General features: G+C 74.0%; 165 protein-coding genes, 3 tRNA genes, 1 other RNA gene, 1 pseudogene and 1 riboswitch. Of the genes and pseudogenes, 54 read left to right on the top strand and 116 right to left on the bottom strand.

Translation table 11 applies throughout. The features are described from left to right. Window positions 1-55: 55 nt before the first annotated feature. The 4 genes from nadE to AC07VC_RS12185 form a co-directional block, all read right to left on the bottom strand. Window positions 56-877: an NAD(+) synthase gene (nadE, locus tag AC07VC_RS12200; protein ID WP_494675702.1), complete on the bottom strand. Its 822-nt coding sequence runs from the start codon at window positions 875-877 to the stop codon at window positions 56-58. Between the two features lie 40 nt (window positions 878-917). Then, a tRNA-Arg gene (locus AC07VC_RS12195) sits at window positions 918-990 on the bottom strand. 14 nt (window positions 991-1,004) lie between these two features. After that, window positions 1,005-1,352: a thioredoxin family protein gene (locus tag AC07VC_RS12190; protein ID WP_494675701.1), complete on the bottom strand. Its 348-nt coding sequence runs from the start codon at window positions 1,350-1,352 to the stop codon at window positions 1,005-1,007. A gap of 5 nt (window positions 1,353-1,357) precedes the next feature. Further along, the gene (locus AC07VC_RS12185; RefSeq protein ID WP_317229478.1) at window positions 1,358-1,573 is read right to left on the bottom strand and encodes an SCO4848 family membrane protein; all 216 of its coding nucleotides are present in this window, start codon (window positions 1,571-1,573) and stop codon (window positions 1,358-1,360) included. Window positions 1,574-1,632: 59 nt separating this feature from the next. On the opposite strand from AC07VC_RS12185, the gene orn reads away from it, so the two are divergent. The 3 genes from orn to AC07VC_RS12170 all read left to right on the top strand — a co-directional run bounded on the left by orn (window position 1,633) and on the right by AC07VC_RS12170 (window position 2,845). Continuing rightward, window positions 1,633-2,253, top strand: coding sequence for an oligoribonuclease (gene orn / locus AC07VC_RS12180; protein WP_494675700.1), 621 nt, complete (start codon window positions 1,633-1,635; stop codon window positions 2,251-2,253). 43 nt (window positions 2,254-2,296) lie between these two features. Next, window positions 2,297-2,372 (top strand) — tRNA-His (locus tag AC07VC_RS12175). A gap of 122 nt (window positions 2,373-2,494) precedes the next feature. After that, the gene (locus AC07VC_RS12170) at window positions 2,495-2,845 is read left to right on the top strand and encodes a metallopeptidase family protein (protein WP_494675699.1); all 351 of its coding nucleotides are present in this window, start codon (window positions 2,495-2,497) and stop codon (window positions 2,843-2,845) included. A 105-nt stretch (window positions 2,846-2,950) separates the two neighbouring features. Here the strand turns inward: AC07VC_RS12170 and AC07VC_RS12165 are convergent, their stop codons facing one another. The 6 genes from AC07VC_RS12165 to AC07VC_RS12140 form a co-directional block, all read right to left on the bottom strand. After that, window positions 2,951-3,223: a hypothetical protein gene (locus AC07VC_RS12165; RefSeq protein ID WP_104289143.1), complete on the bottom strand. Its 273-nt coding sequence runs from the start codon at window positions 3,221-3,223 to the stop codon at window positions 2,951-2,953. A 9-nt stretch (window positions 3,224-3,232) separates the two neighbouring features. Then, window positions 3,233-3,781, bottom strand: coding sequence for a nucleoside/nucleotide kinase family protein (locus tag AC07VC_RS12160; protein ID WP_494675698.1), 549 nt, complete (start codon window positions 3,779-3,781; stop codon window positions 3,233-3,235). Continuing rightward, window positions 3,771-4,562 carry an energy-coupling factor transporter transmembrane component T family protein gene (locus AC07VC_RS12155; RefSeq protein WP_494675697.1) on the bottom strand — a complete coding sequence of 264 codons (792 nt, stop codon included), beginning with the start codon at window positions 4,560-4,562 and terminating at the stop codon, window positions 3,771-3,773. Before AC07VC_RS12155 ends, AC07VC_RS12160 begins: the two co-directional genes overlap by 11 nt. After that, the gene (locus AC07VC_RS12150) at window positions 4,559-6,109 is read right to left on the bottom strand and encodes an ABC transporter ATP-binding protein (RefSeq protein ID WP_494675696.1); all 1,551 of its coding nucleotides are present in this window, start codon (window positions 6,107-6,109) and stop codon (window positions 4,559-4,561) included. The genes AC07VC_RS12155 and AC07VC_RS12150 overlap by 4 nt, the downstream gene beginning before the upstream one ends. 2 nt (window positions 6,110-6,111) lie before the next feature. After that, entirely contained in the window at window positions 6,112-6,768 is a 657-nt protein-coding gene (locus AC07VC_RS12145) for an ECF transporter S component (protein ID WP_317229789.1), read from the bottom strand. Between the two features lie 33 nt (window positions 6,769-6,801). Continuing rightward, window positions 6,802-6,912: riboswitch (TPP riboswitch) on the bottom strand. Window positions 6,913-7,040: 128 nt separating this feature from the next. Continuing rightward, entirely contained in the window at window positions 7,041-7,373 is a 333-nt protein-coding gene (locus tag AC07VC_RS12140) for a hypothetical protein (RefSeq protein WP_012038119.1), read from the bottom strand. Window positions 7,374-7,573: 200 nt separating this feature from the next. On the opposite strand from AC07VC_RS12140, the gene glgX reads away from it, so the two are divergent. The 4 genes from glgX to AC07VC_RS12120 all read left to right on the top strand — a co-directional run bounded on the left by glgX (window position 7,574) and on the right by AC07VC_RS12120 (window position 15,419). Beyond that, window positions 7,574-9,778: a glycogen debranching protein GlgX gene (glgX, locus tag AC07VC_RS12135; RefSeq protein ID WP_494675695.1), complete on the top strand. Its 2,205-nt coding sequence runs from the start codon at window positions 7,574-7,576 to the stop codon at window positions 9,776-9,778. Continuing rightward, window positions 9,775-12,120 (top strand): malto-oligosyltrehalose synthase, encoded by a 2,346-nt coding sequence (gene treY / locus AC07VC_RS12130; RefSeq protein ID WP_494675694.1) that lies wholly within the window; start codon window positions 9,775-9,777, stop codon window positions 12,118-12,120. Before glgX ends, treY begins: the two co-directional genes overlap by 4 nt. A 2-nt stretch (window positions 12,121-12,122) precedes the next feature. Beyond that, window positions 12,123-13,925 (top strand): malto-oligosyltrehalose trehalohydrolase, encoded by a 1,803-nt coding sequence (treZ, locus tag AC07VC_RS12125; RefSeq protein ID WP_494675693.1) that lies wholly within the window; start codon window positions 12,123-12,125, stop codon window positions 13,923-13,925. Window positions 13,926-14,105: 180 nt separating this feature from the next. Then, window positions 14,106-15,419, top strand: a complete 1,314-nt coding sequence (locus AC07VC_RS12120; protein WP_494675692.1) for a UDP-glucose dehydrogenase family protein — start codon at window positions 14,106-14,108, stop codon at window positions 15,417-15,419. Window positions 15,420-15,505: 86 nt separating this feature from the next. Here AC07VC_RS12120 and AC07VC_RS12115 read toward each other — a convergent pair whose 3' ends face one another. The 6 genes from AC07VC_RS12115 to AC07VC_RS12090 all read right to left on the bottom strand — a co-directional run bounded on the left by AC07VC_RS12115 (window position 15,506) and on the right by AC07VC_RS12090 (window position 20,547). Beyond that, complete coding sequence (locus AC07VC_RS12115) at window positions 15,506-16,051, bottom strand: DUF4190 domain-containing protein (protein ID WP_494675691.1); 546 nt, start codon at window positions 16,049-16,051, stop codon at window positions 15,506-15,508. A gap of 11 nt (window positions 16,052-16,062) precedes the next feature. After that, on the bottom strand, window positions 16,063-17,355 hold the full coding sequence (locus AC07VC_RS12110) for a DNA polymerase IV (RefSeq protein WP_494675690.1): 1,293 nt from the start codon (window positions 17,353-17,355) through the stop codon (window positions 16,063-16,065). A 65-nt stretch (window positions 17,356-17,420) separates the two neighbouring features. Beyond that, a complete protein-coding gene (locus AC07VC_RS12105; protein ID WP_317229797.1) occupies window positions 17,421-18,416 on the bottom strand; it encodes an oxygenase MpaB family protein in 996 nt (331 codons plus the stop codon). A gap of 117 nt (window positions 18,417-18,533) precedes the next feature. Further along, on the bottom strand, window positions 18,534-19,067 hold the full coding sequence (locus tag AC07VC_RS12100; protein WP_494675689.1) for a DUF1697 domain-containing protein: 534 nt from the start codon (window positions 19,065-19,067) through the stop codon (window positions 18,534-18,536). A 146-nt stretch (window positions 19,068-19,213) separates the two neighbouring features. Beyond that, window positions 19,214-19,966, bottom strand: a complete 753-nt coding sequence (locus AC07VC_RS12095; RefSeq protein WP_494675688.1) for an FAD-binding oxidoreductase — start codon at window positions 19,964-19,966, stop codon at window positions 19,214-19,216. Then, window positions 19,933-20,547 carry a sulfite oxidase-like oxidoreductase gene (locus tag AC07VC_RS12090; RefSeq protein ID WP_494675687.1) on the bottom strand — a complete coding sequence of 205 codons (615 nt, stop codon included), beginning with the start codon at window positions 20,545-20,547 and terminating at the stop codon, window positions 19,933-19,935. Before AC07VC_RS12090 ends, AC07VC_RS12095 begins: the two co-directional genes overlap by 34 nt. Window positions 20,548-20,680: 133 nt before the next feature. On the opposite strand from AC07VC_RS12090, the gene AC07VC_RS12085 reads away from it, so the two are divergent. Beyond that, the gene (locus AC07VC_RS12085) at window positions 20,681-21,187 is read left to right on the top strand and encodes a metallophosphoesterase family protein (protein WP_494675686.1); all 507 of its coding nucleotides are present in this window, start codon (window positions 20,681-20,683) and stop codon (window positions 21,185-21,187) included. A gap of 3 nt (window positions 21,188-21,190) precedes the next feature. On the opposite strand, the gene AC07VC_RS12080 is transcribed toward AC07VC_RS12085, so the two are convergent. Together AC07VC_RS12080 and AC07VC_RS12075 are read right to left on the bottom strand one after the other, a co-directional pair. Next, the gene (locus tag AC07VC_RS12080; RefSeq protein ID WP_494675685.1) at window positions 21,191-22,450 is read right to left on the bottom strand and encodes a M20/M25/M40 family metallo-hydrolase; all 1,260 of its coding nucleotides are present in this window, start codon (window positions 22,448-22,450) and stop codon (window positions 21,191-21,193) included. Beyond that, entirely contained in the window at window positions 22,447-22,824 is a 378-nt protein-coding gene (locus tag AC07VC_RS12075; protein ID WP_494675684.1) for a hypothetical protein, read from the bottom strand. The genes AC07VC_RS12080 and AC07VC_RS12075 overlap by 4 nt, the downstream gene beginning before the upstream one ends. A gap of 143 nt (window positions 22,825-22,967) precedes the next feature. On the opposite strand from AC07VC_RS12075, the gene AC07VC_RS12070 reads away from it, so the two are divergent. The 6 genes from AC07VC_RS12070 to AC07VC_RS12045 all read left to right on the top strand — a co-directional run bounded on the left by AC07VC_RS12070 (window position 22,968) and on the right by AC07VC_RS12045 (window position 30,460). Next, window positions 22,968-23,897, top strand: coding sequence for an oxidoreductase (locus AC07VC_RS12070; protein ID WP_494675683.1), 930 nt, complete (start codon window positions 22,968-22,970; stop codon window positions 23,895-23,897). 64 nt (window positions 23,898-23,961) lie between these two features. Continuing rightward, on the top strand, window positions 23,962-25,650 hold the full coding sequence (locus tag AC07VC_RS12065; protein WP_494675682.1) for a long-chain-fatty-acid--CoA ligase: 1,689 nt from the start codon (window positions 23,962-23,964) through the stop codon (window positions 25,648-25,650). A gap of 97 nt (window positions 25,651-25,747) precedes the next feature. After that, complete coding sequence (locus AC07VC_RS12060; RefSeq protein ID WP_494675681.1) at window positions 25,748-26,746, top strand: SDR family oxidoreductase; 999 nt, start codon at window positions 25,748-25,750, stop codon at window positions 26,744-26,746. Between the two features lie 9 nt (window positions 26,747-26,755). Next, window positions 26,756-28,204, top strand: coding sequence for a phytoene desaturase family protein (locus tag AC07VC_RS12055; RefSeq protein WP_494675680.1), 1,449 nt, complete (start codon window positions 26,756-26,758; stop codon window positions 28,202-28,204). Between the two features lie 56 nt (window positions 28,205-28,260). Next, complete coding sequence (locus AC07VC_RS12050; protein ID WP_494675679.1) at window positions 28,261-28,707, top strand: SRPBCC family protein; 447 nt, start codon at window positions 28,261-28,263, stop codon at window positions 28,705-28,707. 64 nt (window positions 28,708-28,771) lie between these two features. Continuing rightward, window positions 28,772-30,460, top strand: coding sequence for a long-chain-fatty-acid--CoA ligase (locus AC07VC_RS12045; RefSeq protein WP_494675678.1), 1,689 nt, complete (start codon window positions 28,772-28,774; stop codon window positions 30,458-30,460). Here the strand turns inward: AC07VC_RS12045 and AC07VC_RS12040 are convergent. Then, window positions 30,457-31,155, bottom strand: coding sequence for a hypothetical protein (locus tag AC07VC_RS12040; protein ID WP_494675677.1), 699 nt, complete (start codon window positions 31,153-31,155; stop codon window positions 30,457-30,459). The two genes, AC07VC_RS12045 and AC07VC_RS12040, sit on opposite strands and share 4 nt — an antisense overlap. A 109-nt stretch (window positions 31,156-31,264) precedes the next feature. Beyond that, the gene (locus tag AC07VC_RS12035; RefSeq protein WP_494675676.1) at window positions 31,265-31,978 is read right to left on the bottom strand and encodes a DedA family protein; all 714 of its coding nucleotides are present in this window, start codon (window positions 31,976-31,978) and stop codon (window positions 31,265-31,267) included. A gap of 122 nt (window positions 31,979-32,100) precedes the next feature. Here AC07VC_RS12035 and AC07VC_RS12030 point away from each other — a divergent pair, with 122 nt between their 5' ends. After that, the gene (locus AC07VC_RS12030; protein WP_494675675.1) at window positions 32,101-33,774 is read left to right on the top strand and encodes a hypothetical protein; all 1,674 of its coding nucleotides are present in this window, start codon (window positions 32,101-32,103) and stop codon (window positions 33,772-33,774) included. A gap of 123 nt (window positions 33,775-33,897) precedes the next feature. Here AC07VC_RS12030 and AC07VC_RS12025 read toward each other — a convergent pair whose 3' ends face one another. The 4 genes from AC07VC_RS12025 to gatC are packed head-to-tail and all read right to left on the bottom strand — an operon-like array spanning window position 33,898 to window position 38,879. After that, window positions 33,898-35,535: an ABC-F family ATP-binding cassette domain-containing protein gene (locus AC07VC_RS12025; protein WP_494675674.1), complete on the bottom strand. Its 1,638-nt coding sequence runs from the start codon at window positions 35,533-35,535 to the stop codon at window positions 33,898-33,900. Beyond that, a complete protein-coding gene (gatB, locus tag AC07VC_RS12020; RefSeq protein WP_494675673.1) occupies window positions 35,532-37,034 on the bottom strand; it encodes an Asp-tRNA(Asn)/Glu-tRNA(Gln) amidotransferase subunit GatB in 1,503 nt (500 codons plus the stop codon). Before gatB ends, AC07VC_RS12025 begins: the two co-directional genes overlap by 4 nt. Then, window positions 37,034-38,581 carry an Asp-tRNA(Asn)/Glu-tRNA(Gln) amidotransferase subunit GatA gene (gatA, locus tag AC07VC_RS12015; protein ID WP_494675672.1) on the bottom strand — a complete coding sequence of 516 codons (1,548 nt, stop codon included), beginning with the start codon at window positions 38,579-38,581 and terminating at the stop codon, window positions 37,034-37,036. Before gatA ends, gatB begins: the two co-directional genes overlap by 1 nt. 7 nt (window positions 38,582-38,588) lie before the next feature. Next, window positions 38,589-38,879 carry an Asp-tRNA(Asn)/Glu-tRNA(Gln) amidotransferase subunit GatC gene (gene gatC / locus AC07VC_RS12010; RefSeq protein ID WP_317229927.1) on the bottom strand — a complete coding sequence of 97 codons (291 nt, stop codon included), beginning with the start codon at window positions 38,877-38,879 and terminating at the stop codon, window positions 38,589-38,591. Window positions 38,880-39,028: 149 nt separating this feature from the next. On the opposite strand from gatC, the gene AC07VC_RS12005 reads away from it, so the two are divergent. Further along, on the top strand, window positions 39,029-39,475 hold the full coding sequence (locus AC07VC_RS12005) for an META domain-containing protein (RefSeq protein ID WP_494675671.1): 447 nt from the start codon (window positions 39,029-39,031) through the stop codon (window positions 39,473-39,475). Between the two features lie 11 nt (window positions 39,476-39,486). Here the strand turns inward: AC07VC_RS12005 and AC07VC_RS12000 are convergent, their stop codons facing one another. The 4 genes from AC07VC_RS12000 to AC07VC_RS11985 all read right to left on the bottom strand — a co-directional run bounded on the left by AC07VC_RS12000 (window position 39,487) and on the right by AC07VC_RS11985 (window position 45,756). Further along, on the bottom strand, window positions 39,487-40,866 hold the full coding sequence (locus AC07VC_RS12000; RefSeq protein ID WP_494675670.1) for an alpha/beta hydrolase: 1,380 nt from the start codon (window positions 40,864-40,866) through the stop codon (window positions 39,487-39,489). A gap of 114 nt (window positions 40,867-40,980) precedes the next feature. After that, window positions 40,981-43,383 carry an NAD-dependent DNA ligase LigA gene (ligA, locus tag AC07VC_RS11995; RefSeq protein WP_494675669.1) on the bottom strand — a complete coding sequence of 801 codons (2,403 nt, stop codon included), beginning with the start codon at window positions 43,381-43,383 and terminating at the stop codon, window positions 40,981-40,983. 7 nt (window positions 43,384-43,390) lie between these two features. Next, entirely contained in the window at window positions 43,391-44,554 is a 1,164-nt protein-coding gene (mnmA, locus tag AC07VC_RS11990; protein WP_494675668.1) for a tRNA 2-thiouridine(34) synthase MnmA, read from the bottom strand. Beyond that, window positions 44,551-45,756, bottom strand: coding sequence for a cysteine desulfurase family protein (locus AC07VC_RS11985; protein WP_494675667.1), 1,206 nt, complete (start codon window positions 45,754-45,756; stop codon window positions 44,551-44,553). Before AC07VC_RS11985 ends, mnmA begins: the two co-directional genes overlap by 4 nt. A gap of 19 nt (window positions 45,757-45,775) precedes the next feature. Here AC07VC_RS11985 and AC07VC_RS11980 point away from each other — a divergent pair, with 19 nt between their 5' ends. After that, window positions 45,776-47,845 (top strand): glycogen debranching protein, encoded by a 2,070-nt coding sequence (locus tag AC07VC_RS11980; RefSeq protein ID WP_494675666.1) that lies wholly within the window; start codon window positions 45,776-45,778, stop codon window positions 47,843-47,845. A 188-nt stretch (window positions 47,846-48,033) separates the two neighbouring features. Further along, a complete protein-coding gene (locus tag AC07VC_RS11975; RefSeq protein ID WP_494675665.1) occupies window positions 48,034-49,356 on the top strand; it encodes an SGNH/GDSL hydrolase family protein in 1,323 nt (440 codons plus the stop codon). 4 nt (window positions 49,357-49,360) lie between these two features. On the opposite strand, the gene glgP is transcribed toward AC07VC_RS11975, so the two are convergent. Continuing rightward, window positions 49,361-51,916 carry an alpha-glucan family phosphorylase gene (gene glgP, locus AC07VC_RS11970; protein WP_494675664.1) on the bottom strand — a complete coding sequence of 852 codons (2,556 nt, stop codon included), beginning with the start codon at window positions 51,914-51,916 and terminating at the stop codon, window positions 49,361-49,363. A 489-nt stretch (window positions 51,917-52,405) separates the two neighbouring features. Between glgP and AC07VC_RS11965 the strand changes: the two genes are divergently transcribed. Beyond that, window positions 52,406-54,571 carry an alpha-1,4-glucan--maltose-1-phosphate maltosyltransferase gene (locus AC07VC_RS11965; RefSeq protein ID WP_494676562.1) on the top strand — a complete coding sequence of 722 codons (2,166 nt, stop codon included), beginning with the start codon at window positions 52,406-52,408 and terminating at the stop codon, window positions 54,569-54,571. Next, entirely contained in the window at window positions 54,568-57,147 is a 2,580-nt protein-coding gene (gene glgB, locus AC07VC_RS11960; RefSeq protein ID WP_494675663.1) for a 1,4-alpha-glucan branching protein GlgB, read from the top strand. The genes AC07VC_RS11965 and glgB overlap by 4 nt, the downstream gene beginning before the upstream one ends. A gap of 106 nt (window positions 57,148-57,253) precedes the next feature. On the opposite strand, the gene AC07VC_RS11955 is transcribed toward glgB, so the two are convergent. Together AC07VC_RS11955 and AC07VC_RS11950 are read right to left on the bottom strand one after the other, a co-directional pair. Then, the gene (locus AC07VC_RS11955; protein WP_494675662.1) at window positions 57,254-58,243 is read right to left on the bottom strand and encodes a tetratricopeptide repeat protein; all 990 of its coding nucleotides are present in this window, start codon (window positions 58,241-58,243) and stop codon (window positions 57,254-57,256) included. Further along, the gene (locus AC07VC_RS11950) at window positions 58,240-60,087 is read right to left on the bottom strand and encodes a DUF8094 domain-containing protein (protein WP_494675661.1); all 1,848 of its coding nucleotides are present in this window, start codon (window positions 60,085-60,087) and stop codon (window positions 58,240-58,242) included. The genes AC07VC_RS11955 and AC07VC_RS11950 overlap by 4 nt, the downstream gene beginning before the upstream one ends. A gap of 284 nt (window positions 60,088-60,371) precedes the next feature. On the opposite strand from AC07VC_RS11950, the gene AC07VC_RS11945 reads away from it, so the two are divergent. Both AC07VC_RS11945 and AC07VC_RS11940 read left to right on the top strand, forming a co-directional pair. Then, window positions 60,372-62,144, top strand: a complete 1,773-nt coding sequence (locus tag AC07VC_RS11945) for a coiled-coil domain-containing protein (RefSeq protein WP_494675660.1) — start codon at window positions 60,372-60,374, stop codon at window positions 62,142-62,144. A gap of 26 nt (window positions 62,145-62,170) precedes the next feature. Further along, entirely contained in the window at window positions 62,171-63,229 is a 1,059-nt protein-coding gene (locus AC07VC_RS11940) for an AI-2E family transporter (RefSeq protein ID WP_317229800.1), read from the top strand. 80 nt (window positions 63,230-63,309) lie between these two features. Here AC07VC_RS11940 and AC07VC_RS11935 read toward each other — a convergent pair whose 3' ends face one another. The 11 genes from AC07VC_RS11935 to AC07VC_RS11885 form a co-directional block, all read right to left on the bottom strand. Continuing rightward, window positions 63,310-64,044, bottom strand: coding sequence for an alpha/beta hydrolase (locus AC07VC_RS11935; protein WP_494675659.1), 735 nt, complete (start codon window positions 64,042-64,044; stop codon window positions 63,310-63,312). Continuing rightward, the gene (locus AC07VC_RS11930) at window positions 64,041-64,337 is read right to left on the bottom strand and encodes an Rv1322 family protein (RefSeq protein WP_317229802.1); all 297 of its coding nucleotides are present in this window, start codon (window positions 64,335-64,337) and stop codon (window positions 64,041-64,043) included. Before AC07VC_RS11930 ends, AC07VC_RS11935 begins: the two co-directional genes overlap by 4 nt. Window positions 64,338-64,371: 34 nt before the next feature. Continuing rightward, window positions 64,372-66,102 (bottom strand): cation:proton antiporter, encoded by a 1,731-nt coding sequence (locus tag AC07VC_RS11925; RefSeq protein ID WP_494675658.1) that lies wholly within the window; start codon window positions 66,100-66,102, stop codon window positions 64,372-64,374. Between the two features lie 67 nt (window positions 66,103-66,169). Then, window positions 66,170-66,793 (bottom strand): aggregation-promoting factor C-terminal-like domain-containing protein, encoded by a 624-nt coding sequence (locus AC07VC_RS11920; RefSeq protein WP_494675657.1) that lies wholly within the window; start codon window positions 66,791-66,793, stop codon window positions 66,170-66,172. 193 nt (window positions 66,794-66,986) lie between these two features. Continuing rightward, window positions 66,987-67,532: a DivIVA domain-containing protein gene (locus tag AC07VC_RS11915; protein ID WP_494675656.1), complete on the bottom strand. Its 546-nt coding sequence runs from the start codon at window positions 67,530-67,532 to the stop codon at window positions 66,987-66,989. Between the two features lie 10 nt (window positions 67,533-67,542). Then, window positions 67,543-68,583, bottom strand: a complete 1,041-nt coding sequence (locus tag AC07VC_RS11910) for a phosphatidate cytidylyltransferase (RefSeq protein ID WP_494675655.1) — start codon at window positions 68,581-68,583, stop codon at window positions 67,543-67,545. Continuing rightward, entirely contained in the window at window positions 68,584-69,102 is a 519-nt protein-coding gene (gene frr / locus AC07VC_RS11905) for a ribosome recycling factor (protein ID WP_052129175.1), read from the bottom strand. It abuts the gene before it with no gap. A 153-nt stretch (window positions 69,103-69,255) separates the two neighbouring features. Further along, the gene (gene pyrH, locus AC07VC_RS11900) at window positions 69,256-69,972 is read right to left on the bottom strand and encodes a UMP kinase (RefSeq protein WP_094115638.1); all 717 of its coding nucleotides are present in this window, start codon (window positions 69,970-69,972) and stop codon (window positions 69,256-69,258) included. 158 nt (window positions 69,973-70,130) lie between these two features. After that, window positions 70,131-70,958: a translation elongation factor Ts gene (gene tsf / locus AC07VC_RS11895; RefSeq protein WP_094116961.1), complete on the bottom strand. Its 828-nt coding sequence runs from the start codon at window positions 70,956-70,958 to the stop codon at window positions 70,131-70,133. A gap of 114 nt (window positions 70,959-71,072) precedes the next feature. After that, window positions 71,073-72,032 (bottom strand): 30S ribosomal protein S2, encoded by a 960-nt coding sequence (gene rpsB, locus AC07VC_RS11890; RefSeq protein ID WP_494675654.1) that lies wholly within the window; start codon window positions 72,030-72,032, stop codon window positions 71,073-71,075. A 238-nt stretch (window positions 72,033-72,270) separates the two neighbouring features. Then, window positions 72,271-73,746, bottom strand: a complete 1,476-nt coding sequence (locus tag AC07VC_RS11885) for a sugar porter family MFS transporter (protein ID WP_317229807.1) — start codon at window positions 73,744-73,746, stop codon at window positions 72,271-72,273. Window positions 73,747-73,846: 100 nt separating this feature from the next. Between AC07VC_RS11885 and AC07VC_RS11880 the strand changes: the two genes are divergently transcribed. Beyond that, entirely contained in the window at window positions 73,847-74,470 is a 624-nt protein-coding gene (locus tag AC07VC_RS11880; protein ID WP_494675653.1) for a murein hydrolase activator EnvC family protein, read from the top strand. A 145-nt stretch (window positions 74,471-74,615) separates the two neighbouring features. On the opposite strand, the gene AC07VC_RS11875 is transcribed toward AC07VC_RS11880, so the two are convergent. The 9 genes from AC07VC_RS11875 to AC07VC_RS11835 all read right to left on the bottom strand — a co-directional run bounded on the left by AC07VC_RS11875 (window position 74,616) and on the right by AC07VC_RS11835 (window position 82,128). Then, window positions 74,616-75,584 (bottom strand): tyrosine recombinase XerC, encoded by a 969-nt coding sequence (locus AC07VC_RS11875; RefSeq protein ID WP_494675652.1) that lies wholly within the window; start codon window positions 75,582-75,584, stop codon window positions 74,616-74,618. Window positions 75,585-75,736: 152 nt separating this feature from the next. Beyond that, on the bottom strand, window positions 75,737-77,182 hold the full coding sequence (gene dprA / locus AC07VC_RS11870) for a DNA-processing protein DprA (RefSeq protein ID WP_494675651.1): 1,446 nt from the start codon (window positions 77,180-77,182) through the stop codon (window positions 75,737-75,739). Further along, on the bottom strand, window positions 77,179-78,735 hold the full coding sequence (locus AC07VC_RS11865; protein ID WP_494675650.1) for a YifB family Mg chelatase-like AAA ATPase: 1,557 nt from the start codon (window positions 78,733-78,735) through the stop codon (window positions 77,179-77,181). The genes dprA and AC07VC_RS11865 overlap by 4 nt, the downstream gene beginning before the upstream one ends. Further along, window positions 78,735-79,091 carry a YraN family protein gene (locus AC07VC_RS11860; RefSeq protein WP_317229515.1) on the bottom strand — a complete coding sequence of 119 codons (357 nt, stop codon included), beginning with the start codon at window positions 79,089-79,091 and terminating at the stop codon, window positions 78,735-78,737. Before AC07VC_RS11860 ends, AC07VC_RS11865 begins: the two co-directional genes overlap by 1 nt. A 109-nt stretch (window positions 79,092-79,200) precedes the next feature. After that, window positions 79,201-79,524, bottom strand: a complete 324-nt coding sequence (locus AC07VC_RS11855) for a DUF2469 family protein (RefSeq protein ID WP_012298192.1) — start codon at window positions 79,522-79,524, stop codon at window positions 79,201-79,203. A 117-nt stretch (window positions 79,525-79,641) separates the two neighbouring features. After that, entirely contained in the window at window positions 79,642-80,301 is a 660-nt protein-coding gene (gene rnhB / locus AC07VC_RS11850) for a ribonuclease HII (protein ID WP_494675649.1), read from the bottom strand. Beyond that, window positions 80,301-81,053 carry a signal peptidase I gene (gene lepB / locus AC07VC_RS11845; protein ID WP_317229517.1) on the bottom strand — a complete coding sequence of 251 codons (753 nt, stop codon included), beginning with the start codon at window positions 81,051-81,053 and terminating at the stop codon, window positions 80,301-80,303. Before lepB ends, rnhB begins: the two co-directional genes overlap by 1 nt. Before the next feature lie 66 nt (window positions 81,054-81,119). After that, on the bottom strand, window positions 81,120-81,464 hold the full coding sequence (gene rplS, locus AC07VC_RS11840) for a 50S ribosomal protein L19 (RefSeq protein WP_012298189.1): 345 nt from the start codon (window positions 81,462-81,464) through the stop codon (window positions 81,120-81,122). 172 nt (window positions 81,465-81,636) lie between these two features. Beyond that, window positions 81,637-82,128, bottom strand: coding sequence for a hypothetical protein (locus tag AC07VC_RS11835; RefSeq protein ID WP_317229518.1), 492 nt, complete (start codon window positions 82,126-82,128; stop codon window positions 81,637-81,639). 73 nt (window positions 82,129-82,201) lie between these two features. On the opposite strand from AC07VC_RS11835, the gene map reads away from it, so the two are divergent. Next, entirely contained in the window at window positions 82,202-82,969 is a 768-nt protein-coding gene (map, locus tag AC07VC_RS11830) for a type I methionyl aminopeptidase (protein WP_494675648.1), read from the top strand. Between the two features lie 49 nt (window positions 82,970-83,018). Here map and trmD read toward each other — a convergent pair whose 3' ends face one another. The 4 genes from trmD to rpsP are packed head-to-tail and all read right to left on the bottom strand — an operon-like array spanning window position 83,019 to window position 85,000. Then, complete coding sequence (gene trmD, locus AC07VC_RS11825) at window positions 83,019-83,705, bottom strand: tRNA (guanosine(37)-N1)-methyltransferase TrmD (protein ID WP_317229520.1); 687 nt, start codon at window positions 83,703-83,705, stop codon at window positions 83,019-83,021. Window position 83,706: 1 nt separating this feature from the next. Then, window positions 83,707-84,369, bottom strand: coding sequence for a ribosome maturation factor RimM (rimM, locus tag AC07VC_RS11820; protein ID WP_494675647.1), 663 nt, complete (start codon window positions 84,367-84,369; stop codon window positions 83,707-83,709). Continuing rightward, window positions 84,347-84,583, bottom strand: coding sequence for an RNA-binding protein (locus tag AC07VC_RS11815; RefSeq protein ID WP_012038054.1), 237 nt, complete (start codon window positions 84,581-84,583; stop codon window positions 84,347-84,349). Before AC07VC_RS11815 ends, rimM begins: the two co-directional genes overlap by 23 nt. Before the next feature lie 3 nt (window positions 84,584-84,586). Beyond that, window positions 84,587-85,000, bottom strand: coding sequence for a 30S ribosomal protein S16 (gene rpsP / locus AC07VC_RS11810; RefSeq protein ID WP_494675646.1), 414 nt, complete (start codon window positions 84,998-85,000; stop codon window positions 84,587-84,589). A 284-nt stretch (window positions 85,001-85,284) separates the two neighbouring features. Between rpsP and AC07VC_RS11805 the strand changes: the two genes are divergently transcribed. Both AC07VC_RS11805 and AC07VC_RS11800 read left to right on the top strand, forming a co-directional pair. After that, window positions 85,285-86,418, top strand: coding sequence for a glutamate--cysteine ligase (locus tag AC07VC_RS11805; protein ID WP_494675645.1), 1,134 nt, complete (start codon window positions 85,285-85,287; stop codon window positions 86,416-86,418). 19 nt (window positions 86,419-86,437) lie between these two features. Continuing rightward, complete coding sequence (locus AC07VC_RS11800) at window positions 86,438-87,631, top strand: MarP family serine protease (protein ID WP_494675644.1); 1,194 nt, start codon at window positions 86,438-86,440, stop codon at window positions 87,629-87,631. A 76-nt stretch (window positions 87,632-87,707) separates the two neighbouring features. Here the strand turns inward: AC07VC_RS11800 and AC07VC_RS11795 are convergent, their stop codons facing one another. From AC07VC_RS11795 to smc, 4 genes are all read right to left on the bottom strand, one after another. Beyond that, on the bottom strand, window positions 87,708-88,085 hold the full coding sequence (locus tag AC07VC_RS11795) for a VOC family protein (protein ID WP_494675643.1): 378 nt from the start codon (window positions 88,083-88,085) through the stop codon (window positions 87,708-87,710). 136 nt (window positions 88,086-88,221) lie between these two features. Continuing rightward, window positions 88,222-89,793, bottom strand: a complete 1,572-nt coding sequence (ffh, locus tag AC07VC_RS11790) for a signal recognition particle protein (RefSeq protein ID WP_317229525.1) — start codon at window positions 89,791-89,793, stop codon at window positions 88,222-88,224. Window positions 89,794-89,840: 47 nt separating this feature from the next. Then, entirely contained in the window at window positions 89,841-90,716 is an 876-nt protein-coding gene (gene ftsY / locus AC07VC_RS11785) for a signal recognition particle-docking protein FtsY (RefSeq protein ID WP_317229526.1), read from the bottom strand. Between the two features lie 20 nt (window positions 90,717-90,736). Continuing rightward, window positions 90,737-94,474, bottom strand: a complete 3,738-nt coding sequence (smc, locus tag AC07VC_RS11780; protein WP_494675642.1) for a chromosome segregation protein SMC — start codon at window positions 94,472-94,474, stop codon at window positions 90,737-90,739. A gap of 155 nt (window positions 94,475-94,629) precedes the next feature. Here smc and AC07VC_RS11775 point away from each other — a divergent pair, with 155 nt between their 5' ends. Continuing rightward, a complete protein-coding gene (locus AC07VC_RS11775; protein ID WP_494675641.1) occupies window positions 94,630-95,745 on the top strand; it encodes a GNAT family N-acetyltransferase in 1,116 nt (371 codons plus the stop codon). 47 nt (window positions 95,746-95,792) lie between these two features. Here the strand turns inward: AC07VC_RS11775 and mutM are convergent, their stop codons facing one another. The 9 genes from mutM to AC07VC_RS11730 are packed head-to-tail and all read right to left on the bottom strand — an operon-like array spanning window position 95,793 to window position 105,873. Continuing rightward, window positions 95,793-96,728, bottom strand: a complete 936-nt coding sequence (gene mutM / locus AC07VC_RS11770; protein ID WP_494675640.1) for a bifunctional DNA-formamidopyrimidine glycosylase/DNA-(apurinic or apyrimidinic site) lyase — start codon at window positions 96,726-96,728, stop codon at window positions 95,793-95,795. 6 nt (window positions 96,729-96,734) lie between these two features. Next, window positions 96,735-97,451, bottom strand: coding sequence for a ribonuclease III (gene rnc, locus AC07VC_RS11765; RefSeq protein ID WP_094115619.1), 717 nt, complete (start codon window positions 97,449-97,451; stop codon window positions 96,735-96,737). A gap of 25 nt (window positions 97,452-97,476) precedes the next feature. Beyond that, the gene (rpmF, locus tag AC07VC_RS11760; protein ID WP_012298174.1) at window positions 97,477-97,680 is read right to left on the bottom strand and encodes a 50S ribosomal protein L32; all 204 of its coding nucleotides are present in this window, start codon (window positions 97,678-97,680) and stop codon (window positions 97,477-97,479) included. Between the two features lie 2 nt (window positions 97,681-97,682). Next, on the bottom strand, window positions 97,683-98,255 hold the full coding sequence (locus tag AC07VC_RS11755) for a YceD family protein (protein WP_104342915.1): 573 nt from the start codon (window positions 98,253-98,255) through the stop codon (window positions 97,683-97,685). Between the two features lie 19 nt (window positions 98,256-98,274). Then, window positions 98,275-98,766, bottom strand: a complete 492-nt coding sequence (gene coaD, locus AC07VC_RS11750; RefSeq protein WP_494675639.1) for a pantetheine-phosphate adenylyltransferase — start codon at window positions 98,764-98,766, stop codon at window positions 98,275-98,277. Between the two features lie 25 nt (window positions 98,767-98,791). Next, entirely contained in the window at window positions 98,792-100,975 is a 2,184-nt protein-coding gene (locus AC07VC_RS11745) for an ATP-dependent DNA helicase RecG (protein WP_494675638.1), read from the bottom strand. Beyond that, entirely contained in the window at window positions 100,972-103,557 is a 2,586-nt protein-coding gene (locus AC07VC_RS11740; RefSeq protein WP_494675637.1) for a transglutaminase TgpA family protein, read from the bottom strand. The genes AC07VC_RS11745 and AC07VC_RS11740 overlap by 4 nt, the downstream gene beginning before the upstream one ends. Beyond that, window positions 103,554-104,894, bottom strand: a complete 1,341-nt coding sequence (locus tag AC07VC_RS11735) for a DUF58 domain-containing protein (protein ID WP_494675636.1) — start codon at window positions 104,892-104,894, stop codon at window positions 103,554-103,556. The genes AC07VC_RS11740 and AC07VC_RS11735 overlap by 4 nt, the downstream gene beginning before the upstream one ends. Before the next feature lie 4 nt (window positions 104,895-104,898). After that, window positions 104,899-105,873 carry an AAA family ATPase gene (locus AC07VC_RS11730; RefSeq protein ID WP_494676561.1) on the bottom strand — a complete coding sequence of 325 codons (975 nt, stop codon included), beginning with the start codon at window positions 105,871-105,873 and terminating at the stop codon, window positions 104,899-104,901. Window positions 105,874-106,145: 272 nt separating this feature from the next. Here AC07VC_RS11730 and rsmD point away from each other — a divergent pair, with 272 nt between their 5' ends. Next, entirely contained in the window at window positions 106,146-106,742 is a 597-nt protein-coding gene (rsmD, locus tag AC07VC_RS11725; protein WP_494675635.1) for a 16S rRNA (guanine(966)-N(2))-methyltransferase RsmD, read from the top strand. Here rsmD and AC07VC_RS11720 read toward each other — a convergent pair. Then, window positions 106,739-107,860 (bottom strand): thiamine-phosphate kinase, encoded by a 1,122-nt coding sequence (locus AC07VC_RS11720; protein WP_494675634.1) that lies wholly within the window; start codon window positions 107,858-107,860, stop codon window positions 106,739-106,741. The two genes, rsmD and AC07VC_RS11720, sit on opposite strands and share 4 nt — an antisense overlap. A gap of 24 nt (window positions 107,861-107,884) precedes the next feature. Between AC07VC_RS11720 and AC07VC_RS11715 the strand changes: the two genes are divergently transcribed. Then, window positions 107,885-108,391: a DUF3515 domain-containing protein gene (locus AC07VC_RS11715; RefSeq protein ID WP_094115615.1), complete on the top strand. Its 507-nt coding sequence runs from the start codon at window positions 107,885-107,887 to the stop codon at window positions 108,389-108,391. Here AC07VC_RS11715 and AC07VC_RS11710 read toward each other — a convergent pair. From AC07VC_RS11710 to AC07VC_RS11670, 9 genes are all read right to left on the bottom strand, one after another. After that, window positions 108,348-109,355 carry a glycosyltransferase family 2 protein gene (locus AC07VC_RS11710; RefSeq protein ID WP_494675633.1) on the bottom strand — a complete coding sequence of 336 codons (1,008 nt, stop codon included), beginning with the start codon at window positions 109,353-109,355 and terminating at the stop codon, window positions 108,348-108,350. The genes AC07VC_RS11715 and AC07VC_RS11710 overlap by 44 nt on opposite strands. A gap of 38 nt (window positions 109,356-109,393) precedes the next feature. After that, a complete protein-coding gene (locus AC07VC_RS11705; protein WP_494675632.1) occupies window positions 109,394-110,503 on the bottom strand; it encodes a D-alanine--D-alanine ligase family protein in 1,110 nt (369 codons plus the stop codon). Window positions 110,504-110,505: 2 nt separating this feature from the next. Then, a complete protein-coding gene (locus AC07VC_RS11700) occupies window positions 110,506-111,576 on the bottom strand; it encodes an NAD(P)H-dependent glycerol-3-phosphate dehydrogenase (protein WP_494675631.1) in 1,071 nt (356 codons plus the stop codon). After that, window positions 111,569-112,306, bottom strand: a complete 738-nt coding sequence (locus AC07VC_RS11695; RefSeq protein WP_494675630.1) for a lysophospholipid acyltransferase family protein — start codon at window positions 112,304-112,306, stop codon at window positions 111,569-111,571. Before AC07VC_RS11695 ends, AC07VC_RS11700 begins: the two co-directional genes overlap by 8 nt. A gap of 124 nt (window positions 112,307-112,430) precedes the next feature. Continuing rightward, a complete protein-coding gene (murA, locus tag AC07VC_RS11690) occupies window positions 112,431-113,801 on the bottom strand; it encodes a UDP-N-acetylglucosamine 1-carboxyvinyltransferase (RefSeq protein ID WP_104289076.1) in 1,371 nt (456 codons plus the stop codon). Beyond that, window positions 113,802-114,416: a 3-isopropylmalate dehydratase small subunit gene (gene leuD / locus AC07VC_RS11685; protein ID WP_094115612.1), complete on the bottom strand. Its 615-nt coding sequence runs from the start codon at window positions 114,414-114,416 to the stop codon at window positions 113,802-113,804. It lies immediately after the preceding gene. A gap of 2 nt (window positions 114,417-114,418) precedes the next feature. Further along, window positions 114,419-115,888 (bottom strand): 3-isopropylmalate dehydratase large subunit, encoded by a 1,470-nt coding sequence (gene leuC, locus AC07VC_RS11680; RefSeq protein ID WP_494675629.1) that lies wholly within the window; start codon window positions 115,886-115,888, stop codon window positions 114,419-114,421. Between the two features lie 72 nt (window positions 115,889-115,960). Beyond that, complete coding sequence (locus tag AC07VC_RS11675; protein ID WP_494675628.1) at window positions 115,961-116,797, bottom strand: PP2C family protein-serine/threonine phosphatase; 837 nt, start codon at window positions 116,795-116,797, stop codon at window positions 115,961-115,963. Continuing rightward, on the bottom strand, window positions 116,794-117,828 hold the full coding sequence (locus tag AC07VC_RS11670; protein WP_317229008.1) for a TerC family protein: 1,035 nt from the start codon (window positions 117,826-117,828) through the stop codon (window positions 116,794-116,796). Before AC07VC_RS11670 ends, AC07VC_RS11675 begins: the two co-directional genes overlap by 4 nt. Before the next feature lie 150 nt (window positions 117,829-117,978). Here AC07VC_RS11670 and AC07VC_RS11665 point away from each other — a divergent pair, with 150 nt between their 5' ends. Further along, a complete protein-coding gene (locus AC07VC_RS11665; RefSeq protein ID WP_494675627.1) occupies window positions 117,979-118,653 on the top strand; it encodes a TetR/AcrR family transcriptional regulator in 675 nt (224 codons plus the stop codon). A 69-nt stretch (window positions 118,654-118,722) separates the two neighbouring features. On the opposite strand, the gene AC07VC_RS11660 is transcribed toward AC07VC_RS11665, so the two are convergent. After that, complete coding sequence (locus AC07VC_RS11660) at window positions 118,723-119,520, bottom strand: SDR family NAD(P)-dependent oxidoreductase (protein WP_494675626.1); 798 nt, start codon at window positions 119,518-119,520, stop codon at window positions 118,723-118,725. A 134-nt stretch (window positions 119,521-119,654) separates the two neighbouring features. Here AC07VC_RS11660 and AC07VC_RS11655 point away from each other — a divergent pair, with 134 nt between their 5' ends. The 6 genes from AC07VC_RS11655 (at window position 119,655) to AC07VC_RS11630 (ending at window position 126,314) form a co-directional block, all read left to right on the top strand. Next, window positions 119,655-121,025: a bifunctional o-acetylhomoserine/o-acetylserine sulfhydrylase gene (locus AC07VC_RS11655; protein ID WP_317229005.1), complete on the top strand. Its 1,371-nt coding sequence runs from the start codon at window positions 119,655-119,657 to the stop codon at window positions 121,023-121,025. A 41-nt stretch (window positions 121,026-121,066) separates the two neighbouring features. Then, complete coding sequence (metX, locus tag AC07VC_RS11650; RefSeq protein ID WP_494675625.1) at window positions 121,067-122,278, top strand: homoserine O-acetyltransferase MetX; 1,212 nt, start codon at window positions 121,067-121,069, stop codon at window positions 122,276-122,278. Between the two features lie 135 nt (window positions 122,279-122,413). Further along, window positions 122,414-123,094, top strand: coding sequence for a response regulator transcription factor (locus AC07VC_RS11645; protein ID WP_317229003.1), 681 nt, complete (start codon window positions 122,414-122,416; stop codon window positions 123,092-123,094). A 153-nt stretch (window positions 123,095-123,247) separates the two neighbouring features. After that, window positions 123,248-124,402: a sensor histidine kinase gene (locus AC07VC_RS11640; RefSeq protein WP_494675624.1), complete on the top strand. Its 1,155-nt coding sequence runs from the start codon at window positions 123,248-123,250 to the stop codon at window positions 124,400-124,402. After that, window positions 124,399-125,631, top strand: coding sequence for a hypothetical protein (locus tag AC07VC_RS11635; protein ID WP_494724465.1), 1,233 nt, complete (start codon window positions 124,399-124,401; stop codon window positions 125,629-125,631). The genes AC07VC_RS11640 and AC07VC_RS11635 overlap by 4 nt, the downstream gene beginning before the upstream one ends. A 26-nt stretch (window positions 125,632-125,657) precedes the next feature. Beyond that, window positions 125,658-126,314, top strand: a complete 657-nt coding sequence (locus AC07VC_RS11630; protein ID WP_094115604.1) for a response regulator transcription factor — start codon at window positions 125,658-125,660, stop codon at window positions 126,312-126,314. 54 nt (window positions 126,315-126,368) lie between these two features. Here the strand turns inward: AC07VC_RS11630 and AC07VC_RS11625 are convergent, their stop codons facing one another. Both AC07VC_RS11625 and AC07VC_RS11620 read right to left on the bottom strand, forming a co-directional pair. Continuing rightward, window positions 126,369-127,649, bottom strand: coding sequence for an MFS transporter (locus tag AC07VC_RS11625; protein WP_494675622.1), 1,281 nt, complete (start codon window positions 127,647-127,649; stop codon window positions 126,369-126,371). 51 nt (window positions 127,650-127,700) lie between these two features. Further along, a complete protein-coding gene (locus AC07VC_RS11620) occupies window positions 127,701-128,027 on the bottom strand; it encodes a thiamine-binding protein (protein ID WP_494675621.1) in 327 nt (108 codons plus the stop codon). A gap of 211 nt (window positions 128,028-128,238) precedes the next feature. Here AC07VC_RS11620 and AC07VC_RS11615 point away from each other — a divergent pair, with 211 nt between their 5' ends. Then, a complete protein-coding gene (locus AC07VC_RS11615) occupies window positions 128,239-128,922 on the top strand; it encodes a YceI family protein (RefSeq protein WP_494675620.1) in 684 nt (227 codons plus the stop codon). Here the strand turns inward: AC07VC_RS11615 and AC07VC_RS11610 are convergent. Then, entirely contained in the window at window positions 128,919-129,800 is an 882-nt protein-coding gene (locus AC07VC_RS11610) for an ADP-dependent NAD(P)H-hydrate dehydratase (protein WP_494675619.1), read from the bottom strand. The two genes, AC07VC_RS11615 and AC07VC_RS11610, sit on opposite strands and share 4 nt — an antisense overlap. A gap of 135 nt (window positions 129,801-129,935) precedes the next feature. On the opposite strand from AC07VC_RS11610, the gene AC07VC_RS11605 reads away from it, so the two are divergent. After that, window positions 129,936-131,015 (top strand): NADH:flavin oxidoreductase/NADH oxidase, encoded by a 1,080-nt coding sequence (locus tag AC07VC_RS11605; RefSeq protein ID WP_494675618.1) that lies wholly within the window; start codon window positions 129,936-129,938, stop codon window positions 131,013-131,015. 67 nt (window positions 131,016-131,082) lie between these two features. Here the strand turns inward: AC07VC_RS11605 and AC07VC_RS11600 are convergent, their stop codons facing one another. The 3 genes from AC07VC_RS11600 to guaB1 all read right to left on the bottom strand — a co-directional run bounded on the left by AC07VC_RS11600 (window position 131,083) and on the right by guaB1 (window position 135,102). Further along, complete coding sequence (locus tag AC07VC_RS11600) at window positions 131,083-132,126, bottom strand: hemolysin family protein (RefSeq protein WP_317228996.1); 1,044 nt, start codon at window positions 132,124-132,126, stop codon at window positions 131,083-131,085. Beyond that, window positions 132,119-133,549 (bottom strand): hemolysin family protein, encoded by a 1,431-nt coding sequence (locus tag AC07VC_RS11595; protein WP_494675617.1) that lies wholly within the window; start codon window positions 133,547-133,549, stop codon window positions 132,119-132,121. The genes AC07VC_RS11600 and AC07VC_RS11595 overlap by 8 nt, the downstream gene beginning before the upstream one ends. Before the next feature lie 113 nt (window positions 133,550-133,662). Continuing rightward, on the bottom strand, window positions 133,663-135,102 hold the full coding sequence (gene guaB1 / locus AC07VC_RS11590) for a GMP reductase (protein ID WP_494675616.1): 1,440 nt from the start codon (window positions 135,100-135,102) through the stop codon (window positions 133,663-133,665). A 178-nt stretch (window positions 135,103-135,280) separates the two neighbouring features. Between guaB1 and AC07VC_RS11585 the strand changes: the two genes are divergently transcribed. Beyond that, window positions 135,281-139,099 (top strand): multifunctional oxoglutarate decarboxylase/oxoglutarate dehydrogenase thiamine pyrophosphate-binding subunit/dihydrolipoyllysine-residue succinyltransferase subunit, encoded by a 3,819-nt coding sequence (locus AC07VC_RS11585; protein ID WP_317228993.1) that lies wholly within the window; start codon window positions 135,281-135,283, stop codon window positions 139,097-139,099. Between the two features lie 107 nt (window positions 139,100-139,206). On the opposite strand, the gene AC07VC_RS11580 is transcribed toward AC07VC_RS11585, so the two are convergent. Genes AC07VC_RS11580 through AC07VC_RS11570 form a run of 3 tightly spaced genes read right to left on the bottom strand, consistent with a single transcriptional unit; the run spans window position 139,207 to window position 140,680 of the window. Then, window positions 139,207-139,647 (bottom strand): GNAT family N-acetyltransferase, encoded by a 441-nt coding sequence (locus AC07VC_RS11580; RefSeq protein ID WP_494675615.1) that lies wholly within the window; start codon window positions 139,645-139,647, stop codon window positions 139,207-139,209. A 35-nt stretch (window positions 139,648-139,682) separates the two neighbouring features. After that, entirely contained in the window at window positions 139,683-139,925 is a 243-nt protein-coding gene (locus tag AC07VC_RS11575; RefSeq protein WP_094115594.1) for a zf-HC2 domain-containing protein, read from the bottom strand. After that, the gene (locus AC07VC_RS11570) at window positions 139,922-140,680 is read right to left on the bottom strand and encodes a sigma-70 family RNA polymerase sigma factor (RefSeq protein ID WP_396335502.1); all 759 of its coding nucleotides are present in this window, start codon (window positions 140,678-140,680) and stop codon (window positions 139,922-139,924) included. Before AC07VC_RS11570 ends, AC07VC_RS11575 begins: the two co-directional genes overlap by 4 nt. 130 nt (window positions 140,681-140,810) lie before the next feature. On the opposite strand from AC07VC_RS11570, the gene aroA reads away from it, so the two are divergent. The 3 genes from aroA to AC07VC_RS11555 are packed head-to-tail and all read left to right on the top strand — an operon-like array spanning window position 140,811 to window position 144,147. Further along, on the top strand, window positions 140,811-142,238 hold the full coding sequence (gene aroA, locus AC07VC_RS11565; RefSeq protein WP_494675614.1) for a 3-phosphoshikimate 1-carboxyvinyltransferase: 1,428 nt from the start codon (window positions 140,811-140,813) through the stop codon (window positions 142,236-142,238). Beyond that, window positions 142,235-143,299: a ribosome small subunit-dependent GTPase A gene (gene rsgA / locus AC07VC_RS11560; RefSeq protein ID WP_494675613.1), complete on the top strand. Its 1,065-nt coding sequence runs from the start codon at window positions 142,235-142,237 to the stop codon at window positions 143,297-143,299. The genes aroA and rsgA overlap by 4 nt, the downstream gene beginning before the upstream one ends. A gap of 35 nt (window positions 143,300-143,334) precedes the next feature. Beyond that, window positions 143,335-144,147 (top strand): inositol monophosphatase family protein, encoded by an 813-nt coding sequence (locus tag AC07VC_RS11555; RefSeq protein ID WP_317228988.1) that lies wholly within the window; start codon window positions 143,335-143,337, stop codon window positions 144,145-144,147. A gap of 34 nt (window positions 144,148-144,181) precedes the next feature. Here the strand turns inward: AC07VC_RS11555 and AC07VC_RS11550 are convergent, their stop codons facing one another. Further along, a complete protein-coding gene (locus tag AC07VC_RS11550) occupies window positions 144,182-145,669 on the bottom strand; it encodes an MFS transporter (protein ID WP_494675612.1) in 1,488 nt (495 codons plus the stop codon). Between the two features lie 241 nt (window positions 145,670-145,910). Here AC07VC_RS11550 and AC07VC_RS11545 point away from each other — a divergent pair, with 241 nt between their 5' ends. From AC07VC_RS11545 to AC07VC_RS11535, 3 genes are read left to right on the top strand one after another with little or no spacing between them, the layout of a single operon-like run. Then, on the top strand, window positions 145,911-146,990 hold the full coding sequence (locus tag AC07VC_RS11545; protein WP_494675611.1) for an extracellular solute-binding protein: 1,080 nt from the start codon (window positions 145,911-145,913) through the stop codon (window positions 146,988-146,990). After that, a complete protein-coding gene (locus tag AC07VC_RS11540; RefSeq protein ID WP_494675610.1) occupies window positions 146,990-148,018 on the top strand; it encodes an ABC transporter ATP-binding protein in 1,029 nt (342 codons plus the stop codon). Before AC07VC_RS11545 ends, AC07VC_RS11540 begins: the two co-directional genes overlap by 1 nt. A 2-nt stretch (window positions 148,019-148,020) precedes the next feature. After that, the gene (locus tag AC07VC_RS11535) at window positions 148,021-149,832 is read left to right on the top strand and encodes an ABC transporter permease (protein ID WP_494675609.1); all 1,812 of its coding nucleotides are present in this window, start codon (window positions 148,021-148,023) and stop codon (window positions 149,830-149,832) included. A gap of 97 nt (window positions 149,833-149,929) precedes the next feature. Here AC07VC_RS11535 and ssrA read toward each other — a convergent pair. The 5 genes from ssrA to prfB all read right to left on the bottom strand — a co-directional run bounded on the left by ssrA (window position 149,930) and on the right by prfB (window position 154,733). Then, window positions 149,930-150,303: a transfer-messenger RNA gene (gene ssrA, locus AC07VC_RS11530) on the bottom strand. A gap of 146 nt (window positions 150,304-150,449) precedes the next feature. Next, window positions 150,450-150,926, bottom strand: coding sequence for an SsrA-binding protein SmpB (gene smpB / locus AC07VC_RS11525; protein ID WP_094115589.1), 477 nt, complete (start codon window positions 150,924-150,926; stop codon window positions 150,450-150,452). Between the two features lie 67 nt (window positions 150,927-150,993). Then, the gene (gene ftsX, locus AC07VC_RS11520) at window positions 150,994-151,911 is read right to left on the bottom strand and encodes a permease-like cell division protein FtsX (RefSeq protein ID WP_094115588.1); all 918 of its coding nucleotides are present in this window, start codon (window positions 151,909-151,911) and stop codon (window positions 150,994-150,996) included. Next, on the bottom strand, window positions 151,908-153,554 hold the full coding sequence (gene ftsE / locus AC07VC_RS11515) for a cell division ATP-binding protein FtsE (RefSeq protein WP_494675608.1): 1,647 nt from the start codon (window positions 153,552-153,554) through the stop codon (window positions 151,908-151,910). The genes ftsX and ftsE overlap by 4 nt, the downstream gene beginning before the upstream one ends. A 75-nt stretch (window positions 153,555-153,629) precedes the next feature. Continuing rightward, on the bottom strand, window positions 153,630-154,733 hold the full coding sequence (gene prfB, locus AC07VC_RS11510; RefSeq protein WP_494675607.1) for a peptide chain release factor 2: 1,104 nt from the start codon (window positions 154,731-154,733) through the stop codon (window positions 153,630-153,632). A gap of 75 nt (window positions 154,734-154,808) precedes the next feature. Here prfB and AC07VC_RS11505 point away from each other — a divergent pair, with 75 nt between their 5' ends. Then, window positions 154,809-156,116 carry an MFS transporter gene (locus AC07VC_RS11505; protein ID WP_494675606.1) on the top strand — a complete coding sequence of 436 codons (1,308 nt, stop codon included), beginning with the start codon at window positions 154,809-154,811 and terminating at the stop codon, window positions 156,114-156,116. Between the two features lie 39 nt (window positions 156,117-156,155). Here the strand turns inward: AC07VC_RS11505 and AC07VC_RS11500 are convergent, their stop codons facing one another. From AC07VC_RS11500 to xylB, 8 genes and pseudogenes are all read right to left on the bottom strand, one after another. Next, window positions 156,156-156,644, bottom strand: a complete 489-nt coding sequence (locus AC07VC_RS11500) for a pilus assembly protein TadG-related protein (RefSeq protein ID WP_494675605.1) — start codon at window positions 156,642-156,644, stop codon at window positions 156,156-156,158. A 50-nt stretch (window positions 156,645-156,694) separates the two neighbouring features. Further along, window positions 156,695-157,150, bottom strand: coding sequence for a hypothetical protein (locus AC07VC_RS11495; RefSeq protein ID WP_494675604.1), 456 nt, complete (start codon window positions 157,148-157,150; stop codon window positions 156,695-156,697). Next, window positions 157,125-157,502 carry a TadE/TadG family type IV pilus assembly protein gene (locus AC07VC_RS11490; protein ID WP_317229415.1) on the bottom strand — a complete coding sequence of 126 codons (378 nt, stop codon included), beginning with the start codon at window positions 157,500-157,502 and terminating at the stop codon, window positions 157,125-157,127. Before AC07VC_RS11490 ends, AC07VC_RS11495 begins: the two co-directional genes overlap by 26 nt. Beyond that, a pseudogene (locus AC07VC_RS11485) lies at window positions 157,502-157,695 on the bottom strand (hypothetical protein). Before AC07VC_RS11485 ends, AC07VC_RS11490 begins: the two are co-directional and overlap by 1 nt. A 76-nt stretch (window positions 157,696-157,771) precedes the next feature. Continuing rightward, window positions 157,772-158,731 (bottom strand): type II secretion system F family protein, encoded by a 960-nt coding sequence (locus AC07VC_RS11480; protein ID WP_494675603.1) that lies wholly within the window; start codon window positions 158,729-158,731, stop codon window positions 157,772-157,774. Then, complete coding sequence (locus tag AC07VC_RS11475; protein WP_317229418.1) at window positions 158,719-159,582, bottom strand: type II secretion system F family protein; 864 nt, start codon at window positions 159,580-159,582, stop codon at window positions 158,719-158,721. Before AC07VC_RS11475 ends, AC07VC_RS11480 begins: the two co-directional genes overlap by 13 nt. After that, complete coding sequence (locus tag AC07VC_RS11470) at window positions 159,579-160,814, bottom strand: TadA family conjugal transfer-associated ATPase (RefSeq protein WP_494675602.1); 1,236 nt, start codon at window positions 160,812-160,814, stop codon at window positions 159,579-159,581. Before AC07VC_RS11470 ends, AC07VC_RS11475 begins: the two co-directional genes overlap by 4 nt. 69 nt (window positions 160,815-160,883) lie before the next feature. Then, complete coding sequence (gene xylB, locus AC07VC_RS11465; protein WP_494675601.1) at window positions 160,884-162,317, bottom strand: xylulokinase; 1,434 nt, start codon at window positions 162,315-162,317, stop codon at window positions 160,884-160,886. Between the two features lie 32 nt (window positions 162,318-162,349). Between xylB and AC07VC_RS11460 the strand changes: the two genes are divergently transcribed. Together AC07VC_RS11460 and AC07VC_RS11455 are read left to right on the top strand one after the other, a co-directional pair. Next, a tRNA-Leu gene (locus AC07VC_RS11460) sits at window positions 162,350-162,431 on the top strand. Window positions 162,432-162,575: 144 nt separating this feature from the next. Next, on the top strand, window positions 162,576-163,304 hold the full coding sequence (locus tag AC07VC_RS11455; RefSeq protein ID WP_317229421.1) for a DedA family protein: 729 nt from the start codon (window positions 162,576-162,578) through the stop codon (window positions 163,302-163,304). 87 nt (window positions 163,305-163,391) lie between these two features. Here AC07VC_RS11455 and AC07VC_RS11450 read toward each other — a convergent pair whose 3' ends face one another. From AC07VC_RS11450 to AC07VC_RS11430, 5 genes are all read right to left on the bottom strand, one after another. Then, entirely contained in the window at window positions 163,392-164,309 is a 918-nt protein-coding gene (locus AC07VC_RS11450; RefSeq protein WP_317229422.1) for a cation diffusion facilitator family transporter, read from the bottom strand. A 90-nt stretch (window positions 164,310-164,399) separates the two neighbouring features. Next, entirely contained in the window at window positions 164,400-165,008 is a 609-nt protein-coding gene (gene rdgB, locus AC07VC_RS11445) for an RdgB/HAM1 family non-canonical purine NTP pyrophosphatase (protein WP_494675600.1), read from the bottom strand. 10 nt (window positions 165,009-165,018) lie between these two features. Further along, window positions 165,019-165,756 carry a ribonuclease PH gene (rph, locus tag AC07VC_RS11440; RefSeq protein ID WP_104289042.1) on the bottom strand — a complete coding sequence of 246 codons (738 nt, stop codon included), beginning with the start codon at window positions 165,754-165,756 and terminating at the stop codon, window positions 165,019-165,021. Continuing rightward, the gene (murI, locus tag AC07VC_RS11435; RefSeq protein WP_494675599.1) at window positions 165,753-166,649 is read right to left on the bottom strand and encodes a glutamate racemase; all 897 of its coding nucleotides are present in this window, start codon (window positions 166,647-166,649) and stop codon (window positions 165,753-165,755) included. Before murI ends, rph begins: the two co-directional genes overlap by 4 nt. Window positions 166,650-166,720: 71 nt before the next feature. Then, window positions 166,721-168,184 (bottom strand): cryptochrome/photolyase family protein, encoded by a 1,464-nt coding sequence (locus tag AC07VC_RS11430; protein WP_494675598.1) that lies wholly within the window; start codon window positions 168,182-168,184, stop codon window positions 166,721-166,723. Window positions 168,185-168,275: 91 nt separating this feature from the next. Between AC07VC_RS11430 and AC07VC_RS11425 the strand changes: the two genes are divergently transcribed. Then, on the top strand, window positions 168,276-169,589 hold the full coding sequence (locus AC07VC_RS11425; protein WP_494675597.1) for a nicotinate phosphoribosyltransferase: 1,314 nt from the start codon (window positions 168,276-168,278) through the stop codon (window positions 169,587-169,589). 39 nt (window positions 169,590-169,628) lie between these two features. On the opposite strand, the gene AC07VC_RS11420 is transcribed toward AC07VC_RS11425, so the two are convergent. From AC07VC_RS11420 to AC07VC_RS11410, 3 genes are all read right to left on the bottom strand, one after another. Further along, window positions 169,629-169,916 (bottom strand): DUF3039 domain-containing protein, encoded by a 288-nt coding sequence (locus AC07VC_RS11420; protein WP_094115571.1) that lies wholly within the window; start codon window positions 169,914-169,916, stop codon window positions 169,629-169,631. Between the two features lie 83 nt (window positions 169,917-169,999). After that, window positions 170,000-171,571, bottom strand: a complete 1,572-nt coding sequence (locus tag AC07VC_RS11415) for an ABC transporter permease (protein ID WP_494675596.1) — start codon at window positions 171,569-171,571, stop codon at window positions 170,000-170,002. Next, window positions 171,547-172,368, bottom strand: coding sequence for an ABC transporter ATP-binding protein (locus AC07VC_RS11410; RefSeq protein ID WP_494676560.1), 822 nt, complete (start codon window positions 172,366-172,368; stop codon window positions 171,547-171,549). The genes AC07VC_RS11415 and AC07VC_RS11410 overlap by 25 nt, the downstream gene beginning before the upstream one ends. 1,266 nt (window positions 172,369-173,634) lie before the next feature. On the opposite strand from AC07VC_RS11410, the gene AC07VC_RS11405 reads away from it, so the two are divergent. The 4 genes from AC07VC_RS11405 to AC07VC_RS11390 all read left to right on the top strand — a co-directional run bounded on the left by AC07VC_RS11405 (window position 173,635) and on the right by AC07VC_RS11390 (window position 176,343). Then, window positions 173,635-174,327 carry a phosphocholine cytidylyltransferase family protein gene (locus tag AC07VC_RS11405; protein WP_494675595.1) on the top strand — a complete coding sequence of 231 codons (693 nt, stop codon included), beginning with the start codon at window positions 173,635-173,637 and terminating at the stop codon, window positions 174,325-174,327. An 18-nt stretch (window positions 174,328-174,345) separates the two neighbouring features. Continuing rightward, window positions 174,346-175,164 carry an ABC transporter permease gene (locus tag AC07VC_RS11400; RefSeq protein ID WP_494675594.1) on the top strand — a complete coding sequence of 273 codons (819 nt, stop codon included), beginning with the start codon at window positions 174,346-174,348 and terminating at the stop codon, window positions 175,162-175,164. Continuing rightward, a complete protein-coding gene (locus AC07VC_RS11395) occupies window positions 175,164-175,955 on the top strand; it encodes an ABC transporter ATP-binding protein (RefSeq protein WP_317230028.1) in 792 nt (263 codons plus the stop codon). Before AC07VC_RS11400 ends, AC07VC_RS11395 begins: the two co-directional genes overlap by 1 nt. 76 nt (window positions 175,956-176,031) lie before the next feature. Continuing rightward, window positions 176,032-176,343 (top strand): hypothetical protein, encoded by a 312-nt coding sequence (locus AC07VC_RS11390; protein WP_494675593.1) that lies wholly within the window; start codon window positions 176,032-176,034, stop codon window positions 176,341-176,343. Here AC07VC_RS11390 and AC07VC_RS11385 read toward each other — a convergent pair. After that, window positions 176,333-176,656, bottom strand: a complete 324-nt coding sequence (locus AC07VC_RS11385; RefSeq protein WP_317230030.1) for a helix-turn-helix domain-containing protein — start codon at window positions 176,654-176,656, stop codon at window positions 176,333-176,335. The two genes, AC07VC_RS11390 and AC07VC_RS11385, sit on opposite strands and share 11 nt — an antisense overlap. 153 nt (window positions 176,657-176,809) lie before the next feature. Between AC07VC_RS11385 and AC07VC_RS11380 the strand changes: the two genes are divergently transcribed. Further along, window positions 176,810-177,559, top strand: a complete 750-nt coding sequence (locus tag AC07VC_RS11380) for a hypothetical protein (protein ID WP_494675592.1) — start codon at window positions 176,810-176,812, stop codon at window positions 177,557-177,559. Window positions 177,560-177,624: 65 nt separating this feature from the next. Here the strand turns inward: AC07VC_RS11380 and AC07VC_RS11375 are convergent, their stop codons facing one another. The 5 genes from AC07VC_RS11375 to AC07VC_RS11355 form a co-directional block, all read right to left on the bottom strand. Further along, entirely contained in the window at window positions 177,625-178,908 is a 1,284-nt protein-coding gene (locus AC07VC_RS11375) for a CDP-glycerol glycerophosphotransferase family protein (RefSeq protein ID WP_317230032.1), read from the bottom strand. A 97-nt stretch (window positions 178,909-179,005) separates the two neighbouring features. Then, on the bottom strand, window positions 179,006-179,881 hold the full coding sequence (locus AC07VC_RS11370) for a glycosyltransferase family 2 protein (RefSeq protein WP_494675591.1): 876 nt from the start codon (window positions 179,879-179,881) through the stop codon (window positions 179,006-179,008). Next, window positions 179,878-180,699 carry a CDP-alcohol phosphatidyltransferase family protein gene (locus tag AC07VC_RS11365; RefSeq protein ID WP_494675590.1) on the bottom strand — a complete coding sequence of 274 codons (822 nt, stop codon included), beginning with the start codon at window positions 180,697-180,699 and terminating at the stop codon, window positions 179,878-179,880. Before AC07VC_RS11365 ends, AC07VC_RS11370 begins: the two co-directional genes overlap by 4 nt. Next, the gene (locus AC07VC_RS11360) at window positions 180,696-181,769 is read right to left on the bottom strand and encodes a glycosyltransferase family 2 protein (protein ID WP_317230035.1); all 1,074 of its coding nucleotides are present in this window, start codon (window positions 181,767-181,769) and stop codon (window positions 180,696-180,698) included. The genes AC07VC_RS11365 and AC07VC_RS11360 overlap by 4 nt, the downstream gene beginning before the upstream one ends. Before the next feature lie 140 nt (window positions 181,770-181,909). Next, window positions 181,910-183,421: a S1C family serine protease gene (locus AC07VC_RS11355; RefSeq protein WP_494675589.1), complete on the bottom strand. Its 1,512-nt coding sequence runs from the start codon at window positions 183,419-183,421 to the stop codon at window positions 181,910-181,912. Between the last annotated feature and the right edge of the window lie 307 nt (window positions 183,422-183,728).

The raw sequence follows: 183,728 nt of genomic DNA, 5'->3' as shown, positions 1-183,728 counted from the left end.
CGCCCCGCACCTCTCGAGAGGTGCGGGGCGTCGTCACGTCAGCCGAGGTGAGGGGTCACTTCCACCAGTCGTCGAACATGCTGGCGGGCACCCGCCGCTTGTGCTCGGTGCTCGTGTAGCGGGCCTCGATGGCCTCGGCCACCTCGTCGTCGACCTCGCGGCCCTCGAGGAAGTCGTCGATGTCGGCGTAGGTGAGGCCGAGGTTCGCCTCGTCGGTCTGGCCGGGGATGTCGTCGAGGAGATCCGCGGTGGGCGCCTTGAGGTACAGCCGCTCCGGCGCCCCGAGGTGCTCCAGCAGCGCGCGGCCCTGGCGCTTCGTGAGGCCCGTCAGCGGGAGGACGTCCGCACCGCCGTCCCCGTACTTCGTGAAGAACCCGGTGACCGCCTCGGCCGCGTGGTCCGTGCCGATGACGAGCAGACGCGCCTGACCGGCCAGGGCGTACTGCGCGACCATGCGGGAACGGGCCTTCACGTTGCCCTTCGTGAAGTCCAGCATCCGGTGCCCCGCGGCGTCCGCGTACTCGGCCTCGAAGCCGTCGACGGCGCGCTTGATGTCGAAGACGACGCTCGACTTCGGCTGGATGAAGCGCAGGGCGAGCTGGGCGTCCTCCTCGTCCGCCTGCACCCCGTACGGGAGCCGCACGGCCACGAACTCCGCGAGGAGGCCCTCCGCGGCCAGCTCCTCGATCGCGAGCTGGGCCAGGCGCCCGGCGAGGGAGGAGTCCTGCCCGCCGCTGATGCCGAGGACGAAGCCCTCGGCGCCGGTGGACCGCAGGTAGGCCTTCAGGAAGTCCACGCGCCTGCGGACCTCGTCGGCGGGATCGATGGTCGGACGCACGTCGAGGGCGTCGATGATCTGTGACTGGATGTCGCGCATGCGTCGAATCTACGTCCGATCGTCCGCGCCCGACAGCCGGTCCCCCCGGCGCGACTCGAACGCGCAACCGTCGGATTAGAAGGCCGATGCTCTATCCATTGAGCTACAGGGGGTCGAGACGAGGGTACTACGCGGGGTCGGCGGGGCCCGAGGGCCCCGGGCCGGTCGACCCGGGCAGCGCGTCCATCGCGCGCGCCACCGCCTTCAGCACCTGCGGGGCGGTGGGCACACCCTCCGCGCGCAGGACCTCGCGGTCCCCCGCCCGCACGACGATGGTCGGCGTCGAGCGGATGCCCTCGGCCTCCGCGAGGTCGGGATGCGCCGCCACGTCGAGCTCCGCGACCTCCAACCACGGCAGCAGGCCCTGGACGTCGGCGAGGACGCGACGGGTCGCCTGGCACGGCACGCAGAAGAGCGACGAGTACATGACGACGCGCACGGCGTCGGCGTCGGCCGGGCTCTCCGCCCCCTCCACGGGGATCAGGAGAGGAACGCCGCGACGGCGGCGACGACGGAGACCAGGGCGAGGAGCAGCGAGACCGACACCAGCACGAGGTGCACCGTGTAGAAGGCCGTGCGCGAGCCGTCGGCGGCCCGGGCACGCGGATCCGTCGCGACGCGCTTCAGGAACCGCGGCCAGACCACGGCGTTCCAGACGCCGTTGACGAGCAGGAGGACGGCGAGGAGGGTGATCACTCCCCCATGGTAGGCGGCTGCGGATCAGGGGCGTCCGGGGCCGCCGATAGGATCGCAGGATGGGCAACAACGCGGACCGGCTGGTGTGGATCGACTGCGAGATGACGGGGCTCGACCTCGCGATCGACGAGCTGGTGGAGGTCGCGGTGGTCGTCACCGACTTCGACCTCGTACCCATCGACGACGGCTTCACCATCGTCATCAACCCCGACCCCGCGGCGCTCGCCAACATGGGCGAGTTCGTCACCGACATGCACCGCTCCTCGGGCCTCCTGGACGAGATCCCCGGGGGCGTGAGCCTCGCCGACGCGGAGTTCGCGGTGCTCGAGTACCTGCTCCAGCACGTCCCGAACGGCGGCAAGGCGCCCATCGCGGGCAACACCATCGGCACCGACCGCGCGTTCCTCGCGAAGTACATGCCCCGGGTCGACGCGCACCTGCACTACCGCAGCGTCGACGTCTCCTCCATCAAGGTGCTGGCGAAGGAGTGGTTCCCCCGGATCTACTTCAACTCCCCCGCGAAGAACGGCGGCCACCGCGCCCTCGCGGACATCCTCGAGTCGATCCGCGAGCTCGAGTACTACCGCCGGGCCGCCTTCGTGCCCGCGCCCGGGCCCGCCACCGAGGACGTGCAGGCCATCTCGGCGGACGTCACGTCCGCGTGGGCTCCGCGGCTGTAGTACCATCGTCATGGCCGTCCGCGAGAGCGGGATCGGCCGCATGGTGGGCGTAGCTCAGTTGGCAGAGCGCTGGCTTGTGGAGCCGGAAGTCGCGGGTTCGAGCCCCGTCGTCCACCCCACCGGGAAGGGCCGGGATCCGAGAGGGTCCCTGCCCTTCCGTCGTGTGGGCCCGTCCCGGCGTGGGCACCCGTCCCCCGACCGCCCCGCGGCTCCTCCCGGAGGGCGTGTGCGAGGCTGGAGCGTGCTGACCTGCGGACCCGAGGACTTCGAGCGACTGGTGATCGACGAGCTCGACGAGCTCCCCGACGAGATGGTCGAGGGGCTCGACAACGTGGTGTTCGTGGTCGAGGACCGCCCCGAGGACGGGTCGCTCGACCTCCTGGGCCTGTACGACGGCGTCGCCATGACCGAGCGCGGGCAGTACGGGTTCGGCGAGATGCCCGACCGGATCGTCGTGTACCGCGAACCGCACCTGCACGAGGCCGAGGACATGGACGCCCTCCGTGACCTCGTGCACGTCACGCTCGTGCACGAGATCGCGCACTTCCACGGCATCGACGACGACCGGCTGCACGAGCTGGGCTGGGCCTGACGCCTCCGCGGGACCCCGGTCGCCGGAGCCGGACGCACGACCGCCCGGAGCCGCAGGGCGGTCCGGGCGGTGGGCCGGCGCCTCAGGCGCCGGTGATCGTGCGGGTCAGAGCTCGAGGGACTCGTCGTCGCCCTCGCCGAGGACGTCGTCGCTGCCGTCGGCCACGAACGTGTACGTGACGCGCTGCTCGCCCGCGACCTCGGACACGGCGCCCGCGCGGTACTGGAACAGCGACTCCTTGCCCTCCACGGCGGACATCGTGCTGATGGTCTCGTCGTGCGTGCCGTCGACGAGGACGCGGGTCTCGGTGGTGCCCTCGAGCGGGCCGTCGGCGAAGACGGCGAGGTAGCGGACGTCGGACGGTGCGGAATCGGTCATGGGCTCAGGCTACCCGGCCGTCGGCACGCCGTCCGTGCGCATGACGACGTCGGCCAGGCCCCGCGGATCCTCCCGTGCGAGGTGCCCGCGCCACTGCGCGTCCCACCGCTCCCACTCCACGGCGAACGCCTCCCCGTCCCGGGCGATCGCCCGGGCGCGGCGGACGTCGTCGTCGGCCTCCACCCAGATGCGGTGCGTCGCCAGCCCCGCCGTCGTGCGGGTGAGGGAGCCGCACCCCTCCACGACGAGCGGCCGGTCCGGATCGAGGTCGTGCCAGCCCGCGGGCGCGTCGCGCTCCCAGTCCCAGCGTCGCCACCGCGGACGTCCGCCCGGCCGCATCGCCGGCAGGACGTGCCGCTCGAGGTGCCGTGACGCCGCCTCGAGGCCGTCCCACCCGGGGTAGACGTCGTCGAGGCGGAGCAGCTGCGCACCGGGTCCGAGCGCCGCCGACGGGTCGCCCGCACGGACGAGCGCGTCGGCGAGCGTCGACTTGCCGGAGCCCGACGGACCGTCGACGAGGACCAGCGCCGGCCGCCGCTCCCCCGCGTCAGGCGGCAACGAAGTCCCAGGTGCCTGCGGCGACCGCCGCGGACACCGCGACGGCGGCCACGAGCACCGCGATCGCCAGCACCAGCGCCTCGCGACGGCCCACCGCGCTCGGCCGTGCCCACGTGCGCGCACCGGTGCCGCCGAAGCCGCGTGCCTCCATGGCGGTCGCGAGCTTGCTGCCCCGCCGGATCGAGAGCACCAGGAGCGCGAACGCCTGCCCGGCGAAGCGGCGGATGCGGCCGCGGTCGGCGACGCCGCGCGCCCGGCGCGCCAGCTCGAGCGACCGCCAGTCGTCCAGCAGGAGGCCCACGAGCCGGACGCCGGCCAGTGCGCCGAGGACGAACCGGGACGGGAGTCGCCACACCTGGGCGAGGCCGTCCGCGAGGTCGGTGGGGTCGACGTTGGAGAACAGGATTAGCGAGGCCACGCCGATGGCCAGGACCCGCAGCGTGGTGGCGACGGCGAGCAGCACCGAGCCCTCGCTGACGACCACCAGGAGGAACTGCGCGTACACGTCCCCCGACGTGCGGCCGTAGAGCAGGATCGTGAGCCCCGCGCCGGGCGCGGCGATCCACACGGGGATGCCCCGCAGGAGGAAGGCGCGGGCGGAGACGCCGGCCAGGGGCAGGAGCAGGAGCTCCAGCAGCAGGGCCGCCCCGGCCGAGACGACGTCGAGGCTGAGCACCAGCGCGAGGGTGAGCACGAGCGCGGCCGCGAGCCGCGCGACCGGGTTCACGGCCGCGAGGCCGGTCGCGCGGGCGGCGGGCAGCGCCACGGGCAGCCCGCTCACCGGACGACCTCGAGGCGCGCGGGAGAGCCGGCGAGGGGGTCGAGCCGCAGGACGTCGTCCGCCAGGGCGTCGACGAGGTCGACGTCGTGCGTGACGGCCAGGACGCCGACGCCGTCGCGGTCCACGAGCTCCGCGAGGAGCGCGACGAGCTCCGCCCAGGTGCGCGCGTCCTGGCCGAAGGTCGGCTCGTCGAGGACGAGGAGGCGCGGGGCGGTGGCGAGGGCGGTCGCGACGGAGAGGCGGCGCTTCTCCCCACCGGACAGCGTGAAGGGATTGGCCCGTGCGAGGCCGTCGAGGCGCAGGCGGACGAGCAGCTCGTCGACGCGGCGGGTCGCCTCCGCGGGATCCATGCCCACGGCGCGCGGCCCCACCTCGAGCTCGGCGCGCACCGTGGGGGCGAGGAACTGGTGCTCGGGATCCTGGAACACGGTGCCCACGCGGGCCGCGAGCTCGCGGGAGCGCCAGGCGGCGGGGTCGGGGGCGAGCCCGGCCGCGAGGTCCGCCTCGGCGACGACCCGGCCCGCGACCGGGGGCAGCAGTCCCCCGAGCGTCAGCGCGAGGGTGCTCTTCCCGCCGCCGTTGGGCCCGGTGAGGGCGGTGACCCTCCCCGATCCGAGCCCGAGGCCGATGCCGTCGGCCACGCGCGTTCCGCGGGCGCCGCCGCGGCCGACGACGAGGTCGTCGGCCCGCACGAGCGGTACCGTCGCCGCCCGCCGGCGGGCGGGTGCGGACGGCTCCCGCCCGGGGACCCAGACGCCGGCCGACGCGAGCGCGGCGCCCTGCTCGCGGAGGACGTCGTCGGGGGCCCCGTCGGCGAGGATCCCCCCGTCGGCCGCGAGGACGACCACGCGGTCGACGAGGTCCTGCCACACCGCGACGCGGTGCTCGATGACGACGAGCGTGGCACCCGTCGTGCCGACGACCGCCTCGACGGCACGACGGACCTCGCCGACGCCCTCGGGATCGAGGTTCGCGGTCGGCTCGTCCAGGAGGAGGAGCCCCGGGCGCATGGCGAGCACGCCGGCGAGGGCGAGCCGCTGCTTCTGGCCGCCGGAGAGGGCGGTGGTGGAGCGGTCGAGGGCGACGTCGAGCCCCACCGCGTCGAGGGCCGCGCGCACGCGGGGCCAGATCTCCTCGCGCGGGACGCCGAGGTTCTCGCAGCCGAACGCCACGTCGTCGCCGACCCGGGAGAGGATCACCTGCGCGTCCGGGTCCTGCAGCACGAGACCGGCGCGGCCTCGCAGCTCCGCCGGATCCTGGCCGTCGACGCGGAGCGACCCGCGGGCCTCGCCCTCGTCGTCGCCGCCGAGCACGCCCGCCAGCGCGTGCAGGAGGGTCGTCTTCCCGGCGCCGGACGCGCCGAGCAGGAGGACCCGCTCACCCGGCTCGATCACGAGGTCGACGTCGCGGACCGCCCACGCGCTGCGGCCCGCGTGCCGCCAGCCCCAGCCCTCCGCGCGGACGGACGCGCCGCCCGTCGGACCCGCGGGCACCGCGTCCGCCCGGGCGACAAGGGATGCCGAGGGTCCCCGGACCGGCCGCCGCACGGTCAGACGCGGGCCGCGGTGTCGCGGCCCGAGGCGAAGCGCGAGAGCGCGCCCGTGCGCGCGAGCGCGCGGGCGACCAGCCACGAGAGGAGACCCGCGACGACCGCGCCGGAGACCAGCGCCGCGACCGTGTAGACCGTGGCGAACACGGCCGACGAGCCCGGGTAGTAGGTGATGAGGTCGGTGATCGCCATGGCCAGCCCCGCGCCCATGCCGGCGAGGACGGCCACGTAGGCGCGCCAGTTCGCGTACAGGAAGACGAGGAGGACGAGCTCGGCGCCGAGGCCCTGGGTGAGGCCGGACAGCAGGGTGCCGACGCCCCACACGTTGCCGACCAGCATGGAGACGAACGCCGCGAGCAGCTCGCCGTAGAGGGCGGCGCCGGGCTTCCGGATCACGATGCCCGTGAGGACCCCGGCGAACAGCCAGCCGCCTCCCGCGAGCGCCTGCAGGCCCGGGAGGAGGGGCTCGAAGAAGCCGCCGATCGGCACGGAGGCCGTGTTCCAGAGGACGAAGACGAGCCCGGAGGCCACGCCGAGGACGCTGGCCACGACGATGTCGATGACGCGCCATCGGGAGCGGAGGCCCGAGCGGGGAGCGCGGGTCCCGTCGGCCGGGGAGGCGGAGGCGGGTGCGGTGGTCGGGGATGATGCGGTCACTGTCGTGCCCTTCTAGGTGGAGGGAGAGGGCACGGGTAGAGAAAGGAAACCTCCCTGCGCTGGCATGATCCAGATCAGGTTCGACGGTCGAAGATTGGGGATCTTCCTCTCAGCCCGGCTCACCGGACTCCCGTGTTCCCGCCGAGCATAGCGCCCGCGCGACCCGTCGCGGGGGCACCGTCCGCCGGGCGCGGACCGGGCCGCGCGGGGCTGGACGCACGGGAGCGCGGGCGCCCGAGGGCACCCGCGCTCCGCGGTGGTCGTGCGGTCGGCTACTTCAGCGTCTTGATGAGCTTGACCAGGACCTTGCCGGAGATCCAGATGACGGGGGTGGCCACGGCGAGCAGCGCGATGACGTTCGGCTGGAAGCGGACCTCGCCGTCGGTGGCGATGTAGGCGCCGATCGGCCAGGTGGCGCCGCCGCCACCGCCGCCGCCGGCGACGTTGCCGTCGGAGTCGGGGAGGTCGCTGCCCCCGCCGAAGCCGTACCAGGCGAAGGCCACGGGCACGATGGTCGAGCCGTCGATGTCGAGGGGGTCGCCGTAGACCGTCCCCACTCCGGCGTTCTTCACGTTCTCTGCGAGCTGTGCGACGAGGTTGGTCATGCGTCCCACCGTACCCCGCGGGACGCGCGGGATGCGGGTCGATCCGGGTCCTCACGGTACCCTCGCCCCTGGTGCGTCGCTGCGTCGCATCCGGCCCTCCCCGCCGCTGCGGCCGATGCGGATCCACCGCCTGCCCCGCCCCCGACGGATCGCGCCCCCGCGCGCCGTCGGCGGACGAGTCGACCCAACTGGAGGACCACTTGCACACCTGGCCCGGAAACCCCTATCCGCTCGGCGCGACCTTCGACGGGAGCGGCACCAACTTCGCGCTCTTCAGCGAGGTCGCCGAGGCGGTGCAGCTGTGCCTCGTCGACGAGGACGGCACCGAGACCCGCGTGGACGTCACCGAGGTCGACGCGCACGTCTGGCACTGCTACCTCCCGCACGTACAGCCGGGACAGCGCTACGGCTACCGCGTCACCGCGCCGTACGAGCCGGAGGCCGGCCACCGGTCGAACCCGGCGAAGCTCCTCCTCGACCCGTACGCGAAGGCCACCTGCGGCGAGTTCGACTGGCACCCGTCGCTGTTCGCCTACGAGTTCGGCGACCCGGACAGCCGCAACGACGAGGACTCGGGCCCGCACATGATGCTCGGCGTCGTGGTCAACCCGTTCTTCGACTGGGACGGCGACCGCCTGCCCCGCACGCCCTACAGCGAGTCCGTCGTCTACGAGGCGCACGTCAAGGGCCTCACGCAGCTGAACCCGCGGGTGCCCGAGGAGCTGCGCGGCACCTACGCCGGCATCGCGCACCCCGCCGTCATCGACCACCTGCAGCACCTCGGCATCACCGCGATCGAGCTGATGCCCGTGCACCAGTTCGTGCAGGACAACACCCTGCTCGAGAAGGGGCTCCGGAACTACTGGGGCTACAACACCATCGGGTTCTTCGCCCCGCACAACGCCTACTCGTCCACCGGCGAGCTCGGGCAGCAGGTGCAGGAGTTCAAGTCCATGGTGCGCGCGCTGCACGCGGCGGGGATCGAGGTCATCCTCGACGTCGTCTACAACCACACGGCCGAGGGCAACCACCTCGGGCCCACCCTCTCCTTCAAGGGCATCGACAACCAGGCCTACTACCGGCTCATGGAGGACGACCCGACCTACTACATGGACTACACGGGCACCGGCAACTCCCTGAACGTCCGGCACCCGCACTCGCTGCAGCTGATCATGGACTCGCTGCGCTACTGGGTCACCGAGATGCACGTCGACGGCTTCCGCTTCGACCTGGCCTCGGCCCTCGCCCGCGAGTTCTACGACGTCGACAAGCTCGCCACCTTCTTCGAGCTCGTGCAGCAGGACCCGGTGGTGTCGCAGGTCAAGCTCATCGCCGAGCCCTGGGACGTGGGCCCCGGCGGATACCAGGTGGGCAACTTCCCGCCGCAGTGGACCGAGTGGAACGGCAAGTACCGCGACACCGTGCGCGACTTCTGGCGCGGCGAGGCCTCCTCGCTCGGGGAGTTCGCCGCCCGCATCACGGGATCCGCCGACCTGTACGAGCACTCGGGCCGCCGACCGGTCGCGTCCATCAACTTCATCACCGCGCACGACGGCTTCACGATCGCCGACCTCGTCAGCTACGACGAGAAGCACAACGAGGCCAACGGCGAGGGCAACGCCGACGGCGAGAGCCACAACCGCTCCTGGAACATGGGCGTCGAGGGGCCGACGGACGACCCGGCCGTCCTCACGCTGCGGGGCCGACAGCAGCGCAACATGCTCGCGACGATGATCCTGTCGCAGGGCGTGCCGATGATCCTGCACGGCGACGAGCTCGGCCGCACCCAGCAGGGCAACAACAACACGTACGCGCAGGACAACGAGATCAGCTGGGTGCACTGGGACCAGGCCGACCAGCCGCTCGCGGAGTTCACGGCGTCGGTCGTGCGGCTCCGCAAGGAGCACCCGACCTTCCGCCGCGGGCGCTTCTTCGACGGGCGTCCCGTGCGTCGCGGCGAGGGCGAGCCGCTGCCCGACATCGTGTGGCTCGACGCCGACGCGACGCCCATGTCGGACGACGACTGGGAGTCCGGCCTCCGCGCCATCGGGATGTTCCTCAACGGCAACGGGATCCGCGGGCGCGACCGCCGCGGCGAGGACATCTACGACACGCACTTCCTGCTCTACTTCAACGCCCACGACGCCCCCGTCGCGTTCACGCTCCCGTCGGACGAGTACGCGGACGCCTGGGAGACCGTGATCGACACCGCGGGCGTCGGAGCCGACTCGACGGCCCTCCGCGCGAGTAGCGTCGTCGATGTGCAGGCCAAGGCCCTCGTGGTGCTCCGTGCCTACACGGAGCCCGAGGTGGAGCCCGACCACTCGGTCGCGGCGAGCCTCGCCGTCCTCACCCACGCGCAGGCCGACCGGCCCGCCGCAGAACCAAGGAGCGACATCAGTTGAGAACCCCCATCTCCACCTACCGGTTCCAGGTGCGGGAGTCCTTCGACCTCGCCGCGGTCGCCGACCAGCTGCAGTACGTGAAGGACCTCGGGGCGGACTGGGTGTACCTCAGCCCCATCCTCACGGCGGAGCCCGGATCCGACCACGGCTACGACGTCGTCGACCACTCGCAGGTCGACCCGGCGCGCGGCGGCGCGGCGGGCATGGCGGCCGTGGCGGCCCGCGCGCACGAGCTCGGCCTCGGCGTGCTCGTCGACATCGTCCCGAACCACGTCGGCGTCGCCACCCCCGTCGAGAGCCTCTGGTGGTGGGACCTGCTCACGCACGGCACCGCGAGCCGCTACGCGGACGCGTTCGACGTGGACTGGGACTTCGGCGGCGGCAAGGTCCGCATCCCCGTCCTCGGGGACGGCGACGACGAGCTCGACCGCCTCACGCTCGTCCGCGGCGACGACGGCACCGTGGAGCTGCGCTACTACGACACCCGCTACCCCGTGGCCCCCGGCACCGCCGAGGACGACGCGGACGCGCGGACCGTGCACGCGCGCCAGTCCTACGAGCTGGTCAACTGGCGCCGCGCGGACGCCGAGCTCAACTACCGCCGCTTCTTCGCGGTCAACACGCTCGCCGGGATCCGCGTCGAGCTGCCGCACGTGTTCGAGGAGTCGCACGCGGAGATCTCCCGCTGGTTCCGGGAGGGGCTCGCCGACGGCCTGCGCGTCGACCACCCGGACGGCCTGCTCGACCCCAAGGCGTACCTGGACGACCTCGCGCGCATCACCGACGGCGCCTACGTGCTCGTCGAGAAGATCCTCGAGCCCGGCGAGGCGCTCCCCACCGACTGGGCGACCGCCGGCACGACGGGCTACGACGCGCTGGCCGAGATCGACCGCGTGCTCGTCGACCCCGACGGCCAGGTCGAGCTCGACCACCTCGACGCGTCGCTCCGCGGCCTCCCCCAGGGCGAGGTCGTCAGCTGGGCCGACATGATCCGCGGGACCAAGCGCGGCATCGCCGACGGGATCCTCCGGAGCGAGGTGCTCCGCCTCGAGCGCCTCGTGGAGGACGCCCCCGCCGACGCCGCCGACGCGCTCGCGGAGCTGCTCGCCACCTTCCCCGTCTACCGCAGCTACCTCCCCGGCGGCCTCGCGCACCTGGAGCAGGCGGCCGACGCCGCCCGCGCCAGTCGACCCGACCTCGCCGGCACCATCGACGCGCTCATGCCGCAGCTCTCGGACCCCGCCACGGCCGTCGCCCAGCGCTTCCAGCAGACGAGTGGCATGGTCATGGCGAAGGGCGTCGAGGACACCGCGTTCTACCGCTACTCCCGCCTCGTGTCCCTCAACGAGGTCGGCGCCGACCCGTCGATCTTCGCGATCGGCGTCGACGACTTCCACGCCCGCCAGCAGGAGCGGCACCGCATCGCGCCGCACGCCATGACCACGCTGTCCACGCACGACACGAAGCGCGGCGAGGACGTCCGTGCCCGCATCGACGTGCTGTCCGAGGCGCCCGAGGCCTGGCGCGAGGCCCTCGAGCAGCTCCGCGAGGTCGCGCCGACCGGTGACGGGCCGTTCGAGAACCTGCTGTGGCAGACCCTCGTCGGCACCTGGCCCGCCTCCCGCGAGCGCCTGCACGCGTACGCCGAGAAGGCGTCCCGCGAGGCGGGCGACTCCACCATGTGGACCGCGCCGGACGAGGCCTTCGAGGAGCGCATGCACGCGCTCGTCGACTCGGCCTTCGACGACCCGCGCGCCCGCAGCATCGTGGCCGGCCTCTACGACCGGCTGTCCGGCCCCGGCTGGTCGAACGCGCTGGCGGCGAAGGCGATCCAGCTGACGGCCCCGGGCATGCCCGACGTGTACCAGGGCAGCGAGCTGTGGGAGACGAGCCTCGTGGACCCGGACAACCGCCGCGAGGTCGACTTCGGCATGCGCCGCGCCGCCCTCGACGCGGTCCTCGCGGGCGCCGAGCCCGCGATCGACGAGACGGGGGCCGCCAAGCTCCTCGTCACGGCCCGCGCGCTGCGCCTCCGACGCAACCACCCGGAGCTCTTCTCGGGCTACGAGCCCCTGCACGCGACGGGCGACGCCGCGGCCCACGTCATCGCGTTCGACCGCGGCGGCGCGATCACCGTCGCGACCCGCCTCCCCGTGGGACTCGAGACCGGCGGCGGGTGGGGCGCGACCGCGCTCGCGCTGCCGGAGGGCGACCTCGTCGACCACGTCAGCGGACGCCGCCTGCAGGGCGGTCGCGTCTCCGTCGCGGCGCTCCTCGCCGACTACCCCGTCGCGATCCTCGCGCCCGCCTCCACCGCCGCCGACCTCACCTCCGGGAGCTGAGCATGACCGACGACCGCTTCGACATCTGGGCCCCGAAGGCCCGCACCCTCGCCCTGTCCGTGGGCGACGAGCGCCTGCCGCTCTCCCCCGTGGGCGACGGGTGGTGGACCCTCGACGCCGAGCGCGCCGAGGCCCTGCCCTCCGGCGACCTCGACTACGGCTACCTCGTGGACGACGCCGACACCGCCGTGCCGGACCCCCGCTCGCGACGCCAGCCGGACGGCGTCCACGGACGCTCGCGCACCTACGACCCCTCGACCTTCGCGTGGACGGACCAGGCGTGGACCGGCCGCCGCCTCGCCGGGGCCGTCATCTACGAGATGCACATCGGGACGTTCACGCCCGAGGGCACGCTCGACTCCGCCATCGACCGGCTCGACCACCTCGTCGCGCTCGGCGTGGACCTCGTGGAGGTCCTCCCGGTCAACGGCTTCAACGGCACGCACAACTGGGGCTACGACGGGGTGCTCTGGTACGCCGTCCAGGAGACGTACGGCGGCCCCGAGGCCTACCAGCGGTTCGTCGACGCGTGCCACGCCCGCGGCCTGGGCGTGGTCCAGGACGTGGTCTACAACCACCTCGGCCCCTCGGGCAACTACCTGCCCGAGTTCGGCCCGTACCTGCACGAGGCCTCGGCCAACACCTGGGGGTCCAGCCTCAACCTCGACGGCGAGGACTCCGGTCCCGTCCGCGAGTACATCATCGACAACGCGCTCATGTGGCTCGGCGACTACCACGTGGACGCGCTGCGCCTCGACGCGGTGCACGCGCTCGTGGACCACACCGCGACGCACCTCCTCGAGGAGCTCGCGGTGCAGGTCGACGTCCTGGCGGCGCACGTCGGGCGGCCGCTCACGCTCATCGCGGAGTCCGACCTCAACGACCCGAAGCTGATCACCTCGCGCGAGGCGCACGGCTACGGCCTCGACGCGCAGTGGAGCGACGACTTCCACCACGCGGTCCACGTGGCGCTCACGGGCGAGACGACCGGCTACTACGAGGACTTCGCCTCCCTGGGCGCCCTCGCCAAGGTGCTCACGCGCGGGTTCTTCCACGACGGCACGTGGTCGTCGTTCCGCGGCCGCGTCCACGGGCGGCCGCTCGACACCGAGCGGATCCCGACGCACCGCCTCGTGGTCGCGAACCAGAACCACGACCAGATCGGCAACCGCGCCACGGGCGACCGACTCACGGCGACGCTCGACGAGGGCGGACTGGCGCTGGCCGCGGTGCTCACGCTCACGTCGCCCTTCACGCCCATGCTCTTCATGGGCGAGGAGTGGGGCGCCACCACCCCGTGGCAGTTCTTCACGTCGCACCCGGAGCACGACCTCGGCGAGGCGACCGCGAAGGGCCGCATCGAGGAGTTCGCGAAGATGGGCTGGGACGAGTCCGTCGTGCCGAACCCGCAGGACCCCTCGACGTTCGAGGACTCGAAGCTCGACTGGGCCGAGCTCTACGGGACGGAGGCGGCCGACTCGCGCCACGCGCGCCTGTTCGCGCTCTACAGCGAGCTCATCCGCCTCCGCCGGGCGCACCCCGACCTCACCGATCCCCGGTTCGCGGAGGTCGAGGTCGAGGTGCACGAGGAGGCGCGACTGCTCGTCATGGACCGCGGCGAGCTCTCCATCGTGGTGAACCTCTCCGACGAGGAGCGCCGCGTGCCCGTGGTGGGCGAGCGGCCCGCGCTGCTGCTCGCGACGGCGCCCGGCGTCGCCCTCGGCGACGACGAGGTGGTCCTGCCGGCGCGCACGGCCGCGATCCTCGGCCCGGTGGCGGACGCGTCGGAGGCGCTGCTCGCCTGATCGCCGTGGGGAGGAGGGGCGGCCGATGCCGCGCCACCTCCCCGCCGCCGGACGCGTCGGCGCGCGCCCGGACGACCTCTCCCTGCATGCTAGGTTCGAGCTGGCCGGGGCTGGGGGGCACGCCGACGTTGTTCCCGCGCGTCGGTACGCGGCATCCCCCTTCGACGAAATGGACTTCCCGTGCGCATATCTGTCATCGGCTGCGGCTACCTCGGAGCCGTCCACGCGGCGAGCATGAGCCGCCTGGGCCACGAGGTCGTCGCGGTCGACGTGGACGCCGCCAAGGTCGCCGCGCTCCAGTCCGGCGTCGCGCCGTTCTTCGAGCCCGGGCTGCCGGAGCTGCTCACCGAGCAGCTCGCCACGGGCCGGCTCCTCTTCACGACCGACATCGCCGAGGCCGCCGGCGCACGCGTGCACTTCGTCGCCGTCGGGACGCCCCAGCGACGCGGGGAGAACGCGGCCGACCTCACGTACGTCGACGCGGCGATCGACGCGCTGGTACCCCACCTCGCCGAGGGCGACGTCATCGCGGGCAAGTCCACCGTGCCCGTCGGCACCGCGCGCCGTCTGGCCGAGCGCGTGCAGGAGAGCGTGCCCGGCGCGATCCTCATGTGGAACCCCGAGTTCCTGCGCGAGGGCTTCGCCATCGAGGACACGCTCACCCCCGACCGCTTCGTCTACGGCCTCCCCGCGGGCGAGACCGGCGAGACCGCCCGCGCGGCGCTCGACGAGGTCTACGCGACGGCGCTCGGCACCGGCACCGCGCGGGTCACGACCGACTACGAGACGGCGGAGCTGGTGAAGGTGTCCGCCAACGCGTTCCTCGCCACGAAGATCTCCTTCATCAACGCCATGGCCGAGGTCTGCGAGGCCACCGGCGCCGACGTGACGCAGCTCGCGGACGCGATCGGCTACGACGACCGCATCGGACGCCGCTTCCTCAACGCCGGCATCGGATTCGGCGGCGGCTGCCTCCCGAAGGACATCCGGGCTTTCATGGCCCGCGCGGGCGAGCTCGGCGCCGACCAGGCGCTGACGTTCCTGCGCGAGGTGGACTCCATCAACATGCGCCGCCGGGTGCGCGCCGTCGACGTCGCCCGCGAGGTCTGCGGCGGATCCCTGCTCGGCCGCAACGTGGCCGTGCTCGGCCTCGCCTTCAAGCCCGAGTCGGACGACGTGCGCGACTCGCCGGCGCTCAGCATTTCCGCGCAGCTCCAGCTGCAGGGCGCCCGCGTGCTCGCGACGGACCCCTACGCGAACGAGAACTCACGCCGCCGGTTCCCGGAGCTCACCTACGTCGACACGTGGCAGGAGGCGGCACGCGACGCCGACGTCGTCATGCTGCTCACCGAGTGGAAGCAGTACCGCGCCATCGACCCGGCGGAGCTCAAGGCCATCGTGTCGACGCCGGTCATCGTCGACGGCCGCAACTGCCTCGACCCGATCGCGTGGCGCGCGGCGGGCTGGCGCTACCGGGGCATGGGCCGGCCCTAGCGCCCCGCACTCCGGGCAATGCCGCCGGACGGCGTCCGGGGTCACGCCGCAGATGCGGCCTCGCGAGGGACGTCCGGCCGCGGACGTCAGCCGCCGGACGTCGCCGCGGCGCCGAAGACCGCGGCGCCGGCGGCCAGCAGGAAGACGAGCACGACCACGGGGATCAGCAGCAGGATGCCGTTGAGGATCAGGCCCGCGACCGCGAACCCGCGTCCGGCCGGCTCCCGTCGGATGCCCACGATGCCGAGGACGAGGCCCACGATGGGGCAGAGGAACGTCCAGAAGAAGACGACCGAGACCAGGCCGATGACCATCGACGCGACGCTGAGGCCCTTCGGCGGCGCGGCCGCGTAGACCGGCTGGCCCCAGGCCGCGTACGCGGGGGCGGGAGGCACCGGTGCCGGCGCCAGGCCGTACGGCGCGGGTGCCGAGCCGTCCGGCGTGGGTGCCGAACCGGACGGCGCGGGTGCCGCCGCCGAGCCGTCCGGCGCGGGTGCCGGTCGCGCGGCCGGGGGCTGAGGCCCCGGCGCAGGCGCGGGCACGTCCGGCAGCGCCGTCTCGGGCTCGACGTGCCCCGTGCCCGGGGCGGATGCGGATCGGTCGTCGGGAACGGGAGCGGCGGGATCGGTCATCGTGGTCCTCGTCAGTCGGGCGGGTGTCCCGGGAGGGTACCGCGGGCGGCCGCCTCGGTGCGAGGATCCGACACCGTCGCGCCCCTCGACCCGGGACGGCGGAGCAGCGACGCCGGCCCGATGGCCCCGCGGCCGAAGCGCTGGGCGGCCTGGTCGACCGTGCGCTCGGCCTCGCGCCAGCCCTCGTCGACGTCCCACAGCGCCACGGGGCGGCTGTCGGCGTCGTCGAGCTGCTCGGCGCGCACCCCCACGAGGCGGACCCTGTCCCCCGGCCGGGCGACCTGCTCGTACACGTCGCGGATCTCGTCGTAGATGCGCCGGGCCACGTCCGTGGGCTCGGACAGCGTGCGCGAGCGCGTGATGGTGCGGAAGTCGGAGTACCGGAGCTTGAGCGAGACGGTGCGCGCGGTGAGGCCGGCCCTCCGCAGTCGCTCGGCGACGCGCGTGGCCTGCCCGAGGAGCTCCCGCCGGACGATCTCCGGGTCGGTCACGTCGTCGTGGAACGTGTTTTCGTGGCCCATGCTCTTCTCCTCGCGGTGCGTGCTCACGCGGCGGGGGTCGCGGCCCCAGGAGAGGTCGTGCAGACGGGCGCCGGCGGACTCGCCGAGCATCGACTGCAGGGCGGGCAGGGGCGTGTCGGCGATGTCCGCGACGGTGCGGAGACCCCGCCGCACGAGCGCCTCCTCCGTCGTCCTCCCGACGCCCCAGAGCGCGCCGACGGGCAGCGCGTGGAGGAACGGCAGCGTCTCTGCCGCGGGGACGACCAGCAGCCCGTCGGGCTTGCAGCGCGTGCTCGCGAGCTTGGCGACGAACTTGGTGGACGCCGCGCCGACGGAGCAGGTGAGGCCCGTCTCCGCGTGCACGCGGCGTCGGATCATCGCGCCGATCTCGGCGGGCGGGCCGAACAGCCCCCGGGCGCCCGCGACGTCGAGGAACGCCTCGTCGATGCTGAGCGGCTCGACGAGCGGCGTGACGTCGCGGAAGATGCCCATGACGACCTTCGACCAGTGCGCGTACTTCTCCATGTGCCCGCCGATGACGGTCGCCTGGGGGCAGAGCCGGAGCGCCTGCGCCATGGGCATGGCGGACCGGACGCCGAACCGCCGGGCCTCGTACGTGGCGCTCGTGACCACGCCGCGACCGGAGGACCCGCCGACGATGACGGGCGTGCCCCGCAGCTCGGGGCGGTCGAGCAGCTCGACGGCCGCGAAGAAGGCGTCCATGTCGACGTGCAGGACGGTGGCCTCGGAGTCGTCCGCGCTCGCGTCGGACGTGCGCCGGGTCGATCCGTCCTGCCTGCTCATGTCGTGTCCACGCTAGCCGTGCCCGCCGACATCCGACGCCGCGGGCCTCGCGGAGCGCGGGCCGCTCAGGCCGCGGGCCGCTCCCGGTGGCCCGCGTCGTCGCCCCGACCCGGATGCGGGTCGGCGGGGGCCGAGCCGGAGGTCGCGGGCTCGTCGGCGAGCCGCGCGATGCGCTTCAGGGCGGCCTCGTGGCTGGTGGACTGCTCCCCCATGACCCGCCCGGCGACGCCGAGCATCACGCGGGTCGAGGCGAGGGCCGGCAGCGGGAAGGGGCCGAACGACGCCCGGTCGAGGCCGAGGAGCTCCCGGTAGCGCGGTTCCAGCGACGCCACGGCGCCGGCGAAGAGGACCCGGTAGGCCGGGAGCATCGAGGCGCGCAGCGGCGGCTCGCGGAGGAACGAGATCGTCTCCCGGGTGCGCTCGTCGGCACGGAGGAGGCCCTGGTCGTGGAAGGCGTCGATCTGCGCGTGCAGCTCCGCGTGGGAGCGCGGCGGCGCCTCGACGCCCATCAGCTCGCCGGCCTTCGCCCACTCGGCGACGTACCGGTCGGGACCGCCGGGGATCGGGGGCCCCCACTGGAGGTGCGTGCTGAGGAAGGCGTCGGTGAAGACGATGTGGACCCAGGACAGGAGGTCGGGGTCGTTGGCGCTGTAGGGGCGCTCGACGCCGCGCCCGTCGACGAAGGTGCCCTGCACCTTGCGGTGGTACCCGCGGACGCGGCGGCTGACGTCGACCGCCGTGTCGCGGTCGCCGAACGAGGTGGTCACCACCCAGCGGACCGTGCCGGCGAGCCGGCCGAGCGGGTCCTCGCGGTATCGCGACCAGTCGTGCACGCCCGCCATGGCGCCGGGGTGGAGCGTCTGCATGAGGAGGGCGCGGATCCCGGCGACGAGCGACGGCATGCCGCCGTGCACGGCCCAGACGGCGGACCCGGGGCCGAACCAGCCCTCGTCCTCGCCCTGCTCCAGGTCCTGGATCCACTGGGGCCGGCCCTCGGAGTCCGCGGAGAACGTCTCCAGGATGTGGGACTTCCAGCGCTCCGCGAATCTGCTCACGTCCACGAACCTATCCCTAGGTCCGCGCCGTGAGGGGGCCACCGCGCCCGCGATGCCCGCGGGGGCCATGACGGCTCTCTGGACGCCACCCCCGTGCGGGGGGCGCGGTCCCGGACGGGGCCGTCACGCATCGAGGAGCGCCACCAGCGCGGCCACCGTGCGGGCGTTCCGCGCCGTGACGGAAACGCCCAGCCCCCGCCAGAAGGACGCGGGAACCCGCGACCGGGAGACGCCGTCGGGGTGCCACGAGTAGACGGCGTCCGGCGCGACCTCGACGAGGTCGGGGGCGATCTCGGCGGCGGGCGGCGCGGGCGGCGACGGCCGCTGCGGCCGGTCGAGGAACGACACGATGAGCCGGGAGGGATCGTCCGCGATCCCCGCGAACGGGATGCCCGCGGCGATCCGCCGGAAGTCGTCGGCGGCGACCAGGTGCACGTCGGCGGTGACGCCGGTGGCGAGCCGCACGGCGTCCTCGATCGCGACCGCCGCCCCCCGTCCGGGAGGCCGGTCGTGGTCCACCACCGCGTTGCCGCTGCGCAGGTGCGTCCGGACGCCCCGGTAGCCGAGGCCCTCGAGGGCCACCGTCAGGGCCGCCATGGGCACCTGCTTCGCCCGCCCGACGTTGATCCCGCGCAGCAGCACGACCGTCCGCTCCACGTGCCACCCGCTCCCCGCGGCTCCGTCGCCGTCCGCACCAGTGTGCCCCGCGCGGGCCGCGAGCGGTACGGCCGGGGCTCCGGCGGACGGGCCGCCCACGTCCGCGCCGCCCTCCGCCGGGCGGGACGGTCGTGCGCGCGGGGGCCTCACTCCCCCGAGGGGCCGAACTGCTCGATGCGGATCGCGTGCCGGTCGACGCCCGCGTCGAGGAGGAGCCGCGTCGCGCCGCCGGAGAACGCCGTGGACCCGCAGACGAAGGCGACGCCGGCCCCCTCGGCGAGGCCGGCGACCTCCTCCGCCCGGAGGCGGCCGAAGCCGCGCGGTCCCCGGCGCTCGCGGGTCGTGGCGACGAGCGCGCCCGCGGCCTCGAGCTCCTCGAGGCACGGCACGTCCGCCGCGGTGCGCGCCGACACGGCCGCGCGGACGAGGCCGGGGACGCCGAGGTGCCGGGCGTGGCGGATCATCGACACGAGCGGCACGGCGCCCGTGCCGCCGCCGAGGGCGACCGCGGGGGTCGCGCCGTCCCAGACGAGGAAGCCGCCGATGGGCAGGCGCATCTCGATCTCGTCGCCGACGCGCGCGACGTCGGCGAAGAAGCCGCTGACCTCGCCGTCCTCGTAGCGCTCCATCAGCAGCTCGACGCCCGGCTCGTGCGGCGCGGACAGGAGGGAGTACGAGCGCTGCGCGGTGTACCCGTCCTCGGCGCGCAGCCGGAGCACGCAGTGCTGGCCGGGGAGGTGCGGGATCCGGTCGGGCACGTCGAAGCGGAGGAGCACGGTCGCGGGGGTCGGGTGCTCGAGCGCCGTGATGGTCGCGGTGCGCCACTCGCCGCCCACCGAGGCGGGCACGGCGGGGGCGACGGCGCTCAGCGGTCCCCCTGGTACCGCTGCTCGCGCCACGGGTCGCCCCGGTCGTGGTAGCCGTTGCGCTCCCAGAAGCCCTGCTGGTCGCGGTCGAGGAGCGTGAGTCGGGCGATCCACTTGGCGCTCTTCCAGAAATAGAGGTGCGGCACGAGGAGCCGCGCGGGCCCGCCGTGGTCGGGGGTGAGCGGCCGGCCGTCGGCCTCCCACGCGATCCACGCCCGGCCGCCGCGGACGTCCTCGAGCGGCAGGTTCGTCGTGTAGCCCGAGTGGGAGGTCGCGAGGACGAAGCGCGCCTCCGGGAGCGGGCCCGCCGCGTCGAGGAGCGTGTCGACGCTGACGCCCGCGAAGCGCGTGTCGAGGCGGCTCCACGTGGTCACGCAGTGGATGTCGCCCGCGTACTCGGACCGGGGCAGGGCGTGCGCCTCGTCCCAGTCCCACGCCGTCGGGCGCTCGACGAGGCCGTCGACGGCGATGGACCAGCGGGACTCCGGCAGGTTCGGCACCGCCTCGGCCGTGAGGACGGGCCAGCCGCCCTGGGTGTCGTACTGGCCGGGAGGGAGGCGGTCGGCCGGTCCCCTCCGCGGGCGGCCGACGAAGCCGCGGGTGATGCCGGTCATGGGCGCCTCCTCGAGGGGCGATGGGCGTACGGGTCGTGGACCATCATGGCGCGCGGATCGGGAGGCGCGGGGCTGCGACGCCGGCGGATCCGCGGGGCCCGCCCGCGCGGCCGGCCGTCGGTAGCGTGGAGGGGTGACCACCTCGCTCGTGCTGCTCAGCGACACCCACCTGCCGAAGCGCGCCAAGGACCTGCCGCGCGCGCTCTGGCGGGCGATCGACGCCGCCGACGTGGTCGTCCACGCGGGCGACTGGGTGGACGAGGCGGCGCTCGACGCGCTCGAGGCGCGGGCGGCGCGCCTGGTCGCCTGCTGGGGCAACAACGACCCCGCCGGCCTGCGGGCGCGGCTGCCGGAGACGGCCCGGGTGCGGATCGAGGGCGTCCGCATCGCGGTGACGCACGAGACGGGTGCGTCCTCGGGACGGGAGCGGCGCATGGACGCGGCGTTCCCCGACGCCGACGTGCTCGTCTTCGGCCACAGCCACATCCCGTGGGACACCGTGACGCCCGCGGGGCTCCGGCTGCTGAACCCCGGATCGCCCACCGACCGACGCCGTCAGCCCGACTTCACGTGGATGACCGGGACGGCGGCGGACGGCCGGCTGGACGTGGAGCTGCACCGGTCCGCGACCCGCGACTGATCTCTAGTCGGCGGTAACCGCGCGCCCGGTCCCGGCGGCTCCGTCGCCGACGCTCCCGCAGAAGTCGAGGATCGCGCCCTCGAGCACGTCGGCGAGCCGCCGGACGGAGTCGACCTCGGCCCACTCCTCGTCCGCGTGCGCGCCGCCGCCCGTGACCCCGAGGAGGATGCACGGGATCCCCGCCTCCTGCACGAGCCCCGCGTCGGTCCAGAACGGCTCGCCGCGATGCGGCACCGGGGCGCCCGTGACGCGGGCGCCGCTGTCGAGCACCGCCCGGGCGAGGGGGCCGTCGACGTCCGCCTCGAAGGCCGCGCGCGCCACGAGCACGACGAGCTCCGCGGCGACCTCCGGCGTGCGGGCGACCACGGCGTCGAGCGCGGCGCGCAGCTCGGCCTCGACCTCGGCCGTCGACTGGCCCGGCAGGAACCGCCGCTCGACGGTGAGGACGCACGCGTCGGCGACCGTCGCCGCGTCGGAGCCGCCGTGGATCCGCGACACGCGCACCGCGCCCGTGCCGAGCAGCGGATGGCGGGGACCGGCGGCGAGGCGGTCGGCGAGCGCGTCGAGCTCCCGGAGGACGAGGCCGGCGTGCGCGATCGCGTCGACGCCCTGCTCGGGCATGGACCCGTGGGCGGCGCGCCCGCGCAGCCGGACCTCGTACCAGCCGAAGCCGCGGTGCGCGACGATCGCCTCCGACTGGCTGGGCTCGGAGATGACGGCGCCGTCGACGAGCGTGCCCTCCGCGGCGAGCGCGCGGAGCGCCTCCTCCGTGCCGATGCTGGCGAACTCCTCGTCGGCGACGAGCGCGAGCACGACGTCGCCGCGGGTGCCGACGCGCCGGGCGCGGTCGGCGGCCACCATCATCGCGGCGAGCCCCGCCTTCATGTCGAAGGCGCCGCGGCCGAGGAGCCGCCCGTCCTCGACCACGGGCGCCAGACCGCCGCGGGCCGGGTCCCCGGGAGGGACGGTGTCGAGGTGCCCGTCGAGGAGGATGGTCCGGCCGCCGCCCGTGCCGCGCGCCGTCGCGAGGACGGTGGGCCGGCCCGGGGTGCCCTCGAGCACGCGCACCCGGAAGCCGCGGGCGCGCAGCCACGCGGCGGCGTGCGCGGACACCGCGGACTCGCCCGCGGCACCCGCCACCAGGTCGGGGTTGGTCGAGTCGATGCGGATGAGCTCGGCAGCGAGGTCGACGGGGTCGACCTCCCCGGGGAGCGCGAGGGCGTCCCGCCCGTCGGGCCGGGGTGCCTCCGCCGCCTGGCTCACGACCGAGGAGGGAGGTCGTCCGCGGGACGCGCGGGAGCGCCGGCGCCCATGTCGTATGCGTCGTCCATGTCGTCCAGGAGGCGCAGGGCGCTCTGCGGGACGACCACCCGGCGTGCCGGGGCGTCGCCGTCCGCGTCCTCCGCGCCGAGCTCCACGATCCACGACCGGCCCCGGGCGGTCGGCACCGGGCTGACGCTGCGGAGCCCGTCCGAGGCGGTCGCGACCACCAGTCCGACCGGCTCGCCGTCGAGGCCGGGGTCCCCCGTCGCGGACGCGCCGTCCACGATGACCACCACGGCGCCGACGCCGATCGCGTGCGAGCCGGCCGCGCCGCCCTCGTCGTCGGATCCGTCCCGGCCGCGTCTCATCCACATGCCCCGATCCTCGCATCGGGCGTCCCCCGTCGGCGCCCGGCGCGCGGCGACGGCGCCGCACGGGGCGCCGTCGCGACCGGCCGCACGGGCGACGCCCGGCCGCGGCGGCTAGCGTGGGGATCCCACCCCCAGGAGGAGTCCGCGTGCCCCGTCCCACCGACATCATCATCAGCCCGCTCGACGGGAAGCGCGCCGTCGTCACCGGCGGCAACAGCGGCCTCGGCCTCGAGACCGCCCGCCGGCTGGCCGCGGCCGGCGCGTCCGTCGTCCTCACCTCGCGCGACCCGGAGCGCGGCGAGGAGGCGGCCGGGACCATCCGGGACCGCCACCCCGGCGTCCACGTCGAGGTCGGCTCGCTCGACCTCGCCGACCTCGCCTCCGTCCGCGCCTTCGCGGACCTCGAGCGGGAGCGCGGGCCGATCGACGTGCTCGTCGACAACGCGGGCGTGATGGCGCCGCCGGACCGCCGCGAGACGGCGGACGGCTTCGAGATCCAGCTCGGCACCAACCACCTCGGCCACTTCGCTCTCACCGGGCTGCTGCTCCCGGCGCTGCGTGCCGCGGAGGAGCCGCGCGTGGTCGTCGTCTCGAGCCTCGCGCACTGGATGGGCCGCATCGCGTTCGGCGACCTGCAGTCGGAGCGGCGCTACAGCCCGTGGGCCGCGTACGGCCAGGCCAAGCTCGCGAACCTCCTGTTCATGCGCCGCCTCCAGGCGCTGTCCGACGAGCGCGGGTGGGGCCTCACCGCCGCGGCCGCCCACCCGGGCGTCACCTCCACGAACCTCGCGAAGAACGGACCGGGATCCGGCCCGAAGGGCGCCATGAGCGACCTCGCCGCCCGCTTCGGCCCGGCCGCGCAGGGCCAGGACGTCCGCGTGGGCGCCCTCCCGCAGATCCAGGCCGCGACGGGCCTCGGCGTCCACCCCGGCGACTACTACGGCCCCGCGGGCGCCGGCGGCATGAGCGGCATGCCGCACCTGGCCGCGTCGAGCCCCTGGTCGAAGGACATGGATCTCGCGCGCCGCCTCTGGGACGCGTCCGAGCAGCTGACCGGGGTCGTCTACCCGGCCTAGCCCGCGACCGATGCACGGCCGATGCGCCCGGGTTCCGCCCGGGCGCATTCCCTATGGTGGGGACATGAGCATCGACGCCGACCGGCCCTGGGTACGCAGCTACGCGGACGGGGTGTCGGCGGACATCCCGCCGGTCATCGGATCCCTCGTCGACATGGTCGAGCGGTCCATCCAGCGGCACGCGAAGGCCGTCGCGCTCGAGTTCTTCGGCCGCGAGACGACGTACCGCGAGATGGGCGACCAGATCAGCCGCGCGGCCGAGGGGCTGCGCCGGCTCGGGGTGCGCAAGGGCGACCGCGTGGCGCTCGTGCTGCCCAACTGCCCGCAGCACATCGTCGCGTTCTACGCGGTGCTGCGGCTCGGCGCCATCGTCGTCGAGCACAACCCGCTGTACACGCCCCGGGAGCTCCGCCACCAGTTCGAGGACCACGGCGCCCGCGTGGTCATCGCGTGGAACACCGTCGTCGGGACGATCCAGGACATGCCGCGGGACGTGCCCGTCGACACGATCGTCTCGGTGGACCTGCCGGCCGCGATGCCGCTCGCGACCCGCCTGAAGCTCCGCCTCCCCGTGCCGGCCGCACGCCGCGCCCGCGCCGCGATCACGACGCCCGTCTCCGGCACCACGACCTGGGAGGAGCTCGTCGGCCACCGGCGCATCGCCGCGTCCCGGCCGCGTCCGGAGCTCGACGACGTCGCGATCCTGCAGTACACGAGCGGCACGACCGCGAGTCCCAAGGGCGCGGTCCTCACCCACCGCAACCTGCACGCGAACGCCATGCAGGGCCGTGCCTGGGTCCCCGGCCTCGCGGACGGCGGCGAGACGGTCTACGGCGTGCTGCCGATGTTCCACGCCTACGGCCTCACGCTCTGCCTCACGTTCGCCATGAGCATCGGCGCGCGCCTCGTGCTCTTCCCCAGGTTCGACGTGGACCTCGTGCTCGCCGCCGCCCGCAAGCACCCGCCGACGTTCCTGCCCGCCGTCCCGCCCATCTACGAGCGCCTGGCCCGCGGGGCGATGGAGAGGCGCGTCGACCTGTCGGGCGTCCGCTTCGCCATCTCCGGCGCGATGAACCTGCCCGTCTCCACCGTCGAGCTGTGGGAGGGCCTGACGGGCGGATACCTCGTGGAGGGCTACGGCCTCACCGAGACCTCGCCGGTCGCGCTCGGCAACCCGATCGGCCCGTCGCGGCGGCCCGGGACCGTGGGCGTGCCGTTCCCGAGCACCGAGGTGCGCGTCGTCGATCCCGAGGACCCGACCGTGGACCGGGCACCCGGCGAGGAGGGCGAGCTGCTCATCCGCGGTCCGCAGGTATTCCAGGGCTACTGGCGTCGACCGGACGAGACGCGCGCGGCGCTCCTGGAGGGCGGCTGGTTCCGCACGGGCGACATCGTGCGCGTCGACGCGGACGGCTTCACGACCATCGTCGACCGGATGAAGGAGCTCATCATCACGGGCGGCTTCAACGTCTCCCCCAGCGAGGTCGAGGACGTCGTGCGCGGCGCCCCCGGCGTGCAGGGCGCCGCGGTCGTCGGACTCCCGTCGTCCGACGGCGGCGAGGACGTGACGGCCGCCGTCGTGCTCGAGCCCGGGGCGACCCTCGACGAGGCCGCCATCCGCGCCCACTGCCGCGCGCACCTGACCGCCTACAAGGTCCCCCGCCGGGTCGTGCGGGTCGAGGCCCTCCCCACGTCGCTCATCGGGAAGGTGCTCCGCCGCCAGGTGCGCGAGGACCTGCAGCGCGAAGGCTGACCGCCGCCTGGCAGCACGCTCCCCGGTGCGGGCCGGACCGGCCGGCGGCCCTACGGTGGAGGTGCACCGTTCGTGCACCAATGATCTGAGGAGCACCATGACCCGAGGCATCGCCGTCGTCACCGGAGGATCGGCCGGTCTCGGCCGCGCGACCGTGCGCGAGCTCGCGGACCGCGGCTGGGACGTCGCCGTGCTCGCCCGTGGCGAGGACGGCCTCGCGGGCGCCGTGGCCGACATCGAGTCCCGCGGGCGCCGCGGTCTCGGCATCCCGACCGACGTCGCCGACCGCCTGGCCGTGGAGGCCGCCGCCGACCGCGTCGAGGCCGAGCTCGGCCCCATCGACCTGTGGGTCAACGACGCCATGGTCGGCGTCTTCGGCGAGTTCCTCAGCACGGACCCGGCCGACTTCGAGCGCGCCACCGCGGTCAACTACTTCGGCTTCGTCAACGGCACGCGCGCGGCGCTGTCCCGCATGGTGCCGCGCGACCGCGGGCACGTGATCCAGGTCGGCTCCGCCCTCGCCCACCGCGGGATCCCGCTGCAGGCCGCGTACTGCGCCGCCAAGCACGCCGTCCAGGGCTTCACCGAGTCGGTCACGACGGAGCTCATCCACAACCGCAGCGCCGTCCGGATCTCCACCGTCGACATGCCCGCGCTCAACACCATCCAGTTCAACTGGGTCAAGTCGCAGCTCCCGCACCACCCGCAGCCCGTGCCGCCCATCTTCGAGCCCGAGGTGGGCGCGCAGGCCATCGCCGCGGTCGCCGACAGGCCCAAGCGCCGCAACTGGGTGGGCGAGCCCACGGTCAAGACCGTCCTCGGCAACCGCTTCGTCGCGAACTGGCTCGACGGCTACCTCGCGAAGGTCGGCTACTCGGGCCAGCAGGCGTCCGACAAGACCCAGCCCATGCTGCCGACGAACCTGTACTCGCCCACCCCGGGCGACCACGGCGCCCGGGGCATCTTCAGCGACCGGGCCCGCACCATGAGCCCCCAGATCTGGCTCGTCCGCAACCGGGCCGCGGCCGTCGCGCTCGGTGCCGGGGCTGCGCTCTCCGGCGTCGTCGCCGGGGCCGTCGCGCTCCGACGCCGCTAGCCTCGGACCATGGGTGACATCGACGCGATCGTGGTCGGCTCCGGACCGAACGGGCTGGCCGCGGCCGTGACGATGGCGCGGGCGGGGCTCCGCGTCCAGGTGCACGAGCGGGCCGCGACGATCGGCGGCGGCAGCCGCACCGCGGAGCTCACGCTCCCGGGCTTCCACCACGACATCTGCTCCGCGGTGCACCCCATGGCGCTCGCCTCGGGCTTCTTCCGGGCCTTCCAGCTGCACCGCCGCATCGACCTCGTCGTACCGGAGATCTCCTACGCGCACCCCCTCGACGGCGGACGGTCGGGCGTCGCCTACCGCGACCTCGACCGCACGGTGGACGCGCTCGGCGTGGACGGCCGTGCCTGGCGCCGGCTGATGGGCCCGCTCGCGGCGGAGGCCGACCGGGTCGCGCAGTTCACCAACGGCCCGCTCCTGCAGGTGCCCCGGCACCCGCCCACCGCGATCCGCCTCGGGCTCCGCGCGCTCGAGCAGGGCTCGCCGCTCTGGGACGCGCGCTTCCGTGGCGACGTCGCGCCCGCGATGTTCACGGGGGTGGCCGCGCACGCGATCCAGACCATGCCGAGCATCTCCACCGCCGCCGCCGCGCTCGCCCTCGGCACGTACGCGCACGCGCGCGGCTGGCCCGTGCCCGTCGGCGGCAGCCAGGCCATCGTCGACGCCATGGTCGACGACCTGCGCGCCCACGGCGGCGAGGTCGTCACCGGATCCGAGGTCTCCTCGCTCGACGCGCTGCCGCCCGCCCGCGCGGTGCTGCTCGACACGAGCGCCCGGGCCCTCGCGCGCATCGCGGGCGACCGGCTGCCCGCGCGCTACCTCCGGGCCATCCGCCGGTTCCGGTACGGGAACGCGGCCTCCAAGGTCGACTTCGCCCTGTCCGGGCCCGTGCCGTGGACGGACCCCGAGCTCCGAGGCGCCGGCACCCTGCACGTGGGCGGCACCCGCGCCGAGATCCAGGCCGCCGAGCGGGACGTCGCCGCGGGACGGCACAGCGACGACCCGTACGTCCTGGTCGCGCAGCCCTCCGTCGTCGACCCCGGTCGCGCGCCCGCGGGGCAGCACGTGCTGTGGGCGTACACGCACGTGCCCGCGGGATCGACGGTCGACCAGACCGAGGCCATCACGCGGCAGATCGAGCGGTTCGCGCCCGGCTTCCGGGACCTGATCCTCGCGTCCTCGAGCATCGACGCCGTGGGCATGGAGGAGCACGACCCCAACTACATCGGCGGCGACATCGCGGCCGGCGCCGCGACCGTGTGGCAGCTGCTCGCGCGCCCGGTGCTCTCGCCGGATCCGTGGCGGACGCCCGCCGCCGGCGTCTACCTCGCCTCGAGCTCCACCACCCCCGGTCCCGGCGTGCACGGGATGGCCGGGTACCAGGCGGCCCGCAGCGCGCTCCGGCACGAGTTCGGCATGGACCGCGGGCCCGATCTCGGGCTGTAGCCGCGCGTCCCACCTTCGGATTACCGCAGCCTGAGCGTCCGCGGCAGACTGGGGGCATGTCCGTCACCCGTCGCCGCATGCGCTGCTCCCCGTCCGACGTCGTCGAGGTCCTCTCCGACGGCTGGCTGTTCCCCGCGTGGGTGGTCGGTGCGTCCCGCATGCGCGCCGTGGACGACGCGTGGCCGGCATCGGGCTCGCGGCTGCACCACTCCTTCGGCTCGTGGCCCGTGCTCATCGACGACGCCACCACCATGCTGGAGTGGGACCCGCCCCGGCGCATGGTCATGCAGCCGAAGGGCTGGCCGCTCGGCGAGGCGCGCGTGACGGTCGAGGTGCGGACGCTCGCGGACGGCTGCGAGGTGCGCATGACCGAGCGCGCGGTGCGCGGTCCGGGGCGGTTCGTGCCCGCACCGCTCATGGACCTGCTGCTGCACGCCCGGAACGTCGAGACGCTCCGCCGCCTGGCCTACCTCGCCGAGGGCCGGCACGCCGGGCGGTGCTGATCCGCCCCCGCCCGTCGCCCCCGCGACACCGGCCGGCGCCCGCCCGCGACCTAGAGTGGGAGGGGTGACCATCCCCACCGACCGGCCCTGGTTGGCCAGCTACGCGCCCGACGTCCCGCACGAGATCGACCTCCCGCAGGGCTCGCTCGTCGACATCGTCGACCAGTCCGTGCTGCGCTTCCCCGACGGGACGGCGCTCGACTTCCTCGGCGCGGAGACCAGCTACCGGGAGCTCGGCGCGCTCATCGCGCGCGCGGCCCGGGGCCTGCACGACCTGGGCGTGCGCGCCGGCGACCCGGTGGCGATCGTCCTCCCGAACTGCCCGCAGCACGTGGTGGCCTTCTACGCGGTCCTCCGCCTCGGCGCGGTCGTCGTGGAGCACAACCCGCTCTACACGCCCCGCGAGCTCCAGCACCAGTTCGAGGACCACGGCGCCCGCACCGTGATCGCGTGGGACAGGTCGGTGGCCACCATCCAGGCCCTGCCCGACGCCGTGCGCCCCGAGCGCATCGTGTCCGTCGACGTCACGCGCGCCATGCCGTTCCGCACGCGCGTGCTGCTCCGGCTGCCGGTGCCGAGGGCCCGCGCGGCGCGCGCGGCCATCGCCGCGGAGGTCACCGGGACCACGCGCTGGGAGGGCATCACGGCCTCGGAGCCGCTCGCCGCCGACCACCCGCGGCCGTCGGCGGAGGACCTGGCGGTGATCCAGTACACGAGCGGCACGACGGGAGCGCCGAAGGGCGCCGAGCTCACGCACCGGAACCTGAGCGCCAACGCCGCCCAGTCGCGGGCCTGGGTGCCCACCATCCCCCGCGGCACGAGCGTCGTCTACGCCGTGCTGCCCATGTTCCACGCGTACGGGCTGACGCTGTGCCTCACGTTCGCGATGAGCATGGGATCCCGCCTGGTGCTCTTCCCCCGGTTCGAGCCCGACCTCGTCCTGCAGGCGATCCGCCGCCACCCGCCGACCTTCCTGCCGGCCGTGCCGCCCATCTACGCGCGCCTCCGGGAGGCCGCCGCGGCGGACGGCGTGTCCCTGGCCGGCATCTCCATCTCGATCTCCGGGGCGATGGCGCTGCCGGAGTCCGTCGTGGTGCCGTGGGAGGAGCAGACCGGCGGGTGGCTCGTCGAGGGCTACGGCCTGTCCGAGTGCTCCCCCGTGCTCATGGCCAACCCCGTGGGCGACACGCGGCGCGCCGGGACGGTCGGGCTCCCCCTGCCGAACACGGAGGTGCGCGTCGTGGATCCCGAGGACCCGTCCGCGGACCGGCCGGCGGGCGAGCCCGGCGAGCTCCTCGTGCGCGGGCCCCAGGTGTTCCGCGGGTACCACGGCCGACCCGAGGAGACCGCCGCGGTGCTGCTCGAGGGCGGCTGGTTCCGCACGGGCGACGTGGTGACCATCGACGCCGACGGCTTCGTCCGCATCGCCGACCGCATCAAGGAGCTGATCATCACCGGCGGCTTCAACGTGTCGCCCTCCGAGGTGGAGGACGCGGTGCGCGAGCTCGACGGCGTCCGCGACGCGGCCGTCGTGGGCATCCCGCGCGACGGCGGGGACGAGGAGGTCGTCGCCGCGGTCGTGCTCGAGGACGGCGCGACCCTCGACGAGGCGGCCGCGCGCGCCGCGCTCCGCGAGCGCCTGACGGCCTACAAGGTGCCGCGCAGGATCGTGGTGCTCGACGAGCTGCCCACCTCGCTGCTCGGCAAGGTGCTACGGCGGAAGGTGCGCGAGGGGATCGTGGCGGGCGGCTAGAGGAAGTCGCCGCCGCCGAAGCCGCCGCCGAGGTCCGCGCCGCCGAAGTCGCCGCTCCCGAAGTCGCCGCTCCCGAAGTCGCCGCTGCCGAAGTCGCCGCTCCCGAACTCGCCGCTGCCGGGGTCGCCGCTCCCGGGGTCGCTGCTGCCCGCATCGCCCGCACCGGCATCGTCGGCCCCCGCCTCGCCACCGTCCGCTCCCGCGTCCGCGCTGGCCTGGTCCTGTCCGACGCCGTCGGGGATGAGGGCCTGGGCGATCGCCGACCCGACCACGACGCCCGCGATGGTGCCGAGCATGGATCCGGCGATCATGCCGCCCATGCCCATGCCGCCGCCCGCTCCCGCGAGGCCGCCGCGCGGTCCGAGCGTCCGCTCCAGGGTGCCGGGGGCGCGCATCTCGGACCGCGTGGCCGACCGGGCCAGGGACTCCGGGCGGTCGTCGACGGGGGCGTCGCCCTCGGTCGCGTCGGCGCTGAGCTGGCGGAAGAGGATCTCGCGCTGCTCCGGGCTCAGCTTCTGGAAGGCCTCGACGTGCACCTCCTCGATGCGCTCGGGCGGCGCGGTGCGGAGCAGGTAGCGGTAGCGCTCGACGGCCACCTCGTCGGGGCTGCGCTCGGGAGCGCTGCGGGCGGAGGCCCGCGCGCGCTGGTCGTCGGGCCGCTCGTCGCGGCCCAGGAGCCTGTCCAGGAATCCCATCGTCATGCCTCTCGCCGGGGCCGGATCGGCGCGTCTCGCCGACCGCGTCGGCCGTCGCCACCGTAATCCGCCCACCGGGGAGACCCGTGGGAGCCGGATGGGGGCCGGGTCAGCGCGCCGCGCCGCGCCGCTGTCCGCGACGGCGGACGGCCCGCCCGACGAGCAGGAGCAGGAGGATCCCCAGCACCGCGTACACCGCGTAGTCGAGGTACTGCGCGTACTGGTCGATGAGCTCGTACTGGCTCCCGAGCGCGGCCCCGAGGCCGATGAGGGCTCCGTTCCAGAGCCCGCTGCCGGCGATCGTGTAGAAGCTGAAGGTGCCGAGGTGCATGCCGGCGGCACCCGCCGGCAGCGAGATGAGGCTGCGGACGCCCGGCACGAGCCGGCCGAAGAACACCGCCGAGCGGCCGTGCCGGTGGAACCACGCGGCCGCGACCTCGAAGTCGTGGCGCTCGACGAGCGGCAGCCGGGCGAGCACGCGGATCGTGCGCTCCTCCCCGGCCTTCCGCCCGAGCCAGTACAGCAGGAGGGCGCCCAGGTAGGCCCCGAGCGTGCTGGCCACGATCACGAGCACCAGGTTCATGCGGCCGGTCGCCGCGACGAAGCCCGCGAGCGGCAGCACCACCTCGCTGGGGATGGGCGGGAACACCGTCTCGATGAAGGTCATGGCGCCGACGCCGACCTCGCCGAGCGCCTCGATCACGCGCGCGGCGGTGCCCACGAGCCCGTCGAGGCCCTCCAGGGGGTCCTTCCCCGCGGCGGCGGGGTGGAGGCCCGCGATGGCGGTCGTCGGCAGGGTGGTCGGCGGCAGGAGGGCGGTCACCCGTCCACGGTACCGGGCCGTCCCCTGGGAGGACGCGGGCGCGGCGCCGGCCGGATGGTGCGCGGACGCGACATCCCGCGGCACCGCGGACGCCCCGGGCGGCCGTCGCGTAGCGTGGCCGGGTGCAATCCCCGACCCGCCTCCCCCGTCCGCTCCGCACCCCCCTCTCGCTCCTCGCCGCCGTCGGCCTCGTCGCCGGGCTCGGCGCGTGCACCGCCCAGGACGCCGCCCCCGAGGTGCTGCGGCCCGTCACCGCGGCCCCGGACGCGCCGCTCACGGTCGTCGGCGAGGCCGACGGCTCGGCCGCGTCCGTCGCGATGAGCGGCAGCCTGTTCCGCTCCGCGCCCGTGACCGTGCTCGTGCCCGCGGACGACGCCGCCGCGCAGGAGCTCGGGGCCGAGGCCGCCGTCGCGCTCGGGGCGCCGCTGATCGTGCAGGGCGCGGGGGCCGTGCCGGAGATCGAGCGGCTCGGGTCCTCCGGCGTGCTCGCGGTCGGCGAGCTGCCGGACGACGCGGCCTCCGCCCTCCCCGGATCGACGACCGTGGTCCGCGCCGACCACGCCGAGGACGTCGCGCGCGTCACGGGGGCGGCGGTCGCGGACGCCGCGGAGGAATCCGACGCCGACCCGGCGGCCGCCGTCGCGCGGGTCGCGGCCCTGCCGGCTCCCGACGCGGGAGCGCCGACCGGCGCGACGGCCGGGACCGCCTCCCCGACGGGATCCGACGGCGCCGCCCTGCCGCCCACCGCGCCCGCCGCGGGCCTCGGCGGGGTGCACGCGCTCGCCACCGACGCGGCCGCCTCCCTCGCCGCGGTGGCCACGGCGCGCGCCGCGGGCGTCGGCGTGACCGTCGTCCCCGAGTCCGCCCCGGACCCCCGCTCCTCCGCCGACGCGGTGACCGCCCTGCATGACGCGGGCGCCACGAGCACCATCGCCGTCGGCGCGGCCTACGCCGACGATCCCGCGCTGGAGGGACGGATCCGCACCGCCTCCACGGGCGACCAGCTGCCGGGCGGCGGCCAGCTCGTCCTCCCCGGCAAGCGCTACGTCGCCCTCTACGGCGCGGCCGGCACCGGCGCCCTGGGGGTGCTGGGCGAGCAGGGACCCGCCGACGCGGTGGCCCGCGCGAAGGCGCAGGCGGCCGAGTACCAGCCGTTCTCCGACGAGCCCGTCATCCCGATGTTCGAGCTCATCGCCACGGTCGCCGCGGGCGCCGCCGGGGACGACGGCGACTACTCGTCCGAGGTGCCCGTCGAGACGCTCCAGCCCTGGATCGACGCCGCCCGCGACGCCGGGGTGTACGTGGTCGTCGACCTCCAGCCGGGCCGCACCGACTTCCTCACGCAGGCGAAGCGGTACGAGTCCGTCCTCGCGCAGCCGGGCGTGGGCCTCGCGCTCGACCCGGAATGGCGCCTGGGGCCCGACCAGGTGCCGCTGAAGCAGATCGGCAGCGTGTCCGCGGCCGAGGTGGACGCCACCGCGGACTGGCTGGCCGGCCTGGTGCGCGACCGCGGCCTGCCGCAGAAGATGCTCGTCCTGCACCAGTTCCGGCTCGCGATGATCCAGGACCGCTCGACCCTCGACCTGTCGCACCCGGAGCTCGCGATGCTCGTGCACGCCGACGGCCAGGGCGGTCAGCCCGACAAGCAGGCCACCTGGCGGACGCTGCACGCCGACGCCCCCGCCGGCCTCGCGTGGGGCTGGAAGAACTTCATCGACGAGGACACGCCCATGCTGACCCCCGAGCAGACGATGCGCGACGTCTCCCCCGTGCCGGACCTCGTCACCTACCAGTAGGCGGGGTCCGGGCGCGGCGGGAGGGCCCGGCGCGCCCGTCGATCCCCCGTGCGACGCCGGCCGCCGCGTGCGGAGGGCGATCAGGACCCCGTGTCCGCCCCGGCCTCCTCGTGCCGGTCGCGGTCAGGACTCCGTGACGACGCCCGCCTCCACGTGCCAGTGGCGGTCGAGGCGCACGGCGTCGAGCATCCTCCGGTCGTGGGTGACGAGCAGGAGCGTGCCGTCGTAGGAGTCGAGCGCCTGCTCGAGCTGCTCGATGGCCGGCAGGTCGAGGTGGTTGGTCGGCTCGTCGAGGACCAGCAGGTTGACCCCGCGGGCCTGCAGCAGGGCGAGACCCGCGCGGGTCCGCTCTCCCGGGGACAGGCCGTCCACCGGGCGCGTGACGTGGTCGGCGCGGAGCCCGAACTTGGCGAGGAGCGTGCGCACCTCCGCGGGCGCCATGTCGGGCACCTGCTCGGCGAACGAGTCCGCGAGCGGCAGGTCGGCACGGAGCGACGCGCGGGCCTGGTCGATCTCCCCCACCTCGACGCTCCGGCCCGGCGACGCCTCGCCGGCGTCGGGGGCGACGCGGCCGAGGAGCAGGCCGAGGAGCGTGGACTTGCCGGCCCCGTTCGGCCCGGTGATGCCGATCCGGTCGCCGCCGTCGACCTGCAGCGACACGGGTCCCAGGGTGAAGGAGCCGCGGGTGACCGCCGCCTCGCGGAGGGTCGCGACGACCGCGCTCGAGCGGGGGGCCCGGCCGATGGTGAACGCGAGCTCCCACTCCTTGCGGGGCTCCTCGACCTCCTCGAGGCGCGCGATGCGGCTCTCCATCTGGCGGACCTTCTGGCCCTGCTTCTCGCTCGACTCGGCGGACGCCTTCCGGCGGATCTTGTCGTTGTCGGGCGCCTTGCGCATGGCGTTCCGGACGCCCTGCGACGACCACTCCCGCTGCGTGCGGGCCCGGGCGACCAGGTCCGCCTTCGTGTCCGCGAACTGCTCGTACGCCTCGCGCGCGTGGCGGCGGGCGACCTGGCGCTCCTCGAGGAACGCGTCGTAGCCGCCGTCGTAGACGCGCACGCTGTCCTGCGCGAGGTCGAGCTCGACGACCGTGGTGACGCAGCGGGCGAGGAACTCGCGGTCGTGCGAGACGAGCACGACGCCGCCGCGGAGGCCCCGCACGAAGGACTCGAGGCGCGCGAGGCCGTCGAGGTCGAGGTCGTTGGTGGGCTCGTCGAGGAGCACGACGTCGAAGCGGCTGAGGAGCAGCGCGGCGAGGGCGACGCGGGCGGCCTGGCCGCCGGAGAGCCCGGTCACGGGCAGCGCCGGGTCGAGGTCGAGCCCCAGCTCCGCGAGGGTCACCGGGAGGCGCTCGTCGAGGTCGGCGGCGCCGCTCGCCATCCACCGGTCGAGCGCCGTGCCGTACGCGTCGTCGGCGCCGGGCAGGCCCTCCCCGAGAGCGACGGCGGTGCGGTCGAGCTCCGCGGTGGCCTCGGCGCAGCCCGTGCGGCGCGCGACGTACCCCGCGACGGTCTCGCCCGGGAGCCGTTCGTGCTCCTGCGGCAGCCACCCGATGAACGCGTCGGCGGGCGACAGCAGCACGCGGCCGTCCTGCGGTGCGTCGAGCCCCGCGAGGAGGCGCAGGAGGGTGCTCTTGCCGGCGCCGTTCGCGCCGACGAGGCCGACGACGTCGCCGGGCGCGACCGTGAGGTCGAGCCCGGAGAACAGCGTCCGGTGCCCGTGGCCCCCGGAGAGGCCACGGGCGACGAGGGTGGCGGTCACGAGGCCTGCGCACGCTCCAGCACGAGCTCGCGGACGCGGGCCGCGTCCGCCTGACCGCGCATGGCCTTCATCACGGCGCCGATGACCGCGCCGGCGGCCTGCACCTTGCCGTCGCGTATCTTCGCGAGGACGTCGGGCTGCGCCGTCAGCGCCGCGTCGATCGCCTCGATCAGCGGGCCGTCGTCGGAGACGACCGCGAGACCGCGGGCGTCCACGACCTCCTGCGCCGTGCCCTCGCCGTCGATGACGCCCTCGACGACGTCGCGGGCGAGCCGGTTCGTGAGCGTGCCGGCCTCGACCAGCTCGATCACCGACGCGACCTGCTCGGGCGTGATGAGGGTGGCGGCGTCGACCCCCCGCGCGTTGGCGATGCGGGCGATCTCGCCCGTCCACCACTTGCGCGCGGCCTGGGGCGCTGCGCCCGCCTCGACCGTGCCCACGAGCTCGGTGAGGAGGCCGGAGTTCACGACGTCCTGGAACTCGAGGTCCGTGAAGCCCCACTCGCCCTTCAGGCGGCGGCGGCGGATCGCGGGCGACTCGGGCAGCGCGGCGCGCAGCTCCTCGATCAGCTCGGGGCTCGGCTGCACGGGCAGCAGGTCGGGCTCCGGGAAGTAGCGGTAGTCGTCGGCGTCGCTCTTGGGGCGGCCGGCCGACGTGCGCCCGGTGTCCTCGTGCCAGTGCCGGGTCTCCTGCGTGATGGTGCCGCCCGCGGCGAGGATGGCCGCCTGCCGCTGGATCTCGTAGCGGATGGCCCGCTCCACCGAGCGCAGCGAGTTGACGTTCTTGGTCTCCGTGCGGGTGCCGAGCTTCCCGGACCCCCGCGGGCTCAGCGAGATGTTGGCGTCGCAGCGGAGGTTGCCGCGCTCCATCTTCGCGTCGGAGATGCCGAGGGCCACGACGATGTCGCGGATCGTCGAGACGTACGCCTTCGCGAGCTCGGGCGCCTCGCCCTCGGCGCCGTAGATGATGTCGGTGACGATCTCCACGAGCGGCACGCCCGCGCGGTTGTAGTCGACCAGCGAGTGGTCGGCGCCCTGGATGCGGCCCGTCGCCCCGCCCACGTGCGTGAGCTTGCCGGCGTCCTCCTCCATGTGCGCGCGCTCGATGGGCACGGTCACGATGCGCCCGTCGGGCATCTCCACGTCGACCTGCCCGCGGAACGCGATGGGCTCGTCGAACTGGCTGATCTGGTAGTTCTTCGCGAGGTCCGGGTAGAAGTAGTTCTTCCGGGCGAAGCGCGAGCTCGGCGCGATCTCGCAGCCGAGCGCGAGCCCCAGGCTGATCGAGTGGCGCACGGCCTGCTCGTTGACCACGGGCAGCGAGCCCGGCAGCCCGAGGTCCACCGGCGTGATGTTGGTGTTGGGCTCCCCGCCGAAGAAGTTCGGCGCGTCGGAGAACATCTTCGTGCGCGTGTTCAGCTCCACGTGCACCTCGAACCCGAGCACGGGCTCGAACATCTCGATGGCCTTCTCGTAGTCCATCAGCTCGGCCTTGGCCATCAGTGCGTGTCTCCGTCCGTGGTGCGGGTCGCGGCGCGCGCGAGCTCGGGTGCCTGGGCGAGCAGCGGCCCGCCCCACTGCCGCTCGAGGATCTGCTCGAGGGCGGCGCCGACCGTGTAGAGGCGCGCGTCCTCGCGGGCGGGCGCCATGAACTGGATCCCGACGGGCAGCCCGTCCTCGGGCGCGAGCCCGATGGGGAGGCCGATGCCGGGGACGCCCGCGAGGTTCGCGGGGATCGTCGTGAGGTCGTTGAGGTACATCGCCAGCGGGTCGTCGAGCTTCTCCCCCAGCTTGAAAGCCGTGGTCGGCGCGGACGGCGTGACGAGCACGTCGACCTGCTGGAACGCGGCGTCGAAGTCGCGCTGGATGAGCGTGCGGACCTTCTGCGCGCTGCCGTAGTAGGCGTCGTAGTAGCCGGCGCTCAGCGCGTACGTGCCGAGGATGATGCGGCGCTTGACCTCGGGGCCGAAGCCCGCCTCGCGGGTCGCGGCCATGACGTCCTCCACCGTGCCGCCGCCGGGCGGGTTGACGCGGAGGCCGAAGCGCACCGAGTCGTACTTCGCCAGGTTGCTGGAGGCCTCGGCCGGGAGGATGAGGTAGTAGGCGGCGATGGCGTGCTCGAAGTTCGGGGCGGAGACCTCGACGATCTCGGCGCCGGCCTGCTCCAGGAGCGCGAGCGCCTCGCGGAAGCGCTGCGTGACGCCGGCCTGGAAGCCCTCGCCGTCGAGCTGCTTCACGACGCCGATGCGGAGGCCCTTCACGGAGCCGTCCCGCTGGCCCGCGCGCGCCGCCTCGGCGAACGAGGGCCAGGCGTCGGTGAGGGACGTGGAGTCGCGGGGGTCGTGCCCGCCGATGACGTCGTGCACGAGCGCCGAGTCGAGCACCGTGCGGGAGACGGGGCCGACCTGGTCGAGGCTCGACGCGAGCGCGATGGCGCCGTACCGGCTGACGCCGCCGTACGTGGGCTTGACGCCGACGGAGCCGGTGACGGCCGCGGGCTGGCGGATGGAGCCGCCCGTGTCGGAGCCGAGCGCGACGGGCGCCTCGAACGCGGCGACCGCGGCCGCGGATCCGCCGCCCGAGCCGCCGGGGATGCGGTCCAGGTCCCACGGGTTGTGCGTGGGCCCGAAGGCGGAGTGCTCGGTCGAGGAGCCCATCGCGAACTCGTCCATGTTGGTCTTCCCGAGCGGGACGAGACCCGCGGCGCGGAGGCGCTGGACGACGGTGGCGTCGTAGGGCGGGGTCCAGCCCTCGAGCATGCGCGAGCCCGCGGTGGACGGCATGTCGAGGGTGCAGAGGACGTCCTTGATGGCGATGGGGACGCCCGCGAGCGGGCCGAGCGGGGCGCCGTCGGCGCGCTGGGCGTCGATCTCGGCGGCGCGCCCGAGCGCCGCCTCCCCGGAGACGTGCAGGAAAGCGCGGACGTCGCCGTCCACGTGGTCGATGCGGTCGAGGTGCGCGCGCACGGCGTCCACGCTCGACACGTCGCCCGCGGCGAGCCGGTCGGCGAGGGCGGAGGCGCTGAGGCGCGTGAGGTCGTCGGTCATGGTGCTCCTACTGCTCTTCGCCGAGGATGGCCGACACCTTGAAGCGGCTGCCGTCGTGCTCGGGGGCGCCAGCGAGCGCCTGGGCGGTGGTCAGGGTCTCGCCCGGCACGTCGGGCCGGAAGACGTTGACCAGCGGGATCGGGTGGCTCGTGGCGGGGACGTCGGGCGTCGCGACCGCCGTGACCTTCGCGACCGAGTCCACGATGAGGCCGAGCTCCTCCGTGAGGGTCGCGATCTCCTCGGGGCTCAGGCGGATCCGCGCGAGTCCCGCGAGGTGCTCCACCTGCTCCCGGCTGATCTGCTCCGTGGGGGTCTGCGCGCCGGCGGCGCCGCGGGCGGGGGTCGTCTCCCCGCCGGTCGCGTCGGCGGGCTCGGGCCGGGTGTCGGACATGCGTCTCCAAAGGACTGTGAGCGGGGGTACCGGGAGATTCTATTAGCGTGACCCCCATGCCCACCGCAGCCCGGAAGCCCGCCCGACGCCGATCCGGACCCCGCCTCGACCTCCGGGTAGCGGCCGCGGCGGCCCTGGCGCTCGTCGCCCTGTCGGGCTGCGCGCCCGTGAGCGACGTGCGCGGCAACTGGCACCTCGTGGCCGGCAGCGACGCCGACGGCGACCTGGGCGTGGGCGACGCGCTCGTGACGATGCGCGTCGGCGGCGGTCAGGTCAGCGGCCGTGGCCCCTGCAACGACTACTCCGGCCCGATCGGCGATCCGGGTCCCGGCATGCTGCGGGACGTCGTCCCCGGCGCGCTTCCCTGCGGCGACGGCGGGCTGGAGGCGCGCTACCTGCGCGACCTCGCGGCGACGACCGCCATCGAGGTGGAGGACGGGCACCTCGTCGCCTCCGGGCCCGACGACGTGCGGCTGGAGTACGCCGAGCGCAGCCGCGGCTGAGCCGGATCCGGCTACCGGCCGCTCGCGTCCGTCATCACGTCCTGCACCACCACCCGGCCGAGCCCGATGAGCGCGAGGTTCCGGAACGACTCCGTGCCGCGGTCGAAGTAGCTGTTGTGCCCGGTGACGCCCGCGAGGGCGCCGTCGGCGGACACGCCCGCGGACGCGCCCGTCCCGGCGACGCCGAAGTGCTCCGCGCCGAAGGACGCGCTGCCCGGATCGGATCCGAAGTACGACGAGCCGACGACCGGATCCCAGGGCGCCTCGCCCACGAAGACGCGCCCGGTGGGCACGTCCAGCTGCGACGCCTGGCGCACGGCGCCGCCGGGCGACCCGACCACGGCCAGGGCGTCGACGGACGCGCGGCCGCTCGAGAGCGCGAGCATCGACGCCGTCGACCCGTAGGAGTGCGCGATGACGCTGACGTAGGGCGGGTCGTCCGAGCGGATCCCCTGGATGCCCTGGACGGCGCCCTCCAGGTACTGCGCGCCCTCCTCCGCGAGGGCGAGCGTGCCGATGCCCGTGAGGTCCGGCGTTCGGTAGCCGATCCACGCGATCGCCGCCGCCCCGCCCGGCGCACCCTCCTCCGGGGCGAGTCCGAGGAGGACCGACTGCTGCTGCTGCAGCCGCGCCGCCACGTCCGTCCAGTCGACGAGGCGGTCGGCGACGGAGTAGTACATGCCGGGCACGACGATGCTGACGTAGGCCGCCGTGTCGAGGTCGCCCAGCACGATGCCGGCGCGTCCCGGCCACGCGGTGTCGAGCGTCAGCAGGGACCGGCCGGGACCGCCCGCCGACGTCCGCAGCGCCTCCCGCACCTCGGCCAGCATCCGCAGGTCCCGCCCGAGCACCTGCTGGGCGCCGCGACCCGACGTGCTGCGGGCAGCGGCGCGCAGGGCGGCCTCGCGCTCGTCGAGGAGCCGGCGGTTGGCGGCGTCGCGGTCGACGACGGGGAGGCCCTCGAGGTTGCCGACGAGCTCCGGGATGCCCTCGGACAACGTCCGGCGCGCGGAGGGGGCGAGGCCCGACCACCAGGCCGCCACGCTCGACGCGGCGGGCGGGCGGCGGATGAGCTCGTGGATCGTCGTCGGGATGCGGGACGCGAGACGCTGGAGCTCGACCGCGTCGAGCGCGGGCAGCCCGCCGAGGAGCGCCACCGGGGACGCGTCGCGGAGGGCGGCGTCGGAGACGTCCGCGTCACGGAGCCGCTGCACGAGGCTCGCGGGGCCGGGGAGGCGGGCGCCCGTCGCGGGAGAGGCGGCGTCGGGACCTGCGAGCACCGCGGGCGGACGCGTCGCCGCCGCTGCCGCGTCGGCGGGCACGACGACGGCCCCGACCAGTCCGCAGACGATGGCCGAGACGGTCAGCACCACGCGGACGCGAGACGGCACGATTCCAGATCCCCCCGAGAGCCGGAGCGGGAGGGCTCGCACCGGGGACTGGCGGGCCGCGCGCCGACGCACTCGGACATGCTAGCGGCGCCGCCCGCGGGATCACAGGGCCGGTCAGTCCGTGGACGTGCTCCCGTCCGCCGCGTGGCCCGCGGCGCCCGCCGCGTCGTCCGCGGCGGATGCCTCCGCCGATGCCGCGTCCGGCTCCTCCTCGGGCAGCGCGATGGCGTCGGGCCCCTGCTCGACGAGGAGGCGGAACTCCGCGGCGTCGATGATCCGCACGCCGAGGGCCTCCGCCTTGCCGAGCTTCGACCCCGCGCCGGGACCCGCCGCGACGTAGTGCGTCTTCTTGCTGACGCTCGATCCCGCCTTGCCGCCGGCCGCCATGATGGCCTCGAGCGCGCCCTCGCGGGTGTAGCCGTCGAGGGATCCGGTGGCCACGACGGTCAGGCCCGCGAGCACTCCGCCGGCGGCGGCCGCGGCACCCGGACCCGGGTGGCCGGGGACGGCGGTGACGACGCCCGCGCGCTCCCACCGCTCCACGATCTCCCGGTGCCAGTCCACCTCGAACCAGTCGAGGAGGGCGTCGGCGATGATGCCGCCCACGCCGTCGACGGCGGCGAGCTCCTCGCGGCTCGCCGCCCGGATCGCGTCGAGCGAGCCGAACCACCCGGCGAGGGCGCGGGCGGCCACCGGCCCCACGTGGCGGATGCTGAGGGACACGAGGATGCGCCAGAGGTCCTGCGTCTTGGCCTTCTCGAGGTTCTCGAGCAGCACCTCGGCGGACTTGGACGGGACGGAGGCCTCGTCGCCCCACGGCTCGGCCGGGTCGAACGCGCCGTCGCGCTTCGGCACCCGCTTGCGGCGGAACGGCGTGACGCGCTTGGCCTCGCCCGTCCGCTCGTCGACCTTGACCATGCCGGTCTCGGCGTCGCGGACGACCACGGTGATGGGCACGAGGTCGGCCATGGTGAGCTCGAACAGGCCCGCCTCGGTCTCCAGCGGCGGCACCTCGGGCTCGAGCGGCTGCGTGAGCGCGGCCGCGGCGACCTCGCCGAGGCCCTCGATGTCGAGCCCCCCGCGCGAGGCGACGTGCTCGACGCGGCCCCGCACCTGCGCGGGGCAGCTGCGCGCGTTCGGGCAGCGGAGGTCGACGTCGCCCTCCTTGGCGGGCTTCAGGGGCGTCCCGCACTCCGGGCACAGCGTCGGCATGACGAACTCGCGCTCCGCGCCCGTGCGCAGCTCGACGACCGGGCCGAGCACCTCGGGGATGACGTCGCCGGCCTTCCGGAGCACGACCGTGTCGCCGATGAGCACGCCCTTCGCCTTCACGACCTGCTGGTTGTGCAGCGTGGCCTGGCGCACCTCGGATCCGGCCACCTCGACCTTCTCCATGACCGCGAACGGCGTGGCGCGGCCCGTGCGGCCCACGCTCACCACGATGTCGAGGAGCGTCGTGGTGACCTCCTCGGGCGGGTACTTGTACGCGGTCGCCCAGCGGGGGGCGCGGCTCGTGGCGCCGAGCTCCTCGTGCAGGCCCAGGTCGTCGACCTTGATGACGATGCCGTCGATCTGGTGCTCGACCTCGGCGCGGTGCGCGCCGTGGCGCCGGACGAACGCCGTGACGTCCTCGATGTCGTCGAACACCCGGAAGTGGGTCGAGATGGGCAGCCCCCATCCGGCGAGGAGGCCGTAGACCTCGGACTGCGCGGACACGCCGGCGTCGGCCTCGAGCTCGCGGACGGGCCACGCGCCGATGCCGTGCACGAGCATGCGGAGCCGGCGGATGCGCGCGTGCATGAGCTCCAGGCGGGCGGGGGTCTTCCCGTCCTCCTTCTGCCGGAGGCTCCCCGCGGCGGCGTTGCGCGGGTTGGCGAACACGCGCTCGCCCACCTCCAGCTGCCGGGCGTTCAGCTCGTCGAACTCGGCGACGGGGAAGAAGATCTCGCCCCGCACCTCCACGAGCGGCGGGTGCCCGGTGCCGGCGAGGCGCTCGGGGACGGTGCCCATGGTGAGCACGTTGCGCGTGACGTCCTCGCCGACGACGCCGTCGCCGCGCGTCGCCGCCGTGACGAGCACGCCGTGCTCGTAGCGCAGGTTGATGGCCAGTCCGTCGATCTTCAGCTCGCTCAGCCAGCGCACGCGGCCGCTGCCGGCGTCGCGCACGACCTTGGCGGCCCACTCGGCGAGCTCCTCCTCGCTGAAGACGTTGTCGAGGCTGAGCATGCGCTCGGCGTGCGTGACGGGCGCGAAGAGCGTCGTCTCCGCCCGGCCGCCCACGGTCTGGGTGGGGCTGTCCTGGCTGCGGAGCTCGGGATGCGCCTCCTCGAGGGCCTCGAGCTCGTGCACGAGCGCGTCGTAGTCGCCGTCGGAGACGACGCTGCCCGTCTGGCCGTAGTACTCGTCGCGGTGGCCCTCGATCTCGGCGCGGAGCGCGTCGACGCGCTCGGACGCGGCCCGGAGACCGTCGGGGGTGGTGGCGGGCACCGCGTCGGATGCGGAGGTGGCGTCGCTCATGTCGCGGCTACTCCCCTGCTGCCGCGCCAACGAGGGCGGCGGCGCGCACGGGCGGACGCGCGTCCGCGACGGCGCTCACGGTGCGGTCGATGGTGACCTGGCCGAGCACGCGCGTGCCGGCGTAGACGACGGCGGTCTGCCCGGGGGCGACGCCGTGGAGGTGCTCGCGAGGGGTGATCACGAGCTCCAGGGTGCCCTCGACCCCCGACACCCGGGCCCGCGCGGGGACCGGGTCGGCGTGGGCGCGGATCTGCACGTCGCAGTCGAAGGGCTGGTCCGGCCGCGTCGGCGGGGTGCCGGCCCAGGTGAAGGACGAGCCGGCGATCTCCCGGATCGCCAGCGCCTCCTGCGGGCCGACGACCACCGTGTTGTCCTTCGGGCGGATCTCCAGCACGAAGCGCGGCCGCCCGTCCGCGGCGGGGGTGCCGATCGCGAGGCCCTTGCGCTGGCCCACCGTGAACGCGGCGGCGCCCGCGTGGGCGCCGATCACGTCGCCCGCGCCGTCGAGGATGTCGCCGGGCTCGGCGCCCACGCGGTCGGCCAGCCAGCCGCGCGTGTCGCCGTCGGGGATGAAGCAGATGTCGTGGCTGTCGGGCTTCTGCGCCACCTGGATGCCGCGGGCCGCCGCCTCGGCGCGCACCTCGGCCTTGGAGGGCGTCGACCCGAGCGGGAAGTAGGAGTGCGCGATCTGCTCCGCCGTGAGCACGCCGAGCACGTACGACTGGTCCTTCGCCCACGCGGCGGCGCGGTGCAGCTCGGGTTGCCCGTCCGGTCCCTCGAGGACGTCCGCGTAGTGGCCCGTGCAGACGGCGTCGAAGCCGAGGTCGAGGGCCTTCTCGAGGAGCGCGGCGAACTTGATCCGCTCGTTGCAGCGCATGCAGGGGTTCGGGGTGCGCCCGGCCTGGTACTCGGCCACGAAGTCGTCGACGACGTCGGCCGCGAACCGCTCGGAGAAGTCCCACACGTAGAACGGGATGCCGAGGAGGTCGGCCGTGCGCCGCGCGTCCATCGAGTCCTCGATGGTACAGCAGCCGCGGGACCCGGTGCGGAGCGTGCCCGGCATGCGGCTGAGCGCCAGGTGCACGCCCGTCACGTCGTGCCCGGCCTCCACGGCCCGGGCGGCGGCCACGGCGGAGTCCACTCCGCCACTCATCGCTGCGAGGATCTTCACCCTCGGAGCCTACGCGCCGCGCGTCCCGCGAGCCCCGCCCGGGAGGCCCGCGCCACCGCGTCCGGCAGGGCGGCGAGGACCGCGTCCACGTCGGCGTCCGTGGTCGTCCGGCCGAGCGTGAGGCGGAGGGCGCCGCGCGCCTCGTCCTCGGGGACGCCCATGCCGAGGAGGACGTGCGAGACCTCGGGGACGCCGGCCTGGCACGCGGATCCGGTCGACACGGAGACGCCCGCCATGTCGAGGAGCAGGAGGAGCGAGTCGCCCTGGCACCCGGCGAAGGTGAGGTGCGCGTTGCCGGGGAGCCGGCCCGCGGGGTCCGGGTCGCCGCGCAGCACGGCGCCGGGGACGTCGCGGAGCACGGTGCGGACGAGCCGGTCCCGCAGGGCCGCGAGGCGGACGCGCTCGGCGTCGAGCTCGGCGACGGCGAGGGTCACGGCCACGGCGAAGGCCACGGCGGACGCGGCGTCCTGCGTGCCCGAGCGCACCTGCCGCTGCTGCCCGCCGCCGTGGATGAGCGCGTCCACCCGCGCGTCGCGGGCGAGGACGAGCGCACCGCTGCCGACGGGCCCGCCGACCTTGTGCGCGGAGACGCTCACGGCGTGCACGCCGGCGTCCCGCCACCGCCGGAACGGGACCGGCACGTGGCCGAGGGCCGCGACCGCGTCGACGTGCACGGGCACGCCGTGGGCCCGGGCGAGCGCCGCCAGCTCCTCCACCGGCTGGATCGTCCCCACCTCGTTGCTGGCCGCGAGGAAGGTGAGGAGCGAGACGGAGCCGGGGTCCGCGGCGAGCGCGGCCGCGACGGCGTCGACCTCGATGCGGCCCAGGGCGTCCAGGGGCAACCGCTCGACGACGGCCCCCTGGCGCTCGAGCCAGTCGACCGTGTCGACGGTGGCGTGGTGCTCGCCGTCGGGCACGAGGATGCGCGTCCGACGCGGGTCGGCGGCCGTGCGCGCGGCGTGCAGCCCCTTGATCCCGAGGTTCACCGACTCGGTGCCGCCCGAGGTGAGGACGACCTCCACGGGCTCCGCGTCGAGCGCCCGGGCGATGGACTCGCGGGCCTCCTCGAGCACGCGCCGGGCCTCCTGGCCGTGCGAGTGGATGGAGGACGGGTTGCCGACCAGCGTGAGCGCCCCGGCGAGCGCCGCGATCGCCTCCGGCCGCAGGGGGGTCGTGGCCGCGTGGTCCAGGTAGACCGTCATGCCATCTACCCTAGGTCGCATGCCGCGCCCCGGACCGCCCGAGCCCCTGGGGCTGACGCCCGCCGACACGGGCGCCGACACGGGCGGCACGCTCCGCATCGTGAGCCACGGCGCCTCGCGCGTGGAGCTCACCGTCTCGGCGGTCGACGACCCCCGTCGCGTGGCGCAGGTGGTCGCCATGGAGCGCGGCGGGCACGGCGTGTGGACGGGGTCCAGCGAGCTCCTCGTCCCCGGCACCGCGTACTCGGTGCGGGTGGACGGCGATCCCGCCCCCGGCGACGCGTTCGACGCGACCCGGCACCTGCTCGACCCCTACGCCCGCGGCCTCGTGCAGGTCGGCCCGGCCGCGTGGCGCTCCGTCGTCACGCGCCCCGTGCCCGACGCGGAGCGCGCCGCCCGCCGCGCCGCCCGGCCCGTCGTGCCACGGGACCGGCAGGTCGTCTACGAGATGCACGTCCGCGGCTTCAGCAAGCTCGACGAGCGCCTGCCCGAGGAGCTGCGCGGCACCTACGCGGGGCTCGGCCACGCCGCGTCCGTGGCGCGCCTGGTGGACCTCGGGATCACGACGGTCGAGCTCCTGCCGGTGCACGCCTCCACGAGCGAGGAGCGGCTGCGCGCCCAGGGCCGCATCAACCACTGGGGCTACAACACGCTGGCGTACCTGGCACCGCACGCGCCCTACGCCACGCGCCGCGCCCGCGACGCGGGGGCCGACGCGGTCGCGGACGAGTTCCGGGCGATGGTCGACGCCCTGCACGCCGCCGGCATCCAGGTCGTGCTCGACGTGGTCTACAACCACACCGCCGAGGAGGGCGCCGACGGCCCGGTCACGAGCCTCCGGGGCATCGACGGGTCGCGCTACTACCGGCACACCCCGGACGGCACGCCCATCGACGTGACCGGCTGCGGCAACACCCTCGACCTGTCCCGGCCCGACGCGCAGCGGCTGGTCCTGGACAGCCTCGAGCACTGGTCCGACGTCATGGGCGTCGACGGCTTCCGCTTCGACCTCGCCGTCACGCTGGGGCGCGACGAGCACGTCGACTTCGACCCGGGGCACCCGCTCCTGCGCGCCATCGTCGAGGACGAGGCGCTCGCGGGCCTCCTGATGATCGCCGAGCCGTGGGACGTGGGCATGGGCGGCTGGCGGACGGGCGGGTTCGGATCCGGCTGGAGCGAGTGGAACGACGGCTACCGCGACCGCGTGCGCGACTTCTGGCTCACCGACGTCGCGGAGGCCCGCCGCTCGGGCCGCGCGCCCCAGGGCGTCGGGGCGCTGGCGTCGTGCCTGGCAGGATCCTCCGACACGTTCGCGGCCGAGCGCGGACCGCTGGCGTCCGTCTCGTTCGTCACGGCGCACGACGGCTTCACGCTGGCGGACCTCACGTCGTACGACCGCAAGCACAACAGCGGCAACGGGGAGTCCAACCGCGACGGGACGGACGCGAACCGCTCCTGGAACCACGGGGTGGAGGGACCGACGCGCGACGCCGCGGTCCTCGCCGCGCGGCGCCGCACGTCGCGCAACCTGCTCGGCACCCTCCTCGTGTCCGCGGGCATCCCGATGCTCACGATGGGCGACGAGCGCGGCCGCACGCAGCGCGGCAACAACAACGGCTACTGCCTAGACAACGAGGCGACCTGGGTGCACTGGGACGAGGACGCCTGGCGCCTCGACCTGCACGCCACCACCCGGCACCTGCTGCGCATCCGCCGGGAGAACCCGGCGCTGCGTCCCGTGCGCTACGCCTCCCCCGAGGCCGCGGTGCCGAGCGCGTCCGTGCTCTCGTGGCGCGACGCCGACGGCCGGCCGATGACGGAGGCGGCGTGGGGCTCCGCGGACACGCGGACGCTGCAGTGGATCACGACGTCCACGCCCGAGACGGAGGAGCCGAGCACCGTCCTCGTCGTCGTGCACGGTCTCGAGGGCGCCGTCGACGTCACGCTCCCGGCGCAGCCCGGCGTCGCCGCGTGGCGCCTGCTGTGGACGAGCGAGTGGGAGCGTCCCGAGCCGGTGACGGAGGACGACGCCCCGGGCGACCGCGTCGCGGTGCAGGGGCCCTCGCTCCGCGTCTACCGCGCGCGCTGACCGCCCGCTCGTCCGACCGCGGGACCGCCACCCGGTCCGCTCGCGTGGAGGGTCAGGTGCCTGCGGACGGGGCACCGCTCCCGGACGGGGGCCGTGGCGGGTTCGCGTCGCCGGCGGTCGTGTGCTCTCCTGGACGGGCCCGCACGATCCCCCGCGCTCCCCCGCGCCCGAGACCGAGGACGCCGCACGTGACCGACGAGACCCCCGCGCCCCACGCCGACCGCTCCCCCGATGCCGGCCCCCCGACCGCGCGCCGCACGATGTCCCGGCGCGCGCTCGTCGCGGCCGGCGGGGTCGCGGCGCTCTCCGCCGTCGCGGCGATCGCCGGGTGCACCACGACACCGCGTCCCGCCGATCCCACCGCCGATGCCGGGCCCCGTCCCTCCGCGGACCCCGGCGACCCGCCCGCTCCCGCCGTGACGGAGTCGGGAGGCCCGCCCCTCGAGCCCATGACGTACGCGCCCGACGACGCGCTCGCCGGCTTCTACGCGCTCCGGGAGCGCGTCCGCGAGCGGCGCCTCACCATCGGCGTGCTCGGCGACAGCATCGCCGAGGGGCAGGGCGCGTCGACACTGCAGCACGCGTACCCCGCCCAGCTGCGCGACCGGCTGCGCGGCGCGTACCCGTCGGGCGCCCGCGGCGGGCTCGACTACATCGCGTCCCGCCACCAGATCACCGTCCCCGCCGACCAGGGGTTCGCGTTCGCCGGGACGCCCACGGCGGGAGGCCGGCACGGGTGGGGACGCCGCGTCGTGCCGCTGACGGAGGCCTCGGGGCCCGGCACCTACACGGCGCGCATGACGTCGGCGCGCATCTGCTGGTGGGCGCCCGGGCTCGACGCGGCGATCACCGTCCAGGTCGACGACGGGGCGCCGGAGCAGGTCCGCGCCGAGGCCGGCGGCTCCCTCACGTGGACGAGCCCGCAGCTGGACCCGGCCGAGCACACGCTCACGGTCGCCTGGGCGGGCGGGCGGCCCGAGCTGGAGGGCGCCTGGCTGTTCGACGGCGACGAGGAGCGCGGCGTGCACGTCATCGAGGGCGGCAACTCGGGCTCGCAGCTCTGGCAGCTCTCGGAGCTCGCCCGCCCGGACGGGGTCAGCACGTGGATCCGCTCGGCGCCGCGCTTCGAGCTCGACCTGTGGATGCCGGAGCACCTCATCAACGACGTGGTGGTGCGCACCCCCGAGCAGGTGCGCTCGGACGCCCGGGTGCTCATCGAGCTGATCCGCACCACGAGCGAGGCGCCCATCCTCTTCACGCCGCCGTACGAGCGCACGACGCTGCCCATCGCGGGGACGACCTGGGCAGACTACATCGGGGCGCTCGGCGACGCCGCGTCCATGGATCCGCTCGCGGACGTCTTCGAGATCGGCGCGTACATCCCGCGCATGGTGGGCGAGGGCGCATCGGACCCCTACGGCTGGATGGGCCCCGACAACCACCCGAACGACCGGGGGTACGCCCGCTTCGCCGAGGTGCTCGCCGCGAAGCTGGGGGCGACCCCCGCCTGACGCGTCAGCCCGCGACCGCGACCAGCCCGGGCTCCGCGCTCGAGGCCAGCAGCTCGTGGCGCGGGACGACCCGCACCGTGTAGCCGAAGGGCCCCGCGCTCGTGAGCGGCACGGCGCCGGCGTACTCCTGCTGGCCCCCCGCGGCCCCCGCCGGCTCGAGCGGGTGGCGGACGAGGTCGGTGAGCACGTCGCCGTCGCCGGTCGCCCCGTGGACGACCTCCACGGTCACGTCCTCCCCGCCGAGCCCGCCGAGGTCCACCCAGGCGCGCACCCGCAGCTCGTCGCCGACCTGCGCCTGCTGCCCGACGCCCTCGGACTCGACGTGGGCGACCTGCACCGACGGCCACGCGGCCGTCACGCGGCCCCGCCACGCCGCGAGCTCGCGAGCCCGTGCGTGGTCGTCCGCGGCGACGATCCGCTGCGCCCGGCCCGCGGGCACGTACAGCCGCTCGACGTACTGGCGGACCATGCGGTCGGCGCTGAGCTCGGGCGAGAGCGTCGCGAGCGTGTGCCGGATGTCGTGCACCCAGCCGGCCGGCACCCCGTCCGCGTCGCGCTCGTAGAAGCGGGGCGCGATGCGGTTCTCGATGAGGTCGTAGAGCGCGGTCGCCTCCATGGCGTCGCGCTCGGCGCCGTCGTGCGCCCGGTCGGCCGACGGGATGGCCCAGCCGTTGCCGCCGTCGAAGTACTCGTTCCACCAGCCGTCGAGGATCGACAGGTTGAGCGCGCCGTTGAGCGCGGCCTTCATCCCGGAGGTGCCGCAGGCCTCGAGCGGGCGGAGCGGGTTGTTGAGCCACACGTCGGTGCCGGGGTAGAGCAGCTGCGCCATGCCGATGTCGTAGTCGGGCAGGAACACGAGCCGCCCGCGGATCCCGGGCTCCGCGGCGAACCGCACGAGCTCCTGGATGAGGCGCTTGCCCTCGTCGTCCGCCGGGTGCGACTTGCCCGCGACGACGATCTGCACGGGCCGCTCCGGGTCGGTGAGGATGCGGCGGAGGCGCTCCCGGTCGTGGAGCATGAGCGTGAGGCGCTTGTAGGTCGGCACGCGGCGCGCGAAGCCGATGGTGAGGACCTCGGGGTCCAGCACGTCCTCGAGCCACGCGGGCTCGACCGCGCCCGGGTTCTGCTCGCGCCAGGCGCGGACGACCCGGCGGCGCGCGTCGGCGACGAGCTGGCCGCGCATGCGGCCGCGGACGTCCCACAGGTCGCCGTCGGTGACGGCGGGGGACGACCAGTCGGCCGCCGTGGTGTCCCACGTGCCGAGGCGCTCGCGGGCGAGGGACATGAGCATCGGATCCGTCCAGGTCGGCGCGTGCACGCCGTTGGTGACGCTCGTGATCGGCACCTCCTCGGTGTCGAACCCCGGCCAGAGCCCGGAGAACATGCCGCGGCTGACCTCGCCGTGCAGCTGCGAGACGCCGTTGGCCCGCTGCGCCAGGCGCAGGCCCATGAGCGCCATGTTGAACACGTCCCGGCTGCCGCCGTCGTGGGTCTCGGCGCCGAGCGCGAGGACGCGGTCGGCGGGCACCCCGGGCAGCAGCGCGTCCGTGACGTGCGCGCGGACGAGCTCGACGTCGAAGCGGTCGATGCCGGCGGGCACGGGCGTGTGCGTCGTGAACACCGTGCCGGCGCGCACGACCTGCAGGGCCTCGTCGAAGCCGAGGCCCTCGGCCATGAGCGTGGAGATGCGCTCGACGCCCAGGAACCCGGCGTGCCCCTCGTTGGTGTGGAAGACGCGCGGCACGGGCGACCCGGTGACCCGCGCATGCGCGGCGATGGCCCGCACCCCGCCGATGCCGAGGAGGAGCTCCTGGTGCAGGCGGTGCTCGCCGCCGCCGCCGTAGAGGCGGTCGGTGACGCGCCGCAGCTCGTCGTCGTTGTCCGGCACGTCGGTGTCGAGCAGCAGCAGCGGGATCCGGCCGACGCGGGCCACCCAGATCCGGGCGTGCAGCGTGCGGTCGCCGGGGAGCCCCAGGGAGACCTGCACGGGGGCGCCGTCGCCGTCGCGGAGCACCTGGAGCGGCAGCCCGTCCGGGTCGAACACCGGGTAGGTCTCCTGCTGCCAGCCGTCGGAGGAGATGCCCTGCCGGAAGTAGCCGGAGCGGTAGAAGAGGCCGACGCCCACGAGGGGGACGCCGAGGTCGGACGCGCTCTTCAGGTGGTCGCCCGCGAGGATCCCGAGGCCGCCGGAGTACTGCGGCAGGGCGGCGGCGATGCCGAACTCGGGCGAGAAGTAGCCGACAGCCTCGGGCACGTCGCCCTCGAGCGACTGGTACCAGCGGGGCTCCCGCACGTAGGCGCGGAGATCCGCGCGCTGCTCCTCCGCCCACGCGACGAAGCCGTCGTCGGCGGCGAGCTCGCGGAGCCTGTCCTGGTCGACCGCGCCGAGGAGCGCCACCGGGTCGTGGCCCGTGCCCTCCCACAGCTCCGGGCTCACGTGCGCGAACACGCGGCGGGTGGGCTCGTACCAGGACCACCGGAGGTTCCCGGCGAGCTCGTCCAGCGCGGACAGCTCCTCCGAGAGGACGGCACGGACGGTGAATCTGCGGATGGCCTTCACGGGACTCCCTCGGACCGGCGGCGGCGGGCGGACCCGCGCGGATGGGACCCGAGCCTAGGGGCGCGGGAGGGACCGCACCAGGGTGCCCGAGGCCGGGTGCGCTCCGGCGGACAGGCGGTGCCGGCCGCGTGTCGGGCATCCGGACGGCGTCCGACACCGCCGTGCCGAGCGACGGCGGGACGGTGCACGGGCTACGGTCGAACAGTGACCACACCCCAGGACGGAACCGATCCCCTCTCCCGCCCGGTGCGCGGCCGTGCAGCCCGCAAGCTCGCCAAGGCCCAGAAGCTCCAGGACGCCCAGAAGCCGGCGGCCCCGCGACCCCCGCTGATCCCCGAGTCGCCCGCCCCGGCGGCGCCCGTACCCGAGCCCGCGCCCGTCGAGCCGGAGCCCGCGCCGGCCGCGCCCGAGCCGGCTCCCGTCGAGCCGGAGCCGGTCCCCGCGCCGGCCGAGCCGATCGCGCAGCCCGCCGCTCCCGAGGCCGCGGCAGTGCCGGCGGCAGCCCCCGCTCCCCGTCACGCCGCCCCGGACGCCGAGGTCGACGCGAGGCCGGCGGCGCCCGCGCCCGACGCCGCGCCGCGCTCCGAGCCGGCCGCCGCCGCGACCGCGCCCGCGCCGACGGCCCCCGAGCCCGCCGAGGACGACTACATCCCCGTCATCGGCCGCATCCCGATCCTGTCGCTCACCCCGCAGATCGAGGACGACCTCTGGCCCGCCAAGTCCTTCGTCCACGACGTCGTCCCCTTCGGCGCGACGATCTTCCGCGAGGGCCACGACCTCATCGGCGCCGACGTCGAGCTCATCGACCCCGCCGGGCGGACGACCGCGCACCGCATGTCCCTCGACGCCGCGAAGCCGGGCCTCGACCGGTGGACCACCCGCGCGCAGCTCGAGTCCCAGGGCGTCTGGACGTGGCGCGTGAGCGCCTGGTCGGACGACTACGGCACCTGGCTGCACAACGCCGAGATCAAGGTCCCCGCGGGCCTGGACGTCGACGTCATGCTCGCGCTCGGCGCCGAGCTCCTCGAGCGCGCCGCGGCGGACGACGCCCGCACGCCCGAGGACCAGGGCGTCCTCCGCGACGCGCTCGCCGGCCTCGCCGACACCGGCCGCACGGCCGAGGAGCGCCTCGCCGCCGCCACCTCGCCCGCCGTGCACGCCGCCCTCGACCGCGTGCCGGTCCGCAGCCTCGTGACCCTCTCCCCCGAGCGGACGATCGTGGTGGAGCGCGAGCGCGCCGCCGTCGGGTCCTGGTACGAGTTCTTCCCCCGATCCGAGGGCGCCGTCGAGCACGCGGACGGCTCCTGGACGAGCGGGACCTTCCGGACCGCGGCCGACCGCCTCCCGGCGATCCGCGACATGGGCTTCGACGTGGTCTACATCCCGCCGGTGCACCCCATCGGCCGCACGAACCGCAAGGGCCCGAACAACACCCTCACGGCGGGACCGCACGACCCGGGCTCGCCCTACGGCATCGGCTCCGAGGACGGCGGGCACGACAGCATCCACCCCGAGCTCGGCACGGCGGACGACTTCCGTGCGTTCGTCGACGCGGTCGCGGCGCACGGCATGGAGCTCGCGATCGACATCGCGCTGCAGGCCTCCCCCGACCACCCGTGGGTCACGACGCACCCGGAGCTGTTCACGACGCTGCCCGACGGCTCGATCGCCTTCGCGGAGAACCCGCCGAAGAAGTACCAGGACATCTACCCCCTGAACTTCGACAACGACCCGGAGGGGTCGTACCGGGAGATGCTCCGCGTCATGCGGGTGTGGCTCGGCCTCGGCGTCAAGATCTTCCGCGTCGACAACCCGCACACCAAGCCGCTCGTGTTCTGGGAGCGCCTCATCCACCAGGTGATGCGCGACGAGCCCGACGCGATCTTCCTCAGCGAGGCCTTCACGCGTCCCGCGATGATGCGCACCCTCGCCAAGATCGGCTTCCAGCAGTCGTACACGTACTTCACCTGGCGGAACACGAAGAAGGAGCTCGAGGAGTACCTCACCGAGGTCAGCCACGAGACGAGCGACTACCTGCGCCCGAACTTCTTCGCGAACACGCACGACATCCTCACGCCGTACCTGCAGTTCGGCGGGCGGGCCGCGTACCGCATCCGCGCGGCCATCGCGGCGACCTCGTCGCCGTCGTGGGGCATCTACTCCGGTTACGAGCTGATCGAGAACGTCGCGCGCCCCGGCGCCGAGGAGAACATCGACAACGAGAAGTACGAGTTCAAGCCCCGCGACTGGGCCCGCCAGGAGGAGCTGGGCGGCTCCATCGCGGCGGAGATCACGCGCCTCAACGAGATCCGCCGCGCGCACCCCGCGCTCCGCCAGCTGCGGAACCTCGACGTCCACTGGAGCGACGACGACTCGATCCTCGTGTACTCCAAGCACCTCGCGGCCGAGCACACGGGCACCGGCGAGGCCGACACGATCATCGTGGTCGCCAACGTCGACCCGCACTCGGCGCGGGAGACGCAGGTCTTCCTCGACCCGACGCGCTTCGGCCTCGCGGAGGACGCCGTGTTCGACGTCGAGGACCTCCTCACGGGCGACGTCTACACCTGGTCGACCTCCAACTTCGTCCGGCTCGACGCGTTCACGCACCCCGTGCACGTGCTCCGGGTCCACCCGACCGCATCGAAGGGATGACGGACATGACCGACACCACCCCCCAGCAGGACCCCCGCGACGAGAGCGCCCCGGACCCGCGGGACGGCGCCGACGTCGTCGTGCCGCCGGCCGCCGAGGCCGACCCCGCGCGCGGCGCGGACGTCGCCGTCGACCACGACGCGGCCAGCACCGCGGCATCGGCCGGCGCGCCCTCCGGATCCGGCTCCGACGAGGCCCCCCTCCCCGAGGTGGCCGACCACGACCTGCGCGCCGTCGCCGAGGGCGTCCACTCCGGACCGCACTCCGTCCTCGGCCAGCACCCCGTGGGCGACGACCTCGTCGTGGTCCGCGCCCTCCGGCCGCTCGCCGAGGGCGTCGCCGTGCTCCTCGCCGGCGGTGACCGCGTCGAGCTCGCGCACCTCGGGCACGGCGTCTGGCAGGGCGCGCACGCGCTCGGCCTCCAGGACTACGAGGTCGAGGCGCGGTACTCCGACGGCGGCACGTGGACCTCCGACGACCCGTACCGCTTCCTCCCCACGGTCGGCGACCTGGACCTGTACCTGTTCGGCGAGGGCCGGCACGAGCGCCTCTGGGACGTCCTCGGCGCCCAGCACCGCGAGCACTGGGGCGTCGCCCGCACCTACGTCGGCGTCGCGTTCGCCGTGTGGGCGCCGCACGCCCGCGCCGTCCGCGTCATCGGCGGGTTCAACGGGTGGGACGGCGTCCAGCACGCCATGCGCCGCCTCGACGGCAACGGCGTGTGGGAGCTCTTCGTCCCGGGCGTCGAGCCCGGCGTCTCGTACAAGTTCGAGATCCTGACGCAGGCGGGCCACTGGATCGAGAAGGCGGACCCCATGGCCCGCATGACCGAGGTCCCGCCCGCCACCGCGTCGCGCGTCGAGACCAGCGAGTACCGCTGGGACGACGCCGCCTGGCTCGAGCAGCGCGCGGCGCGCGATCCGCACGAGTCCCCCATGAGCGTGTACGAGATGCACCTCGGGTCCTGGCGTCCCGGCCTCGGCTACCGCGAGGTCGCCGGGGAGCTCGTCGCGTACCTGCAGGAGCTCGCCTACACGCACGTGGAGTTCCTGCCCCTCGCGGAGCACCCGTTCGGCGGGTCCTGGGGCTACCAGGTGTCCGGCTACTATGCGCCCACGTCGCGCTTCGGCAGCCCGGACGACCTCAAGCACCTCATCGACACCCTGCACCAGGCGGGCATCGGCGTCATCGTGGACTGGGTCCCGGCCCACTTCCCGAAGGACGCGTTCGCGCTCGCGCAGTTCGACGGCCAGCCGCTCTACGAGCACACCGACCCGCGTCGGGGCGAGCAGCAGGACTGGGGCACCCTCGTCTTCGACTTCGGCCACTCGCAGGTCCGCAACTTCCTCGTCGCGAACGCGCTGTACTGGTTCGAGGAGTTCCACGTCGACGGACTCCGGGTCGATGCCGTGGCGTCGATGCTGTACCTCGACTACTCGCGCGAGGAGGGCCAGTGGCTCCCCAACGTGCACGGCGGTCGCGAGAACCTCGAGGCGATCAGCTTCCTCCAGGAGGTGAACGCCACCGCCTACCGCACCCACCCGGGCGTCGTCATGATCGCCGAGGAGTCCACCAGCTTCCCGGGCGTCACGCGCCCCACGAGCGACGGCGGCCTCGGCTTCGGGCTCAAGTGGAACATGGGCTGGATGCACGACACGCTCGACTACTCGGCCGTCGACCCCATGTACCGCGCCTACCACCACGGCCAGATCACGTTCTCGATGGTCTACGCGTACACCGAGAACTTCCTCCTCCCGATCAGCCACGACGAGGTCGTGCACGGGAAGGGCTCGCTGTTCGGCAAGATGCCGGGCGACCACTGGCAGAAGCTCGCCAACGTGCGCGCCTACCTGTCCTTCATGTGGTCGCACCCGGGCAAGCAGCTGCTGTTCATGGGCCAGGAGTTCGGGCAGCCGTCCGAGTGGAGCGAGGAGCGCGGGCTCGACTGGTGGATCCTCGACCAGCCCGTCCACCGCGCCCTCTTCGACCTCGTGGGCTCACTCAACCGCACCTACGTCGACACGCCCGCGCTCTGGGCGCTCGACAACGACCCGGCGGGCTTCGAGTGGATCGACGCGGGCGACGCGCAGCGCAACGTCCTCGCGTTCCTCCGCCGCGACCGCGAGGGCAACCAGGTCGCCGTGGTGCACAACTTCTCGGGTGCGCCGATCTCCGGCTACCGGCTGGGACTGCCGCAGGCGGGCGTGTGGGAGGAGATCCTCAACACGGACGCGGAGCAGTTCGGCGGGTCCGGCGTCGGGAACCTCGGTGCCGTGCACGCGGGCGACGACGGCTGGCACGGACGCCCGGCGTCGGCGGAGCTCACGCTCCCGCCGCTCGCCGGACTCTGGCTGCGCCTGCGCCAGGACCCGGCCGACCTCGTGGCCGTCGCGGCGCCCGCGCACGCGGCGCCGGACGCCGACGAGTCGCGCGCCGACGGCACGCCCTTCGGCGGCGTCGAGGACGCGGCCGTGCTGCCGCAGTCGTCCGACGAGCGGCCGCCCGTCGAGGCGCTGTCCGCCACGGACGACGCGCCGGCCTCGGACGACGGCACCCCGCCGGTGCCCACGGTCTGACCCGCCCCGCACGACGACGGCGCCGCATCCCCTCGGGGGTGCGGCGCCGTCGTCGTGCGGGCAGCAGGCGCGTCGCCGGGGCTGGCACCTCAGCGGAGCAGGCGCGTCAGTACAGCAGGCGCGTCAGGCGGCGGCGGGCGACGGCGACCCGCGGGTCGTCGAGCCCGACGACCTCGAAGTGCTCCAGGAGCCGCAGGCGCACCGCCTCGCGACCGTCGGCGTCGAGGGACGGGAACAGCTCCAGGAGCCGGTCGAACGCGTCCTCGACGTGCCCGCCCGACAGGTCGAGGTCGGCGACGAGGAGCTGCGCGTCGACGTCCGCCGGCGCGGCGGCCGCCGCCGCGCGGATCTCCTCGGCGGTCGTGCCGTCGAGGCGGTGGAGGAGGCTGACCTGCGCGAGACCCGCGACCGCGAGGGCGTCGCGGGGGTTCTGCGCGATCGCGGTGCGGTACTCGGCCGCGGCGGCCGCGTAGTCGCCCTGCTCGATGTGGGCGTAGGCCTCGGCGTGGTGCGGCGGCAGCGGCTCCTCGACCGGAGCGGCGGGCACGTCGGATCCGCCGGGCGCCGTGGCGGTCCCCGTCACGCCGTTCTGCTGCGCGAGCTCCAGCACCTGCTGGATGACGTCGCGCACCTGGTCCTCGGGGATCACGCCCGCGAACAGGCCGACGGGGCGCCCGCCGATGAGCGCGGCCACGGTCGGCACGGTCTGCGCCTGGAAGGCCTGCCCGAGCTGCGGGCTCTGGTCCACGTCGATGCGGACGAGGAGGACCCGGCCGCCCTGCTCGGTGACGACGCGCTCCAGCACGGGCGACAGCTCCCGGCTGGACGCCAGCCCCGTGGAGACGAGCTCGACGATGACCGGGACGACCGAGGAGATGTCGAGGAACTGGGTGAAGGTGGCGTCGTCGGCCGCGAGCACGAGGCCGGGGACGTCGACCGTCTGCGGCGTGCCGGGCGCACCCGACGGCGCTCCGGGCGACGCCGGCGCCGCGGCGGGCGCGGCACCGCCCGGAGCCGCGGCGGGCGCGCGGTTCACGAGCGAGGACAGGTCGACGGCGCCGCGGAGGCTCGCGGCGGAGGGGGGCACGTTCGTCATGGGAGCTCCTTGGCCGAGGTGATGTGGGTGCTGGAGGCGTACAGGCGGATCTTCTCGCCCGAGTTCACGGGCGGCACGTACATGAGCATCTGCGCCGTGCGGACGGTGTCGAAGCCCTTGGCCGAGTCGGTGAGGCCCGTGATCGCCTGGACCTCGGGGTTGGCGTTGACCTTCGCGCCCTCCGTCGTGGGCTTCGCCACGATCCCGAGCTGCACGGTCACGCTCACGAGGGCGCCGGACTCGACCGTCGACATCGCGACGGGCGTCGCCGTGTCGGCCGTCGCCGCGAACTCGACGGTGCCGGTCTCGCCGATGGAGGCCGGGAAGTCGACCTTCCGCTTGGCGTCCTGCGCCCGCACGCCGTCGTCCGTGGCGTCGAACAGGTCGGCGTACTGGCTGCCGTCCCCGTTGTTCAGCACGTCCGCGTACGCCTCGGACAGCTGGTCCGGCTGGAGGGCCAGCAGCTTCACGTCCGCGGCCAGGCGGGCCGCGCCGATGGCGGCGGGGGCGACGTCCGGGAGCGCGGCCGTGGTGCTGACGGGCATGGCGTAGACGACGCGGTAGTTCTCCCGCGGGCTGTCCTGCACGAGCGTCAGGGAGAGGGTGGGCGCGTCGTCGGCGTCGGGGTCCTTGACGACGGCGGCGATCGTCCGCGGCCAGGTCAGCGTCGCCTGCGGGAGCGTCAGCTGCAGGTCCCCCGCGGGGATGGCCGGGACCGCCTGGATGTCCGGCTCGGCCTTCCGCACCTGGTAGTCGGAGGTGCGCTCCTGGAGCGCGGGACCGGCGAACCGCGGAGCGAGGGTCGCGGCGTCGAGGGACTCGTCGGCGGTGGCGGCGACCTCGGCGACGCGGGAGACGATGCGCTCCGCCTGGTCCTCGGTCACGACGGGCGGATCGGCGTCCTCCGCCTCGCGCGCGGCGTCGAGCGACGACGACGGCGTGGGGGTCGCGGTCGACCCGACGCCCGCGGCGAGGTCGGCGGGCGCCCCCTGGGCGGTGCAGCCGCCGAGCGCGAGGCCGGTGACGACGAGGACGGGCAACGCGACCATGCCGCGGCGCCCGCGACCGCGCGGCGCCGGGGCGGCGCCCGTGCCCGCGGTCAGCGCGGCGCGTCGTGCTCCGGGGCCGACGCGCGGGATGCGCGGTCCGCCGCGCGGCGGCAGGTTGCGGCGCGGGCCGCGGCTGCGGCGCAGGTGGCGGATCGCGAGGAGGTACAGCACGAGGCCGACGACGAGCAGCACGATGCCGCCGATCACGAGCGGGACGACCCAGGGCGACTCGCCCTCGGTGGGCCAGGACAGGGAGACCTCCGCGGGCGCGGCGGCCTGGCCGTCGGTGGCGAGGAGGAGGCTCACGTCGTCGGGGAGCCGCGTGCTGAGCTCGAGCTCGCCGTCGCCGGTCTGCTCCGAGAGCCAGAGGTCGGACCCGCGCGGGTCGGTGATCTCGGGAGCCGACTCGGCGTCCGTCCCCGCGTCCGTCCCGGAGGCGTCCGCGGTGGGGCTCGGCGTGGGCGCGGCGGCCTCGGGCTGCACGACCTCGGTCGTCAGCGCCCCCTGGTCGTCGACGGCGACGCGGGTGTACGGGCTCGTGCCCACCCACGCCTCGACGTCGACCGTCGGCGCGTACGCCGCGAAGATCTCGCCGTCCCCGCGGATGACGGTGTCCTGCAGGCCCGGGTTCGCGTTGAGCGTCTTCCCGTCGACGACCGCGTACGCGGCGCCCCCCGCGGAGGTCGTGGCCGCGGTGAGGCGGTCCGGTCCGGCCAGGAAGGTGTGCTGGGCGATCCCCAGCCCGATCATGAGGGCCGCGACCACGAAGGTCGCGATCGCCAGGACGAATCGCACGGGTGTCTCCTCTCGTGTCGTCGCGGGCGGCAGCTGCGTGAGCGGCGGTCGGGCGGGCCGACCACGGCTGCCGGCGAGCACGGGTGCTCTCGCGACGTTCCGCCGTGCTGCGGGCGGACCGGCGGCGGACGACGACATCGAAGGATACCGGACGACCCTGGGAGCGCCTCCGCGGGCAGCCCGCCGCCCGGGGGGACGGCCGGGTCCGCGCCCCGCCGACTCGGTAGGATCGGCACCTGCCGCGCCTCCGTCCGGCGTGCGCGAGCCCCCGCGAAGGAGTCCCCGTGCCCCACGACGACACGCCGTTCAGCCCGGCCATGCGCGGCTACAACCGCGACGAGGTCGACCGGGCGGTCGCCGACCTCCGCCGCGAGCTCATCCGCTCCAACCAGCAGGGCGCCGAGAGCCGGGCCGAGGCCGAGCGCCTGCGCCGCAGCGAGCAGGAGCTGCGCGACGAGCTCGAGGAGGTCGGCAGCCCGACGTTCGCGGGCCTCGGCAGCAGGCTCGAGGCGACCCTCCGCGTGGCGGAGGAGCAGTCCACCCGGCTCGTCGCCCAGGCGGACGCCGACGCGGCGCGCCTCCGCCGTTCGACGCAGGAGGAGACGGACGCGCAGCGCGCCGAGGCCGAGGCGACCGCCCGCCACCTCGTCGACTCCGCCCGCGCGCAGGCCGCGCAGATCCTGGACGCGGCCCGGCGCGAGGCCGACGACCTGCGGGAGCGCGCCGACGACCGCGCCGAGGGGCTCCGCAGCGACGCGGAGCGCGAGGCCGCCGCGCTCCTGCTGCGCACCCGCACCGAGGTCGCCGACCTCCGCGGGGCCGCCCGCCGCGACACCGACGCCGAGCGCGCCGAGGCCGCCCGCGAGGTCGCGGAGCTCCGCGCCCGGGTCGACCGCGAGACCGACGGAGCCCGGCGCGACGCGGCCGACCTCGCCCGGGAGACCGTCCTCGCCCGCGGCGCGCTCGACCGCGAGCTGGCCGATGCACGGGCCCGCCACGACGAGTCCGTCGCGGAGGAGCGCGCGGACCTCGACCGCGACGTCCGCGAGACCGAGGAGCGCCTGCGGCTCGACGAGGAGACGCAGCGCATCGCCCTGGCGCGGCTCGACGAGCAGACCCGCGCCGACCTCGACCGCGAGATCGAGCAGGCGCGCACGGACTGGGAGCGCGAGTTGCAGGCGTCGCGCGACGACTTCGACCGGCGGATCCACGCGGAGCGCACCGCGTTCGACCGCGACGTGGAGGAGACCCGCGCGGCCCTCGAGCGCGAGATCGCCGAGACGCGCGAGGCGCTCGACCTCGAGGTGGCGACCGTGCGCGGCGACCTCGTCCGCGACGTCGACGAGGCGCGGACGGACCTGGCCCGCGACATCGCCCAGGGGACCGAGACCCTCGAGCGCGAGACGCGCGCCACGCGCGCCCAGCTGGAGCTGGAGGCCGTCACCGCGCGCTCCGCGCTGGAGCGCGAGATCGCCGAGGCCGAGGCGCTGGAGGCCGACCGCCGCGAGGCCGAGCGGCTGCGCCTCGAGCGCGAGGCCGCCGACGTCCGGCGCGGGATCGCCGCCGAGGCCGAGGAGGCGCGCCTCCTCCTCAGCCGCGAGATCGAGCAGGGCCACCTCGACCTCGATGCCGAGATCACCGCCCGGCGCGACCACGACGCCCGCGAGACGGCCGAGCGCCAGCGCGACGCCGCCGACCGCACGGCCGCGTACCTCGCGGAGGCCGAGGCGCGCCTCCAGGAGGTCACGGCGCTCCTGACCTCCACGCGCGAGGAGGCCGAGGCCCTCGCGGTGGAGAGCCGCGAGTCCGCGCGGAAGGCGCGGGAGGACGCCGACCACGACGCCCGCGCCGCCGTCGCCGAGGCGGAGCGCCGCGCGCGCGAGACCGTCGCCGACGCCGACCGCCGTGCCCGCGAGGCCGTCGCCGACGCCGAGGAGCGCCTCGACCGCATTAGGATCGAGCGCGAGGCGGTGGCCGCGTACCTCGAGAACGTCCGCGGCGTGCTGACCCAGGCGGACGGCTCCTCCTCCGACGAAGCATCCCGCACCGCGCGCTGAGCGCCCGCCGACTCGGAAGAGCCCACGTGAAGATCCAGAACCCCTACCGGCTCGGCCTGCTCGCGGGTCTCGGCGTCCTCACCGCGCTCGTCATCGGCGGCGCCCTGGTCTCGCTCGGGACCGTCCTCACCTACGTGGGCACGGCGATCTTCCTGGCGCTCGGCATCGACCCGCTGGTCACGTTCCTCGAGCGCAAGGGCGTGCCCCGCCCGCTCGCCATCCTCGTCATCTTCCTCGTGCTGCTCGGCTCCCTCGCGGGCATCCTGCTCGCGGTCATCCCGGTCGTCGTCAACCAGGCGAGCCTCCTCGTGACGCAGATCGTCGAGTACGCGCAGAGCGTGAGCGGCGACCAGTTCATCGAGAACCTCCAGTCGTTCGTGCCGCGCGAGGTCTTCGACGTGCAGAGCGGCGCCGACCAGCTCATCCAGTACCTCACCAACGCGGCCAACGTCGCGACCATCACGGGCAACGTCCTCAACGTCGCCTTCACGATCGGCAACTTCCTGTTCGGCATGGTCATCATCGTGATCCTCACGATGTACTTCACGGCCTCGCTGAACTCGTTCAAGAGCGGCCTGTACAAGCTCGTGCCGGCCACCCGGCGCGCGCGCTTCGCCGACATCGCGGAGCAGATCACCCAGTCCGTCGGCCGCTACGTCACCGGCCAGGTGGGGCTCGCCCTCTGCAACGGCGTCCTCAGCTTCATCTACCTGAGCATCGTGGGCGCGGCGCTGCCCGCCGTGTGGGCGTTCATCGCGTTCCTGTTCTCGCTGCTGCCGCTCGTCGGCACCATCACGGGCTCGGCGCTCATCGTCCTCGGGCAGATCGTGCTCCTGCCCGAGTCGATGAACACCTGGATCGCCGTGGCCGTGTACTACCTCGTCTACATGCAGATCGAGGCGTACGTGCTGAGCCCGAACATCATGAACCGGGCCGTCAAGGTGCCGGGCGTCATCGTCGTCATCGCGGCGCTGACGGGCGGCACCCTGCTCGGCGTGCTGGGCGCGCTCATCGCCGTGCCGGTCGCCGCGGCGGTGCTGCTCATCATCCGCCAGGTCGCCATCCCGCTCCAGAACGAGCGCTGACCCCCTCGCACCGGGCGCGTCCCGAATCGGGGCGGGCGGGCCGCTCCCCCGGCTCGCGCGCAGGGGCGGATGCCCACGCGTCAGCGCGCGGGCGGCCACCCGGTCGGGAGCGGCAGCGCCCGCGGGTTCACCGTGCGGACGATCTCGGTGAGCACGCGCGACACCTGGCTCTCCCCCACCCACAGGTGCTTGGCGCCGTCCACGGCGATCAGCTCCGCCTCCGGGACCGACGCGAACCGCGCGCGGGCCTCGGCGGGCTGCAGGAAGTCGTCGTGCTCGGGCACGAGGATCACGAGGCGGCGCGCATCGCCGTGCCAGGCGGCCACCTCCTCCGCCGATGCCCGGTGCAGCGGCGGGGACAGCAGGATCGCGCCCTCCACCGGGTGCTCCCGACCGTGCCGCAGCGCGACCTCGGTGCCGAAGGACCAGCCGACGATCCACGGCGCGGGCAGACCGCGCTCGGCGACGAGGTCCATCGCGGCGGCCAGGTCGTGGCGCTCGCCCTCGCCCCCGTCGAAGGCGCCGTCGCTCGTGCCGCGCGCCGACGTGGTGCCGCGCGTGTTGAAGCGGAGCACGGCGAGGTCCGCCATCGCGGGCAGCCGCAGCGCCGCCTTCCGCAGCACGTGGGAGTCCATGAAGCCGCCGGCCGTCGGCAGCGGGTGCAGGGTCACGAGCGTGGCGACGGGTTCCCGGTCCGCCGGCAGGGCGAGCTCGCCGACGAGCGTGAGGCCGTCGGCCGTGCGCAGCTCGACGTCCTCGCGGCGGGCGGGGAGCTCGGTGGAGCTCGTGATGGGGCGGGGAGCGGTGTCCGTCATGAGACCTTCCAGCAGTGGGTGTGCCAGTGGCGGCGGGCGGCGAGGTCGCTCTGCTCGCCCATCATCCCGTCGGCGCGCCAGGCCACGACGTGCGCGTGGCCGGGCTCGATGTCGAGCGTGCAGCCGGGGCAGCGGTAGACCTTGAGGGCCCGGGCGGCCGAGACGGGCTGCACGTTCCACACGCGTCCGCGCCGGGTCTCGGTGTGCTGCGAGCCGCTCAGGAGCCGCGTCAGCACGTCCTCCTCCTCGGCTTCGCGCAGCCTCCTCCCCCGGGGTCGATTGCTGCGCGGCATGATCCGATCCTAGGCCGACCCGGCGCGCCTCCCGTCAGCCGGCGTCGCCCTGCCGGCCGAGGCGGGCCTCCTCCTGGTCGAGGATCCGCTGCGCCCGGGCGAGCACACGCGAGGGGTGCTCCCCGGTTCCACGGGCCTCCCGGAGGGCCTCGCGCTCGGCGTCGAGGGCCTTCCGCCGGAGGAGGAGGTAGGCGGCGCGCGGCGTGAGGGCCGCGTCCGCGTCGGCCGCCATGTCGTCGGCCCGCTCCGCGACCCGCTCGGCCTTCATCGCCGTGTCCCGGCGCACGCGCTCGACGGTCTCGTCGTCGACCACGGTCCCCTCCGGCAGGGCGCGCACCCCCTCGTCGACGGCGCGGATGCCCGCCCGGGTGAGCTCCCCGACGAGCTCGGCGAGGTGCCGCTGGTCCTCCACGGCGTCGCTCCCGCGGATCCCGCTCAGGCGGATGACGGTGGGCAGCGTGCCTCCGTTGACGAGGAGCGAGCCGATGGCCACCGTGAACGCGATGAGCACGAGCTGCGCCCGGTACGGCGTCTCCGAGGGCAGCGACTGCGCCGCCGCGAGCGTCACCACGCCGCGCATGCCCGCCCAGCCGAGCACCAGCCCTCCCCGCCAGCCGAGCCCCTGCGAGCGGAGGGCCCGGAGGTCCGCGCCGCGTCGACGGAGGATCCGCGCGGCGGCCCGCTCCCGACGCGAGGGCCGCGCGTCGCCACGCGCGCTCCGCAGCCGCTCGAGTCCGCGACGGACCCGCCGCGTGCGCGCCGCCACGTGCGCCTCATGGCGTCGGAGCCCGAGCAGGAGCGGCACCAGGAACCCGAATCGCAGGAGGGTCAGGACGATCAGGGTGAGGATCCCGTAGCCCACGGCCGTGCCGACGCCGAGGTCGGCCTCGTGCACCTCGTCGACGATGTCCCGCAGCTCGAGGCCCATGAGCAGGAAGACGCCGTTCTCGAGGAGGAAGAGCACGGTCCGCCAGTTGAGCCGCTCGTTGATGCGCGAGGGCGCCGACAGCGTCGACGTGCTGCGGTGCCCCGACCAGATGCCCGCCGCCACCACCGCGAGCACGCCGGAGGCGCCCACCTCCTCCGCGGGGATGAACGCGACGAAGGGCACGGCGAACGAGATGGCCGTGTCGAGCACGGGGTCGTCGAGCCGGCGCCGCACCTCGGTGGTCACGACGCCGACCACGAGGCCGATCGCCAGCGCGCCGACGGCGGAGAGGAGGAAGCCGCCGGCGGCCGCCCACAGGTCCACGGACGCGCCGACGGCGGCGATGGAGGTGCGGAGGAGGACGAGCGCGGTCGCGTCGTTGACCAGGCCCTCCCCCTCCAGCACCGTGACGAGCCGCGGAGGCAGGCCCAGCCGGCGGGCGATGCTCGTGGCCGCGACGGCGTCGGGCGGGCTCACGACGGCGCCGAGCGCGAGCGCGCCCGCGAAGGAGAGGTCGGGGAAGAGCGCGTACAGCAGCAGCCCGATCCCGAAGGCCGAGACGAGCACCAGGACCACGGACAGGCTGATGATCGTGCGGAGGTTCCGGCGCAGGTCCACGAGCGGCACGGTCACGGCCGCCCCGTAGAGCAGGGGCGGCAGCACGCCGGCGAGGATGAGCTCGGGCGGGACCTCGACGGGCGGCACGCCGGGCAGGAACGAGATGCCGACGCCGACGAGCACCAGCACGAGCGGCGTCGCCACGCGGATCCGCCGTGCCAGGAGCGTGACGGCGACGAGGATCGCGATCCCGGCGACGCCGAGAGCCGCGTAGTCCATGCCCCGAGGCTAGCCCGCGCCGGGATGCGCCGACGTCACGTCCGACGGGAGCGGCGACCCCAGCGGGTCAGTACCAGTTCTTCAGGACGCTGTGCGCCTTGGCGCCGCACGGGGAGCCGTAGCGAGAGTCGATGTAGCCGAGGCCCCAGGTGATCTGCGTGGCGGGGTTCGTCTGCCAGTCCGCGCCGGCCGAGGCCATCTTGCTGCCGGGCAGGGCCTGCGGGATGCCGTAGGCGCCGCTCGGGTTGTAGGCGTTGACGCGCCATCCGGACTCCTTGGTCCAGAGGTAGTCGAGGCACGCGTACTGGTCGTCGCCCATGCCCCGCGAGGCCAGGATGCTGCGGGCGATGCCCTTCGCGCTCCCGGGGTCCGGGATGGCGATGGCGCCTCCGCCGGAGCCGGTGCCCGGGGACTTCGCGGCCGAGCCGGACCCGGTGGACGGCGACGGCGTCTCCACGGGCGGCGGCGGGGGCGGCGGCGGCGGCGCCACGCCTTCGAAGCCCGGCTCGATGTCCACGGCCGTCTCGGCGTCCGCGACCGTGATGCTCTGGGCGTCCGCGCGGGCCAGCTGGGCGACCGTCGTCTGGTACTCCTGGTACTGGGAATTCGCGACCGCTCCGGATGTCGGATCGACCACGTTCACCATCATGAACGCGGCGGCGGCGCCGAAGGCGATGGTGGGGGCTACCACGCGCGAGAACGCCGATCGCCGTCGCGGGACCGACCTCGGCGCGGCGGTGAGCGGCTGGCGAGGAGCGAGATCGTGCGCGTGTCTACCCATGTCTGGGGACGACTTTACCGAACCGTTACCCGGATGGCGACTCCTGGAGCGGATCGGGGGCAGGCACCCAGGGGCGCTGAGCGGGGAGGGAGCGTCCCGCCGCTCAGCGGACGGCGTTCATCACGTCGATGACCGCGTCGAGGAGGAGGTCGACCTGCGCCTCCCGGTAGCCGCCCCGGCGGGGGTGGAACGCGACCGTGCGCACGTCGTCGACGCTCATGGGCTTCGTGCCCCGGAAGTACTTCGCGATGCGGTCCGCGAACCGGTCCACCTCGCGGCGGTCGTACCCCGTCGTCAGGAGCCCCGCGCGGTCGAACCGCTCCCCCGAGGGCCGGCTGACCCTGTCGAGGATCTCCTGGGCGGCCCGGCGGGCCTCGGCGTTCCAGGCGTCGGCGCCGACCCGGGCGACGGTGCGGTCGCGCTCGCGGACCGCGAAGGCGTCCTCGAGGCGCTCGAGCACCCGGTCGACCGCGGCGGCCGAGTAGCCGCCGCGGCGCATGTCGAACGACACCCGGCGGATGGTCTCGGACGTCAGCGACCGGTCGGCCTCGTCGTCGTACGCGCGGCGCGCATCGCGCAGGAACGCATCGACCTGGGCCGGGTCGTAGCCGCGCTGGCGGCGTCCGGCGCTCGGGAAGGTGGTGGTCATCCGGGACATCCTACGAGGCACCGCCCGTGACGATGAGGTACAGCGCATAGGCCACGGCGGCCGACGGCAGGACCGAGTCGAGGCGGTCGAGGAAGCCGCCGTGCCCCGGGAGCCAGGAGCTGATGTCCTTCACGCCGAGGTCGCGCTTGATCAGGGACTCGGCGAGGTCGCCGAGCGTCGCGGTCACCAGGATGACCAGGCCGAGGACGACCCCGAACCACCAGGCCTGCTGGATCATGAACAGCGAGAGCAGGATGCCCGCGATCACGGCGGCCGCGGCCGCGCCGGCGAGGCCCTCCCAGGTCTTCTTCGGGCTGATGGTCGGCGCCATGGGGTGCTTGCCGAAGTTGAGCCCCGCGATGTAGGCGCCGGTGTCGCAGCAGACGACGAGGATCAGGAAGGCGAGCGTCCACCACTCCCCGCCGTCCTCGGCGGTGAGCAGGACGGCGAACGAGCCGAGCAGCCCCACGTAGGCGAGGAGGAAGACGCTCGAGCCGATGTCGCCGAGCACCGCGCGGCCGGACGTGCGGCGGGCGGGCACGACCTGCTCGACGAGGCGCCACAGCGCCAGGAAGGCCATGGCGCCGAGGAGGCCGAGCCACTGGCCGTCCGGACGCACGTAGTACGTGATCGGGAGCAGCGCGACGACCGCGACGACGGACCCGACGCGCGGGACCCGCCGCCCGGCCTGCCGCAGCGCCGTCGCGAGCTCGTAGGCGGTGAACGCCATGAGGGCGATCGCGATGAGCAGGAACAGCTGCTTGACCACGACGAGGCTCACGAGCACCACGCCGCCGAGCAGGAGCCCGACGGCGACGGCGAAGAGCAGGTTGCGGCCGGTGCGGGCGTTGATGCGGTCGTTGGTCGCCTCGAGGGAGGCGCGCGTGGCCCGGACCTGCGCAGTGAGGTCGGCGCGCGTCGCCTGGACCTGGGCCTCGAAGTCGGCGCGCGTCACGCGGCCGCGGTGACGGCGGATCCGTGGCGCCCCGTCGGGACCGGACGCGGGCGGGACGACGGGCGCCCGCTCAGCGGGATCCTCGGGGCTGACCACCTAGACCTCGAGGAGTTCGGTCTCTTTGCGCTTCAGCGCGTCGTCGACCTGGTCCGTGTGCGTCTTGGTGAGGGCCTCGAGCTCCTTCTCGCCGCGGGCCACCTCGTCGTCGCCGACCTCGCCCTTGAGCGCGTCCAGCTCGTCCTTCGAGCGGCGGCGGACGTTGCGGACGCTCACGCGTCCCTCCTCGGCCTTGCCGCGCACGATCTTGACGAACTCCTTGCGGCGGTCCTCGGTGAGCTCGGGGAGCGTCAGGCGCACCATCTCGCCGTCGTTGCCGACCGTCGCGCTGAGGTTGGGGACGTTGACGAGGGCCTTCTCGATCTCCTTGAGGGCCGTCTTGTCGTAGGGCGTGACGATGAGCGTCCGGGCCTCGGGGTTGTTCATGCTCGCGAGCTGGCCGAGGGGCGTGGGGCTGCCGTAGTACTCGACCATGACCTTCTGGAACAGGGCGGGGTTGGCGCGGCCCGTGCGCACGGTGCCGAAGTCCTCCTTCACCGACTCGACGGCCTTGCCCATCCGGTCTCGGGCATCTGCGAGTACTTCGGCGACGGTCACGGGATCTCCTTCGGTAGCGCGGACGCGGTGGGCGTCCGATCGATCTTAACGCGGTCGGGGCGGCACGACCGTCCGGTACGGCCCGCAGGGCATCGCGCCGGACGGCGGCGGTCGTCAGTTGGAGACGATGGTGCCGATGCGCTCGCCCCGGATGGCGCGGGTCACGTTGCCGCCCGGCTCCATGCCGAAGACGACCATCTTCATGTCGTTGTCCATGCACAGGCTGAAGGCGGTGGAGTCGACCACCTTGAGGCCGCGCTGCAGCGCGTCCTGGTAGGTGACCGTCTCGAGGAGGGTCGCGGAGGAGTCCGTGCGCGGGTCGCCCGTGTAGACGCCGTCCACGCCGTTCTTCGCGACCAGGACCTCCGTGGCCGAGATCTCGAGGGCGCGCTGGGCGGCCACGGTGTCGGTCGAGAAGTACGGCAGCCCGGCGCCGGCGCCGAAGATGACGATGCGGCCCTTCTCGAGGTGGCGCACGGCGCGACGCGGGATGTAGGGCTCGGCGACCTGGGTCATGGAGATGGCCGACTGCACGCGGGTGGCGGCGCCGGCCTGCTCCAGGAAGTCCTGCAGGGCGAGGGCGTTCATGACGGTGCCCAGCATGCCCATGTAGTCCGCACGGCCGCGGTCCATGCCGCGCTGCGAGAGCTGGGCACCGCGGAAGAAGTTGCCGCCGCCGACCACGATGGCGACCTCGACGGTCTTCGCGGCCTCGGCGATCTCGCGGGCGAGCGAGCTCACCACGTCCGGGTCGACGCCCATCTGGCCGCCGCCGAAGGACTCCCCGGAGAGCTTGAGGAGGACGCGGCGGGTGGTGGTGTCATCGGTCATGGTGCTGTTCCCGTCCTTGCGTTCCGGTCGCCGGATCCGGCCCCGGTCCAATCTAGTGTGACGCCCGGCGGGGGCGGCGGCGGATCGCGTCGCCGCCCCGCGGCGGACATGGAGAAGGGAGCCCAGGTCGCATGCGACCCGGGCTCCCCGTGGTGGTGCTAGGCGCCGACCTTGAAGCGGGCGAAGCCCGTGACCGTGAGGCCCGCGGCCTCCACGACCTTCTTGACCGACTGCTTGTTGTCCTTCGCGTAGTCCTGCTCGAGGAGCGCGACCTGCTTGAAGAAGCCGGTGAGGCGACCCTCGATGATCTTCGGCAGGGCGGCCTCGGGCTTGCCCTCGTTGCGCGAGATCTCGGTGACGATGCCGCGCTCGGCCTCCACCTTGTCCGCCGGGACGTCCTCGCGGGCGAGGTACTCCGGGTTGGCGAAGGCGATGTGCTGGGCGATGCTGCGCGCGGTCTCGGCGTCCGAGCCGGTGTAGTCGACGACCACGCCGACCTGGGGCGGCAGGTCCTTCGACGTGCGGTGCAGGTAGATCTCCTGGTGCTCGCCGTCGAGGCGGGCGACGCGGCGCAGGGCGATCTTCTCGCCGAGGATCGCGGCCTGGTCGCTGATCAGCTGGTCGACGGTCTGCTCGCCCGCGGGGGCCTGGAGGGCCTCCTCGACGGTGGACGCGCCGGCCGCGACGACGGCGGCGAGGACGGACTCGGAGAGCGCGATGAACTTGTCGTTCTTGGCGACGAAGTCGGTCTCGCACGCGAGCTCGATGAGGGTGGCGGCGCCGTCCTTCTCGGACGCGGCGACGAGGCCCTCGGCGGTGGAGCGGTCGCCGCGCTTGGCGTTGCCCTTCTGGCCCTTGAGGCGCAGGATCTCGATGGCCTTCTCGATGTCGCCGTCGGCCTCGACCAGCGCGTTCTTGCTGTCCATCATGCCGGCGCCGAGGCGGTCGCGCAGCTCCTTGACGTCAGCGGCAGTGAAGTTCGCCATGCTCATGGACTCCTTCTGTAGGTGATGATCCGGGGGTCTCCCGGTGGTGAGTGCCCGACGGGCGGGCGCGGTTGCCCGCGCCCGCCCGTCGGGATGGTGCGTGTGCTCGGACTACTAGGAGACCGTGGCCGTCGCGGCGGGCGTCGCCTCGGCGTCGGTGGCCTCGGCCTCGATCTTCGCCTCGGTGGTGGCGTCGGACTCGGGGGCGTGGACGGGAGCGGCGACCTCGTCGTCGGACTTCGCCGCGTTCTTGGCGGAGACCTCGGCGTCGACGTCGTTCTCCTCGACGGGTAGGGCGGCCTTGGCGGCGTCGCCCTGCTCGAGGAGCTCGCGCTCCCAGTCGGCCAGCGGCTCGGCCGGGGCGGAGCCCTCGGCGTCGGGCTTCTGGTGGCGCTGGATGAGGCCCTCGGCGGCGGCGTCGGCGATGATGCGCGTCAGCAGCGCGACGGAGCGGATCGCGTCGTCGTTGCCCGGGATCGGGTACTGCACCTCGTCCGGGTCGCAGTTGGTGTCGAGGATGCCGATGACGGGGATGCCGAGCTTGCGCGCCTCGTCGATGGCGAGGTGCTCCTTCTTGGTGTCCACGACCCACATCGCCGACGGCGTCTTGGTGAGGTTCCGGATGCCGCCGAGGCTCTTCTCCAGCTTGTCGCGCTCGCGACGCTGGATGAGCAGCTCCTTCTTCGTGAAGCCGCGCGTCGTGTCGTCGAAGTCGACGAGGTCGAGCTCCTTGAGGCGGTTGAGGCGCTTGTGCACGGTCTGGAAGTTGGTCAGCAGACCGCCCAGCCAGCGCTGGTTCACGTAGGGCTGGCCGACGCGCTGCGCCTGCTCGGCGATGGACTCCTGCGCCTGCTTCTTGGTGCCGACGAAGAGGATGGTGCCGCCGTGGGCGACCGTCTCCTTCACGAAGTCGTACGCCTTGTCGATGAGGGCCAGCGACTGCTGCAGGTCGATGATGTAGATGCCGGAGCGCTCGGTGAAGATGAACCGCTTCATCTTCGGGTTCCAGCGCGTCTTCGGGTGACCGAAGTGGACGCCGCAGTCGAGCAGCTGGCGGATGGTGACGACGGCCATGGCCGTACTCCTGTTCCGGCGCGTCGCTCTGCGGCGCGCCTCGTCGGTTCGCTCGGCGGTCGGGACGACCGCTGATCCTGGTGCCCGGCGCGCATCCGCTCCGCTGATGACAGGGATCGTCACCGAGAGGAGACCGAGTGGATGCGGCGGCCTGATGGGCACGCGTAGTCACCCGACCTGGATCGGGTGCTGGTCGATGGTACCACCCGCACGGCTCCCGGCCGGGCGGCACGGCGGATCAGGCGCGCGCGGCGTCCTTGCGCTTCCGGGGCTTGTCGACGAACAGGGTCTCGGCCTCCTCGAGGGACATGCCGTTCGTCTCCGGGATCCGCATGAGGACGAAGACGAACGAGAGCGCCGCGAAGGCGGCGTACATGCCGTAGGTGAAGGGCAGCGAGAAGGCCGACAGGGCGGGGAACGACACGGTGATCGCGAAGTTCGCGATCCACTGCGCCATGGCCGCGACGCCGAGCGCCTTCGCGCGGATCCGGTTCGGGAAGATCTCGCCGAGCAGGACCCAGACCAGCGGTCCCCACGACGCACCGAACCCGATGACGAAGACGTTGGCGGCGATGATCGCGATGACGCCGAACGGCTGCGGCAGCGAGACCTCGCCGCCCTCGGTGGAGGACTGGCTGAAGCAGACCGCCATGACGGCGAGCGAGACCGCCATCGCCAGCGAGCCCGACAGGAGGATCGGGCGGCGCCCGATGCGGTCGACGAGGGCGATGGCGATGAAGGTCACCGCGACGTTCGTGACGGCGGTGATGACCGAGGTCAGCAGCGACTGCGACTCGTCGAAGCCCACGGCCTGCCAGAGGGTCGTGGAGTAGTAGAAGATCACGTTGATGCCGACGAACTGCTGGAACACGGACAGGATGATGCCGATCCAGACGATCCCCTGGAGTCCGAACCTGTTGCCCCGGAGGGTCCCGGTGCGCTTGGCGACACGGTCCTCCTCGATCTGGCGCTCCAGGTCGCGGCTCGCGCGGTCGATGTCCTCCTGCTTCCAGACGCTCGCCAGGATCTCCTGCGCCTCGTCCTTGCGGCCCTTCTCGACCAGGTAGCGCGGGGACTCCGGGAGGCGGAAGGCGAGGACGCCGTAGACGATCGCCGGGACGGCGCAGACGAGCAGCATCCAGCGCCAGGCCTCGAGCCCGAACCAGAACCCCTCGGACGCCCCGCCCGCCGCCTCGGCGAACACGGCGTCGGAGAGCAGGGCGGTGAAGATGCCGAGCGTGATCGCGAGCTGCTGCAGGGAGGCCAGGCGTCCGCGGAGGAGCTTCGGGGATATCTCCGCGATGTACGCGGGGGCGACGACGGAGGCGATGCCGATGCCGAGGCCCCCGACCACGCGCCAGATCGTGAGGTCCCAGACGCTGAAGGCGAAGCCGGAGCCGAACGCGCTGACGAAGAAGAAGGCGGCGCCGACGATCATCGTCCAGCGACGGCCGAACCGGTCGGCGATGCGACCGGCCAGGTACGCGCCCACCGCGCACCCGAGGAGCGCGCTCGCCACGGCGAAGCCGATGAGCGTCTCGCTGAGCTCGAACCGGCCCTGGATCGCGGAGACCGCGCCGTTGATGACCGACGAGTCGAACCCGAAGAGGAAGCCCCCCACGGCGGCCGAGACGGCCAGCCCGATCGCGCGTCGCTGGAGCCTCTTGTCATCCCGGGGGGTCGTCGTCTCGTCCACAACGGTCCACTCTGCCACTTCTCCGGCGGCGCGGTGACCCCGCCCGACGCGTCCTCCGAGCGCGGGATGGTGCGCCCCTCCGGCGGCCGTGCGCGCCTCCGGGGAGAGGGAGGTGCGCATGCGCGACCGCACGGGCGTGAGGAGGGTGGGGGCGCTGCTCGTGGCGTCGGGTCTGCTCGGCGGCATCGGCTCGTCGGCGCCGCCGGCGGCGCTGATGGCGGAGGCGCGGGTGGCGTCGGCGCGGGAGCTCGTCGCGACGCCGGCGAGGGCCGCGCCGCGCGGGGTCCCGTCCGCCCGGGCCGCGACCGTGGCGTCGCGGACCGCGGCGCCGCGATGGTCCTGGCCGGTGCCTGCCCCGCACCGGGTCACCCGGCCCTTCGAGGAGCCGAGCACCCCCTACGGGCCCGGCCATCGCGGCATCGACATCGCAGCCGCGCCGGGCACGGAGGTGCGTTCGCCCGCCGACGGCGTCGTCTCGTTCGCCGGCATGGTCGTCGACCGGCCGGTCGTGAGCATCCAGCACGCCGACGGGCTCGTGTCCTCGATGGAGCCGGTCGTGCCGGGGGTCGCCTCGGGCGACGCGGTCTCCGCCGGTCAGGTCGTCGGCTCGCTCGCCGAGGCACCGCGGCACGAGCCCGACGGCGGGCTGCACCTCGGCGCGCGGCTCCACGGCGCCTACGTGGATCCGCAGGCGCTCCTCGCCGGCCTGCGCCACGCGGTGCTGCTGCCCCTCGAGCCATGAGGTCCGAGCGGTGCGCGAGGACGCCGACGACGGTGCGGACGCGGGACGTCCGTGCGGGCCGGTACGTCCGAAGATCGATCCACGGGATGCCCGGCCCGTCCGACGCTGCCGCACGGGGCGGCCGACCATGCCGCGACCGTCCGCGTCAGGCGCGCGGGTGGGCTCCCTCGTAGCTGCGACGCAGGCGCTCGACGGACACGTGCGTGTAGATCTGCGTCGTCCCGAGGCTCGCGTGGCCCAGCATCTCCTGGACCGTGCGGAGGTCCGCGCCGCCGTCGAGGAGGTGGGTCGCCGCGGTGTGCCGGAGCGCGTGCGGCCCCTGCGGGCCCGACCCGGGCAGGTCCGCGAGCAGCGCGGCCACGAGGCCGTACACGGCGCGGGAGCCGAGGCGCCCGCCGCGGGCACCCAGGAAGAGGGCGGGACCGGTGCGGGCGGTTACGAGCGCGGGACGACCGCGGCCGACGTACGCCGCGAGGGCGTCCGAGGCTGGCACGCCGAAGGGCACCACCCGCTCCCGGTCGCCCTTGCCCACGACGCGCACCGTGAGCCGCGCGTCGTCCACGTCGCCCATGTCGAGTCCGGTGAGCTCGGAGACCCGCAGGGCGGAGGCGTACAGCAGCTCGATCACGGCGAGGTCCCGGAGCGCGGCGGGGTCGTCCGCCGCCGCCCTCTCGGCGAGCCCGGCGAGGAGCGCCGTCATCTGCTCCCGCGCGAGGACGCGTGGGAGGTGCGATCCCGCCCGGGGTGCCTTGAGGCGCACGGCGGGGTCGACGTCGACCCGGCCCGTCCGCAGGAGCCACGCCCCGAAGCCGCGGACGGCCGCCGACCGCCGCGCGAGGGTCGCGGGTGCGAGCCGGGCCTGCGATCCCCGCCACAGCCAGTCGCGCAGGACCTCGAGGTCGAGGCCCCCGGAGCGGGTGACTCCCTGGCGGGCGGCATGGGCGGCGAGGTCCCGGAGGTCCGCGGAGTAGGCCCGCACGGTGTGGGCGGCGCTCCCCCGTTCCCGTGACAGGGACGTCGCGAACTCGACGATGTCGCGCTCCAGCGCCGTCCCACCCCCCGAACCGAGGACCAGCGGCGGCCCGTCGATGCCTTCCGCTCGCGCTCCGCCCATCCCCGAAGGCTACGGGCAGCCCCGGCGCCGCGCTCGTCGACGCGCGAGGAGGAGAAGGCCGGCGCGGAGCCGATGCAGGACGGGGACGAGCGGGACGCGGACGGGGCGGGGTCCGGGCGGCGCGGCACCCGTCCGCCGGACGACCGTGCTGGTCACCGCGACGACGGCCGGCGCACCCATCCCCCGTCGGGCCGCGCCACGTGCCCCTCGAGCTCGAGCAGACCCAGGACCGACGACGCCTCGGCCACTCCGAGTCCGGCGCGCGCGGCGACCTCGGACGTCTCCCGGGCGCGCCGCACGGCCAGCGCGTCCAGGACGCGCCCGATGCGGGGATCGCCATCGGAGGGTGCCCCGGCCCGCGCCGTGCCACCGGTCCGGCGCGTGTGCGGGCCCGTCCCGGACATCATCTCGGACGTCGTCCCGGAGGGTGCGTCGCGGGGCCGCGCCTCCGGTGGCGCACGGAGCGCCCCGCCCTCGCCTCCCTGCTGTGCGGTCACGCCGCTCCAGCCGGGCACCAGGTCCATCACGTCGTCGGCCGAGGCGACGAGCGCGGCTCCGGACTCGCGGATCAGCCGGTGGCAGCCGGATGAGGACACGCTCGTCACGGGTCCCGGCACGGCCCCGAGGGGACGCTCCAGCGCGATGGCGTGGTTGGCCGTGTTGAGCGAGCCGCTGCGCGCGCCCGCCTCGACCACGACGGTGGCGGCGCTCACCGCCGCGATGAGCCGGTTGCGCAACAGGAAGCGCCATCGGGTGGGGGACGCTCCGCAGGGCAGCTCCGAGACCACGGCGCCCTCGCGCCGCATCCGTCCGAAGAGGTCCGCGTGGCCGGCCGGGTAGAGGCGGTCTACCCCGCCGGCCAGGAAGGCCACCGTGGATCCGCCGGAGCCGAGCGCCGCACGGTGCGCGGCGCCGTCGATGCCGTAGGCCCCGCCCGACACGACGGCGACGCCTCGGTCGACGAGGCCCGCCGCGATGTCCGCCGTGACGTGCTCCCCGTAGCCCGTCGCGGCCCGCGCCCCCACGACCGCCACGGAGCGGGACAGGGCCGCGAGCGCCTCCGGTGCGCCGGTGCACCAGAGGACCAGCGGTGCGTGTGGTCCCAGGTCGTCGGCGCCGACGGGCCACAGCGGGGCCCCCGGCACCAGCACGCGGGCGCCCACGGCCCGAGCGGCGCGCAGCCGTGCCAGCGCCTCGGAGCGCACCACCCGCGGTCGCCAGCGCTCGACGGCGGCCCCCACCTCGTCGACGAGGGCGACGCGGGCGTCCTCGTCGAGCTCGAGGCCCGCATCCCGCATCGACGCGACGACGGCGGACGCGGGACAGCCGTCGACCACGGCCGCGAGAGCGGCGCCGGCCCCGAGGACGCCGACGACCGCACCCGCGACGCGGTCGCCGGGCTCGGCGATCCCGGACCAGGTGCATCGGGCGGCGTCCTCCTCGGGGATCCACGCGGCGTCCGCGTCGCCGGGCTCCGCGGCATCGGGGCGGAGCGCCGCCATCAGCTCGTGGAGCTCCCCGGCGGGGAGCCCCAGGCGCGACACGACGAGGGTCCGTCGGCCGCCGGGGCCGCGGTCAGCAGCGTCGCCGGCGCTCACGACGCGCCCCGCAGGAGGAGCGCCCGACCCAGGTGGTCCGCGTCGGGACTCGCAGCGCCGTCGAGGTCCGCCAACGTCCAGCCGAGGCGGAGCACGCGGTCGTACCCGCGCATCGTGAGCAGGCCGCGGTCGAGTGCGCGGTCCAGGGACGCCGTCGCGGCACGGGCCACGCGTGCCTCGCGACGGAGCCACGTGCCCGATGCGCGGGCGTTGGTGCTCCACGACGTCGGCGCCCAGCGCTCGGCGGCGGCCGCGCGCGCGGTCGCGACGCGGACGCGCGCCGACGCCGTGGTGGTCCGGGGCGCGCCGTCGGCGGCGAGGTGCACGGCGGTCGTGACCCGACGCACGGCGAGACGGATGTCCATGCGGTCCATGAGCGGGCCGGACAGCCGGGCCAGGTAGCGCCGCCGCGACTGGGGCGGGCACGCGCAGTCCGCGCCCGCGACGCCGTACGACCCGCACGGGCAGGGGTTCGCGGCCATGACCAGCTGGAATCGACCCGGGAAGTGCGCGACGCCGTTGGCCCGGTGGATGCTGATGACGCCCGACTCCAGCGGCTGGCGGAGGCAGTCGAGCACCGCCCCCGCGAACTCGGGTGCCTCGTCGAGGAAGAGGACTCCCCCGCTCGCGCGGACGGCGGCCCCGGGGCGGATGCGCCCGCTGCCGCCGCCGACGATGCCGGCTGCGCTCGCGGTGTGGTGCGGGGCCTCGAGCGGGGGACGGACGGTGAGCTCCGGGCCCAGCCGCTCCCCGCACAGCGAGCGGACGCAGCCCACCTCCAGTGCGGCCTCCTCTTCGAGGTCGGGCAGCAGCCCCGGGAGGCGCTGGGCGAGCATCGTCTTGCCGGCCCCGGGCGGACCGAGGAGGAACATGTGGTGCCCGCCCGCCGCGGCGACGACGAGCGCCTCCACCGCCTCCTCGTTCCCGACGACGTCCCCCAGGCAGGGCTCCGGAGGGACGACGCCCTCGGACGGACCGGCACCTCCGCCGCCCGGCGCGGCGACCGCCGGCTCGACGGCGTCGTCGGGCTCGGGGTCGAGCTCCGCCCCGTGGTGGATCGCCGCGTCCCGCAGCCCCGACACGGGGATGACCTGCACGTCCGGCACGAGCGAGGCCTCGTCGGCGTGGCAGCGTGGGACCATGACGCGCCGCACCCCCGCTCGACGCGCGGCGAGCACTGCCGGGAGGATGCCGTGCGTCGGGCGCAGACGCCCGTCGAGCCCCAGCTCGCCCAGGTGCACCGTGCCGGCGACCGAGTCCGCGGAGACGGAGCCGCCCGCCGCGAGCACGGCCAGGGCGATCGCGAGGTCGAAGCCCGACCCGTGTTTGGGCAGCACGGCCGGCGAGAGGTTGACGGTCACGCGCCGCACGGGGAACTCGCACCCCGCGTTGCCGGTGGCGGCCCGCACGCGCTCGCGGGCCTGGCTGAGCGCGGCGTCCGGGAGGCCGATGAGCACGAAGCCGGGGAGCTGGCTGGTGATGTCCGCCTCCACGTCGACGAGCGCGCCCTCGAGTCCCGAGAGCGCGACCGCGAGCGTGCGACCGACGGCCATCAGCAGGCGCTCCGGACGACGTCGATCGACGGCCGTCCCCCGGGCGGCCAGACCACGCCGACCACGTCGATCCTGACGGGCCCGCGGCGCTCCGGGTGGGCCTCGCGCCAGAGCCCCGCGAGCACCCGCAGCCGCGCGGCCTTGGCGCGCGTGACCGCCTCGAGGGGATGCCCGAACCCGAGGCCCGCGCGCGTCTTCACCTCCACCAGGACGGTCGTGCCCTCGTGGGTCATCACGAGGTCGATCTCGCCCTCGCGACACCGCCAGTTGCGCTCCACGAGCGCATAGCCGTGCTCGCTCAGATGCCGTGCGACGAGCTCCTCGCCGCGTCGTCCCAGGTCGTGCTCGCGTGTCATGCGCACCTCCGAGGGGAGGATGCGCTGCCGCCGGGATGCGTCCCGCTCATCGACCCCACGAGGTGCGGCGCCATGCGCGGCGCACCCTGGGGAGGGACCCGGAGGAGCCCTACTCGTCGATCGCCAGCTCCTTCGGGAGCTCGAACTCCTTGGCCGACAGCTCCTCGACGTTCACGTCCTTGAAGGTGAGCACCCGCACGGACTTCACGAAGCGGTCGGAGCGGTACACGTCCCACACCCACACGTCGGTCATGCTCAGCTCGAAGTAGAAGTCGTGCTCCGTGTCGCGACGCACCAGCTCGACCTCGTTCGCGAGGTAGAAGCGCCGCTCGGTCTCGACCACGTACTTGAACTGGGACACGATGTCCCGGTACTCCCGGTAGAGCGCGAGCTCCACCTCGCGGTCGTAGTCCTCGAACTCGTCGTCATCCATGGTCCGTCGATACTATCCGGCCCCGGAGCACGCGACGTCCGGCCGGTCGTGCCGCCGGCAGCCCCGCGCGGGGCCCGGAGCAGGCGGCGAGGGCGACCGGGCCGGAAGCGGGACGGGTCAGGCGCCCGTCGGCTGGTGCACCCCGCCGAGCCAGGTGCGCCGGTGGATCCGGCTGGGGCCGCTCGCGCGGATCGCGTCGAGGTGCGCGGCGCTGCCGTAGCCCTTGTTGCCGGCCCAGCCGTACTCCGGCGACTCCTCGTGCCACGCCGCCATGAGGCGGTCGCGATGCACCTTCGCCAGGACGGACGCGGCAGCGACGGACGCGCAGTCCCGGTCGGCCTTGACCCTGAGGCGCACCGGGACGGGATGCGCGAGCGCGGGCGTGAGCCAGTCGTGGGAGCCGTCGAGCAGCACGACGCTCTCGAGCAGCGGCACACCGAGGTGGTGCAGCTCGACGAGGGCGCGACGACCCGCCAGGCCGAGGCACGCCGTGATGCCGAGCTCGTCGACCTCCTCGGCGGACGCCATGCCGACCGCGTGGTGCCGCACCCAGGCGGAGACCGGAGGGTGCAGGGCCTCGCGGCGCTTCTCGCTGAGCATCTTCGAGTCGCGGAGCCCCGGGGGGAAGGCGCCGCAGTCGGCACCGACGGCGGCCATGCCGACCGCGACCGGGCCGGCCAGCGCACCCCGCCCCACCTCGTCGCAGCCGATGACGAGCGCCGCGCCCGTTCCGAGGAGCGCGAGCTCGGCGTCGAGGCTCGGGTCCGCGACCGGCATCAGCCGGCGGGAGCGGCTTCGGGGACGTCGCCGAACGTCTCGGGGTGGTCGCCGAGGATCGACCACCGATCGATGGGCCAGGTGATGACGAAGGCGCGGCCGACGACGTGGTCGATCGGCACGAACCCCTTCGTCGGGCCGTCCTGGTTGTAGCGCGAGTCCGCGGAGTTGCCCCGGTTGTCGCCCATCACCCACAGCGAGTCGGCGGGCACGGTGACGTCGAAGTCGATGGCGGACGCGCGCGTGTCACCGGGGACGAGCTTGATGTACGGCTCGTCGAGCGGCACGTCGTTGACGCTCATCTGGCCCAGGGAGTTGCAGCAGACGACGTGGTCGCCCGGCAGTCCGATGAGGCGCTTGATGAGGTGATCGTTGCTGTCGGAGGCCGACAGGCCCACCGTGGTGAGCGCCCAGTCGACCGCCGCGGCGACCGGCGGCTTCGCGACCTCGGGCGACGGCAGCAGCCAGCCGCCGGGATCGCGGAACACCACCACGTCGCCGTGCTGCAGCGGCATGAGCCGCGGCGTCAGCTGGTTGACCACGATCCGGTCGTCGATCTGGAGGGTGTCCTCCATCGACGCGGACGGGATGTAGAACGACCGGATCAGGAAGGCCTTGATCAGGATCGAGACGAGGAGGGCCACCACGAAGATGACGAGGACGTCCCGGAGGAACGTCTTCCATCCCCGCGACCCGCTGCCGCTGTGCCTGCCCGAGGATCTGGTCTCCACGGGCGCCGTGCTGTCTGTCATTTAACCGCCTGAGCTCCCGGCAAGTGTATGTGCCGGGAGCTCGGGAGGGTGACGCTTGGGGATGCGCTAGGAGCGCTTCTCCTTGATCTTCGCCTTCTTGCCGCGCAGGTCGCGCAGGAAGTACAGCTTCGCGCGGCGCACGTCGCCGCGCGTCACGACCTCGATGTGGTCGATGACCGGGGAGTGGACCGGGAAGGTGCGCTCGACGCCGACCTGGAAGCTGACCTTGCGGACGCAGAACGTCTCGCGGACGCCCTCGCCCTGACGGCCGATGACGATGCCCTGGAACACCTGGATGCGCGAGCGGCTGCCCTCGACGATGTTGACGTGGACCTTGACCGTGTCGCCGGCGCGGAAGTCGGGGATGTCCGACCGCAGCGACGCCTTGTCGACGGAATCGAGGATGTGCATGGTGTACCGCTCTCTGCAACCGCCACGGGTCGACTGCGCATCAGTTTCTGGAAGGGGAACGGCCCGCATGGACGGCCGACTCCCCCGTGGCAGGGTCGGCGGCAGGCACGATCGCCCATTCTGTCACCTCGGGCGCGTCGAGCGCAAAGCGCCGCGTCGCCGGCGAGGGCGGTCAGTCGAGGCGGATCGTCCGGCCGGCGTCCGGGCCCTCGGCCGCCCGCCACTCCGGCGGACGCGGCTGCGCGTCGCGCTCGATGACGGCGATGACCTCCTGCATGCGCTGCCGCGTCTCCGCGAGGAGCTGCCGGACGCCGAGCGCCACGAACGCCACGGCGGCCAGCACCGCGACCACCGCGCACCACGTGCTCACCGCCGAGTAGGTGCCGGTGCCGGCTACCGCGAGGGTCAGCACGCCCATGACGACCGCGTCCGTCGGGGAGACGGCCGCGGCGGTCCGCGCCGAGCGCCGGGCGAGGACGAGGCCCAGGCCCGCGAGCAGGGCGATGCCGAGAGCCGCGGCGCCGAGCATCACGAGGAGCAGCTCCCACCCGCCGGAGCCGAAGGCCGCCCAGCCCACGAGGAGCCAGGCGGGGAGCACGACGACCGCGGCGAACTGCCAGCGGTAGAGCGCGCGGCGGAGTCGGACGGCCGGGGACTGCTGCATGGGCCCATGCTACGAGCCGACCCTGGGCGCCGCGAGAGGGTCCGCTGAGCGCCCCTCCCGTAGGATCCATGGCGTGATGGAACTGCGAACGCCCGCCGAGATGGACCAGATGCGACCCGCCGGGGAGTTCGTGGGCAGCGTGCTCACCGCGCTCGCCGCGCAGGCCGACGTCGGCGTCAACCTCCTCGACCTCGACCGCGCCGCGCACCGCATGATCCGCGAGCGGGGGGCCGAGTCGTGCTACATCGACTACCACCCCTCGTTCGGCGCCATGCCGTTCGGCAAGGTGCTCTGCACGTCCGTGAACGACGGCGTGCTGCACGGGCTCCCCCACGACTACCGGCTGCAGGACGGCGACCTCCTGAGCCTCGACTTCGCCGCCTCCGTGGACGGATGGGTCAGCGACTCGGCCGTCAGCGTCATCGTCGGCACGCCGCGCGAGGAGGACGTGCGCCTCATCGAGGTGACGACCCGCGCGCTCGAGGCGGGGGTCCGCGCGGCGCAGCCGGGCGGCCGCACGGGCGACATCTCGGCGGCCATCGGCGCGGTGGCGACGGAGGCGGGCTACTCCGTCAACACGGACTTCGGCGGTCACGGGGTCGGCCGCACGATGCACGGGGACCCGCACATCGCGAACCAGGGCCGGCCGGGGCGCGGCGTCCCGCTGCGGCCGGGACTCGTCATCGCGATCGAGCCCTGGTTCCTGCAGAGCACGGACGAGATCTACACCGACCGCGACGGCTGGACCCTTCGCAGCGCCGACGGCTCGCGCGGCGCGCACATGGAGCACACCGTCGCGATCACGGAGTCCGGCCCCGTGATCCTCACCGCGCGCTCCTGAGGCGGATGACGGCCGCGCCCCGAGGGGCGGCGGACGTCGCGGGTCGCGGCTAGTCGGCCAGCAGGTCGGGCCGTACGCGGCGCGTGCGCTCGAGCTGCTGCTCGCGACGCCACGCGGCGATGGCGCCGTGGTTGCCGCTGCGCAGCACGTCCGGGACCTGGAGCCCGCGCCACTCCGGCGGCTTGGTGTAGCTCGGGTGCTCGAGCAGGCCGTCGGAGTGGCTCTCCTCGACGAGGCTCGCGGGGTTGCCCACGACGCCCGGCACGAGACGGCCGATCGCCTCGATCATGGCCATGACCGCGACCTCGCCGCCGTTCAGGACGTAGTCGCCGAGGCTGACCAGGCGGACCCGGGCGCGCGTGGCCGTGTGGTCGACGACGCGCTGGTCGATCCCCTCGTAGCGACCGCACCCGAAGGCGAGGTGGCGCTCCTCCGAGAGCTCCTGCGCCATGGCCTGCGTGAACACGTCGCCGGCCGGCGACGGGAAGATCACGACCGGATCGGTCTCGTCCGCGAGGACCCGGTCGATGGCCTCGCCCCAGGGCTCCGGTCGCATGACCATGCCGGCGCCGCCGCCGTAGGGCGTGTCGTCGACCGTGCGGTGCCGGTCGTGCGTGAAGGCGCGCAGGTCGTGCACGCGGAGGTCGATGAGGCCGGACTGGCGCGCGCGCCCGAGCAGGGAGATGTCGAGCACCCCGAAGAACTCCGGGAAGATCGAGACGATGTCGATCCGCATGTCAGCGTGCGTCGTCGCCCTCGGGGGCGGCATCCGCGGGAGCGGCATCCGCCGGAGCTGCGTCCGTGGGGAGGTCCTCGCCGGGCGCCGGGGTCGGCTCCTCCGGGATCTCCTCGAAGAGGCCGAGCGGCGGGGTGACGACGAGCGTGCCGGCCGCGACGTCCACGGACGGGACGATGGCCTGCACGAACGGCACCAGGACGGTGCCGGAGGGCGTGTCGACGTGGAGGAGGTCCTGCGCCGGGAAGTGGTCGACGAGGGAGACGGTCCCCACCTCGACGCCGTCGCGGAGCACCCGGAGGCCGACCAGCTGGTGGTCGTACCAGGCGTCGGGCTCGTCCGCCTCGTCGGCGGGCGGCGTCATCCAGAGGATGGCCTTGGCCAGCGACTCGGCGGCCGTGCGGTCCGCGACGCCCTCGAAGAAGCCGACGGGATGGCTGTTGTACCAGCGCAGCTCGGTGAGCGTCAACGTGCGGCCGTGCCACGGCGAGGTCTCGGGGACCTGCAGGCTGAACTCGGCGCCGGGGACGAAGCGCTTGTCGGGGTCGTCCGTAAACAGCTCGAGCTTCACGGCGCCCTTGAGCCCGTGCGCCTTGGTCAGCCGGCCCACGCGGAACGCCGCGGGGTCACGGACGTCGTCCTCAGGAATCGGTGTCCACCACATCGACGCGGACGCGCTGGCCGTCGGCGAGGGCCGACACGAGCGTCCGGAGGGCCTTCGCGGTGCGACCCGCGCGGCCGATGACCCGGCCGAGGTCCTCGGGGTGCACGCGCACCTCGAGGACCTCGCCGCGGGGGGATCCCTTGCTCGTCACGGAGACATCATCCGGGTGCTCGACGATGCCCTTGACCAGGTGCGCGAGCGCGGGAGCGAGCATGGGCTAGGCCTGCTCCTCGGTCGCCTCGGCCGGGGCCTCGGCGGCCTCGGGCGCGGGGGCGGCCTTCTCGGTCTTGGGCTTCAGGACCGGCTTCTTCTTCTCGTCCGCGACGTAGGCGGGCTTCGCCTCGCGGATGCGGACGGTGGAGACGGCGTCCTTGTCGCCCTTGAAGCGACCCCAGTCGCCCGTGAGCTTGAGGAGGGCCTCGACCTGCTCGGTGGGCTGCGCGCCCACGGACAGCCAGTACTGCGCCCGGTCCGACTGGACCTCGATGAACGAGGGCTCCTCGGTGGGGTGGTACTTGCCGATCTCCTCGATGACGCGGCCGTCGCGCTTGGTGCGCGAGTCGGCGACGACGATGCGGTAGTACGGCGCGCGGATCTTGCCCAGGCGCTTCAGACGGATCTTGACAGCCACAATTCTCCTGAATTTTCTTGTGTGGGGTGAACTGACGGCCGTGAGCGTGGGGGCACACTCGGCATTGGTTCGATGGGGTCTCGCGGCGCCTGATTAGAGGGTCGGACGATCGCGGACTCGACAGATCATTATGGCAGACGCCGGGCCCGGACGGGACACCCCCGCGCGGCGCGCCCCGACGCGCGCCACGCGGCGCCGCACCGGCGCCCGTCGTCGGACCCCGTGGCATGATCGGACGACACCCGGCGCATGCGCCGCCAGGACCCGTGGACGGCAGGACCCGCATGCAGATCGACTTCGCCCATCAGCCCCCGTCCCGCGTCGGGATCGAGTGGGAGCTCGCATGCGTCGACCGGGGATCCGGGGAGCTCGCGGGCGTCGCGCCCGAGATCCTCCGCTCCTTCCCGCACGACGACGCGCACCCGCACGTGACCGGGGAGTTCCTCACCAACACGGTGGAGGTCGTCAGCGCCCCGCACTCCCGGGTCGGCGACGCCGTCGACGACCTCGCCCGCCTCATCGAGCGGGTCGTCGACGTCGCCGACCCGCTCGGCATCGACCTGATGTGCGCCGGCACGCACCCCTTCAGCGTCTGGCCGGACCAGGAGGTCACGCCCGGAAACGAGCGCTACGCGACGCTCCTGGACCGCACGCGCTGGTGGGGACGGCAGATGATGATCTGGGGCGTGCACGTGCACGTCGGCATCGACGACGCGTCCAAGGCCCTCCCCATCCTCAACGCGCTGCTCGTGCACCTCCCCCGGTTCCAGGCGCTCAGCGCGTCGAGCCCGTTCTGGTCCGGGCAGGAGACGGGGTACGCGTCGAACCGCGCCCTCATGTTCCAGCAGCTGCCGACCGCGGGGCTGCCGCCGGAGATCGGCTCGTGGGCCGACTACGAGCGGCTCGTCGCCGACATGACGCACGTGGGCGTCATCGACCACCACAGCGAGCTCCGCTGGGACATCCGCCCGGCGCCCAAGTGGGGCACGCTGGAGACCCGCGTGTTCGACGGCGTCTCGACGCTCCGGGAGATCGCCTCCCTGGGCGCCCTCGTGCAGTGCCTCGTGCACGACATGTCGGCGTCGCTCGACCGCGGCGAGGAGCTGCCCCGCATGCAGCCGTGGTTCGTGCGCGAGAACAAGTGGCGCGCCGCCCGGTACGGGATGGACGCGATCATCATCCAGGACGCCGCGGGCGCGGAGGCCCTCGTGGGCGACGACACGCGCGCCCTCGTCGAGCGCCTCTCCCCCACCGCCGACGCGCTCGGCTGCGAGGCGGAGCTCCGCGGCATCCTCGACATCGTCGACCGCGGCGCGAGCTACCAGCGGCAGCTGCGCGTGGCGGAGGACAACGACGGCGCCCTGGCGCCCGTGGTCACGCACCTCGTCGAGGAGCTGCGCTCAGGTCTCGGTCGGTGACGCGGGGCACACTGTGGAGGTGAGCCCCGCCGTCGACATCGTCATCCTCGTCGTCGCCGTGCTCGCCGCCCTCGCCGGCTGGCGCCGCGGGGCGATCGTCACCATCGCGGGACTCGTCGGCATCGTCCTCGGCGTCGCGCTGGCGCTCGCGATCACGCCCGCGTTCCTGGCGCTCCTCGACGAGTTCGGGGTCGCGGACGGGATCCAGCGCACCTTCGCCGCGGCGCTCCTCATGCTCGTCACGACGTCCCTCGTCAGCGGGATCCTCGCGCAGATCGCGAGCGTCCTCACCCGCCTCCTCCGACCGCGCGGCGCCGCCCGGGGGCTCGACCGGGGCGTCGGCGCCGTCGCGGGACTCGCCGCGTGGGCCGTGTCCGTCTGGTTCATCGGGGGCTTCCTCGGCTCCAGCGGCGTGATCCCCGCGGTGCAGCTGGCGTCGTCGTCGCGCATCGTGGCGGCCCTCGACCGGGTCAGCCCGATCTCGAGCGGGACGGCGCTCTCCGCCCTCGACGACGCCCTGCACGACGTCGGCTACCCGCGGGTGTTCGCCAACGGCGAGGAGTCCATCGCCGACACCGCGGCACCCGACGAGGACGTCCCCGAGGCCGTGCGCCAGGCCGCGTCCAGCGTGGTGAAGATCCTGTCCTCCGCGCCCGCGTGCGGCACGTCGTCGTCCGGCAGCGGCTGGGTCGTGCAGGGCGAACGGGTCGTCACCAACGCGCACGTCGTCACCGGGTCGGACGAGGTCCTCGTGCAGCAGGGTGGAACCGGGGAGCTGCTGCCGGCCCGGCTCGTGGCATTCGATCCCGCGCGCGACGTCGCGATCCTCGCCGTGCCGGGCCTCGCCGCGGCGCCGCTCGCGCTCGGCGAGGAGCTCGCGGCCGCGGACGAGGCCGTCGTCGCCGGCTACCCCGGCGGCGGGCCGTACCAGGCGACCGGGGCGCGCATCCGCGAGGTGGTGGAGGCGATCGGCACCGACATCCAGCACGAGCAGCCCGTGACGCGCGAGGTGTACTCCGTGCGCGGCACCGTGCGCCCCGGTGACTCCGGCGGCGCCCTCCTCGACGTGCAGGGCCGCGTCGTCGGACTGCTGTTCGCGACCTCGACCGTCGACGCGCAGACCGGCTACGCGATGACGCTGGACGAGATCGCGCCCGTGCTGCAGCAGGCGGGCGCGAGCTCCCCCGTCGACTCCGGCCGCTGCGCGGTGTGACCGCCGGACGGCGCCGTGCCGTGCGCGGCCCGGGTGGCGGGCCGCTCGCGGCGGTGCGCGCTCCGGCCGCCGGGCGTCACGCCTCGAGGACGGACAGGACGTTGCCCGCCGGGTCGCGGAACCAGGCGATGTCGGGCCCGTTCCCGCGCATGATGCCCCGCGCGTCCGTCGGCATGTCCGGGTAGATGGCCGTCGCGACGCCGCGGCCGTTGAGCTCGACCACCGCCTCCTCCACGTCGTCGACGGCGAGGTTGAGCACCGTGAACGTGGCGGGCATGTGCCCGGGCTTCGGGTAGACGAGGACGCGGGCGCCGGAGCCCGGCAGCACCAGGCGGATCATGCCCATCTCGGGCACCTCCTCGACCTCGAGGCCGAGCGTGCCGCGGTAGAACGCGAGCGCCGCGGGGACGTCGTCGACGCTGAATCCGCTGAAGGCGGTGACGGGTGCGAACACTGCGGGCTCCTCACGCTGGACCGCGACGGGCGCCGCGGTGCTGACCCCACGGTGGCACGCGCGCGGCGCCGCGTCGAGGGGGACGACGGAGGGCCCCTCCGCATGCGCGGGAGGGGCCCTCCGGGTCAGCCGGGGATCAGCGGCCGAGGAACTTCTGCAGCGACGCCAGCTCCTCCTCGCTGGGCGCGCCGTCGGCGCCGCCCGCCCGCTTCCCCGCGAGGCCGAAGCCGGAGCCCGCGGGGGCGGCGGGCCCGCCGATGCGCTGGCCGGACGCGAGCGCCGCGTTCTCCTGCGCGCGCTTGGCGGGGTTGCCCGACTTCGAGCCCTTCTTCTTCTGCTGCACGGGCTTCCGGCTCGAGTGCGCGCCGGGCATCGGGCCCATGCCGGGGATCTGGGGCATGCCGCCGCGGGCGACGGTCCGCATCATCTTGGAGGCCTGCTCGAAGCGCTGCACGAGGCCGTTGACGTCCGTCACGGTCATGCCGGAACCGCGGGCGATCCGCAGCCGGCGGGAGCCGTTCAGGAGCTTCGGGTTCTGGCGCTCGGCCTTCGTCATCGACTGGATGATCGCCTCGGTGCGGACGATCTCCTTCTCGTCGAAGCTCTCCAGCTGCTCCTTCATGGCGCCCATGCCGGGGAGCATGCCCATCATCTTCTTGATGGACCCCTTCCCCCGCAGCTGCTGCATCTGCTTGAGGAAGTCCTCGAGGGTGAAGCTGTCGCTCGCGAGCTTCGCGGCGACCTCCATGGCCTCCTCCTCGTCGAAGGCCTGCTGGGCCTGCTCGATGAGGGTGAGGATGTCGCCGAGGTCCAGGATGCGGCTCGCCATGCGGTCCGGGTGGAAGGGCTCGAAGTCGTCGAGGCCCTCGCCCGTGGAGGCGAACATGATGGGACGGCCCGTCACGGAGGCGACCGACAGGGCCGCGCCGCCGCGCGCGTCGCCGTCGAGCTTGGAGAGCACGACGCCCGTGAAGTCGACGCCGTCCTGGAAGGCCTTCGCGGTCGCGACCGCGTCCTGGCCGATCATGGCGTCGATGACGAAGAGGACCTCGTCGGGGTCGGTGGCCTTGCGGATGTCCGCGGCCTGCCTCATCAGCTCCTGGTCGACGCCGAGGCGGCCGGCCGTGTCGATGATGACGACGCTGTACTGCTTGTCGGCCGCGTGCTTCATGGCGTCCTTGGCGACGCGCACGGGGTTGCCGCGGCCGTTGCCGGGCTCCGGGGCGAAGACGGGGACCCCCGCCTGCTCGCCGACGACCTGCAGCTGCTGGACGGCGTTGGGGCGCTGGAGGTCGGCCGCGACGAGCATCGGCGTGTGGCCGTCCTTCGCGAGCCACTTGCCGAGCTTGCCCGCCAGGGTGGTCTTGCCCGCGCCCTGGAGGCCGGCGAGCATGATGACCGTCGGCGGGCGCTTGGCGAACTGGATGCGCCGCTGCTGGCCGCCGAGGATGCCGACGAGCTCCTCGTTGACGATCTGCACGACCTGCTGGGCGGGGTTCAGCGCCTGGCTGACCTCGCCGCCGAGGGCGCGCTCGCGGACGGACGCGGTGAACGCCTTGACGACGTCGAGCGCGACGTCGGCCTCGAGCAGCGCGCGGCGGATCTCGCGGACGGTGCCGTCGACGTCCGCGGCGCTGAGCTTGCCCTTGCCGCGCAGGTTCTTGAAGGTCTCGGCGAGGCGGTCCGAGAGTGTTCCGAAGGTAGCCATGGTGGTCCCAGCTTAACCGGCGCCGGGCGCGCGCCGGTCCCCTCGGGTCAGCCGACCAGGTTCTGCGCGAACACGTGGGGCGTGAATCCGGTGAGGTCGCCGATGCCCTCGCCCTGGCCGATGAGCTTGATGGGGATGCCCGTGCGCTCCTGCACGTTGAGGATGAAGCCGCCCTTGGCGGATCCGTCGAGCTTCGTGATCACGAGTCCCGTCACGCCGCCGTGCTCGATGAACGCCTGCGCCTGCGCGAGCCCGTTCTGACCCGTCGTGGCGTCGAGGACGAGCAGCACCTCCGCGATCGGCGACTGCTTCTCCACGACCCGGCGGATCTTCGACAGCTCGTCCATGAGCCCGCCCTTGGTGTGCAGGCGGCCGGCGGTGTCGATGATGACCATCTCGGTGCCGGTGCGCATCGCGTGCTCGACCGTCTGGAAGGCGACGCTCGCCGGGTCCTGCCCGGGCTGCTGCGGGCGCACGATGTCGGCGCCGGCGCGCTCGGCCCAGGTGGCCAGCTGGTCCACGGCGGCCGCGCGGAAAGTGTCGGCCGCGCCGACGACCACGGTGCGGCCGTAGTTCCGGAGGAACTTCGCGAACTTGCCGATGGTCGTGGTCTTGCCGACGCCGTTGACGCCGACCACCAGGATCACGGCGGGGCGCGCGCTGAGCTTCAGCGTCGGGTCGTGCTTCGCCAGGCGCTCCTCGATGGACTCGCGGAGCATGCGCTGCAGGTCGCGCGGGTCCGTGGTGCGGTAGCGGTCGACCTTCTCGTGGAGGTCCTCGATGGTCGCCTCGGTGATGTCGGGCCCGAAGTCCGCCGTGATGAGCGCCGTCTCCAGGTCGTCCCACGTGGTCTCGTCGATGGTGGGCTTCGCGAACATGCCGCGGAGCGCGCCGGAGAGGGACCAGGGGGTGCGGGCTGCCATGTGCCCAGCGTAGCCGCGCGTCAGGACGCGGCCGGCTCCGGGCGGGCGGCCTCCGCTCCCGCGGGTGCGGCGGGCTCCCCGGTCCCGGAGGGGGTCACGGCGGGCGCATCCCGGCTGACCCGCTGGCCCACGACCGCGCTCACGCCGTCCTGCCGCATGGAGACGCCGTAGAGCGCGTCGGCGATCTCCATCGTGCGCTTCTGGTGGGTGATGACGATGAGCTGCGACGTGTCGCGGAGCTGCTCGAGGATCGTGAGGAGACGGCCGAGGTTCGCGTCGTCGAGCGCCGCCTCCACCTCGTCCATGATGTAGAACGGGCTGGGCCGCGCGGTGAAGATCGCGATGAGCAGGGCCACGGCCGCGAGCGAGCGCTCCCCGCCGGAGAGCAGCGACAGGCGCTCGATGCGCTTGCCCGCGGGGCGGACGCTCACCTCGATGCCCGTCGTCAGGAGCTGGTCGGGGTCCGTGAGGTGGATGCTGCCCGTGCCGCCCGGGAAGAGGATCGGGAAGACGCGGTCGAACGCCTGGCGCGTGTCCTCGAAGGCGTCGGCGAACACGCCCTGCATGGTGCGGTCGATGTCGTCGATGATCGTGAGGAGGTCGGCCCGCGTCGCCTGGAGGTCGGCGAGCTGCTCGGTGAGGAAGAGGTGGCGCTGCTCCAGCGCGGCGAACTCCTCCAGCGCCAGCGGATTGACGCGACCGAGCTGCGCGAGCCGGCGCTCGGCCTCCGCGAGGCGCGCGCGCTGCTCGTCCCGGTCGAAGGGGCGGGTGGGACCGGGCGGGTCGTCGTGGTCGGCGGGGACGTCGGCGGCGTCGTCCGCGGCGTCGGCGTGTGCCTCGGCGACCGCGGCGTCGGCTCCCGAGGCCGCATCGGCGTCCGCATCCTCGGCGCGCGCCCGCCGGCGCGGCGGGAGGGGCGCCTCCTCGGGCACCGGCACGTCCGGCCCGTACTCGGCGACCAGCACCTCCTCCCCGAGGCCCAGCTCGCTCGCGGCGCGCTCGAGCAGCTGGGACACCTGCAGGCGCTTCTCGTAGATCTGCAGCTCCAGGCCGTGCACGTCCTCGGTGATCCCGTGGAGGCGCGCCCGCAGGTCCGCCTCCTCGCGGCGGAGCGCGGCGAGCTCGGCGTTCCGGCCGGAGCGGGCCTCCTCGGCGCGCGCGAGGACGAGCCGCGCCTCCGTCGTGCTGCGGTCGGCGGCGCGCACGACGGCGGGCAGGGCCTCGGCCACGGAGGCCGCCCGGGCGATCTGCCGCCGTCGGACCACCTGGCGGCGCGCCGCCTCCTCGGCGGCGGCCCGCTCCGCGGCGAGCCGGCGCTCGAGGGCGACCGTGCGCTCCTGCTCCGCGCGGACGCGCTCGCGCGCGGTCTCGACCTGCAGCCGGGCCTCGATCTCCGCCTCGCGGGCGGCCTCCCACTCGGCGACGAGGGCGTCGCGGCCGCTGGCGTCGAGGACCGGCCGCGGGCGGGACCGGGCCTCGTCGAGCGCACGGCGCGCGGCGTCGGACGCGGCGACGGCCTCGTCGACGGACGCGCTCGCTAGGTCGAGCCCCCGCTGCACGCGCGCGAGCTCCGCGGCGGCGGACTCGGCCTGCGCGCGGGAGCGGCTGAGGCGCTCGGCGTGGGCGGCGAGGCGCGCGTCCGCCTCGCGCAGGCCGCCGAGGGCGGCGGCGGCGCGCTCCCGAGCGGCGCGGAGGCGCTCCCGCCCGGCCGCGAGATCCACCTGCAGGTCGTCGATGCGGGCCCGGACGTCCGTCAGCGTCGTCGCGGCGGCCTCGCGGACGGCGACGAGCTCGAGCTTGGAGCGCGTGGCGCCGGATCCTCCGCGCAGCACGTCCGCGGACACGACGTCCCCGCCGCGCGTGATCACGGTGGCGGGCCCGTCGGGCGACCGGATGAGCGCCACCGCCCGGGCCAGGTCGTCCACGACCACGACGCCCGCGAGGATCCGCCGGACCCCGTCGGGCGCGTCGACGACCGAGGCGATCGCGACGGCGGCGCCGCCCGCCGGATCGCCTTCCGCGCCGTCGGGCTCGGACGCGGCGTCCGCGGATGCGGCACCGCCCGCGACCACGACCTCGACGCGTCCGAGGTCGTCGTCGACGGCACGGCGGAGGGCCGCCACGGCGTCGTCGTGGGTCTCGGCGAGCACGGCGTCGGCGAGCGTCCCGAGCGCCGCGGCGACGGCGGCCTCGAAGCCCGGCCGCACGTGCACGTGCTCGGCGAGGAGCCCGCGGACGCCGGGGAGGCCGGCGGCGGCGAGGTCGCTCGACCCGTCGCGCTGGTCGAGCGCGCTCGCGAGGGCCTGCTCCCGGGCGGACAGGGCGTCCCGCTCCCGCTCGCGGGCGTGCAGCTCCTCGCGCACGGCCTCGATCGCCGACTCCTCGCTCGCGACGTCGGCCTGCGCGTCCTCGTAGGCGCGCGTGAGCTCGGATCCGCCCTGCTCGTCGGCCTCGCCCTCGGCCTCCCCGCGCTCGCGCTCGGCCTCTGCGGCCTGCAGCCGGGAACGCGCGGCGTCGAGCGCGTTCTGCTGCCGGAGGACCTCCCCGCGGACGGCGGCGAGGCGGGAGCCCGCGGTCTCGGCGCGGCCCTGGAGGCCCGCGATCTCGAGGTCGTGGCGGGAGACCAGCGCGCTCTGCGCCTGGATCTCCTCGTCGAGGGCGTCGAGCGCCTGGCGTCCCGCCGCGGTCGCCTGCCGCGCGGACGCCCAGGCCGCCTCCGCGACCGCGATGAGGGCGACGAGCCGCTCGGCCTCGTCGCGCGACTCCTGCACATGGGCGGGCGTGGTGCCCGCGGCGGCCTCGGGGGCGTCGTCCGCGGATCCGAGGAGCGCGAGCCGCTGCTGGGCGAGCGACAGCAGGCTGCGCAGCCGCTCCTGGACCTGCTCCAGGGCGAACGCCGTGCGGCGCGCGGCGTCCACCTCGTCGCCCTCCTGCTCCTCGACGATGCGCTCGGAGCGGAGCACGGCCCGGTCGAGCCGCTCCTGGAGGACCATCCGCTCGGTCGTGCGCTCCTCCTCGGTGCGCGTGTGCTCCGCGAGGGCCCGGCGGAGGCCCACGACCTCGTCCGCGACCAGCCGCGCCCGGGCGTCCCGCACGACCGCGGCGACCGTCTGCGCCTGGCGGGCCACCTCGGCCTGCCGCCCGAGCGGCTTCAGCTGGCGGCGGATCTCCCCCGCCAGGTCGCTGAGGCGCGTGAGGTTCGCCTGCATGCCCTCGAGCTTCCGGAGCGTGCGCTCCTTGCGGCGGCGGTGCTTGAGGATCCCCGCGGCCTCCTCGATGAAGCCGCGCCGCTCCTCGGGGGTGGCACGCAGCACGTTGTCGAGCCGGCCCTGGCCGACGATGACGTGCATCTCGCGGCCGAGGCCGGAGTCGCTGAGGAGCTCCTGCACGTCGAGGAGGCGGCAGGACGTGCCGTTGATCGCGTACTCGCTGCCGCCGTTGCGGAACAGGGTGCGCCGGATCGCGACCTCGGTGTAGTCGATGGGGAGCGCGCCGTCGGCGTTGTCGATCGTGAGCGTGACCTCGGCCCGGCCGAGCGGCCCGCGCGTGGAGGTGCCGGCGAAGATGACGTCCTCCATCTTGCCGCCGCGGAGGGTCTTGGCGCCCTGCTCGCCCATCACCCAGGCGAGGGCGTCGACGACGTTGGACTTGCCGGATCCGTTGGGGCCGACGACGCAGGTCACGCCCGTCTCGAACCGGAACGTGGTCGGCTGCGCGAACGACTTGAACCCCTTGAGGGTCAGGCTCTTCAGGTGCACGCCCGTCGCCCTCCTCGCGTGGTGGTCCCGATCACGGTACCGGACGGGCCGGACGCGGCAGGGAGCCGCGCGCGGGCGGCGTCCGGTCGCGCGCCGCCGCTAACGTGGTGGGGCGCCGGCCGCCGAGGACGCGCGCGCCGACGAGGGAGCCGACCATGCCGCACGACGCCGCCCCGCCCTCCACGGTCGACGAGGTCCGCCCGCCGTCCGCTCCGGGCGCCGCCGGGTGGGACGGGTTCGTGGCGCTCACCGACGTGGTCAACCGCGCCCAGTCCCACGACCTCGGGCACGATGCGTTCGTCTGGCTGCCGGAGGAGCTGATCCCCGACTACGCCGACGTCGCCCACGTCCGGAAGCGCCTGCTCGCCGCGCGGGTGGACGGCCGGATCGTCGGCCGCGGGCTCCTCTCCACCTGGCTCAACGACCCGACCACCTCCGACGTCGCCGTGTCCGTGCTCCCCGAGCACCGGCGGCGCGGGATCGGCCGGGAGCTCCGGGAGCGCGTGGAGCGGATCGCCGTGGACGCGGGCTGCCGGACGCTCACGGCCTTCACGATGCACCGCGCGGAGGCGGACGGGTCCCCCATCCCCTCGCCCACCGGGGTCGGCGCGGTCGGGGCGGACGACCCGTCGTCGCGCTTCGCGGTCGACGCCGGCTACCGCCTCGGCCAGACCGCGCGAACGAGCGCGCTCGACACGCGGGAGGCCGCGCCGACGCTCGCCGCACGCCTCTCCGACGCTCGCCGCGCCGCGGGCGACGGCTACCGCGTGCTCTCCTGGGTCGACGCGACCCCGGAGCACCTGCTCGACGACCTCGCCGTGCTGCACACGCGCATGTCGACGGACACGCCGGCGGGCGACCTCCCGCAGGAGGAGGACCCGTGGGACCCCGACCGGATCCGGGACGCCGAGGCCCGACGCGCGGCCGCGGGCCGCACGGGTCTCACGACCGCGGTCGAGCACGTGGCCACGGGGCGCCTCGTGGGCTTCACCGAGATCGCCGTCTCCCCCAGCGGGCGGCGCTCCGACGGCCACGCCTACACCTACCAGCAGGACACGCTCGTGCTGGCCGAGCACCGCGGCCACCGCCTCGGCATGCTCCTCAAGGTCGAGAACCTGCGTCACCTGGCACGTGAGGCGCCCGAGGTCGACCGCGTCGTCACCTGGAACGCCGACGAGAACCGGCCGATGCTCGCGGTGAACGAGGCCCTCGGCTTCCGGCACGTCGCCACGAGCGGCAGCTGGCTGCGCGCCGTCGACGACGCGCGCTGACGGCACGTCGTGCCGCGAGGGCGTCCCTCGCGTGTCGCCCGAGCCGCTCAGGCGGCGGCGACGTCCGGGTCGGGCAGGGCCTGGCAGCGCGGGCAGAGGTGCGAGCCGCGGTTCATGAACGCCTCGCGGACGATCGGCGTGCCGCAGCGGGGGCACGGCCTCCCCTGCTGCCCGTAGGCGTTGAGGCTGTGCGAGAAGTAGCCGGACGCTCCGTTCACGTTGACGTACTGCGCGTCGAAGCTCGTGCCGCCCTCGGCCAGGGCCCGCGCGAGCACGTGCCGCACCTCGGCGAGGAGCCGCAGCGCGCGGCCGCGCCCCAGGGCGTCCGTGGGGTGGGCGTAGTGGATCCGGGCGGCCCACAGGGCCTCGTCGGCGTAGATGTTGCCGATCCCGCTCACCAGGGTCTGGTCCAGGAGCGCCCGCTTGATGCCGGTGCGCCGCCGGGCCAGCCGCGACAGCAGCAACTCGTCGTCGAAGGCCGCGTCGAGCGGGTCGCGGGCGATGTGCGCGACCTGCGTCGGCACGAGAGCGGCGTCCGAGCCCCGTCCGCCGGCACGCCCGTCGGGCGTCGCGACGAGCCGGTCCACGGCCATGGACCCGAAGATCCGCTGGTCGACGAACGCGACGACGAGCTCGCCGTGCGCCGGGTGCTCGATGCCCATGCGGATGCGGAGGAGCCCGTCGGGGTCGGATCCGGGCTCGCGGAGGAGCACCTGCCCGCTCATGCCGAGGTGGGTCACGAGGGCGCGAGGACCCGTCGCGTCGCGTCCGGCGTCGGGCTCCAGCGGCAGCCACATGAACTTGCCCCGGCGGACGGCGGAGGTGATGACCCGGTCGACGAGGAGGTCGACGAACGCGCCCTCGAGCGGGTCGTGGCGCTTGAGGGAGCGGGCGTCGAGGATCTCGACGCCGGTGATGCGGGCGCCGGACACGGCCGGCGCGAGGCCGGCGCGGACGACCTCGACCTCGGGGAGCTCGGGCACCGCGGGTCAGGCCGTGGTGCGCGCCTCGAGGCGCGTCCACGCCTCGAGCGCGGCCGTCATCTCGGCCTGCTTCTTGCTGGATCCCTCGCCCGTGGTGCGCACGGCCTCGCCGACGGAGACGACGGCGTGGAACCGCTTGCTGTGGTCGGGACCGCTGTCGCTCACGTCGTAGACGGGCGCGGGAAGGCCCTGGCGCGCGGCGGACTCCTGCAGCGCCGTCTTCGGGTCCATGGCGGCGCCGAAGCGCGCCGGGTCCTCCAGGAGGGGCGCGACGAGGCGCAGCACGAGGCCGGTGGCGGCCTCTCCCCCGGCGTCGAGGTAGCAGGCGCCGATGATGGCCTCGACCGTGTCGGCGAGGATCGACGACTTGGCCCGGCCGCCCGTCAGCTCCTCGCCCCGGCCGAGCAGCAGGTGCTCGCCCAGGCCGATGCCGGTGGCGACCTCCGCGAGGGCGACGCTCGAGACGAGGCTGGCGCGCCGCTTGGCGAGCTCGCCCTCGTCGAGGTCGGGGTTCTCGAGGTAGAGCATGACCGTGACGGCCTGCCCGAGGATGGAGTCGCCGAGGAACTCGAGGCGCTCGTTGTGCGGGATGCCGCCGTGCTCGTACGCGTACGAGCGGTGGGTGAGCGCGAGCTCGAGGAGCTCGGGGCTCACGTCCACGGCGAGGAGGCGCCGGAGCGCGTCGCGGTCGCCGTGGACGCGGGATCCCGTGGTGCCGGTCATGTCCGACGTCCCGTGCGGGCGTCGACTAGACGTCGGCGACCTTGCGGCCCTTGTACTCCATGTACAGGGGCGTGCCGGCGGCGTCCTCGATCACGCGCGCACGGTGCGGCATGGAGTAGACGACCTTGCCGTTCTCGATGGTCTTGACGAGCGTGGGAGCCTCGGCCTTCCACTGCGAGCGGCGCGCGCGCGTGTTGGATCGGGACATCTTCCTCTTGGGTACGGCCATGACTAACTCTCATCTCTCTGCGTTTCGGTGTCGGCGCCTTCACGCGCCGCACCGCTGTCTTCGGAAGCTCGGAAGCCGGACAGGGCTGCCCAGCGCTGATCGATCTCGGGCTCCGGGTCGGAGTCCGCGAGGACCAGGCTGATGCCGGGACCCAGATCGAGATCGAGGTCCTCGCCCGGCACTTCGGGCTGGAACGGCAGTGACAGCACGACCGCATCCCGGATGACCGGCTCCAGGTCCACGTGCTCGTCCTGGACCTGGTAGTCGAAGGCTTCATCACGAGAGTACGCGAACATCTCCGCGAAATCGACCTGGACACGCTCCTGCATGTCGGCGAGGGTGCGCGCGGACTGGCCGTCGGCCACCGTGTCGACCTCCCCCGTGGCGAGAATCCCGTCGTGGAGGGACTCGAGGCGGACGTGCACGCGCATCTCGCGGCCCGCGGGGACGGCGATGAGGCCCTCCCCCATGCGCTCGGGGAGGTCGATGGTCAGGTCGAGCTCGCGCATCTCGCCGGGGCGATGGACGATGTCGTGGACGTGCACCGTGAATGGGGTCTTCTGGAACCTGGACACCCGTACACGGTACAGGTCGTCAGCCGGTGCGTCGGACGGCCAGCGCCTCCGCGACGGCCGCCGGCACGTAGGAGGCGACGTCGCCCCCGAGCGCCTCGACCTGCCGCACGAGCGAGCTCGACACGTGGGCGTGCGCGGGATCCGGGAGCAGCAGCACGGTCTCGACGTCCGCGAGGTCGCGGTTGACGAGGGCCATCGGCGTCTCGTACGTCACGTCGAGCTGCGAGCGGACGCCCTTGACGAGCACGGTCGCGCCGATGCGCCGGCAGTAGTCGACGAGGAGGCCCGCGCCCCAGGAGTCGACCCGCACCGTGGCCGGGAGCCCGGCGTCCCGGATCACGCGCTCGAGGAGGGCCACGCGCTCCGCGAGCGGCAGCATCGGCGTCTTGCCGGGGTTGTGCACCACGAGGACGACGAGCTCGTCGTAGAGGCGGGCCGCCCGCCGCACGATGTCGAGGTGGCCGAGCGTGACGGGGTCGAACGATCCGGGGACGACGGCGATCCGCTGCATCCCGCCAGCCTACGGCCGGGTCCGGTCAGTTCTTGTCGAGGAAGGCGCGCTCCTCGTCGTCGAGCCGGCGGGCGAGCGCCCGGGCGAGCGCGGGGTGCCCGTCGAGCGTCGGCGACGCCTCCAGCACGTCGTGGGCGTGCTCCCGCGCGGACTCGATGAGGTCGCCGTCCTGCGCCACGCGCAGCAGCCGGAGCGACGAGCGGCCGCCGGACTGGTTCGTGCCGAGCACGTTCCCCTCCCGGCGCAGCTCGAGGTCGACGCGCGCGAGCTCGAAGCCGTCGAGGGTCGCGGCGACCGCGTCCACGCGCTCCCGCGCCACGGTCTCCGGCTCCGCGTGGGTGACCATGAGGCAGAGGCCCGGGACGCCGCCGCGACCGACGCGGCCGCGCAGCTGGTGCAGCTGCGAGACGCCGAAGCGGTCCGCGTCGAGGATCACCATCGTCGAGGCGTTCGGGACGTCCACGCCCACCTCGATGACGGTCGTGGCGACGATCAGGTCGATGTCGCCCGCGGAGAAGGCGCGCATGACGCGGTCCTTCTCCTCCCCGGGCATGCGGCCGTGGAGGACGGCGCGCCGGACGGACCCGAGCCGGGGATGGGCGGCGAGGAGCGCGTCGACCTCGGTGACGGTGGCGAGGGCGGGCCGCGACGGCGCGTCGTCTGCGCCCTCGGCGGCGTCCTCGTCCTCCGCGTCGGGATCCTGCGGGTCGATGGCGGGGCACACGACGAACGCCTGGCGCCCCGCCTGGATCTCCTCGGCGGTGCGCTCCCAGACCCGCTCGATCCAGGCCGGGTGCTCGTGCAGCGGCACGACGAACGACGCGATGGGCTGGCGGCCGCTCGGCAGCTCCGCGATGGTCGACACGTCGAGGTCGCCGAACACCGTCATCGCGACCGTGCGCGGGATGGGGGTGGCGGTCAGCACCAGGACGTGCGGCGGGGTGCCGCCCTTCCGGCGCAGCGCCTCCCGCTGGTCGACGCCGAAGCGGTGCTGCTCGTCGACCACCACGAGCCCCAGGTCGAGGAACTCCACGCGGTCGCCGAGGAGCGCGTGCGTGCCGACGACGATGCGCGCCTGGCCGCTGACGATGCGCAGCAGGGCGCGCTTCCGCTCGACCACGGGGAGCTGTCCGGTCAGGAGCGTCGGCATGAGCTCCGCCGCGAGGTCCGGCCCGAGCGACGCGGTCAGCGAGCGGAGGTGCTGGCTCGCGAGGACCTCGGTGGGCGCCAGCAGCGCCGACTGCCCGCCCGAGTCGGCGACCGCGAGCATCGCCCGGAGCGCCACCAGGGTCTTGCCGGAGCCGACCTCGCCCTGCACGAGGCGGTTCATGGGCCAGGTGCGCGCCATGTCCGCGGCGACCTCCTCGCCGACGAGGCGCTGGTCGCCCGTGAGCTCGAAGGGCAGCTGCGCATCGAGCCGGGCGAGCCGGCCGTCGGGGACGGGGACCCGCGGGGTGGCGGGGAGGGCGCGGGCCGCCTGACGCCGCTGGAGCAGGGCGGTCTGCAGGACGAACGCCTCCTGGAAGCGGAGCGCGTCCCGGCCGCGCCGCCAGTCGACGTCCCGCTCCGGCCGGTGCACGCCCTCGAGCGCCGCGCGGAACGGGAGGAGGCCCCGCTCGGCGCGGACGTCCGCCGGGACGGGGTCCTCCAGGTCGTCGATCGCGTCGAGCGCGAGCGCCACCGACTTCGCGACCTGCCAGCTCGCCATCGAGGCCGTGGCGGGGTAGATCGGGATCGGCATCTCGGCCCACCGCCGCGCGGCCGCGTCGGGCTCCCCGCCCGACAGCTCCGGGCCCTCGTGCGCGTCGAAGAGCTCGTAGTCCGGGTGCGCGAGCTGGAGCGCGCCGCGGTAGTCGCTGACCTTGCCGGCGAAGATCCCGCGGACGCCCGGCACCAGGTCCTTCGCGCGCCACGCCTGGTTGAAGAAGGTGAGGGTGAGGAAGCCGCGGCCGTCGGTGATCCGCACCTCGAGGATGCTGCCGCGTCGCGCCCGCATGGGCCGCTCCCGGACCTCGCGCACCTCCGCGACGATGGTCGCCTGCTGGTCGACCGGCAGCTCCGCGAGGGCGGTCAGCTCCCCGCGGCGGGCGTAGCGGCGCGGCAGGTGCTCGAGGAGGTCGGCGACCGTGCGCAGCCCGAAGGCCTTCTGGAGCACCCCGGCGGTGCGGCCGCCCACGACGCCCGCGAGCGCGGCGTCGGATCCCGTCATCCCTCGAGTGTACGAGGGGCGTCCGACGCCGCCGGCCCGGCGGGCGTCCCGGCGGGCGTCCCGGCGGACGTCCCGGCGGACGTCCCGGCGGACGGGTCGGCCGGCCCGTCGCCGTCGACCCGGGGGCGTCGCCGCACCAGCGAACGCGGGGCGGCGACCGCGAGCACGCGGTCGAGGCGGCCCGCGCGGGCCCGCAGCGCGTCGGCCAGCGCGACGAGCGCCGCCGCCTGGCCCGCGCCGGCGACCGCGTCGACGGGGGCGTCGGCGCGGGCGAAGCGCTCCCGCTCGCGGACGCCGACGAGGAGCGCGACGGGGTCGGCGAGCGACGGGTCGTCGGCTGCCAGGCGGTGACCGAGCGCGCGCGGCGACTCCGTGTCCCGGATCCGGACGCCCAGGTCGACCGCGGAGTCCTCGGCCTCGCGCCAGGCGGTGCCCGCGGGCGCGTCGCCGGCCGCGAGCGCCCGCAGCCGCCCGGCACGGCGCGCGCGGCGCACGAGGGCCGGCACCGCGAGCAGGGCGAGCGCGAGGATCACGAGGGCCGCCGTGCCGAGGGCCGCCCAGGGGATGCGGACGGCGGTCGCGCCGCTCGCGCCGGGGGCGGCGGACGAGGTGGGGGCCGGCGTGGCGGACGGCGTGGGCTCCGCCGCCTGGCTCGGGGTCGCCGACGGCGTGGGCGCGGTGGTCGGCGCCGCCGAGGGCTGGGCGTAGGGAGCGGCCTGGCCGCGCCCGGGGGTCGGCTCGAAGGCGATCCAGCCGACGCCCGAGAAGTACAGCTCCGGCCACGAGTGCAGGTCATGGGATCCGACCCGGTACGTCACCTGGTCGCCGTCGCGCCCGACCTCGTCCCCCGGCAGGTAGCCCACGGCGACGCGCGACGGGATGCCCGCCTCCCGGGCCATGATCGCCATCGCCGACGCGAAGTGCACGCAGTAGCCCGAGCGCGCCTGGAGGAACTCCCCCACGACGTCCACGCCGCTGCCGTCGTAGCCCTGCTCGACGGGCGCCTCCTCCGAGTAGCGGAACAGGCCGCCGGTGAAGAAGTCCTGGAGCGCGATCGCCTGGTCGAAGGGCGAGGCGATCCCATCGAGCACGTCGGCCGTCGTCGCGGCCACGACGTCCGGGGTCCCCGTGGGGATGTCGAGGTACGGCCGGAGGTCGCCGTCGGTCGCCGCGGGGACGGCCGCCAGCTGCTCCGGCGTGGGGCGCGGGAGCTCCGACCGCACCGTGTAGCTCTGGTCGCGGCTGTCCGAGTCGGACGAGCGGATCGCCAGGCCCTGCTCCGACCAGCGCCACGAGCCCTCGAGCCCGTCGACGCTCCGGGGCGCGTAGGGCGCCGGCAGCCAGGCGCTCGACGAGCCCTCCACCTGCACCCGCGTGTCGACCTCCTCGACGGGCACGTCGGATCCGGCGCCGAGGTCCGGACCGATCGCGTCGACCGTGTTGCCGTCGGGCGGGCGCAGCGGCGACGGCGCCCACTCCTCCCCCTCGAAGCGCGACAGCGTCGTGACCTTGAAGTAGAGGGGCGTCTCCGTCGCCGTCGTGTAGCGCAGGGCCTCCACGTCGACGGGACGGCGGAGGTCGTCGCCGAGGTCGAGGATCGGGTTGACGACGCGCGAGCCGCCCTGCCCGGATCCGGTCGCCGTGGGGAAGGTCGCCGACGTGAGCCCCGGGACGACGGCGGGGGCCACGAGCGAGATGACGACCGCGCCGGCCGCGAGGGCGCCCGCCGAGACGAGCGCGGCCCGCGCGGAGCCGGGCGGGTGCCCGGCCCCCGGTCGTCGGCGCACGGGCGGCGGGGTCGGCCCCGAGCCGCCGAGGAGCCCGGACCCGCGCCAGCCGCCCTCCCGGTCCGCCGCGCGCGCGTCGGCGGCGAGCACGGCGAACCACGCGAGCGCGGTGACCGCGAACGACGCGACCGAGAACTCCCCCGCCAGGACGGCGCCGGGGACGGACACGAGGACCAGCAGGGGCAGGCCGGTTACCGCGGGCAGGCGGAGCGCGTGCGCGAGGACGTCGAGGACGACCGCGAGCGCCCCCACGGAGGCCACGATGACGAAGACGATGGAGGCGAGCGGCGGGACCGGCGCCGACCGCCGGTAGATCTCGTCCCCGGCCTGCTCGCCGACGGCGAGGAGCGTGCGCAGCGTCTCGGGCGTCGGCACGACGCCCAGCACGGCCGTGCGGCCGGCGAAGACCAGCGTGACGAGGAGCACCAGGACGACGAGCGCGCCCGCGGAGGCGAGCAGGCACGGGACGCCGACGGCGCGCAGGAGCGCCGCGGAGCCGAGGACGGCCGCGACGACGAGGATGCAGAGCACGAACCAGGCGCCGGGCTCCACGAGGATGTGGAGGCTGGCGGCACCCGCGAGGAGGGCCACGCCCAGCGCGGCGGTGAGCGGCCAGCGTGCGGCGCCGCGACCCGTGCCGCGTCCGAGTCCGCCGCTCCCGGGCGCTCCGCCGCGGCCGCCGCCCGTGCCGCGGGGGCGCCGGACGGGACCGCCGGCGCGTTCGCCGGGGAGCGGGCGGGGCTCGACGCCCCACGACTGCCGGCCGCCGAGGCCGACGGAGTCGAGGTCGGTCATCGCGCCATCTCCTCGGTGCGGCCGGCGCGCCAGGCGTCGGCGGGGCGCGTGGCCTCGTCGAGGACGACCGTGTGCCAGCCGGCGTCGCGGAGGATCCGCTGCGCCTCGGCATCGTCGCGGCCGCCGACGCGGCCGGTCACGGCGAGGAAGGCGACCGCGGGACGGCACGCCGCGCCCAGCCCCGCCAGCCGGTGCGCCTCGTGCGCGTCGAGGTGACCGAGGACCGCGTGCACCGGGACGGCGCGACGGCTCCGACGGAGGTCGGACAGGACCTCCTGAACGCCGTCGCGATCGGGGTCGACGGCCGCCGGGCGGACCTCGGCGAGGTGGAGCAGGAGATCCCCCTCCGCGGCGGAGTCGCCGGGCGGGAGGTCGCCGGGGCCCGCGGATCCGCCCGCCGTCTCGACCAGCTGCACCGCGTAGCCGCCGCGCTGCAGGTGCACGCCGATCGACGCGGCGAACGCCACCGCGCGCTCGAAGGCGCGGTCGCCGTCGACGTCCGCGTCGGGATCCGCGTCCACGGCCGGGTGCAGGGGGAAGCCCGCCGTCCGGGTGTCGAGCAGCACGAGCGACCGGGGGCTCGAGCGCTGCTCCTCCTGCCGCACCATGAGCTCGCCGTGTCGCGCGGTCGCGCGCCAGTGGACGCGGCGGAGCGGGTCGCCCGCCCGGTACTCGCGCGTGCCGAGGTCGTCCTCGCCGCCGTCGGCGCGGCGCTGCACCCGCTCGGACTCGCCCTCGGAGGACACCTGGCCGCCGGGCTCGGCCTCGAGGTCCGCGATGCGCGGCGTGACGACGAGCCGGGTCGTGCCGCCCCCGACGTGCCGGAGGACCATCAGGCGGAAGGGGTCGTGCTCCTCGACCGCGAGCGGTCCCACCTCGTGGAGGCCGCGGCGCTCGGGCGTCAGGTCGTACCGGAGGACCGGACGCGCCGACGACCGGCGGGACCCGCGGGCGAGCCCCCGCAGGGACGGCAGCTCGGCCGGCGGGGTGGCGCCGTCGGGGCCGGGCACGAGGTCGACGGCCCAGGCGCGCGGCATCGGCAGGGGGCCGACGTTCGCCACGGAGACCGTCACGGTGGTCGGGGTGCCCGACTCGACGACGTCGGCGGTGAACGTGCGCTCGACGTGCAGGCGCACCCGGGCGACGACGAGCCAGACCGCCGCCAGCAGCGGGAGGGCGAGGAGCGCGACGCCGATGAACACGAACTCGCGCCGGCCCGCGATGAAGGCGCCCGCGAAGGCGGCGACGCCCGCGGCGAGCAGGGCGATCCCGCGGAGGGTCGGGTGCGGGACGGCCTCGATGCCGATCCGGCGCATCAGGCGCGCGAGGGGCGGCACGGGGTCAGCGCGTCCGTCCCGCGGCGCTGAGCGGCACGGCGGTCGAGGCGACGATGCGCTCGAGGATCTCGACGACCGCGGCCTGGCCCCGCCCGCGCTGCCCGAGCGCGCGCCCGGTGGCGACGAGCCGGTGGGCGAGGACGGGCGCGGCGAGGGCGTCGACGTCGTCCGGCAGGACGAAGTCGCGCCCGTCGAGCGCGGCCCGCGTCTTGGCGGCGCGGATGAGCTGCAGGGTGGCGCGGGGGCTCGCGCCGAGGCGGATGTCCTCGTGGCCGCGCGTGGCCTGCACGATGGCGACGGTGTACCGCGACACGGGGTCGGAGACGTAGACGCCGCGGGCCGCGTGCATCATCGCGTCGAGCTCGTCGGCGTCGACGACCGGGCGGAGCTCGTCGAGGGGGCTGACCGTGTCGCGGGAGCGGAGCATGGCGAGCTCTGCGGCGGCGTCCGGGTAGCCCATCGAGATGCGGGCCATGAAGCGGTCGCGCTGCGCCTCGGGCAGCGCATACGTGCCCTCCATCTCCACCGGGTTCTGCGTCGCGACGACCGTGAAGGGCTGCTGCAGCCCGTGCGTGACGCCGTCGACCGTGACCTGCCCCTCCTCCATGCACTCGAGGAGCGCCGACTGCGTCTTCGGGCTCGCGCGGTTGATCTCGTCGCCGATGACGATGTTGGCGAACACGGCGCCCGGCTGGAACTCGAAGCGGTGGTCGGCCTGGCTGTACACCGAGACGCCCGTGACGTCGGAGGGCAGGAGGTCGGGCGTGAACTGGATGCGGTTGACCGTGCAGTCGACGCTCCGCGCCAGCGCCTTGGCGAGCATGGTCTTGCCGACCCCCGGCACGTCCTCGATGAGGAGGTGGCCGCCGGAGAGGAACACCGTGAGCGCCATCCGGGTGGCGTCGTGCTTGCCGGACATGACGCTGTCGATGTTGCCGAGGATGAGGTCGGCGAGCCGGCGCACCTCCTCCAGCGGCATCGCGGCGGACCCGCGGCCGGCGGGGGCGTGCGCGCCGGCGCGGGAGGCCGGGCGGATGCGGGCGGGGTGGGGGCCCGATCCGGCGTGCAGGGGAACGGACTCGGACTCGGGGCTCGTCACGCAGATCCTCCAGCGTCGTGGGCGTCCCTGGAGCATACGTCAGCGACCCGGGCGCGTCCGGGGAGGCGCCGGCCGCGGACAGGGCGGGTAGCATCGTCGCCCGTGCACCCCGCTCCGAACGCCGCCTTCCCGATCTCCCGGCGAGCGGCGTCGTGACCCGCATCGTCGCCGGGTACGCCGGCTCCCTCGTGCTCCGCGTCCCGCGCACGGGCACGCGCCCCACGAGCGACCGGGTGCGCGAGGCGCTGTTCTCCGGGCTCGAGGCCCGGGACGCGCTCGACGGCGCGCGCGTGCTCGACCTCTACGCCGGATCCGGCGCGCTCGGGCTCGAGGCCGCCAGCCGGGGCGCGGTCGACGTGGTCCTCGTGGAGCGCGCGGTGCCCGCGGCGGCCGTGTGCCGGTCCAACGCCCTCCTCATCGAGCGGGCCGCGCCGACCGGGTCCGCGCCCCGCATCCGCGTGGCGGCCCAGAGCGTCCACGCGTTCCTCGCGGGCGACCGCGGCTCCTACGACGTGGCGTTCCTCGACCCGCCGTACGAGGTCGGCGACGCCGAGATCGCCGAGGAGCTGGCCGCCCTCGTCCCGCGCCTCGTCGACGGCGCGGTGGTGATGGTGGAGCGGAGCTCGCGCTCCGCGGAGCCGTCGTGGCCCGCGGGACTGCGCCTCGACCGCCGGAGGGCGTACGGCGACACCGTGGTGTGGTGGGCCGTGGCCGACGCGGAGGACGACCCGGAGGACGGCGTCTCCTAGCGCGCGCCGTCCCAGTCGGCGTAGGGGTCCCAGCCGCCGAGCGGCGTCCGCGGGCCGGCGTAGGGGCGTCCGTCCACGGTCACGGCGGGTCCGGTCCCGCCGGCCTCCGCGACGACCCCGATCGGCCGGAAGGGCCCCGGGAGCGCCGTCCCGACCGGGAACGCGGCGACGAGCGCGTGGTCCTCGCCGCCGGTCAGCACGAGGTCGAGGGCCCGCGGCGGCAGGGACGGGTGCGCCGCCGCGACCCGGCGCACGTCGTCCGCGAGGTCCGCGGTCCGGAGGTCGATGCCCACGGCGCTCGCCCGCGCCATCCGGGCGAGGTCGAGCAGCAGCCCGTCGGAGACGTCGAGCATGGCCGTGGCCCCGGCGCGCGCGGCGGCCGATCCGGCGGCCAGCGGCGCGACGGGGGCCAGCTGCGCCTCGACGGCGTCCGGGTGCGCGGCGCGCAGCTCCCGGGCGAGCCGCGCGTCGGGGACGGGCTCGCCGTCGGGACCCGCGCTCCGGGCCTCGTCGAAGAGCAGCTGCACGCCCGCGGCGGCCATGCCCAGGGTCCCGGCCACCGCGATCACGTCGCCCGGGCGTGCGCCCCCGCGGAGGACGGGCTCGCGCCCCTCGAGGTCGCCGGTCGCCGTGACGGTGATGACGAGCGCGTCCGAGACGGACAGGTCGCCGCCCACGACGCCGCAGCCCGGGGCCTGGAGGAGGCAGCCCTCGCGCAGGCCGTCGGCGAGGGCCTCCAGGTCGGCGACGCGCGTCCGGGCGGGCGCCGCGATCGCGACGAGGAGGGCCGTGGGGCGCGCGCCCATCGCCGCGACGTCCGCCAGGTTCGAGGTGGCGGCACGGCGGCCGAGGTCGTGCGGCGTCGACCACGCGCGGCGGAAGTCGGGTCCCTCGATCATCATGTCCGTGGTGATCACGAACCGGCCGTCCGGGGCGCGCACGACCGCGCAGTCGTCGCCGGGGCCGATGTCCGCGGCGTCCGCGGCGGGCAGGCGGGCGACGATGCGGGCGAGCGTCGCCAGCTCGCCGGCGCTCCCGAGGGTCGCCGTGTCCGTGCCCCCTCCGTCCGGCCCGGCGTCGCTCGGATGCGCGGTCGAGGGAGTCCCAGGAGTCGTCACGACAGCCACGCTAGCCTGATCGGGATGTCTCCCCGCCGCCCCGCCCGCGCCCTGCGCACCGCCGCCGCAGCCGCCGCGTGCGGCGCCGCCCTCCTCCTCGCCGGGTGCTCCCCGACGGTCTCGCTCGAGGCCGCCCCGGCCGCGACCGACCCGCTGTGCGCCGACGTGGTCGTGCACCTGCCCGCGCAGCTCGGCACCGCGCCGCTGCGCGAGACGGACGCGCAGGGCACGGCGGCGTGGGGCGACCCGCAGAGCACCGTCATCCTCCGCTGCGGCGTCGCGACGCCCGGCCCGACCACCGACGCGTGCATCAGCTACGACGACGTCGACTGGGTGGAGGACGACTCCCGCTCCCCCGACATCCGGTACACGACCTACGGCCGCACCCCCGCAGTGGAGGTCGTCATCGACTCCACGCAGGCCAGCTACACGGCGCTCACCGACCTCAGCGGCGTCGTGGCCGTCATCCCCCAGGAGGCGCGCTGCGTCAGCGCGCAGGACCTGGGAGACGCGCCGCCGCCGGAGGGCTGACCGGCACCGGTCCCGTCGCCGCCGGACCGCGGCCCGCCGGGACGGCCCCGGCGGTGCGGCCGAGCCGGCGCTCGGCGAGCACGCGCCGTCCCGTGCGACCCCAGCGCAGCCACGGCAGCTCGTGCGGCCAGTGAAGCGTCAGCGACGTCATGCCGCGGCTCATCCGCAGCGGCAGCGTCGACGGGCGCGTCAGCGGACGCATGCTGATGCCCATGCGCAGGTGCGGGTCGAGCACGATGCGGCGCTCGGGCCCGAGGTGCACGGAGAGGTCGATGTCGTCGTGGAGGTGGGTGCCCTCGCGGTGCACCTCGGTGCGCACCTGGTGCCAGGCGTCCCGGCGGAGGGCGAAGTTCGACCCGAACAGCGGCGGGTGCCCGAGCGCGAGCGTCACCGACCCGAAGTAGGCGCCGAGGTAGGCGACCGCAGCGACGCCGCGCAGGGCCCGCGGGCCGTCGAGGAACCGCGCCGCCCCCGTCACGGCGGCGACGTCGGGTCGGGCCGCGAGGACGTCGCCGAGCCGTTCGATCCAGTCGGCGGGCGGCACGCAGTCCGCGTCGAGGCGCGCGATGACCTCGTAGCGCGCGGCGTCGTACCCGGTGCTCGCGGCCGCGGGGATCCCGACGACCGGCTCGTGCACGACGCGCGCACCGGCCTGCCGGGCGACGAGGGCGCTGTCGTCGCGTGACGCGTTGTCGACCACGACGACCTCGTCCGGCGCCACCGTCTGCCCGGCGAGGGCCTGCAGGCACGCGCGCAGGTGGCCGGCGTCGTCGCGCACGGGGATCACGACCGACACCGTGGGCCGCGCCGTCGCCCCGGGGCCGCGCAGCGCGACGTCCGCGCCGTCCGGCGCCCCGTGCCCGGCCGACCCGCCGCCCAGGGCCCCGGTCCCGCGGCGCGCCGGCGTGCCGGGTCGGGCGTCGGGGTGGAGGCGGGGTCGGGCGATGGATCGTCCTACGAGCATGCCCCGAGCCTAGGCTCCTCAGGTGAGGGAACCGACCGTCAGCGGGAGGGGCGATCCGCCTCGTAGGCGAGGGCCACGTCGATCAGCCGCGAGATGAGGTCCGGGTACGCGAGCCCGGACGCCTCCCAGCAGGCCGGGAACATCGAGATGGGCGTGAAGCCGGGCATCGTGTTGATCTCGTTGAGCACGAACCCGTCGGCGGTGAGGAAGAAGTCCACGCGCGCGAGCCCCCGGCCGTCCACGGCCCGGAAGGCCCGGACGGAGAGCTCCTGCATGCGGGCGAGCTCCTCCGCAGTGACGTCCGCGGGGCACACGAGGTCGATGCCGTCGGCGCCGAGGTACTTCGCGTCGAAGTCGTAGAAGTCGCGGCCGGAGACGACGATCTCGCCCGCCACGGACGCACTCGGCTCCCGCCCCGGGCCCTCGTCGAGGATCGCGCACTCCACCTCGCGGCCGACGAGTCCCGTCTCGACGAGCACGCGGTCGTCCTCGCGGAACGCGACGGCGAGGGCGGCGTCGAGGTCGGCGGGCGCCGCGACGCGGCTGACGCCCACGCTGGACCCCGCCCGCGCGGGCTTCACGAAGGCGGGGAGCCCCAGCCCGGCAGCGCGCTCGCGGACCCCGTCGGGATCGGCGGCCCACTCGTGGCGGGACACCGTGATCCACGGCGCCACGTCGATGCCGGCCGCGCGGAGCACGGTCTTCGCGAAGTGCTTGTCCATGCCGAGGGCCGAGGCGAGCACGCCCGAGCCCACGTAGGGCAGGCCCGTGAGCTCGAGGAGGCCCTGGACGGTGCCGTCCTCGCCCTGCGTGCCGTGGAGGATGGGGAGGACGAGGTCGACGGGGCCGAGCGACCGCTCGCCGCCGTCCGCGTCCCGCACGCGCAGCTCGCGGCTCGAGGCGTCGTCCGGCCAGCGCACGCGCGAGCCGTCGTCGACGACCTCCGGCAGCGCCTCGGCGTCGAGCGCGAAGGCGCGCGCGTCGTCCGCCTGCAGCGTGAAGGCCCCGCCGCGGGTGATGCCGACGGGGATGACCTCGAAGCGGTCGCGGTCGATGGCGCCGAGCACGCCGCTGGCGGTGGCGCAGCTGATGGAGTGCTCGCTGGAGGTCCCGCCGAAGAGGAGGACGACGCGAGTGCGTGCGGTCATGGTCATTCCCCCTGCGGAGTGTCGTCGTCGGTGGTCAGGTGCGGCGCGATGTCGCGCGGCGAGAGGGTGCCCGCGAGCACCTGCTGGACCTGCTCGACGATGGGCATGAGGACGCCCCGCTGGCGGGCGAGCTCGAGGACGGGCGCCACGGAGGACAGGCCCTCCGCGGTCTGCTGCATGCTCTTGACCACGTCGGTGAAGCTGTAGCCCTGGCCGAGGAGTCTCCCCGCGGTGTTGTTGCGGGACAGCGACGACTCGCACGTGGCGATGAGGTCTCCGAGACCCGCCAGGCCCGCGAGCGTCTCCGCCCGGGCGCCGTACGCGACGGAGAACGCCGTCATCTCGGCGAGGCCGCGCGTGATGATCGAGGCCTTCGTGTTCTCGCCGTACCCGACGCCGTCGACGATGCCGACCGCGACGGCGATGAGGTTCTTCAGCACCCCGCCGAACTCGGTGCCGATCACGTCCGTGTTCACGAACGACCGGAAGTAGGTGCTGCGGGCGATCTTCGCCACGCGCTCGGCGGTGGCCTGCTCGGCGGACGACACCACGACGGCGGTCGGCTGCTCGCGGGCGATCTCGAGCGCGAGGTTCGGGCCCGATGCGACGGCGATGCGCTCGGGGCCGATGCCCAGGACCTCCGCGATCACCTCGCTCATCCGGAGCCCGGTGCCCTTCTCCACGCCCTTCATCAGGCTGACGACCACGGCGTCGGACGGGATCAGGTCCCGCGCCGCCTCGAGGTTCGCCCGGAGCGTCTGGCTCGGCACCGAGACGAACACGTCCGTCGCCCCCGCGAGCACGCGCTCCAGCGACGGGTCGGCGGTGAGGCGCTGCGGCAGGTTGATCCCCGGCAGGTAGTCGCTGTTGCGCTTGGCCTCCGTGATCTCGCGGGCGAGCTCGGGCCGGCGGGCCCACATGAGCACGTCGCTGCCGCCGTCGGCCATCACCTTGGCGAAGGTGGTCCCCCAGCTGCCGGCGCCGAGGACGACGATGCGGCGCCGCTCCTCGAGGGCGTCGGCACCCGGGTCGGTGCGGGGGTCGGTCGCGGGGCTCGCGGTCGCGTCACTCAAATCGGCCGGTCTCCTTCTGGTTCCTCGAGCGGGGGTCCCAGCGCTCGGTGGGGGCGGTCTCGCCGCGCAGCTCCTCCACGAGCTCCGTGATGGCGGCCATGACGACGGCGGTCGCCTCGGTCAGGGTGGCGGAGTCGAGGCTCCGGTCGCGGAAGCGCGCGAGGTCGACGGGCTCGCCGATGACGACGTGGATCGTGCTCCGCGGGAACAGGCGCACGCGCTTCGAGTAGCGGCCCATCAGCTGCTGCGTGCCCCAGTGCGCGGCGGGGATCACCGGGATGCCGGACTGCAGCGCGAGGCGCACGGCACCGGTCTTTCCGCGCATGGGCCAGAGGTCGGGGTCCCGCGTGAGGGTGCCCTCGGGGTAGACGACGACGATGCGGCCGTCGCGCGCCAGCTCGGTGGCCTGGGAGATGGCCTGGCCGCCGCGGACCCCGCCGTCGCGCTGCACGGGGATCTGCCCGGAGCGGCGGAGGAACCAGCCGACGACGGGCACGTCGAAGAGCGAGGCCTTGGCGAGGAAGCGGGGCAGGCGGCCGAGCTTCCACGCGACCGCGCCCATGACTACGGGGTCGATCTCGCTGTAGTGGTTCGGCGCGAGCACGTAGGAGCCGGTGCGCGGGAGCCGCTCGGGGTTCCGGATCTCGAACCGCACCGCCAGGTTCAGCACCGGCAGCACGAGGGCGGCCAGCACCCAGAAGATCGACGGTCGGGCCTTCTCGTTCGCCATGGCGTCTCCAGTCCCGTGCCGGTCGTCGTCCTCGTCGTCCGCCTGATCCGCCCAGGCGGCATGCCGGGCGCGTCCGGGGGACGCGCCCGGGCGGCGTGGGCGGCGCGGGCGCCGCCCGGTGGTGCTATCCCTCGTAGGAGAAGTCGGCGCCGAGCTGGCGCAGCTTCCCGATGAAGTCCTCGTAGCCGCGGGAGATGATCCCGACGTTGCTGACCGTGGAACGGCCCTCGGCCGTGAGCGCGGCGATGAGGTGGCTGAACCCGCCGCGCAGGTCGGGCACCGTGATGTCGGCGCCGTGCAGGTGCGTCGGCCCCGTGATGACGGCGGCCTGCTCGAAGTCGCGACGCGCCACGCGGCGCTCGTGGCCCTCGAGGCCCTCCTTGTGCACCACGATGTCCGCGCCCATCTCGTTGAGCGCGTCCGTGAAGCCGAAGCGGTTCTCGTACACCGTCTCGTGGATGATCGAGACGCCGGGCGCCTGCGTGAGGGCCACGACGAGGGGCTGCTGCCAGTCGGTCATGAAGCCGGGGTGCACGTCGGTCTCGATGACCACGGGCTTGAGGTCGCCGCCCGGGTGGTAGAACCGGATGCCGTCCTCCTCGATGTCGAACGCGCCGCCGACCTTCCGGAACACGTTGAGGAACGTCATCATCTCGGCCTGGCGGACGCCGCCGACGAAGATGTCGCCGCCGGTCGCCAGCGCGGCGGAGGCCCAGCTCGCGGCCTCGTTGCGGTCGAAGAGCGCCCGGTGCGTGTAGCCCTCGAGCCGGTCGACGCCCTCGATGAGGATGACGCGGTTCGGCTCGACGGAGATGATCGCGCCCATCTTCTGGAGGATCGCGATCAGGTCCATGATCTCGGGCTCGATGGCCGCGTTCTTCAGCTCGGTGACGCCCTTCGCGCGGACGCCCGTGAGGAGCACCTGCTCGGTCGCGCCGACGCTCGGGTAGGGCAGCTCGACGTTCGCGCCCGTTAGCCCGTCCGGCGCGGTGAGCCGGATGCCGCTCGGGAGCTTCTCCACGACGGCGCCGAAGGCCCGGAGCGCGTCGAGGTGGAAGTCGATGGGGCGGTCGCCGATGCGGCAGCCTCCGAGGTCGGGGATGAAGGCCTCGCCGAGGCGGTGCAGCAGCGGCCCGCAGAAGAGGATCGGGATGCGGGAGCTGCCCGCGTGGGCGTCGATGTCGGCCATGTGGGCGCTCTCGACGTCCTTCGGGTCGAGGATGAGGTCGCCCTCCTGCTCGCCCTTGCGGAGGGTGACGCCGTGGACCTCGAGGAGCCCGGAGACGACGCGGACGTCGCTGATGTCGGGGACCGAGCGCAGGAGGCTGGGCGTCTCGCCCAGCAGCGAGGCGACCATGGCCTTGGTGGCCAGGTTCTTCGCCCCGCGGACCTCGATGCGGCCGCGCAGCGGGATGCCGCCGTTGATCACGATGGAGTCGGACAGGAGGCCCACCCGCTCCCCCGCCTTCTTGGCGTCGCTGACTAGTGAGTTCATTCAGTTCTCCAGAGCTGCCGGCCGGGCCGGCAAGGTGCGCGGGCGCCATGAGGCCCGTCGTGATTCGAAGGTGGTGATGGCGTCCTCGTCCCGGAGGGTGAGGGCGATGTCGTCGAGCCCCTCGAGGAGCCGCCACCGAGTGTATTCGTCGATCTCGAACGGGACCGTCAGGCCGGGCGCCGTGGCGACCCGCTCGACGAGATCGACGGTGAGGTCGAGCCCGGGCTCCGCGTCCATCGCGGCCCACAGCCTCTCGACGTCGTCCTCGCTCACGAGTCCCGTGAGGAGGCCCTGCTTCCCCGAGTTGCCCCGGAAGATGTCGCCGAACCTCGGGCTGAGCACGGCCCGGAAGCCGTAGTCGCGCAGCGCCCACACGGCGTGCTCGCGCGAGGAGCCGGTGCCGAAGTCCGGACCGGCGACGAGGACGGTGGCGCCCTCGTAGACCGGCTGGTTGATGAAGAAGGCGGGGTCCTGGCGCCACTGGTGGAACAGCGCGTCCTCGAACCCGGTCTTCGTGACGCGCTTCAGGAACTGCGCGGGGATGATCTGGTCGGTGTCGACGTTCGACCGCTTCAGCGGCACGGCCGTGCCGGTGACGATGCTGACCTTCTCCATGCTCAGGCCCCCTGTCCGACGGCGGTGGCCTGGCGGATCGACTCGGCGTCGACGACGCCGTCCTCCTGCAGGTCCCACGGGCTCGAGAGCGTGCCGCGGATCGCGGTGGCCGCGGCGACGAGCGGCGACACGAGGTGCGTGCGCCCGCCCTTGCCCTGGCGGCCCTCGAAGTTGCGGTTGCTGGTGGAGGCGCAGCGCTCTCCGGGAGCGAGCTGGTCGGGGTTCATCCCGAGGCACATGGAGCAGCCGGCGAAGCGCCACTCGGCGCCGAAGTCGGTGAAGACCTTGTCGATGCCCTCGGCCTCGGCCTCGAGCCGCACGCGCGCGCTGCCGGGGACGACCATGACGCGGACGCCCTCGGCCTTGGTGCGGCCGCGGACGATCTCCGCGGCGGCCCGCAGGTCCTCGACCCGGCTGTTGGTGCACGAGCCGATGAACACGGTGTCGACCGCGATCTCCTTCATGGGGGTGCCCGGGGCGAGGTCCATGTAGGCGAGGGCGCGCGTCGCGGCGGCACGCTCGTTCGGGTCGGCGATGGCGGCGGGGTCCGGCACGGGCTCGCTCAGCGAGACGCCCTGGCCGGGGTTGGTGCCCCAGGTCACGAAGGGCTCCAGCGCGTCGGCGTCGAGGAGGACCTCGGCGTCGAAGACCGCGTCGTCGTCGGTGGCGAGGGTCTCCCAGTAGGCGACGGCCTCGTCCCAGTCGGCGCCCGTCGGGGCGTGCGGCCGGCCGCGGAGGTAGTCGTAGGTGGTCTGGTCGGGCGCGACCATGCCGGCGCGCGCGCCCGCCTCGATCGACATGTTGCAGATCGTCATGCGGCCCTCCATGGAGAGGGAGCGGATGGCGCTGCCGCGGTACTCGAGCACGTAGCCCTGCCCGCCGCCCGTGCCGATCTGCGCGATGACCGCGAGGATGATGTCCTTGGCCGTCACGCCGGGGCGCAACGTGCCCTCGACGGTGACCGCCATGGTCTTGAACGGCTGCAGCGGCAGGGTCTGCGTGGCCATGACGTGTTCGACCTCGCTCGTGCCGATCCCGAACGCCATCGCGCCGAACGCGCCGTGCGTGGAGGTGTGCGAGTCGCCGCAGACGACGGTGATGCCCGGCATCGTGAGGCCCAGCTGCGGGCCCACGACGTGGACGATGCCCTGCTCGATGTCGCCGAGCGAGTGCAGCCGGATCCCGAACTCCTCGGCGTTCCTCCGGAGCGTCTGGATCTGCGTGCGGCTGGTCAGGTCGGCGATGGGCCGGTCGATGCCGATGGTCGGCGTGTTGTGGTCCTCGGTCGCGATGGTGAGGTCCGGTCGGCGCACGGGGCGGCCGGCTAGCCGGAGGCCGTCGAAGGCCTGCGGGCTGGTGACCTCGTGGACGAGGTGGAGGTCGATGTAGAGGAGGTCGGGGGTACCGTCCTCCCCCTCGGCGACCAGGTGGTCGGCCCACACCTTCTCGGCCAGGGTCTTCGCAGGCTGCACGCGGCTCTCCTCATGGCAGGGGCGCGAGGGTGCCCTCGCGCATCATGGGAGTCTAACGCCGGGCGCTCCGCGCTATTCCTCGGGCGACGGCGCGCCCGCGGACCCGGTCGCGGTCGGCTGGTCCTCCCGGGCCTCGGCGTGCGCCTCGATGACGACGACGGTGACGTTGTCGCGACCGCCGGACGCGAGCGCCTGGGCGACGAGCGCGTCCGCCGCGCGGTCGACTCCGCCGCCGTCCTCGCGCGCCAGCTGGAGCACGGCCGCGATCGAGCGGTCGTCGAGCTCCTTGGTCAGGCCGTCGGAGCAGATGAGGAACACCTGGTGCTCCGTGACCGGCAGCAGCCACTCGTCCGCGGCGACCTCGTCGTGCGATCCCACCGCGCGCGTGATGAGGTTCCGCACGGGGCTGCGCTCGGCCTCGGCTCGGGTCATGCGGCCGCGGTCGACGAGCTCCTGGACGGCCGAGTGGTCGATCGTCACCTGCTCGAGGCGCCCGCGCGACCACGCGTAGACGCGCGAGTCGCCGACGTTGAAGACCATCCAGAGCGCCTCGTCGTCCTCCGAGCGCACCAGCGCGACCCCGGCGAGCGTGGTGCCCGCCACGGTGCCGGGCGGGTCGTCCCCCGTGATGAGGTCGCCGATGGCGTCGTTGGAGGCGTCGACGGCCTCCACGATGAGGTCGCGCGTCACGGGCGCGTCCCCCGACAGCCCGCCGAAGGTCTCCACGAGGGTGGCGCTGGCGCGGTCGCCGAACGCGTGACCCCCCATGCCGTCGGCCACGAGCCACACGGGCGGATCCGCGAGGAGCCCGTCCTCGTTCACGGCGCGCACGCTGCCCACGTCCGTGCGGGCGGCCCAGGTCACGTGGATCCGGCGCCCGCCGAGCGCGATGGTGCGCGCCTCGGTCACCGCTCGGCCCGGTCGTCGTCGCGCTCGACGGCCGCCTCGCTGCCGTCGGCCGGGGCGACGGGGATCCCGTCCGCGCGCATCTTGACGAGGCTCGCCACGGTCGCGACCGCCATGGACGCGAGGATCACCACGAGGCTCACGAGCGTCGGGATCTCGGGCGCCCACTCGATGCCCTCGCCGCCGTTGACGAACGGCAGCGTGTTCTCGTGCATGGCGTGCAGCACGAGCTTCACGCCGATGAAGAAGAGGATGAAGGCGATGCCGTACTTGAGGTACACCAGCCGGTCGAGCAGCCCGCCCAGCAGGAAGTAGAGCTGGCGGAGGCCCATCAGGGCGAAGATGTTCGCGGTGAAGACGATGAACGGCGACTCCGTGATGCCGAAGATGGCCGGGATCGAGTCGAGGGCGAAGATCAGGTCTGTGGTGCCGATCGACACGAACACGATGACCATGGGCGTCAGCACCTTGCGGCCGTCGATGACGGTGCGCACCTTCGAGCCGTCGAAGTCCGGCGCGATCTTGAGGCGCCGACGCAGGAACCTGATGAACAGCGAGTCCTCGCTGTCCTCGTCCTCGTCGCCCACCGCCTGCTTGACGGCCGTGTAGAGGAGGAACGCGCCGAAGATGTAGAAGATCCAGCTGTAGCTCTCGATGAGCTCCGCGCCCAGGAGGATGAAGATCCCGCGCAGCACCAGCGCGATGATGATGCCCACCATGAGCACCTCCTGCTGGTACTTCCGGGGCACGCTGAACCTGCTCATGATGATCACGAAGACGAACAGGTTGTCGATGCTGAGGCTGTACTCCGTGAGCCACCCGGCGAGGAACTGGCCGGCGTGCTCCGTGCCGCCGACGAAGAGCATGATGACGGCGAAGACCAGCGCGAGCCCCACGTAGAAGGCGACCCACAGGCCGGACTCCTTCGTGGAGGGGACGTGCGGGCGCCGGTACACGATCAGCAGGTCGGCGACGAGGATGACCACGAGGATCGACAGCGAGACGATCTCGAACGGGAGGGGCAGCTGGGGCACGCGGAGGCTTTCTGCAGCACGGGAGCGGCACGGACATGCCTCGTCGAAACTACAGGTCGGCCGACGGGTTGTTCACAATTCCCCCATCCGGGGCATCCGCTCGGCGGCCCCGCATTACGTTGGTCCCTCACCACACGAGAGGGACGCCCCATGGCCGTACTGGCGAACGAGCTCGATGCACCCGACCACGGAGGGGACGACGCGGGACCCCGCCGTCGCGGACCCCGCACCACGGGCGACGCCCGCCTGAGCATCATCGAGGCGGCCCGCATGCTGTTCATCGAGTCCGGCGCCGACCGCGTGAGCGCCCGGCGCATCGCCGCCGCCGCCGGGGTGGACCCGAGCCTCGTCCGCTACTACTTCGGGTCGCTCGAGGCCCTCCTGGAGGAGGCGCTCCGCCCCTCGGAGGACCTGCTCGCCCCCTACCTCCGCCTGCGCGAGCTGCCCGTCGAGGAGCGCGGCGCGGCCCTCGTGGACGCGGCCCTCCACACGTGGGAGCACCCGGTGGGGTCCACCATCATGCGCTGGGTCACCGTGTCGTCGGATCACGACAGCGGCGCCTACAAGCGGTTCGCGGAGGCGGCGCCCCAGCACTGGATGAGCGCGCTGCCCGAGTCGATGCCCGCCGAGGAGGCCGGCATCCGCAACTCGCTCGTCGGCGCGGCCCTCGGCGGCATCGCCATCACCCGCTACATCTGGCGCATGGAGCCCATCGCGAGCATGCCCCGCGCGACCGTGGTCGCGCTGCACGGGCCCGTGGTGCAGGGCTTCCTCACCGGACCCCTGCCCGAGGTCCCCGCCGACACCCCGCTGCCCGGCGCCTGAGGCAGCACGCCGGTCGACGATCGATCATCGCCGCGTGCCGGTCGCCGGAGCGCGGCGCTCGGCTCGGGATCAGCCCCGGTCGGTGAGGTCCGCGCGGACCGCGAGCGGCTCCCGCACCAGCTTGTGCGGCGCGGCCTGGGCCACGGGCTTCAGGGTGAGCAGGTCCACGTTCACGTGCGGCGGCAGCTCCACCGCGTGCACGATCGCCTCGGCCACGTCCTCCGCCGTGAGCGGGCCCGGGACGCCGTCGTAGACCGCGTCCGCCCGCGCCCGGTCCCCTCCGAAGCGCACCAGCGAGAACTCCTCCGTGCGCACCTGGCCCGGCGCGATCTCGATCACGCGGATGGGCTCCCCCGCCAGCTCGAGGCGGAGGACGCCCAGCATCGCGTGCACGGCGGCCTTCGCGGCGTTGTAGCCGCCCCCGCCCTCGTAGGGGACGTGCGCGGCGATCGAGCTGACGGTCACCACGTCGGCGCTGCCGCCCTCGGGCACGCCCGCGCGCAGCAGCGGCAGGAGCGCGCTGGTCACGCGCTGGACCGCGAGCACGTTGATCTCGTACATCCACGCCCAGTCCGCGGCGGACCCGCCCTCGACCGTGTCGGTGCCGACGGCGCCGCCGGCGTTGTTGACGAGCGCGTGGACGCCCCCGGTCTCCCGGAGGTGGTCGCGGAGCGCGTCCACGTCGGCCTGCACGGTGAGGTCGGCGACGGCGTACGCGGCCCCGGTCTCCTCGGCGAGCGCCCGCAGGCGGTCCTCGCGGCGGGCGACGCCGACGACGTCCCACCCCCGGCTCCGGAACAGGCGGACGGTGGCGGCGCCGATCCCCGAGCTCGCACCCGTGACGACGACCCTCTTGCTGCTGGACATGACCCCAGCGTAGGGAACGCGGGCGCCGGCGGGTTACGCCGCGCGACGGGTCGCGTTGACCGCCCGCGGGCCGTGTTCCTACTGTCGAGGTGCGCTCGCACGGGCGACACCGACGCATGAGGGAAGGCACCACCATGAGCGACCACGACGAGGACCGGGCAGCGGGCTGGCGCTTCGAGACGCAGCAGATCCACGCGGGGGCCGCCCCGGATCCCGTCACGAACGCGCGCGCGACGCCGATCTACCAGACGACCTCGTACGTGTTCAAGGACTCCGCGCACGCGCAGGACCTCTTCGCGCTAGCCGAGTTCGGCAACATCTACACCCGCATCCAGAACCCCACGCAGGCCGTCGTGGAGGAGCGCGTGGCCGCTCTCGAGGGCGGGTCGGCGGCGCTCCTCGTGGCGTCGGGGCAGTCGGCCTCGACCTTCGCGGTGCTCAACATCGCGCAGGCCGGCGACCACATCGTCTCCAGCTCCTCCATCTACGGCGGCACCTACAACCTGTTCAAGTACACGCTCGCGAAGCTCGGCATCGAGACGACGTTCGTCGAGGACCAGGACGACCCCGAGGCATGGGCGCGGGCCGTGCGCCCGAACACGAAGCTCTTCTTCGCGGAGACCATCGGCAACCCGCGCATCAACATCCTCGACATCCGCAGCGTCGCGGACCGGGCGCATGCCGCCGGCGTACCCCTCATCGTCGACAACACCATCGCCACGCCGTACCTCATCCGGCCCTTCGAGCACGGCGCGGACATCGTCGTGCACTCGGCGACCAAGTTCCTCGGCGGGCACGGCACCGTGATCGGCGGGCTCGTCGTCGACGGCGGCCGCTTCCCGTGGTCCGAGCACGCGGAGCGCTTCCCCGGCCTCACCACGCCCGACGCCTCGTACCACGGGGTCACCTACACCGAGGCGCTCGGCGACGGGATCGCGTACATAATCAAGGCCCGCGTGCAGCTCCTCCGCGACCTCGGCGCCTCCATCGCCCCGGCGAGCGCCTGGCAGCTGATCCAGGGCATCGAGACGCTGAGCCTGCGGATCGAGCGGCACGTGCAGAACGCGCAGGCCGTCGCCGAGTGGCTCGACGCCCACGAGGACATCGCCACCGTCTACTACTCGGGGCTCCCCACGAGCCCCTGGTACGCCGCCGCCAACCGCTACGCGCCGCGCGGCGTCGGCGCCGTGCTGTCCTTCGAGCTGAAGGGCGGCGTCGACGCCGGGCGCGCCCTCGTCGACTCGCTGCAGCTGTTCAGCCACCTGGCGAACATCGGCGACGTCCGCAGCCTCGTGATCCACCCGGCCTCCACCACGCACTCGCAGCTGACGCCCGAGCAGCAGCTCACCGCCGGGGTCACCCCGGGCCTCGTGCGCCTGTCCGTGGGCCTGGAGAGCATCGACGACATCCTCGACGACCTCGCCGCCGGGCTGCGCGCCGCCCGCGCGGTCAAGGACGCGGCGATCGACTCGTCGCTCCAGGGCGCCGGCCCGGTCGGGGCGTAACACTCGGGCGCGCGCCCGTCGCGGATGGTTCACTGATCGGGATGGACTGGCAGACACCCGAGGACACCGTCCCGTCGAGCCTCGTGACGGACGCGCAGATCCGCTCCCTGATCGGCCGCCCGCCGGCCTCCGGGGCCTGGCGCGAGGGCGATCCCGTCGCCGACCGCCTCTTCGCGTCGGTGGGCGGGATCGACCTCGAGGCGGGCGGGCGCATCCCGTCGGTGCGCGTGGCCTACGAGACCTTCGGCGAGCGCGCGCCGGACGGCCGCAACGCCGTCCTCGTGCTGCACGCGCTCACCGGGGACAGCCATCTGCGCGGTCCTGCCGGACCAGGGCAGCCCACCGGCGGCTGGTGGTCCGGGATCGTCGGCCCGGGGCTCGCGATCGACACGGACCGCTGGTTCGTGGTCGCGCCCAACATGCTCGGCGGCTGCCAGGGCACCACGGGCCCCGCCTCCCTGGCCCCGGACGGCGCCGAGTGGGCGGCCCGCTTCCCGTACATCACCATCCGCGACCAGGTCCGCGTGCAGGCAGCCCTCGCCGACGCGCTGGGCATCGACGTGTGGGCCGCGGTCGTGGGCGGCTCCATGGGCGGCATGCAGGCGCTCGAGTGGGGCGTCGGCCACGCGGACCGCATGCGCCGCCTCGCGATCCTGGCGGCTCCCGCCATCTCGAGCGCCGACCAGATCGCGCTCAACTCCGTGCAGGCGGAGGCCATCCGCATGGATCCCGCCTACCGCGACGGCGACTACCACGACGCGGCCGACGGCGACGGCCCGCACCGCGGCCTCGCCCTGGCGCGCCGCATGGCGCTGCTCAACTACCGCAGCCCCGACGAGCTGAACCAGCGCTTCGCCCGGTCCTGGCAGAGCGGGATCAGCCCCATGGGCGACGAGGGCCGGTACGCGGTGGAGTCGTACCTCGACTTCCACGGCAACAAGTTCACCCGGCGCTTCGACGCCACCAGCTACATCCGCCTCATCGACTCGATGAGCTCCCACGACGTGGGACGCGACCGGGGCGGGGTGGAGGCGGCGCTCGGCAGGGTGCGCGCCGCCACGCTCGTGGTCGGCATCGACAGCGACCGGCTCTTCCCCGTCGCGGACCAGCGCCTCATCGCGCGGGCCGTGCCCGGGTCCATCGACGGCGGCGAGGTCGTGGTCATCTCCTCCGACTACGGGCACGACGGCTTCCTCATCGAGAACGAGGCGGTGGGCCGCGAGCTCGCCCGCCTGCTCGACCACGACGCGTAGCGGCGCCGGGCGCACCGGCGCCCCAGTACGGGGGTGAGTTGGGCGCGCGGCATCGCCCCGCCGCATCATGCGTTCCTATGCTTCCCCTGGGAGCACGCCGCCGCCCCCGGGCGTCGGCGTACGAGGGGAGCACCGATGAGCCGACGTCCGCTGCAGGCGACGGGGCAGGGCCAGCGGGTCCGCGTGGCGCTCGTCGACGACCACGTCCTCCTGCTCGACGGGCTGAGCGCCCGGCTGTCGCGCCCGCGCACGGGCGTCGAGGTCGTGGCGACGTCGCCCACCTGGAGCGGCCTCGTCCGCGACGAGCGCTTCCCCGACGCGTTCGACGTCGTCGTCCTCGACCTCGCCCTCCGCGACGACGTGCCGGTGGCGCAGAAGATCCGGACCCTGACGGGCGCCGGCCTCACCTCGGTGCTCCTCAGCACGCACGCCGACCCGTCGACCATCCACGGCGCGATGCGCGCCGGGGCGTCCGCCGTGGTGCCGAAGGCGGAGTCCTCGGAGGAGCTGATCGCGAGCATCCACGCGGCCGCCGACGGCACGCCGCGGCAGAGCGCGCTCGTGCAGCAGGCGATGCAGGACTTCCAGGCCGAGGAGGACCCGCGGCTGGGGCAGCAGGAGCAGCGCGCGCTCGTGCTCTACGCGGGCGGGCGGTCGATCCGCGACGTGGCCGAGGCCATGAGCACCACCGAGGAGACGGTGAAGTCGTACATCAAGCGGGGGCGCCGGAAGTACCTGCACGCGGGGACGGACCTCGGCACGAAGCTGCTGCTGCGCCGCCACGCGATCCGCCACGGCTGGATCGCGCCGGAGTAGTCGGACGCGGCCCCTCCGGGCGGCGATCCTAGGACATGCGCACGATCGGCACGGCTTCCGCCTCGACGTGCCACGCGCTTCCCGCTCCCCCATAGGATCGGAGGCACACCGAGCGCACGCCACCGGCGTCGGCGCACTGCGAGCGGGGACCCGATGGATCGCATGAAGCGCGAGCGCGAGCGCCTGCTGCAGCGGACCGCCCGCGTCTACGGCCTGAGCTTCACCGCGGTGGCCGCGCTCTGCATCCTGCTCCCGGGCGAGATCCCGCCCCCCGCGGCGGCGGGCAGCACCGCCCTCCTGATCGTCCTCGCCGTCGCGCAGTGGCGCATCGGCACGGATGCCCGCGCGCGCTGGATGCTGGTCGTCCTCGTCGCCGGCCTCGCCGCGATGGTCGTGGCGCAGCTCGGCGGGCGCTCGGCCTCGTCCCTCACGGCCCTCACCCACCTGTCCGCGGGCGCCGTCGGATCGCTCGCGCTCCTCGAGACCATCCGGCCCGGACGCCTCCGCATCGTCGCGGCCGCCTTCGTGCTCACGAGCGCGGTCGCGGTCGGCACGGCGTGGTCGACGGAGGCCTTCCCCTACGTGGTGCTCGTGCACGTCTTCGGCTGGCTCCTCGCGGCCATCCTCGGCTACTGGCTGAGCGTGGCCGTCCGACGGGTCGGCCGGCGCATCACCGACATCGGGCGGGCGCACCGCGCCGAGCGCATGGCCAGCGAGCTCGAGGCCCAGCGACGGCAGGGGGCGAGGCTCCTCCACGACACGGTCCTCGCGACGCTCACGCTCCTCGCGCACTCCGGCGTCGGCGTCACAGCGCAGGCGATGCGCCAGCAGGCGGCCGACGACGCCCGCCTCCTCCGCCAGCTGCGCCTCGGCGCCAACCCCACGCCCCAGGCGTCGGGCGGCTACACGCTCGAGCCCGTCGAGCAGTCGGTCCTCGGCAACACGCTGGAGTCGGTCAAGCAGCGCTTCGGCCGGATGGGGCTCGAGGTGAGCTGGCACGGCACCGGGCAGGTGCTGCTCCCGAGCGACATCCTCGACGCGTTCCTCCTCTCGCTCGCGGAGTGCCTGGAGAACGTGCGCCGGCACGCGGGCGTGACCGAGGCGCACGTCACCATCACCGACGACGACACCACGGTGCGCGCCATGGTGACCGATGCGGGCGTCGGGTTCGACCTCGCGCACGTCGACCAGGCCAAGCTCGGCTTCAAGGAGTCCGTCGTCGCGCGCCTCGCGGACGTGGGCGGCAACGCGCGCCTGTTCTCCTCCCCGGGATCCGGCACCACGGTCGTCCTCGAGGTGCCCAAGTGAGCCGCCGCGCGCCCGACGCCCCGCCGCGCACAAGCCGGCGCGTGCGCCTGCCCGCGGGCACCCCCGCGCAGCCGACCTCCATCGGCCTCGGCTACCTCGGCGCGGGGTCCGCGGTCGTCTGCGCGATCGCCATGGGCTACGGCCTCGTCCGCTTCGCGCTCGACTACCGCCTGCTGCCGTCGCCCGGCCTGACCGCGACCGCGTGGATCCTCCTCGTCGCCCTCCTCGCGGCCTCGGTCATCGCGGTCCGCGCGCTCCGCGACCGCATGCCGGGTCCCCTGATGGCGGTCTTCGTCGTGGGGCTCGGCGTCGTGGTCGCGCTCGACCTCGTGGCGGTCTGGCCCTTGGGCGACGTCATGCAGCACGCCACGGCGGGCATCGCCGCCGGGGCGGCCCTGCTCACGACCGTCACCTACCGGCCCGCCCGGGAGGTGCTGGCGGTCGACGTCGCCCTGGGCGCGGTGCTCCTCGTCGTGTTCCTCGTCTCCGACCCGGTGGGACCCGCCGACCTGGCGCCCGAGATCTCCGCCATCGCGCGCGCCGTGGTGCCCGCCGCGTTCGGGGTCGCCGTCGTCCGCGGGTTCCGCCGCGTGACCGAGATGGAGCTCGACCGCGTCCTCGTGCAGAGCACCGTCTCCGCCCCGCGCTACGCCGTGGGCATGCTCGCCAGCGAGGAGCTGGCGCGCCTCGACCTCGCCGCCGAGCAGCTCCTCGACGACGTCGCCAACGGGCGCGAGCCCCTCCCCCTGTCGCCGCTCGCCGCCTCCACCGCGGCGTCGCTGGCGACCGAGCTCCGGCTGCACCTCATCGAGGGCCGCCGCGAGACCTGGCTGCACCACGCCATCACGGAGTCCGAGTTCCTCGGGCCGGACGTCACCCTGAGCGACCCGAACGCGCTCGCCGGCCTCCTGGACCGCCGCCAGCGCGACGGCCTCCTCTCGGCGGTCTGGCTGCTGCTGACGTCCACCGAGCGGCGCGCCGGCGTGCCCGGCGTGGCCGTGCAGCTCGCGCTCGGCCCCCTGCGCGGTCGGGCCGCCGGGGCGACGCCGACGCCGCTGCGCCGGGCGATCGTGCCGATCGTCATCACGACGACGGGGCTGCCCCGGACCCGACTGGATCCCTCGACGTGGGATGCTATCGACAAGGTCGGCACGCACGCGGAGAGCACCCGCGGGACGAGCCTCCTCATCACGATCGACTGCGTAGTGGACAACCCCGCCGACCGGTGAGGGCCCTCATGAGAACCGGAGAGCACGTGTCAGCTGAGAACCGACCGATCACCCTCGCCATCGTGGACGACCACCGGATGCTGCTCGGAGCCCTCACCGAGTGGATCCGCAACGCCGCGTCCGACATCGAGATGGTCGCCGCCGTGTCCACCTGGCCGGAGCTCCTGACGCACCCGCGCTTCCCGGTCGACGTCGTGCTCCTCGACCTCGACCTCAAGGACAACCTGCCCATCTCGCTGAAGATCTCGACGCTGAAGACCACGGGCGTGAAGACCGTGCTGATGAGCACGTACTCCGAGCCCAACGTCGTGCGTGAGGCGCTCGCCTCCGGCGCGCTCGGCTACCTCGTGAAGAGCGAGGACGCGAGCATGATCGTCGACGCCATCCGGCTCGCGGCCGACGGCCAGTCGTACATCTCGGCCGAGCTCGACCTCGCCATCAACAGCACCGACGTCGGCGGCGTGCCGAAGCTCAGCGCGCAGGAGCGCCGCGTCATGGCCCTGTACGGCGGCGGCGAGCCCGTGAAGTCGGTGGCCTACAGCCTCGGCATCTCCGAGGAGACGGCGAAGTCGTACCTCAAGCGGATCCGCGAGAAGTACCGCGTCGCGGGCTTCGACGTGGGCACCAAGGTGGCGCTGCGCAAGCGCGCGATCCAGGACGGCATCCTCCTCCAGGGCGAGTAGCCGCGCACGGCCCGCGCCTGAGCCTGCGCCGTCGGAGGCGCGGGTGCCGGCGCCTCAGCCGCCCAGCGCGATCGGTTGAGTGGTCGGCCGCGGGCCGTCCACCGGACGTCGTGCCCCGCGGCGGCGCCGGTCGAGGCCGAACGCCGCGAGGGCGATCAGGAGGCCCGCCACGCTGAGCCCCACGCCCACGATCGCGGGCGACGTGTAGCCGAGGCCCGCCGCGACGGTGACGCCGCCGAGCGCCGCGCCGAGCGCGTTGCCCGTGTTGAGGGCGGAGTGGTTGAGCGCGGCGGCGATGGACTGCGAGTCGTGCGCCACGTCCATGAGGCGGATCTGGATCCCGGGCGACAGCGCGGCGGCCGCCCCCCCGATGAGGAAGAGGAAGGCGAACAGCCCCACGGGATGGGCCGCGGTGAGCGCGAGTCCCACGAGCGAGACGATGAGCAGGCCGAACAGCGACAGGAGCGCGACGCGCACGTCGCGGTCCGCCCACCAGCCGCCCACGAGGTTGCCCGCCGTCATGCCGAGGCCGACCACCACGAGCGCCAGCGGCACGGACCACTCGGGCAGCCCCGTCACCTCCGTCACCATCGGCGCCACGAACGTGTAGACGGCGAAGAAGCCGCCGAACCCGATCGCGCCGATCAGGAGGGCGAGCCACACCTGCAGTCGCGTGAAGGCGCGGAGCTCCCTCCGGAGCGTCGCCTCGGGGTTCCCCGCCTGGTCGGGCACGGCGAGGAGGACGGCGACGAAGGTGGCCGCGAATATCGCGGCGACCACGAGGTAGGCGACGCGCCAGCCCGCGTTCTGCCCGATCCACGTGACGATCGGCACGCCGATCACGTTGGCGATGGTGAGCCCGGCGAGCACGAAGGCGACGCCGCGGGCGCGCTTGCCCTCCCCCATGAGCTGCGCGGCCACGAGCGAGGCGATCCCGAAGTAGGCGCCGTGCGGGAGGCCCGCCACGAAGCGCGCGAGGACGACGAGGCCGAAGCTCGGGAGGACGGCGCTGAGGACCGTGCCGAGCGTGAACGCGAGGAGCAGCCAGAGCAGCAGCTTCCGACGCGGCGCGCGCGCCGACGCCGCGGCGATGGTGGGGGCGCCCACGACCACGCCGAGGGCGTAGGCGCTGATGAGCGTGCCCGCCTGCGCGTTGGCGGCCTCCGTCGAGCGGGCCGCCACCTCGGGCAGGAGGTCGGCCGCGAGCTGCGGCAGGAGCCCCATGGCGACGAACTCCGTCGTGCCGATGGCGAACCCGCCCATCGCGAGGGCGAGCAGGGCGACGCGGACGCGGGCCGGCGACAGGGTCGCCCGCCCGGGGATGGGGGGATTCACCCGACGAGCCTACCGGTGGTCGGGATCCGGTCGAGAGGGAGCCGCGCGCCGTCAGGCGCCGGCGTCGCGGGCGTCGCGGGCCTCGAGCGCCGACTCGAGGCGCTCGAGCTTCCCGGTGAGCTCGCCCGCGTACCCCGGGCGGATGTCCGCCTTGAGCACGAGCGACACGCGCGTGCCGAACGGGGCTACGGCCTCCGTGGCCCGTCGCACGACGTCGAAGACCTCGTCCCAGTCCCCCTCGATCGTCGTGAACATGGAGTCCGTGCGGTTCGGCAGGCCGGAGGCGCGGACGACCGCGACGGCGGCCGCGACGGCGTCGTGGACTGAGGCGTCGGGTGCGTCGCCCCCGCTGGGAGCGACGGAGAAGGCGACGAGCATGGGGACCCCCGGGGATCGACGGCGGCGGCGGTCGTCCGGGCGGGCGCCCGGCGGCCGGCCGGATGTGGGTCCAGGCTACCGACCCCGACCGCCCTGTGGACGGTCGCCGACGTCGATCCCGCCTCCCCGCGAGACTCGTCCGGTACTTGAGAGTTCACAGAACGGGTCGGCCGCGGTGCGGCCGCCCGCATCGCACCAGAGGAGCAACGCCATGGAGAAGAAGACGAAGATCATCATCGGGATCGCGGGCGGCGCGGTCGTCCTGGTCGGCGGCTTCGCCGCGTTCGGCGGCCCCCTGTACCAGCAGCTCGCCGGTGCGCCCGACGCCGTGCCGACGCTCGCGGCCACGCCCGCCGCGGGCGGGCCGGTCGGCGACCTCTCCGGCGAGTGGACCGTCGGGGGGTCCTCGTTCGCGGGCTACCGCGTCGACGAGGTCCTGAACGGCACGCCCGTCACCGTCAACGGCCGCACGGACGCCGTCACCGGGGACATCACGGTCGACGGGACCCGGGTCACCGCGGGCACCATGACGGTCGACGTGACGAGGATCGCCACCGACCAGCCGCCCCGCGACGCGTACTTCCAGGGCGAGGCGATGCAGACCGCCGAGTTCCCGACGGCGACCTTCACGCTCACCCAGCCGATCGCCGCCGACGGGGTGCAGGCCGGCGTGCCCGCCACCTACGACGTGACCGGGGACCTCACGCTGCACGGGGTCACCCGCTCCGTGACGGCGCAGATGCAGGCGTCCTTCACGGACGACGGCGGCCAGATCGTCGGCTCGATCCCGATCACCTTCGAGGACTTTGGCGTCCAGGCGCCGAGCCTGGGCTTCGTCACGGTCGAGGACCAGGGGTCGGTGGAGTTCTCCCTCGACGTGGCGCCGAGGGCCTAGCCCCCGGGCGTCCCCCGCAGCACGTCCCGCACGGCCCTCGGCATCGCCTCCGCGACGTCGAGGGCCGTGACCGGTCCTCCGTCGGACGCGATCCCGCCGGCCCTCCCGTGCAGCCACGCCGCGGCGGCCGCCACCTCGGCGAGGTCCGCCAGGGGGTCCGCCGAGTCGGCCAGGCGCGTCGACGCCCCCGCGACGAGCGCGCCCAGCACCCCGCCGAGCACGTCGCCGGACCCGGCGGTCGCGAGCCATGGAGTCCCCGAACGGACCGCGATGCGCGCGGACCCGCCCACCACGAACGTGGTCGCGCCCTTCAGCAGCACGCACACCCCCAGCTCCCGGGCCGCCCGCTCCGCCCAGCCCGCGGCGTCCGCCGCGATGTCCTCCGCCGAGGCGCGGATGCCCGCGTCGTCGAGGAGACGCGAGAGCTCCCGGAAGTGCGGCGTCACGACCGCCGGCCCCGTCGCACGGCCGATCAGGTCGAGAGCCCCGGCGTCCACCACCGCCGGCAGCCCCTGCTCGAGCGCCGCGACGATGTCCGCGGTCGTCGCCGCGTCGCGGTGGGACCGGTCCATGCCGGAGCCGACCAGCCACGCCTGCACGCGCCCGTCGGCCGTCACGACCTCGGGGCGCCGCGCGAGGACGGACGCCGAGGCACCCGCGGGCCCGAGGTAGCGGATCATGCCGAGGCCCGTCCGCGCGGCCGCCTCCACGCCGAGGACCGCGGCCCCCGGGTACCGGTCGGATCCGGTCCGCACCCCGAGCACGCCGCGCGTGTACTTGTCGTCGTCGTCCGCCGGGAGGCGGACGGCCCGTCGGGTCCGCTCCGCGTCCTGGCGGATCCAGCCCTCGGGTACCCGGTCCGTGCGCGCGTCGCTCATCCCCTCACGATAGGCGGGCGGGAATGCGGCGACCGCGCCGCGCCTTGGTCCCATGAGGCCGACGTCGCCCTCCGCCCGTCCCCGCGCGCCGCGCCTCCCGCCTGGGCCCGCGGCCGCCCGCCTGGAAGGAACCCCATGCCCACGTCCCCGCTCTTCGAGCCGATCACCGTCCGCGGCGTCACCGCGCGCAACCGTATCTGGGTGGCACCCATGTGCCAGTACAGCATCGACGCGCGCGACGGCGTGCCCGGCGCCTGGCACCTGGCGCACCTCGGCTCCTTCGCCCGCGGAGGAGCCGGACTCGTGATGGCCGAGGCCACGGGCGTGAGCCCCGAGGCGCGCATCACGCCCGAGGACACCGGCATCTGGGACGACGCGCAACGCGACGCGTGGAAGCCGATCGTCGACTTCATCCACGAGATGGGCGCCGTCGCCGCCATCCAGCTCGCCCATGCCGGCCGCAAGGCCTCCACGTACTCGTTCTCGGGCCGCGGCACCACGCCCGTCGCGGAGGGCGGCTGGGAGACGGTCGCGCCGTCGGCGGAGCCGTTCCCCGGATACGCGACGCCCACGGCGCTCGACGCGGACGGCATCCGGAAGGTCGTCGACGACTTCGCCGCCGCCGCCCGCCGCGCCGTGGACGCCGGCTTCGACGTGCTCGAGATCCACGCCGCCCACGGCTACCTCCTGCACCAGTTCCTCTCGCCGCTCAGCAACCACCGGGACGACGAGTTCGGCGGGAGCCTCGAGAACCGGGCGCGCCTGCTGCTGCAGGTCGTCGACGCGGTGCGCGCCGAGGTCCCCGACGTGCCGCTCCTCGTGCGCTTCTCCGCCACCGACTGGGCGGGCGACGCCGGCTGGGACGAGCGGCAGACCGCCGCCGTCGCCGGCTGGGCCGCCGAGCGCGGGGCGGACTTCTTCGACATCTCCACCGGCGGCAACACCACGGGCGTGACGATCCCGGTCGCCCCCGGCTACCAGGTGCCGTTCGCGGAGTACGTGAAGGAGCACGCGGGGGTCGCGCTCAACGCCGTGGGGCTCATCACGGAGCCCGCGCAGGCGGAGGCCGTCGTGGCCGAGGGCCGCGCGGACGCCGTGATGCTCGGCCGCGAGATGCTCCGCGACCCGCACTTCGCGCTCCGCGCCGCGCACGAGCTGGGCGTCGAGATCGACTACTGGCCCAAGCAGTACGACCGCGCGCGCTGGGCGGCCTGACCCGCCGGAACCCGACGACGACGGCGCGGCACCCCTCGGGGTGCCGCGCCGTCGTCGTGCCTCCGGGTCAGATGCGCCGGGTGGCGTCCTGCACCTCGCCGACGAGCTCCTCGATGATGTCCTCGAGGAACAGCACCCCCGTCGTCTCGCCGGCCTCCGTGAAGGCGCGGGCGAGGTGCGCGCCGGACCGGCGCATCATGGCGAGGGCGTCCTCGAGCTCGGTGCCCTCGAACACCGAGACGAGCTGCCGGATCCGCTTGGCCGGCACGGGCCGCACGAACTCGTCGGCCTCGTCCAGGTCGATGACGTCCTTCAGGTGCAGGTACCCGGACGGCTCGCCCCGGTCGTCCACGATCACGTAGCGGGAGAACCCGTGGCGGGCGACGGCCCGCTCGACCTCGGAGGGCGACGCGGTCTCGTGCAGGCTGACCAGCGCGTCGAGCGGGATCGCGATGTCCTGCACCTTCTTGCCGGTGAACTCGAACGCGGCGGTCAGAGCGCCGGTCCGGTCCTCGAGCACGCCCTCCCGCGTCGACTGGTCGACGATGCCCTGCACCTCGTCGAGCGTGAAGGCGCTGGCGGCCTCGTCCTTCGGCTCGACCCCGAACAGGCGCAGCACGCCGTTCGAGATCCCGTTGAGCGCCAGGATGAGGGGCTTCACGACGCGGGCGATGCCCACCAGCGGCGGCGCGAGCAGCAGCGCGGCCCGATCCGGGACGGAGAAGGAGATGTTCTTCGGCACCATCTCGCCGAGGACGACGTGCAGGAACGACACCAGCAGGAGCGCGATGACGAAGGCGATGGTCGAGATCGCCTCGTCCGGCAGACCGGTCGCGGCCAGCGGGATCTCCAGCAGGTGGTGGATGGCGGGCTCGGACACGTTGAGGATCAGGAGCGAGCACACGGTGATGCCGAGCTGGGTGGTCGCGAGCATGAGCGTCGCGTGCTCCATGGCGTAGAGGGTCACGCGGGCGGCGCGGCTGCCCTCCTCGGCGCGCGGCTCGATCTGGGACCGCTTCGCGGAGATGACCGCGAACTCGGCCCCGACGAAGAAGGCGTTGACGGCGAGCAGCACGACGAGCGCGATGATCCCCCCGGCGTACTCACCCATGGGACGGCTCCTTCCGGCGGGCCTCGCGGTCCGCGTCGGCCTGGCGGCCCGCCTCGCGCTCGGCCTGGCGCACGGCCTGGCGGTCCGCCTGGCGCTCGGCGCGCGTGGTGCCCACCGCGGTGGCGACGGGCTCGGGCACGGGGGTGAAGCGGATCCGGTCGATCCGCCGGCCGTCGAGCCGCTCGACCCGCAGCGTGCCGGTCTCGAGCTCCAGCTCGTCGCCGACCACGGGGAGCCGGCCGAGCTCGCTCATCACGAAGCCCGCCGCGGTCTCGTACGGGCCCTCGTCGGGGATCCGGAGGCCCGTGCGCTCGAGGAGCTCGTCGGGGCGGAGCATGCCGGGGAACGTCAGCGAGTCGCGCGAGCGGACGACGCCCGCCCGCGTGCGGTCGTGCTCGTCGGCGAGCTCGCCGACCAGCTCCTCCACCAGGTCCTCCAGCGTGGCGACGCCGGCGGTGCCGCCGTACTCGTCGACGACGACGGCCATCTGGAACCCGCGTCCGCGCAGCTCGCCGAGGAGGTCGTCGAGCTTCATCGTCTCGGGCACGCGGATCGCCTCGGACTGCAGCGCGGTCACGGGCACCTGGGCGCGCTTCTCGCGCGGCACCGCGACGGCCTGCTTGACGTGCACGAGGCCGATGACGTCGTCCACGCCGTCGTCGGTCACCGGGAAGCGCGAGTAGCCGGTGGTCATCGCGAGCTCGATGACCGTCTGCGCGCTGTCGGTGCGCTCGACGGACTTGACCCGCAGGCGCGGCGTCATGACGTCGGACGCCGTGAGGTCCGCGAAGCGCAGGGTGCGGCTGAGGAGCATCGCCGTGTCGTCCTCGAGGAGGCCGGCGAGGGCGGAGCGGCGGACGAGCGAGGACAGCTCCTCGGCGCTCCGGGCGCCCGAGAGCTCCTCCTTGGGCTCGATGCCGACGAGCCGCAGGATGCCGTTGGCGCTGTCGTTGAGCAGCACCACGGCGGGCTTGAACACGGTCGTGAACAGCGCCTGGAACGGGATCACGAGCTTGGCCGTCTCGCGCGGCAGGGCCAGCGCGAAGTTCTTGGGCACGAGCTCGCCGACGATCATCGACAGCAGGGTCGCGACGACGAGCGCCACGATCGTCGAGACCGGCGGGACGAGGCCCTCGGCGAGCCCCGCGGAGGTGAGCGGCCCGGTGAGGAGGCGGCTGAGCGCCGGCTCCATCGTGTAGCCGGTGAGCAGCGTCGTCAGCGTGATGCCGAGCTGGGCGCTCGAGAGGTGGGTGGAGGTGATGCGCAGCGCGCGGATCGGCGGGCCGAGCCGCTTCTCACCGCGCTCCTGGCGCTTCTCCAGGTCGGAGCGGTCGAGGTTGACGAGCGCGAACTCGCTGGCCACAAAGAGGCCGGTGCCGAGGCTGAGGACGAGGCCCGCAGCCAGGAGGAGCCATTCATGCAAGGGAGCGGCTCCCGGGCGCCGGGCGCGCAGCCGGCTTCAGGTGGAGGGGCGCGCCGAGCGGGGGTCTATGAGCAGGAGGGGGGTCGTCCATCGTCCGTCGAGCATACCGGGGCTCACCAGCCCACGGGCAGGGGCTTGCCCTCCTCGTAGCCCGCCGCCGACTGGATCCCCACCGCCGCCCTGTCGGCGAACTCCGCCCGGGTGCGGGCGCCCGCGTAGGCGAAGGCGCTCCGGACGCCGGAGGTGATCGTGTCGAGCAGGTCCTCGATGCCCGGCCGCAGCGGGTCGATGCGGATCCTGCTGGTCGAGATGCCCTCGGCGAACAGCGTCCGCCGCGCGAGCTCGAAGGCCTCCCGGCGGCCGAAGCGCTCCTGCACGGCGCGGGTCGACGCCATCCCCCAGCTCTCCTTGGCGAGCTGGCCGTCCTCGTCGACGAGCAGCCGTCCGGGCGACTCGACGGTGCCCGCGAACCAGGACCCGATCATGACGCTGGCCGCGCCGGCCGCGAGGGCCAGGGCCACGTCGCGGGGGTACCGGACTCCCCCGTCCGCCCACACGAGGGCACCGGCGGCGCGCGCCGACTCCGCCGTGTCGAGCACGGCGGAGAACTGCGGGCGCCCGACCGCGGTCATCATGCGCGTGGTGCACATGGCGCCGGGTCCCACGCCGACCTTGACGATGTCGGCGCCGGCCCGGACGAGGTCCCGGGCGCCCTCCGCCGTCACGACGTTGCCCGCGACCAGCGGCACGCGCGGGTCGAGGGCGCGGACGTCGCGGATCGCGCGGAGCATCGCCTCCTGGTGGCCGTGCGCCGTGTCCAGCACGAGGACGTCGACGCCCGCGGCGAGGAGCGCACGGGCCCGGCCCACCGGGTCCCCGTTGACGCCGACCGCCGCGCCGACGGCGAGGCGCCCGTGCCCGTCGACCGCGGGCGCGTAGACGGTGGAGCGGAGGGCGCTGCGGCGGCTGAGCGTGCCCACGAGGCGGCCGTGCGCGAGGACCGGCGCGAAGTCGAGGCCGGCGGCGTGCATCAGGTCGAAGGCGGCGCGCCCGGTCGGCACGTCGTCGGCGTCGAGGGACGCGAGCGCGCCGTGCGGCAGGTCGCCGAGCCTGGTGCCGTCGGGGATCCCGGCCAGCTGGGTGCCCTCGAGGCAGCCCACCATGCCGCCGTCGGCGTCGCGCAGGACGATGCCGTGGCCCGCGATGGCCGGGAGGAGCTCGCGCGCCTGTCCGACCGTGGCGTCCACGGGGAGCTCGAGCGGCGAGTCGTAGGCGACGGGCGCCGCCTTCACGTGGTGGATGGCCGCGTCCAGCTCCTGGGGCCGGAGGTCCTGCGGGAGGATCGCGATCCCGCCGCGGCGGGCGAGCACGGCGGCCAGCCGCGGGCCGGTGACCGAGCCCATGTTGCTCGCCACCACCGGGATGGTGGCGGGGGTGCCGTCGCCGGGCGTCAGGTCGACGTCCATGCGGCTGGCGACGTCGGAGCGGCCCGGGCTCAGGAACACGTCCGAGTAGGTCAGGTCGTGGGTGGGAGCCTCTCCGGTGAACCTCATGGCACGACGGTAGACCCGGCGTCCGGCCGCGCGCCAGGCCGCCGCCCGGGGCCGCGCTCCGACGCGCCGCTCCCGCCTTCCCCACCGGGGGAAGGCCTAGGCTGGGGGATCGTGACGCGCGGACGCGAACGGGCCGCGCGAGGCAGACGACTGACGTGAAGAGAGCGGGCGATCAACTGTGTCGAGCCAGGTGACTGGTACGGGGACCGATGACGGTTCCACGGGCGACTTCGGAGCCAACGAATGGCTCGTCGACGAGATGTACGAGAGGTACCTCGTCGACAAGGACTCGGTGGACCGCAGCTGGTGGCCGATCCTGGAGAACTACCACAGCACCGTGATCGAGGGCCGCGAGGCGACGCCGGCCACCGGCGACCAGACCGCCGAGGCGCAGATCCCGGAGTCGGACGGCACCTCCGCCCCCGCCACGACGAACACGGGAGCGCCGGCAGCGACGCCCGCCCCCGCATCCGCCGGCCAGCCGGACGCGTCGGCGCAGCAGCCCGCCACGGGCGCGCAGCCCGCCGCGCGCACCACGAGCATCGCCCCGAAGCAGCAGCCCATCCCCGCGCAGGCCCCGGCGAAGGCGCCCGCCAAGAAGGGCGCGGAGCCCGCGCCCGAGGGTGAGGACCAGGTCTCCCCCCTCCGCGGCATGGCGAAGAGCCTCGCGACCAACATGGACGCCTCGCTCACGATCCCGACCGCGACGAGCGTCCGCACGATCCCGGCGAAGCTGATGATCGACAACCGCATCGTCATCAACAACCACCTGAAGCGCGCCCGCGGCGGCAAGGTGTCGTTCACGCACCTCATCGGCTGGGCGCTCATCCAGGCGCTCAAGGAGTTCCCGAGCCAGAACGTCCACTACGACGAGGTCGACGGCAAGCCGAGCGTCGTCTCCCCCGCGCACATCAACCTCGGCATCGCGATCGACATGCCGAAGCCGGACGGCACGCGCGCGCTCCTCGTCCCGAGCATCAAGGGCGCCGAGGCCATGACCTTCGGCGAGTTCCTCTCGGCGTACGAGGACCTGGTGAGGAAGGCCCGCGGCAACAAGCTCGCCGCGGGCGACTTCGCCGGCACCACCATCTCGCTCACCAACCCGGGCGGCATCGGCACGGTCCACTCCGTGCCGCGCCTCATGAAGGGCCAGGGCGCCATCATCGGCGCCGGCGCCCTCGAGTACCCGGCCGAGTTCCAGGGGTCCTCCCCCAAGACGCTGGTCGAGCTCGGCATCGGCAAGACCATCACGCTGACGAGCACGTACGACCACCGCGTGATCCAGGGCGCCGGCTCCGGCGAGTTCCTGAAGATCGTGCACGAGCGCCTCATCGGCCAGCACGGCTTCTACGAGGACATCTTCGCGGCCCTGCGGATCCCCTACGACCCCATCCAGTGGGCCACCGACATCAACGTCGACCTCTCGGAGCGCGTCTCGAAGACCAGCCGCGTGCAGGAGCTCATCAACGCCTACCGCGTCCGCGGGCACCTCATGGCGGACATCGACCCGCTCGAGTACCAGCAGCGCACGCACCCGGACCTCGAGATCACGAACCACGGGCTCACCTTCTGGGACCTCGACCGCGAGTTCGTGACGGACGGCTTCGGCGGCCGCCGCCAGGCCCTCCTCCGCGACGTCCTCGGCATCCTCCGCGACTCCTACTGCCGCACCATCGGCATCGAGTACATGCACATCCAGCAGCCCGACGAGCGCCGCTGGATCCAGGGCAAGGTGGAGCAGCCCTACGCGAAGCCCACGCACGACGAGCAGATGCGCATCCTGTCCAAGCTCAACGAGTCCGAGGCGTTCGAGACCTTCCTGCAGACCAAGTACGTCGGGCAGAAGCGCTTCAGCCTCGAGGGCGGCGAGTCCACGATCTCGCTCCTCGACACGCTGCTCCAGGGCGCCGCCGACCACGGCCTCGACGAGGTCGCGATCGGCATGGCCCACCGCGGGCGCCTCAACGTGCTCACCAACATCGCGGGCAAGAGCTACGGCCAGATCTTCCGCGAGTTCGAGGGCACCCAGGACCCCCGCACGGTGCAGGGCTCCGGCGACGTGAAGTACCACCTCGGCACGGAGGGCACGTTCCGCGGGGTCCACGGCGAGGAGATGCCGGTGTACCTGGCGGCGAACCCGTCGCACCTCGAGGCCGTCAACGGCGTGCTCGAGGGCATCGTCCGCGCGAAGCAGGACCGCAAGCCCATCGGGACCTTCTCGGTCCTGCCGATCCTCGTGCACGGCGACGCGTCGATGGCCGGCCAGGGCGTGGTCTTCGAGACGCTCCAGCTCTCGCAGCTGCGCGCCTACCGCACGGGCGGCACGGTCCACATCGTGATCAACAACCAGGTGGGCTTCACCACCCCGCCGTCGGAGTCCCGCTCGTCGGTGTACTCGACGGACGTGGCGAAGAGCATCCAGGCGCCGATCTTCCACGTGAACGGCGACGACCCGGAGGCCGTGGCGCGCGTCGCGCACCTGGCCTTCGAGTTCCGCCAGGAGTTCCACAAGGACGTCGTCATCGACCTCGTGTGCTACCGCCGACGCGGCCACAACGAGGGCGACGACCCGTCGATGACGCAGCCCCTCATGTACAACCTCATCGAGGCCAAGCGCTCGGTGCGGAAGCTGTACACGGAGGCGCTCGTCGGCCGCGGCGACATCACCCAGGAGGAGTACGACGCCGCGCAGAAGGACTTCCAGGACCGCCTCGAGCGGGCCTTCGCGGAGACCCACGCCGCGCAGACGTCGTCCATCCCCATCCAGACCGGCGACGCCGGCGCGGTCGCCGACCTCGAGCGTCCCGACTCGCAGCAGGACGACGGCCACGGCGAGCCCGAGACGACGGGCGTGTCCGAGGCCGTGGTCCACGCCGTCGGCGACGCCCACGACAACCCGCCGCAGGGCTTCTCGGTGCACCCGAAGCTGCAGGCGCTCATGCGCAAGCGCCTCGACATGAGCCGCAACGGGTCCATCGACTGGGCCTTCGGCGAGCTCCTCGCCATCGGCTCGCTGCTGCTGGAGAACACCCCGGTCCGCCTCGCCGGCCAGGACTCCCGCCGCGGCACGTTCGTCCAGCGCCACGCCGTGCTGCACGACCGCGACAACGGCCAGGAGTGGCTGCCCCTCGCGAACCTCAGCGACCGGCAGGCGCGGTTCTGGATCTACGACACGCTCCTCAGCGAGTACGCCGCCATGGGCTTCGAGTACGGCTACTCCGTCGAGCGGCCCGACGCGCTGGTGCTCTGGGAGGCCCAGTTCGGGGACTTCGCGAACGGCGCGCAGACCGTCATCGACGAGTTCATCTCCTCGGCCGAGCAGAAGTGGGGCCAGCGCTCGAGCGTCGTGCTGCTGCTGCCGCACGGCTACGAGGGCCAGGGGCCGGACCACTCCTCGGCGCGCATCGAGCGGTTCCTCCAGCTCTGCGCCGAGCAGAACATGACCGTCGCCCGCCCGTCCACGCCCGCGTCGTACTTCCACCTGCTGCGCCGCCAGGCGTACTCGCGGCCGCGTCGCCCGCTCGTGGTCTTCACTCCCAAGGCGATGCTGCGGCTCCGCGGCGCGACGAGCGACGTCGCGTCGTTCACGTCCGGCCGGTTCGAGCCGGTCATCGACGACGTCCGGATCGAGGACCGCGGCGCCGTCCGCCGGGTGCTCCTCCACTCGGGCAAGGTGCACTACGACCTGCTCGGCGAGCTGGAGAAGCGCCAGGACACCTCCATCGCCCTCGTGCGGCTCGAGCAGTTCTACCCGTTCCCCGAGGAGCAGGTGCGCCGTGTCGTCGAGTCGTACCCGGACGCCGAGGTCGTGTGGGTCCAGGACGAGCCGGAGAACCAGGGCGCCTGGCCCTTCGTCCATGTGGAGCTCGGCCGGGTCCTGCCCGACCGTCCCGTGCGCGTGGTGTCGCGCCCGGCCGCGGCGTCACCCGCCGCGGGTTCCAGCAAGCGCCACGCCACGGAGCAGACCGACCTGATCGCCCGCGCCACCGCCGAGTGATCCCGGGGGCGCTCCGCCCCGCACGACGAGAGGCCCGGTCCCCTGGGGACCGGGCCTCTCGTCGTGTCGGCGGCGCGGCATCGAGGGCGGGTGCCGACGCGCGGCGGTCAGCCCAGCTTCGAGTAGCGGATGCCGGACGCGTGGTAGCCGCGGCGGGCGTAGAAGCGCGTGACGTTGTCGCGCGCGGCGGCCGAGGTCGCGAGGAACCGGGTGGCGCCGTGCTCCCGCGCCCACGCCTCGTAGTGGCGGATCAGGTCCGAGCCGATGCCGCCGGCCTGCCGGCCCTCGCGCACCACCAGGATGATGAGCTGCGCGATCGGCTCGTCGTCGGCGAGGCCCCACATGAGGTGCCCGCCCGCGAGGCCGGCGATGTCCCCGGCGTCGTCGCGGACCACCCACGTCTCGTGGCCGGCCGCCGCGGTCATCCGCGAGAGGCGGGCCGCGACGCGCTCCTCGTCCACCTCGTAGTCGAGCAGCCGCAGCAGCTCGACGATGACGGTCAGGTCGGCGGGGGACGGCGTCCCGAGGGACTGGATCGCGTTGGTCACGTCCCGAGATTACCGGGACGCGGCGACCGCTCCGGTCAGTGGGTCGCCTGGATGGACCGCAGCTTCTCCATCACCTGCATGCGCAGGTCCTCCGGGGCGGCCTCGGAGCACGCCCGGCGCACGGTGTCCCGGAGGACGACGCCGACGCGGTGCTCGCGCGCGCAGTCCGGGCAGTTCGCCATGTGCTCGCGGATGTCGGCGGCGTCCGCCTTGTCGAGCTCGTGGTGCAGGTACTCCTCGAGATCCTTCTTGGCCTTGTCGCAGCCGCAGTCGCTCATTTCGTCGCTCCAGTGAGGTGCGCGGTGGAGATGCCCCGCTCGCGCGCGTAGTCGGAAAGGAGGCCCCGCAGCATCCGGCGGCCTCGGTGGAGGCGGCTCATGACGGTGCCGACGGGGGTCTTCATGATGTCGGCGATCTCCTGGTAGGAGAAGCCCTCGACGTCCGCGAAGTAGACCGCCATGCGGAAGTCCTCCGGGATGGACTGCAGCGCGTCCTTGACGGTGCTGTCCGGCAGGTGGTCGATGGCCTCCGCCTCGGCGGAGCGCGTGGTGGTCGCCGTGGCGGACGTGGCGCCGCCCAGCTGCCAGTCCTCGAGCTCGTCGATGGTGCCGTTGTACGGGTCCCGCTGCTTCTTGCGGTAGTTGTTGATGAAGGTGTTCGTGAGGATCCGGTAGAGCCAGGCCTTGAGGTTCGTGCCCTGCTTGAACTGGTGGAAGGCCGTGTAGGCCTTCACGAACGTCTCCTGGACCAGGTCCTGCGCGTCCGCGGGGTTGCGCGTCATGCGCAGGCCCGCCGCGTAGAGCTGGTCGATGAACGGGAGCGCCTGCTCCTCGAAGAGCTCGCGGTTGTCCCCGGGCTGCGCCGGGCGCGGCTCCGCGTCCTCGGCCCGCTCCGCCTCCTGCTGGTCCGCGGCCTCCTCGGTGGAGAGCACGACGGCCTCCACGAGCTCCGCGGGCGCGGCCTGCGGGGTCGACGCATCGCCCCCGGTGGTGTCGGCCGGCGCGTCGTGACTGGTGTTCCCTGAAGTGGCCATCAAGGCAGATTCTACGGCGCGCACGAGCTCGGCGGACGGGGCCGCCGGTGCTGTCCTCGTGATCACGGGTGATCCTTCCCGGCCCGGGATCCGGGCCTGCCGGACGTCTGCCCGGTACTCTGGTGAACCCATGGAGATCTTCAGGTATTCCGGTCCGACCTTCAGCCCGTACGACGACGACCGGACCCACCAGCCGGTCCCGACGGACGACGGCCCCTGGGCGGCGCCGGTGGCCGACGGCCCGCTCGACGCCACCGTGCCGCTGCCCGGATCCAAGAGCCTGACCAACCGGGAGCTCGTGCTCTCGGCCCTCGCGGACTCCCCCTCGGTCCTCCGAGCGCCGCTGCGCTCGCGCGACACGCGCCTGATGATCGAGGCGCTGCGCGCCCTCGGCACCGTCATCGAGGAGATCGACGGCGACGGGGCGTTCGGACCCGACCTCCGCATCACGCCCGCCGAGCTCGCGGGCGGCATCACCATCGAGTGCGGGCTCGCCGGCACCGTCATGCGTTTCCTGCCGCCCGTCGCCGCCCTCGCCCTCGGACCCGTCTCCTTCGACGGGGACCCGAGCGCGCGCCGCCGCCCCATGTCCGGCACGATCGAGGCACTCCGCGCCCTCGGGGTGGACGTGAACGACGACGGCCGCCGCGCCCTCCCCTTCAGCCTCTACGGGACGGGCGAGGTGCCGGGCGGCGAGATCGGCATCGACGCCTCGGCGTCGAGCCAGTTCGTCTCCGGGCTGCTCCTCGCCGCCCCGCGGTTCGCCGAGGGGCTGCGGCTCCGGCACACGGGCGCGACGCTGCCGAGCATGCCGCACATCGCGATGACGATCCGCACGCTCGCCGACCGCGGCGTGGTGGTCGAGAGCCCGGAGCCCGGTCTATGGATCGTGCCGCCCGCGCCCATCGCCGGTCGGGAGGTGCGGATCGAGCCCGACCTGTCGAACGCCGCACCGTTCCTCGCGGCGGCGATCGTCGCCGGCGGCCGCGTGGCCGTCCCCGGCTGGCCCCGGGAGACGACCCAGGTCGGCGCCGACCTCGCGCACCTCCTGCCGCGCTTCGGCGCGACCGTCACCCGCGAGGGCGACGCGCTCGTCGTCGACGGCGGCCCGGGCCTCGCCGCCGGGGGCCGCATCCCCGGCGTGGACCTCGACCTCAGCACGGGCGGCGAGCTCGCGCCCGCGCTCGTCGCCCTCGCGGCCCTGGCCGACGGACCCAGCCGCATCACCGGCATCGGCCACCTCCGCGGACACGAGACGGACCGCCTGGCCGCGCTGGCCGCGGAGATCACCGGGCTCGGCGGATCCGTCACCGAGCTGGAGGACGGCCTCGAGGTCACGCCGGCCCCGTTGCACGGCGGACCGTGGCGCGCGTACGAGGACCACCGCATGGCCACGGCCGGCGCGATCATCGGGCTCGCCGTCCCCGGCGTCGAGGTCGACGACATCGGCACGACCGCGAAGACCCTCCCGGAGTTCCCCGAGCTGTGGATCGGGCCGCTCCTCGGCCGGGCGCCCCGTGCCGCGGTCGACCCGCTCGCCCTCGGCGGGCTCCTGTGAGCTGGCTCGCCGACCCGGAGCAGGACGACGGCGTCTGGGACGCCTACGACGAGTCCTCCGTGCGCGTCCGCCCGAACCCGAAGGGCAACAAGCCGCGCAGCAAGCAGCGCCCCGGGCACGCGGACGCCGTCGAGGGCCGCGTGCTCACCGTCGACCGCGGGCGCTTCGGCGTGCTCGTCGGGGAGGACACGCCGGAGGAGCACACCCTCACGGCGACCCGGGCGCGCGAGCTCGGCAAGAAGGCCGTGGTCACCAACGACCGCGTCGACATCGTCGGCGACACCTCGGGCGACGAGGGCAGCCTGTCCCGCATCGTCCGCATCGCGCCGCGGCGCACGCTGCTGCGCCGGAGCGCCGACGACTCCGACGCCGTGGAGCGCGTGATCGTCGCGAACGCCGACCAGATGCTCATCGTCGTCGCCGCCGCGGAGCCCGAGCCGCGCGCGCGCCTCGTCGACCGCTACCTCGTCGCCGCGTTCGACGCGGGGATCCAGCCGATCCTCTGCATCACGAAGTCGGACGTCGCCGACCCCGCGCCCTTCGCGGCGCACTTCCGCGTCCTCGACGTCCCCGTGGTCCTCAGCCGGAGCGACGACGTGCCCCTCGACGAGCTGCGCGCCCTGCTCGCGGACCGCACGACGGTCGCCGTGGGGCACTCGGGCGTCGGCAAGTCCACGCTCGTCAACGCGCTCGTGCCGGACGCGCGCCGGGCCACCGGCGTCGTCAACCAGGTCACCGGGCGGGGTCGCCACACATCGAGCTCCACCGTGTCGATGCGCGTCGAGACGGGCGGCGGCGGCCACGGCTGGATCATCGACACCCCGGGCGTCCGGTCCTTCGGTCTCGGGCACGTGGACCCCGCGAACATCCTCCGCTCGTTCGCCAGCTACGCGCACCTCGCGGAGGGCGAGCCGCCCGGCGGCATCCCGCTGACGGAGGCGCACGACTGGGAGATCGTCGACCGGGTCGAGGCCGGCGAGCTCGGCGACGCGGGACGCGAGCGCCTGCACTCGCTGCAGCGCCTGGTCAGCAACCGGTCGGACGCCGCCAAGGCCGAGTGACCGGCCCCGGCGGACCCGATCGGTAGGCTCGTCCCGTGGCCTCCGAACCCCTGCACTCCCTGTCGTCCGACCTGCGGCTCGCACGGGAGCTGGCCGACATGGCCGACTCCATCTCGCTCGACCGCTTCCGCTCGGCCGACCTGTCGATCGAGACGAAGGCCGACTCCAGCTGGGTCACCGACGCCGACATGTCCGTCGAGCGGGCGATCCGCGCGGGCATCGCCGAGAGCCGCCCCCACGACAGCGTCCTCGGCGAGGAGTACGGCACGTCCGGCTCGTCGTCCCGGCAGTGGATCGTGGACCCGATCGACGGCACCTCGAACTTCGCCCGCGGCGTGCCCGTCTGGGGCACGCTCATCGCCCTCGCGGTCGACGGGGTCCCCGTCGTCGGCGTCGTGAGCGCGCCCGCGCTCGGGCGGCGGTGGTGGGGGGCCACCGGGCTCGGCGCCTACGTCGACGACACCCTCGGCCAGGCCACGACGTCGGAGGAGCGGCGCATCCGCGTCTCCGACGTCGCCCGGCTCGAGGACGCGTCCATGAGCGTCGCGGGGGTGCAGCGCTGGCGCGACGCCGACCGTCTCGAGGAGCTGCTCGACCTCTCCGCCCGGGTGAAGCGCTCGCGCGACTTCGGCGACATGTGGGCGTACATGCTGCTCGCCGAGGGGCTCCTCGACATCGCGGGCGAGCACGACCTGAAGCCCTACGACATGGCCGCGCTGATCCCGGTGGTCCAGGAGGCCGGCGGACGCTTCACCTCGGTCGACGGGGAGCCGGGTCCGTGGCACGGCTCCGCGCTGGCGACCAACGGGCACCTGCACGACGCCGTGCTGGCGGTCGTGGCGCGCTGAACCGCAGCCCGCGACCCGGTGCGGCGACTGGCGATCAGGCCGCCTCGGCGCGCTCCCGACGACGGCGCTGGCCGAGGTCCACGAACCCGATCGCGAGGGCGACGGCGACCAGCCCGATCGTCACGAGGAAGCCGTTGCGGAACCCGTCGTGGTACACCGCCAGGCTCGCCGTGCCATCGCCCGAGGCCTCCGCGTAGAGGGTGCTGAAGAACGTGGCCGACGCCGCCGCGACGCCCACGGCCGTGCCGACGCGCTGGCCGACCTGCGCCATGGACCCGGCGACGCCGCCCTCGGTGACGGGGATCTCGGCGAGGGTGAGGGTCTGGTTCGGGGAGATCACGAAGCCGGCCCCGACGCCCGCGACGAGCATCGCCGCCGCCATCGCCCACAGGGTGACCTCGGCGGGCGTGAGCACGGCCGCCAGCAGGAGCAGGGTGATGCCGACCGCGACGATCACGAGGCCGATGACGACGAGCTGACGGCCGAGCCGCGAGACGAGCCGTCCGCCGATCCAGGCGGTGACCGCCGACGACAGCGCGAACGGGATGCTCACCATGCCGGCGAACACGGGCGCCAGGCCGAGGCCCTGCTGGAGGTACAGCGTCGTGAGCAGGAACACCGCGGGGATGGCGGCGAAGTACGCGGTCGCGATGAGGATCCCGTTGCGGTAGGAGCCGAGGGAGAAGAGCGCGAAGTGGACGACCGGCGACCGGCCGCGCGCCTCGTACCGGCGCTCCCAGACCACGAAGAGCCCGGCGGCCACCGCGGCGCCCGCGAGCCAGAGCCACCGGAGCGGATCGTCGTCCGGCCCGCCCGTGGTGAGGACGAAGGGCAGCATGAGCGAGAACGTCGCGACGGCCAGGAGGACGATGCCGACGGGGTCGAGGCCCGCCTTCCCCTGCGGGCGCGCCTGCCGCCGCGGCAGCAGCTTGAGCGCGAACGCGATGGCCACGATGCCGAGCGGTATGTTCATCCAGAACAGCAGGCGCCACCCGTCCTCGGGGCCGCCCAGCTGGATCAGGAGCCCGCCGAGGGTCGGTCCGAAGGCGGTCGAGATGCCGACGACGGCGCCGAACAGGCCGAACGCGCGCGCCCGCTCCTCCCCCTGGAAGAGCTGCTGGATGAGCCCGAGCACCTGCGGCATCTGGATGCCCGCGGCGACGCCCTGCAGGATCCGGGCGATGACGAGCGTGCGGACGTCGGGCGCGATCGCGCAGAGCAGGCTCGCGATCGTGAACGAGCTGAGGCCGATGACGAACATGAGGCGCCGGCTGCGGATGTCGCCGAGGCGCCCCGCGGGCACGAGCGCGAGCCCGAACGCGAGGGCGTAGCCGGCGACGATGAGCTGGAGGTCGGTGGACCCGGCCCCGAGCGAGGACTCGATGGACGGGAGGCCGACGTTGACCTTGGAGAGGTCGAGGATCGTGAGGGCGGCCACGCCGACGCAGACCCAGAAGGCCTGCCAGCGGGTGCGCTCCTCCTCGTCGGTGCGGGGCGTGTCCGTCGTGGTGTTCCGGGTCATGCGGTATCGAATCCCATACACGGGCTATGTATTCCCGCTCCCGCGAGCGCGGGCACCGTGCCCGGGACCAGCTTGCTCCTCATGCGAGGAAACAGCCCGGCGTGTCCCTATGCTGAACAGCGAGCCAACAGCGTCCGCCCGACCGGGTCGCCGGGGACCCCGCTCCTAGGGTGGGGAGTTCCGGGCCCGGACGGTGCAGCCGTCCGCGAGCACACCGACGTGCTCCCTCCGAGAGGACACCATGAAGAACCGCTCCCGTCTCATCGCCTCGCTCGCCGCCACCGCCGCGGCCGGCCTCGTCCTCGCCGGATGCGGGTCCTCCGCCGGCACCGGCACCGCGGATCCGGCGGTCTCCCCGGCCACCGGCGACACCCTCATCGTCTACACGAACTCCAACGGCGACGGCCGGGGCGACTGGGTCACCGCGGAGGCGGAGAAGGCGGGCTTCGACATCCAGATCGTCGGCCTCGGCGGTGCCGACCTCGCCAACCGCATCGTCGCGGAGAAGAACAACCCGGTCGGCGACGTGGTGTTCGGCCTCAACAACATGTACTTCGAGAACCTCAAGGCGGAGGACGCCATCACCGCCTACACCCCGGCCTGGTCGGGCGAGGTCGACCAGGCATCCGGCGACCCGGAGGACGGCGCCTACTGGCCGCTCGTCGAGCAGGCCATCGTCACGGTGCACGACTCCGCGCAGACGTCCGGCGCCGACGTGCCCGACGACGTGACCGACCTCTACTCCTCCGAGTACGAGGGGCGGTACGAGGTCAACACGCGCCTCGGGGAGGCCACGCCGCAGCTCATCCTCGCCGGGCTCCTCACGCCGTACGAGGACCCGGACGGCGACCTGGGCATCAGCGACAAGGGCTGGAAGGCGGTCGAGGAGTACTTCGCGAACGGCTCCCCCGCCGTCGAGGGCACGGACCTCTACGCCCGCCTGTCCCGCGGCGAGGTCGCGTTCGGGACGCTCCCCTCGAGCGGCATCGCGGCTCGGGACGAGCAGTACGGCACGGCGACGGAGGTCGTCCCCGCGAAGGCCGGCGTGCCGTTCGTCACCGAGCAGATAGCCGAGATCGCCGGGACGAAGAAGGAGGAGCGCGTCCGCGAGTTCATCGACTGGTTCGGCAGCGCCGACGTGCAGGGCGCCTTCGCGGCCGAGTTCTCCAGCTACCCCGTCAACACGACCGCGCGGTCCGAGGCCCTGCCCGCCGTCACGGAGCTCATCGAGTCGCTGGAGAAGCAGGACGTCGACTACGGCTTCGTCCGCGAGCACATCGCCGACTGGGTCGAGAAGACCGAGCTGGAGTACCTGCCCTGATGATCCGCTTCGACGACGTCGAGGTGCGCTTCGGGGACCAGGTCGCCATCCCGGCGCTCGACCTCGAGATCCACGAGGGCGAGTTCTTCACCCTCCTCGGGCCGTCCGGCTGCGGGAAGACGACCGCGCTGCGGACCCTGGCCGGCTTCGTCGAGCCGAGCCGCGGCGACATCGTCATCGACGGGCAGGTCGCCACGCGACTGCCCAGCGAGAAGCGCCGCGTGGGCATGGTGTTCCAGAACTACGCGCTCTTCCCCAGCATGTCCGTGCGGGAGAACATCGCCTTCGGCCTCACGGTGCGGAAGGCGGGCAGGGCGGAGACCGACCGGCTCGTGCGGGCGATGGCCGACCAGGTCGAGCTGAGCGCCGCGCAGCTCGACAAGAACGTCGCCGAGCTCTCCGGCGGCCAGCAGCAGCGCGTCGCGATCGCCCGCGCGCTCGTGCTGGAGCCGCGGATCCTGCTGCTCGACGAGCCGCTGTCCAACCTCGACGCGAAGCTCCGCGTGCAGTTGCGCGACCAGCTGAAGGGGCTGCAGGCCCGCCTCGGCATCACCACGGTCTACGTCACGCACGACCAGGAGGAGGCGCTCACCATGAGCGACCGCATCGCCGTCTTCGACGCGGGGCGCATCGAGCAGGTCGGCACCCCCGAGGAGGTCTACGACCGCTCGGCCACCGAGTTCGTGGCCACGTTCGTGGGCGCCATCAACGCCCTGGGGCCCATGACGGTCGCCCGGCTGCGCGATGCGGGCGCATCCGCCCTCGACGCGTCGGGCCGCGCCTACGTCCGCCTCGAGCGCGTGTCGGTCGATGCCCGCGACGCGGTGCCGACGGATGCGCGCCGCGTGCGGCTCGAGGGCGTCGTCGCGGCGCGCTCGTACCACGGGTCCTACAGCACGTACCGGGTCGACCTCGGGGACGACGCGGTCGACGCGCTGGTGGCGGAGACCGGCGCGCCGCCCCTGGCGCCGGGCACCGAGGTCGCGGTCGGCATCGACCCGTCCGCCATCCTGCAGTACGGGTCGTAGCCGTGCGCACCCCGGTCCGCGCGCTGCTGCGCTCCCCGCTCGGCGTCGTGGTGCTCATCGCCGCCCTGTGGTTCATCGTCACGTTCCTCGTCTTCCCGAACGCGAACCTGCTCGTCACGACCTTCTTCCCAGACGGCGCCTTCAGCGGCCGCGCGCTCGAGAAGCTCGTGAGCTCCGACCGCGCGATGCGGAGCGTGGGCAACAGCCTCCTGCTCGCGGTCACCCTCGCCGTCACGGTGAACGTCGTCGGCATCTTCATCGTCCTGGTCACCGAGTACTTCGTGGTGCGCGGCTCCCGCGTCCTCTGGCTCGGCTACGCCACGACGCTCATCTACGGCGGGATCGTCCTGGCCGCGGGCTACAACTTCATCTACGGGAGGTACGGCTTCGTCACGGCCATCGCCCAGCGCGCCTTCCCCGACCTCGACCCCGACTGGTTCTCCGGCTACTTCGCGGTCGTCATCGTGATGACCTTCGCCACGACCACCAACCACATGCTGTTCCTCCGCTCGTCGCTCGCCGCCATCGACCACCAGACGATCGAGGCCGCGCGCAGCATGGGCGCCGGGACCGGGCGCATCCTCTTCCGCATCGTGCTGCCGGCGCTGCGCCCCATGATCTTCGCGGTCACCGTCCTCACGTTCCTCACCGGCCTCGGGGCGCTCACCGCTCCGCTGGTGCTCGGCGGCACGGGCTTCCAGACGGTCGCCCCGATGATCGTCACGTTCTCCAAGAGCACGAGCTCCCGCGACCTCGCGGCGCTCCTCGCCATCGTGCTGGGCGTCGCCACCATCGTGCTCCTGGCGATCATGAACCGCGTGGAGAAGTCGGGCGTGTACTTCTCGGTCGCGAAGGTCGCGACGCCGCTGCAGAAGCAGCGCATCCGGAACCCGGTCGTGAACGCCGTCGTGCACGTGGTCGCTTACGCGCTGTTCGTCGTCTACGCGCTGCCGGTGATCCTCATCGTGCTGTTCTCGTTCCTCGACTCCCGGAGCGTGCAGACGGGCACCATCACCCTCGACTCGTTCACGCTCCGCAACTACGCGACGGTGCTCGGCTCCCCCGACGTCCTCCGGCCGTTCGTCGTGAGCCTCGTCTACAGCGCGCTGGCCGCGGTCATCGTCGTGGCGGGCCTCCTCTTCGTCGCCCGCCTCGTGCAGCGGAACCGGAACTGGGCGACGGCCACGATCGAGTACCTGCTGCACATCCCGTGGATCCTGCCGACGATCCTCATCGCCCTCGCGCTGCTGCAGACCTTCGACCGCCCGCAGCCGCTCATCGGCGGGCAGGTCCTCACGGGCACCACCTGGCTCCTGCTGGTGGCGTACATCATCGTGAAGGTCCCGTTCACGCTCCGTCTCCTCAAGGCCGCGTTCGCGAGCGTGCCGCAGTCGCTGGAGGACGCGGCCCGCATCCTCGGCGCCCGCTCCCTGACGACGTTCCGCCGGGTGCTGGTTCCGCTCGTCATCCCCACGGTCGCGGCGATCACGGCGCTCAACTTCAACAGCCTGCTCGACGACTACGACGCAGCGGTCTTCCTGTACCAGCCGCTGTACGAACCGCTCGGCATCGCGATCAAGGCCAGCACCGAGGGCGAGGCGAACCTCGACTCCATGAGCATCACGTTCGTCTACACGGTGCTGCTCATGATCATCATGGGCCTCACCATGTACCTCGTGTACGGGCGCACCGGCGGTCGGAGGCGCCATCGCGGCCGCACCGCCTCACCGGCGGTGGAGACGACGGCGCCGGCCCTCGCGACGTCGGACCCGGGGGCCCCGGCCCCGGCGGCGCCGCGCGCACCGATCGGCTGATCCGTCCGGAGAAGAAGAAGGCCCCGTCCAGCGGACGGGGCCCTCGTCGTCTCCGGACGGATCCGGAGCCTCGACGAGCGTGGAGCATGCGACGCGATGGTGGAGATGCGGGGAATCGAACCCCGGTCCACTGCTGTAATCCTGCGCCTTCTACGGGTGTAGCCAGGAAAGGCGTTCTGCTCGGCCCCGACTCTTGCTCCTGGCATCTGAGTCGACGGGCCCAGCCACAGTGCGAGTCCCACACGGCCCTGAGGCACGACCGCGCAGCAATCTCTCTATCTGTCGCCGGTTGCCGGTTAGAGAGCATCACCGGACCGACGGACCTCTTAGTGCTTTCGCTTAGGCAGCGAGAGCGAAGTCAGTGCGCTTGGAATTGGCACTTGTGTTGTGCAGGGAGCGTTTACGAGATAGCCCTGCATCCTCGACCCGCTTCTCGCAGTTTTGCAGGCAATGTCGAAACCGATCATCCCCATGCACGACCGTGCACCTGACGGTGCCCGAGCCGGGTCGCATGTTCCACGCTGTCGAGTTGTCAATCGCGGTCACGGATGAACGTGACCAGCCCTCTACGATAGCCGACCGGAGCCGGCGGCGCCACCGTGCGGCGACGCCGACCGCTAGTCGCCGAGGCGGCGGTGCGACGCCATGGCCCGGTCGGCCTCGCGCTTGTCCTGGCGCTCCCGGAGCGTCTGGCGCTTGTCGTACTCCTTCTTGCCCTTCGCGATGGCGAGCTCCACCTTCGCACGGCCGTCCACGAAGTAGAGCTGCAGCGGGACGACCGTGTAGCCGCCCTCCTTGACCTTCGTGTGGATCTTGAGGATCTGGTCCTTGTGCAGGAGCAGCTTGCGCTTGCGACGCACCGGGTGGTTGTTCCACGTGCCCTGGTTGTACTCCGGGATGTGGACGGCATCGAGCCAGGCCTCGCCGGCGTCGACGAAGGCGTAGCCGTCGACGAGCGAGGCCCGCCCCTGCCGGAGCGACTTGACCTCGGTGCCCGTGAGCACGAGGCCGGCCTCGTAGGTCGACTCGATGGTGTAGTCGTGGCGCGCCTTGCGGTTGGTCGCCACCACCTTCTCGCCACGTTCCCTGGGCACGGTGGTCTCCTCGATGATGATGGATGGGTCCGCCCGGATCCGGGCAGCCCATCAGTCTACCGGCGGATCAGATGCGCAGGTAGCGGCTGATCGCGAAGTTCGCCGACACCGCCGCGAGCACCACGCCGACGCCGAGCAGGATCGGCACCACCAGCAGCGCGTCGTCCATGTTGACGAGCGATATCGACGTGAGCCGGGTGCTCAGGAACCCCTGGACGAAGAACCGCACGAGGGCCACCGTCGCGGCGCTCGCGAGCACCGAGCCGATGAGGGCGGCGAACACGCCCTCCAGGATGAACGGGGTCTGGATGAAGCGGTTCGACGCCCCGACCAGCCTCATGATGCCCAGCTCCCGTCTCCGCGAGAACGCGGACAGCCGGATGGTGGTGGCGATGAGCAGCGCCGCGGCGACGAGCATGAGCCCCGCGATGCCGACGGCCGTGAGGCTCGCGGCGTTGAGTATCGAGAAGATCTGGTCGAGGTACTGCCGCTGGTCCGTCACGTTCTCGACGCCGGCGAGCCCGGACAGGCTGTCGCTCAGGATGTCGGACTTCGACGGGTCCTTGAGGTTCACCCAGAAGGCCTCGTTGAGGAACTCCGGCTGCACGAGCTCCGTGACGGGGTCGCCCTGGAACTGCTCCTGGAAGTTGGCGTACGCCGTGTCCTGGTCCTCGAAGTAGTACCTGTCGATGAAGGGCGCGAGCGTGTCGCTCTCCAGCTGCTGCTCGACCGCGTCGATCTGCTCCTGGGTGGCCTTGCCGTTGACGCAGGTCTCGCTCGGCACGGACGTGTCGGTGCAGAAGTCGATCGCCACCTGGGCGCGGTCGTACCAGTAGTTCTTCATCTGGCCGATCTGCATCTGCAGGAGCACGGCGGCGCCCACGAACGTGAGCGAGATGAAGGTGACGAGCACGACCGAGACGACCATGCTGACGTTGCGGCGGAGGCCGTTGCCGACCTCGGAGAGCACGAGTCCGAGTCTCATCGCGTGGGCCCCACATCCTGTGCGCCGGTGTCGTCCGGCGACTCGCCGCGGGCGCGGAGCCCCAGCTTCTCGGCCAGGCCGAGCTCGGCGAGCTCGGCGTCGTCCCGTCGGTCGTCCGGCGCGGGTCCGCCCTGGCCGTCGGACAGGTCGGGCAGGCGGATCACGCCGGTGCCCTCGGGGAGCCGGCGGATGGAGCCGGTGCTCGGCGCGGCGGGTGCCGCACCTCCCCCGTTGCGCCGGCTGGGTGGCGCGGCGGGCGTCGCCGGGCTGTCGTCCGCGGAGGTCCGGTCGACACGCTCGTCGTCGCGGCCGTCGGGAGCCGTGTCGCGGATGACCGGGATGGCACGCGAGGGCGCCTGCTCGACGGACTCGGCACGCGCGGGCTCCGCGCCGACCTGCGGTACGCGCGGCGCCTCGGACGCCGCCGTCCCGGCGGGCTCGGCATCGGGACGGTCGGGAGCGGGATCCACGCGGGCCGCCTCGGCGAAGGCCGACGGCGCGGAAGCCGACGGCGCGGAGGCGGACGGCGCGGAGGCGGACGGCACGTCGGCGCGGGCCGGGACGGCCTCGTCGCGGTCCGCCGGCGAGTCCCGCACCGGGGAGGTGGCCGGCACGATCGGCACGGCCTCGGAGCGCGAGCGCTCCGGGGCGGTGACGGGGGCGGCGGTCCCGGCGGAGGCCGTCGCGGCCTCCTTCGGGGACCGCCTCGCGGCCTTGGCGGCAGCGGCCTCGCGGGCCGCCTCCTCCTTGGCGCGTGCCTTCTCGTCCGCGCGACGCTGCTTGTCGCGGCGGGCCTGCTCCCGGCGCTCGGCGCCGGTGGCGGGCTCGGCCGAAGCGGACGGGCGGGCGGGTGCCGGCAGGGGCGCGGCGGGCACGAACACCGGCGTCGGCGCGGCGACCGGCGGGTGCTCGGGGTTGACGCCGACGGGGTTCTCCGCCGTCCGGGGCAGGTCGATCGCGGACGTCTGGTACTGGCCGCCCAGCTCGTCGCGCACGACCTCGCCGCCGATCAGCTCGATGACGCGCTTCTGCATCTGGTCGACGATGCCGGAGTCGTGGGTGGCCATGATGACCGTGGTGCCGTTGGCGTTGATCCGCTCGAGCACCTGCATGATGCCGGCGCTGGTCAGCGGGTCGAGGTTGCCGGTGGGCTCGTCGGCGAGGAGCACGGCGGGCTTGTTGACCACGGCACGCGCGATGGCGACGCGCTGCTGCTCGCCGCCGGAGAGCTCGTGCGGGAGCCGCTGCTCCTTGCCCTGCAGGCCCACCATGGCGAGCACGTCGGGGACGGCCTCCTGGATGAAGCCGCGCGACTTGCCGATCACCTGGAGCGTGAAGGCGACGTTGTCGAACACGGACTTGTTGGGGAGCAGGCGGAAGTCCTGGAACACCACCCCGAGGCTCCGCCGGTAGTAGGGGACCTTGCGGCTCGACAGCTGGTTCAGCTGCTGGCCCAGTACGTGGATCGTGCCCTTCGTGGGCCGGTCCTCCTTGAGCACGAGACGCAGGAAGCTGGACTTGCCGGACCCGGACGCGCCGACGAGGAAGACGAACTCCCCCCGGAGGATCTCGAGGTCGACGGAGCTCAGCGCCGGTCGGGGGTTGCCGGGATACACCTTGGATACGTGGTCGAACCTGATCATGTCGGTACGACCCTAGGCACCCGACCCCCTGATCGCCGCATCGACTCACCGCGGGGAGCACTCCCCCGCACTCTCTCAGGCGCGGTCGGGCGACTTCCTCCAGCGGATCCCCGCGGAGATGAAGCCGTCGAGGTCGCCGTCGAAGACGTTCGACGGGTTGTTGACCTCGTGCTCGGTGCGGAGGTCCTTGACCATCTGGTACGGCGCGAGGACGTAGCTGCGCATCTGGTCGCCCCAGCTCGCCGTGATGTTGCCGGCGAGCTCCTTCTTGGTGGCCGCCTCCTGCTCGCGCTGCACGAGGAGCAGGCGCGACTGCAGCACGCGGAGGGCCGCGGCGCGGTTCTGGATCTGGCTCTTCTCGTTCTGGCAGGTCACGACGATGCCGGTGGGGAGGTGGGTGATGCGCACCGCCGAGTCCGTGGTGTTGACCGACTGGCCGCCGGGGCCGGACGAGCGGAAGACGTCGACCCGCATGTCGTTCTCGGGGATCTCGATCGACTCGGTCTGCTCGATGAGGGGCACGACCTCGACGGCCGCGAACGACGTCTGGCGCTTGCCGGCCGAGTTGAAGGGGCTCATGCGCACGAGGCGGTGCGTGCCGGCCTCGACCGACAGCGTGCCGAAGGCGTAGGGCGCGTCGATCTCGAAGGTCGCCGACTTGATGCCCGCCTCCTCCGCGTAGGAGGTGTCGAGCACGGTGGCGCGGTAGTCGTGCTGCTCGGCCCAGCGCAGGTACATGCGCATGAGCATCTCGGCGAAGTCGGCCGCGTCGACGCCGCCGGCGCCGGCACGGATCGTGACGACCGCCGGGCGCGGGTCGAACTCGCCGTTGAGGAGCGTCTGCACCTCGAGCTCGTCCATGATCTTCGTGATGCCCTCGAGCTCGACGACCGCCTCCTCGGCTAATTCCTCGTCGTCCTTGGCCATCTCGACCAGCACGTCGAGGTCGTCGAGGCGGCGCTGCAGCTCGTCGATGCGCTTCAGCTCGGACTGGCGGTGGCTCAGGTCGCTCGTGACCTTCTGGGCCTTCTCGGTGTCGTCCCAGAGGTCGGGCTCGCCCGCCTGGGCGCTCAGCTCCTCGACCTCCTGCTGCAGGCGCTCGACGCCGACGACGGAGCGGATGTTGGAGTAGGTGTCGCGCAATTCTGTGATCCGCGAAGAGAAGTCCTGGTCGATCATGGTGCCGCCCAGCCTACCGTCCGGCCCGCAGGGACCGCCCGGACGCGGGCCCCGGCGCGAGTAGGGTCGGACGCGATGTCGACGCCCGAGCCCCCCTTCTCCCTGCGCTCGGTCGCCCTCCCGGCACTGCTGCCCGCGCTCCTGTTCTCCATCGGCGAGGGCGCGATCATCCCCATCATCCCGATCGTCGCCGGCAGCCTCGGCGCCTCCCTCGCGATCGCCGCGTTCATCGGCGGCATGATCATGCTCGGCGAGCTCGTGGGCGACATCCCGAGCGGCGCCGTGGTGAGCCGGATCGGCGAGCGGACGGCCATGATCGGCGCGGCCTTCGTCTCCATCGGCGGCCTCGTGCTCTGCCTCCTCGCGCCGAACCCGCTCGTGCTCGGCGTCGGCGTCTTCCTCATCGGCGTCTCGACCGCGGTGTTCGCCCTCGCGCGGCACGCGTTCATGACGAGCTTCGTGCCGCAGGCGTACCGCGCTCGCGCCCTCTCGACCCTCGGCGGCACCTTCCGCGCCGGCTACTTCGTGGGGCCGTTCCTCGCCGCCGGCGTGATCCACCTGACGGGGGCGTCGCAGTCCGCGTTCGTGATCCACATCGTCGCGTGCCTCGCGGCCGCCGTGACGCTGCTCGTCCTGCCCGACCCGATGGACGTCGTGCGCCGCAACCGCGCGGCCGACCTGCAGAGCGCGGCCCCCGCGACGGCCGGCGAGCCGCAGGACGACGACTCGGTCGCCGCCGCCGCCGGCACCGCTCCCCCGGCCCGCGAGTCGGCGGGCCTCCTGCGGACGCTCTGGCGCTTCAAGGGCGTGCTCGTGAAGCTCGGATCCGGCGCCGCCCTCATCGGGTCGATGCGCGCGGGCCGTGGGGTCCTCCTCCCCCTGTGGGCCGTGAGCATCGGCATCTCGGACGCGAACACGGCGCTCATCATCGGCATCGCGGGCGGCGTGGACTTCGCCCTCTTCTACGCGAGCGGCCAGATCATGGACCGCTTCGGCCGCCTGTGGAGCGCCGTCCCGTCGATGGTCGGCCTCGGCCTCGGCTACCTGGTGCTCGCCCTCACCCCCGACCTCCCCACGGCCGTCCAGTGGTTCATCGGCGTCGCCATGTTCATGTCGGTCGCGAACGGCGTGGGCTCCGGCATCCTCATGACCCTCGGCGCCGACCTCGCGCCGCGCGAGGACCCGGCCCCCTTCCTCGGCGCCTGGCGCTTCACGGGCGACGCCGGCAGCGCCGCGTCCCCGCTCCTCATCGCCGCGCTCACCTCCGTCACGTCGCTCGCGGCGGCCAGCGGCGTGATGGGCGTGCTGGGGCTCATCGGCGCCGGCATCCTGATCCGCTACGTGCCGCGGTACGTCCCGCGGAAGCCGCGGCCGGCCGCCTGAGGGCCTCCCCCACGCGGAGGGCCTCCGGGGCGGGGCCGCTCATCCCCCACCCGCGGGACCGGGCGTCGCCGCACCCGGACCGACGAGCACGCTCCGGGCGGTGCTCGTGACGGTGATGCGGATGCCCTCGGGCGCCAGCAGCGAGGCGACGGGCGGCACCCAGCGGGCGGACAGCGCGACGCGGGCGCTCCGGCCGTCGGGGGACGTGGCGCCGTCGACGCGCAGGTCGCGGAGCCCTTCGACGGACTGCTCGGCCAGGTAGCGGGACACCGCTGCGGCGACGCCCGCGTCGGTCAGCGGCGGGAGGGCGATGCGTCCGTCGTCGACGGCATCCGCCGGACCACCGCCGACGGAGTCGACGTCGAACGACTCGGCCCCGGCGAGCGCCGCGGAATCGGCCACGGAGAAGAGCCAGACGCGCTCGAGGTAGAGGGACGACGCCGCCGACACCATGAGGATCACGGCCAGCCCGAGCGCGCAGGCGGCGATCACGAGCGGCAGGACCGACCCCGCGTCCCCGTCGACCACGGTCCGCGGGCGCTCCGGGCCTCCCCGCTCCCGACGGGTCGCCGCGCCGCTCACCGGCCTCCGGGGACGAAGGCGGAGACCCGTTCCTCCGCATCCCCGTGGACGGCGATCGAGCCCGGCGCATCGGGACCCGCGACGGGCGGCGCGAGCGGCAGGGCCGCCGCGACGCGGACGGTGACGTGCACCCGCGATCGCGGCGCATGGCAGCGGAGCGGATCCGGGGAGCAGGTGATGTCGAGCGCGATGCCGTCGGGCGCGACACCGTGGTCGGCGAGCGCCACGTCCACCGCGAACCGCGCCTCCCGGCGTCCGGCGACGTCGTCGGCGGCGCGCACGAATGCGCGGACCGCCTGCCGCGCCGCGCCCTCGGTGCCGAGCGCCGCGCCCTGGATCGCCGAGAGCGCCACGACGAGGTACACGAGGGGCACGAGCAGCAGCACCCCCGCCGTGATGAACTCCAGCGCCGCGGACCCGCGCTCGTCAGCCCAGTCGCTCGACAGCCGCATGACCGACGACCTCCATCCCGTGGTCGATGCCGACGAGCCCCACGAGGGGCAGCGTGGTCCGCACGGTGACGCTCACGACGGCATGGCCGAGGGAGGTGCCGCCGCCCGCGCTCACGTCCTCGGCGTAGCGCGCGCCCACGGCCGTCGTGATCAGCTCGCGGGTCCGCTCCACGCCGTCGGCCCGCGTGGCCCCGGCCAGTGCCGCGGTGCGCGCGCCCTCGGCGGCCGCGTCGAGGACGGTGGTCCGAACGTGCAGCGCCAGCGCCAGCTGGACCACCGACAGCGCGAGGACGACGAGCAGGGCTCCGACCATGACGAACTCGGCGGGTGCCGAGCCCCGGTCGTCGCGCATCAGAACGACGTGACGCGGTCGATGGCCTGCGTGAACACGTTCTGCAGGAGCGGACCCGCCACGCCCCACAGGATGATGACGAGCCCGCCGTCATCAGCGTGATGAGGACCCACCCCGGCACGTCGCCGCGGTCGTCCTCCCATCCGCGTCGGGATGTCGTGTCCCAGGGCCTGGCTGCTCGTCGGTCGGTCATGTCGTGCCTCTCGCTCGTGCCGATCCCGGGCGTCCCGGTCGGCGGTCGGATGGTGCGTCGGTCGGTCCCGGTCGTCCTACAGCCCGAGCTGCAGCACGAGGACGCCGGGGAAGAGCGCGAAGAGGATCGTCAGCGGCAGGATCAGGAAGACCAGCGGGACGAGCATGGCCACCTCCTTGCGGCCGGCGCTCTCGAGGAGGTCCCGCTTGGCGACCTCGCGGGCGTCCTGCGCCTGCGCGCGCAGGACCTCCGCCAAGGGCGTGCCCCGCTCCAGGGAGCCGGCCAGCTGGTCGACGAGGCGGGACACGGGCGGGAGGGCGAGCCTCCGGGCCAGGTCCTCGAACGCGCGGGCGACGGCGATGCCCGTGCCCACGTCGGCGACGACGCGACCCAGCTCGCCCGCGAGCTCACCCGAGCCGACGCGGGCGACCCGGCGCAGGGCGTCCAGCAGACCCTCACCGGCGGCGAGGCTGAGCGCCAGGAACTCCAGGACCGTCGGCAGCTCCGCGGAGATCCGCGCCACCCGGCGCCGTGCCCTCCGGTCCAGCGCGGAGTCGCACGCGACCAGGCCGGTGACGGCGGCCACCACCGGCACGGCGACCAGCTGAGCCGGCGGCAGGCTCCCGGAGGTGAGGGCGGCGCCACCCACGAGGGCGACGACCAGGACACCGGTCGACGTCCCCAGGACCAGCGCGACGAGCTGGCGCGAGCGGTGCCGCTCCACGTCCTCCTCGGATCCGGACTGGCCGAGCAGCCTCTCGATCCGCTCGGTGCCGCCGAGCACGCGCGCGAGCGCCCGGCGCACGGGGACGACGGCAGGGGCGCCGAGCGTGCCCAGCACCGGCAGCGGATGCACCGTCGTGAGCGCGAGGTGCCGTCGGGCGCCCTCGGAGACGTCGAGGACGTGGGGCGCCACGCGGTCCAGCAGTCGGGCACGACGGAAGCGCGGGACGGCGCCCATCATGGTCCAGGCGCCCATGCCGGCGACGAGCCCGAGCAGGGCACCCCACGGCTCGGCGGCGATCACGCGAACCACCTGCGGTCCTCGGGCAGTCGGCCGAGGGCGAGCATCGCGCGGTAGGCGACCGCGGAGACGACGAGCCCCACGACGATGACGACGGTCCCCGGCGCCGTGTCGTAGGCGGTCGCGGCCTCCGGACGCGTGGACAGCAGCGCCAGGATGATCCACGGCGCCGCGACGCCGAGCTTGGCCGCGTTGACGACCCAGGACTGCCGCGCCTCGGCCTCGCTGCGGATCGCGGCCTCCTCCCGCAGGAAGCGGGCGAGGCCGCGGAGCACGTCCGGGAGCTGCGTGCCGCCGACCTCGCGCGCCATCCGCAGCGTCTCCAGGATGCGGTCGGCGGTGGGATCGGCCAGCCGCTCCTTCAGCTCGTCGAGCGCGACGGCGAAGCTGCCCGTGGTGCGGTGGACGGCGGCGAACTCCTGGAACGCCGGACGGAGCACTGCGGGGCCCGCCACCGAGAGCGACGCCACCGCGTCCGGCAGCCCGAGGCCCGCCCGGACGGCGCTGACGAGATGATCCACGACATCGGGCCACACCGCGCGATGGGCCCGCCGGCGGGCGGAGGAGCGCGCACCCACGACGGCCCACGGGAGCACGAGACCCGTCCCGGCGGCGGCGAGCGCGGCGCCGTCCACGCGGAGGACTGCCTCCACCAGCGCTCCCGCGGCGATGCCGACGAGCGCCGAGAGGGCGAGGAACGCGCTGACCGACACCTGGGGCAGGCCCGCGTGGGTCAGGCGGTCGTGGATGCGGGCGGTCGGTCCGCGCCCGGGATGCGGCCGTCCCTCGACCACCGGCCACAGGCGCGGCGCCAGGAGCAGGACGATCCCGGCACCGAGCGCGAGGCCGAGCGCGACGCTCACGCGGCCCCCACGAGGATCCGGAGCGGATCCAGCCCCGCCGCCCGGTACTTGGCCAGGTGCGCGGGCTGACCACCCGTGGCGGTCAGGACGCCGTCCTCGAGGGCGAACACCGAGCTGGCCTCGATGACCATGCCGCTGTGCCGCCCGCCCGGCGCGAGGATCTCGACGACGCGCCGGGCACCCGACGAACGGACCTCGAGGTGGACCACCAGGTCGACCGACGTCGCGACCGTGGGCACGACGAACGCCGCGTCGATGTTGCGCCCCGCCAGCAGCGGCAGCGTGCACAGCTTCACGAGCGCCTCCCGCGCGCTGTTCGCGTGGATCGAGCACATCCCGGGGACCCCCGAGTTGAGCGCGATGAGGAGGTCGAGGCACTCGGCCTCGCGCACCTCGCCGACCACCAGGCGATCGGGTCGCATGCGCAGCGCCTCCTTGATGAGGCGCCGGAGCGTGATCTCGCCCGAGCCCTCGAGGCTCGGCTGCCGGCACTGCAGCGCGACCACGTCGCGGCCCGCCGGATCCAGCTCGAAGGTCTCCTCCACCGTGACGATGCGGTCCGACGTGCGCGCCGAGGCGAGGAGCGCGTCGATCATCGTGGTCTTGCCCGTGTGCGTCGCCCCGCTGACGACGATGGAGAGGCCCGCGCGCACGCTCATGCGCAGGAAGTCGGCCGCCTGGGGCGGCAGGCTGCCGAGCGCGACGAGGTGCTCGAGGTCCCGGATGCGCCGCGAGAACTTGCGGATGTTGACCGCCCAGTGCTGCCGCGTGACGTCGGGGATGACGACGTGCAGGCGCGACCCGTCGGGCAGCGACGCGTCGACGAAGGGGGTCGAGAGGTCGACGCGACGCCCGGAGGACTGCAGCATCCGCTCGACGAGGTCCCGCACCTCCGCCTCCGACAGGACGAGCGGCGTCAGCTCCGGGACGCCCGAGCGCGCGACGAACACCCGGGTGGGGGCGTTGATCCAGATCTCCTCGATCGAGTCGTCGTCGAGGAGGGGCTGCAGGGCGCCGAAGCCCGTGATGCGCGCGAGCACCTGCCGTTCGGTGGCTGCCTCGTCGTCGAGGAGGCGGGAGTCGGAGCCGAGCGCCTGCTCGGCGAACCGGCGCACCTCCTCGCGGACGATGGCCGCGGTGCCGCCGGGGTCGGGCGACGCCCCGTCGTCGCGCAGGCGCTCCCGCACCCGACCGGCGATGGTGTCGAGGGGCGTCCGCGTCTGCACCCGCACAGGATGCTGATCAGGGGCGGTCGCCGCGGATCCCGTCCACAGGGGACGCGCCCCGCGGGCGGCTCGGGGTCAGTACCCCAGCTCCGCCTTCGCCGCCGCGTACGCCTGGCGCACCGCGGGCACGCCCGGGGCGTCGAAGACCTCGTCGCCCGCGAGGGGCCACTCCGGGACGCTGCCGGTGAGGATCCACGCGGCCTGCTTCGCGGCGCCGTCGGCGACGAACTCGCCCGCGTCCGGCACGTGGATGGGGACGCCGAAGACGGTCGGCGCGATCTCGCGGACGGCGCGGCTCTTCGCCCCGCCGCCGATGAGGAGCACGCGCTCCACCCGCACGCCCTGGCGCGTGATGGCGTCGAGGCCGTCGGCCAGGCCGCACAGCATGCCCTCGACGTGCGCGCGGGCCATGGTCGCCGGCGTCGAGTTGCGGAGGGTCATGCCGTGCAGCGACGCGGTCGCGTCGGGCAGGTTCGGCGTGCGCTCGCCCTCGAAGTACGGGAGGAGCACGAGGCCGTCCGATCCCGCGGGCGCCTCGAGCGCGAGCTCGGACAGGCGTCCGTGGTCGACGCCGAGGAGGCGCGCGCCGCCGTCGAGCACGCGGGCCGCGTTGAGGGTCGCGATGAGCGGGAGGAAGTTGCCCGTGGCGTCCGCGAAGCCCGCGACCGTGCCGGAGGCGTCGGTGATGGGATCCGCCGTGACGGCGAACACCGTGCCCGACGTGCCGATGGAGACGACCACGTCGCCCGGCACCGCGCCGAGACCGAGCGCGGCGGCGGCGTTGTCGCCCGCGCCGGGGCCGACCGGGATGCCGGCCGCGACGCCGGGGATGCCGTCTCCGGTGACGCCCGCGGACTCCCCCGGGCCGAGGACGCGCGGGAGGCCGACCGCGCGGCCGAGCGCGCGCTCGAGCAGGTCGAGGCGGTACTCCCCGGTGACGCTCGACCAGTACGCGGTGCCGCTCGCGTCGGAGCGGTCCGTGGCGAGGGCGGTGAGGTCCGGGGATCCGACGCCGTGGCCGAGGAGGCGCCAGGTGAGCCAGTCGTGCGGGAGCGCGACGGCGGCGACTCGGGCCGCGTTCTCGGGCTCGGCGTCGCTCAGCCAGCGGAGCTTCGTGGCGGTGAAGGAGGCCACGGGGACGACGCCCGTGGCGCTCGCCCAGGCGTCGGCGCCCAGCTCCTCCCGGAGGTCGGCGGCGGCCTGCGCGGAGCGGGTGTCGTTCCAGAGGAGCGCGTCGCGGACGACCGCGCCCTGCTCGTCGAGGCAGACCATGCCGTGCTGCTGGCCGCCGACCGAGACGGCGGCGACGTCGTCGAGGCCTCCGGCGTCGGCGACGGCCGCGAGGAGGGCGTCCCACCACGCTGCGGGATCCACCTCCGTGCCGTCGGGGTGGGACGCGCGGCCGGAGCGCACCAGGGCGCCCGAGTCGAGGTCGCGGACGACCACCTTGCAGCTCTGCGTGGAGGAGTCGATGCCTGCTACGAGTGTCTTCGTTGTCACGATCAACATATTAGGGGGCGTCCTAAGCTGGGCGGGCACCCGCGGGAGTGGTGGAATCGGTAGACACGCAGGATTTAGGTTCCTGTGCTTTCGAGCGTGAGGGTTCAAGTCCCTTCTCCCGCACCGACCGTCACGCCGCGTCGACCGTCGAGCACCCCTCGACCGGGGGTGCGCGCATCACGGCGGGATCCGGGCCGCTGGCGATATCCTGTGCTGGCCGCAGGTCGCTTCCGCGCGCCCCGCGACCCACCACGACTGGAGCCCCACGTGCATCCCCTGCTCTTCGACTTCCTCGACTCGACGACCCTCATCGAGTCGTTCGGGGGATTCGCCCTCATCGGGATCTGCCTCATCATCTTCGCCGAGACCGGCCTGCTCTTCGGCTTCCTCTTCCCCGGCGACACCCTCCTCGTCATCGCGGGGCTGACCCTGCCCGGCATTACGGGGATCGACATCTGGTGGATCTGCCTCGCCATCGCGTTCTCGGCCTTCGCCGGAGGCGAGGTCGGCTACCTGATCGGCCACAAGGCGGGACCGAAGGTCTTCGAGCGCAAGGACTCCGGCATCTTCAGCCGGCAGAACGTCGTCCGCACGAACGCGTTCTTCGCCCGCTTCGGCGGCCTCGCCGTCATCGCGGCGCGCTTCGTGCCGATCGTCCGCACCTTCGCGCCCATCGCCGCAGGCGTCGGGCACATGGACTACCGGAAGTACTCGTTCTACAACGCCGTCGGCGCCGTCATCTGGGGCGCCGGCCTCACCTGGCTCGGCAACCTGCTGAACGGCTTCCCGCCCATCCGCGACTTCGTCACGCACTACATCGACTACGTGCTCCTCGGTGCGGTCTTCGTGACGCTCGTGCCCACGGCGATCCACTTCCTCCGCGCCCGCAAGCACGCCCGCGACGAGGAGGCGGCCGGAGTCGCCCACGACGGCCAGGACCTCGCCCTCGCGCCGGAGAACTTCGACCAGGACCCCTCGAACGACCCGCGCCGCTGAGGCGCGTCCCGATCCGGGTCCCGGGCGCGGCGGACGGCGATGCGTCGCACGCCCCGTGGACCGGTCGGCGGCAGCGGACCCGCGCCGTCAGACGTGGTGCCGGTGCTCGTGCCCGGCGTGCTCCTCGGGCTCCAGCTGGAACGTGCTGTGCTCCACGTCGAAGTGGTCGTCGAGGCAGCCGGCCAGCCGGTCGAGCAGCTCGCCCGTGCGACCCTCGCGGAACACCTCCTGCTCCACCACGACGTGCGCGGTGAAGACCGGCGAACCGGAGGTGATGGCCCAGACGTGCACGTCGTGGACAGCGGTCACGCCGGGCGTCTCCAGCAGGTGCGCCCGGATCCGCTCGGGCTCCGTGCCGGCGGGCGTCGACTCGGAGAGGACGTGCACCACGTCACGGAGCAGGATCACCGCGCGCGGCACGATGAGCGCCGCGATCACGAGCGAGGCGACGGCGTCCGCGCGGCCGAACCCGGTGAGCGCGATCACGATGCCGGCGGCGATGGTCGCGACCGACCCGAACGCGTCGCCCAGCACCTCGAGGTACGCGCCGCGCAGGTTGATGGACGTCCCCGCTCCCCCGCGGAGGACCAGCAGGGCGACCACGTTGGCGACGAGCCCGATGCCGGCCGCGAGGAGCATGATGCCGGCATCGACCTCCGGCCCCTCCGGTGCGAGCAGCCGCTCCACGCCGTGCACCGCCACGTAGACGGCGACGCCCAGCAGGATCAGGCCGTTCACGAGGGCGCCGAGCACCTCGCCGCGCTGGAATCCGAAGGTGTGGCGGTCGGTGGCCGGGCGCGCGGCGACGATCGTCGCGACGAGGGCGATGCCGAGGCCGAGCAGGTCGCTGGTCATGTGACCGGCGTCGGCGAGCAGGGCGAGCGAGCCGGAGACGAGGGCTCCCACCACCTCGACCAACAGGACCGTGGCGGTGATCGCGATGGCGATGACCAGGCGCCGACGGTCGGTCGTGGCCGCGCCGTGATCGTGCGTGCCGTGGCCCATGCGTCCACCGTACGGGCCCGCGAGCGCGCCGATCCACCCGGCGCCGCAGTCGGGAACGACTCCCGCTCTCACGAGGTCGGGGACGGCCCCTCAGCCCTCGCCGAGGAGCTGCCGACGGACGACCGGCATGATCGCGTCGAACGCCCGCGCACGGTGGCTGACGCGGTTCTTCTCGTCCGCGTCGAGTGCCGCGGCGCTCGCTCCCCCGGTCGCCGGGCGGAACACCGGGTCGTACCCGAAGCCGCCGTCGCCCTGCACCTCGCGGAGCACGGTCCCCTCCCACACGCCCGTCGCGGTCCGCTCGACCAGGCCCTCCGCCGTCGGCACGACGAGCGCCGCGGCGCAGACGAACCGCGCGCCGCGATGCCCGTCCGGCACGTCGCCCAGCTGCCAGAGCAGGAGCTCGAGGTTCTGCACGCTGTCGCGCGCCGGGCCCGCCCAGCGCGCCGAGAAGATGCCGGGCGATCCGCCGAGGACGTCGACGGCGATCCCGGAGTCGTCGGCGAGGGCCGCCCGCCCCGTGTGGAGAGCCGCGGCACGCGCCTTCACGAGCGCGTTCTCCTCGAAGGTGATCCCGTCCTCCACGGGCTCGGGACCGTCGTAGGCGACGAGGTCGATGCCGGCGAGGCGGGATCCGAGGATCCGGCGGAGCTCCTCCACCTTGTGGGCGTTGTGCGTGGCCAGGACGAGCGGGATCACCGGGCGCTCCTCAGCGCCCGAGGGCCTGGGCCTGCAGCGCGGTGAGCGTGGTGCCGCCCCCGAGCGCGAGGTCCAGCAGGGCGTCGAGCTCCGCGCGGTCGAAGGGCGCGCCCTCGGCGGTGCCCTGAACCTCGACGAAGGAGCCGCTGCCCGTCATGACGACGTTCATGTCGGTCTCGGCGCGCACGTCCTCGACGTAGGCCAGGTCGAGCAGGGGCTTCCCGTCGACGATGCCCACGGAGACCGCCGCGACGCTGTCCTTCAGCGGCGTGGCGCGCTGGGCGATGAACTTCCGCTCGCGGCCCCACTCCAGCGCATCCGCCAGCGCGACGTAGGCGCCCGTGATGGCCGCGGTCCGGGTGCCGCCGTCGGCCTGCAGGACGTCGCAGTCGATGACGATCGTGTTCTCGCCGAGCGCCTTCATGTCGACGACGGCGCGGAGGCTCCGGCCGATGAGGCGCGAGATCTCGTGCGTGCGGCCGCCGACCTTGCCCTTCACGGCCTCGCGGTCCATGCGCTCGTTCGTGGCGCGCGGGAGCATGGCGTACTCGGCGGTGACCCAGCCCTGGCCGCTGCCGGCCTTCCAGCGCGGGACGCGGTTCGTGAAGGAGGCGGTGCAGAGGACGCGCGTGCGCCCGAAGGAGATGAGGGCGGATCCCTCGGCCTGCTCGCTCCAGTTCCTCTCGATGCTGATCTCGCGCAGCTGGTCGGCGGCGCGGCCGTCGTGGCGGGTGGTGTCGTCGGTCATGTGCGGCCTCGGCTCGGATCGGGGGTGGACGGGGTGCCGACGGCGTCCGGAGGCGTCGCCGCGTCCGCCCGCATCCGGCGGGGAAGGGGGATGGCGCCCGTCTCGACGAGCTCCACGTGCGAGACGCCGGCGCCGAGCATGCGATGCGCGAGCGTCTCGAAGTCGGACGCGCTGCCGCCGGTGGCCTCGTAGCGGATGACCGGCGGAGCGTCCGTCCGCCGCTCGAGGCCCGCGGACACGAGCTCCCGGTAGACGTCCTTGGCGGTCTCGGTGTCGCTCGAGACGAGCGTCACGTCCGGGCCCATGAGCAGCGAGATCGCACCCTCGAGGAACGGGTAGTGGGTGCAGCCGAGGACCAGCGTGTCGACGCCGGCGGCGCGCAGGGGCGCGAGGTACTCCTCCGCCGCCGCCATCAGCTCGGGGCCCGACGTCTCGCCGCGCTCCACGAACTCGACGAAGCGCGGCGCCTCCGCGGAGGTCAGGGCGAGGTGCGGTGCGGCGGCGAAGGCGTCGTCGTAGGCCCGGCTCGTGACCGTGGCGTGGGTCGCGATGACGCCGACTCGATGGTTGCGGGTGACGCTGACCGCCGTGCGGACGGCGGGCTGGATGACCTCGACGACCGGGATGTCGTAGCGCTCCCGGGCGTCCCGGAGCATGGCGGCCGACGCGGTGTTGCACGCGATGACCAGCATCTTCACCCCGCGCTCCACGAGGTCGTCGAGGACCGCGAGCGCGTAGCGGCGGACGTCGGCGATGGGCTTGTCGCCGTAGGGGGTGTGCGCGGTGTCGCCGATGTAGATGATCGACTCGCGCGGCAGGAGGGTCGCGACGGCGCGGGCGACGGTGAGGCCGCCGACGCCGGAGTCGAAGATCCCGATCGGCGCGTCGCTCATCCCGTCAGCCTACCGGCGGGCCCCTGCTGCGGAGCCCGAGGGCGGCAAGGCACCCGCGACGGGCCGCCCGGTCACAGCGATCGCCGCGCATCCTCCTGGGCGATGAGCTCCGGCAGGTCCTTCAGCCGCTTCAGCCCGGCGAGCGGCTGGTTCATGCGCGCGTTGCCCTGCAGGCGGTCGCGGTTGCGGTCGAGGAACCACCAGTACCCCGCCGTGTAGGGGCACGCCGTCGGGCCGACCCGCACCTTGGGGTCGAACGGGCAGCCGGAGCAGTGGTCGGTCATGCGGTCGATGTACGCGCCGCCGGCGGCGTACGGCTTCGTCGCCATGCGGCCGCCGTCGGCGTGCAGCGCCATGCCGACGACGTTCGCGGGCATGACCCACGGCGTGCCGTCGACGAAGGAGTCGATGAACCAGTCGTTCATGGCCTTCGGGTCGTAGCCGCGCTGGAGCGCGAGGTTGCCGAGGATCATGAGCCGCTCGATGTGATGCGCCCAGCCGTGCGTGCGCACCTTGTCGACCACGTGCGCGAGGCACGCCGCCTCGATGCCGGAGGCGTCGAGGCGCTGCAGCGCGGTCGGCACCCCGCGGTGCGCGTCGAGGCGGTTCTCGGACGCGTAGTCCTCGTCGAAGGCCCAGTAGAGGTGCCACACGTAGTCGCGCCAGCCCATGATCTGCCGCACGATGCCCTCGACGCTCTGGATGGGGGCCCGACCCGCCGCGTGCTCGGCGACGATGCGCTCGATGACGTCCGCGGGATCCAGCACGCCCATGTTCATGGTCGCGCTGAGGAGGGAGTGGGCCATGGTCCAGTCGCCCGAGAGGGACGCGTCCTCGAACGGCCCGAAGTCGTTGAGCCGGCTGGCCACGAAGTCGTCGAGCGCGGCGCGTCCCTCCTCCGGCGTCACGGCGAAGCGCCGAGGTCCGTCCTCCCCCACGAGGTTCACGACCCCCTCGCGCTCCCAGCGGTCGAGGTCGGCGCGGACCTCGGCGTCGATGTCGTCCTCCTCCGGCCACCACGGCTCCGGCAGCCCCAGCGTCGTGGCGCCGCGCGGCGGCCGCTCCCGGTTGTCGTGGTCGAAGTTCCAGCGCCCGCCGACCGGGTCGTCGCCGTCCATGAGGATGCCCGTGCGCGCCCGGGACCACCGGTAGAAGTCCTCCATGACGAGCCGGTCCGAGGTGCGCCCCGCCATCCACTCGGCGAACTCCTGCTCGCTGGTGACGAAGCCGCGGCTCGGCAGCACCTCGGCGCCGATGTCGGCGACGAGGCGCCGCAGGCCGCGGGATGTGGGATCGACGACCTCGAGGTCGCGCCGGTCGGCCACGACGTCGCGGTAGTGGTCGACCTGGCGGAACTCGACCCGGTCTCCCAGCGCACGGGCGCGGTGCCGGATGCCGGACAGGATGAGGTGCGCCTTGGCCCGGTGGTAGGGCCGCCGCGCGAGCAGGCCGCGCGACTCGATGAGCAGCATCGGCCCGCCGTCGTCGAAGTGGTCGCCCAGCTGGTCAGCGAGGATCCATCGGGTGCGCTGCATGGTGCGACCCTAGGCGGGACCTCCGTCACGCGTCCGGGGCGTGCGCCAGGCGGATCGGGCCGGCCGACGAGCGCCGCCCTAGGCTGGACGCGTGCACCAGGCGACCTCCCTCCTCACCGACCGCTACGAGCTCACCATGCTGGACGCCGCCTTGAAGGCCGGCACCCACGACCGCGAGTGCGTCTTCGAGTGCTTCGCGCGGCGCCTCCCCACCGGCCGGCGGTTCGGCGTCGTCGCGGGCACGGGACGGCTGCTGGAGCTCATCCGCGACTTCCGCTTCGGCGACGACGAGCTCGAGTACCTGCGGTCCGAGCGCGTCGTGGGCGAGGAGGCCCTCGCCTGGCTCGCCGACTACCGCTTCCGCGGGCGGATCACGGGCTACCGCGAGGGCGAGGTCTACTTCCCGGGCTCTCCGCTGCTCACGATCGAGGCGCCGTTCGCCGACGGGGTCATCCTCGAGACCCTCGTCCTCAGCGTGCTCAACTACGACAGCGCGGTCGCCAGCGCCGCCGCCCGCATGGTGCAGGTCGCCGGCGGGCGCCCCCTCGCCGAGATGGGCTCGCGGCGGACCGGCGAGCGGTCGGCGGTCGCCGCCGCACGCGCCGCGTACGTGGCGGGCTTCAGCGCGACCTCGAACCTCGAGGCGGGTCGCACCTGGGGCGTCCCCACGATGGGGACGGCCGCCCACTCCTTCACCCTGCTGCACGACACGGAGGAGCAGGCCTTCCAGGCGCAGGTCGCGGCGCTCGGCGCGGGGACGACGCTCCTCGTCGACACCTACGACGTCCGCGAGGGCGTGGAGACCGCGGTCCGGGTCGCCGGGACGGGCCTCGGCGCCGTCCGGCTCGACTCCGGCGACCTGCCGGTGCTGGTGGGCGAGGTGCGTGCCCAGCTCGACGCGCTCGGAGCGACGGGCACGCGGATCACCGTCACGAACGACCTCGATGAGCACGGCATCGCCGGCCTGGCCGCGTCCCCGGTGGACTCGTACGGTGTCGGCACGTCGCTCGTGACCGGATCCGGCGCTCCCGCCGCGGGCATGGTGTTCAAGCTGGTCGCCCACCGCGATGCCGGCGGGCAGGGCGAGTGGGTGCCCGTCGCGAAGCGGTCCACCGGGAAGCAGAGCCGCGGGGGGCTCAAGGGGGCGCTGCGGCGGCACGACGCCCAGGGCATCGCGACGGCGGAGCTCGTGACGGTCGGACCGCACCCGGAACCGCTCCCCGGCGACCGCGACCTCCTCGTCACGCTGGCCGAGGACGGGCAGCCCGACGCCCGGTGGATGGGCCGGGCGGGCACGTCCGCGGCGCGCGAGCACCATGCCCGCGTCGTGCACGACCTGCCGGTGCAGGCGTTCCGGCTGCGCGCGGGCGACCCCGCGCTCCCGACGGAGCAGGGCTCCGTCTGAGCCGCATCGCGCAGCCCCGCCGCGGAGCGCAGGAGCCGCCTACTCGTCCTTCATGCGCTCGTAGATGCGCTTGCAGTCGGGGCAGACGGGGAACTTCTCGGGATCGCGGCCGGGCAGCCACTTCTTCCCGCAGAGCGCCTTGACGGGCTTGCCGCTGAGCGCGGACTCGAGGATCTTGTCCTTCTTCACGTAGTGCGAGAAGCGCTCGTGATCGCCGGGCTCGATCGTCTCCTGCTCGAGGAGCTCCTCGAGCTCGCGGTCGAGGGTGTCGGTGCCGCCGCCCTGCGCGGGTCGGCCGGGGTCCTGTTCGATGCTGAGGATGACCATCCGCCCAGTGTACTTTTCCCGTGCGCCGGAACCCGCGGAGCGGGTGGACGCAGCCGATTCCACGGCCCGTCGTGCCCCGCGGGTCAGTGCCGCTGCGCGAAGGCCAGCAGCTCGGGACCCCGGCGCTCGAAGACGCGGCCGCCGCCCGCGACCCCCGCGACGAGCGTCACCAGGCCGATGCCGAGCCCGACGACGAGCGACCACGCCGGGTAGGCGCCTCCGTGCGCGAGGCCCAGTCCGCCGAGCCAGGCGGACGGCAGCGCGAGCACGACGGTGGCGATGAAGGTGAGCGTGGGGACCGTCGAGCCGGCGGCCCCCGACGTCTGCGGCGCGTGGAACGGGCTGTCCCCGGGGCGCGAGGCGGGATACGGGAACCGCGCGGAGAAGAGCGAGGAGAGCCCGACGCCGATGAGCAGGACCCCCGCGCTGACGCCGATCACGGACGGCAGCACGGATGCGTCGCCGAACCCGAGCGCGCTGAGCGGCGCGCCGATCGCGATGAGCGGAACGCCGATGGCGAGGACCGGCACGATGCGCCCGATGCGGTCGGCGACCCCGCGGATGCCGGACACCACGTGCAGCCAGACCGCGGTGTGGTCGTGCGCGGTGTCGTTGTGCACGCTCCAGCCGAGGAACAGCGCCATCACGGGGAGGGGCACCAGCGCGAGCACGTGCGCGTCCACGTCGACGATGACCAGGGGCACGAGGAGCACGAGCGGGAGCACGGGGATCAGCACGAGGGTCGCGCGGTAGCGCGGGTCGCGGATCCAGTACGTGACGCTCCGAGCGGCCACCGCGCCGGTGGGCGAGGCGCCGAACCGGCCGAACCAGCCGAGGCCGGACCGGGCGGGACCGCCGCCCGTGCGGTCCGGCGCGGTGAGCGCCCACGGGACCAGGCGCAGCCAGGCGAGCGCCAGCAGCGCCGCCGACAGGAGGGCGACGAGGAGCATGCCCGCGGCGGGTCCCGCGTCGCCCGCGACCGCGGCCGCCGGTGCGGCCCAGGCCGCGCCGATGGGGGTCCAGGCGAGGATGCCCAGGATCCCGCGGGCGGGTCGGAGCCCGTCGTCGAGGAGGTCGGCCTGCGCGAGCGCGACCACGGCGGGCACCAGCAGCACGGCGACGAGGCCCGCGGCGAGGCCGGTCGCCTCCCGCGCCCGGCGCGTGCTGAGCAGCACGCCGGCGAGCACGGTGGCGATGCGCGCGACGAGCACGCAGGTGACGACGGCGGCCAGGGCGGCGACCACGGCGACGACCCCCGTGACCGGATCCCGGGACCAGGTGACGACGGTGGTCATCGCGACCACGACGAGCACGACCCCCGGCACGGTGGCCAGGGCGGCGACCCCCAGCGCCAGGGCGAGGCGCCGCGGCTCGATGCCGTACGGCGCGAAGCGCCGAGGGTCCATGGCGTCCTCGGATCCGAGGACCAGGGGCACCAGGAGGGCCCCGAGGACGACGAGGGAGCCCCCGGCCACGACCACGTCGCGCGCCGAGTCGACGTCCGCGTCGCGGAGGCCGGCGAGAGCCCCGACCGCGAGCACTGTGACGAGGATCCCGTACACGCCGGCGGCGACGATGCCGAGCACCTGCCATGGGCTGCGGCGGAACGCGTTGGCGAGGAGGGCGAGCCTCAGTCGGAGAACGAGTGCAACCACGAGAACCCCTCCACCGTGCGACGACCGCCGGCCAGCGCCACGAACCGCTCCTCGAGGGAGCGTCCCGCCCGGACCTCGTCCATCGTGCCCGCGGCCAGCACCCGGCCGTTGACGATGATCGCCACGTGGTCGCATATCCGCTGGATGAAGTCCATGCCGTGGCTCGACAGCACGACGGTGCCGCCGTGCGCCACGTAGTCCTGCAGGATCTCGACGACGTTCGCCGCCGAGACGGGGTCGACCGACTCGAACGGCTCGTCGAGCACGAGCATGCGCGGCGAGTGGATCATGGCGCAGGCGAGCGCGACCTTCTTCGCCATGCCGGCGGAGTAGTCGGTGACGAGCCGGCCGACGGCGTCCTCCAGGCCGAAGGCCTCGATGAGGTCGGCCGCGCGGCTGCGGATCTCCGCGTCGTCGAGCCCGCGGAGCGCCCCGGAGTAGTGCAGGAGCTGCGCGCCGGTGAGGCGGTCGAAGAGGCGGAGCCGATCGGGCAGGACGCCGATGCTGCGCTTGGCGGCGAGCGGGTCGCGCCACACGTCGATCCCGTTGACGGTCACGGTGCCGCCGTCGGGACGCAGCAGGCCGGTCACCATCGACATGGTCGTGGTCTTGCCGGCGCCGTTGGGGCCGACGATGCCGTAGAACGACCCGGCGCGCACCGTGAGCGCGATGTCGTCGACGGCGACCTTCTCGTCGAACCTCTTGGTGAGGCCCTGGATGACGAGGACGTCCTCCCCCAGCTCCGGAGCCGCGGCGCGGTCGCCGCGGACGGACGGGGTCAGCGCGGTCTCCCGCACCCCGGGGAGATCGGGACGCGTCGGGCGCGGTGCGGTGAGGCTGTCGGTCCGCACGGTGACCGCGCGGGGCGGCGCGGGCTCGACCTCGGGCTCGGCGTCGACCTCGTCGGCCTCCGGGTCGTCATCGGCGTCGGACTCCGCAGCAGCGGGCTCCGCCGCGGTCGGTCCAGGGGAAGCGGGCTCCGCATCCGCGACGGGCGCCGCATCCGCCTCGTCCTGCGTGCCGTCCTCCGACCCGGCGCTGGTCTCCGTGTCGGATCTGGGATCCACGGCGGGGCGCGACTCCACGTCCTCCCCACGCTCCGGGAGCTCGGCGGCGGCATCGGGGTCGGCGTCAGGGGCGGCGTCGGCGGCCTGGGCGAAGAGCCCCTGCAGCTCGGCGACGCCGTCCTCGGGGGCCTCGTCGGAGCGCTCCGTGCCGACCGGCGCGACGGCCCCGTCAGCGGCGTCCGTGGAGGACCCGGGATCCGGCGCACGGTCATCGGAGCCGACGTCGATCGCGTCCTGGGCGTCAGGAGCGGGAACGCCCGCGTCGGACGCTGCTGCCGAGGCCGCCGCGTCGGCGGCCGGGACCTCCCCGGCGCTCCCCGCCGGCCGCTGCACCCGCGTGCGGCGCCGCACGCGGGGTGGTCGAGACGGCACCGCCGAGGTGGGAGCCGGGTCGCCGTCGCTCGGGTCCGGCCGGGCGGCGGAGGCGATGACGGCTGCGGACTTGGTGCGCGGCGGCGTGGGGGCGACGACCACGGCGGGCGCGGTCCGGGGCGAGGGCGCCGTGGCACGACGCGGCACGCGCTGACCCGGTCGCGGCGCACGCGGGACGGCAGCCGGTGCGACCGCGTCGCGAGCGGAGCCGCGGCCCGCCTCGCCCTCGGCGTCGTCCGACCCGGGGGTGTCCGACGGCGCTCCCTGCGCGGCCCTGCTCCCGGACTCCGCCGGGGCGTCGGACGCGGCGTCGGGCAGGGTCGTCTCGTCGGGCTCGTCGGTCACGGCCCCACGTTACCAAGGCGCCCCTGCCGGGCCGATGCGGACCCCGAGTGTGCCCGGGCAGCCCGCCCAGCGGCGTCCTGCCCGCCGCGCCATCCGGATCCGGACATCACGAAAGGGACACGACCCGCCCCCTTCTACCACCTATTTCCTCACCCGCGGCCTACGATGGAGGAGGCATGACGGAGTGTCGATCAGGAAACCCGCGGGTGAAGTCCCGGCGAACCCTCGACCCCGAGGGATCCCGGTAGCACTCGGCACCCCGCATCGAACGGAGAACACATGACCACGCAGGTAGTCATCCTGGCGGCAGGCATGGGCAGCCGTCTCGGCCGCAGCCTCCCCAAGCCCCTCACCGAGCTGAGCGACGGCCGCACCATCATGGGCCAGCAGTTCGACAACATCCGCTTCGGCCTCGGCGACGACGCCAAGGTCAGCATCGTGGTGGGCTACAAGCTCGACCACATCATCGACGCGTTCCCGGACGCCGACTACATCTACAACGAGCAGTACGACCAGACGAACACGTCGAAGAGCCTGCTCCGCGCCCTCCGGGCGTCCACGCCCGGCGGCGTGCTCTGGATGAACGGCGACGTCGTCTTCGACCCGATGATCCTCCGCCGCGCCGCCGCGATGATCGCGCGCGACCAGTCCTTCGTCACGGTCAACACCTCCCGCGTCTCCGACGAGGAGGTCAAGTACACGACCAGCCCCGAGGGCTACATCCGCGAGCTGTCCAAGACGGTCAAGGGCGGCCTCGGCGAGGCGGTCGGCATCAACTACGTGTCGCGCGCCGACAAGCCGGTCCTCATCCGCCAGCTCGCCCGCGTCGCCGACCAGGACTACTTCGAGCGTGGAATAGAGTTGGCGATCGAGCAGGACTCCCTGCTCGTCGAACCGGTAGACATCTCCGACCTGTACGCGGTCGAGGTCGACTTCGCGGAGGACCTCGAGAGGGCCAACCTCTTCGTCTAGACCGCCTCGGGGATGCTGATGCAGAGGATCCCCGCCGTGCCCGATGCCGCCCGTCCCGGTCGCGCGTCCCGCACCCCCGCGGCGCGCTACCGCCGCTCGCTGTGGCTGCTCACCACCCGCGACCTGAAGGTCCGGTACTCCACGAGCGCGCTCGGCTGGTTCTGGTCGATCCTCGACCCGCTGGTGATGTCGGGGATCTACTGGTTCGTCTTCACGGTCGTGTTCTCCCGCGAGGTCGGCGAGGAGCCGTACATCGTCTTCCTCCTCGCGGCGCTGCTGCCGTGGATGTGGTTCACGGGCGCGACGAGCGACTTCACGAAGGCGTTCAGCTCGCAGGCGAAGCTCGTCCGCTCGACGCGGATCCCGCGCACGATCTGGGTCCTCCGCCTCGTGTTCGCGAAGGGGTTCGAGTTCGTCGCGAGCCTGCCCGTCCTCGCCGTCTTCGCCGTCGTCGCCGGCGCGCGCCTGGACCTGCACGTGCTGCTGTTCCCGCTGGCGGTGCTCATCCAGGCGGCGCTGCTGCTCGGCATCGGCCTCATCGTCTCGCCGCTCGTGGTGTTCTTCCGGGACCTCGAGCGCGCCGTGAAGCTCGTGCTCCGGTTCCTCTTCTACGCCTCCCCCATCGTCTACTCGTCCCGCGACCTGCCCGCGGAGCTCCACCCCTGGGCCGCGCTGAACCCGCTCACGGGGATCTTCGGGATCTACCGCTCCGCGTTCTTCCCCGCCGAGCTCGACTGGTACGCGGTGGGCATGAGCGCGCTCATCTCCGCGGTCCTCCTGGCGATCGGCACCCTCGTGTTCCGCCGCTCCCTCCCCGCCGTGCTGAAGGAGATCTGATGGACGCCGCCACGACGGACGCGCGGGCCGCGTCCCCCGTCATCGCCGTCGAGGACGCCGGGATCCGCTTCCGTCGCAACCGCAAGTCGCGCCGGAGCTTCAAGGACCTGTTCGGCGGCTCCACGAGGCGCGCGCGGCCCGGCGAGTTCTGGGCGCTGCGCCACGTCTCGTTCGAGGTGCACGCGGGCGAGGCAATCGGCGTCGTCGGGCGGAACGGCCAGGGCAAGTCCACGCTGCTGAAGCTCGTGGCGGAGGTGCTCATCGCGGACGAGGGCAGCATCGGCGTGCACGCCGGCGTCGCGCCGCTCATCGAGATCACGGGCGGGTTCGTGAACGACCTCACCGTGCGCGACAACATCTACCTGACGGCCGGGCTGCACGGCATGTCCAAGGCGGAGATCGACGCCCAGTTCGACGAGATCATCGCCTTCGCCGAGATCCCGGACTTCGTGGACACGCCCTACAAGCACCTGTCCAGCGGCATGAAGGTGCGCATCGCCTTCGCGGTCATCTCGCGCCTGGACGAGCCCGTGCTCCTCGTGGACGAGGTCCTCGCCGTCGGGGACCGCTCCTTCCGCGAGAAGTGCTACCACCGGATCGAGGAGATGCTGGCGGAGGGACGCACCCTGTTCTTCGTGTCCCACAACGAGCGGGACCTCCGCCGCTTCTGCACGCGCGGCCTGTACCTCGACAAGGGCGCGCTCGTGCTCGACGGCCCCATCGACGAGGTCGTCGACGCGTACAACGCCGACCTCGACCCCAAGCCCCCGGCCGCGTCGTCCGCGCACTGAGATCCGCTCCTCCCCAGCACCGCTCCTGCACAGGCGCACGAACCCGCCCGTCGCACGCCGCGCCTACCGTGCACGCATGCTGCGACCCGTCCCGCCCCTGCCCCTCCGCCCGGATCCCGAGCCCGCCTACCGCGTGCCCTGGCTCTTCGACCGCACCCTCGAGCGACCCCGGTTCGCGCTCGTCAACGTCGGCGACGAGGTGCTGCACGCCATCTCGCTGCACCTGCTCGGGTCGGGCACGATGCTCTCGCGGGCTCCCGTCACCGTCCGGCCGGGCGAGCGCCTGTCGACGACCATCCGCGGCGAAGACCTGGCGCTCGACACGGTCCTCGTGGTCCGCTGGTTCCGCCCGGACGGCGGTGAGTACCTGTGGCGGGTCAGCTTCTGACGGGCGCGTCGCCGCGGCGGTCGCGCTCCCGCTCCAGGCGGATGACATCGGCGGGCGAGTCGCCATCGTCCTGCGGCAGCATGTCCGCCGTCAACCCGGTCACGAGGATCCCGGCGTCCACGTCGAGGCCGCTCGCGATCTTGACGATGTTGCGCAGGCTCGGGTTGCGCTGGCCGCGCTCGATCTTGCCGAGCGCCGTCCAGTGGATGCCCGAGAGCTCGGCGAGCGTCTCCTGGCTGATGCCGATGCGCTGTCGCTGCTCACGGACGCGCGAACCGAACTCGGCGGCGGCGTCGGATACGGGGATGACCATGGCACATGCTTATGCGCCACATGAAGGAATGACCAGAGCGGTCGTGCCCCGACCGTCCGTGCCCGTTCCGTAGCGGACAAGCTCGGTGTCCCCGGACGATCCGCCGGACGACGAGGGGACGAAGCGCCCAGGGGCCGCGCGTAGGCTCGGAGCATGAACGACGCTCCCGAGCTCGACCCGTCCGTGGCCACCGGCATCGATCGTCTCCTGTCCGTGCAGCGGCCCGTCGTGCTCGCCCACATCCGGTCCATCCGCGCCCGGCACCCGGAGGCGTCGCCGGACCGCATCATCGCCATCCTGGAGAAGCGGTTCCTCGCCGCGGTGACCGCCGGCGGTGCCGCGGTCGGCGCCAGCGCGGTCATCCCGGGCGTCGGCACGGGCGTGTCCCTGGCCCTCACGGGCGTCGAGACGGCCGGCTTCCTCGAGGCGAGCGCCCTCTTCGCGCAGTCCATCACGGAGGTCCACGGCATCTCGGTGGAGGATCCCGCCCGCGCCCGCGCGCTCGTCATGACGATGATGCTGGGGGCACCGGGCGCCCAGGTCATCCAGCAGTTCACGGGGCAGTTCTCCGGCCAGCCCGTGGACCGCAACGCCAACTGGGGTCGGGCCATCACCTCGGGCCTCCCCTCCTTCGCCATCGGGCCGATCGCCGACCGCATCAAGCGGGCCTTCATCAAGCGCTTCGTCGTCAACCAGAGCGCGAGCGCCATCGGGCGGGCGGTGCCGTTCGGCATCGGCGCGGTCATCGGCGGTGCCGGCAACCGGATGCTCGGCGGCAAGATCGTCGCCAGCTCCCGCCAGGCGTTCGGGCCGGCTCCGGCCGTGTTCCCCGACGAGCTCGGGGTGCCGGAGCGGAAGCCCCGCGTCATCCGCGTCGCCGAGAAGAAGGCCGCCAAGGGCTGATCCGCCCGTCGGCGCCCGTCACCCCGTGCCCGTCGACCGCGTCGGCGACGCGACCCGGCGTCGCGTCAGGCTTCCTCGTCCTCGTCGTCGACCTGCTCGTCGCCGGGATCCGTCGTCGCGTCGCGGAGGTGCAGGGCGGCGTGACGGTCCCACTCCCCCATGAGGTGCTCGATGGCCTGGTGGAACCGGGCCGTCGCCGCTCCCGGGGCCGTGTCGCCGAAGTAGTGCCGCACCCAGGCCGCCAGCCGGCGGTCGGCCGCCGCGTCGTGCTGCAGCGCGTCCAGCCGGGCCACGATGCCGCGGGCGTCGTCCGCCGTCAGCCACTCGCAGTCGGAGAGGTAGCCGTCGGTGTCGATCTGCGCCTCGGGCCGCACGGGCCGCGTGACCATGAGCGGCCGGCCGGCAGCCAGGCGGTCGTAGACCATCGCCGAGATGTCGACGATCGCGAGGTCCGCGGCGGACAGCTGCCATGCGAGCTCGCGCGACCGGTCCACGACGTGCTGCGCCGCCGGGTCCTCGACGTTCGCGCGCTCCAGCATCGCCGCGATCTCGCGGTTCGCGCGCGCGTACTCGGGGTCGACGACGCCGGATCGCGGGTGCGGGCGGTAGACGACGCGGTGGCGGCCCGTCGCGATCAGGTCGCGGACCAGGGGCACGCCGTGGGAGGCGATGGATCCGTAGGCAGCCGCGGGCCGATCGCCCTCCCAGGTGGGCGCGTACAGCACGACGGTGCGGTCGTCCGGGGTGTACGGGAGCTCGCCCGAGTAGTGATCCGCCTGCGGACGGCCGATGGGGATGGCCCGGCGGTCGAGGTCGTAGTCCCACAGGACCTTGCCGAGCCGGGCGCGGGCGGCGTCCCCGGCGATGAGGCTGTAGTCGTAGGCCTTGAACTGGTTCGTGGTCATGTACATCTTGTCGGACTCGCCGTGGTTGACGAAGACGTGCCAGCGACGGCCGTAGCGCATCATCTGGAAGTTGCGGGTGTTCTGGTTGACGTAGAGGACGATCCGGATGTCCTGCTCCGCGATGACGCGCTCGAGGTCCGCGACGCGGCGCACGTACTCGACCGGCAGCGGGCTCTCGTCGAGCAGGGCGTTCGCGCCGCTGGGGTGCCGGCTGAGGATGACGACCGGGTGCGTCCGGGCCAGCTCGAGGAGCGGGCGGTACCACTGGCGGATCTGGTACATGTTCACCGCCGAGTCGGCGAAGTACACCGCGATGCGGTACTCGCCGGTCGGCGACGGGGCGCGGAGGGCGAGCTTGCGCTGCAGGGCCCCCCGCGCACGGCGCTGATGGACCAGCGAGCGGACAGCGCGCACGGCGAGGCGCGCATCGTTCAGGAGACCCATGCATCCACCGTAGCCAGCGCTCGGGGCCGGTCCGGACGAGCCCCGGCCGGGGGCGCGGAACGGTGTGCGATCGTGACCGGGGCGTCGCGCATCACGATCAGATGACGGGCGGCCTGCCCGCTCGCGTCATGCGGAGTACGGTGCCCCACGACATCGGACGACGCGGGCCGGGGGACGTGGTCCACCCCTCCCGCCAGCCGCGCAGCCAGGTGCCGAGGCCTTCGCGGCCACGCATGCTGCGGAGGAGCTGCACCGCGGTCCACGACCCGACGTACACGGGCACGAGCGGGAGCGGGAGGTTCCGGCGCGCGAGCCACACCCGGTTGCGGGCGTTGAGCCGGTGGTACTCCGCGTGGCGCGTGGGAGCGACGGCGGGGTGGTGCGCCACCAGGTCGCCGGCGTACCAGGCGCGCATCCCCTGGTCCCAGACCCGCCACGCCAGCTCGATCCCCTCATGGGCGTAGAAGAACGCGCCCGCCCATCCCCCTGCGGCCTCGAAGGCGTCGCGGCGCACGACGACCGCCCCCTCGAGGACCGACATGACCGCGCTGGAGCGGGCGGGATCCCCCTTGCGGATGCGCGGGATCCACCGCCGCGGCGTGGCGGCGCCCGTCGGGTCGACGATGCGCGGCTGGATGAGCGCGACGTCCGGCATGCGCGCCATGAGCGCCCGGCAGTCCGTGAGGAAGGTCGCGCTGGGCACCGTCTCGTCGTCGTCGAGGAAGAACAGGGTCTCCCCCGACACCTCGGGGACGCCCGCATTGCGACCGGCGGGGATGCCGAGGTTCACGGGCAGGTGCAGGCCGCGGACGCCGTCGGGCAGGCCGACCGGGTCCCAGCCGTTGCCGACCACGACCACGTCAGTGAGGACGTCCCGCTGCCGGAGCACCGACGCGAGGGAGGCGGCCAGCCCCTCGGGCCGACGGCCCTGGCTCAGGATGACGACGCCGACGCGCGGCAGCGGCGACCTCACGCGGAGGTCAGCCGACGCGACGTGACGATCATGACGAAGTGCCCGACGAGGGCGAGCACGGCGAGCGGCACGAGCGCGACGAGCAGGACCCGGTCGGTCGCCGGCTGTCCCGCCACGAGGCCCACGAGCGCGACGACGAACACGACGATGGTCAGCTCGACCGAGTGGAACATCCGGTGGAAGGGCAGGAACCGCACGGCCCTGCGCGCGACCGCGATGAGGGAGTGCTGCGACGCGACCGTCCCGGCCCCGACGGGCGCCTTCGGCAGGTCGGCGGACGCGCGGGCGACGCGCACCATGTCGTTCAGCGCCTTGTTCAGCACGATGACGAGGGCGAGGGCGAACGCGAGCGTCGTCCACGGGAGGTCGCCGGGCGCCTCGAAGGGGTACGCGGCAGCGCGGATGCCCAGAGCCAGCGCGATGAGCGTCTCCGTCGAGTAGTGCCCCACCGCATCGAGGAAGTGGCCGACCGGCGAGGAGGTGCGCCGCCAGCGCGCCACCTCCCCGTCGCAGCAGTCCACCAGCATCTGCAGCTGTCCGAGGACGAGCGCGAGGGCGGCACCCGCGATGCCCGGGATGAGCAGCGCCGCGGCGGCGGCCCAGCCCGTGAGGATCATGACGACGGTGACCCCGTTGGCGCTGATGGGCGTCCGCAGCAGGAGCCAGGTGACGTAGGGCGAGAGGTCGCGGAGGTAGAGGTGGGCCGTCCAGTGCTCGGCATTGGCGCGGAGGCGCACCTCGGGGGGCTGGGTCACGCGCCGCAGCTCCGCGATGGAGGAGGGCAGGCCGCGGTCGCCGGTGCCGGGAGCGGCGCTCATCGGCCCGTGTGCCCGTCGAGGTCGTCGGTGAGCTCGAGGAAGCCGAGCACGAAGCCGGTCCCCCAGCTGAAGTGGATGGACGGGAGCACCGCGGCGAACCGCAGCATCGTGGCCGCGCCGTCCCGCGAGGCCACGGTGACAGTGCTCACCAGCACGAAGCCGGCGTAGACGCCCGGGACCACGAAGGCGGCGACCAGGCGCCGCAGGCCCGGCACCCCGATGGCCGGACCCACCAGGCCCGCGACGCCGAGGACGAGACCGGCCGCGACGCCGGCGACCGCGACGGGCGGCACGAAGTAGCGCACGGAGTTCTGCCGCGTGTACCGGCGGGCGAGCTCCCCGCGCCACAGTCCGGTCGCGAAGAACTGGCGGATGAGCGACCGGAACGTCGAGCGGGGGCGGTAGGTGACCTTCATGCGCGGCGTGAACCAGACGAGGCCGCCGCTCTGCCGGATCCTGCGGTTGAGCTCCCAGTCCTGACCGCGGCGGACGCCCTCGTCGAAGAGCCCCACCTCCACCAGCCGCTCGCGCCGGAACGCGCCGAGGTACGCCGTCTCGGCGGGACCCTCCTTGCCGCCGACGTGGTGCGCGGTGCCGCCGAGGCCGACGCGGGCGCCGTACGCACGGGCGACCGCCTTCTCGAACGGCGTCCGGCCCTCGGCCGACATGAGGCCGCCCACGTTGTCGGCGCCGGTCGCCTGCAGGGTCTCCACCGCGATGCGGGTGTAGTCGCGCGGGAGCAGCGAGTGCGCGTCGACGCGGATGACCACGGGGTTGCGCGTCGCGCGGATGGCCGCGTTGAGGCCGCCGGGGGTGGAGCCCGTGGGGTTGTCGACGCTCGTGATGCGCGAGTCCGCGCGCGCCATCTCCCGGACCACCTCGGTCGTGCCGTCGGTGCTCGGCCCGAGCGCCAGGACGACCTCGAACTCGCCGGCGTAGTCCTGCCGCATCATGCTGTCGACGGCCGCCCGGACGTGGTCCACCTCATTGAGGATCGGCATGACGTACGAGACGGCGGGCAGGTCGCCGGGGCTGCCGGCGACGGGGTCTCGTCGCGGGTGGTGCGCCATCTGAGCCGATCTCTTGGAGGAGGTGCGGCCGGGGCCGTCGGGGCCGAGCCTCGCAGCACATTACCAGCCCGCCCGTCCGCCCTGGACGCGGACGAGGGGCGGACCGGTGCTCACCGATCCGCCCCTCCCCGGGTCACGAGCTACTGCTGCAGCGTGCCGAGCGTGATGTCGACCTGCTGCGTCTGGCCGCCGCGGATCAGGGTCAGCTGGGCATCGCTGCCGCCGGCCAGCGCCCGGACCTGCGCCGTGAGGTCGCTGGCCTTGCTGATCGGGATGCCGTCGAAGGCCGTCACGATGTCGCCGCTCCGCAGTCCGGCGGCGGCCGCGGCCCCTCCGCTCTGGACCTCGACGATGAACGCGCCGCCGACCGGGGTCGTGTTGTCGGCGGCGGCCGCGTCGCGGGCGCTCGCGCCGAGCAGCCCGTGCGACGCGCTGCCGCCGGCGATGATCTCCTTGCCGACCCGCTGGGCGAGGTTCGACGGGATGGCGAACCCGACGCCGATGCTGCCCGCGGTCGAGCTCGTCCCGCCCGCGTTGGCGATGGCGACGTTGATGCCCATGAGCCGGCCGTCGCGGTCGAGGAGCGCGCCGCCCGAGTTCCCGGGGTTGATGGCCGCGTCGGTCTGGATGACCGGGAGGCTGATGGTGGCCGCCGCCTGGGGCTGGCCGCCCGTGCCGCCCTGGCCATCGTTGCCGAACGGCCAGAAGTTGAACGGCGTCTCCTCGCTCTGGCTGCCGTCGCCCGGAGTCTCGGGAGCCGCGGACGAGGCGACCTGGATGCTCCGGTCGAGGGCGCTGACGATGCCGTCGGTCACCGTCCCGGACAGACCGAGGGGCGCGCCGATGGCGATGGCGTCGTCGCCGACGTTGAGCTTCGAGGAGTCGGCGAACTCGATGGGCGTGAGGCCGCTCGCCCCGTCCATCTTGATGACGGCGAGGTCCACGACGGGATCCGTGCCGACGAGCTGCGCCGTGTACAGGGCCCCGTCCGCGGTCTTGACCTGGATGGTCGGGTCGCCGGTCTGGCCGTCGAGCGTCACCACGTGCGTGTTGGTGAGGATGTAGCCGTCGCTGGAGAGCACCACGCCCGATCCGGTGCCGCCGCCCTGGGCGCCGGCGACGCTGATGGTGACGACCGAGCCGGACGCCTGCGCGGCGACGGCGGTGATCGGCGTCGCGTCAGCCGGGTCGTTGACCGTGATGTTGGCGGGAGCCTGGCTGGCCGCCTCCGTCGAGCCGTCCTCGTGCGCCACGGCCCAGACGGACAGGCCGCCCGCGGCTCCCCCGATGAGGGCGCCGACGGCGAGCATGGCGACGAGCGGCAGGGCCTTGTTCGCCTTCTTGCGCGGAGGCGTCGTGGTCGTGTCGGCGGCGAGTCCGTCGCCGGCGGCCGCGGTCCCCGCGACGGGGACCGTGGCGGTAGCGGCATGACGTTCCCCGTCGGGACCGGTGCCGTAGGCGAGGGTGTCGCGCTGGTCGGCGGGGGTGGGTGCGGGGTGGGCGCTCGCGGCCGGGCCGGCGGGCGCGGGCCAGGACGACCCGTCGCCGGTCGGTTCCGAGGAGCGCGACGATGCCGGGCCCGTGGCGTCGGTGCGGCCGGGGACCTCGCGGTCGCCCTCGTGCTCGTCTGCGCCGTGGCTTCTGTCGGTCATCGGTGGTGCTCCTCTCAGGTCGTGCCAGCTTCCAGGGCGAGTCTGGGCGTTCCCTATGGCTGCCCTGACAGCGCGCCGTCCGGGGGCTGCCGCGTCCCGACGGACGGCGGGAGCGTCGACGTGGCTGCTCGCCTGCTGCGTCGAGCGTACGCGCGAGGACGCGCACGAGCCGTCGCGAGGCGGTTCGCGGCGGTCGGGTCGCCGGGGACCCGGCCGCGCCTCAGCATCCGGGTCCGGCGTGGCGGGTCCCGCACGGCCCGGGCACCAGGACCGTGGACCCCTGCAGGACATGGATCGTCACCGGCCC

The organism is Clavibacter sp. GW821-FHT01D01 (assembly GCF_059422605.1).
The sequence above is the reverse complement of the archived record's forward strand: the minus strand, read 5'-3'. Positions and strand labels throughout refer to the sequence as shown.

Coding starts and splice junctions, on each gene's coding strand:
- nadE (WP_494675702.1), bottom strand. CDS start 877: ATGCGCGACATCCAGTCACAGATCATCGACGCCCTCGACGTGCGTCCG.
- orn (WP_494675700.1), top strand. CDS start 1,633: ATGGGCAACAACGCGGACCGGCTGGTGTGGATCGACTGCGAGATGACG.
- AC07VC_RS12165 (WP_104289143.1), bottom strand. CDS start 3,223: ATGACCGATTCCGCACCGTCCGACGTCCGCTACCTCGCCGTCTTCGCC.
- AC07VC_RS12140 (WP_012038119.1), bottom strand. CDS start 7,373: ATGACCAACCTCGTCGCACAGCTCGCAGAGAACGTGAAGAACGCCGGA.
- treZ (WP_494675693.1), top strand. CDS start 12,123: ATGACCGACGACCGCTTCGACATCTGGGCCCCGAAGGCCCGCACCCTC.
- AC07VC_RS12115 (WP_494675691.1), bottom strand. CDS start 16,051: ATGACCGATCCCGCCGCTCCCGTTCCCGACGACCGATCCGCATCCGCC.
- AC07VC_RS12110 (WP_494675690.1), bottom strand. CDS start 17,355: ATGAGCAGGCAGGACGGATCGACCCGGCGCACGTCCGACGCGAGCGCG.
- AC07VC_RS12090 (WP_494675687.1), bottom strand. CDS start 20,547: ATGACCGGCATCACCCGCGGCTTCGTCGGCCGCCCGCGGAGGGGACCG.
- AC07VC_RS12075 (WP_494675684.1), bottom strand. CDS start 22,824: ATGTGGATGAGACGCGGCCGGGACGGATCCGACGACGAGGGCGGCGCG.
- AC07VC_RS12065 (WP_494675682.1), top strand. CDS start 23,962: ATGAGCATCGACGCCGACCGGCCCTGGGTACGCAGCTACGCGGACGGG.
- AC07VC_RS12060 (WP_494675681.1), top strand. CDS start 25,748: ATGACCCGAGGCATCGCCGTCGTCACCGGAGGATCGGCCGGTCTCGGC.
- AC07VC_RS12055 (WP_494675680.1), top strand. CDS start 26,756: ATGGGTGACATCGACGCGATCGTGGTCGGCTCCGGACCGAACGGGCTG.
- AC07VC_RS12050 (WP_494675679.1), top strand. CDS start 28,261: ATGTCCGTCACCCGTCGCCGCATGCGCTGCTCCCCGTCCGACGTCGTC.
- AC07VC_RS12040 (WP_494675677.1), bottom strand. CDS start 31,155: ATGGGATTCCTGGACAGGCTCCTGGGCCGCGACGAGCGGCCCGACGAC.
- gatB (WP_494675673.1), bottom strand. CDS start 37,034: ATGGCCAAGGCCGAGCTGATGGACTACGAGAAGGCCATCGAGATGTTC.
- gatA (WP_494675672.1), bottom strand. CDS start 38,581: ATGACCGACGACCTCACGCGCCTCAGCGCCTCCGCCCTCGCCGACCGG.
- AC07VC_RS12005 (WP_494675671.1), top strand. CDS start 39,029: ATGCCCACCGCAGCCCGGAAGCCCGCCCGACGCCGATCCGGACCCCGC.
- ligA (WP_494675669.1), bottom strand. CDS start 43,383: ATGAGCGACGCCACCTCCGCATCCGACGCGGTGCCCGCCACCACCCCC.
- AC07VC_RS11985 (WP_494675667.1), bottom strand. CDS start 45,756: ATGACGGTCTACCTGGACCACGCGGCCACGACCCCCCTGCGGCCGGAG.
- AC07VC_RS11980 (WP_494675666.1), top strand. CDS start 45,776: ATGCCGCGCCCCGGACCGCCCGAGCCCCTGGGGCTGACGCCCGCCGAC.
- glgB (WP_494675663.1), top strand. CDS start 54,568: ATGACGGACATGACCGACACCACCCCCCAGCAGGACCCCCGCGACGAG.
- AC07VC_RS11955 (WP_494675662.1), bottom strand. CDS start 58,243: ATGACGAACGTGCCCCCCTCCGCCGCGAGCCTCCGCGGCGCCGTCGAC.
- AC07VC_RS11935 (WP_494675659.1), bottom strand. CDS start 64,044: ATGACGGACACCGCTCCCCGCCCCATCACGAGCTCCACCGAGCTCCCC.
- AC07VC_RS11930 (WP_317229802.1), bottom strand. CDS start 64,337: ATGCCGCGCAGCAATCGACCCCGGGGGAGGAGGCTGCGCGAAGCCGAG.
- AC07VC_RS11925 (WP_494675658.1), bottom strand. CDS start 66,102: ATGGACTACGCGGCTCTCGGCGTCGCCGGGATCGCGATCCTCGTCGCC.
- AC07VC_RS11915 (WP_494675656.1), bottom strand. CDS start 67,532: ATGACCACCACCTTCCCGAGCGCCGGACGCCGCCAGCGCGGCTACGAC.
- frr (WP_052129175.1), bottom strand. CDS start 69,102: ATGGGCAAGGCCGTCGAGTCGGTGAAGGAGGACTTCGGCACCGTGCGC.
- pyrH (WP_094115638.1), bottom strand. CDS start 69,972: ATGACCGATGACACCACCACCCGCCGCGTCCTCCTCAAGCTCTCCGGG.
- tsf (WP_094116961.1), bottom strand. CDS start 70,958: ATGGCGAACTTCACTGCCGCTGACGTCAAGGAGCTGCGCGACCGCCTC.
- rpsB (WP_494675654.1), bottom strand. CDS start 72,032: ATGGCCGTCGTCACCATCCGCCAGCTGCTCGACTGCGGCGTCCACTTC.
- AC07VC_RS11880 (WP_494675653.1), top strand. CDS start 73,847: ATGCGCGACCGCACGGGCGTGAGGAGGGTGGGGGCGCTGCTCGTGGCG.
- AC07VC_RS11875 (WP_494675652.1), bottom strand. CDS start 75,584: ATGGGCGGAGCGCGAGCGGAAGGCATCGACGGGCCGCCGCTGGTCCTC.
- AC07VC_RS11865 (WP_494675650.1), bottom strand. CDS start 78,735: ATGGCCGTCGGTCGCACGCTCGCGGTCGCGCTCTCGGGACTCGAGGGC.
- AC07VC_RS11860 (WP_317229515.1), bottom strand. CDS start 79,091: ATGACACGCGAGCACGACCTGGGACGACGCGGCGAGGAGCTCGTCGCA.
- AC07VC_RS11855 (WP_012298192.1), bottom strand. CDS start 79,524: ATGGATGACGACGAGTTCGAGGACTACGACCGCGAGGTGGAGCTCGCG.
- rnhB (WP_494675649.1), bottom strand. CDS start 80,301: ATGCCGGTCGCGGACCCGAGCCTCGACGCCGAGCTCGCGCTCCTCGGA.
- lepB (WP_317229517.1), bottom strand. CDS start 81,053: ATGACAGACAGCACGGCGCCCGTGGAGACCAGATCCTCGGGCAGGCAC.
- rplS (WP_012298189.1), bottom strand. CDS start 81,464: ATGCACATCCTCGATTCCGTCGACAAGGCGTCGCTGCGGTCGGACATC.
- AC07VC_RS11835 (WP_317229518.1), bottom strand. CDS start 82,128: ATGCAGCAGTCCCCGGCCGTCCGACTCCGCCGCGCGCTCTACCGCTGG.
- trmD (WP_317229520.1), bottom strand. CDS start 83,705: ATGCGGATCGACATCGTCTCGATCTTCCCGGAGTTCTTCGGGGTGCTC.
- rimM (WP_494675647.1), bottom strand. CDS start 84,369: ATGTGGTGGACACCGATTCCTGAGGACGACGTCCGTGACCCCGCGGCG.
- AC07VC_RS11815 (WP_012038054.1), bottom strand. CDS start 84,583: ATGCTCGCTCCCGCGCTCGCGCACCTGGTCAAGGGCATCGTCGAGCAC.
- AC07VC_RS11805 (WP_494675645.1), top strand. CDS start 85,285: ATGCAGATCGACTTCGCCCATCAGCCCCCGTCCCGCGTCGGGATCGAG.
- ffh (WP_317229525.1), bottom strand. CDS start 89,793: ATGGCTACCTTCGGAACACTCTCGGACCGCCTCGCCGAGACCTTCAAG.
- ftsY (WP_317229526.1), bottom strand. CDS start 90,716: ATGGCAGCCCGCACCCCCTGGTCCCTCTCCGGCGCGCTCCGCGGCATG.
- AC07VC_RS11775 (WP_494675641.1), top strand. CDS start 94,630: ATGCCGCACGACGCCGCCCCGCCCTCCACGGTCGACGAGGTCCGCCCG.
- rnc (WP_094115619.1), bottom strand. CDS start 97,451: ATGACCGGCACCACGGGATCCCGCGTCCACGGCGACCGCGACGCGCTC.
- rpmF (WP_012298174.1), bottom strand. CDS start 97,680: ATGGCCGTACCCAAGAGGAAGATGTCCCGATCCAACACGCGCGCGCGC.
- coaD (WP_494675639.1), bottom strand. CDS start 98,766: ATGCAGCGGATCGCCGTCGTCCCCGGATCGTTCGACCCCGTCACGCTC.
- AC07VC_RS11745 (WP_494675638.1), bottom strand. CDS start 100,975: ATGACGGGATCCGACGCCGCGCTCGCGGGCGTCGTGGGCGGCCGCACC.
- AC07VC_RS11740 (WP_494675637.1), bottom strand. CDS start 103,557: ATGACCGACCTCGACTCCGTCGGCCTCGGCGGCCGGCAGTCGTGGGGC.
- AC07VC_RS11730 (WP_494676561.1), bottom strand. CDS start 105,873: ATGCCGCTGGAGGAGGTGCGCCGGCTCGCCGACCTCATCCTCGGCAAC.
- AC07VC_RS11715 (WP_094115615.1), top strand. CDS start 107,885: ATGTCTCCCCGCCGCCCCGCCCGCGCCCTGCGCACCGCCGCCGCAGCC.
- AC07VC_RS11710 (WP_494675633.1), bottom strand. CDS start 109,355: ATGCTCGTAGGACGATCCATCGCCCGACCCCGCCTCCACCCCGACGCC.
- AC07VC_RS11705 (WP_494675632.1), bottom strand. CDS start 110,503: ATGACCGCACGCACTCGCGTCGTCCTCCTCTTCGGCGGGACCTCCAGC.
- AC07VC_RS11695 (WP_494675630.1), bottom strand. CDS start 112,306: ATGGCGAACGAGAAGGCCCGACCGTCGATCTTCTGGGTGCTGGCCGCC.
- murA (WP_104289076.1), bottom strand. CDS start 113,801: ATGAACTCACTAGTCAGCGACGCCAAGAAGGCGGGGGAGCGGGTGGGC.
- leuD (WP_094115612.1), bottom strand. CDS start 114,416: ATGGAGAAGGTCAGCATCGTCACCGGCACGGCCGTGCCGCTGAAGCGG.
- AC07VC_RS11665 (WP_494675627.1), top strand. CDS start 117,979: ATGGCCGTACTGGCGAACGAGCTCGATGCACCCGACCACGGAGGGGAC.
- AC07VC_RS11660 (WP_494675626.1), bottom strand. CDS start 119,520: ATGTCCAGCAGCAAGAGGGTCGTCGTCACGGGTGCGAGCTCGGGGATC.
- AC07VC_RS11655 (WP_317229005.1), top strand. CDS start 119,655: ATGAGCGACCACGACGAGGACCGGGCAGCGGGCTGGCGCTTCGAGACG.
- metX (WP_494675625.1), top strand. CDS start 121,067: ATGGACTGGCAGACACCCGAGGACACCGTCCCGTCGAGCCTCGTGACG.
- AC07VC_RS11645 (WP_317229003.1), top strand. CDS start 122,414: ATGAGCCGACGTCCGCTGCAGGCGACGGGGCAGGGCCAGCGGGTCCGC.
- AC07VC_RS11640 (WP_494675624.1), top strand. CDS start 123,248: ATGGATCGCATGAAGCGCGAGCGCGAGCGCCTGCTGCAGCGGACCGCC.
- AC07VC_RS11620 (WP_494675621.1), bottom strand. CDS start 128,027: ATGCTCGTCGCCTTCTCCGTCGCTCCCAGCGGGGGCGACGCACCCGAC.
- AC07VC_RS11615 (WP_494675620.1), top strand. CDS start 128,239: ATGGAGAAGAAGACGAAGATCATCATCGGGATCGCGGGCGGCGCGGTC.
- AC07VC_RS11610 (WP_494675619.1), bottom strand. CDS start 129,800: ATGAGCGACGCGCGCACGGACCGGGTACCCGAGGGCTGGATCCGCCAG.
- AC07VC_RS11605 (WP_494675618.1), top strand. CDS start 129,936: ATGCCCACGTCCCCGCTCTTCGAGCCGATCACCGTCCGCGGCGTCACC.
- AC07VC_RS11600 (WP_317228996.1), bottom strand. CDS start 132,126: ATGGGTGAGTACGCCGGGGGGATCATCGCGCTCGTCGTGCTGCTCGCC.
- guaB1 (WP_494675616.1), bottom strand. CDS start 135,102: ATGAGGTTCACCGGAGAGGCTCCCACCCACGACCTGACCTACTCGGAC.
- AC07VC_RS11575 (WP_094115594.1), bottom strand. CDS start 139,925: ATGAGCGACTGCGGCTGCGACAAGGCCAAGAAGGATCTCGAGGAGTAC.
- AC07VC_RS11570 (WP_396335502.1), bottom strand. CDS start 140,680: ATGGCCACTTCAGGGAACACCAGTCACGACGCGCCGGCCGACACCACC.
- aroA (WP_494675614.1), top strand. CDS start 140,811: ATGGAGATCTTCAGGTATTCCGGTCCGACCTTCAGCCCGTACGACGAC.
- AC07VC_RS11550 (WP_494675612.1), bottom strand. CDS start 145,669: ATGACCCGGAACACCACGACGGACACGCCCCGCACCGACGAGGAGGAG.
- AC07VC_RS11545 (WP_494675611.1), top strand. CDS start 145,911: ATGAAGAACCGCTCCCGTCTCATCGCCTCGCTCGCCGCCACCGCCGCG.
- AC07VC_RS11540 (WP_494675610.1), top strand. CDS start 146,990: ATGATCCGCTTCGACGACGTCGAGGTGCGCTTCGGGGACCAGGTCGCC.
- ftsX (WP_094115588.1), bottom strand. CDS start 151,911: ATGAGACTCGGACTCGTGCTCTCCGAGGTCGGCAACGGCCTCCGCCGC.
- ftsE (WP_494675608.1), bottom strand. CDS start 153,554: ATGATCAGGTTCGACCACGTATCCAAGGTGTATCCCGGCAACCCCCGA.
- prfB (WP_494675607.1), bottom strand. CDS start 154,733: ATGATCGACCAGGACTTCTCTTCGCGGATCACAGAATTGCGCGACACC.
- AC07VC_RS11505 (WP_494675606.1), top strand. CDS start 154,809: ATGTCGACGCCCGAGCCCCCCTTCTCCCTGCGCTCGGTCGCCCTCCCG.
- AC07VC_RS11495 (WP_494675604.1), bottom strand. CDS start 157,150: ATGCGGCTGTCGAGCGACTGGGCTGACGAGCGCGGGTCCGCGGCGCTG.
- AC07VC_RS11490 (WP_317229415.1), bottom strand. CDS start 157,502: ATGCGCGACGACCGGGGCTCGGCACCCGCCGAGTTCGTCATGGTCGGA.
- xylB (WP_494675601.1), bottom strand. CDS start 162,317: ATGTTGATCGTGACAACGAAGACACTCGTAGCAGGCATCGACTCCTCC.
- AC07VC_RS11450 (WP_317229422.1), bottom strand. CDS start 164,309: ATGGGCCACGGCACGCACGATCACGGCGCGGCCACGACCGACCGTCGG.
- rph (WP_104289042.1), bottom strand. CDS start 165,756: ATGACCGACGACACCACCCGCCACGACGGCCGCGCCGCCGACCAGCTG.
- murI (WP_494675599.1), bottom strand. CDS start 166,649: ATGAGCGACGCGCCGATCGGGATCTTCGACTCCGGCGTCGGCGGCCTC.
- AC07VC_RS11430 (WP_494675598.1), bottom strand. CDS start 168,184: ATGCAGCGCACCCGATGGATCCTCGCTGACCAGCTGGGCGACCACTTC.
- AC07VC_RS11420 (WP_094115571.1), bottom strand. CDS start 169,916: ATGGTCATCCTCAGCATCGAACAGGACCCCGGCCGACCCGCGCAGGGC.
- AC07VC_RS11405 (WP_494675595.1), top strand. CDS start 173,635: ATGACCACGCAGGTAGTCATCCTGGCGGCAGGCATGGGCAGCCGTCTC.
- AC07VC_RS11400 (WP_494675594.1), top strand. CDS start 174,346: ATGCAGAGGATCCCCGCCGTGCCCGATGCCGCCCGTCCCGGTCGCGCG.
- AC07VC_RS11395 (WP_317230028.1), top strand. CDS start 175,164: ATGGACGCCGCCACGACGGACGCGCGGGCCGCGTCCCCCGTCATCGCC.
- AC07VC_RS11390 (WP_494675593.1), top strand. CDS start 176,032: ATGCTGCGACCCGTCCCGCCCCTGCCCCTCCGCCCGGATCCCGAGCCC.
- AC07VC_RS11385 (WP_317230030.1), bottom strand. CDS start 176,656: ATGGTCATCCCCGTATCCGACGCCGCCGCCGAGTTCGGTTCGCGCGTC.
- AC07VC_RS11380 (WP_494675592.1), top strand. CDS start 176,810: ATGAACGACGCTCCCGAGCTCGACCCGTCCGTGGCCACCGGCATCGAT.
- AC07VC_RS11375 (WP_317230032.1), bottom strand. CDS start 178,908: ATGGGTCTCCTGAACGATGCGCGCCTCGCCGTGCGCGCTGTCCGCTCG.
- AC07VC_RS11365 (WP_494675590.1), bottom strand. CDS start 180,699: ATGAGCGCCGCTCCCGGCACCGGCGACCGCGGCCTGCCCTCCTCCATC.
- AC07VC_RS11360 (WP_317230035.1), bottom strand. CDS start 181,769: ATGGCGCACCACCCGCGACGAGACCCCGTCGCCGGCAGCCCCGGCGAC.
- AC07VC_RS11355 (WP_494675589.1), bottom strand. CDS start 183,421: ATGACCGACAGAAGCCACGGCGCAGACGAGCACGAGGGCGACCGCGAG.